The following is a 227,887-nucleotide window of genomic DNA, read 5'->3' as shown; positions in this document are numbered from 1 at the left end:
CGTCGAGGCTGCGCACCCGCCGCCCGCGCCGCGCCGGATCGGGCACCGGTACGGCGTCCAGCAGGCGTCGCGTGTAGTCCGCACGCGGCCGCGTGAAGACCTCGGCGACCGGCCCGGTCTCCACCAGCCGACCGGCACGCAGCACCGCGACGCGGTGGGCCACCTGGTGCACCACGGCCAGGTCGTGGCTGATGAAGAGGCAGGCGAAGCCGAGCTCGCGCTGCAGGTCGGCGAAGAGGGTGAGCACCGTGGCCTGGACCGAGACGTCGAGCGCGCTGGTCGGCTCGTCGGCGACCAGCAGCGTCGGCTCCAGCGCCAGGGCGCGGGCCAGCGCGACCCGCTGCCGTTGTCCGCCGGAGAGCTCGCGCGGCCGCCGGTCGCCGTACGAGACGGGCAGCTGCACCGCGTCGAGCAGCTCCTCGACGCGGGCGTCGCGGGCCTGCCGGGTGCCGAGCCGGTGGACGTCGAGTGGCTCACGGATCGAGGCCCGGATGCTGAACCGTGGGTCCAGGGACGCCTCGGGGTCCTGGTGCACGAAGGCCAGGCCGCGCCGCAGTGCCCGCACCCGGCTCCGGCCACCGCCGTGCAGGTCCTGGCCGCCGAGGCGGACGGTGCCGCCGGCGAGCGGCACCAGCCCGGCGGCGAGGCGGCCCAGGGTGGTCTTGCCGGACCCGGACTCGCCGACCAGTCCGACCACCTCGCCGGCGGCGACGGTCAGGTCGACCCCGGTGACCGCGGGGAAGGAGCGCCCCCGGCGCTGCGACCCGTAGCGGACGTGGACGCCGTCGAACTGCACGGCCGGCGGCTCCACCTCTCCGGCGGGCAGGGCGGCCACCGCGGTCGCACCGCTCGGCGGCGCGGTATCCGCCTCGTCGCGCCCGGGCAGCCGCGGCACCGAACCCAGCAGGTGCCGGGTGTAGGGCTCGCGCGGGGCGGCGAAGAGCGCCCGGGTCTCACCGGTCTCGACCACGTTTCCGGCCTGCAGCACCAGCACCCTGTCGGCGATCTCGGCCACCACTCCCATGTTGTGGGTGATCAGCACGATCGAGGTGCCCGTCCGCTCCCGGATCCGCCGCAACAGCCGCAGCACCTCGGCCTGCACGGTGACGTCGAGGGCGGTGGTCGGCTCGTCGGCCAGCAGCAGCGCCGGCTCGTTGGCCAGCGCCAGGGCGAGGACGACCCGCTGCTTCTGACCGCCGGAGAGCTGGTGCGGGTAGTAGCCGAGCCGCTTCTCGGGCTCGGGGATCTCGACCTGGGCGAGCAGTTCCAGGGAGCGTTCGCGGACCGCCGACCTGCTCCGTACGCCGTGCGCCCGCAGCGCCTCCTTCAGCTGCCAGCCGATGGTGCGGACCGGGTTGAGCGCGGTCTGCGGCTCCTGGAAGACCATCGCGATCTCGCTGCCGCGGATGCCGTCGAGGCCCTTCTCGTCGAGGCCGAGCAGCTCGGTGCCGCCGTACCGGATCGAGCCGGTGGCCCGGGCGCCGGGCGGGAGCAGGCCGAGCACGGCGCGGGCGGTCATCGACTTGCCCGAGCCGGACTCGCCGACCAGCGCCAGCACCTCGCCCCGGCGGACGGTGACCGAGATGTCCTCGACCGCGGGGCGCGGGTGGCTGAAGGAGATGGCGAGGTGCTCGATCTGCAGCACCGGCTCGGCGACCAGGGATGCGGACGCGGAGGTGCGACGGGGGTGGGTGGGACGGGCGTGGGTGGGGTCAGGCACGACGGGCCTCCGCGAGGGACTGGGAGATGAGGAGCAGGCCGAGCACGAGGGCGACGACCAGGACGAGGGGCCGACCGCGAGGAACGGTGCGTCGTACATCAGACGCACGCCGTCACGGATCAGCGAGCCGAGCGAGGGGTCGGGCGGGCGGATGCCGAGACCGAGGAAGCTCATCGCGCCCTCGATGAAGACGGCGACCGACATCGAGACCGCCAGCTGCACGGTGAGCGGCTCCATCGAGTTGGGCAGGACATGGCGGCGCAGCACCCAGCCGGGGCCGGCGCCGACCACCTGGGAGGCCTCCACGAACGGCATCTCGCGCACGGTGCGCACCGAGGTGCGCACCAGCCGTCCGAACACCGGGATCTCGACCGCGACGATCACGATCCCGATGGTGAACAGCCCGGGGCCGAAGAAGGCGGTCAGCAGGATCGCCAGGATCAGCGTCGGGAAGGCCAGCAGCAGGTCGAAGAAGCGCTGCGCGATCACGTCGGTGACCGACCACCAGCTGGTGACCAGGCCGACCAGGATCCCGATGGCGGCGCCGATCGGGACCGCGGCGAACACCACGACCAGGTCGGCGCGGATCCCGTAGAGCGTCCGGGAGAGGACGTCGCGGTTGACCTCGTCGGTGCCCAGCCAGTGGGCGCCGCTGGGGCCGAGCAGGTTGGCCCCCTTGATCTGCTCGTTCGGGTGGTACGGCGCCAGCAGCGGCGCGAGCAGGCCGAGCGCGACGACGGTGCCGACCAGGATCACCCCGACCAGACCGCGACCCCGGAGCAGGGAGTGGCGCAGCGACCGGAGCGGGCCCGCCCGCCGGCTGGTGGGAGCGTCTCCCGGCGGGGGACCTTCGGCGACCGGGGTGAGCGGCTCGTCGGCGCCGTCGATCCTGGAGAACGTGGTCGACATGTCAGGACACCCCCTGGAGCCGGACCCGCGGATCGAGCCAGGCGTGGATCAGGTCGGTGGTCAGCTGGGTGAGCACGAACACCACCACCGAGAGCAGCAGCAGCACCTGGACGACGGGGTAGTCCCGCGCTGCGATGCCCTGCTCGATCAGCCGGCCGAGGCCGGGCCAGGCGAAGACCGCCTCGACCAGGATGGCGCCGCCGAGCAGCGTGCCGAACTGGAGACCGAGGATGGTGACGCTGGACGGGAGCGCGTTGCGCAGCGCCTGGGTGAGCACGATCCGCCGGCGGGAGATGCCCAGCGCCCGCGCCGTGGTGACGTAGGGCTGCCGCAGCTGGCTGTGCAGCGACTCGGTGAGGAACCGGGTCAGGGCAGCCCAGGCGGGCAGGGCCAGCGCGATCGCCGGCAGCAGCAGGTACTGCACGGTGATGTCGGGCCGTGCGATGAACCCGTCCGGCGGGGTACCCCCGGCCGGCAGCATCGGGTTCTGCACGGCGAAGAGCAGCACCAGGACCAGCGCGGTGGCGAAGGTCGGCACCGCGACCGCCATCGTGTTCGAGGCGGCGAGCAGGTTGTTCAACCAGGGCTTGTCGAGCACCACGGTCAGCGTGCTGGCGACGAGCGCTCCCACCGCCGCGATCAGCAGGGCGGTGAGGGTGAGCACGATCGTGTTCAGCGCCCCGGCGACGACCAGGTCGGCCACCGACCCGCCCAGCTGGTACGACGGTCCGAGGTCGAAGGTGACCAGGTCGCCGAGCCACCGGACGTACTGCGTGAAGAACGGCTGGTCCAGCCCGAGCTCGGCACGGATCGCGGCCCGCGAGTCCGGGGTGGAGTCGGGCCCGGCGAGGATCTCCACGGGGTCGCCGGGCACCACGCGCAGCAGGGCGAAGATCCCGATCGAGGCGATCAGCAGCACCAGCAGGGCCGAGGAGACGCGGGTGATCAGATAGCGGGTCATCGGCTCACTCCGCGAGGTAGGCGTCGGAGAGGTCGAACTCGTTGCGTTTGCTCAGCTCGAGCCCGCCGACCTGGGACGAGGTCACCGACTGCGAGTAGATCAGCGCGATCTCGAGCAGGAAGGAGCCGTCCAGCAGCTGCTGGTTGAGCGCCGCGTAGTCCTCCTCGGTGACCTCGTCGGGCTTCTTCTCCCAGGCGGTCTCCGCCGCCTTCTGGTAGTCGGGGTCCAGGTAGCCCGAGGTGTTCTTGTCGGCGTTGAACGGATAGGCCGACACGGTCAGGGTCGAGGGGTTGAACTGGGCGTAGGAGTGCTGCAGCAGCCAGAGGCCCTCGAACTCGCCGCCGATCAGCCGCTTGATCGCCTCGGCCTGCTCGACGGGCTGGAGCTCGACGGTGATCCCGATCTCGGCGAGGTCGGACTGCACGATCTGGGCGACGGCGTCGTAGTCGGGACTCCCCGACGGATAGGTCAGCGGGAGTGTGGGCACCTCGCCGCCCTCGGCGCTCACCTCCTCGACCAGGGCCGCGGCCTTCTGCAGGTCGTAGGAGTACGTCGCGTCCGCGTCGGCGTCGTAGGCCGGGGAGTACTCCGGCCAGGGCAGCGTGATGGCACGACCGGACCCGCGCAGCACCTCCTCCACGATCCGGTCGCGGTCCAACGCGTATGCGACCGCCTGCCGCACCCGGACGTCGCGGAGCGCCTTGTTCTCGACGTTGGCCCCGATGTACAGCTGGGCCTCGGCGCCCTTCCACTCCTGGACCGAGAACCGGTCGTCCTCGCTGAGGGACTCGATGTCGCGCTTGGAGGCGCTGCTGGTCATGTCCAGCTGGCCGGAGCGCAGCTGGGCGACCTGGGCCTGCGGGTCGGGGATGACCTTGATGTCGACGCCGTCCAGCAGCGGCGCGCCGTCCCAGTAGTCCTCGTTGGCGACCAGGGTGAGCTGGGACCCGGGCTGCCAGGACTCGAACGCGAACGGGCCGGTGCCGATCCAGGTCTTGCCGGAGCGGACGTCGTCCAGGCTCTCGGCGTCGATGATCGGCATCATGTCGAGCAGGTCGAGGACGTTGCTCATCGGATGGTCGAACGTCAGCGTGATCGCGTGTTCGTCACTGGTGTCGAAGCCGGTCACGCCGGCCGCGGTGCGCTGCAGCTGCACGGTCCACAGCGGGTCGGCCCACGTCTTGATGGAGGCCTCCACGTCCTTGCTGGTGAACGCACGTCCGGAGTGGAAGGTGACGTCGTCGCGCAGCTGCAGGGTCAGCTCGGTGCCGTCGGGGTTGAACTCCCAGGACGTGGCCAGCCGCGGCTCCGGCTCCAGGCTGTCGAGCGGATAGTCGATCAGCGTGTCGTAGACCGCGCCGACCAGGAGGTCGCCGGTGTCGCTGGAGTTGGTGAAGGTGTTGGCGGGGACCACGTCGGCGGTGGTGCCGACCCGGAGCGTTCCGCCCTGCTGGGGCTCGGCGGAGGCCTTGCTCAGCTCGTCGACGGCCGAGGAGCAGCCGCTCACCAGGACGAGGGCGAGCGCCGCCGCGGCGAGCGCGGCGAGCCGGGAGTGCGGGCGGGATCGGGGGTGGGGAGACACAGGTCTGCCTTTCGAGAGGGGTGCGAGGGGGTGCGAGGTGTCGCGGGTCGGAGCTGGAGCGGGTCAGGCGCTGGCCGACGTCGGCGTCGGGCGCGCCTCGGGACGGCTGACCAGCGCGAACGGGTCGTCGTAGATCGGGCGCAGGGCGACGGTGCAGGAGGAGACCGCCTGGATGCCGGCGCCGAACCGGGTGAAGGAGACCGGTACGTCGGGCAGCGCACCCTGGTCGTAGGCGTCGAGCACGTCGGCGAGGACCGCCGGTTCGCCGGTGAAGCCCTGCCCGACCAGGACCACGCGGTCGGGGGCGATCGCGTCGCGCACGTGGGCGGCCACCGCCCCCAGCGCCCTGGCCCGCTCGGCGAGCAGCGGGCGGACGGCCGGGCCGGCGGCGTACAGGGCTGCGGCGTCGTCCTCGCGGACCAGGCCGGCGGCGCGGGCCCGGGAGAGCACCGCCTCGTTGCCGGCACTCACCTCGAGGCACCCGGTGCGTCCGCACCGGCAGGGCACCGAGGAGCCGGTCGGGAAGTGGGCCAGCGAGCCGACCCGGGAGACCTCGACCCCGGTGCCGGTGTCGACGGCCGAGGCGAAGCCGATCGTGTCGCGGGCGTAGACGTAGAGGGTGACGCCGGTGGTGCCCTGCCGGCGGTGGAAGTACTCGGTCGCGGCGACCGCGGCGATGTGGTCGCCGCCGCGCACGTCGAGGCCGGTCAGCTCGGCGAGCTCGGTCTCGATCGCCGCTTCGTCGAGCCCGAGGTCGCGCCAGGGCGCCACCACGCCGAGCGCGAGCGGGGCGCGTCCCGCGTCGGCGGCGAGCAGGTCGGCGGCGGCGCGGGCGAGGGCGGCGAGGTCGGGTGCCTCGCCGGCGCAGCGGCGCAGCGTGCGGTGGGTGATCACGTGTCCGGCCAGGTCGCCGAGGGCGACGGTGGCGATCCGACGTCCGATGTGCAGGCCGAGTACCGCGAAGTGGTCGGTGTCGATCTCCACCGGGATCCCGGGGCGGCCGATCGCTCCGGTGTGGGCGCGGTCCGGGCGCTCACGGAGCAGCCTGGCCTCGACCAGGGGGCCGACCGTGCGGCCGATGGTGGCCACGCTCAGCCCGGTGCCGCCGGCGATCTCCTCGCGGGAGGCGCAGCCGGCGGCGTGGACCTGCTCGAGGACCTGGCCGGCGGTCGAGGCGAACCGGCCGCGGGTGACGGTGATCGTGGGCGTTCGATGACGCACTGAGGTACCTCCGGAGGAGCGGGCAGGTGCGGGTCGCACCGCTGGTCGTGTCAAAGTCGACTAGATGACTCGACAAACTGTAGAACACGCCCAGGGAGGCATTTCAAACCGACACCCCGGCCGGCTCCGCCTTCGGTGCACGACGCGCAGAACCGTTGTCCCGGCCCCGGCTCTTTGCGGACCGTGGTGGGCCACAACAGCTTCCCGAGAGGATGACCATGACCATTCAGATCGACCGCCAGAGCACCGCTTCCGAGACCGGCCGGCCCGGCGGCATCACCGTCACCAAGCTCGGCTCCCGGATCGGAGCCCGGATCGAGGGGGTGCGCCTCTCCGGCGATCTCGACGCCGACACGGTGGCCCGGATCCGTGCCGCGATCCTCGAGCACAAGGTGGTCTTCTTCGGCGGCCAGCACCATCTCGACGACGAGCAGCAGATCGGCTTCGGCGAGCTGCTCGGGCCCCTCACCACCGCCCACCCGACCGTGAACACGGGCTCGGCCCGGGTGCTCGCGCTCAAGGCCACCAAGGGGATGGCGGCCAACTCCTGGCACACCGACGTCACCTTCGTCGACCGGGTGCCCGCCTTCTCGATCCTGCGCGGCGTGACCATCCCGGCCTACGGCGGCAGCACCAACTGGGCCAACACGGTGACCGCCTACGAGACGCTCCCGCCGGCGCTCAAGGCCCTGGTCGACGAGCTGTGGGCGGTGCACTCCAACGACTACGACTACGCGAACTCGTTCGACACCGAGGACCAGTCGAACCCGCAGTACACCCGGGCCGAGTTCACCCGCGAGATCTACCGGACCGAGCACCCCGTGGTCCGGGTGCACCCCGAGACCGGGGAGCGCGCGCTGGTGCTCGGCCACTTCGTGCAGAAGTTCCAGGGCCTCAACTCCAAGGAGTCCGCGACCCTCTACAACCTGCTCCAGGACCGGGTGACCAAGCTGGAGAACACCATCCGCTGGAACTGGACGGCCGGCGACGTCGCGATCTGGGACAACCGCGCGACGCAGCACTACGCGGTGGCCGACTTCGACACCCAGACGCGTGAGGTGCGGCGGATCACCGTCGCCGGCGACGTACCGGTCGGCATCGACGGGCGCTCCAGCAGGGTGATCGAGGGCGACGCGGGCGTCTACAACCGGCTGGACGAGCTGATCCGCTGACGCTCGGGCTGGTGTTCAAGCACCGCGCCCCATTCGAATTGGCTCGGATCTCGGCGCAAAGTCGACCAATTCGAATGGGGCGCGCAGCCACCCGCCACCCGCGGGCCTAGGCTCCGGGCATGGCGAGGAGGAAGCGCAAGCAGGGGGCGGCCGGGACCGGTCTGGTGGCGGGCACGCCGGCCGCGGACGCGGCGATCGCGAAGCTGCAGGAACTGGTCCGGATCCCGACGGTCTCCGACCGCGACCCGACCCGGATGGACCTGGCCGCGTTCGACGAGTTCGTGGACACGCTGCTCGAGCAGTTCCCCCTGCTCCACGAGCATCTCCCGGCGACCCGGATCGACACCCACGGGCTGCTGTTCCACTGGCGCGGCCGCGGCGAGGACGCCCCGGTGGTGCTGATGGCCCACCTGGACGTGGTGCCGATCGGCGACGAGAGCCGGTGGAGCCACCCGCCCTTCGGCGCCGAGGTCCACGACCACCCCGGCCTCGGTCCGGCGGTGCACGGCCGCGGCACCCTCGACGACAAGGGATCGCTGGTGGCGATCTGCGAGGCCGTCGAAGCGCTGCTCGCCGCCGGCTTCGTGCCCGCCCAGGACGTCTGGCTCTCCTTCGGCTGCAACGAGGAGGTCTCCGGTACGGCGGCGACGCTCGCCGTGGAGGAGCTGACCAGGCGCGGGGTGAGGCCCTGGTTCGTCCTCGACGAGGGTGGCGCGATCGCCGGCGAGGCGTTCCCCGGTGTGTCCGCGCCGATCGGCGTCGTCGGGGTCACCGAGAAGGGGGTCACCTCGCTCGAGCTGACCGCGGAAGGGCGCGGCGGCCACGCCTCCACCCCCGCCCGCAACGGCCCGACCGCGCGGATCGCTCGGGCGATCACCCGGCTGGACTCCACGCCGATGCCGGGCCGCCTGCCCGACGCCACCCTCGAGCTCTTCGCCCGGATGGCCCCGCACATGGCCGGGCCGTTGCGACCGCTGATCCGCAAGGTGGTCGACGCCGCGGACACCTCGCCCCGGCTGCGGCCGCTGATCATCCGGGCCCTGGTCGCCGCCGGTCCGGAGGCGGCCGCGCTGACCCGGACCACCTTCGCGGTCACCACGCTCTCCGGCTCGCCCGCGCTCAACGTGATCGCCGCCAGCGCCCGGGCCGGGGTCAACATCCGGGTGATGGTCGGTGACACCGTGGCGGACGCCGTCGCCCACGTGCGACGGGTGATCGACGACGACTCGATCCGGATCGACATCGTGGAGTCGAACGAGCCGAGCCCGCTGTCGCCGTACAGCTCGGTGGCGCAGCAGCGCCAGGACCCGGCGTTCTCGCTGCTGGAGCGCACGATCATCGACTGCTTCCCCGAGGCGGTGCCCTCGCCGTACGTGATGATGGCGGCCACCGACAGCCGGTTCTTCACCGCCATCAGCGAGCGGGTCTACCGGTTCACCCCGTTCCGGATGAGCAAGGCGCAGCGCGAGGCGATCCACTCCTACGACGAGATGATCGGCGTGCAGGACTACCTGGACGGGATCGAGTGGTACCGCCGACTGATCAGCGGGCTGCCCGCCCACGGCGAGAGCGCCGGAGCCGCCCGATGAGCACCCCCGCCGGGATCTCCCCGGCCCGGGGACTCGCCGCCATCGTCGGCTTCCTGGTCTGCGTCGAGCTCGCCAGCGGCATCCTGCAGGGCTACTACACGCCGATCTTCTCCGACATCGCCGACCACCTCTCGATCAACGACGCCGACGTCAACTGGTTCGAGGCCGCCCAGCTGATCGTCTCCGCGCTGGTGGTGCCTCCGCTGGCCCGCCTCGGCGACCTGGTCGGGCACAAGTCGGTGCTGCTCTGGTCGACCGCGGTCACCGCCGCCGGCTCCTGGGTGATGGCCTTCGCGCCCAGCTTCACCACGTTCCTGATCGGCTCGGCCCTCCAGGGCGCGTACGTCGTCTGGCTGCCGCTCGAGGTCGCCATCGTCTACCGCCGCACCGCCGGGGACCCGCGCCAGCACCTGCTGACCCGCCGGGCCGCGGCCGTACTGGTCGGCGCCCTCGAGCTCGCCGTGATCGTCGGCGCGCTCACCTCCGGCGCGCTGGTCGGGGCCACGTCGATGACCACCCTGCTGGCACTGCCGGCGATCGCGGTCACCGCCTGCTTCGTGGTCATCTGGTTCGGCATCGAGTCCGTCCCCGGGACCTCCGGTGGGCGTCGCCCCGGCGCCGCCGACCTGGACCTGCGCGGGCTGGGCCTGCTGATCTCCTCCCTCGGCCTGGTCATGGCCGGCCTGATCGTGATCCGGCTGGAGGGGCCGGGCAGCCCGATCCCCTGGTTGCTGCTGGTCGCCGGCGTGGCGGTGATGGTCGCCTTCGTCCGGGCCGAGCTGGTCACCACCGAGCCGATCGTGGACGTCCGGCTGCTCGCCACCGGCGGGCAGTGGCAGGTGCAGCTGTGCGCCTTCCTCTTCGGGATGTCGGTGCTCGGCGCCCAGATCCCGCTGTCCACCTTCGCCCGGACCGACCCCGAGACCGTCGGCTACGGGCTGGGTGCGAGCGCGGGCTTCGTCTCCACCCTGGTCGGCATGTACGTCATCTTCATGGCGATCGGTGCGTTCACCCTCCCGCTCACCTCCCGCCTGCTCGGTGAACGCGGGGCGCTGGTCACCTCGGCCCTGCTGGTGGCGCTCGGCTACGGACTGTGGCTGCCGCTGCACGACACCACGGCGCAGGCGTTGGTGAACATGGCGGTGGTGGGCCTCGGCTCCGGCGCGCTGGTGGCGGCGCTGCCTGCGGTCGCCGCCGCTGCCGCCCCACCCGAGCGCACCGGCTTCGCGACCGGGATGACGAACGCGACCAAGACCGTGGGCGGCGCCATCGCGTCGGCCGTCTTCGCGATCGCACTCTCCGCGACCGGCTCGCTGGAGGCGGCCGAGGAGGGCCACGCCCCGCTCTCCGGCTACCTCACCGTGTGGGGCCTCTGCGCGGCCAGCGCCTTCGTCGCCGCACTGGCCCTGGCGATGCTGCCCCGGGTCCGGGTGCCCGACGTGGGGGAGACGACCGCGACGATGGCCGCCGACGTGGACCGCTGATCGGCCGAGAGGTCGGTGGGGGACTGCCGAGGGGTCGGGCGGGGACTGCCGAGGGGTCGGGCGGGGACTGCCGAGAGGTCGGGCGGGGACTGCCCAGGGGTCAGGCCCGAACCGGTCGGCGCTCGCTGGCGGCTGGCGTAGCGTCGTACCCATGACACCAGCAGACCTCCTGACCGATGCGCTGGGGCGAGTCCGCGAGGACGTCGACGGCGTCCTCGACAACCTCGACGACGCCACACTGCACGCGAGCCCCGGCAACGGCGCCAACACGATCGGCTGGCTGATCTGGCACCTGTCCCGGGTCCAGGACGACCACATCGCGGGCGTGGCCGGCACCGAGCAGGTCTACACGGCAGAGGGCTTCGCGGAGCGCTTCGCGCTCGATCTCGACGTCGCCGACCACGGCTATGGACACACTCCCGAGCAGGCGGCTGCGGTGTCCGGCTTCGGCGCCGACCTCCTCGCGGAGTACCACCGAGCGACGTACGCCCGATCGGCGGAGTACCTCGCCGGAGTGTCGGCAGACGACCTCGAGCGGGTGGTGGACACCAACTGGGACCCGCCGGTCACCCTCGGGGTGCGGTTGGTGAGCGTCTGCAACGACTGCGCCCAGCACGTCGGCCAGGCCGCCTACCTCCGCGGGCTGTTCGGCAGCTGGGCGCCGCCGTCGGGATGAGCGACGGGACCTGACCCCTCGCGTGTCCGCGCGCGACCTCGCCCGTCTCCGCCCGACCCCTCGCGGGTCCCCGCGCGACCTCTCGCGTGTCCGCCACCGACCCCTCGGCGGTCCTCAGGTGACCTCTGGGCGGGTGATCCGGTAGCGCACGAAGGACGGTACGGCGAGCGCGGCGACGACCGTCCCGACCACCACCAGCACCCCTCCGCCGGCGGCCGCGGCGGCGGTGCCGACGACGGCGGCCGCGGCACCGTGGGCGACGTCGGCGATCCGGGGGCCGCCGGCGACCACCACGATGAAGATGCCCTGCAGCCGTCCGCGCACCGCGTCGTTGGCGGCGGACTGCAGGATGCTCATCCGGAACGCGGCGGAGGCCATGTCCGCGGCACCGCCGAGGACCAGCATTGCGATGGCGACGACCAGCCAGCCGTGGGCGGCGCCTCCTTGCGCGGTGGCGGCGCCGACAGCGAGACCGAAGCCGATCATCGCCACGCCCCAGACCACGATGCACCAGATCACGGCCAGCCCCTGCCGGGAGATCCGCGAGACCCAGCCGGACAGCACGCCACCGAGCACCGCGCCGGCGGGGATGCCGGCGAAGAGCAGGGCGAAGACCAGGCCACCCTCCTCGGGCCCGGCGAAGCTCTCGTGCGCGATCTGCGGGAACAGCGCCCGCGGCATCCCGAACAGCATCGCGATGATGTCCACGACGAACGACATCATCAGCACCGGCTGGGTGCGCAGGTAGGCCAGTCCCTCCACCACCGACCGCAGCCCCGGCGGACCTCCCACCACGCCGTGCACCGGCAGGGCCGGGAGCCGGACCACCGCGCTCAGGGTGGCCAGCAGGCAGATCGAGTCGATCAGGTAGAGCCAGGCGAAGCCGGTGAACGGGATCAGTACGCCGGCGACCAGCGGCCCGGCGATGGCGCCGGCCTGCATCACCGTCATGTTGAGCGAGTTCGCGGCAGGCAGCAGCCGGTCGGGCAGCAGCCGCGGCAGCACCGCCGAACGGGTCGGCTGGTTGACCGCGAAGAACGCCTGCTGCACCGAGAACAGGCAGAGCAGCAGCCACACGTCGGTGGAGCCCAGCGCCGCCTGCAGCCAGAACAGCACGCTGGTCGCGATCAGCCCGGTGGTGGTGATCACCAGCAGCGTGCGGCGGTCGAAGTGGTCGGCGAGCGCGCCGCCCCACAGGCCGAAGACGACCAGCGGGACCAGGCCGAACACCCCGGTGAGTCCGACGTACGCCGAAGAGCCGGTGTCGGCGTAGATCTGGGCCGGGACCGCGACGACCGTCAGCTGGGCGCCGACCACGGTGATGATGTTGGCGAGCCAGAGTCGCCGGAAGTGCGGGTTGGCCAGGGGGCGGGTGTCGGCCAGCAGCCCGCGCAGATCCACCCACAGATCCTAGGTGCGAACCGACGCTGGGCCCGCACGCGGAGGGGGCGGATGGACCGTGATCCGGCCCACCCGCCCCGCCCGGCCTCGTCCCTGCCGGGGTACGCGACCCGGGTCAGCGCACGCTGACCTGCTGGGCTCGCAGCTTCTGGCCGGCCTGGGTGACGCTGACCTGATAGGTGCCCTTCTTCGTCGGGGTGCGCAGCGTGAACAGGTCGTCCTTCACCGTGGCGGTGGAGCGGGCGACGATCTTGCGGCCCGACTTCCACAGCACGTTCACCTTGCCGGCGTCGGCGATGTTGGCGGTGCGCACCCAGTAGCCGGTTCGTGCGGCGACCTTGCCGGGCAGCGGGCGCACCACGGCGGCGGGGTCGGGCGCCGGGTCCTCGCCGTTGAGGACGGAGACCAGGTCGACCACGTCGGGCACCTGCGCCGGGTCCACCGAGCGGTCGGCGTCGAGCACCCCGACCGTCACGTAGCCCTCGCCCAGCAGCTTGGTGTCGGTGCCGTCGGCGTGCGGCTCGCTGCCGAGGCCCGGGGTGATGTTGTAGAGCGTCGGGTCATCGCCCCCGGCCGGGGCGAACTTGATGGAGGCCAGCGAGGCCTGCGAGTTCATCGCGTAGCGGAGCCCGAGCGGCTCGGTGCGCGACCCGCTCAGCTGCGGGTAGTTGACGTTGAGGAACTGACCGCGCGGCAGCAGCGGCAGCCCGGCGTCGATCATCTGGACGAGCAGGTCGGCGGTCTCGTCGTAGGCGCCGCCGGCGTCGTTGCCCCACGGGGCGGCCGTGGAGATCGCGACCGCCGGTACGTCGTACGCGCCGCTGGCGACGGTGGCGGCGCCGACGGTGCCGGAGTAGTTGGTGTCGAAGCCGGTGTTCTGGCCGACGTTGGTGCCGGAGACGACGAGGTCGGGTGCCTCGCCGGAGAAGAACTCGTCCATCCCGAAGTGGACCGTGCCGGCCGGCGTGGTGCTGACCCCCAGAGGTCGGGTTCGTGCGCGACGGCGTTGACCTGTCCGCCGAACTGCACCTGCGCGCTGACGCCGCTGTTGTTCTTCGTGGGGGCGACCGTGACCACGTGGTGCCCGGCCTCGGTCAGTGCCGCGCGGACGGCGGTGATGCCGAGCGCGTCCCAGCCGTCGTCGTTGGTGAGCAGGATGTCCAGCCCCTCGGTGGGCAGGGTCTCACCGGCGGCCGCAGCCGGCGCGCTCACCGGGGCGGTCGGTCGCTCGGCCGGGCCGGGTGCGGCCTGGGCGGTGGTGCCGGCGGGGAAGGCGAGGGCGGAGGCGGCCAGGGCGCCGGCGGCGGCCGGCAGGGCGAGGCGGATGACCTTCATAGGGGTCCCTTCGGTTCTCGGGCGGGCTTCTGACACGTGTCAAGAAGTCGTCCGGACCGTAGTGACCCCCGTCACATCGCCATTGCTGCGATCCCACTCACCGGGATCGGCGCGGACGTTCGCCTCCGTGACGTGCTGGGCGTCCGCAGGGTCCGCCGGCGCGCCGGGTCTGCGCAGCACGCGTCGACGCCGCGGAAGGGGCGTCCGACGAAGAAGGTCGAAGGGATGTGTCGTGGCGCGATGGTCTCCTTCGTGGTGAGGATGAGAGGCGGTCACCGGAGCCGCCACCGACGAGGAGGAACCAGATGACGCAGTACCTGCTGTCCGTGCACGGCAACGAGGAGCAGTACGCCGCGATCCCCGAGGAGGTGATGCAGCGGATGTTCACCGACGTGGAGCGGTTCAACGAGCAGTTGCAGGCCGACGGGGTGTGGGTCTTCGCCGGTGGCCTCGAGGGGGCCGAGACCGCGACGGTCGTCGACAGCGCCGGCGGGTCGCCGGTCTTCACCGACGGGCCCTACCTGGAGTCCAAGGAGCACATCGGCGGCTTCTGGATCATCGACGTGCCCGACCTCGACGCCGCCCTCCGCTACGCCGCAGCGGGGTCCGGTGCGTGCCAGGGCAAGGTCGAGGTGCGGCCCTTCCAGGCCGAGCCGCCGGCCGAGGCCTGAGCCGACGAGGTGCCTGACGACGCGTCGGGACCCACCCGGTCCGGCACGGGTTCCGCCACCGGTTCCGCAGAGGTGGAGCGGGTCTTCCGCGCCGAGTACGGCCGGCTCATCGCATCCCTGGTCCGCCGCTTCGGCGACATCGACGTCGCCGAGGACGCGGCCGCCGAGGCGCTGCTGGTGGCGCTCGAGAAGTGGCCGGACTCCGGCGTACCGCCCAATCCGGGGGGTTGGTTGACCACCACCGCCGGCAACCGAGCGATCGACCGGATCCGGCGGGAGGGCCGTCGCGACGCCAAGCACCGGGCCGCCGCCATGCTGTACGACGACACTCCGCACGAGCCCACCGGCCCGGTCGCCGACGACCGACTGAGGCTCATCTTCACCTGCTGCCACCGGCCCTGGCGCCGGAGGCGCGGATCGCCCTCACGCTGCGGCTGCTCGGTGGGCTCAGCGTCGCCGAGATCGCCCACGCGTTCCTGGTGCCGGAGACCACGATGGCGCAGCGGATCACCCGGGCGAAGCGCAAGATCGCCGCGGCGAAGGTCCCCTACCGGGTGCCGGGGGCCGACGACCTCCCGGCCCGGGTGGACGCCGTGCTCGCGGTGCTGTTCCTGGTCTTCAACGAGGGCTACCTGGCCAGCGGGGAGGGGGAGCCCGTCCGCGCCGAGCTGACCGCGGAGGCGATCCGGCTGGCCCGGGTGCTGCGCGAGCTGCTGCCCGACCCCGAGGCGACCGGGCTGCTCGCGCTGCTGCTCCTCACCGAGGCGCGCCGGGAGGCCCGGGTCCGCGACGGCGTCCTGGTCACCCTGACCGACCAGGATCGGGGCGGCTGGGACCGCGAGCTGATCGACGAGGGGCACGCACTGGTGCGCGAGTGCCTGGCGATCAACCGCCCCGGCCGCTACCAGCTGCTGGCCGCGATCAACGCGGTGCACACCGACGCACCGAGCGCCGCGGCGACCGACTGGTCCCAGGTGGTCGCGCTCTACGACCGGCTGCGCCGGATCGACCCGTCCCCGATCGTCCGCCTGAACCGGGCCGTGGCGGTGGCCGAGCTGGACGGTCCGGCGGTGGCGCTGGCCGAGGTCGAGGAGTTGGGTGACCGGCTCGACGGCTACCACGCGTGGCACGCGGTGCGGGCCGACCTGCTGCGCCGGCTGGGACGCAGCGGGGAGGCCGCGGACGCCTACCGTGCCGCGATCCAGACCGGCGACAACGCCGCGGAACGCGCCTACCTGACGCGCCGGCTCTCCGAGCTGGTCCCCGGCTCCTAGGCTGACCGGGTGACCGACCTGCTCGCGCTGCCCGCTGCCGACCCGACCACCACCGAGGGCTCCGCCGCCTGGGCCGCCTGGGTGGGTGAACGGGCGGCGAGCGAGCTGGCCGCCGCCCGGGCGCTGGTCGAGCAGGTCCGCACCGCCGACCCCGGCGACCCGCGCGCGGTGCTGCGGCTGTGGGACCGCGCCGGCGGTCACCTCGGCAACGCCGCCGCGGTCGGCTCCCTGCTGGGCAACGTGCACCCCGCGCTCGAGGTCCGCGACATCGCCGAGACGGCCGAGCAGGACGCCCAGCGCCTCGCCACCGAGTGGAGCCTCGACCGTGGCCTGTACGACGTCTTCGCGGCCCTCGACGCCGACGCCCTCGCGGGCGATCCGCTCGCGCAGCGGATGCTGGCCAAGGTCCGCAACGACTTCCGCCGCTCCGGAGTGGACCGCGACGAGGAGACCCGGGCCCGGATCTCGGCGATCAGCGAGCGGCTGACCCAGCTGGACCAGGAGTTCTCCAAGGTGGCGCGCGACGACGTGCGCACCGTCCGGGTCGCGCCGGACCGGCTCGCCGGGCTCCCCGAGGACTGGCGCGCGGAGCACCCGGTGGACGAGGACGGCCTGGTCACCGTCACCACCGACTACCCCGACGCGATCCCGGTCCGGATGTTCGCCCGCGACCAGGGGCTGCGCCGCGACATCACCACCGCCTTCCTGGAGCGCGGGTGGCCCACGGCCGAGCCGCTGCTGACCGAGATGTTCGCGCTGCGCCACGAGCTCGCCACCACGGTCGGCTTCGAGGACTGGCCCAGCTATGACGCCGACGTGAAGATGATCGGCACCGGCGCCGCGATCCCGGAGTTCATCGACCGGATCGCCGACGCCGCGGCCGATCCCCTGGAGCGCGACCTCGCCGTCCTGCTGGAGCGCTACCGCCGCGACTTCCCCGACGCGACCGCGATCGAGCCGTTCGACGCCAGCCACTACCAGGAGCTGGTCCGCGCCGAGCAGTACCAGGTCGACTCCCAGCAGGTGCGCACCTACTTCGACTTCACCCGGGTGCGCCAGGGGCTGCTGGAGGTGACCGGACGCCTCTTCGGGCTGCGGTACGAGCCGGTGCAGGTGGCGTCCTGGCACGCCGACGTGGCGTCGTACGACGTGTATGCGGCGCGGGGGGAGCGTGAGGGCGCGCTGCTCGGCCGCATCTACCTGGACCTGCACGCCCGCGATGGGAAGTACAAGCACGCCGCCCAGTTCACCCTGGTCGACGGCGTCGCCGGGCTGCAGGCGCCGGAGGGGGTGCTGGTCTGCAACTTCTCCCGCGGGCTGATGGAGCACGACCACGTGGTCACCCTGTTCCACGAGTTCGGGCACCTGCTGCACCACGTGCTGGCCGGGCACGGCGACTGGTTCCGGTTCGCCGGGGTCGCCACGGAGTGGGACTTCGTGGAGGCGCCGAGCCAGATGCTGGAGGAGTGGGCGTGGGACGCGGAGGTGCTGCAGTCCTTCGCGACGGACGCCTCGTGCGCGCCGATCCCGGCCGAGCTGGTGGCGAAGATGAGGGCGGCCGACGACTACGGCAAGGGGATCTACGCGCGGACCCAGATGTTCTACGCGGCGATGTCGTACTGGTTCCACCGGGACCCGGCCGACACCTCCGCCGGCGCAACGCCGCCGGACCTGACCGAGCGGATGATCGAGTTGCAGGGGCGGTACGCCGCGCTGCCGTACCTCGAGGGCACCCACATGTTCGCCAGCTTCGGCCACCTCGGCGGCTACAGCTCGGGCTACTACACCTACATGTGGTCGCTGGTGATCGCGAAGGACCTGTTCAGCGCGTTCTCCGACGGCGCACTCTTCGATCCCGAGGTGGCCGGCCGCTACCGCGACCGGGTGCTGGCGCGGGGTGGTGAGGCGGACGCCGCCGATCTCGTTGCGGACTTCCTGGGGCGGGAGTACTCGTTCGATGCGTATGGGCGCTGGTTGCGGCGCTGAGGGGGTGCGGGTTTCACCGGTCAGCCGGTGAAACCCGCACGACACGCCGGGCGACACCGGCGTGTCGCGCGGGTTTCGGCTGACAAGTCCCCACTCATTCCCGCTCAACCCCCCGCTCAGCCGCATCACACCGCCGCCGCACACTCCGCCGCGCTCGACCCCGACCCACCACGAGCTTGTGTCGCCACCACTTCCGGCGTACGCTCACGATATATCGCGAAATGCCGACGAGATAACGCTCCGCCATGCGACCGGGCACCACCCGCTGCGGACCCGCCGCGGACCCGCCGCCGGATCGCGATCACCCCGAATCCACAACAGCCCCAGGACCACCCGGGGCACTGAACCGAAGGAGGTCCCACCATGGGACGCCACTACGACGAGTTCTGCGGCGGCTTCGGCCGCCGCGGCGATGACGAGGGCTACGGCGCACGCCGTGGCCGCAACGCCTACGAGCGTTACGAGGACACCGAGCCCCGACGCCGCCAGCGCGGCGGCTGGGGTGCCTGGACCGACGGACCCTGGGGGGAGCACCCGCGCCCCGGCGGTCACCGCGGCGGCCCGTACGGCGGCCCCGCCGGTCCGCCGCCCTGGCTGGCCGGACTGCTCGGTTTCGGCCGGCCCGAGACCGGGCGTGGCCCGCGGGTCCGCCGCGGCGACGTACGATCCGCGATCCTGGACGTGCTGCGCGTCGCCGGTGAGCGCGACGAGTCGCCCAACGGCTACCAGGTGATCCAGCGGATCGCCGAGCGCAGCGACGGCGCCTGGCGGCCGAGCCCCGGCTCGGTCTACCCGACCATCCAGCAGCTCGAGGACGAGGGGCTGGTCGAGCTCGACGAGGAGAGCGGCCGCCGCGCGCTGCGGCTGACGGCCTCCGGTGCGCGCTACTGCGCCGAGAACGCCGAGGAGCTCGCCGCGGTCTGGATGCCGTTCGAGCGTCAGCCCGAGGTGCCCGGCAACGTGGAGCAGGCCGACATCAAGGCCGAGCTCCCGCAGGTGATGAGCGCCGTGTGGCAGATCGTCACCAGCGGCTCCGACGCCCAGCGCCGTGCTGCGGTCGAGGTGCTCGCCGACGCCCGGCGCCGGCTCTACGGCATCCTCGCCGACGGTCCGGAGCAGGCCAACCCCGAGGAGTGAGCACCTCGCTCGTACGACGGCCGGTCCTCACCGCCTGCCGGGCGCCGGGAGTCCCCCGGTTACCCTGCAGCGCGTGAGGATCGGCCGTTCGCTCGCCCTGGCGACCTGCGCTGCCCTGCTCGGGGTGAGCGCCACTGCCGCCACCGGCGCAACAGCCAGCGCCGCCGCCGACGGCGTCGACCTGGGCGGCGCTCCGGTCTCGGGCAGCGTCACGGACCGCGCGAATCCGGCCGAGGTCGGCCCGGGGGTCTGGTCCGACACCCTCGGCGGCACCGGCTCGGGCAACGACGAGCACTTCTTCCGCTACCAGCGCCGGATCGCCGACAGCACCGTGCACGTCGGTGTCGTCGGCGCGCCCGAAGGCACCGCGTCCGATGCCATCGGACTCTCCGTGCGCACCGCGGACACCGACTGCGGCAGCGGCACCGGGTCGGGGGCCTACGCCGTCCCCGACGTACTGATGGGGACCTCGGTCGTGGTCGGCGGCGACGACCCGAGGACCGCCAGGACGAGTGCCTGCGCGCCTCCGCCCTGACCATCACGGTCGACCGTGGCTACGGCAGCGCCGAGACGGACCTGCCGATCGCCCTCAAGATCGTCGAGGAGGCGCCCGCGTCCGGCGTCGCGGACCTGCCGGCGGCACCCGTGGACGACAGCTATCGGCCGGTGACCACGGATGCCGCCGCCACCGACACCCCCGGCACCGCGTCCTTCGACGACGCCACCGGGCTGGACGCCACCGCCGAGGGCACCAAGGTCGCCACCACGCTGGCCGAGGGCGAGACCCAGCTGTGGCGGGTGCCCGTGGGGTGGGGGCAGCAGGTCAGCGCCGTCGCCGATCTGCCTGCCTACGACGACGGCGACCCGGACGCGACCTTCTACGGACCCGACGTCGAGATCCGGGTCGTCGACCCGATGCGCGGCGTGTGGAGCAACAGCACCGACGACGGATCCGCCTCCGCGACGTACGGCGAGGAGCCGGCGCAGCTCACCGTCGGCACCCCCGCGGTCGGCTACCTGAACCGCTACGGATCGGTCGGTGCTCCCGTGCCCGGCGACTACTGGGTGCAACTGGCGGTCTCCCCACCGGACGAGGGTGCCGAGGGCGATCCGGTCGAGGTACCGGTGGAGCTGACCGTCGCCGTGACCGGCTCCGAGTCGGGCGCACCGACCTACGCATCCAATGTGCTCGGCCCCGACAGCGGCGAGGCGCCCGGCGGCTACGACCCCGCCACCCCGTTCCTGATCGCCGCGGAGACCTTCTCGGCTACCGCCGCCGACGGTGCGGTCCTCCCCGCCGGCACCGACGACGATGCCTGGTGGGGTCCGCAGCGGTACGCCGGGATCGCGCTCGCGCTGGTCGGCGGGGCGTGCCTGGTGGCCGGTGCGCTCCGGCTGCGGCGCCGCTGACTGACCTCTCGCGGAGCCCTGACTGACCTCTCGGCGAGCTCTGACTGACCTCTCGGCGAGCTCTGACTGACCTCTCGCGGAGGCTTTCAGAGCAGCAGCAGCAGGATCCCGATCAGCAGGGCGAGCGCGCCCGCACCGAGCAGCAGGTACGACGCGCGCGCCGACGCCCCGGTCGAGCCGGGCCTCTCCGGGCCGGCCCCGACCAGGGTGGGGGCGGTCGGCGGCGGCATCGGGGCGGGCATCGAGGCGGGCGCGGCGCTCGGCGGCGGGGGCGGCGGGTAGGCGGTGGCGGCCGTGCCGCCTCGGGCGGGTGCGGTGGACCGCTCCGGCATCGGTGGGAACCCGTCGTCGATCCGCACCCCGTCGGTCGGATCGGCGGGCAGGGCCAGCAGCCGCGCCATCGCCGGGTGCCGACGCAGCTCGCCGGCGCCCGGACGGCCGGTGACGTCGTAGCGGGTCGCGGCCTCGATCAGGTCGACCACGGCGTCGTGGCCGGCGTCGCCGTTGCGCATCGTGGAGAGGTCGATCGGTGGCGGCGCTCCCTCACCGGGCGGCCGCCTCCCGGTCAGCATCTCGAGCACCACGATGCCGAGCGCGTAGACGTCCGATCGCGGGTCCGGGTCGCCGCCGGCGTACTGCTCGGGTGCCATGTAGCCGGGCGTGCCGATCACCATCGCGACGTGGGTGAGCCGCGGCTCGTCCTCGGGCACCGCGATCCCGAAGTCGGTGAGGCGCAGGTGCGGCACGCCCGTCCCGGTGGGCTCGAGCAGCAGGTTGCCGGGCTTGATGTCGCGGTGGACGATGCCCGCCGCGTGCACCGCCTCCAGCGCCTGCAGGGTCTGGTCCGCCAGATGCCCGATCCAGTACGGCGACAGCGGGCCGTGCTGCTTCATCAACCCGGCCACGGACCCACCCCGGACCAGCGGCATCGTGAAGAGCACCCGGTCGTCGACCCCGGCCCAGGACTGGGGCGTGACCACGTGGGTGTGGTCGATCCGCATCGACTGCTCGCGGACGAACCGCAACAGCATCGCGGCGTCGGTCTGGCGCAGCATCTTGGCGGCCTTGACCTCGTCGTCGTGGAGGTCGAGGACCCGCCACACGGTGCCCATGCCGCCCGACGCGATCGGGTCGATCAGCTCGTAGCGCCCGGCGAAGACCTCACCCATGGCCGTCGAGCCTAGGCCACCGGGGTGGTTGCGGGTCGGGTGGCGTCACCGATTCGGCGGCCGCCACTCTCGGGAGCGTGCTGCGCGGACCGGGCGGTGCCGCCCGGGGTCACGGGGTCAGGTCGATCGCCCGGTGCAGCCACACCGAGTCGGGCCGCATGCCGACCTTCCGGTAGAGCGAGAGTGCGCCGGTGCGGGAGTCGGTCGACAGCGAGCTGGTGGTGGCACCGCGCCGCCGCCCCTCGGCGAAGGTGGCGACCAGGAGGGCCTGCGCCAGCCCCCTGTCCCGGTGGTCGGCGGCGACCGCGAGCCGGTCGACGTAGGTGTCGGTGGCGTCGCCGTCGACCACGTTCCAGGCGAAGGCGACGCCGACGACCTGCTCGGTGCCCACCTGCTCGGTGCCCGCCCGGTCGGTGTCCGCCACCTGATCGCCGGCCGGTGCCGTGCAGGTGACGACCTGGAGGTGCCACGGCTCGAAGCCGGGCCGCTCCCAGACGCCGGCCGCGAAGTCCTCCAGGCTCTGCCGCGGGCGTTGCGACCACTCCAGGAAGGCGTCCTCGAGGACGGTGTGGATCTGGGGCCGGTCCGCTTCGACCGCCTCCCGGAGGCGGTAGCCGGCCGGCAGCGGACGTGCGGCGACCTCCTCGCCGGCGCCGAGCCGGAGCACCCAGCTGGTCCACCGGATCCGGTAGCCGAGCCCGGTCAGCAGCCGGTCGCCGGGCGAGTCCTCGGGGACCGGCATCCCGATCACCCGTGCGCCCCGCGATCGGGCGAGGTCCTGGACCCAGTGCGCCAACCAGGTGCCGATGCCGCGACCCCGGGCGTCCGGGTGGACGCCGGCGTCGTACCGGTCGGTGCTGATGAGCTCGGCGAACGCCACCAGGCGGGCGCCGTCGAGCACCGCGACGGAGCTCGACGCGAGGTCGTGGGAGGGACGTTGCCAGTCGGAGACGATGTCCGCCTCCTCGATCTCCACGGTGCCGATGTCGTGGCGCTCGGAGTCGGCGATCACCTCGAAGACGGCGCGGGCGTCCCCGGGGTGGAGCGGGCGTGTGGTGAGGCCGGCGGGCAGTGCGGTGCGGGTGGTCACAGCGCGAGTGTGCTCCCGCCGGGCCCGGGATGCACGCGAAAAACGGCAACGGCCCGGCGCGTCGCGCCGGGCCGTTGCGGTTGCGATCAGGCGTTGCGGATCGCGGAGATGTCGAACTCGAGCTTGACCTTCTCCGAGACCAGGAAGCCGCCGGTCTCCAGGGCGGCGTTCCAGGTCAGGCCCCAGTCCTTGCGGTTGACGGTGACGTCGCCCTCGAAGCCGACGCGCAGGTTGCCGAACGGGTCCTTGGCCGAGCCGCCCTCCTCGAAGATGATGGTGACCGGGCCGGTGACGTCCTTGATGGTCAGGTCGCCGGTGATCGTCCACTCCTCGCCGTCGCGCTCGACGGCGGTGGAGGTGAACCGGAGCTCGGGGTAGGTCTCGACGTCGAAGAAGTCGCCGGAGGCCAGGTGGCCGTCGCGGTCGGCGACGCCGGTGTCGATGCTGCCGGCCTTGATGACCAGGTCGACCGAGGACGCGGCCGGGTTCGCGGTGTCGATGTGGGCGGTGCCCTCGAACTCCTTGAACGCGCCGCGGACCTTGGTGACCATCGCGTGGCGGGCGACGAAGCCGAGGCGGCTGTGCGCGGCGTCGATGGTGTAGTCGCCGGTGAGGTCGGCCAGGGCGGTGGTGGTGGTCTCGGACATGGTGTCTCCTCGTGGTGCTGGACGGGTTGATTGAAGTCTCAACTAACCGAACGGAGCTCCCGGCGGATCCATTCCCGCCCCGCCCGACTTTCTTCCGATGCCGGCCGCGGTCGGGGCACGACGAAGGCCGCGGCCCGCTCGAGGAGCGGGCCGCGGCCTCAGAGTTTCGTCGCGTCGGAGGGTCAGGCGGCGTGAGCCGGACGCGCGAGCGCCGGGTCGATCCACCGCGCCTCCATGCGCGTACGGCCACCTGCGTCGGTCACCTGGACCCACCGCATCGCAAGGCGGGGCGTTTCAGAGCGGGTCGTCTGAGAGTCGTGCATGAGACACCTCCTGTTCACTTTCTGTTCACCAAAGTAGCACGGCCTCCACCCGGATGCCTCAATTCGGGCCGAATCGCCGATGGCTCCTCCACTGGGACCACGCCCGGAGGCTCACGGCGACCCCGCCCCTCCACTCCAGTCTGGAGTCGCTCCCTGGGCTCCGCACGTCCGCCGCGGGCGGCCTTCTCGCCGCGCTTGGGTGGAACGTTCCGCGGGTTCCTGCCCGATATCGGGCAGGAACTTGGCACTCGGCGGAAATCGACGCATGATTCCCTGGTGCGGATCGACCAGCAGCTGCTCGACCACGTGGTCGACAGCACCGGGCTCAGTCCCTCGGAGGCCGAACGGGTGATCGGTGACGTGCTGGCCTTCCATGCCGAGCCGGTCGACGTCCTGGTCCGCCGGCGCCACGCCGAGCTCAAGCTGCACGGCGCGCGCAACGAGGAGATCTTCCGGACCCTGCACACCGAGCTGCGCGACCGTGTCGTCGCGGCACCCGAGCTCAGCGAGCGACAGCTGCGCCGGCTGGTCTACGGCTGACCGACCCCGACCCGGCCCCGCCGAGCACCACCCACTCGAACCACCAGCACAACCACCCCGAAGCTCCACCGTCCGACCATCGAAGGAGACGCTCCATGTGCGGCATCGTCGGCTACATCGGCACCCAGCAGGCAGCACCGCTGCTGCTCGAGGGACTCACCCGGCTCGAGCACCGCGGCTACGACTCCGCAGGCGTGGCGGTGGTCGGCGGCACCGGCCTCCGGGTCGCCAAGAAGGCCGGGCGGGTCCGTGACCTCGGCGAGAGCCTGCCGAAGCGCTTCGCCGGGAAGGCCGGCATCGGGCACACCCGGTGGGCCACGCACGGCCCCGCCAACGACGTGAACGCCCACCCGCACACCGACACCGACGGCCGGGTCGCCGTGGTGCACAACGGGATCATCGACAACGCCGCCGCGCTGCGTGCCGAGCTGGTCGACGGTGGCATCGAGCTGACCTCGGACACCGACACCGAGGTGCTGGCCCACCTGGTCGCCGCATCCACCGCGGAGACCCTGGAGGAGAAGGTCGCCGAGGCGCTGGGACGGGTGGAGGGCACCTACGGCGTCGCCTTCGTGCACGCCGACTTCCCCGACCGGATGGTGGTCGCCCGCAACGGCTCGCCGCTGATCATCGGTGTCGGCGAGAAGGAGATGCACGTCGCCTCCGACCTCGCCGCCCTGGTCCGCTACACCACCACCGTCGCGCACCTCGACGACGGCGAGATGGCGACCGTCACCGCCGCCGGCTTCACCACCTACCGGCTCAGCCCGAACGGTCCGGCCGCCGTGGACCGCCGGGCTGCCGCGGTCGACATCGACCCGAGCGACTACGACACCGGGGACACCACCTCCTTCATGCACAAGGAGATGCGGGAGCAGCCCGCCGTGGCCGAGCGGGTGCTGCGCGGTCGCCTGGACGAGCGCTTCGGCACCAGTCACCTCGGTGGCCTCGAGCTCGACGCCCGCGAGCTGCGGGCGATCCGGCGGATCAAGATCCTGGGCTGCGGGTCGGCGTACTACGTCGGCCAGATGGGGGCGGCGCTGGTCGAGGAGCTGGCGCGGATCCCCGCCGAGGCGGAGGCCGCCTCCGAGTTCCGCTACCGCAACCCGATCATCGAGCCCGACACGCTCTACGTCGCGGTCAGCCAGTCCGGCGAGACCATCGACACCCTGCTCGCGATCCAGGAGATCAAGCGCAAGGGCGGCCGGGTGATCGGGGTGGTCAACGTGGTCGGCTCCGCGATCGCTCGCGAGGTCGACGGAGGCATCTATCTGCACGCCGGCCCCGAGGTCGCGGTCGCCTCGACCAAGGCGCTGACCAACATGTTCCTGGCCTTCGCGCTGCTCGCGCTCCAGCTCGGACGGGTGCGCGACCTGTCCCTGGCCGAGGGCAAGCAGCTGATCGCCGCGCTGAGCGAGCTGCCCGACCAGATCCAGCAGATCGTCGAGCGCGAGGACGAGCTCGCGCCGATCGCCGAGCGGCTCGCCGAGGCCGCGAGCCTCTTCTTCATCGGCCGGGTCCGCGGCTACCCGGTGGCGCGGGAGGGGGCCCAGAAGTTCAAGGAGATCAGCTATCGGCACGCCGAGGCCTACCAGACCTCCGAGCTCAAGCACGGTCCGCTGGCGCTGATCTCCACCGAGGTCCCGACCGTCGCGATCGTCCCCGACGACGAGCTGGTGGAGCGCAACGTCGCCGCGCTGCACGAGATCGCCGCCCGCGGCGGTCCGCTGGTCGTGGTGACCCACGAGGGCGTGGACCTCGGCGGGGTGGCGAAGGGCGACTGCTTCCGGATCGACGTGCCCCGCTCGGTGCGGGTGCTCGACCCGATCCTGCTGACCGTGCCGCTGCAGGTGCTCGCCTACCGCGCGGCGCTGCACCTCGGCCTCGACATCGACAAGCCGCGCAACCTGGCCAAGTCGGTCACCGTGGAGTGACACCTCCCGGCCTGCGCGAGAACGCCGACGCCGCGTGCGGGGTCCAGCTGGGCTGAGGGCCTCCCGCCCGAAGGTCCGCTGAGCCTGGTCGCCGCCCGCCGCGGGCGGCGTGGTAGAGGCGTGAGCGAGCGCACCGCGCCGGGGAATCTTCCCGTGCTGGACGTCACGACTACCGTTGGACGGTGACTTCCCCCGATTCTCCGGCCGACGCCGCCGCTGAGCCGACCGCTGAGCCGACCGCAGCGGACGCCGCCGAGACCACCGAGCAGGAGCAGCCCGCACCCGGCTTCGCCGACCTCGGGCTCGGCAAGAAGGTGCTCAAGGCACTGGCCGACGTCGGCTACGAGACGCCTTCGGCGATCCAGGCCGAGACCATCCCGCACCTGCTCGAGGGCCGCGACGTGATGGGCCTCGCGCAGACCGGCACCGGCAAGACGGCGGCGTTCGCGCTGCCGATCCTGGACCGGCTGGACATCTCCCAGAAGACCCCGCAGGCGCTCGTCCTCGCCCCCACCCGTGAGCTCGCGCTCCAGGTCTGCGAGGCGTTCGAGTCCTACGCCGCCCACACCAAGGGCATCCACGTGCTCCCCGTCTACGGCGGTCAGGGGTACGGCGTCCAGCTGTCGGCCCTGCGTCGCGGCGTGCATGTCGTCGTCGGCACCCCGGGCCGGATCATGGACCACCTCGAGAAGGGCACCCTCGACCTCACCGAGCTGCGCTTCCTGGTGCTCGACGAGGCCGACGAGATGCTCAACATGGGCTTCGCCGAGGACGTCGAGACGATCCTCGCCGACACCCCGAGCGACAAGCAGGTGGCGCTCTTCTCCGCCACCATGCCCAAGCAGATCCGGGCGCTCTCCTCGACCTACCTCAACGACCCCGTCGAGGTGGCCATCGAGCGGAAGACCCGCACCGCGGAGAACATCCGCCAGCGCTACCTGATCGTCAGCTATCCGCAGAAGGTGGACGCGCTGACCCGGATCCTCGAGGTCGAGAACTTCGAGGCGATGATCGTCTTCGTCCGGACCAAGAACGAGACCGAGACCCTCGCGGAGAAGCTGCGCGCCCGCGGCGTCAGCGCCGCCGCCATCAACGGCGACATCGCCCAGCAGAACCGCGAGCGGACCGTCAACCAGCTCAAGTCCGGCAAGCTCGACATCCTGGTCGCCACCGACGTCGCGGCCCGCGGTCTCGACGTCGAGCGGATCAGCCACGTCGTCAACTACGACATCCCCACCGACACCGAGGCCTACGTGCACCGGATCGGCCGCACCGGCCGCGCCGGGCGCAGCGGCGACGCGATCTCGTTCATCACCCCGCGTGAGCGCTACCTCCTCAAGCACATCGAGCGGGCCACCCGCTCCACCCTGGAGCAGATGCAGCTGCCCAGCATCGAGGCGGTCAACGAGACCCGCCTGGCCCGCTTCGACGACCAGATCACCGCCGCGCTCGAGTCGCCGCAGATCACCTTCTTCCGCGACGTGGTCAGCCACTACATCAAGGAGCACGACGTCCCCGAGGTCGACGTCGCCGCCGCCCTGGCGATCGTGATGCAGGGCGACACCCCGCTGCTGCTCGAGCCGCAGCCCGAGCCGGAGCGTCGTCCGCGTCGCGACCGCGACGACCGCGGGCCGCGCGATGACCGCGGACCCCGCGGCGACCGGGATCGTGGCGAGCGTCGGTCGGGTCGCGGAGGACAGCCGCTGACGTCGTACAAGATCCAGGTGGGGAAGCGACACCGGGTCGAGCCCCGCCAGATCGTCGGCGCCATCGCCAACGAGGGGGGACTGGACCGGCGCGACTTCGGCCGGATCACCATCCGCGGCGACTACTCGGTCGTCGAGCTGCCGGCGAAGCTGCCGGACGGCGCGTGGGAGAAGCTCAAGCAGACGCGGATCAGCGGCAAACTGATCGAGCTGTCCAAGGACTACGGCCCCCCGAAGAAGAGCTTCGACCGGGACCGTCAGCACGATCACCGGAAGCGCGACTGAGCCGATGCCGCGGGGGGCTGGTGCGCGTGCCGCTGTCGGTACGGCGGCCCTGGCCTGCCTGTCGCTCCTCGGCTGCGCCCCGGCGCAGGAGGCCGCGTCGCCGGCCGCCCCGACGGCACCGGTGACCTCGGCCGACCCGGACCCGAGCTCACCGGACGCGTCGGACGCGTCGGGCGGGAGCGCCGGCCCGACCGGGCGGGAGCGCACGGGCGCGGCCGCCCAGGTGCCGGATGCGGTGATCCTGGAGGAGCTGCGTCGTACCGCCGAGCGGATCGCGCAGCGGCTGCCCTCGGCCGAGCCCACGCTGCTGCCCACCGACGTCGCCCCGGACTCCAACCGCGGACTCGGCTACCGGCTGATGCTGGACTTCGGGTTCGACCGCACCCAGTGGCCCTACCTGGACGCGCTGTGGCACCGCGAGTCCGGCTGGAACCACCTCGCCGAGAACCCCAGCTCGGGTGCCTACGGCATCCCGCAGTCGCTGCCGGGGACGAAGATGGCCGTGGTCGGTCCCGACTGGCGGAGCAACCCCGAGACCCAGATCCGGTGGGGGCTCGCCTACATCGCGGCCCGGTACGGCAACCCCGAGGGCGCCTGGGCGCACTCGGAGCGGGTGAACTGGTACTGAGACGTCGACGACCCGTCAACGGTGCCGGTCGGTGTCATCTGGTGACACCGATCGGCACCGTCGGGCGTCAGTAGCGCAGGTCGACCCAGACCTGCCGGTGGTCGGAGGTCGGCACCCCGGTGCCCGGCCACTGCGTGGTGTCGTAGTCGCCGGTCAGGTAGTAGAGCGGGTCGTCGTCGGTGGGCCAGAAGATCCCCGACCCGGTGACCTTCGTGCCGCGCGAGGGCAGCACGTAGTCCACGCGCAGGTTGCCCGGCGCGCTGTCGGCGAAGTCGGCGGTGTCCAGCGCGGGGTCGCCCCGGTGCGCGTCGTTGGCGCCGCCCTGGTCGGCGGCCTCCGCGCCTCCGGCCGACCGCGGGGCCGGGTCGGTGATCCGACGGTGGTCGAGCAGCTGGTCGATGGCCGCGTCGACGGAGTCGCCGTCCAGCGGGTCGGCGTTCTGGTCGCCGGCGATGACGAAGCGGCTGCCCGGCCGCAGGCCGCCGTACCGGCCCTCGTCGTCGTAGATGTAGGACGCCGTGCGGCCCCCGGAGACGTAGTCGGCCCAGAACCGGATCTCGTCGTGGTTGCGCAGGCCGTTGCGGTCCTCGGGTCCGTCGAAGGTCGGCGGGGTCGGGTGGGAGACCAGGAAGTGGACGGTCTTGCGGCCGATCCGCAGCGGGACGTCCCAGTGCGACTTGGAGGAGAGGCGCACGTCCGCGAGCTCGTCCTCGGAGTACCAGTCCGCGGGCGCGTCGGTGGCGGGGTCGTCGGGCAGCAGGGCGCCGGGCATGTCGGCCCAGCGGAACGTCTGGAAGGTCCGCACCGCGCCGGTGTCGATCGGATACCTGGAGAGGACCAGCATTCCGTACTGGCCCTCGAACAGGCCGAACCCGTAGGCGTCGTTGCCCCCGCCGATCTGACCGTCGTTGTCGAGGTCGTGGCCGCTGGGCACGCCGGTGTTGGACGGAGCGATGTAGGCGTAGGGGTAGCGGATCGGTCGTGCGCCGTGGTGCCCGACCTCCAGGTAGTTCTCCCGGAAGAGGTCGACCGCGGCCGGGTCGTGGTCGAACTCGTTGACCAGCAGCACGTCGGGCCGCACCCGCTGGATCGTCTCCGCGACGTTCGCCGCCTGGGTGTTGTCCGGGGTGGCGAGGTCGGCGGCGAGCTGCCCGGCGGTGCCGCGATTGAGAGAGGCGTTGAAGGTGGAGAAGCGCACCTCCTGCGGGCCGTGTCCGTGATGCCCGTGATGTCCGGGGTGCCCGTGGTCGTGCTTGCCGTGGTGCTTGCCATCGTGAGTCCCCCCGTGCGCACCCCCGTGCCGGTCGGGCGCGCGGTCCGGGGCGGCGGTGCCCGGTGCGGCCGTGGCGGCCAGGGCCAGGCCGGTGGTGGCGGCCAGCGCCGCCAGCAGGGCGGGGGTACGTCGGGTGCGGTGCATGGGGACCTCCGAGTCGGTGTGCGATCGCGAGCCACGCTAGGGCGCCGGGTGGTCCGCGCACCATGCGGATCGGCTGGATTCTGGGCCAATTCGCGACCAATCCGCATGGGGCGCGCGCACCCCCGCCCGCCGCGAGCCTCAGGCGGTACGGCGCGCCACGTCCGCCATCGCGAGGTCCCGGTCGGCGGCGGACGCCGCGACCTGGCCCGCGGCCGCGGCCTGCAGCACGGACGCCATCGGCATCGGCAGGTCCCGGTGGTGGGCCAGGTCCCCGGCGGCGTACACGCCGGGACGGCTGGTGGCACCCATGATGTCGACCAGGACCCCGCCCAGCTCCCCGGTCTCCAGCCCGAGCTGCTCGGGGAACGGGGCGGCCTGACGCCAGGCCGGGTGCACGAAGAGGCCGTGCAGCTCCACCTCGGCGCCGTCGGCCAGTGCCACCGCCACCCCGTCGTCGGTACGACGCACGCCGGTCACCGCGGCCGTGCGGACGTCGGCGCCGCCGAGCGCGGCCAGGGTCGCCGGGTCGAGCTCCTCGCGCGGGACGCCGTTGCTGAGCATCACCACCTCGGTGGCGAGCCGGCCGATCAGCTCGGCCAGCACGGGTGTGTGCGGACCCACGCCGAGGAAGCCGATCGGGCCGTCCGCCATCTCGTGGCCGTGGCAGTAGGGGCAGTGGGCGACCACGTCGCCGTACAGCTCGGCGAGGCCGGGGACGTCGGGCAGCTCGTCGACGACGCCGGTGGCGAGCACGATCCGGCGGACGGTGACCGGCCCGTCGCCGTCGTACTCGACGACGAACTCGTCGGCGGCGCCGCTGATCCGGGTGACGCCGCGGTCGGCGAAGGTGACGCTGGCGTAGGCCTCGACGTCCTTGCGGGCGGCGGCGCGCAGCTCGGCCGGCGGGGTGCCGTCGTGGCCGAGGAAGTTCTGCATCGCGTGCGCCGGGTCGTTGCGGTAGCGGTCGGTGCCGAAGACGATCGTGCGGCGGCGCATCCGGCCCAACGTGAGGGCGGCCTGCAGTCCGGCGCTGCCGGCGCCGATCACCGCGACGTCGTAGTCGGGAGCGGGGCGGGTGGGGGTGGGGTCAAGGCGTCGGGTCATGGTGCTCTCCTCACGGATCGGTGGACTTGCGCAGGTCACCAGGTTGTGAGTTCATGTCGACATGAAGTCAAGTGCTGGTGAGATCAGGTGGTCGATCGGGGACCTGGCGGCCCGGTTCGACCTGCCGACGCATGTGCTGCGGCACTGGGAGACCAAGGGCCTGCTGCGACCCCGGCGGGACAGCGCGGACCGCCGCTACTACGTGGAGGACGACGCCTACCGGGTGGCGGTGATCCTCTCCAGCAAGGCGGCCGGGATGTCCCTGGACCAGATCGCCGGACTGATCGACGGCAGCACCGCCAACCGGCACGCCCTGCTGGTCGCGCACCTCGACGAGCTGGACCGCCGCCAGGCCGAGATCGAGCGCTCCCGGCACCTGACCCGGCACGCGCTGGAGTGCCGGGCCCACGACGTCTCCACCTGCCCGCACTTCCAGGCGCACGTGGCCGACATCGTGGCCGGCACCGTGGTCGGCCTCCCGCTGCACCGTCACGGCCACGCCGCGACGTCCGCTCCCGCCGCGACGTCCGCTCCCGCCGCGACGTCCGCTCCCGCCGACGCCTGAGACCCAGTCACACCTCACCCCATCGGGTCATCGTGCAGGACGGGATTGTCGCGGGTCGGACCGATCGCCTAGCGTCGTGCCTCCCTGCTTCGGAGGTCCGATGAGCGACTCGATCTTGAGCCTGGTGCCTCCGGTGCTGGCCATCGTGCTGGTGATCAGCACCCGCAAGGTGCTGCTGAGCCTCGGCCTCGGCGTGGTGAGCGCCGCGTTCCTGGTCTCCGACTACAACCCGGTCGACACCGTGGTGCGGATCTGGGAGGCGTTCTCCGGCATCTTCTGGTCCGACGGCGCGCTCAACACCACCTACGTCTTCATCCTGATCTTCACGATCACCCTCGGCGTGATCGCGGCGCTGATCATGATGTCCGGCGGCAGCCAGGCGTTCTCGGACTGGGCGGTCTCCCGGATCCGCAGCCGGCGCGGGGCGCAGCTGCTCGCCTCGGTGCTGGGCGTGGTGATCTTCATCGACGACTACTTCAACGCCCTGGCCGTCGGGCAGGTGGCGCGTCCGGTCACCGACCGGCACCAGGTGGCCCGCGCCAAGCTCGCCTACCTGATCGACTCCACCTCCGCGCCGGTCGCCGTGCTGGCTCCCTTCTCCAGCTGGGGCGCCAGCATCATCGGGATCATGGCGCCGATCGTCGCCGCCTCCACCCTGGAGGTCAGCGACGTCGAGGCATTCATCGGCGCGGCCGGGCTCAACTACTACGCGATCGCCGCCGTGGTCACCGTCTTCATCGTGGTCGGCCTGCAGATCGATGCCGGCCCGATGCGACGCGAGGAGGTCCGCGCCGTCGAGGAGGGCCTCACCTACGACCGGTCCGAGGAGATCCCCGGCGAGCTCTCCGAGGACCTGCCGATCCACCGCCCCGGCGCCAAGCGGGCGCTGGTGGTGCCGTTCCTCGCCCTCGTCGTGGGGGTGGTCTGCGGCATCGTGTGGACCGGCTATCAGGCCGGCGACAGCCTCGCGATCCTCGACGTGATGGCCAACACCGACGTCACCGAGGCGCTGATCTACGGCGCCGTCCTCGGCCTCGCCACCGCCCTCTACTACTACGTGCGCTACACCGCGCAGAACCCGAAGTTCGACACCGCGGTGCTCGGCCGTGGGGTGCTGCAGGGTGCCCAGTCGATGATGCCGGCGGTCTACATCCTGCTGCTCGCCTGGATGCTCGGCGACCTGATCGGCGAGCTCGGCACCGGTGAGTACCTGGGCGGCCTGGTGGAGAGCGCCGACCTGTCCCCGGCCTGGCTGGTGCCGGTGATCTTCGTGGCCGCCTCGGCGATGGCCTTCTCCACCGGCACCTCGTGGGGATCGTTCGGCATCCTGCTGCCGATCGCGGGCGACATCATGAACTCCGTCGGCGAGCCCGACCTGCTGCTGCCGGCGCTCGGCGCGGTGCTCGCGGGCGCGGTCTTCGGCGACCACTGCTCGCCGATCTCGGACACCACGATCCTCTCCTCCACCGGAGCCAGCTGCAACGTGATCACCCACGTGACCACCCAGCTGCCCTATGCCCTGTTCTCCGCCGGCTCCGCCCTGATCGGGTACGTCGTGCTCGCGGCGACCGGCAGCGGATGGGCCGGGTTCGCCGCGACGATCGTGACCCTGGCCGTCGGGGGACTGGTGGGACGGCGGGTGTTCCCGGTGCTGGAGTCGGTGACCGGGCCGCGGCCCGCGACCGCGACCGGCGACCCCGCCTGATCGACTCCCCTCGTCGCACCGACCTGCAGGCCGCCGGGCTGCAGGAAAATGAGCCTGGCACCGGGTCGCCGGCCGTGCTTCAGTGAGCCAGATCACATCGGCTCTCGGGAAGGCTCGTCCATGCCACCGTCGCGTCACCAGGTCCGGCTCCCCGGATCGGCCACCCGCCGTCCTCTGCTCGCCGCGGCGATCGGGCTCGTCCTCGGCCTGGTCGGGCTGGCGGCGCCCGCCGGGGCCGCCGCTCCGTCGTACGTCGCCCTCGGCGACTCCTACTCCTCCGGGGTCGGCACCCGCACCTACATCAGCTCCAGCGGCAGCTGCCAGCGCTCCAGCTACGCCTATCCCGCCAAGGTCGCGGCGCAGCGGGGCTACACCCTCGACTTCCGGGCGTGCTCGGGCGCGACCGTCGGCACGGTCACCAACAGCCAGCTCTCGGCGCTCTCCTCGGGCACCGACTACGTCACCATCTCGGTCGGCGGCAACGACGCCGGCTTCGCCGACGTGCTCACCGAGTGCGCGCTGCCCGGATGGGCCTCCAACTGCGGGCGCGCCGTCGACAACGCCCAGGCCTACATCCGGAACACGCTGCCGGGACGTCTGGCCACCCTCTACGGCTCGATCGACTCGCGGGCGCCCGGCGCCGTGGTGGTCGTGGTCGGCTATCCGCGCGTCTTCATGGGGGAGGACTGCAACGCCGCCACGTTCTTCTCCCCGGCCGAGGAGACCCGGCTCAACGCCACCGCCGACCTGCTCAACAGCACGCTGAGCCGGGCCGCGGCCAACCGCGGGTTCCGGTTCGCCAACCCGACCAGCCGCTTCGTCGGTCACGCCGTCTGCGACGACGTCGAGTGGATCAACGGGTTCTCCAACCCGATCAGCGAGAGCTATCACCCGAACCGTGCCGGACAGGCCTCCGGTTACACGCCGTTGGTGGCGGGGTTGCTCGTCTGATCCCGAGCCTGCTCCCGGCGGGTGACGGAGCTCCGTCGTGGAGCCCCGTCGTGGAGCCCCGTCGTCGGCGGTGTTGATGCGGACCCGGTTGGTAGAACGGGTGGCATGCGGCTGACCTCGGCGGGCCCGACCACCCTCCACCGACGCCGTCGGGGCACTCCCCGGCGGGCCTCCGCCGCGGTGGTCGTCGCGGCCCTGGTCGCGCTCGGTCTGACCGCCTGCACCGACGACGGCGGGGAGTCCGGCGAGTCGCCGGAGTCGTTGGCCGACGACCTCGCCGCGGCGCTGACCGCGGACTCGACCCGCCTCGGGGAGACCGAGGACGGCGGGGACGCCGATGGCGACGGGCAGGGCGAGGCGGGGAGCGGGAGCGGTCGCGGCGCCGGCGCCGGCGCCGATTCCGATGCCGATGCCGACGACCGCCCCGCGCTCGCCGGGCTCGACTTCTCCGGTGCGGCGCCCGACGTCGCGGCCACGGACTTCGCGGCGATCGTCGAGGGCCTCGACGGCACCGCCGCGACCGTCTCCGCGCAGCAGGTGAGCGGCGACGGCGACACCCGGACCGCGACCCTGGCCTGGTCCTGGGCGGTCACCGAGGACGAGAGCTGGGACTACACCTCCGAGGCCACCCTCGAGCAGGACGGCGGCGCCTGGACGGTGGTGTGGGACCGTGCGCTCGTCGAGCCCGGCCTGGGCGCCGACGACGTCCTCGACGTCACCACGACCACCCCCGAGCGCGGCGAGATCACCGGTGCGCGGGGAAGGTGCTGGTCACCGAGCGGCCGGTCCAGCGCTACGGGATCGACAAGACCCAGGTGAAGCCGGCGGTCGCCACGGATTCGGCCCGGGAGCTCGCGCGACTGGTCGGCATCGACGCCGCGTCGTACGTGAAGACGGTGCAGGCGTCCGGGGACAGCGCGTTCGTCGAGGCGATCACCTACCGCCGGGGCGAGGTGCCCGCCGAGGTGGCCTCGGGCGCCGCCGACATCAAGGGGGTGCTCGTCGTCGACGACACGCTGGCTCTCGCGCCGACCAAGGAGTTCGCCGCGCCCATCCTGGGGCGGGTCGGGCCGGTGACCGCCGAGATGGTCGCCGACGACCCCGACACCTACCGCGCCGGCGACATCGCCGGCATCTCCGGCCTGCAGAGCCGGTACGACGACCAGCTGCGCGGCGCCCCCGGCCGGATCATCACCGCGGTCCGTCCCGACGGCAACGAGGACGAGCTCTTCGTGGCGGAGCCGGTCGATGGCGACGACGTGGCGACCACGCTCGACGCGACCCTGCAGAGCACCGGCGAGCGGCTGCTCGCCGACGTCGGACCGGCCAGTGCGCTGGTCGCGCTGCGGCCCAGCGACGGCGCGATCCTCGCTGCCGCCAACGGCCCGGGCACCGACGGGCAGAACTACGCCACCTATGCGCAAACGGCTCCGGGCTCCACCTTCAAGATCGTCTCCACCCTGGCGCTGCTCCGCGCCGGCGTCGCACCCGACGACCCGGTCTCCTGCCCGGCACAGGTGACCGTCGACGGCAAGGCGTTCGAGAACTACGACGACTATCCGTCGGGGTCGCTCGGAGAGATACCGCTGTCCACCGCGGTCGCGCAGTCGTGCAACACCGCCTTCATCGGGGAGCGCGGCCGGCTCGGCGAGGACGATCTGGCGGCAGCGGCGGGCAGCCTCGGCCTCGGGATCGACCACGACCTCGGGTTCCCCGCCTACTTCGGTCAGGTGCCCGCCGCGGCCAGCGAGACCGAGGCGGCCGCCGACCTGATCGGTCAGGGGAAGGTGCTGGCCTCGCCGATGGTGATGGCGGCCGTGATCGGCAGCGTGCAGGCCGGCTCCACCGTCGTGCCCACCCTGCTCCCGGAGCTCGGGGCCGACGACGCGGCGCAGCAGCCGGAGAAGCTGACCACGGCCGAAGCAAGCCAGCTGCGGGCGATGCTGCGCGAGACGGTCACCTCCGGCAGCGGTGCCTCGCTGGCGGACGTGCCGGGGGACCCGGTGATCGCCAAGACCGGCACCGCGGAGTTCGCCAAGGGCGACGAGATCGCCCTGCACGCCTGGATGGTCGCGGCCCAGGGCGACCTGGCCGTCGCGGTCTACGTCGACGAGGGAGAGTCCGGCAGCCGGACCGCCGGGCCGATCCTGGAGGCCTTCCTGCGGTCGGCTGGCTGAGCGTGGACCCGGGCTCAGCCCGTCGGCGTCGGAGACCGCGCCAGAAGACGTACCAGGACAACCTGCCACAAAAAGGAGGAAGCCCCTCGTCGCATGGGGTCAACGAGGGGCTGTGCCGTCTTTCGGTGCTCCCTCCGATCAACGACAGGAGAACAATACCGATAAGTACGGATTTTGGTAGCCCCGGGTTGAGGGAAATTTCAGACGGTCTGCATGGGGCGATCCGCACAGGCGGAGCGGGCGGGTCGCCACGGGTCCGGGCGACCCCTGCCCAGGGTTGTCGAGGAGTGCCAGAGTGAGGCCATGAGCGAATTCGACCTGGTGTCCGCCGACCGCCGTCGCCTCCTCGTGGGTGGGACCTGGCGCGAGGCGAGCGGTGGCGGACGGTTCGACGTGATCGACCCGGCCGACGGCTCGGTGCTGACCGACGTCGCGGACGGCACCCTGGACGACGCCCGCTCCGCGCTCGACGCGGCCGTCGCGGCGCAGGCCGACTGGGCCGCCACCGCGCCGCGCGAGCGCGGGGAGATCCTGCGCCGGGCGTTCGACCTGATCACCGAGCGCTCCGACGACTTCGCCCGCCTGATGAGCCTGGAGATGGGCAAGCCGGTCGCCGAGGCGGCCGGCGAGGTCACCTACGGTTCCGAGTTCTTCCGCTGGTTCGCCGAGGAGGCGGTGCGCATCCACGGCCGCTGGATGAACGCGCCTGCGGGGAACAGCCGGCTGCTGACCGTGCGCAAGCCGGTCGGCCCCTGCCTGTTCATCACTCCGTGGAACTTCCCGCTCGCGATGGGCACCCGCAAGATCGGCCCGGCGATCGCGGCGGGCTGCACGATGGTGGTGAAGCCCGCCGGGCAGACCCCGCTGACCATGCTCGCCCTGGCCGACCTGCTCGGTGAGGCGGGCCTGCCCGACGGTGTCCTCAACGTCGTCACCACCTCCGACTCCGGCGGGATGAGCGAGACCCTCCAGGCCGACCCGCGGCTGCGCAAGGTCAGCTTCACCGGCTCCACCGGGATCGGCAGGGTGATCGTGCGCCAGTCCGCCGACCAGCTGCAGCGGGTCAGCATGGAGCTGGGTGGCAACGCCCCGTTCCTGGTCTTCGCCGACGCCGACCTCGACGCCGCCGTCGACGGCGCGATGATCGCGAAGATGCGCAACATGGGCGAGGCCTGCACCTCGGCCAACCGGTTCCTGGTGGAGGCCTCGGTCGCCGAGGAGTTCGGCGCCAAGCTGGCCGAGCGGATGGCGGCGCTGACCGTCGGTCGGGGTCAGGACGAGGGGGTCGACGTGGGGCCGCTGATCGACGAGAAGGCGGTCACCTCGGTCACCGAGCTCGTCGACGACGCCCTGCAGCGCGGCGCCCGCGCCCTGACCGGCGCATCCGCGATCGAGGGTGAGGGCTTCTACTACCCGCCGACCGTGCTGGTCGACGTGCCGGCCGACGCCGAGGTGGTGCGCAACGAGATCTTCGGCCCGGTCGCCCCGATCACCACCTTCGAGACCGAGGAGGAGGCGATCGCCGCGGCCAACGACACCGAGTACGGTCTCGCCTCCTACGCCTACACCCGCGACCTGGCCCGGACCATCCGGCTGGCCGAGCGGTTGGAGTTCGGGATGCTCGGTCTCAACAGTGGGCTGGTCTCCAACCCCGCCGCCCCGTTCGGCGGGATGAAGGCCTCCGGCTTCGGCCGCGAAGGTGGGTTCGAGGGGATCGAGGAGTACCTGGAGACGACGTACGTCGCACTGCCGGCGGGCTGAGCCCGGATCCACCGATCTCGGCTACGCCGAGCATCGGTGACACCAGACTGAGCCCGCCCCTTCCGAGCGGCTGCTGCGAACGGCGTCAGGCGGAGGCGGCCCCCTCGCCGCCTCCGATGGCGGTCTTCTCGACGGACTTGTGCAGCAGCTGCTGCAGGTCCAGGCCGGTCGAGGTCTTCAGCATCTGCAGGGTCTGGGTGACGTTGTCGTTGACCTGCTTGGGCAGGGCACCGGCGCCGTCGGTGGACAGCACGGTGAGCTGGTCGATGGCGCTGATCGGGGCGGCCACCTCCTTGGCGATCTGGGGGAGCACCTCGATCAGCATCTGCAGCACGGCGGCGTCGTTGTAGTTCGCGAATGCCTCGGCGCGCTTGTCCATCGCCTCCGCCTCGGCGTGGCCGACGGCGAGGGTGGCGGCGGCCTGCGCCTCACCCTCGGCCCGGACCGCCTCGGCCTCGGCCACCCGGCGTGCCTTCTCGGCCTCACCGCGCCGCTGCCCCTCGATCGCCTCGGCCTCGGCCAGCGCCGACCGGCGGGCCTTCTCCGCCTCACCGGTCAGCCGGGCCTCCTCCGCATTCGCCTGCGCTGCGGCGATCGAGGAGGCCTTGCGCGCGTCCGCCGCCGCGATCTCGGCGGTACGACGCGCCTCCGCCTCCTGCTCGACCCGGTAGCGCTCGGCGTCGGCGGGCTTGCGGACCTGGGTCTCCAGGTCCCGCTCGGTCAGCGCGGCGCGCTTCACTGCCACCCTCTCCTGCTCCTCCAGGATCGCCTGGTCCCGCTCGGCCTGGGCCAGCGGACCCGCGGCCGAGGCCTGCGCGGTCGCCGCGTCGGTCTCGGACTTGATCTCGGCCTGGCGCAGCGCGAGTGCCCGCTGAGCGACCGCGATCTCCTCCTCGGCCGCGATCCTGGCCTGCTCGGCGGCCCGCCGGGACTCGGCCTCGGCGATCGAGGCGGCCTGCTGGATCCGGGCCGCCTCGGGTCGGCCCAGGTCGGCGAGGTAGGTGCCGTCGTCGGTGACGTCCTGGATCTGGAAGGTGTCGAGCAGCAGCCCCTGGCCGGTCAGCGAGGTCTCGGACTCGTCGGCGACCCGCTGGGCGAACGCCGCCCGGTCGCGGATGATCTGCTCCACGGTCAGGCCGCCCACGATGGAGCGGAGGGCGCCGGCGAGCACCTCCTGGGTGAACGGCTCGATCTCGTCCTGCTGGGAGAGGAAGCGCTGGCCGGCGAGGCGGATCTGGTCGGCGTTGCCGCCGACCTTGACGATCGCCACGCCGTCGAGGTTGAGCTTGATGCCCTGGCCCGAGACGGCGCCCCGGATCTGCACCGAGATCCGCCGGCTGGAGAGGTCCATCGTGGCCAGCTTCTGCACGAACGGGATCACGAAGACGCCGCCGCCGAGGACGACCTTCTGGCCGGACAGGTCGGTGGTCAGCTCACCGGTCTCGGGATTGACCACCGCCTTGCCCTTGCGCCCGGTGACGATGAAGGCGTGGTTCGGCCCGGCCACCTTGTAGCGGCTGGTCACCAGGAGCACCAGCAGGATGAGCAGGACGACGATCCCGAGGATCGGGATCAGGACTTCGGACGACATCGGTCTCCTTCTTCGGTGGCGGGGTGGTGCGGGGAGTCAGGCGTCGGGGGTCCAGACCGCGTTGACCTGGACCGCGGTGGGGGACAGCACGCCGGTGACGTTGACCTGACGCCCGGCCTCGATCGGCATCCCGGACGCCGAGGCGTTGTAGGTCAGCGTGTGGCCGCCGATCCGGACGCGGATCACGCCGTACCCCTGCTCCGGGATCGGGGTGACCACGTCGGCGAGCTGGCCGACGGTGTCGGCGATGGTGACGGTGCCGTCGCTGGGACCGTCCTTGAGCAGGCGGGTCAGCCACCAGGCGAACCAGCCGACCACCAGCCCGCTGACCGCGCCGACGCCGATCGCGGCCGGCCACGGTGCGCCGGTGGCGTCGACCGCAGCGGCGCCGAACCCGAACGCGGAGACGAAGCCGCCGATCACCGCGGTGGAGATCCAGTCGGCCTCGAGGGCGTCGAAGAGACCTTCGAGGGCTCCGTCGAGGAGGTCGCCGATCACCAGGGAGAGGAGGACCAGCACCAGGCCGGCGAGGCCGAGAGCGAGGAAGGGGGTCACGGGCTGCTTTCACGGGCGGGCTCCGGAGCCACTGCTCGGCGCCGGGACGACGGGTGGACCCTGTCCAGGACGGGTACGACGAAACCCGCGCGGCCCGTCCGTCTCGGGAGCTGGGACGGACGGCGCGGTTGACTTCAAGTGAACTTGAGATTGTCTGCTGGGCGCATGCCGCGACGCCCCCACCCCCACGTCCACCGTCACCGCCACGAACCATCCCGTCGTCCGTGCCCTCCGGGGTGGAACGCGGGTGCCGTCGTCGGCGGCGGACGGCAGACTGGGCGGTCGAGGACCCCATGACCGACCAGCTGATCACCGACCCCAGCCACCCCGAGCTGCCCGAACGGCCGATGCCGCCGGCGCGGCGACTGCCGCGCGCGCTGCGACCGTTCCGGCACGTCGGCTACCGACAACTCGGCATCGCGATGACGCTGACCACCTTCGCGGCCGGGGTGTGGGCGGTGGCGCTGGTCTGGGAGGTGATCCGGATCGGCGGCGGCGCCAGCCAGCTCTCCCTGGTCTCCACCGCGAGCGCGGTGGGCGTGCTGCTGCCGGCACTGCTCGGGGGCGTGGTCGCCGACCGGGTCCCGCAGAAGCTGATCCTGATCGCCGTGGCCAGCGTCGAGGTGGTCGGCATGTCCACCGCCGCGGTGCTCTCCTGGACCGACCGGGCCGAGCTGTGGCACCTCGGCGTGGTCGCCTTCGGCATCGGCGCCGCGATGGCGTTCTACTACCCGGCCTACTCCGCCTGGCTGCCCGCCCTGGTCCCCGAGGAGGACCTGATGGCGGTCAACGGGTTCGAGGGGATGGTGCGACCCACGGTCGGGCAGGCCGCCGGGCCGGCACTGGCCGGCGCCGTGGTCGGCTACGCGTCCTCCTCGGCGGCGCTCGCCGTCGCCGCGGTGGTCACCGGCCTGGGGCTCCTGGTGCTCACCCTGGTCCCGCTGACCGCGGTACGCCGCGAGGCGAACCCCGACGAGACCCGACCGCGCGGGGTGCGTGCCGCCCTGGGCACCGCGGTGGGCGACGTCCGGGAGGGCTTCGGCTACATGGTGCGCACGCCCTGGCTGCTGGCCACGCTGCTCTTCGCCTCGCTGTTCATCCTGGTGCTGATGGGGCCGCTGGAGGTGCTGGTCCCGTTCCTGATCAAGGACGGGCTGGGCGGCGACGCCGGTGACCACGCGCTGGTGCTGGCGGCGTTCGGGATCGGTGGCGCGATCGGGTCGTTCGTGATGGCCTCGCTGCCGATGCCGCGGCGCTACCTGACCTGGATGAACCTGCTGTGGGGTGTCGGCTGCCTGCCGTTCCTGGTGATCGGGCACGCCACCGCGGTGTGGCAGATGGCGGTCGCGGCGCTGGTCACCGGAGCGCTCTTCTCCGCCCCGATGGTGATCTGGGGGACCCTGCTGCAGCGGCGGGTGCCGCCGCACCTGCTGGGCCGGGTCGCCTCGCTCGACTTCTTCGTCTCGATCAGCCTGATGCCGGTCTCGATGGCACTGGCCGGGCCGGTGGCGGACCTGATCGGTCTGACCACCACGTTCACCGTGGCGGCCCTGGTGCCGGTGGTGATCGCGGTGATCGCGATCTGGGCGGCGAGGATGCCGGCCGACGAGATCGCCCACCCGCTGCGGGACGACCCCGGACGGGTGGCCGGGGACGGCTGAGCCTGGTCCTCCAGGCGTCGGGCTCGGGCTGGAGGGCGGGCCTCGGGGCGGGTCAGGTCGGGCGGTCAGGTCGGGCGGCCCAGGAGGCCGACCAGGCGTCGTACCGGGTCGGCGGTGGCGGAGCCGGGCCGCGGCGGGGCGAACAGGCGGGGCTGGCCCACGGAGTCGGCCTGCAGGTCGTTGACCACCAGCCAGCGCGCCCACGGCTCGAGGTCGGTCGCCAGCGCCGGCGGCATGGGTACGTCGGCGGCGGTGCTGGTCGCGACATCCCACCCGTGCACGGCGATCTCGACCGCCGCGAGCGCCGCGACATCGGACTGCGGAAGGGCGTGCGTGCCGAAGCTGACCGTCCGCGCGCCGGTGCTCAGCGGCGAGCACACCAGGGTCCAGGCGCCGAGCAGCCGGTGCGCCTTCACCCGTAGCGCGGCGAGGACGTCGGCCTCACCGCTCGGGACCCCCGGGCGGCTGTCGACGCTGCCGGCGGCGCCCTCGGTGAACGCGTCGAGGCAGTCCTCCATGTGGGCCAGCAGGTCCCGCAGCAGCCACGCCCGGCACGGGGTCGGTCGGTCGAGATGGGCCGGGGCGACGGTGGCGAGGGCGCCACAGGTGTAGGCCAGGGCGCGCTCGAGGAGCTCGACAGCGCTCCCCGTGTCCACCGCCGGGCCGAGGGCCGGCGGTGGCGTGGTCATCCCTGGTCGCTCCCGGAGGCGGCTGTGCCGGCGAAGAACGCCGAGGGGTTGAAGTCGGGCTCGAAGTCCGCCGGCAGCGTGGCCGGCAGGCCGAACCGGCGGAAGATGTGGTCGCCGAAGAAGGCGGTGACGTGGGCGACCTTCGGCGCGGCCGGGTCGCCGACCATCCGGAGCACCTGGAACTGGAACGGCGTGAAGTGTCCCTCGGGCTGCCGCATGTAGAGGCCGAACGCGGGCTGGCCGTTGGCCCAGGCCGGCACCATCGGCATGTCGTTGCTGCCGCCGGGGCACTTGGTGCCGATCAGGTCGCCGATGGTGGAGGCGCCGTTGTACCAGTTGAGGAACGGCGGCATGTCCCAGGTGGCGTCGTAGGTCAGCAGGCCGACGATGGTGTCGATGTCCTTGGCCCAGAACGCTCGCAGGTAGGCGTCGAGCATCTGCTGCTGGGCCGGCTCCAGGTCGGCCTGCACGCTGTCGGGGGTCAGCTGCCGTTCGCTCATCGTGGCGTGGGCGCGCTGCAGCGCGGAGTTCACCGCGGCCGTGCTGGTGTCCAGCGCGGCCGCCGTCTCCGCGGCGCTCCAGCGCAGTACGTCGCGCAGGATCAGCACCGCCCGCTGCCGCGCCGGCAGGTGCTGCAGGGCGGCGACGAAGGCCAGCCGGATCGTGTCCCGCTCGGCGACCTCGACGGCCGCGTCCGGGACCGGCTCCAGCCACGGCACCTCGTGGTCGGTCTCCAGCTCCTCGCTGACCACGGAGTCCGCCGTACCGAGTCCGGCGGGGAGGGGACGGCGTGGCCGGCCCTCGAGGTTGGTCAGGCACACGTTGGTGGCGATCCGGTAGAGCCAGGTGCGCACCGAGGAGCGTCCCTCGAACTTGCTGGACGCCTTCCAGGCGCGCAGGAACGTCTCCTGGACCAGGTCCTCCGCCTCGTGCACGGACCCGCTCATCCGGTAGCAGTGCGCCATCAGCTCGCGCTGGTAGCGGCCGGTCAAGGTGTCGAAGTCGGCCAGCTCGGCGGGCACGCCCGACGTGTCCGTGGTCGCTACGTCCTGCTCGGTCACCATCGTTCCCATCGCCGGCTCCCTTGGCCCTCGGTCAGTCTGCCTGAAGGGGACGACCGGGGGCGAGGGAGAAACTCATCGGTGGCGGGTGCGGGTTTCACCGGTCAGCCGGGGAAACCCGCACGACACGCCGTGCGCCATCGGCGTGTCGTGCGGGTTTCGGCCGACAGGTCCGCGGGTTTCCCCGGTCAGCCGGTGAAACCCGCAGCCCCGAGCCCGAGGCCCAGCACCCGCTCGGCAGCCCCCACCGCCCGCTCCCGCTCGGCGGGCACCAGACCCACCCGGGTCCGTCGGTCGAGCAGGTCCCCCACGTCGTGGGCGCCTTCGTGGGTGACGCCGAAGACCAGCTCCGCGGTGGTCACCGGCAGTCCCTCGGCGATCGGGGCGAGCAGGTCCGCCTCCGTCCAGCCGGTGGCGCCTCCCGCCGCATCGAGCACGTACGGCGCGTCCGCCCCGAAGCGTCGCACCAGCCGAACCTCCCCGGCCGACCCGACCGACCCGGCCGACCCAGCCGACCCGGCCGACCCGGCCGCCTCGACCAGCCGAGCCAGCCGGTCGCGTGGCGCCGCCCCGGCCAGGGGAAGCGTGGCCGTGCGGCACGGGTCGGCGGGGAGGTCGGTGGCGGCGAGGACCGCGTCGACGGCGTCCTCGGCCATCCGTCGGTAGGTGGTGAGCTTGCCTCCGACCACCGTGATCGTGCTGTGCGGACCGGGCACGACCGCGTGCCGGCGGGACAGGTCGGCGGTGGAGCCGTCCTCGCCGGTGTCGAGCAGCGGCCGCAGCCCGGCGAACGCGCCGATCACGTCGGAGCGTCGCAGCGACCGGGAGAACGATGCGGAGACCACGTCGAGCAGGAAGCCGATCTCCACCTCGGTCGGGTGCGGTACGTCGGGCACCGGCCCGCTGACCGGCTCGTCGGTGAGTCCGACGAAGCGACGACCGTCGGGCTGCGGCAGCACCATCACGAACCGATTGGTCTCGCCGGGGATCGGCGCGAACACCGCGACCTCGAGTCCAGGCAACGTCTCCGGGCCGAGCACCAGGTGCGTGCCGCGGGAGGGCCGCAGCCGGATCGTCGGGTCGACGTCGCCGGCCCACACGCCCGACGCGTTGACCACCGCGCGGGCCCGCACCTGCCGGGTGCCGCCGGCGGCGGTCTCGTCCCGCAGCGTCACCAGCGCACCCCCGGCGCGTCCCCCTCGAGGTCGGCGTTCATCGAGACCACCCGCGCGCGGGTGCGGACCTGCGCTCCGTGCTGCGTCGCGGTCCGGGCGATCGTGACGACCAGGCGGGCGTCGTCCTCGAGCTGGCCGTCCCAGCCGAGCAGAGCGCCGCGCAGACCGTCGGTGCGCAGGCCGGGCGCCAGCCGGTTCACCTCGGTCGCGGTCAGCCGCCGCGGGGCGGGGAGGGTGGTGGAGCTGGTGCGGGCGGAGCGGCGCAGCAGGTCGCCGGCCCACAGCCCGGCGTGCGCGAGGGTGCCCTGGGTGCGGGTGACCGATGCGGCGAGCGGGATCACGCTGGGCAGGGCGTGGGTCAGGTGCGGAGCGGTGACCTCCATCAGGATGCCCCGCTCGACGGCGCTCTCGTGGGCGACACCGAGCTGTCCGTTCGCCAGGTAGCGCAGCCCGCCGTGCACCAGCTTGGACGACCAACGCGACGTGCCGAAGGCGAGGTCGTGGGCGTCGACGGCGAGCACCGACAGGCCGCGTGAGGCGGCGTCGAGGGCCACCCCGGCGCCGGTCACCCCCACCCCCACCACCAGTACGTCGACGCGATCGGGCAGGTCGGCCAGACCGGGGGCGATCCGGGGGAGCGTCATGGCGCCAGGCTCCGCACCACGACCGCGTGCAGCTCGGCGAGCAGCGCGGTCAGGTCGAGGTCGTCGTCGGTCATCGTCTGAGCGGAGAGCACGAACCCGTGGGCGGAGAGCACCAGTCCGCGGGCGATCGCGGTGGCGTCGCCCGCGCGGAGGGTGCCGGCGCGCTGACCGGCGGCGATCACGGCGCCCAGCGCGTCGAGCACCGCCTCCTGCGAGCGGCCGCGGCGGCTCAGCAGGTAGGGCAGGATCAGCTCGGGGTCGAGCTCGACGATCCGGGTGAAGAGCTCGTTGTCCCGCAGTGCCTCGACGGTGCTGGTGACGGCCGCGGCGACGGTCTGCGGCGACGGCGGCGAGGTGGTGGCAGGGTCGGCGGCGGACAGTGGGCCGGCGCCGGCGGTGACCAGCTCGGTCCACTCCCGGGTCATCAGGTCGCCCAGCAGCGTCTGCATGTCGGGCCAGGCCCGATAGATCGTCATCCGGGAGACGCCCGAGCGGCGGGCCACCTCGGTCAGCGTGGTGCGCCGCCAGCCGACGTCGAGGATGCACGCCCGCGCCGCGTCGAGGTAGCCGTCCCGGGGCGAGGGGGCCGCGGTGTCCGATCCGGGCTGCTCGCCGCCGGTGGCTTGGTTGTGACGAAGTGACGGCATATGTCACAGTGTAACGCATGACCGCCGCGTCTCCCGTGCCTCCCGTCCCCGCCTCCGTCACGCCCGGCGACCTGCAGCCCGAGATGCCGCCCACCCGCTGGGGCGACCCCGCCGCGGCCGGCCCGCTGCCCGCGGCGACCCGGGGCCTGGTCGACCTGGTCTTCGGCCACCACGACACCCCGGCCCGCGACCGGGTCGACCTCCCCGCACCGGACCTGGCGCCCTATCACCTCGTCGCGTTGCGCGGCCTGGTCGGCGAGGACCACGTGCTCCTCGACGACGACCTCCGGCGGCGTCGTACCCGTGGCAAGTCGACGCCCGACCTGCTCCGGCAGCGCGAGGGGGACCTCGCCGACGCTCCCGACGTGGTGCTGCGACCCGCGGATCACGACCAGGTCGTCGCGGTGCTCGGCTACTGCGCGGAGCACCGGATCGCGGTGGTCCCCTTCGGCGGCGGGACCTGTGTCACCGGCGGCCTGGTCGCCGAGCGCGGCGACCTGGCCGGCGTGGTCTCCCTCGACCTGGGTCGGCTGCGGCGCCTGCTCGCCCTCGACCCGGTCTCCGCCACAGCCACCCTGGAGCCCGGCCTCCGGGGGCCAGAGGCCGAGGCGCTGCTCGCCGAGCGCGGGATGATGCTCGGGCACTACCCGCAGTCGTTCCAGTTCGCCTCGATCGGCGGCTTCGCGGCGACCCGGTCCTCGGGGCAGTCCAGCGCCGGCTACGGCCGGTTCGACGCGATGGTGGTCGGCCTCCGGGTGGCCACGCCCGCCGGCGAGGTCCGGCTCGGCACCGCTCCGGCCAACGCCGCCGGGCCCGACCTGCGCCAGCTCTTCCTCGGCTCGGAGGGGACGCTCGGCGTGATCACCGAGGTCACCGTGCGGGTCCGGCCCCTCCCGGAGGTCAAGGTCTACGAAGGGTGGCGGTGGCCCGACTTCGCCACCGGCTCCGAGGCGATGCGACAGCTCGCCCAGTCCGACCTGCTGCCGACGGTGCTGCGGCTCTCCGACGAGGCCGAGACCGCGATCAACCTCGCCGACCCCGAGTCCGTCGGCGGCGAGGAGGCCGGCAGCACCGGGTGCCTGATGATCGTCGGCTACGAGGGCACCGCCGCCGCGGTCGCCGCCAAGCAGCGCGCGGTCACCGACGTGCTCGCCGCCGCCGGCGGTGCGCAGCTCGGGACAGAGCCCGGTGAGTCGTGGGCGCACGGCCGGTTCGACGCGCCGTACCTGCGCGACGGGCTGCTCGACGCCGGAGTGCTGGTCGAGACCCTGGAGACCGCCACCTTCTGGTCCAACCGCGACCGGCTCTACACCGCCGTGAAGGAGGCGCTGACCGCCGAGCTCGGCGAGGGCACCCTCGTCCTCTGCCACGTCTCGCACGTCTACCCGACCGGCTGCTCGCTCTACTTCACCGTCGCCACACCCGGCGGCACAGCCAGTCACAACACCGGCGACACCGACACCGGCGCCCACAACACCGGCGCCCACAACACCGGCACTCACAACGCCCCACTCGAGCGGTGGCTGCCCGCCAAGGCGGCCGCGTGCGCGGCGATCGTGGCCACCGGCGCCTCTATCACCCACCACCACGCGATCGGCACCGACCACAAGCCCTACCTGGTCGACGAGATCGGGGAGGTCGGGGTCACCGCGCTGCGCGCGCTGAAGCAGGCGCTCGACCCCGCCGGCATCCTGAACCCGGGCGTGCTGATCCCGTGACCGCGCCCGCGAGGTCGTTCTGCTTCCTGGTCAACCCGGTCGCCGGCGGCGGCGCGGGACCTCGCGTCGTCGTACCGCTGGCGCGGGCGCTGCGCGAGGCGGGCAGCGACGTCGAGGTGCGCTACACCTCCACCGCCGACGAGGTCCCCGAGCTCGTCGCTGCCGCGGTCGCGCGGGGCGCGGTGGTGGTCTCGGTCGGCGGCGACGGGATGCTGTCCTCGGTGGCCGGCCCGGTCGCCGACGCCGGTGGGGTGCTCGGCGTGGTGCCGGCGGGTCGCGGCAACGACTTCGCCCGCGAGCTGGGCACGCCCATGGAGTCCGCGGCGCTGGTGGAGCTGCTGCGCGTCGGCCGGCCGCGCGCCGTCGACCTGCTCGAGGTCACCGACGCCACCGGCACCAGGGCCGTGGCGGGATCGGTCTACACCGGGGTCGATGCCCGCGCCGCCGCGATCGTGGACCGGTCCCGGTGGCTGCCCACCCGGTTGCAGTACCCGGTCGCCGCGGTCGCCGCGCTCGCCACCTACCGCCCGGTCGACATCCGCGTCGAGCTCGACGGGGTCGTCAGCGAGCACCGCGCCGCCACCGTGGTGGTGGCCAACTCCGGCTACTACGGCAAGGGGATGCGGATCGCCCCGCTCGCCGCCGTCGACGACGGCGAGCTCGACGTCGTGGTCATCGAGGCCGCCGGCCGCGCGGCGCTGGTCCGCGCCCTGCCCCAGGTGTACGACGGCCGCCACGTGGACCTCGACGAGGTGCACGTGCTGCGGGGCAGCCGGGTGCGGCTCTCCGGCACGCTGTCCGGCGGCGCCTCCGCTCCGGTCGGCGCCGACGGCGAGCCGCTCGCCGACCTGGCCCGGGCCGGTGTGCCGCCGCTGGAGGTGGCGATCAGGCCCGGTGCGCTGCGGGTGCTCGGCTGAGGTCGGCGGCGGGTCCAGGCCCAGCCTGGATCCACCGATTCCCCGCTACTGCGCGACCCCATCCGGGCGCCCCGGACGGCGTTGTCGCACCTCGACGGGCCTCCGGCCCGCCTTCGGCGCTCCGCCTTGCCGGGGCACCCGTCTGGAGCCGCTCGCTACGCGGCGAATCGGTGGCTCCACCCTCAGGCGAACGACCACACCAGCAGGTCGGTCGGCACCGCCGCGGTCACCTCGTGCTCGGCCTCGTCGACCAGCGCGAAGGCATCGCCGGCCTGCAGCGGCTCGGCCAGCGAGGAGCGCAGCAGCGCACCGGTCGCCACGAACGCGTGGACCCGCGGCCCGGCCGGCAGGGTGAGGGTCTCGCCGGCGTCGAGCCGCGCGATGTCGTAGGCGGCTCCGGCGACGGTCAGCGGCAGGCCGTCCCCGCCGGGCCGCTCACCCGCGCGGTCGGCGGCGCCGGCGAGCCTGACCAGCCCGGCACCGGCGGCCAGCTGCGGGGTGTGGTGCGCGTAGGCGGGGGAGGTGGCGTCGTCGGCGGTGAGCCAGGTCTGCACGAACCGGGCCGCCCCGTCGCCGGCGAGCTCGCTGTGCCGCACCCCGCTGCCGGCGTGCAGCACCCCGCAGGCGCCGGCGCCGAGCACGACCTCGTTGCCCAGACCGTCGACGTGGCGCACCTCGCCGGAGACCACCCAGGTCACGATGTCCAGGGCCGAGTGCGGGTGCTCCGCGAAGCCGCGACCCGCCCCGAGCAGGTGGTCGTCGTGGCAGACCAGCGGCCCGAACGCGAGCCGGTCCGGGTCGTAGTGGGAGCCGAACGAGAACGCGTGGCGGGTCAGCCGTCCCGGCTCCCGCTCGGTGAACCGTCTGTCGCCGCGCCTGATCTCCGCACTCACGGCTCCGATTGTGCCCGCCGGACCGGAGTGTTGATCGGGCAACCCCGCCCCGTGGCGCCGCCCGCGTGGGAAGGTGTCCCGGTGACCCCATCCCCATTGGCCGCGCGACTGCCGGCCGGGTTCCGCTTCGGCACCAGCACTGCGGCGTACCAGATCGAGGGGGCGGTCACCGACGACGGCCGGGGCCCGAGCATCTGGGACACCTTCTGCGCCCGGGAGGGCGTCATCGCCGACGGATCGAGCGGTGCCGTCGCCTGCGACCACTACCACCGGGTGGGGGAGGACGTGGAGCTGATGCGCCGGCTGGGGACCGGTGGCTACCGCTTCTCGATCTCCTGGCCCCGGATCCAGCCGACCGGCAGCGGCCCTGTCAACGCCGCCGGGCTGGACTTCTACGACCGACTGGTCGACCGGCTGCTCGCGGCCGGGCAGCAGCCGATGGCCACGCTGTACCACTGGGACCTGCCGCAGGCCCTCGAGGACCAGGGCGGCTGGATCAACCGCGACACCGTGGACCGGTTCGCCGAGTACGCCGGCATCGTCGGCGACCGGCTGGCCGACCGCGTCGAGCACTGGATCCCGATCAACGAGCCGAACGTGACCAGCATGCTCGGCTACGGGATCGGACAGTTCGCTCCCGGACGCACGCTGCTCTTCGACAGCGTGGTGGTCTCCCACCACCAGCTGCTGGCGCACGGCCGCGCCGCGATCGAGCTGCGCCGGGCCGGTGCCACCAGCGTGGGCTGCGCCAACAATCACGCACCGATCTGGCCCGCCTCCGACGACCCGGCCGACGTCGGGGCGTCCAAGCTGTTCGACGCGCTGTGGAACGGGCTCTACGCCGAGCCGATGCTGCTGGGTCGCTATCCGGCGGACCTCGAACCGCTGCTCGAGGAGGTGGTCCAGGACGGCGACCTGGCCACCATCCGGCAACCGCTCGACTTCTACGGCGTCAACTACTACAACCCGATGCGGATCGGGGCGGCACCGGAGTCCGACGGCGACGACGGCGTACCGTTCCGGTTCTTCGACGTGCTCGGCTACCCGACCACCGACTTCGGCTGGCCGGTGGTGCCCGACGCGCTGCGGGAGTGGCTGATCATGTTCCGCGCCCGCTACCGGGCGGCGCTGCCGCCGTTCTGGATCACCGAGTCCGGTTGCGCCTACAACGTGGGCCCGGACGCCGACGGGGTCGTCGACGACCAGGACCGCATCGACTACCTCGACGCCCACCTCACCGCGGTGGCAGAGGCGATCGAGCGCGGGGTCGACGTACGCGGGTACTACACGTGGTCGCTGATGGACAACTTCGAATGGGCAGACGGCTACCAGCAGCGGTTCGGGCTGGTGCACGTCGACTTCGACACCCTGGAGCGGACGCCGAAGCGCTCGTTCGACTGGTACGCGCGGCTGATCGCAGAGCACGCCGCCCTGCACGGCTGACGGTCCGCGGTGGCCGGGGTGCTCGCGCGCCCCATGCCGAATGGCTGGGATCCGGGCGAATTCCCGACCAATCCGAATGGGGCGCGCCGACCACGGCGACCACGGCGACCACCGGCATCGGCTCGGCTCAGGAGGTGAGCCCGGTCGCCATCCGCCGCACGACCTCGGTCAGCCGCTCCGGTGAGGTGGCGATGTTGAGCCGCACGTGTCCGGTCAGCCCGGGGTGGTAGTCGTGCCCGGGGGCCAGCCGGGCACGCCCCCGCTCCAGGATCCGCGCGGCGGGGTCGTCGACGCCGTACGCGCGCAGGTCCAGCCAGGCCAGGTACGTCGCCTCCAGCGGCCGCATCCGCGCCCGTGGCAGGTGGGTGGCGAGCAGCTCGGCGAGCAGGCTGCGCTGCGCGTCCAGGCGCTCGATCAGCGCGGCCAGCCACGGGTCGCCCTCGGTGTAGGCGGCCACCGCCGCGACCACGCCCAGCGGGGACCAGGAGTCGTTGCGGGCCGCCGGCACCGCCCGCAACGTGTCGCGGGTCGCCGGGTCGCCGGCGACGAGCTGGGCGCATCGCAGCCCGGCGGTGTTGAACGCCTTCGAGGCCGCCACCACGGCCACCGCATGCCCGGCCGTCCCCGGCAGGGAGAGGTACGGCGTGTGCCGCGGCCCGCCCGGCAGCACCAGAGGCGCGTGGATCTCGTCGGCCACCACCCGCGCACCGCGTCGGAGGACGACGTCGCGCAGGCCCTCGAGTTCGGCCCGGGTGAACGCTCGGCCCCACGGGTTGTGCGGGTTGGTCAGCAGCACCGTGCGGGCGCCGCCACCGGCGGGGTCGAGCAGGTCGTCGAGTCGGTCCAGGTCGAGCTCGGCGCGGGTCGCGTCCGGGTCCACCTCGAGGTCCAGCCGCTTGCGGCCGGTCACCTCGGCGATGCTGATCAGCGGCGGATACCCCGGCAGCGTCATCACCACCGGCGCCTCCTCGCTGAGCGCGTCCAGCGCCAGCCGGACCCCGGCGGTGACGTCGACGACGGGGATCACGCCGGTCGGGTCGACGCTGTGCCCGAAGTGGCGTGCGGCGAACCCGGCGTAGGCGTCGCCGAGCGGCCCGCCGAGGGCGAAGTCGGGGTATCCGGTCATCCCGGCGGCGACGGCCTCGGCGACGGCCTCGGTCACCACCGGCGCCGGTGCGTAGTCCATCTCGGCCACCCAGGCCGGCAGCACATCGTCGGGCACCTGGCCCCACTTGCAGGGCAGGGCTCGTCGGGCCTCGGTGTCAGTCAGGTCGCGCAGCACACCACCGAGGCTAGGGCGTGTCTCCCAAGTCCGCGCAGCAGGCGGGGACTGAGGAGACACGCCTAGAGGACCGCTGCAGGATCGTGGCGCCCGGAGGGCCGGCTCACCCCCGGGCAGGCTCGCCGACCCGTGGCGCGAGCACCCCGCGGATCGCGGCCGCGGTGCTCACCGCGGAGGTCGCGGCGGCCGCCTGGGTCTCCTGGGTGCTGCGCAGCTGCTCGGCGGTGCGGTCGATCTCGCGCTCCCAACGGGCCACCGCGTGGCGCCGGGAGGCGGCGACGTCCTGCCGGATGCTGGAGCGGGTGTAGAGCACACCGCCGGCCGCACCGAGGGCGAGCGCGGCGAGGAGGAACCACGCACCGTTTCCGAAGCCGAGTCCGCCGCACACCACCGCGACGACCAGGCACGCGGCCGCGGTCGGCGCGGTCCAGCGCACCGACCGGTCCGGGATGGTCCGGGCGGCGCGCTCGCGCCAGGTCCCGTCGTCGGCTCCGCTCGGGGTGACCGTCACCGCGTCGTCCCGGAACCGTACGTCGACCGAGCGCGGGGCCGGGCGGGTCGCCTCGGCCTCGAGCTGGTCGGTCACCCGCAGCAGTGCCGGGGTGAGCACCCGCAGTGCGACGCCGTGCGCCCCGCTGCCCGGGGTCGGGGTGGATCGGGTGAGGTCGCCGACCAGCAGGTCGGCCACCGTGCCGGCGGGTGCGTCGACGTCGATCCGCCGGGTCGCGGAGTCGTCGTAGCCGAGCTCGCCGCGGACCTCGGCCATCCGGGTCAGGATGTCGGCCTCGGCCGGTGAGCCCTGGCCGATCAGGGCGAGTGTGCAGGTGGCGAGCGGATCCTCGGACTGCTCGACCGATCCCTCGTCGGTCTCCGCCGGGGTGTCCCGGCCACGGGTCGGTGCGGACCGACGGTCGCCGGCGCCCTCGCCGCGCAGACAGCCGGCCAGGGCGCGCAGCCGCAGGACCTGCGCGTCGTACTCGCTGGTCCGGGGTCCGGTCGGGCCGGAGAGCGCCGCCACGAGCGCGGCGTCGACGTCGGCGGCGGGGACGGCGTCGAGGGCGGCGCTCAGGCTCGCGGCGAGCGTCGACACCGCGTCGGCGTCGAGACGCTCCTCGGCGATCCCGAGCCACAGCTGCCGCTGCAGCACGCTCGCCTCGGTCCCGAGCGCCAGCGCCTCCCCGAGCCGCCCGCGGCTCCACTCCACGCGCCTCGCCTGCAGGTCGACCAGGGTGAGCAGGGAGGAGGTACGACGGGCGTCGCGCCGTCGGGCCTCCTCCAGCAGGTCGGCGCCGGTCGGTCCGGGACCCGCGCCGGTCGCGGTGGCCAGCGCCGCAGTGGCGGCGGCGAGCCAGTAGCCGGGCACGTCGGGCGGGACGGAGACCTGGTGCGTGGGTCCGTTTCCGGTGACGATCACCGAGGCCACCACGTCGCCCGCGTAGCGCCGGGTGTCGGCGGCACCGGTGTGCTGGGAGAGCTCCGCGCGGATGTCCTCGTGCTCGAGCAGCGCCACGAACGCCCGGGTGAGCCGGTCCAGCTGAGCCTGCAGGTCGCCCTGCTGGCGGCGCATCTGGGCGGCCAGAAGGCTGCGCGCGTGACGCTCGTTGCTCAGCGCGGCCTCGGCCTCGGCCAGCCGTCGGTTCTGACCCCAGTCAGTCCAGTAGTCGCTCATCGGTGTCCCATCGCCTCGTCGGTGGGAGGTTCCATGCCCCCTCGGCCGTCCGGATAACCGTCGGGCCGAGGGGAGGTCGCGTGGGTGCGAGTGGGTCGAGGTGGGTCCGGCCTCAGAGCGCGGCGGCGACCTCGGTGCCCTGGGAGATGGCCCGCTTGGCGTCGAGCTCGGCGGCCACGTCGGCGCCCCCGATCACGGTGCGCCCGTCGGCGACCAGGTCGCGGACCGACTCCTGTCCGGAGCACAGCACGATGTGGTGCACGTCGAGCGTCTGCGGCTGGCCGTCCACGGTGATCTCGAGCCGGACCAGGCCGGCGTCCTGACCGTCGGCGTCGAGCACCGCGCTGATCCGGTCGTACGACGCCCCGCTGATCTGCCGCACCCCGGACTGCTTGAGCACGGCCCGGTGCGCCCAGCCCGAGGTCTTGCCCAGTCCGATGCCGATCGGGGTGGTCTTGCGCTGGAGCAGGGTCACCTCGCGGGCGGCCGGGCGCTGCTTGGGCTCGGTGAGGCCGCCGCGGTGCAGGCTCGGGTCGCCGACGCCCCAGTAGGACTTCCAGGTGTCGAGCTCCTGGTCGCCCTCGGTGTGGGTCAGCCAGTGCGACACGTCGACGCCGATGCCGCCGGCCCCGATCACGGCGACGGTGGCACCCGGGACGACCGCCCCGGAGAGCACCTCGTCGTAGCGGAGCACCCGGGGGTGCTCGACGCCCGGGATCTGCGGCACCCGGGACGCACGCCGGTGGCCACGACCACGGAGTCGAAGCCGGCGAGGTCGGCGTCGGTGGCCGCGGTGCCCAGCCGGACGTCGACGCCGAGCACCTCGAGGCGGCGGGTGTAGTAGCGCAGCGTGTCGGTGAAGTCCTCCTTGCCGGGCACGGCCATCGCCAGGCGGAACTGGCCGCCGACCTGCGCGGACCTCTCGAACAGGGTGACGGCGAGGCCGCGCTCCGCGGCGGAGACGGCGGTGGCCAGCCCGGCCGGTCCGGCGCCGACCACCGCGAGACTGGTGCGGCGCCGGGTCGGGGTCAGCACCAGAGTGGTCTCCCGGCCGGCCCGCGGGTTGACCAGGCAGGAGGCCCGTTTGTTGGAGAACGTGTGGTCCAGGCACGCCTGGTTGCAGGCGATGCAGGTGTTGATCTCGTCGGCCCGGTCGGCGGCCGCCTTGGCCACGAAGTCGGGGTCGGCCAGGAACGGGCGGGCCATCGAGACCAGGTCGGCGTCGCCGTGGGCGAGGATCTCCTCGGCGAGCTCGGGGGTGTTGATCCGGTTCGACGCACTGACCGGGATGCCCACCACCGACTTCAGGCGGGCGGTCTGCTCGCGCCAGGCGCCGCGGGGCACCTGGGTGATGATGGTCGGCACCCGGGCCTCGTGCCAGCCGATGCCGGTGTTGAACACGCTCACCCCGGCCTCCTCCAGCAGCCCGGCGAGCTCGACAGTCTCCTCCCAGGTCTGGCCGCCCTCGACGAGGTCGAGCAGCGAGATCCGGTAGACGATCGGGAAGTCCGCGTCGACCAGCTCACGGGCCCGCCGGACGACCTCGACGGGGAAGCGCATCCGGTCGGTCGCCGTACCGCCCCAGGCGTCGGTGCGGTCGTTGGTGCGGGCGGCGAGGAACTGGTTGATCAGGTAGCCCTCCGAGCCCATGATCTCCACCGCGTCGTAGCCGGCCCGGCGGGCGAGCGCGACCGAGCGGGCGAAGGCGGTCGCGGTCCGGTCGACGTCCTTGGTCGACATCCTGCTCGGCTTGAACGGGGTGATCGGCGACTGCCGGTCCGACGCGCCGACGTTGAGCGGGCTGTAGCCGTAGCGGCCGGCGTGCAGCACCTGCAGCGCGATCGCTCCGCCCTCGGCGTGGACCGCGTCGGTGACCTGGCGGTGCCGCGCGGCGTGCAGGCGGGTCGACATCTGCGACCCGAACGGCTTCAGCCAGCCGCGCACGTCGGGGGAGAACCCGCCGGTCACGATCAGCCCGGCTCCGCCGCGGGCGCGCTCGGCGTAGAAGGCGGCGAGCTTGGGCAGGTCCCACCAGTGGTCGTCCAGGCCGGTGTGCATGCTGCCCATCACCGTGCGGTTGCGCAGGGTCAGCGAGCCGACGGTGAGCGGCTCCAGCAGGTGCGGGTAGGGCCGGACGGTGGGCGTGGTGGTCATGCGTGTGCCTCCAGGTATTCGGTCAGCCACGCGATCTGGCTCTCCTCCAGGAGGATGCCGCCGCGCAGCACGAGGTACTGATCGAGCTCGGTGCCGGTGAGCACCGTCGGGTCGGGGTAGTCGCGCTCGGAGAGCTGCCGGTAGTGGTCGAGTCGTGTGGTGTGGTCGGCCAGGTGGGCGCGCACCGAGTCCAGCACCGCGGCGCGGTCACCGTTGGCGGCGCCGCGCATCTTCACCGCGATGTCGGAGCGCAGCGGTGCGGGCGGCGTCGGTGTGGCCAGCCAGGCGGCCAGGGCTTCGCGGCCGCGCGGGGTGACGTCGTACACCTTCTTGTCGGGGCGGTCGGACTGCGGCACCACGGTGACCTCGACCCAGCCCTCGCCCTCCATCCGGCCCAGGACGCGGTAGATCTGCTGGTGGGTGGCGCTCCAGAAGAACCCGATCGAGCGGCCGAACCGCTTGGTCAGGTCCAGGCCGGAGGCGGGCTGCTCGCAGAGCGCGACGAGGAGCGCGTGATCGAGGGCCATGGGCCGAGTATGCACCGAGTTGCAAAGGCTATGCAACGCGTTGCATCTGTGGTCCGTCCCACGTCTGGTCCGTCCCACGTCCTCCCTCCGTCCACGCTGACCGCCGCCACCACGTGGCACCCCACCCGCACCGCTGGGCGATGCCCCTAGCCTGACCCCATGCGCGCAGTCCAGGTCTCCACGCTCACCGGCCCCGACGACATCGCGATCCAGGAGGTGCCGGAGCCGGCGGCGGCGCCCGGCCACGTCCTGGTCCAGGTACACAGCGTCGGCGTCTCCTTCCCCGACCTGCTGCTGACCCGTGGTCAGTACCAGCTCAAGCCCGAGCCGCCGTTCACCCTCGGCGTCGACTTCGCCGGCGTGGTGCTGGAGAGCGCCGCCGGGTTCGACGAGGGTCAGCGGGTCGCCGGCTTCGGCTCGCACGGGGGAGCGGCCGAGGTGGTGGCCGCGCCGGCGCCGATGCTCTTCGCGCTGCCCGACAGCCTCTCCTACGACGAGGGCTCCGCGCTGCCGATGAACTACCTGACCGCGCTCTTCGCGCTCGAGGAGCGCGCCGGCCTGCGGGCGGGCGAGACCGTGCTGATCCACGGCGCCGCCGGTGGCGTCGGCACCGCCACCATCCAGGTCGCCAAGGCGATGGGCGCCCGCACCATCGCGGTCTGCAGCACCGAGGAGAAGCAGGCCTTCGCGAGGGCGGCCGGTGCCGACGAGGCGATCGCGATCGACGGGTTCAAGGACGCGGTCAAGGAGCTCACCGGGGGTCGCGGTGTGGACGTCGTCCTCGACGTGGTCGGCGGCGACGTGTTCACCGACTCGCTGCGCTCGCTGGCGCCCCAGGGCCGGCTGCTGGTCGTCGGGTTCGCCGCCGGCCAAGGCATCCCCGAGGTCAAGGTCAACCGGCTGCTGCTCAACAACATCGACGTGCGCGGCGTCGGCTGGGGCGACTACGTCCTCAAGCACCCCGGCTACCTGGAGCAGCAGTGGGCCCGTCTCGCCGAGCTGATCGACGCCGGCGGGATCACCCCGCCGATCGGCCGGACCTACCCGGTCGAGGAGTTCGGTCAGGCGCTGCGCGACATGGACGATCGCGCCGCGCTCGGCAAGCTGGTGGTCCGGATCCGGGACTGACCCGGCGGTCGGTGCCGGCTCACCCGAGACCGGCGATGGTGACCCAGTCGGACTCCTCGGCGCCGGCCAGGGCGGCACCCACCTCGTCGGGGGCGATGGCCCCGCTGCCGGAGGAGGAGTAGGTCGCGACCAGGCCCTGCCCGTCGACGGTGGCGATGATCGAGTCCACCTCGCCGTCCCGGGAGACCACCACGTAGCCGTCCCCCTGCTCGCACTCGTAGAGCTCGGGGTCGCACTCCTGCGCGCCGGTGATGTCGACGTAGAGGAGGGTCGAGGCGAACATCTCGCCCGAGCGGCTGTAGGCCAGGGAGACGCCGGTGACCACGCCGTCGGTCCGGGAGATCGTGGAGAACTCGGGGTCCATCCCCTCGATCTCCGGCAGGTACGCCGAGAGGCCGGACTCCTCGATCTCCGCGGCCCGCTCGGCCGCCTCCTGGGCGTCGCGCACCGCGCTCCAGGCCGGCTCGCCGGCGGAGACGCCGAAGCCGAACCCGACCACGCAGCTGATCAGGGCGACCACCGCCAGCGCCTCGCCCACCCGGGCGGCCACGCCCACCACGACCAGGGTGGCCAGCGCGGCGCTGGTGGTCCCGACGATCAGGGCCACCTCGCCGTCGCTGCCGGGGTCCTCCAGCCCGGCCAGCAGCCACAGCAGGATCGGGCAGCAGAACAGGTACACCGCCGCGGCGGTCGCGGCGACCGCGAGCGCGTGCGGGACGGCGAGGACCAGCCGTGCGACCAGGCCGACGACGACGGTCACCGCGATGCCGATCCCGACCCAGCCGTAGTAGCCGCCGTAGGTGTCCGAGCCGATCGCGCCGCGCAGCGGCAGCACCAGCTGGAGGCCGACCAGAAGCGCGACCAGGCCCTGGGCCGCGAGCCGGGCGAGGGGCTCGGTGGCGGCGCCGACGGCGGCGTCCGGTGCCGTGGTCGCCGTCCGGGGCTGTGCGGGGGGCTGTGCGGGGGGCTGTCCCGGGGCCGCTCCGGCGGTCGCTCCGGCGGTCGCTTCGGCGGTCGGGCGCGGGTCCATGGGGGTTCCGGTTCCCCGCGACCGGTGCCGCCAAACGGCGCCGGTGGGCGACCGGTGGGCGTGGGACGGGCCTGCAGATGGGGTGCGGGTGGGCGTGGGTGGCGTGTGCGCCGTGGGCCGGGCCGAGCGTTCGCCCGTCGCGAAAACGGCCGTCGCCGCGGATCCGCCGTACCCGCAGACCGCCTAGGCTCGCTGGCGTGACGATCCTGGACGACGCCCGCGAGGGCATGGACCTGACCATCCGGCCGACCGACGACCTGTTCGGGCACGTCAACGGCACCTGGCTGGCGACCACCGAGATCCCTTCGGACCGGTCGAGCTGGGGCCCGTTCGTGCAGCTGGCCGACCAGGCCGAGGAGCAGGTGCGGCAGATCATCACCGAGCTCGCCGACGGCGCGGCGGCCTCGGAGGAGGTGGAGAACACCGTCGAGGCGCGCAAGATCGCCGACCTGTTCAACTCCTTCATGGACACCGACCGGATCGACGCGCTGGGCACCACGCCACTCGAGCCGCTGGTCGCGGCCGTCAAGGGCCTGCGCGACATCCGCGACCTCGCCGCGTTCCTCGGCGAGTTCGAGCGGATCGGCGGCTACGGCATCTTCGGGTCCTACATCGACACCGACGCCCGCAGGTCCGACCGCTACCTGTTCCACCTGGTCCAGGGCGGCCTCGGCCTGCCCGACGAGTCCTACTACCGCGAGGACAAGTTCGCCGAGATCCGCGCCGCCTACCTCGGCTACCTGGAGCGGATGCTCACCCTGGGCGGCCACGAGTCGCCCGCCGCGGCGGCGCAGCGGGTCCTCGACCTGGACACCGAGCTGGCCCGCGGCCACTGGGAGCGCGCCGAGACCCGCGACGTGCAGAAGACCTACAACCTGCTGACCGGCGACCAGCTCAAGGAGCTGTGCCCCGGTTTCGCCTGGGACGTCTACATCACCAACCTCGGCGGCCACATCGAGGGCGAGAACGCGACCGCGGCCGAGGTCGTGGTGCGCCAGCCGTCCTACTTCGCCCACCTCTCCGGGGTGCTCGAGGCGACCGAGCTGGAGGTGTGGCAGGACTGGCTGCTCTCGCATGTGCTGCGGTCGGCGGCGCCGTACCTGACCGACGAGTTCGTACAGGCCAACTTCGACTTCTACGGCCGCACCCTCAACGGCACCCCGGAGCTGCGCGCCCGGTGGAAGCGTGCGGTCACCTTCGTCGAGGGCGCGATGGGGAGGCGGTCGGCAAGGAGTACGTCGCCCGCCACTTCCCGCCGACCTCGAAGGCGATGATGGACGAGCTGGTCGCCAACCTGCTGGCGGCGTACCGGGTCTCCATCGAGGCGCTGGACTGGATGACCGAGGAGACCAAGCAGCGGGCCTTCGCCAAGCTGGAGACGTTCCGGCCCAAGATCGGCTACCCGGAGAAGTTCCGCGACTACTCCGCGCTGAGCGTGCGGCCGGACGACCTGTTCGGCAACGCGGCGGCGTCGTCGGCCTTCGAGACCGACCGCCAGCTGGCCAAGATCGGTGCGCCGGTGGACCGCGACGAGTGGTTCATGCTGCCGCAGACGGTCAACGCCTACTACAACCCCGGCACCAACGAGATCTGCTTCCCGGCCGGGATCCTGCAGCGGCCCTTCTTCGCCCCCGACGCGGACCCGGCGGAGAACTACGGCGGCATCGGCGCGGTGATCGGCCACGAGATCGGTCACGGCTTCGACGACCAGGGCGCGCAGTACGACGGCGACGGCAACCTCAACGACTGGTGGACGCCCGAGGACAAGGCGGCGTTCGAGGTGAAGTCCAAGACCCTCATCGACCAGTACGCCGAGTTCGAGCCGCGGAACCTGCCCGGCGAGAAGGTCAACGGCGCGCTGACCGTGGGGGAGAACATAGGTGACCTCGGCGGCCTGACGATCGGCCACAAGGCCTACGTGATCTCCCGCCGGGCGCTCGGCGAGGAGGCGACGGCGGAGGACCGCAAGAAGGTGTTCCTGAACTGGAGCTATGCCTGGCGCACGAAGCGTCGCACCGAGCAGGAGCGTCAGTACCTCACGATCGACCCGCACAGCCCGCCGGAGTTCCGCGCCAACATCGTGCGCAACCTCGACGAGTTCCACGAGGTCTTCGGCACCCAGCCCGGCGACGGGCTGTGGCTCGACCCCGATGAGCGGGTACGGATCTGGTGAGGCGCGCGCGGTGACGGCTCGGTGGGCGCCCGGAGTCGGTGCTGGTGCGGGTCGGCCGACGCGTGGAGTGGTGCTGACGCGGGGTCGGCGCGAGGGCCCGGTGAGGGCGTCAGTGGGCGGACCTATCGGCTGAAACCCGCACGACACGCCGGGGCGCACCGGCGTGTCGTGCGGGTTTCACCGGTCAGCCGGGGAAACCCGCAGCCCGCCCGGTCAGCACACGCGGATCTGGCTCAGCCCGATCTCGCCGCCGTGACCCTGCCCGTTGGTGTCGCCGATGCCGACGCTGAGCCACTCGCCGGCGTTGCGCTGGGCGCGGGTCCACACCAGCGACTTGGTGTTGGACGTGCGGCCGGCCCGGGCGCGGACGTCGAGACCGACGATCGTCGTGAAGTCGCGGACCCGGGACAGCCCGCCGACGTGGGTGTGCTGGGCGGAGGTGTTGTTGAGCCGCACCTTGATCCGGAGCCTGCCGTCGCCGAGGGCGACCTTGCAGACCTGCACCTTGCCGCCGTGGAGCTGGGAGCCGTTGCTCCACGCCGCCTGGGCGGCCGGCCCGGTGAGGGCGAAGGCGCCGACGAGCAGGGCGGTGAGGAGACCGAGGACGGTGAGGCGGGTCGCCGTACGGCTGGCGGTGGTGGTCGCGGGACGCATGGGGACCCTTCTACCCGCTCGGAGCGGGAACCAACCCCCGGGACCGGTGCCCCTCGGCGTTCGACGTCCGCGCCTAGCCTTCTGCCATGACTCCCTTTGAACCCGCCGTCGTCGACGCCGTGCTGGCCCACATGAACGACGACCACGTCGAGGACAACCTGCTCATCGTGCGCGCCAACGGTGCCCCGGGTGCCGCGTCCGCGGTGATGATCGGGCTCGACTCCGAGGCCGGCGTGTGGGAGGCGGTCGGCCCCGAGGGTGGCACCGAGCACGTCCGGGTGCGGTGGCCGGCCGGCGAGATCAGCGAACGCGCCGAGATCCGCCGCGAGGTCGTCGCCCTGTACGACGCCGCGTGCGCCGCGCTCGGGCACGAACCCCGCCCGCACTGACGCGACCGCGCCGATCCGCCCGCGCCGACCCGCCCGCACCGACTCCCGCCGGCAGGCCCGGACGCGTCGGGCGCCGCGGGAGCGCCTCCCGGTCCCCGGGCCGCGGCTACCTACACTCGCTGAGCATGCGGCGACTCGACATCCAGGGACTGCGTGCCATCGCGGTCCTCACCGTCGTCGCCGACCACGCCGGTGTCGGTCCGCTCTCGGGCGGCTTCGTGGGCGTGGACGTCTTCTTCGTCCTCTCGGGCTTCCTGATCACCTCGCTGCTGGTCCGTGAGGCCGACCGCAGCGGACGGATCAGCCTGCTGGGCTTCTACGCCCGCCGGGCCCGCCGGATCCTGCCGGCCGCCACGCTGGTCCTGGTCGCCACGCTGGCGTTCGCCGCGGCGACCCTCTCCTACCTGCGGGTGGAGCGGATCGCCACCGACGTGGGCTGGTCCGCGGTCTTCCTCGCCAACGTCCACTTCTCCCGGCTCGGCACCGACTACTTCGCCGAGGGTCTCCCGCCCTCGCCCGTGCAGCACTACTGGTCGCTGGCGGTGGAGGAGCAGTTCTACCTGGTCTGGCCGCCGTTGCTGATGCTGGTGCTGTGGCTCACCGGGCGGCGTGCTGCGGAGCGGGCCGGGGCCGGCGAGCGGCGGAGGATCGAGGGTCCGGTCGCGATCGTGGTCGCCGTACTGGGGGTGGCGTCGTTCGCCTGGTCGGTCCACCTGCTCGGCGACAACCAGACCGCGGCGTACTTCTCCTCGCTGGGGCGCGCCTGGGAGCTCGCCGTGGGCGCCCTGCTGGCGGTGCTGGCGGCGCGCCTGGAACGGATGCCCACCGCGCTGCGCTGGGTCCTGTCGGGGGCGGGCTGGTGGCCATCGCGGTCGCCGCGGTCGCCTACGACGCCGGTACGGCGTTCCCCGGCCCGGCCGCGCTGCTGCCGGTGCTCGGCACGGCCGCGGTGATCGCCGCCGGGATCGGGGTCGACGCGGTGGGACCGTCGAAGGTGCTCACCACCCGGCCGCTGACCTGGATCGGCGACCTCTCCTACTCCTGGTACCTCTGGCACTGGCCGGTGCTGGTCCTCTGGGCGGCCCAGGCCGAGGGCCCCGTCGGGTGGCTGGAGACCTCCGCGCTGGTCGGCGTCTCGCTGCTGCTCGCGATGGCCAGCTACCACCTGGTCGAGAACCCGATCCGGCACAACCGCTGGGTCGCTGCCCGGCAGCGTCGCGCTCTCGCGCTCTGGCCGGCGGCGATCGGGGTCGTGCTGCTCGGCATGTTCGGGTCGCAGGCGGTGGCCGAGCAGCGGCTCGACGAGCGTCTGGACGCCAACGCGCAGTACCTCGATCTGCGCGACGGGGACCTCCCGGTACGCCACGAGCTGCGTGACTCGGTCGCGGCCGCCGAGGAGGGGGAACCGGTGCCGTTCCCGCTGACCGACCTGGACATGGTGCCGGAGCTGGAGACGGACCTGTGGAACTACAGCTACGCCTGCAATGCCCAGCAGTCGTGGACCCAGGTGCGGCTCTGCCCGGTCGGCGACCCGGAGGCGGACCGCACCGCGGTCGTGGTCGGCGACTCCCACATGGGGCAGTGGCTGCCCGCCTTCGACGAGCTCGGCGCCGAGCACGGGTACCGGGTGGTGCCGCTGATCAAGTTCGGCTGCTCGCCCTTCGCGGTGGAGATCACCTGGGGCGGCCGCGACTACCACGAGTGCAGCGACTTCCGGGGCTGGGTGGCCGACCAGGTGGCGGAGATCCGCCCGGACGTCGTGCTGATCGGCAGTCGCGGCCTGCAGCGCAACATGACGGTCCCGGTCGCCGACCGCCCGGCCGCCTGGTCGAGCGGCGTCCGGGAGACGGTGGCCACGTTCGAGGAGTCGGCCGGCGAGGTCGTCCTGGTGGGCGACGTGCCGCCGCTGGACGTCGACCCGATCGAGTGCGTCACCGATGCCGCGGCCACCATGGCCTCCTGCATCGCGGACGCGGAGGCACGGGTGGTCCAGGCCAACGAGCTCACCGAGGAGGTCGCCGCAGACCTCGGCGTCCGGTACGTCGCGGTCGCCGACCTGGCCTGTGTCGAGGGCCGCTGTCCGGCGGTCGCGGGCGGCCTGATGGTCTATGCGAACGACGATCACCTCAGCCGCACCTGGGTGCGGCACGTGACGCCCGAGGTCGGGGAACGACTCGGCTGGAGCTGAGCGCCGGGAGTCGGGGCCCGGAGCGAGGGTCCGGTGCCCGTGGTGGTTGTGTCGGAGTGCCGGGTTCGGATGGGGTGCGACGGGACGTGACGGGCGAAGGAGAAGACGTGGACCAGGCGACGGCAGAGCTCGATGCGACGACGGTGCGGGCGCAGGCCGAGCAGCACCTGCGGGCGCTGGTGGGGCGCGACGACGTCACCCTGCACGAGGACCAGTGGTCCGCCATCTCGGCCTTGGTGATCGACCGGCGCCGGGCGCTGGTGGTGCAGCGCACCGGTTGGGGCAAGTCGGCGGTCTACTTCATCGCCACCCGGCTGCTGCGCGACCGGGGCTCCGGGCCGACCGTGATCATCTCCCCACTGCTCGCGCTGATGCGCAACCAGATCGCCGCGGCCGAGCGCGCCGGCATCCGGGCGATGACGGTGAACTCCACCAACATCGAGCAGTGGGACGAGGTGCACGGCGCGATCGCGGCAGGCGAGGTGGACGTGCTCCTGGTCAGCCCGGAGCGGCTGAACAACCCCGGGTTCCGGGACGAGGTGCTGCCCCGGCTGGCCGCCACCTGCGGCCTGCTGGTGGTCGACGAGGCCCACTGCATCTCCGACTGGGGCCACGACTTCCGTCCGGACTACCGCCGGATCCGGACCCTGCTCGGCGAGCTCCCCGACGGCATCCCGGTGCTGGCCACCACCGCCACCGCCAACCAGCGGGTCACCGACGACGTCGCCGAGCAGCTCGGCCGGGAGACCTTGGTGCTGCGCGGCTCGCTGGACCGGGCGTCGTTGCGGCTGGGCGTGGTCCGGCTGCAGACCGCCGAGCAGCGGCTCGCCTGGCTCTCGGACCACCTCGCGGAGCAGCGTGGGTCCGGGATCATCTACTGCCTGACCGTCGCCGCGACCCAGGAGGTCGCCGACTACCTGCGCTCGCGCGGGCACCAGGTCGCCGCCTACTCCGGGCAGACCGAGCAGACCGAGCGCCTGGCGCTCGAGCAGGCGTTGATCGACGGCGAGGTGAAGGCGCTGGTGGCGACCAGCGCGCTGGGGATGGGCTTCGACGCCGCGCTCGGCTTCGTGGTCAACCTCGGTGCGCCGGACAGCCCGGTGGCGTACTACCAGCAGGTCGGCCGCGCCGGACGCGGCGCGGTGGAGGAGGCCTCCGTGGTCCTGCTCCCGGCGACCGAGGACCGCGACATCTGGGCCTACTTCGCCTCCCTTGCCTTCCCGAGGGAGGCGGTGGTCCGCGAGACGCTCGCGGTCCTCACCGAGGAGGGCCGAGCGATGAGCACGGCTGCGCTGGAGCCGCGGGTGGACCTCTCCCGCACCCGGCTGGAGACGATGCTGAAGGTGCTCGACGTCGACGGCGCGGTTCGCCGCGTCAAGGGCGGTTGGGAGGCCACCGGCCGGGAGTGGGTCTACGAGGAGGAGCGCTACCGCCGGGTCGCGGAGGCCCGCGCCGCGGAGCAGCGCGCGATGCTCGACTACCTGGCCACCGACGAGTGCCGGATGGCCTACCTGCGCCGCCAGCTCGACGACCCCGACGTGCTCGCCGACCCGGGCTGGACCTGCGGTCGCTGCGACAGCTGCGGCGGACTCCGGCTGGACCTGGAGACGTCCCAGGAGGCGATCTCCGCCGCCGCCGACCGGCTCGCCCGCCCCGGGGTGGCGCTGCAGCCGCGCAAGCTCTGGCCCACCGGACTGCCCACCATCGGGGTCGAGCTCAAGGGCCGGATCAACCCGTCGCTGGAGGAGGGCCGCGCGATCGCGCGCCTCACCGACCTCGGCCACGGTGCCGCACTGCGCTCGCTGTTCGCCACCGACTACAGCGAGCACCCCGAGGGCCGCGTGGTGGACGGCCCGGTGCCCGACCACCTCGCCCGCGCCATGGTCACCCTGCTGGGCGACTGGCGTCCCGAGGTGGACGTGATCGTGACGGCCGGCTCGGTCCGGCGTGGAGAACTGGTCACCGACCTCGCCGCCGGACTCTCCCGGTTCCTGGGCCGACCCGTCGTCGGCCAGTGGAGCGTGGTCGATCCGACGATCCCACCGGACAAGGGCGCGACGAACTCCGCCCAACGGGTGGCCGCCGTCTCCCGGCGCAGCGACCTGCGACTCGAGTCGCCGGATGCGGTGTCCGGTCGCCGGGTGCTGCTCGTGGACGACCTCTGGGTGACCGGCTGGTCGCTCACCCTCGCCGGGTCGGCGCTCTACGGCGCCGGCGCCGACCTGGTGCTCCCCCTGGTGCTGGGGGTCTCCGGCTGAGCGAGCCGGGTGTGCGCAGGACCGCCCGGGCCGTCGACGCTCGGGTCCACGGAAAGCGGCACTCGCGGTCCTAGGCTGCGGCTATGACGGACGACGCTGCGGGACGGGACGACGCACCGGACGAGACGGGTCCGCGGGAGCCTGACAGCTCCGCCCCACCGACGCAGGACGTCTCCGAGACCCAGCCGATCGCGGCCGGCCGCGAGGAGCGACCCGCGGTGCCGCCGAGGACCCCCGATGCCGGGGATGCCGCGGACGGCGGTCCGGCGGGCTGGCCCGCTTCCTCCGGGGCTGACGCTCCCGATGCCGCGCCGGGTGCGCCGGGTGGTACTCAGGGTGCGCCGGGTGCCGCTGCCGCGGGTGCCGGATCGACACCGGGGTCCGCCGGGGTCCCGGCCGGCTCCGACCCGGACGGGTTGCCGCCGCCGGTGCCCGGTACGGCAGCGCCTGGCACGGGGGCGCCCGGTGCTGTGCCGCCTGGTGTTGTGCCGCCTGGTGCTGTGCCGCCTGGTGCCGGCGAGTCTGGTGCTGTGCCGCCAGGTGCGAGCGAGCCCGGTGCCGCACCGCCCGGTGCCGTCCCTGCCGGGGCCGGGGCTGTGGGCGCCTCCCCGGTGGGCGGCTCCCCGACCTACATCGACAGCGACCCCGAGGAGAGCCACACCCGCGTCTTCCCGCCGCCGGTGGTCGTCGACGACCAGGACCACCCGGCGGGCCCGGGTGATCCGGGCGAACCCGCCGGGCCGGTCGCGGCGAGGCCGGCCGAGAAGGGCGGACTGACCGGGGCGCTCGCGGTGCTCGGCGCCGGCCTGCTGGGCGCCGGCATCCTGATCGCCGCCTTCCGCGGGCGTGACGAGGAGGGGGACATCGACTGGACCGTCCTCGGGTCGGGCCTGGCCGCCGTTCTCGGCCTGCTGGGGCTGTCGCTGGTCGTGGCGCTGGCCGTTCGTCGTACCGAGCCCGGGGGGTCGCGGGCCGACCTGGTCACCTGGCCGGGAGTGGTCGGCATCCTCGGCCTGGGCGTCCTGCTGCCGATCCTGCTCGACGAGTGGGACGTGGACGAGCAGGCCTACCTGGTCGGCGCGGTGATGCTCCTGCTGGCCGTCCTCGGCTATCTGTTGGCTCGCCGCCCGGCGTTCGCCGTGACCGCCGTGATCGCTCTCGGCGTGATCTACCTGCAAGGGTTCGAGGACCTCTTCGGCGACCAGATCGACGCCGACGACGTCAACGTCTGGCTCGCGCTCGGAGCGACCGCTTTCGTCGCCCTCGTGACCATCGTCGGATGGGCCCTGCCGAGCCGGATCATCACGGGTGTCGCGGTGGGCGTGATCGGCGTGGTCGGCATCTGCGCCAGTCTGCTCGGGATGCTCCTCGCCCGGATGGTGGCCGGGCTCTTCGGCGACGCGGCCGGGTTCGCCGGGATGCTGCTCGGGGTGACCGGCTCCGACGACGCGTTCGGGGGCACCGAGGGCATGGAGTCCGGCTTGGGCGGGGTCTCCGCGGTGCCCGCCGACTACGAGAGCGACGTCGCCGTCGTACTCGCCCTCGCCGGGGCCCTCGCGCTGCTGTGGCTGCTCGCCGCCTGGCTCACCAACCACTCCGGCTTCTCGGTGCTCGCGTTGGCGATCGTCGCACTCGCCCTGCCCCTGGCCACCGTGGTGCTCGCGGTCGAGCACCCGACCTGGTGGGTGGCCGGACTGGGCGCCGGGGGCGCGGTGGTGCTGCTGCTCGCGATGCCGCTGGCCCGGCGGCGCGCGCGCAAGCTGGACGAACAAGTCGTCTGAGCACCGGGAGCCGCTCGGTCCCGGGTCGGGCTCGGTCGCACTGGCCGCGGGCTGACGGGGGAACTCCGTGTCGGGCCGACGCGTTAGCGTCAGGTCCACCCTCCGGCCCGACCGGGCGGAGGCGTGTCCCGGTCGCGTGGAGGTGTCGGTGAGCTTCGTTCCGGTTTCGGGTCCGGCCCTGCTGCGCGCGGTCGTCCCGCCACGGGAGTCGGAGATCGAGTTCAGCGCGGCCGCCGACTCCGGCCGGAGGGCACGCACCATCAGCCTGCCGGTCCGCGCCGCGCTGCCGGTGCTGGCCCGGGCCCGCGACGACGCCGAGGCCCACCCCAGCATCGCGCTGCTCTCCGGGGCCGCGCTGCTGGCGACCCGGTTCGTCGCGGCCGGCAAGCTCACCCCCGTCGCCGAGAGCGACCCGCCGCAGTGGCGCGTGGACGGGCTCGACGCCCGCGACGACGAGAGCATCCGCCTCCTCGCCCGCGCCCGGGGCTACGACGGGCTCGACCCCGAGGAGGCCGGCCGCGTGGTGCGGGCGATGATCGACGCCGTCGTCGACACGCTGCCGCGCACCGGACCGGCCGGGCCGTCGACCCGGTCCCGCCGCTCCGCCACCGGGCCACGCACGTCACGGGCGACGGAGGCGACGGGGGCGACCGGGGCGAACGGGGCGACGGGGACCGCCACGGGTGACGACGGCTCCGACGGCGGGACCCCGGGCGACGGGGGCCGGCCCGGCGCCGAGCCACCGCACGAGCCGAAGGTCGACTTCGCCGCCCGCGTCCGCCGACGGGTGGCGGAGCGGTCTCGCGCGGAGCGCGGCCCCGGCAACCGGCTGCCCGAGCTGGTCCGGGTCTCGCTGCGCGTCGAGGCCGACGAGGAGGATCTCGAGGTCGGCAGCGTCCGGCTGGTGCTCCAGGTCCACGACGAGCGCGATCCGCTGCACGTCGCCGACGCCGCGGTGCTCTGGGCCGAGGACGGGGACGCGGCGGATACACCCGGAGGACACGGGTTCGGGCCCGGTGCCCGCGTGCACGCGAGCATCGCGCTACGGGCGGCCGCCGACGTGTGGCCGCCGCTGGAACGACTCCTGGGCTTCGCCGTACCGGACCAGCTGGTGCTGGAGCCGGCCGAGGTTTCCAGCCTGCTCGAGCACGTCGGCGGGCTGCGCGACGCCCACGTCGATGTGCACTGGCCGCGTTCGCTCGGTAGGGAGCTGACCACCCGGGCGGTGCTCGACCGGTCGCCGCGGGACCGTCCGGTCGAGCGCAATCCCGAACTGCCGCTGCAGGACAGTCCGTTCTCCGTCGACGGGCTGTTCTCGTTCTCCTGGCAGGTCGCGCTGCACGGGGATCCGTTGGACGAGGCCGAGATGCGCGAGCTGGCCGACGCGGCCAGCCCGATCCTGAAGCTGCGCGGCGCGTGGACGGTGGTCGACCCGACCACCGCCCAGCGGGCCCGCAAGCGACTGATCCGCTCCGCCTCCGGCGCGCAGGCGCTCGGCGCGGCCCTGAGCGGAGTCACCGAGGTGCCGGCCGGCGCGGGGGAGGAGCCGGTCGCCGAGCAGGTCGTGGTCGGCGCCGGCCTGCTCGCCGTACGTGACCGGGTGCTGTCCGCGGCGACCCGCGACCCGCTGCCCACGCCGTCGGGGCTGCGGGCCGAGCTGCGCGACTACCAGCGCCACGGCCTCACCTGGCTCGCCGACCTGACCGGCCTGGGCCTGGGCGCCTGCCTGGCCGACGACATGGGCTTGGGCAAGACGATCACCCTGATCAGCCTGCACCTGCACCGCTTGGCCGAAGGTCAGTCGCAGGGGCGCCCCACCCTGGTGGTCTGCCCGGCCAGCCTGCTGGGCAACTGGGAGGCCGAGATCGCACGGTTCGCCCCCGGGGTGCCGGTGCGGCGCTTCCACGGCGCGACGCGGTCCCTGGCCGGCCTCATCGAGCCCCATTCGGATTGGTCGGGAAATGGCGCGGATCCCGACCAATCCGAATGGGGCGCGGGCGCCGCGGGGGCCGGGTCCGGGTTCGTGCTCACCACCTACGGCACGCTGCGCAGCGACCCGGACCCACTGGTCGCCCTCGACTGGGACCTGGTCGTCGCTGACGAGGCACAGCACGTGAAGAACTCCCGCTCGGCGACCGCCCGCACCCTGCGCAAGGTCCCGGCACACGCCCGGGTCGCGCTCACCGGCACCCCGGTGGAGAACGACCTGACCGAGCTCTGGTCGATCCTGGACTGGGCGGTGCCGGGGCTGCTCGGCAGCCGGCAGGCGTTCCGGCGGGTGTGGGCGGCGCCCATCGAGTCCGGCGCGGAGCCGACCAAGGCCCGCCAGTTCGCCGACCTGATCGGGCCGTTCCTGCTGCGCCGCCGCAAGACCGACCCCGGGATCGCGCCGGAGCTGCCGCCGAAGACCGAGACCGAGCACCTGCTCGGGCTGACCCGCGAGCAGGTCGTCCTCTACGAGGCGTTCGTGCGGGACACCATGGAGCGGATCGAGCGCGCCGACGAACAGGCCCGCCGCGGCCTGGTGCTGGCCCTGCTGACCGGGCTGAAGCAGATCTGCAACCACCCCGCTCAGTTCCTCAAGCAGTCCGGTGCGGTGCGGCTGCGCGGTCGCTCGGAGAAGTTCGACCTCGTCGAGGAGCTGGTCGCCACCGTCCTCGCCGAGTCCGGCGGCGTCCTGCTGTTCACCCAGTACGTCGCCCTCGGCCACCTGCTCGAGCAGTACCTGACCTCGATCGGCGTCCGCCACCAGTTCCTCCACGGCAGCACCCCGGTCGCGGAGCGGGAGGCGATGGTGCGCCGGTTCCAGGAGACCTCCGAGGACGAGCAGCCACCGGTCTTCCTGCTGTCGCTGAAGGCGGGCGGCACCGGGCTCAACCTGACCCGGGCCGACCACGTGATCCACGTCGACCGCTGGTGGAACCCGGCCGTCGAGGACCAGGCCACCGACCGGGTCCACCGGATCGGACAGACCCGTCCGGTGCAGGTGCACAAGCTGGTCACCACCGGGACCATCGAGGAGCGGGTCGCCGCGCTGCTCACCCGCAAGCGGGCGCTCGCCGACGCGGTCCTCGCCCGTGGCGAGGCGGCGCTGACCGAGCTCTCGAACGAGGAGCTGCGCGACCTGGTCACGCTCCGCAAGGACCAGCGCCGTGCCGGCATCCTGGCCGATCTCCGAGCGCGTGAGCAGAGCTTGGACGCCCCGTGAGGACCACCTATCCGCGACAGGCCGGACGGCGCGGAGGAGCCCGGTCGTGGTGGGGGAAGGCGTGGCAGCGGGCCGTGGAGGAGGCCGCCTTCACCGAGTCCGACCTGCGCGCCGGACGGGCGGTCGCCCGCCGGGGCGAGGTCGGTGGGATCAGCATCGGCTCCGGCACGGTGCTGGCCGCGGTGCGCGAGGGCGACGACGCCTGGACCGTCGAGGTGAGCGTCCCGGAGCTCGAGGACGAGCAGCGCCGGGCACTGGTCGACGTGGTGGCCGCCGCCACCGGACGAGTCGCCGCGCTGCTCGCCGGCGACCTGCCGCACGACCTGGTGGAGCACGCCGAGGAGATCGGCGTCGAGCTGCTCCCCTACGGCGGCGAGCTGGCCGCGACCTGCACCTGCCCGCACGCCCTGGATCCCTGCCCGCACGCGCTGGCAGTGCTGGCGCAGACCGGCTGGCTGGTGGACGCCGACCCCTTGGTGCTCTTCGCCGTGCGCGGACTGGACCGGGAGTCGCTGCTCGCCGACCTGCACGCCCGCACCGCCCCGGCCGATCTGGACGGCCACGCGAGCGCAAGCGCGGTCGACCTGGCCGACGACGTGGAGGTGGCGGCCGACGCGGTGCTCCGCGCCCGTCGCCTGGTGGAGCTGCTCGAGGCCGGCGCCGACCTCCCCGACGGCCTGCTGTGACGTCGAGTTGGGGGTTCGGGCCCGTCGAGTCGGGGGTTCGGGACGGTTGAGTTGGGGATTCGGGTCCCTTGAGTTGGGGATTCTGCACGCGGAATGCGCTTGTGACCTGCCCTTTCGAGGAATACCGTCGAAGAGTGAGTCAGCTGCAGGCGCGTCTGCGCGAGGACCTGGGCACCGCGCTGCGTGCCCGGGACCGTGCGACGGCCGGGGTGCTCCGCACTGCTCTCGCAGCGATCGCGAACGCCGAGGCTCAGCCGGTACCCGTCGGCACCTCCCCGATGTCCACGAGCGAAGGCCCCATCGCCGGCGCAGCGCTGGGCGTCGGTGCGGCTGAGGTGGCGCGACGGGAGTTGTCCGAGGCCGACGTACAGGCGGTGGTGGCGCGCGAGCGCGACGAGCGGCTCGCGACGGCCGTCGAGCTGGCGGCCCACGGACGCGAGGCGGCCGCCGAGCAGCTGCGGCACGAAGCGGCGCTGCTCGGGCACTACCTCGACGACGCCGTCCAGCGCTGAGCGTGCCGGCGGGCCCGAACCGCCGACTCAACGGTCCCAACCCCCAACTCAACGGTGCCAACCGCCAAGTCGACGGGAGCGAACCCCCAAGTCAACGGGCCCGAACCCCCAACTCGACGAGGGGGTCAGGCCTGCAGGGTCTCCCGGAGGGTGATCGCGTAGTCCGCGTAGGCGGTCCGCAGCGCGGTGCCCGGCCAGTCGGCGGGGAGCAGATCGGCCGGCAGCAGCGGATCGCCGGCCAGGTGCCGTACGACGCCGGCCGCGACCGCGAGCCGCACCGAAGGTGCCGCCGGGACCGCCAGGTCGTCCAGCAGGCGGCGTCCGGTGGCCGCCCAGCCGGGGAGGTCCCACAGCTCGGCGGCGAGCTCGCCGGGGTCGCCGTCGGGCACCGCGCGGAACGTGCTGAGCACCGGCTCGTCGGCGTAGCCGCGGCGTCGGCGGAGGTTGGCCGGCCGGGTCCACACCCCCTCGCGCAGCTCGGCGAGCCGGTGCTCGGTCAGTGCCTCGCGGAGCGCGGCGCGCTCGGGGCCGGAGCGTCCGGTGACCACCACGACCGCCATCTCCCAGGCGCCGTCCCAGGCCGTGCCGGCGTCCTCGACGGCCTCGTCCTGGTGGCGCTGGCGCCGAGCGAGCCGCTCGCCGAGCACGTAGTCCCCGTCGATCCGCTCGAGGTCACCGGCGGCCACGGCGCGGGTCAGGGCCGTGCGCAGCGTGGAGGCGGCGACGCCGAAGTGCGTGCCGGCGGCGGCGAGCTGGGCCGGGGTCCAGCGGGCGGGGTGGGAGCCGAGCATCAGGCTCAGCACGACCGAGCGCGCCGGCAGCGGGGAGAGCTCCATGCACCGACCTCCTCGGTTGCTACAGATATAGACACAATTGCGGTGCAAAGCGTAGCATCGCCGGTATGACCCACGAGGTGTTCAACCAGGTCCCGCCGCTGGTCGGCCACGACACCGCCGCCGACCCGGTCCTGCTGGAGGGCGTGCAGCGCGAGGGCGCGGCCTGGGCCCTGCCGGAGATCCACGAGCTCGGCCGGCTCGCGGGCACCGCCGAGGCGCAGGGCTGGGGCCGCTTGGCCGAGCGCGTCCCGCCGCGACTGCACACCTTCGACCGCTACGGCAACCGGATCGACGAGGTCGAGTACGTGCCGGCGTACCACCAGCTGATGGAGACCGCCGTCTCGCACGGGGTGCACGCGGCGCCGTGGGGCGACGACCGGCCCGGCGCCCACGTCGCGCGCGCGGCGAAGTTCTTCGCGTGGAACGTCGACGCCGGCCACGGCTGCCCGGTCTCGATGACCTACGCGGTGGTGCCCGCGCTGCGGCAGAGCCCGGAGCTGGCGGCCCGCTTCGAGCCGCTGCTGACCAACCGCACCTACGACTTCGGGCTGCGCGACCCGGAGACCAAGGCCGGTCTGGTCGCGGGCATGTCGATGACCGAGAAGCAGGGCGGCTCGGACGTGCGCGCCAACACCACCACGGCGACGCCGTTGGCCGGGCGGGACGGCGCCGACGGCACCTACGTGATCCGCGGCCACAAGTGGTTCACCTCGGCGCCGATGTCGGACATGTTCCTCACCCTCGCCCAGGCCCCCGGCGGCCTCTCCTGCTTCCTGCTGCCCCGCGTGCTGCCGGGCGGTGAGGCGAACCCGATCCGCTTCCAGCGGCTCAAGGACAAGCTGGGCAACAAGTCCAACGCCTCCTCCGAGATCGAGTACGACGACGCGATCGGCTGGCTCGTCGGCGAGGAGGGCAAGGGCGTGAAGACCATCGTCGAGATGGTCAACATGACGCGGCTCGACTGCGTCATCGGGTCGAGCTCGGGGATGCGCAACGCACTGGTCCAGGCGACCCACCACGCCCGCCACCGCGCGGCGTTCGGCAAGCTGCTGGTCGACCAGCCGCTGATGCGCAACGTCCTCGCCGACCTGCAGGTCGAGTCCGAGGCTGCGATGACCGCGATGCTCCGCCTGGCCGGGGCCAACGACCGCGCGATCCGCGGGGACGAGCAGGAGGGCGCGCTGCGCCGGCTCGCCCTGGCCGCCACCAAGTACTACGTGTGCAAGCGTGCCCCGATCGCCGCGGGCGAGGCGCTGGAGTGCCTCGGCGGCAACGGCTACACCGAGGACTTCGACCTCGCCCGGATCTACCGCGAGATGCCGCTGCTCTCGATCTGGGAGGGCTCCGGCAACGTCGCGGCGCTCGACGCGCTGCGGGCGATCGGCCGCGAGCCCGCCTCGCTCGACGCCTTCTTCGTCGAGGCGGAGCTGGCCGCCGGCGCCGACCCCCGGTACGACGAGGCGCTGGCCTCGCTGAAGAAGGAGCTCACCTCCTTCGACGACCTCGAGCTCCGGGCGCGCCGGATCGTCGAGCAGATCGCGCTGGTCTTCCAGGCCGGGCTGCTGCTGCGCCATGCCCCCGCGGCGGTGGCGGACGCGTTCTGCGCGACCCGGCTGGGCCGGGACTGGGGCGGGGCGTTCGGCACGCTGCCGGCCGGTGTCGACCTGGCGCCGATCCTGGACCGGGTCCCGGCGACGGCCTGATCCGGCCGCTCGCCGGCCTCAGGTGCTGCCGAGCGCGGCCAGCGCCATGGCGGCGAGCAGGCTCCCCAGCTCGTCGTCACCGATCGTGTGACCGGTGCGGGGGTGGAGTTGATCAGCCCGAAGACCGCCTGCACCGCCGCGTGGGCGGCGCCGGCGCCGAGGCCGGGGCGCAGTGCGCGCAGCTGGTCGGCCCAGAGGTCGACGTACCGGCGCTGGAAGTCGCGGACGGCGACGCGGGCGTCGAGCGGCAGGGACTCCCAGTCGCGGTCCTGGACGATGATCAGCGGCCGGTGGGCGAGGGCGAACTCGACGTGCCAGTCGACCAGCCCGCGCAGGGCGGCCGCAGGGTCGCCCCCGCCCTCCTCGACCCGTTCCCGTCCGACGGCGAGGAGTCGTTCGGAGATCGAGACGAGCATCTCCGCGAGCATCGCCTGCTTGGAGGGGAAGTGCTTGTAGATCGCGGGGCCGCTGATCCCGACCGCCGCGCCGAGGTCGGCGACCGAGACGCCGTGGAAGCCGCGCGCGGCGAAGAGGTCCGCGGCGGTGGCCAGGATCTGCTCCCGGCGGGTCGGCTCCGACATGGGACGACAGGTTAGCGGGCGTTCACCGTCGGCCCCTGCGCGTTCGCCGTCCGCTCTGCCCGTTCGCCGTCGGCTCTGCCCGTTGACCATCTGGTTAATGGTCATTAACCTGGGTGCCGTGTCCGAACCAACCCTCCGCGACCTCACCGCCGAGCTCCGCGATCGCCTGGCCCGGGTGCGCCAGGGCGGCAGCGAGTCCGCCCGCGCCAAGCACACCGGACGCGGCAAGCTGCTCCCGCGCGATCGGGTCGACCGGCTCCTCGACCCCGGCAGCCCCTTCCTCGAGTTCGCCCCGCTCGCCGCCTACGGGATGTACGACGCCGGCGACAACCCCTACGCCGTCCCGGCCGCCGGCGTGGTCGCCGGCATCGGCAGGGTGCACGGCCGGCTCTGCGTTGTGGTCGCCAACGACGCCACCGTCAAGGGCGGCACCTACTACCCGATGACGGTCAAGAAGCACCTGCGGGCGCAGACCATCGCGGCGGAGAACAACCTGCCGTGCATCTACCTGGTCGACTCCGGCGGCGCCTTCCTGCCGATGCAGGACGAGGTCTTCCCCGACCGCGAGCACTTCGGCCGGATCTTCTTCAACCAGGCCAACATGTCCGGACGCGGCATCCCCCAGCTCGCCGCCGTGATGGGCTCGTGCACCGCCGGCGGCGCCTACGTGCCGGCGATGGCCGACGAGACGGTGATCGTGCGCAACCAGGGCACGATCTTCCTCGGCGGTCCGCCGCTGGTGAAGGCCGCGACCGGCGAGGTGGTCACCGCCGAGGAGCTCGGCGGCGGCGACGTCCACGCCCGCACCTCCGGTGTGGTCGACCATCTGGCCGAGGACGACGGGCACGCGCTGCGGATCCTGCGCGGCATCGTGGAGACCCTCCCCGTCAGCACCCCCAGCAGCGCCGAGGCGCATGCCGAGATCGAGGAGCCGCTGGAGTCCCCGGACACGCTGGCCGACGTGGTGCCGAGCTCCACCCGCACCCCCTACGACGTCCGCGAGGTCATCCGGCGCGTCGTCGACGGCTCCCGCTACTCCGAGTTCAAGCAGCTCTACGGCGAGACCCTGGTCTGCGCGTTCGCTCGGATCCACGGCCGCCGGGTCGGGATCGTGGCCAACAACGGCATCCTCTTCTCCGAGTCCGCGCTCAAGGGCGCCCACTTCGTGGAGCTGTGCAACCAGCGCGGCATCCCGCTGGTCTTCCTGCAGAACATCTCCGGTTTCATGGTCGGCCGCGACTACGAGAACAAGGGGATCGCCCGCGACGGCGCCAAGCTGGTCACGGCCGTCGCCTGCTCCGTCGTACCGAAGTTCACCGTGGTGATCGGGGGCTCCTTCGGTGCCGGGAACTACGGTATGTGCGGACGCGCCTACGACCCGCGGTTCCTGTGGATGTGGCCCAACGCGCGGATCTCGGTGATGGGCGGCGAGCAGGCCGCCAACGTGCTCGCCACGGTCGCCGGCCGGGAGGACGACGAGGCGTTCAAGGAGCCGATCCGCGCCCAGTACGACGAGCAGGGCTCGGCCTACTACGCCAGCGCCCGTCTCTGGGACGACGGCATCATCGACCCCGCCGACACCCGCCGGGTGCTCGGAATGGCGCTGGAGGCCGCCGCCCAGGCGCCGGTCCCGGAGCCCTCCTACGGCATCTTCAGAATGTGAGGGACGAGGACATGTCCATCACCACGGTCCTGGTGGCCAACCGCGGCGAGATCGCGCTGCGCGTCTTCCGCACCTGCGAGCGGGTGGGCCTGCCCGGCGTCGCGATCCACACCCGCGAGGACGAGGGCGCGCCGCACACCCGGGTGGGGGAGACCGAGTCGGTCCGGGTGTCGTCGTACCTCGACATCGACGCGATCATCGACGCCGCGCTCTCCTCGGGCGCCGACGCCATCCACCCCGGCTACGGGTTCCTCTCGGAGAACGCCGCCTTCGCCCGCGCCGTGATCGACGCCGGGCTCACCTGGATCGGCCCCTCGCCCGCGGTGATCGAGCGGATGGGACGCAAGGACGCCGCCCGCGAGCTGGCGGTCGCCGCCGGGGTGCCGGTGGTGCCGTCGTACGGTCTCGACGACGACCCGGAGACCTTCGCCTACCCGGTGCTGGTCAAGGCCGCCGCCGGCGGTGGTGGCAAGGGGATGCGGGTGGTGCGCTCGGCCGCCGAGCTGCCCGAGGCGGTCGCCGCGGCGAAGCGGGAGGCGTCGAAGGCGTTCGGTGACGACACGATGCTGATCGAGAAGTACGTCGAGTCCGGCCGCCACATCGAGGTCCAGGTGATGGGCGACGCGCACGGCACGGTGCTGCACTTCGGGGAGCGGGACTGCTCGCCGCAGCGGCGGCACCAGAAGGTGCTGGAGGAGGCTCCGGCCCCCACGCTCGACGAGGACACCCGGGCCCGGATCCATGCGGCGGCGGTCGACCTGGCCGCCTCCGTCGGCTACACCGGAGCGGGCACGGTGGAGTTCCTGCTGGACAACGCGACGGGCGACTTCTACTTCCTGGAGATGAACACCCGGCTGCAGGTCGAGCACCCGGTCACCGAAGCGGTCACCGGCGTGGACCTGGTGGCGCTGCAGCTCAACGTCGCGCTGGGCGACCCGCTGCCCCTGACCCAGGCGGACGTGCGGATCAAGGGACACGCGATCGAGGCGCGGATCTACGCCGAGGACTCCTTCGCCGGCTTCCTGCCGCAGGCCGGCACCGCCACCCACGTCACCTGGCCCGCGGGGGCCCGGGTGGATCAGGCGCTGGAGAGCGGCCAGGTGGTCACCACGGCCTACGACCCGATGCTCGGCAAGATCATCGCCCGCGGAGCCGACCGTGCCGAGGCGGTCGAGCGGCTGCTGGAGGCGCTCGACGGCACCGCGATCTTCGGGTTGACCACCAACACCGGCTTCCTCCGGGCGCTGGTCGACTCGACGGAGTTCCGCGACGCCGCGATCGACACCGCGTGGCTGGACCGCAACGTCGTACCGGAGCCGAGCGACGAGGGCGCCCGGGTGCTCGCCGGGATCGTGCTGAACGCGGTGCTGGACACGGCGCCCCGCGGCCCCTGGCAGCCCGACGGGTTCCGGATGGGTGGCCCACGCGGCCCCTTGGTCGAGCACGGCCGGCCCCTGGGGGCCGATGGCTGGCAGACCGGGGCCGACGCGACGGCGACCGGCGTGCAGCGGGTCGGCCACGTCGGCGTCGGTGACGGCTTCGTGCTGCGCGGACGCCACGGCAGCGAGGTGGTGCACCGGGGTCAGCGGTTCGTCCTCGACGAGCCGGCGCTCAGCGACGAGGGCGGCGCGTCCGGGGACGGCACGGTGGTCTCACCGATGCCCGGCACGGTGCTCGACGTCCGCGTCGCCGAGGGGGAGACGGTCAGCGCGGGTCAGGTGCTCGGCGTGGTCGAGGCGATGAAGATGGAGCTGGCGCTGGAGGCCCCCGCCGACGGCACCGTCACCGCGGTCACCGCCGCGGTCGGTGACCAGGTGGCCCTCGGTGCCACCCTGTTCGTGGTGGAGTCGGCGTGACCTCGGAGCGCGGAGCCCGGGCCGCCGGTCCGACCAGTGCTGCTGGAGGTGCCCGATGAGCCGAGACCTGCCGATGGTGATCGGGGAGCCCGGACTCCCCGAACGCGTGACGATCTACGAGGTGGGCCCCCGCGACGGTCTGCAGAACGAGAAGGCGGTCGTCCCGACGGAGGTCAAGGCGACCTTCGTACGACGCCTGCTGGCCGCGGGCCTCCCGATCGTCGAGGCGACCAGCTTCGTGCACCCGCGGTGGGTGCCCCAGCTGGCCGACGCCGCCGACCTGATGCGCGGCCTCGTCGCCGACCTCGGCGACGCCGCCCGCGAACTGCCGGTGCTGGTGCCCAACGAACGGGGACTCGAGCGGTCGGCCGAGCTCGGGCTGCGCCACGTCGCGGTCTTCGCCTCCGCCACCGAGGCGTTCGCGGCGAAGAACCTCAACCGCACGCTGCTGACCCAGTTCGAGATGTTCACCCCGACGATGGCGAAGGCGATCGACCTCGGGATGACGGTGCGCGGCTACGTGTCGATGTGCTTCGGCGACCCGTGGGAGGGGCCGGTGCCGGTCGACCAGGTGGTCGCGGTCGGCACCCGCCTGCTCGACCTCGGGGCCGACCAGCTCAGCCTCGGCGACACGATCGGCGTCGCCACGGCCGGACACGTCCGGGAGCTGATCGGCGCCTTCGGCGACGCTGGCGTCGGCCCGGAGCGGTTGGCGCTGCACTTCCACGACACCTACGGGCAGGCCCTGACCAACGTGCACGCGGGGTTGCAGGGCGGGGTGACGACGTACGACGCCTCGGCGGGTGGGCTCGGAGGCTGCCCGTATGCGAAGAGCGCCACGGGCAACCTGGCCACCGAGGACCTGGTGTGGTTCCTCACCGGGCTGGGCATCGAGCACGGCGTCGACCTCGAGGCGGTGGTGGAGACCAGCGGCTGGATGGCCGACCAGCTCGGCCGGCCGAGCCCGTCGGCGGTCGTCCGGGCCCTGGGTGGCGACAGTCGCTGAGGGCGATCGGTGCGGACCTGTCGGCCGAAACCCGCGCGACACGCCGGTGTTGCCCGGCGTGTCGCGCGGGTTTCACCGGCTGACCGGTGAAACCCGCACCCCCGGCCGCACCAGGAACTCCCGCGCCGCATACCGCCCCACCTGCCACGTGCTGATCCCGTCGGTGGCCATCCCGACCGCACCGCCGACCAGCGGCACCCGTCGCCCGACGGTGGTGGCCATCCGCTTGCCGATCACCCGGCCGACCAGCTCGCCGGCGAGCACCCCGGAGACAACCCGGTCCAGCTGGGGGTCGTGGGCGGGGGCGGTGGCCAGGGCCATCGGCGGCGCGGGCACCTTGCCCGCCGCGATCAGCTTGCCGACGGTCTCCTCGCCGAGCAGGGAGACCATGATCGCGTTGCGGACCCGCGGCTCGGCCAGGTCGTAGCCGCGCAGGTGCACGATGCCGGCCACCATCCGGGACTGGATCACGGTGAGTCCGACGATGTTCGCGGGGGCGACGAGGGTGGCGGTGACCAGGCCGCCGAGGTTGGTCAGTAGCCCTTCGACGCTGGCGTAGAAGACGTGGTTCTCGATGACCTCGCGGACCGCCTTGTCCCGGTCGCCGTGCTGCTCGCGCAACTGCTCCTCGGCCGCATCCGCGGCGGGCGGCAGGGGGCCGACTCCGTGGATCGCCCGGAGCAGCGCCTCGCGGACGAAGGTCTCGGTCAGTCCGGGCGCGAGCGTCGTCACCCGCGGCGCGAGCTGTCGCGCGGCCTGGGCGGCGAGGCCCTTCTTCATCCGGCTGGCCATGCGTCCATCCAACCACCCACCCCCAGCGGGGCGGTCGCCCCGCGTAGCGTTCGTGCCTGTGACCCCGGTCGAGCCGCCACCGAGTCGTTGGGAGCTGCCGACCGGCGAACAGATGGCGGCGCTGCCCGACGGTGCCGGCGACCTGGTCGCGATCGGCGCCGACCTGGAGCCGGGCACGCTGCTGGCCGCCTACCGCCGCGGCCTGTTCCCGATGCCGGAGGACCGGCGCAGCATCGGGTGGTGGAGCCCGGTGCGGCGGGGTGTGTTGCCGTTGGAGCGGCTCAAGGTGTCCCGGTCGCTGCGGCGCTCGGCGCGGGACTTCGAGATCCGGGTGGACACCGCGTTCGCCGCCGTGATGGAGGGCTGCGCCGACCCAACCCGACCGATGGGCTGGATCGACGACCGGATCAAGGACGCCTACACCGCGCTGCACCGCCTCGGCTGGGCGCACTCGGTGGAGACCTGGCGCGAGGGCCGCCTGGTCGGCGGGCTGTACGGCGTCGCGATCGGGGGACTGTTCGCGGGAGAGTCGATGTTCCACGTCGAGCGGGACGCCTCGAAGGTCGCGCTGGTCGGTCTGGTCGACCTGCTCGCTGCGGACGAGGCGGGGTCGCAGGGCCGCCGGCTGATCGACGTGCAGTGGTCCACCCCGCACCTCGCGACGCTGGGCGTGATCGAGCGGACCCGGGCGTCGTACCTGGCCGGGCTGCCGGAGCTGGTGGCGGCACCGCACGTCATCTGGTGAGTGCCGCACCAGCAGTTGCCTCAGACGAACAGGCTCATCAGCAGGCACATGCTGACGCCTACAACGCCGACGATGGTCTTCATCACCGTCCACGACTTGAGGGTGTCTGCGACGCTCATCCCGAGGTAACGGTTCGCCATCCAGAAGCCAGTGTCGTTGACGTGTGAGGCGGCCGCGGCCCCGGAAGCGATGGAGATCGCGGTCAGCGCCAGCAGGGGCTGCGAGGCTCCGAGGTTTTCCGCGACCGGCGCGGTGAAGGTGGCGCCGGTGATCATCGCGACGGTGCCCGAGCCCTGGGCGATCCGCATCAGCAGGGCGATCAGGAACCCGAACAGGATCAGCGGGATCGACCACGCCGACATCTGCTCGGCGATCACGTCGCCGACCCCGGCCGCTACCAGCACGCCACCGAAGACCCCACCGGCGCCGGTGATCAGGATGATCACACCCGCCGGAGCGAGTGCCTTGGTGCTCAGGTCCTGCAGCTCCTGGGCGCTGAACCCGCGACGCGTGCCGAAGTACCAGAGGGTGAAGAGGGTGGTGATCATCAGCGCGATCACCGGGTGCCCGATGAACATCAGCACCGAGCGGATGTTGCTGCCCTCGGCGAGCGTGAGGTCGGCTGTGGTCGAGGAGAGGATCAGGACCAGGGGCAGCAGCAGGGTCGCGATGACGGCGGTCAGGCTGGGGAGCTTGGACGCATCCATCTCCGGAGCGTCGGAGGCAGGCGGTACGACGTGGAGTCGCTTGGAAATCCAGCGACCGAACACGGGTCCGGCGATGATCATCGCGGGCAGACCGGCGATGACGCCGAACAGGATCATCCACCCGAGGTCGACGCCCAGGATGCTGGCGGTGGCGATCGGGCCGGGCGTCGGGGGGATGAAGGTGTGGGTGACCGAGAGTCCCGCGCACAGCGGGATCGCGTAGAAGAGCAGGGACTTGCCGGTCCGACGCGCGATCGGGTACAGCATCGGCACCAGGATCACGATCGCCACGTCGATGAAGACGGCGATCGAGACCAGAAAGCCGGCCAGGCCGAGGCCGAAGGAGAGGGTCCGCTCGGAGAACCGGTCGATGATCGTGGATGCGAGCTTCTCTGCGGCCCCGGCCTGCCGGAGGACCTCTCCGAAGATCGACCCGAGACCGATCACGATCGCGATCTGTCCGAGCGCCCCTCCCATCCGATCGACGATCAGCTCGATGAGCTCCTCGCCGGCGAACCCGGTGGCGAACCCGACGGCGATCGCCGTGAGCAGCAGGGCGATGAAGGGTTGCAGCTTGACCTTGATGATCAGGATCAGCAGTGCGGCGACGGAGATCGCCGCCACGCTGACCAGGTAGCCGGTGCTCTGGGTGTCCATGGTTCTCCTTGAAACGTGCAGGCAGAGTGAACCGCGTCAACGGCCGGAGCCGTCGTACGGGGGCGGAACGGGCGAGTCAGCCCCGGAGGAAGTCGAAGTCGGCGCCCTGATCGGCCTGGAGGACCGTGGAGACGTAGAGCTTGCGATAACCGCGGTCGGCTGTGGGAGCAGAGGGCGGGTCGTCGGCCCGGCGGCGGTCGAGCTCCTCATCGTCGACGAGCAGTTCGAGCGAACGACCGGCGACGTCGAGCCGGATCCGATCGCCGTCCCGGACGTATCGCAGGGGGCCGCCGACCGCCGACTCGGGCACGACGTGCAGCACGATCGTGCCGGCCGCGGTCCCCGACATCCGACCGTCGGAGATCCGGACCATGTCCCGGACGCCTTCGCGCGCGAGCTTGCGCGGGATCGGGATGTAGCCCGCCTCCGGCATGCCCGGAGCCCCGACCGGACCGATGTTTTGCAGGACAAGGACGTCGTCGGCGCGTACGTCGAGGTCGGGGTCGTCGATCCGGGCGGCCAGGTCGGCGCTGTCCCGGAAGACGACAGCGCGACCCTCGTGCTGCATCAGCGCGGGGTCTGCCGCGGACTGCTTGACGATTGCGCCGCCGGGCGCGAGGTTGCCGCGCACCACGGCGATGCCGCCCTCGGGGTGGATCGGCTGACCGCGATCCTGGATGACGTCTTGGGTGTAGTCGGTCACCGTGCCGTCGAGGTTCTCCCCCAGCGTGTGGCCGGTGATCGTGGGAGCCTCCAGCTCCAACTGGTCGCGCAACTGCTCCATTAGCACCGGTACGCCGCCGGCGCGGTGGAAGTCCTCCATGTAGAACTGGCCGGACGGCTTGAGGTCGAGGAGCACAGGGGTGCGGCGGCTGAGTTCGTCCAACTCATCGAGGTCGAGGTCCAGGCCGACGCGTCCGGCGATGGCGGCGAGGTGCACCACCGCGTTGGTCGACCCGCCGATGGCCGCGAGTACGCGGACCGCGTTGCGGATCGCGGTCGGGGTGATGATCTGCTGGGGAGTCAGGTCGGTCCCGACCATCTGCACTGCTCGGGTGCCGGTCTGCTCCGCGACCCGCATCCGGTCGGCGGTCACCGCCGGCGGGCTCGCGGAACCGGGCAGAGCCATGCCCAGCGCTTCGGCGATGCAGGCCATGGTGCTGGCGGTGCCCATCACCGAGCAGGTGCCGACGCTGCCGGCGAGACGGGAGCTGACGTCGTTGATCTCCTCGGCATCCATCTCGCCGGCCCGGTGCTGCCCCCAGTAGAAGCGGCAGTCGGTGCACGCACCGACCCGGGTGCCGCGGAAGCCGCCGGTGAGCATCGACCCCGTGACCAGCTGGATGGCGGGGATGTTCGCGCTGGCCGCCCCCATCAGCTGGGCCGGGACGGTCTTGTCGCAGCCGCCGATCAGCACCACCGAGTCCATCGGTTGGGCGCGGATCATCTCCTCGGTGTCCATCGACATCAGGTTGCGCAGGTACATCGAGGTCGGCGAGGAGAACGACTCGTGGACCGAGATCGTCGGGAACTCCATCGGGAGCCCACCCGCCATCAGTACGCCGCGTCGTACCGCGTCGATGAGCTGGGCCGAGTTCCCGTGGCAGGGGTTGAACCGACTGTCGGTGTTGACGATGCCGACGACGGGACGCTCCAGGGCCTCGTCGGTGTAGCCGGCGCCCTTGACGAAGACCTTGCGAAGGTACATCGAGAAGCCGGAGTCGCCGTAGTTCGTCAACCCCTGGCCCAGGCCCGTGGTGTCGCTCATCGCCGCCCCATTCTCAAGAAGATTATTGATGATCCACGAAAGTGTGACCGCGGTCTCCCTGCGGTGTCAAGCCGAGTGACGCCGACCGGCCAGGTGTTCCCGCCGTCGATCAGCGAAGCCGGTCACGGTCGACGGACTTGGCCAGATAGGCGTCGCGCGAGGGGAGCAGGTGCGCCGCGCACACGGCGCTGAGTCGCACGGGATCGACCGGATCGAGTGCCTCGAGGATCGCGTGGTGCTCGGTCCTTGCCCGCTCCAAAGATGCCTGGTCGGCGAACGAGGTGAACCGGATCGCGTGGGCGCGGCGGGCGTGGGCGTTGACCGCCTCGACGAGCACCGCGTTCGGCGCCATCGCGAACAGCTGCTCGTGGAACCGGAGGTTGGCGCGGAACACACGGCGCCTGTCGCCCTCGCTCACAGCCAGGTCGTGCTCAGCCTGGGTGGCGCGCAGCGCCTCCAGAGCGCCGGTCGGGAGCGGGTCGGCGATGCTGGCGGCCGCAGTGGTCTCCAGCAGTTCGCGGACCTGGTAGAGATCGCGCACCTCGTCGGTGGAGTACTCCCGCACGACTGCGCCGGCGTTGGGGCGCCGCTCGACGAGACCGAGGGAGGCCAAGTCGCTGAGCACCGCTCGGGCGACGTGGCGCTTGAGCTCGAAGCGCTCCATCAGCTCGTCCTCCCGCAGCCGCTCGCGTGGGTGGAGTAGGCCGAGGACGATCTCCTCCTCGAGCGCGGCCACCGCGGCCGCGCCGTGACCCCGTGGGGGCTGGCTCACATTGATCCTTCCTCCGGAGACGGCTGGACACGGGTGATTCTTCCGCGGGCGGTGGAACGAAGGAAGTGCCGGGCTCGTGGCTAGGCTCTTCGCGTCATCGCTGAACCCGCCCGCGGGGTTAGCGTCCGCCTCCCTGGGTATGCGCCACCCGGACCCCACGGGATTGCCCACTTCAGGGCCACGCCCGGCCTACGAAAGGAACAATCATGATGCGCATCAAGCGTCCTCTCCTCGCCACCGGCGCGGCCGTGGCCCTGGGTCTCTCGCTGACCGCCTGCGGCGGCGACGCGCCGACGAACGCCTCGGAGGAGGAGTTCTGCGACGTGGTGATGGACCAGAGCTGGTACGAGGACCTCGGCGATGACGACTACGAGGGCTTCGTCGACGCCGCCAAGGGCTACGCCGAGGACCTCGAGGAGGTCGGCACCCCCGAGGGCATCCCGGACGACGCCCGCGAGGGCTTCACGATCTCCATCGACGCCGCCAAGGATCTCGACGCGGGCGAGATCGAGGACGCGGTGAAGGAGGCCCGCGAGGCGGCGGAGGCCGGCGAGGAGGCTCCGGAGGACCCGCTCGAGGCCGAGATGTCCGACGACGAGGCCGACAAGCTCGCTGCCTTCAACACCTACGCCTCGGAGACCTGCGCCGGCTGACCAGCGCTTCCGCGGACACCACGACGGCGGTCGGACCCCATGGGGTCCGACCGCCGTCGTCGTGTCCAGGCTCAGCCGACGTACGGCGCCTGGTCGGTCTCGCTCACCATCGGCCGCCCTGCGGCCTGCCAGTCGAGCATGCCGCCGGCCAGGTTGACGACCTCGTAGCCGGACTGGGCGAGGTAGGCGGTCGCCTGGGCGCTGCGGCCTCCGACCTTGCAGACCACCAGGGTCTGCACCGGCTCCAGGACGGCCAGCTCGGGCACGCGCTCCGGCAGCTCGCCGAGCGGGATGTGCAGCGCCCCGTCGATGTGGCCGGCCACCCACTCCTCGGGCTCGCGTACGTCGAGCACGGTGAGTCCCTCGGGCAGCGGGTCGGGGACGGCGTCGATGTTCACGGTCGGGATGTTCACTGCTGTCGCCTCTCGGTGGTGTTCGGTTCGCTCGCAGCCGCGGGCGTCCTCGAGCGCCCGCATCTCCTCGACCCTCATCATGCCGGGCAGGTCCCGGCCGGCATGCGCCCCGGCGGCACCCGACGAGTGGGTCCGTGCCGCGGGACGTGATCTCGGCGAGGGCGGGTGGTCCGTGGAATATACGGGGTGGGGGTATAGGTTCAGGAGAGTGGCACCCCCGTCGAAGGAAGTGAGGACGACGATGGACCAGACCCAGCACGAGCGTCACGCCGGCCACGAGAGCCACGAGGCTCACGGCTCCACCCGGACGATGGCGGTCTCGGCGACCCTGCACTGCCTCACCGGATGCGCGATCGGTGAGATCGCCGGCCTGATGATCGGCACCGCGATCGGTCTGGGCAACGGCTGGACGATCGCACTCTCGATCGCGCTCGCCTTCCTGTTCGGCTACACGCTCTCCACGCTGCCGCTGCTCAAGGCCGGCCTCGGCGTCGGCGCCGCGCTCAGCGTCGTACTGGCGGCGGACACCCTGTCGATCGCGACGATGGAGGTGGTCGACAACACCGTGATGGCGCTGATCCCCGGCGCGATGGGGCGGGACTGGTCAACGTGCTGTTCTGGGTCGGGATGCTGATCTCGTTCACGGTGGCCTTCTTCGCCGCCTACCCGGTCAACGCCTTCCTGCTCTCCCGCGGCAAGGGGCACGCGCTGATGCACGGCTACCACGGTGCCGAGGCCGCCGGCGGGGCACGCCGGCTCATCCCCTCGTTCTCGACCGGGGGCATGGTGGCGGCACTGGTGGCGTTCCTGCTCGGCGGCCTGGTGGTGTCGATCTCCGACGAGACCGGGTTCGGCGCGAGTGGGCCCGACGGGTCCGGCGGGGGCCATGCCGCGGTCGCACCGCACGGATCGACCGACGTCGGCGATCCCGGCGGCGGGTGGCGGACTACTTGAGCAGCCGGCTCATCCGGCGGTCGGCCAGCGGCTTCCCGCCGGTCTGGCAGGTCGCGCAGTACTGCAGGCTGGAGTCGGCGAAGGAGACCTCGCGCACCACGTCGCCGCAGACCGGGCACTGCTGACCCGTCCGGCCGTGCACCGCCATGTGCGTCTTCTTCTCCGCCTTGAGCTCGCTGGCGGCCAGCCCCTGGGAGCGGGCGACGGCGTCGCCGAGGGTGCTGCGCAGTGCGTCGTACAGGATGGTGAGCTCGCCGTCGGTGAGGCTGTTGGCGGCCTTGAACGGCGACATCCGCGCCGTGTGCAGGATCTCGTCGGAGTAGGCGTTGCCGATGCCGGCGATGGTGCCCTGGTGGCGCAGCACGCCCTTGAGCTGCTTGCGACCCTCGCTGACCAGGATCTCGCCGAGCACCTCGCGGGTGAACTCCTCGACCAGGGGGTCCGGGCCGAGGCTGGCGATGCCGGGGACGTCGAGCGGGTCGCGGACCAGGTAGCAGGCCAGCGACTTCTTGGTGCCGGCCTCGGTCACGTCGAGACCGGGGGTGGTGTCCAGGTCGTCCGGGTCGTCGGGGCCGGGGGAGAGGACGATCCGCACCGCGAGGGTGGACTTGGGGCTCGGCTTGGGTGGCAGCGCGGGCACCTCGTCCCGCCAGCGCACCCACCCCGCGCGGGCGAGGTGGAGGATGAGGTGCAGGCCGCTGGCCTCGATGTCGAGGAACTTCCCGTGTCGACTGACGTCGTCGACCAGGGTGCCTTCGATCGCGGTCAGTGGCGGGTCGTAGGTCTTCAGGGCGCTGAACTGGGCCACGTGGACCTTCGTGATGGCGCGGCCGTCCAGCCGGCCGGACAGGTCCTGGGCCAGCGCCTCCACCTCGGGCAGCTCGGGCACGGGGGTCAGCCTAGCGATCGGGTCCGGCAGCGACCGGTGACAGCGCCCGCGCCCGCGGGGCATGATGGGGCATGGCCAAGACGCGTCCGCTGCCCGAGGTCGGCTCGGTCCACCTCGACGCCCGCGGCGGCGAGCGCGCGCTGCGGGCCAGCTGGCATCCGGCGCCCTCCGACGGCGGGGTGGGCGTGGTGGTCCTCTCCATCTGGCGCGGCAACGTCTGCACCGGCACCGTCCGGCTCACCGCCGAGGAGCTGCCCGGGCTGATCGCCACCCTCGCCGGCGCGCTCGACGCGGCGCAGGGCAGCGACGGGTCGACGTACCTCACGTCCGCTTCCTGACCACCCCGATGCGGTCGGCTAACCCTGTCTAGGGCCCAGGCTAGACGGGCCGATAGGGAGCCATCGACGTTCACCGCCCCCCGGGCAGCGGGGACTGCGGCGCCGATCGATGCGACACGCTAGCGATCTCTAAGGCCGAGGCTAGACAGACCGATACGGTCCGATCGTGGACCCGATCCGTAACCCCTACGCACCCGGCGCCGGGCAGCGCCCGCCCGAGCTCGCCGGCCGCGACGAGCAGCTGCGGGCCTTCGACGTGGTGCTCGAGCGCATCGCCCGCGGGCGCGCCGAACGAAGCCTCGTGCTCACCGGTCTGCGCGGTGTCGGCAAGACCGTGCTGCTCAACGCGCTGCGCTCGGCGGCGGTGCGCAAGGGGTGGGGGACCGGCAAGCTGGAGGCCCGTCCGGACCAGTCGCTGCGACGGCCCCTGTCCTCCGCGCTGCACCAGGCGGTCCGCGAGCTGGCGCACCCCGAGCCCGAGGAGACCGCGCACGTGCTCGGGGTGATCCGGGCGTTCGCGGAGCGGGAGGCCGGGGCCGACGCCAAGCTGCGGGACAAGTGGAGCCCCGGCATCTCCGCCCCCGTGGTGCGCGGCCGTGCCGACTCCGGCGACATCGAGATCGACCTGGTCGAGCTGCTCACCGACGTCGGGGGGCTGGCCGCCGACGTCGGCAAGGGGGTCGGCATCTTCATCGACGAGATGCAGGACCTCGGACCGGCCGACGTCTCCGCGATGTGCGCGGCCTGCCACGAGCTCAGCCAGAACGGCCTGCCGGTGATCGTCGTCGGGGCGGGGCTGCCGCACCTGCCGGCGGTGCTGAGCGCCAGCAAGTCCTACTCCGAGCGCCTCTTCTCCTACCAGCGCATCGACCGGCTGGCCCGGGAGGCCGCCGACCGCGCGCTGACCGCGCCGGCCGACGAGGAGGAGGCCGAGTTCACCGACGAGGCGCTGACGGCCATGTACGACGCCACCGGCGGCTACCCGTACTTCATCCAGGCCTACGGCAAGACCGTGTGGGACCTCGCCCCGAGGTCCCCGATCACCGCCAACGACGTCGAGGTCGCCGCGCCCGAGGCCGAGCGCGAGCTGGCGGTCGGCTTCTTCGGCTCCCGCTACGAGCGGGCCACCCCCGGGGAGCGGGACTACCTGCGGGCGATGGCCGACGCGGACGGCGGCGAGCGGGACGACCCGGTCGGTTCGGTGGCCACCTCCGACGTCGCACTGGTGCTGGGGAAGAAGCCGCAGTCGCTCTCCCCGGCCCGGGACTCGCTGATGAAGAAGGGGCTGATCTACTCCGGCGAGCGGGGTCGGATCGCGTTCACCGTGCCCCACTTCGGGCGGTACCTGCGCAGCCAGGGGTGACGACGGCCGAGCCGCGCCCGGCCCCCGTCACTCGTGTTCGCCGCGTTGCCGGGTGAGGAGCGCGATGCCTCCGGCGATCAGGGCGAGCCCGGCCACGAGGCCGGCCAGCAGCCCCGTCGGCGCACCGGTGTCCGGGAGCCCGCCGCCCTGGGCGCCGGTGCCGCCCGGCCCCCGGGACCGGACGTGGCGGAGGTCGGGGCCTGCGTGCTCTCCGAGACCGTGCCCGACTCCGTGGGTTCGGTGATCGGTGCCGTCGGCGTCGTCGGTGTCGTCGGGGTGGTGGGGGTGGTGGGGTGGTGGGCGTGGTGGGCGTGGTCGGCGGAGTGGTCGTCGGCTGCCCGCAGTCGATCGTGCCCTCGAACGCGTAGTGGTGGATCTCCTCGCCGCCCTCGGTCACCAGGGTCTCGGAGATGATCTGCCCCTCGAACGGACTCGACGGGTCCAGGACGAGGTCGACCCCGGGAGCGTAGATCGAACCACTCACGAGTTCGCCGGTGATCTCGACCTCGGAGCCCGCGTTGGAGCTCAGGTCCCACAGCGTGTAGGGCGCGATCGGGTTCGGGTTCTCCGCGGTGGGGTTCGTCTCGGCGTCGAACACCGGCAGGTCCAGGACCGCACCCGCTGCACCGGTCACCTTGAACACCAGCGTGGTGTCGGGCGAGAGCGGGTTGCTGAGCAGGATCCGGGCGCCGGGACCGAAGATCGGCGAGGTGGGGGTGACGGTGACGACGTTGGTGGCGCCGGGGGTGATCTCGATCAGCGCGTCGTCGGCGTCGTTGCCCTGCTCGATCGTGGTGGTCTGCTCCAACCCGGTCAGGCAGGTGGTGGTCTGGTCGGTGTTGTCGATGCCCGCGAAGTAGTCGTCCCAACCGGTGTCGCTCAGCTGCACCCGCGAACCGGTCGCCGGGTCGGGGTCGGCGATGTAGGGCTGGTTGGGGTCGTAGATGCCGGGTTCGGTGCCGCCCGGGCCGTCGGCGACCCAGACCGCCCCGGCGCCACGCTCGGAAACGTCGAGATCGGCGAGATCACCGATCTTGACGAAGCCCAGCTGGTCGGCCGGCTGCGGTTGTCCGGCCAGGGTGTCGTTGCGGGAGCTGACCTCGGACACCTGGCCCGTCGAGTCGTCGAAGGCGCCGCGCACCAGTAGCCGGGTGTAGTCGCCGTCGACCTGGGCGAGCGAGTAGCCCGGAGGCGTCAGCCCGGTGCTGTGCAGGATCGGGTAGTCGTCGTCGAAGCTGAAGTCGCCGCCCGTCGCGATGGAACCCTCGATCTCGGAGTTCCCGAAGTGCGCATCGCCCTCGGTCATGACGGTGAAGTCGCCTGCCGCTGCCATCGGGTTGATGAACGGCTCGGCGTACGCCGGCGTCGGTCGGGACAGAGCGCCGGCGGCTGCCGCGACCACCACGGCGACCAGAACGATCGCTGCGAGGGCGGACGACCCCGAGGCACGGGTGACGTTCGTTGGGGTGAGCATGCAACTTTCCAGGGTCGTCGGTAGCCGGGCGGGGAGCACCGCTCACCGAGGATATCGGCCGGGGTCTCCTCCTCCGAATGCCGGTGGTCACCGCGTGCCCCGCTCGCCGCGCGGAGCCCGACCTCGAATGCGCCCCGATGGCCGGAGGTCAGTCCATCTGCCCCGCCCGGTAGGCCCAGGCGGTCGCCTCCGCCCGCCCGCGCACGCCGAGCTTGCGGTAGATCGCGCCGGAGTGGTGCATCACCGTCTTGGCGGTCATCCCGAGCTGCTCGGCGATCTGCTTGTTGGTGGCCCCGGTCGCGATCCGCTGCAGCACCTGGTGCTCGCGCGGGGTGAGTCGGTCGAGGGGCAGCTCGGGCGCCGCGGCCGGCGGTGGGGTCACCGGTGCCGGGACGCTGTCGGCCCGGGCGACCAGGTCCGCGTAGTCGCGCACGATGTCGGGCCGGGCGGCCAGCGGCGTCGTACGACCGTCGTCGAAGGCGTGGGTGGCGGCCGGCTCGCCGAGAGCGGCGCGGGAGCGGGCGACGGTGGCGTCGTACCGCTCCATCCAGGCCTGGGGCGCGGAGCCCACGAGCAGCTCGCGGTGGTCGGCCAGCGTGCCGTCGAGCCGTACGGCGGTCGCGTGGTCGCCGCGCGCGGCCGCGACCTCCACGATCACCGCGGTCATCGAGTTCAGCGCGTCGGACTGGAGGCTGCGGCCACCGACCCGGAGGCAGTCGGCGGCGAGGCGGGCGGCGGTCGTCGCATCACCGTGCATCACCGCGGCCGCAGCCGCGGTCCGGAGCAGCAGCGACTCGCTGCGCCGGTCGTGGATCCGCCGGGCGACCCCGAGCAGCTCCGGCAGTCCGGGCAGCCGGGCGAGCATCGGCCGGGCGAGGTCGTCGGGCACCCCCTGCAGGCAGAGCCACACGATGATCAGGGCCGGAGCGTCGTCGCTGGCCAGCGCCGCGTCGAGGGAGCGGCGAGCGCACGCGGTGGCACCCTGCGCGTCCCCGAGCCGGTTGCGCACCATCCCCGCCCAGCCGCTGAACCGCGCGACCATCCGGTCGTCGCCCTGCTCCTCGGCGAGGGCCAAGCCGTGCACGACCGCCTCGGCGGCGCCGGCGAAGTCCCCGGTCACCGGGAGCGTGCGGATCATCAGCGCGTGCGCCAGCAGGCGCACCTGTGCGTCGGTCAGCGCGCTGGCCCGTCCGGCCGCGTCGCGGAGCAGGGTGCGGACCGCGTCCAGGTCGGCGGGCCGCTCGGTGAGGAGGCGGATCTGCGCCAGCCGGAGCATCGCCTCGACCAGGACCGCCTCGGGCAGGACCGCGTCGAGCAGTGCGTCGCCCGCAGGCGTGCCGTGGATACGGGCATGCGAGGCCAGCAGCCGCTGCAGTGCCGCGGCGACGAAGCCGTCGTACCCGCGCCGGAAGACCAACGCGGTGATCCCGCTGGCCAGGTCCATCCCCGGGCGAGGTCGTCGGCGGCGACCAGCCGGTCGAGGACCTGGCGCAGGTCGGTCTCGCGGGCGCCGAGCTCGACCATGGCGTCGCTGTCCGACCCGAGGTCGAGGTCGCGCTTGCGCGCCCGGACCAGCGCCAGGCACGCCTCCGCGCGACGCTCCTCGGCCATCTCCCGCTCCCCGTGCGCGTCGAGCTGAGCGAGAGCGAAGTCCCGGACCAGCGGCAGCAGCGCGAAGGTCGGCTCGTGGTGCACCGTCCGCGGCTCCACCAGCCGTACGTCGACCAGGTCGGCGACCAGGTCCAGGAGCTCGGAGTCGCGCTGGCCGTCGGTCTCGTCACCGTCCCAGGTGTGCAGCACCCCGAGCTGCTCCAACCCGACCGGGCCGGAGAAGACCGCCATCCGGCGCAGCAGCGTGCTGGCATCGTCCGGCACCAGAGCATGGGTCCACTCCAGGGCGGCGTGCAGCGACTGGTGACGCGTGGAGACCGCCGGCGCCCGGCGCGGCTGCTCCAGTCCGATCGCCGGGTGCGCCTGGAGGTAGTGGTGCGCCGTGGCCGGCGGCATCGTGGTGACCCGCGCCGCGAGCAGCTCGATGCCGAGCGGGAGGCCGTCGACCTGCCGACAGACCGCGGCCACGTCGGCCAGCCGGGTCTGCGCAGGGTCGAACGATGCGGAGGACTCGGCGGCGCGCTGCAGGTAGAGCTGGACCGCGGGACTGGCGTGCATCTCCTCCGCCGACGCATCGGGTGGCGGCAGCGGCAGCGGCGGCAGGTCGAGCGCGCGTTCCCCGGTGACCCGCAGCGGCCGGATGCTGGTGGCGAGCAGCCGGAAGCCGGGGCACGCCTGGCGCAGCACCGCCACCGGGTGGGGTCGCCCCCGCAGGTGCTCGCAGTTGTCCAGCACCACCCAGCGCTCCTCGCCGCCGACGTCGGTGAGCCGGTCGAGCAGGGTGCCCTCCTCGCCGGCCGGCAGGGAGACCGCCGCGGCGACGGCGAGCAGCAGGTCGGAGGTGCTCACCGCGGACTCCAGGCGGACGAAGGCCGTCGCCCGCCCGCTGGTCTCGAGCCGGTCGGCCACCTCGATCGCGGTGGAGGTCTTGCCGATCCCGGCCGCCCCGCAGAGCGTGAGCAGGTCGGGACAGTCGTCGGCGAGGAGCAGGCCGAGGACCTGGTCGATCTCCTCGTCGCGGCCGACCAGTCGGCCCGCCACCGGGGTGGCGAGATCGTCGACCTCGGCGGACACGGTCAGCCGCCCGTCGCGGTGTCACCGGGCGGGAGTGCCCAGGATCGGTCGGACTGCCACGCGCGCATAGGAACGCCTCCCCGTTGTCACGAGCCGCCCCATGCGTTGGGAGTGAGGGTAGCGATGCCCGGGGGTCGGTGGGAGTGATTTCGGGCAATTGCCCGATGTGCCCGGGGCGGGTCCGTTCCTAGCGTCGGCGGGACCCATCCGTGCGTCGTCGCCGTCAAGGAGCGGAAAGATGCGTCCTACCACCAGCTTGATCCCATTGAGGAGGAGGCGGGCTCTCACGCTGCTGCTGCTGGCTCCGCTGCTCCTCTGCGGCTTCGCACTCGTCGCCGTCACGCCTCCTGCGCAGGCCAGGGCCGACGCAGCAGCCGCCGTCTCGTGCACCAACCTGCCCGACACCACCGTCACCATGACCGCCAACTTCAGCGGCGATTCCGACTTCCAGCGGTGGCCGGGCGGGACGATGACCGTGGGCCAGGCGCCCTGCCAGGTCACCGTGACCCTGCCGGACGGGCCCATCGACTACAACGGGTATCGGGGCTGGTCGGTCTCGGTGCCGGCGAACAGCCTGATGGCGTCGGCGTCGATCACCACGGTGCACGAGCCCAACTGCACCGCGTGGGCCGCCTACGGCAGGGTGGTCGGTACCAGGCCGGCGTGCAGTTCCGCGTCCCCTGTCGGCTCCGGTGGCCAGGGGTCCACGGCCCGCCTCACGTTCAGCGCGATGGCCGACCCGATCCTGACCGTGACCAAGGCGGGCACCGGGACCGGTCTGGTCACCAGCAGCCCGTCGGGCATCTCCTGTGGCGCGACCTGTTCGGGTCAGTACGACCTCGACAGCGTGGTGACGCTGACCCAGGTCGCCGCCGCGGGCTCCCACTTCGTCAGCTGGGGCGGCGCCTGCTCCGGCGGCGGCGCCTGCTCCGTGAGCATGAACCAGGCCAAGGGCGTGGTCGCCAACTTCGCCCTCGACGACGTCTCGACGCTGTCGGTGTCCAAGGGGGCGCGGGGACCGGATCGGTGACCAGCGCTCCGGCCGGCATCAACTGCGGCCCGACGGACACCCCGGCCTGCCAGGCGAGCTTCGCCAACGGCAGCCTGGTGGTGCTCACCGCGACCCCGGCCGCCGGGTCGGTCTTCGCTGGGTGGGGCAACGGATGCACCGGCACCGGCAACTGCTCGCTCACGATGGACCAGAACCGAGCGGTGGTGGCGAACTTCTCGCCGATCCCGGTGCCGACCACCCTGACCATCGACAAGACCGGCAGCGGCTCCGGGAAGGTGACCAGCAGTCCCGCCGGGATCGACTGCGGGTCCACCTGCGCGGCCGACTTCGACTCGGGGAGCACGGTGACCCTGACCGCCGCGCCGACCGCGGGCTCCACGTTCTCCGGATGGTCCGGTGGCGGCTGCTCGGGGACCGGGCCGTGCGACGTCGTGCTCGGTGCGGCCACCACGGTCACCGCAGGCTTCGCCACCGGAGCGGCGTACCGGCCTGACGGGCTGGTCGGACTCGGCAGGCAGAAGCCCATCGGCGACCGGATCTACAACCTCACCGGGATGCGCCAGACCAAGGCCGCGACCATCAAGCGCAACCGGTCCACCTCGTTCCGGTGGGTCGTCCAGAACGACGGCAGCGCCACGGACAAGATGCGGCTGTCGCAGAAGGCCAAGGGGAAGTCCGGCTTCACCGTCGCTTTCAAGGTCGGGAAGAAGAACGTCACCCGGCAGGTGCTGAGCGGCAAGTACGCCGCGTCGCTGGCCCCCGGGAAGGCCGTGACCCTGACCGTGACGGTGACCGCGACCAAGAAGGCGAAGCCGGGTGCCTCCCGGACCTGGCTGCTCCGCGCCACCTCCGGGAACGGGTCCAGCGCCGACGCGGTCGGCGTGAGGGCGACGGCCGGGAAGTAGTCGGTCGTGCTGGCGGGACGTCGGGGCGCAGCCCTCCTCGTGATGGTGATGTCGATGACGACGCTCGCCCTGCTCGGCAGCGGCCCGCCGCGGGCGGCGGGGGAGCCCCTCCCCGTCGCCGGGGCGGCGCCGCGCGCGGTCGAGACGGTGGCTGCCGGAGCCCGCCACACCTGCGCGCTCACCGACGCCGGACGCGTGTGGTGCTGGGGCGCGAACGATCGCGGCCAGCTCGGGCGCGACGACGTGGGGAGCAGCGCGGCGCCGGTCCTGGTGGAGGGTGTCAGCGGCGTCACCGACCTGACCGCGGGCGGCGCGCACACCTGCGCACGTGCACCCGGCGCCACCTGGTGCTGGGGCGCGAACGGCTCGGGCCAGCTCGGCGACGGTACGACGGCGGACCGCTTCTGGCCGGTGCGCTCGCTCGCCGCGGGGGTCACCCAGTTGTCGGCCGGCCGGGCGCACACCTGCGCCGTCGCTGCCAACGGAAGCCACGAGGTGCAGCGGCTCGACATCGCCGCCTCCGCCGGTGGGTATCGCCTCTCCTTCGGTGCCTCCCGCACCACCGAGCTCGACTGGGACGCCGGCCCCGCGACGGTCCAGAGCGCGCTCAACGGCCTCTCGGCCAACTGGGACGTCGGGGTGCGCCCGGGCCGGGGCGCCGGGGTCTGCTGGTCGAGTTCACGGGAGGGACGCTCGCGCACCGCGACGTCGACCTGCTCGGCGTGGACGGCACCGGCCTGCGTGGACCGGTGCGCCGCGCGGAGGTCGCCGTCGTCACCGACGGCGGTAGCCGCCTGCTCTGCTGGGGCTCCGACGACTCCGGCCAGCTCGGCCGTGGCCTGATCACGGACGCGGCGATCGGCGGCCGCTCCAGCGGTCCCGACCGGGACGCGATCGCCACGGATCCGACCTCGGCCTCCTTCTTCCTCGCCGACTCCTCGGAGCAGAGGGTCTGGCAGTTCAGCGACGCCGGGCACTTCGTCCGCCTGCACCGCTCGTTCGGCTTCCAGCCCGGGGCGATCGGAGTGGCCGAGGTGCCCGGTGGCTCCGGCGCTCGCCGATCGATGCTGTACGTCGTGGACGCCTCCGGTGCCTCGACGGCACCGGGGACCGTGCACCGCTATGACGTGGCGGCGATGGCCGCCGCCGGTTCCTACGACCCGGCCGAGGACGAACGGGTGGTGCCGCCCACCTGGACGTGTCAGTGCTCCACCACCGCGATGGCGGTCGACCCCGAGACCGGAGCGGTGGTGCTGGTCTTCGCCGGCGTGGCCGGGCCGACCACGTCGACCGGTCCCTACGCGCCGTTCGCCAAGTTGGTGCGTGTGGCCGCCGACCTGAGCGTCTCCGTCGGCCCGGCGCCGGTGGACCTCGTCGACGCCTTCCCCGGCGTCGCCGCGGTCACCGACCTGGCAGTCGGCACCGACCGGACCGGGGCGCCGATCGTGTACACCCTGCAGGAGCCCACCGCTGCCGGCGACTGGCGGATCGGTGTGTGGGACATCGGTCGCGACGGGCTCGCGCTGCGCGCGACCTTCCCCGTCGACCCGCTGGTGCGGGGCACCCAGGACGGAACGTACGACGGAGCGTGCCCGGCCGAGTCGGTCACCGCGCCGCGGACCGTCGACGGCACCTTGGTCCGGGAGCGGCACCGCGGCGTGTACGACGTCGGCGGCATCGGTCCGGCCGGCGACGGCGACGTCGGCGTGATCACCGAATACGGCTACACCGTGCAGAAGCAGGTGTTCGAGCCCGGCGACGACCCCGTCACGGATCCCGGCGCGTGGGTCGACCAGGGCGAGGTGTCGACGGCCCGGCCGCAGGACGCCTGCGTCAACGTTTTCGCGGCAGGGTCCCAGGGAGCCTACGGACGATTCGTGGCGAGCCTGCGGGGCGCCACCGGGGACGGCACGTCGCTCGGCGAGGCGCCCAGCGACCTGGCGGCGACGCCGGACGGTCGGCTGCTGGTCGCGGACCAGCAGCACGAGCGTGTGCAGCAGTTCTCGAAGACCGACGGCACCGCGTCCCCGCGGTGGCGCGGCGCCGAGTTCACCGCGATCCCGTTCGCCAGCCCGGTGGTGGCCCAGGTGCTCGACAACGAGGCGAGCGCGGTGCTCGAGGTCGGCGCGGCCGACGCGCACACCTGCGTCGCCACGGTCGAGGGCGGACTGCCCGGCCCGGTCCTCTGCTGGGGTTCGGACGCGGCCGGTCAGCTCGACGTGCAGGACCGGCAACCGTGGGTCCCGTTCCGCGACCCCGCGCTCACCGACGCCCGGACGAGCTTCCCGGTGGTGGCCACCGATCCGGGCGCCTCCGGCGCCGACATCGCCGCAGGCACCGTGGACGTGGGCGGTGCGACCACCTGCACCAGCGATGCGACCGCGGACGGTCCGGGCTCCACCGTCGTCTGCTGGGGTGACGACAGCCTCGGGCAGGCGGGTGACCCGGGGTCGCGGCGTGGCGCCATCGTCGCGACCTCCCGCCGTCACACGCTGCTCGACACCGGCGGGATCGGCACCTGCATCGCCGTCGAGGCGGCGGCCGTCGAGTGCTGGGGAGCCGACGAGGTCGAGGTGCAGGGGCTGGTCAGCTCCTCGGTGACCTCACTCTCCGTCGGTGGACGGCACGCGTGCGCGGTCGTCGACCGGACCGCCCAGTGCTGGGGCGAGAACGGTTGGGGGCAGACCGGGCCCGGCGGCGCCGGGGACGCCGCCCCGGTCCCGGTGCCTCTGGTCCCCCGGGTCACCGCGACCGCCCCGGAGGGCCTCGGGACCCGATCACGGTGCGGTTCGAGGACCTCGCCGGCCATCTCTCGGACAGTGATCTCACCGTCACCGACACGGACGGGGACAGCGTGTCGGTGGCGGTGAGCTGCCTCGACCCCGGTGGCGCGGCGACGGGATGCGCGGGCGCATCGGTGCGCACCGTGCGGCTGGCGCCCAAGGGTGGCGTGGTGGCGGGGGAGTCCTACCAGGTCGACCTGCACCCCGGCGCGGCGATCCTTGCGGGCGGAGAGCCCGTCGTGCTCGCGGAGCCGCTCCTCGTGGAGGCCCCGAGCGTGCTGGAGGACCGGGCGGTCGGTCGCGCCTACCGCTGGGACGAGGTCCGATCGTCCGGCTCCTACGGAGGACGGGCCTGGCGCGAGGCGGCCCCCGGCGCCACCGCGACCTTCGCCTTCACCGGCACGTCGGTGACCTGGTACACCCGGCGCGGGCCGACCGAGGGCGTGGCGACGGTGGCGATCGACGGTCGCCGGCGTCGTACCGTCGACAACTCGTCGCCCCGCGTCCGTGATCGGGTGCCGGTGCGGCTGGACGGCCTCTCGCCCGGGCGGCACACGGTCACCGTGCGGGTGGAGGGGCGGCGCGGTGCCCGAGGCCGCGGCAGGACGGTGACCGTCGACGCGTTCAGGGCCGGCAGGCTGGTCCGGAACCCGTCGGTGAGCGCCGACTGGGGCCCGGCCCACCGGGACGGCCGAGGGTGGTCGCGGGCCGGGGTCGGTGGTGCCGAGGTCAGCCTGCGCTTCCGCGGCAGCCAGATCGTCTGGCACACGCTCTCCGGACCGCGGCAGGGCAGTGCCGCCGTGATCCTCGACGGCGTCCGGGTCGACACCTATCTCGGCCGGGCCTCGTCGTACGCGCTGCGGTCGGTGGTGGTCCCCGCCGGTCCGGGCGTCCACCGACTCACCGTCCGGGCGCTCGACAGCGACCGGAACGCGCCGTCGTTCGTCTCCGTCGATCGATTCGAGGTCAGCCAGTGAGCAGCAGCAACCACAGCTCTCGCCGGCGGCGAGAACGCACCGTGGTCCTCGTCGGCGCCGCCCTGCTGGTGAGTGCCGCGGTCGCCGTCGTCGGCCCGGGCGAGCGGGCGGTCGGTGCGGCGAGCAGTGCCGCGGCCGCCGAGGAGTGCGAGCCGATCGGTCCGGAGACCACCCTGACCGGCTCTTGCCAGGTGGCCCTGGAGCCGACTCCGTTGCCGCAGCGCCGCGTGGTCGGCGAGTACGAGCTCGGCCTCCTCTCCCGGACGTCGGTGCCGACGACGACGGTCGCCGAGTTCGGCGCCGGGGGCGTCCAGGGATCGTGCGACCCGGCCACCGAGGTCTGCTCCACCACCGCCGAGCTCGGACTGCTGGACGACCCCCGCGACCCCGGGTCGGCCGAGCCGACCGTCCGGGTGCCGGACGACGGCTTCGGTGCCGCGGCCGGGGACGGGGCGGTCACGGCGGTCGACCTCGACGGGGACGGGCGGCAGGAGCTGGTGCGGGCGGCGCGGTGCGCGGCGACCACGGACCTGTGCCTCTCCCTCTTCACGCCCGGCGACCGATCGCCGGGCTCCGCGGGCTACAGCGAGCCGTTCGCGACCGGGCTGCGCATCGATCCGGGCTCGGTGGGTCGGATCCGGCTGGCCTCGGGACCGGTCTCGTTGGCATCGACCACGGTCGTCGCCGCGAGGTTCGCGGTCGACCGGGACCAGGAGACGACCACCGCGACGTTCACCACCGAGGCCCGGCACGGGTTCGGGGTGGGGATCCGGTGCGCCTGGGCAACGAGCCCTCGCTGCAGGAGACGATGTGCGTCGCGTCGCCGCTGTCCACCAGCGGGGTCCAGTGCCTGGGCGAGGACCTGTTGTCCTACCGGCCGATCACCGCGGTGACCCCGACGACGTTCTCGGTGGATCTCGGCGTGCTGGTGGTCGCCGGCCGCGGCGTCGGCCACCCCGTCGTACCCGAGAGCTGGGCGGCGGGCTGCGACGACTGCGGGGTGCCGGCCGAGTCGATCTCCAGCGGCGTCGTGGTGGCCTGGACCGCGCCGACGATGGCCCTGAGCGTGGCCACCTTCACCGCCACCCCGGGGGACTCCCGGCCGTTCCGCATGCTCGACAGCCGTGCCGTCGGCAAGCAGTACGCCGGTCCGGCGGGGCGTGAGGCGACGGCGCTCGTCGTGGACGACTTCCGGTCCGGCGGCGCGGACGAGATCGCCGTCGCCTGGGCCGGTCTGTGCGGCGACTCGGCGTGCCCCCGGCTCTCCTTCCTGGCGATGGACGACGGTCGCCGTCTGGCGCTGGAGTCGACGCCCGACTGGGCGATGGACGAGGGCTGTGTCGGCGCCGATCGGCCGGTCGACCTGGCCGCCGGGGTGCCGACCTCGATCTCGCTGGCGTCGGGAGTCTTCCGATCGGGACCGACCACCACCGACGGCGCGGACCTGGCGATCGGCTGGGCGACCTCGGCCGCTGCGGGCGTCGACCACCTGGTGCAGACCTTCGACGTGAGCGAGCAGCTCACGCTCACCCCGACGCAGCCGCTCGATGCGGAGGCCGTCGGGGCCGACCGGGACGGTTGCGCGAGCGTGGTCAGCCGGACGTCGTCGACCGCCGCCGAGGCGCAGCGGTCCCAGGTCGAGGTCGCGGCGGCCGACCTCGACGGCACCGAGGGGGACGAGCTCATCGTCGCCGAGACGCTTCCCGTGGCGGACAGCGCCACGACGGACGCGGCCGTCGCGCCGGTCAGCGTGGGGATCTGGTCCCAGGGGGTCGACGGCGGCCACGGGCCGGGGTGGCGGCCGCAGAGCCGCTGGCAGGCTCCCGTCACCGGATGGACCCGACCGTTCGACAGCTCGGGACCGGACACCACCGTGGCCACCGGCTACCGGGCTGTCGGCGGTGGTGGAGCGGGACAGATCTCGATCCAGACCGGACGGATCGCACGGCGTCAGACCGATGCCACCCAGGAGTCAGCGTGGCCCGAGTCGATCAACCCGGACGTGCTGGTGGCGTGGACCTGTCGTGGCACGGTGACCTGCGGAGACCCGCGCAGCCCCGCGGACACGGCGGTCGCGGTGGACGCGCTCGCGGTGGCCGTCGGTGACGGCGGCACGCTCTCCTTCGACCGGAGTGGCACCCGGACCGCGTCGGTCCGACCGGCCGACGTCCCCCCTCCCGACTCGTACGTCGCCGGTGCGAGCGACCGCACCTTCGTCCAGCTCGCCGCCGCCGATCTCGACGGCGACAGCTCGACCCTGGGCGACCCCGTCCGCTCCTACGCCGTCGGGGAGGTGCAGCCGATGATGGTGATGCGGGCTCCGCCGGTGGAGTTCCTCGCCCTCGACGGATCGCACCCGGGCTACGCCACCGACGGGTGGATCTCCTCGGCCGAGGTGTACGACCTGTCGAGCTGCTACGCGGCCAACGGCGCCGACACCGACAACGGCCAGTGCCCGATGCGGACGACGTACTCGACCGAGGGCGGGACCGAGACGAGCCTCGCGGTCGCGGTGCAGAGCAGCTGGGGGATCGACACCGCGATCAAGGGCGGGCTCGCTGGTGGCGACCACGACCCAGGCGGTGACTGCAACGACGTCTGCTGGGAGGCGACCCTGGAGCTCGCCTACGCCCACCGCGAGGAACAGCAGACCGAGGACCAGCGCACGCGGACCTTCCGCTACTCGACCGAGCAGGTGGCGGCGCCGATGCAGGACCGTGCCTTCGTCGCCACCTCCGACATCGAGATCAACCAGGTGCCGGTCTACTACGGCACCTTCTCCGGCGGCACGCTGCCCGACGAGCCGGACCTGTGGACCTACGCGGCGACGCCGCTGGACACCGTCTTCTCGTGGATCTCGGTCAACGATCCGCAGTACGGGTCGGTCTTCGCCGGCCCGACCCCCGGCAACGTGCTCTCCTACCCGGCCAACGGCTCCCAGGTGGAGACGCATCGGCAGTCCGTCACGTCGATCCGCCGCGAGGGCACGAACCGTCTCGCGGTCACGACCACCTCCAACCACGGCTACCTCTGTGCCCTCGAGGGAGGTCAGGTGGAGACCGCGTTCCCGTCGCCGGTCGACGCCCAGTGCGCCGGTCAGCAGGAGCCGGTGCGGATTCGCGGTGCCGGGAGCTTCGACGGTACGAACTACGTCGTCGCCGGGGTGCGCTCGCCCACCGAGGTCGTGCTGCAGCGCATCGGCTCCTCGGTGCCGGTCGCCGCCGACCCCTGCGGCGACGGCGGGTGCACGATCAGCCGCCAACCCAGCGCGCTCCCGGTGCAGACCCAGGAGATCGGTCCGGGCTCCGGCGGGAGCACCACCTTCACCTTCGGGCAGGTCGACGGCTACCAGGAGCGCTACGCAGTGACCAACGGTGGGAGTGCGGAGCTCGCGACCTCGGGGGAGGCTGGAGCGGGTCCGGTGTCGGTGCTCTGGGAGGCGCACGTCAAGGGCGAGTTCGAGCACAACAACGAGTCGATGCTGAGCATGGTGCTCGAGTCCGCGACGACCTGGACCTTCGACTACGGCAGCGCGAGTCGGCCGGGGAGCTATCGGGTGACGCCGTATCTCGCGGACGACCCGAAGTCGGGGGCGCTCGCGCTGACCTGGACCGCGTCGCCGGTGGGGTCGAGCGGGCTCTGGGGCAACCCGGTCTACGGGTACGGCGCCGTCGGCGACCCCGATCTGCCCGCGCGGCCGGACGCCGCCTTTTCCCTCCCGCTGCTCCTGGAGCCGTATCGGACCCACACCGGGCTCGACGACAACCTCGACGTCGTCCTGTCCTCACCGGACTTCGCGACCTGGACCTGCGAGGAGGACGGCGTGTGCCGGCCACCCGACGCCCTGCCGGTCGGACAGCCGCTCCAGATCAGTGCCACGGTGCACAACGAGGCACTGAACCCGTTGCCGGCGAGCGTCTCCCGGCCACTGGTGGTCCGCTTCTATCTGGGCGACCCGGCACGTGGCGGCTATCAGATCGCCGAGTCGAAGGTGACCAGGACGATCGAGAGCCGCGACGACGCCGTAGCCACCGCCCGGTGGACGCCGCCGGCGAACTTCGCCGGCCAGCTGGGACAACCGATCTATGCCGTCATCGACCCCGACGACGAGTTCGACGAGGTCCTCGACTGGGAGGCCCCCATCTCGCTCGTCGACCGCAGCCTGAACGGCACGCTGACCTCGGCGATCTCCCGGAACGTCGCCGGGGAGCCGGTGTCGGTGCTGCGCACCACGACCGACCACGGACTCGCCGTCGGCGACCCGGTCACCGTGAGGGGCGTGCCGGGCTACGGCGCGACCGACGAGCCGGTCCTGGCCGTCACACCGACGACCTTCACCATCGCCTCACCGGCTCGCCGGGCTCCGTCGACCGCGAGCGGCCGCTGGTCCTCGGCGCAGGAGTCGAGCTGCTCGACCAACAACCCCTGGTACGGCAACGCGACGCTCGACTACTACACCTTCGGCGACGACGAGGAGTTCCTGTCCAGGTGTCCGACGACCAACAACGAGGCCTACTTCCTCACGCCACGGATCGAAGGCAATCGGGCCGGCGTGCCACGCAGCGCGCTCAGCGTTCGCGGTTCTCGCGTGCGCACCACCAAGGATCGCCGATCGGTCGCGGTCGACGTACGGTCCGGGACACGGCTTCTCGGCGAATGGATCGAGGCCCGCGTCTGGATCTGCACGTCCCCGAACCGCTCGTGCTCGCCGCAACTGGCCGGATCCGTCGGTCAGTATCAGCGACGGGTCACGGTCAGCATCGGTGCCGGCGACTGGCGGACGATCCGCGTGCCGCTCGGACGGACCGCGTTGAAGAAGGGGCGTCACTACCGGATCGGGGTGCAGGTCGTGCCACTGACGACCTGGGAGCGTCCCCCCGGACCTGGCCTGCACTCCGTGGCCATGGGGAGCCTGGCGGACAACCAGACGATTGCGTGGGTGCGAGCGAGGTAGTCGTCATCACCGTTGCCGACGCTGCGCGCAGTCGATGCAGCAACGAGCCTCGGGTCGTGCCTCCAGGCGGCCCCGGGGATGGTGCGATCGCAGGACTCGCAGACCCCGTAGGTGCCCGCGTCGACCCGCGCGAGCGCTGCGTCGAGCTCGTCGAGGTGCGCGCGTGCCTGGCGGATGAGCGCGTCGACCTGGGAGCGCTCGAAGGCGATGGTCGCGCCTTCCGGGTCGTGTTCGTCGTCCGCATTGGTGTCGCGGGACGCGGCGACCACCGCCCCGTGGTCGGTGGTGAGGCCGGTCAGGCGGCTCACGGTGTGGTCCCGCTCGGCCTCGAGACGTCGGCGGGTCCCCGGGTCATCCATGGTGGGTGTTCGGACCATCGGGGTGGTCCCCCGCCACGCGAGTGGCGTCGAGGGCCTCCAGACGTGCGACCTCGGCACGTTGCTCGTCGCCGACGATCGCTCCGATGCGCACCATGGTCCGACGGTAGCCGTGCTGACCGGCAGGTGCAGCCGGGCGCAGGGGAGAGGTCCCGTCCTGCCCAGTGGTCACAGGCCGGGCCAGTGACCTGCGGACGATCTGTGGAAAACAGGCTCTGACCTGCGGGAACGATTCCACAAACCTCCCGGCAGGGGTCGAACTGGTGTTCGACATCACGTAGAATCGGGGCATCTGCTGCACCTGTCTCGGAAGGTTCTCCCGATGTCGCTGACCGGCACCCGCACCCCGTTGGGCGAGGCGGTCGCGGTGTGCCGGGACGCGTTGGGTGAGGTCGCGGAGCGTCAGCCCGGGTTCCTCACCGTGCCCGAACGGGAAGAACTGTTGAGGGGTTGGTGGCGCTCGAGGCGCAGGTCGTCGAGCTGCGGATGCGGGTCCTGGCCGCGTCGACTGATATCGCCTCGACCCATGGGGCGCGGGATGTCGCCGGCTGGGTGGCGCTGCGGACCGGCACCGACCCCGGCCGGCTGCGTGCGGAGTCGAAGGTCGCCACCGCGATCGACGAGTCCTGGCCGCGGGTGGGGGCAGCGATGGCCCGCGGCGCACTGTCCCTGGAACAAGCCCGGGTGATCACCACCGGACTGGACGCCCTGCCGGCCCGGATCGACACCAAGGCGCGGCAGCGGGCCGAGACCGACCTCGTCGCTCTCGGCGCCGGCGACCGGCCCGGGGTCCCCGAGGGCGGGTTCGGTCCGAAAGAGCTACGCCGCCTCACGGACCGGATCCTCGACGTCGTGGCCCCGAGATCGCCGAAGAGGAAGACGCCAAACGCCTCGCCGCCCTCGAAGCCGCCGCGCACGCCAAGACCAGCCTTCGGATCCGGTCCCTGGGCGACGGGCTGACCCGGATCACCGCCCTGGTCCCCGACCCGGTCGCGGCACGGTTGGCGACCTACCTCGACGCCTACACCTCACCCCGCCACCACGCCTCCGACCAGGACGCAAGAACGGGCGCCAACCCAGACGCCGAACGTCTGCCGCAACACCACGCCCGCGGCCTGGCGTTCGGAGCACTTCTGGAGCACCTCGACCCTGCGCATCTGCCGGCGCATGGTGGGGACGCGACCACCGTGGTCGTCACCATCGACCACACCCAGCTCACCCGCGACCTCGCCACGGCCGGACTCCTCGACCCCAGCCACGACACCGACGGGGAGCAGCGGATCAGCGCCCACGCAGCCCGACGCCTGGCCTGCACCGCCAAGATCCTCCCCGCCGTCCTCGGCGGCAAGTCCGAACTCCTCGACCTCGGCAGATCCCGCCGGCTGTTCACCACAGCCCAACGCACCGCACTACGACTCCGGGACAAGACCTGCCGCGGCGAGGGTTGCACCATCCCAGCCCGGTGGTGCGAAGCCCATCATCTGGACCCCTGGTCGAAAGGCGGCCGCACCGACCTCGCCGACGGGGTGTTGCTCTGCTCCTTCCACCACCACCGCGAACACGACCCCACCTACACCACCACCCGGCTCCCCAACGGCGACCGCAGATACCACCGACGGACCTGAGCCGCCACGGACAAGGGCTCGCGCCTCACCCAGCCGCGCAGAACCCCGAGGACGCCTTCTTCAGCCGCGTCTTCGACACCGGCGAGCGCCCGGTGTCGCTCGGGAACGCCCGCACCCAGTCGGAGTAGAACTTGGTGGTGTTGTGCTCGCCCCGACCGCCTTCCATGCTGTAGCGGATCACCAGGGGCTTGTTCCGGAGCCCCTTCGTGGTGGGCATCGTGGCGACCGGCTGGCTGTTGATGAACCAGGTGATCCGGTTGGAGCGCACCTCGCCGGCGAGCAAGGGGCCCATCGTCGACCACCCCTTGATCGTCTTCGACCGCTTCCAGTACTGGCCGTTGCGGGCCAGGCCGTAGGTGACCGTGTTGCTGTGGGCCCTCCACGCGCCGAGCACGATCGCGTCGGTGTCGCAGGCGTCGCCGGTGACGCCGTCGGGGAGCAGCTCGACCTTGATCGTGTAGTCGTCGGCGCGCTTCTCCAGGTTGGTCCACCGGAACCGCGTCTCCCAGCGGCCGTAGCGCATCGAGTTGCCCCGCAGGGTGGCACGCGTCGTACCGAAGTCGTCGGTGCCGGCACGGCCGTTGATCGAGCTGAACAGCGCGAGACCGCCGTTGTGGGTGGCGGCGCGGCCGGCCCCGTCGGTGTAGGGAACCCAGCGTCCCCGCTTGGAGGAGCCGTCCTTCGGCGGCGAGTCGTAGTCCTCGCCCCACTCCCAGCCGTAGTCGAAGACCGGGCGGTACCAGCCGAACCGGCCGCGAGCCGTCTGCTTCGGCGGCCGGCCGGGGCGCCGGCGCTGACCTGCGGCGACAGCTTCTCCGGGAACCGGTACCTCGTCGGCTCGCTCCCCACCGGCCGCACGTCGAGCGCGAGGGGGAAGGACTGGCGCCAGCCGATCCGGTTCTTCCCGGTGTGGATCCGCTCCTGGCGGACCTGGTAGACGACCTCCCCGGCGGTCGGCTCCTCGACCGTGAAGAAGCCCATGCCGTCACCGTCGACGGTGGTGGTGCCGACGGTCTGCCACCGCTCGCCGGTCAGCTGCCGCTGCAGGGTCAACGTGCGTCCCTCGAAGACCGGGAGGTTCTGCAGCCCGGTGATGCCGACCCGCACCGGGGTGGTGTCGACCACGACGGTGAACGGCTCGCCGGCGACCGGGTGGATGGCGTGGTCCTCGCCGTAGCGCTGGGCCGACGGCGTCGCCCAGATGGAGAGCTCCTGCGCAGGCGCATCCATCTCCTTGCCGACGGTGGTCCAGCCTCCCTTCCCGGCCACCCGGTAGGTGATCCCGAACATGCTCGGTGCCGTGGAGACCAGTCGGAAGGAGCCGTCGGCGGCGGTCCGGCCGCGGGAGGCGGGCACCGTGCCCCAGTTGTCGCCCGGGCGTCCCATGTGGAACTGCAGCCAGATGCTCCGCCTCCCCTTCGCCGGCAGGCGGCCGGTGAAGGTCAGCGCTTGGCCGGCGACGTACTTCTTCGCCGGAGTGACGTTCAGGGTGCCTTTCGGCTTCGCCCGGACCGACGCGTGGTCGTCGGGACGGGCCTGCGCCGGCGCGACGTCGTACGACGCCAGGCCGGTCGCCGCCATCGCGACCACGCTGAGCAGGGCGAACAGTCGGTTCCGCGTCTTCATCGGCTTCCCCCCGGGAGCTGTGGAGTGCTGCGAGGACGTTACCCGCGGGCCCCGACCGCCGCTGGCGTTTGCCAGGGGAGGCTCGGAGGGATTGGATGCGGGTAACGGAGCCTGCGTCCTCGACCGAGGGTCGCCGTCAGTCAGGGTCAGTCAGGAGCATCGTGCCGACCACCCCAGCGGCATCGCGTACGACGTGCACCCCGGCGCGTCCGACCCCCTCCCCGTGGTGCTGGTGCACGCCGGGATCGCCGACCGCACGATGTGGGACCCGGTGTGGCCGTGGCTGAGCGAGCGGGGCACGGCGGTCCGGATGGACCTGCGCGGGTTCGGTGCCTCGGACACCCCGGCCGACCCGGTCGACCACGTGGCCGACGTGCTCGGCGTCCTCGACGACGCCGGCCTGGACGGCGGCCACTGGGTGGCCGCCTCGTTCGGCGCCGGCATCGCGGCCGAGGTGGCGGTGACCGCACGGGACCGGGTCGCCTCGCTGACCCTGGTGGCCCCGGGCGGCAGTCTGCTGGGGGCCGCCACGGAGGAGTTCCGCCGGTTCGTCGCGGCCGAGGAGGCGGCGTTGGAGGCAGGCGACCTCGACGCAGCGGTCGCGGTGGACCTGGACACCTGGGTGGTCGGCCACGGACGTGGGCGCGACGACATCGCCCCGGACGTGCTGGCGCAGGTCGCCCGGATGCAGCGGCGTGCCTTCGAGCTCGAGGAGGTGCTCGGCGACGTCGACTCCGTCGAGCTGGAGCCGCCGGTGCTCGAGCGTCTCGACCAGATCCTGGCGCCCACCCTGGTGCTGTCCGGCGGCCGTGACCTCGACGTCTGCCGGGACGCCGCCCAGCGGGTGCTCGCCGGCGTGCCCGGCGCCCGCGGGGAGCAGTGGCCCGACGTCGCCCACCTGCCCAGCCTGGAGCAGCCGGAGCGGTTCCGGGCGCTGCTGGAGGAGTGGCTGGAGGAGCGCGAGGGCGCGGTCAGCCGGTGACGACCTCGGCGTCGAGTCCGAGGAACTGGGCGTAGCGGCCGGCGGCCGCGCGGATCGCCGCCAGCTCCGGCTCGGTGAGCGGGCGGTGCGGCGCGAGGGTGAACGTCACCCGTGTCGGGTCCACCCCGCGCTTCATCGCGGCGACGAGCTGTCCGTCCACCAGGGCCATCCCGATCGCCGTCTCGCGCTGCCGCGGCACCACGCCCTCCGCGTCCAGCGCCCACCGGGTGTCCTGGTAGCCGCGGTACATCTCGTCGAGCACCTGCAGCAGGTGGCCGTCCGGGGCCGGCGTCGCCGGCGGCCCGCCCGGCGCGTGCCAGTAGGTGCGTCCTTCGTGCTCGAAGGAGTCCAGGCGGTCCGCGGCGGCGGCCAGCCCGCGTCGTACGTCGGTGAGGGTGAGGGTCGCCCAGTAGGCCAGGTCGCGCTCGGTGGCCGGTCCGTGGCCGGCGAGGTAGCGCAGCGCCAGCTCGGCCAGCGCCTCGTCGCGCTCCAGGGACCGCGACTGCGGTGCCCGGTCTGCCAGCAGCGCGTAGGTGTGCTCGGGCGCTCTCCCGGGAGTCTCGTCGACCTGCCGCGGGGCGCCGCTGCAGACCACGCCCAGCAGCTCGAGTCGCGCCAGCAGGATCATCAGCTCGTGACCGTCGAGGGTGAGGCCGCGCGCGATGAGCGCCTCGCCCACCTCCGCTCGCGTCGGGTGTGCCGCCGCGTCGGCGAGGGCCTCGGCGACCCTGTCGTCCAGCTCGTCCAACCGGTCCTCGACCCGCTCCAGCTGGCGCCGCAGCAGGGGCAGGATCCGCGGCGCGGTCACGTCGAGCAGCCAGCGGGCGTCCTCGGCGTGCACGTAGTGCCAGGTGGGGCGCAGCACGTGGGTGCGCAGGATCCGCCCGTCGGCGAGCGCCGCGGCCAGGTCGTCCTGGCGCGGCGCGGTGGTGCGGGCGGCCACCGCCCACGCGGACTGCCCCGGGTTCTCCGCCTGGACGGCGAGCAGCGATCGCACCACCTGCTCGGCGTCGTCCAGCGGATCCGTCAGGTGCTGCGCGTGCAGGCGCCAACGGGCGATGGCGCGGTCGGTGGTCACGGGCTCAACGTAGCCGCGTGCGCCCCCAGGCTCAGCGCGCCGAGAGCTCGTCGATCCGCGCGTGCAGCCGCTGGAGCTCGGCCAGGATCTCGTCGGTCGCGGCGGTGGTCGCCACCGCAGCGACATGGGCGTGGGCCTTCGGGTGCTCCGGAGCGGCGCCGTCCGGGGCCGCCTCCACCGCCCGGTCACGGTCGTGCAGCGTCTGCATGGTGTCCACGATGACCGCGATGAAGAGGTTCAGGATGGTGAAGGAGGAGAGCAGGATGAAGGTGACGAAGAACGTCCACGCCCAGGGGTGCACCTCCATCACCGGACGCACGATCCCCATCGACCAGCTCTCCAGCGTCATCACCTGGAACAGCGTGTAGAGCGAGTCGCCGATGCTGCCGAACCACTCCGGGAAGGTGTCCCCGAAGAGCGAGGTCGCCATCACCGCGGCGACGTAGAAGATCAGTGCCAGCAGCGCGCCGATCGCGCCGATGCCGGGGATCGCGGCCAGCAGCGCCTCGACGATGAAGCGCAGCCGCGGCAGCACCGAGACCAGGCGCAGCACCCGCAGGACCCGCAACGCTCGCAGCACCGAGAACGGCCCGGACGCCGGGACCAGCGCGACGCCCACGATCAGGAAGTCGAAGACGTTCCACGGGTCGCGGAAGAAGCCCCACCCGTGCGCGAACAGCTTCAGTGCGATCTCGACGACGAAGACGGTGAGGAACGCCGCGTCGAGCGCGTGGATCAGCCCACCGGCGCGGTCCATCACCGCAGATGAGGTCTCCAGGCCCAGGGTGACGGCGTTGGCGACGATGACGACGATGATGATCCGTTGGACCGGAGCGGACTCCACCCAGTTACCGGCTCGCCGGCGCAGCTCGTGCATGCGCAGATCATGCCGGGCCCCGGGTCGTCCGAAACCGACCCGGCCACAATCGGGTGGACCGGCGCCGGGAGCGCCCATTATCGTGGCCGCATCATGTGGATCCACGCCTGACCCGACCCACGTCCGCGGCACGTCGCCCGGTGGGCCCGCCTCTCGACGAGGACCTCCATGTCAGTGCATCCCTCCGCCCCCTCCGGCCTCACGCTCACCCGCACCCCCGGCGCTGGCCCGATCGTGGTCCGCGACCTCACCGTCGGCTTCGGGCGTCGTACGGCGCTGGACGGGGTCGATCTGCTCGCCCAGCCGGGACGCCGGGTCGGACTGGTCGGTGAGAACGGCTCCGGCAAGTCGACGCTGCTGCGGGTCGTCGCCGGGGAGGTCTCCCCGCTGGCCGCGGTGAGCGGCGAGGTCGAGACCCCGGACGACCTCGCCCACCTGGCCCAGGAGCCGCCGTTCGCCGACGACGAGAGCGTGGCCGACGTCCTCGACACCACCTTGCGGCCGCTGCGCGAGGCGGTGGCCGCGGTCGAGACGCTGGCCGAGCGGCTGGCCGAGCCGGCGGTGGCCGCGGCCTACGAGCGGGCGCTGGAGTATGCCGTCGCGCACGACGCCTGGGACGCGGACCGGCGGGCACTGCTCGCCGCCGAGCAGCTGGGCCTGGCCGGTCTGGACCGTTCCCGTCGGGTGGGCAGCCTCTCCGGCGGCCAGCGCACCCGGCTGGCGCTGGCCACGCTGATCACCCGGCGACCGGCCGCCCTGCTGCTCGACGAGCCGACCAACCACCTCGACGACGCCGCGATCGAGGTGCTGACCGGGTTCCTCCGGGACCTGCCCGGCGTGGTGCTGCTGGCCAGCCACGACCGGGTGCTGCTCGACGACGTCTGCACCGACCTGGTCGACCTCGATCCGGTCGGCCCGGGCACCGACGGCCACGGCGGCCGACGGTACGGCGGAGGCTGGAGCGCCTACGAGGCCGCCCGGGCCGAGGCCCGGGGCCGGTGGGAGGCGACCTACGCGGCGCAGCAGGAGGAGCTGGACCGGCTCCGGGCCGCCACCCGGATCGGCACCGGGGCGATCGCGCACGGGCGCGGTCCGACCGACAACGACAAGTTCATCCACGCCTTCAAGGGGGCCAACGTGGAGCGGGCGCAGGCGCGCCGGGTCAAGGATGCGAACCGTCGCCTGGAGACCGCCGAGCGGGAGCAGGTGCGCAAGCCGCCCGCCCCGCTGCGGCTGCGGGTCGACACGCTCACCGCGGCGCACGGGTCGACCGCCGGCCCGGTGGTCGTGGTGCGTGCGCTGGCCGTCGCCGGGCGGCTGCGGCTGGACCGGCTCGACGTCGCCGCCGGCGAGCACCTGCTGGTCACCGGCGCGAACGGCGCCGGGAAGTCCACCCTGCTCGGGGTGCTCGCCGGGCGGCTGGACCCGGATGCCGGGCGGGTGGAGGTGCACGCCCAGCGGGTGGCCGAGCTGACCCAGGATCCCGTCTTCGGCGGCCCCACCCTGGGCGCGGAGGCGACGTACCGGGCCGCGCTGGGCGAGCAGGCCGCCGAGGAGCGGCCGCTGCGCAGCCTCGGCCTGCTGCACCCGCGGGACCACGCGAAGCCGGTCGCACTGCTCTCGGTCGGCCAGCGGCGCCGGCTGGACCTGGCCGTCGCGGTGGCGTCCGGGCCCGACCTGCTGCTGCTCGACGAGCCCACCAACCACCTCTCGCTCACCCTGGTCGGCGAGCTCGAGGAGGCGCTGCAGGCGAGTCCCGGCACGGTCGTCCTCGCCTCCCACGACCGGTGGTTGCGGCGGCGGTGGACCGGCACGACGCTCGACCTCGGCCCCGCCTCACCGACCCGCTGAGGTGCCGAGCACCACGGTCGCGCCGCGCTCCTCGTCGTACCGGATCTCCGGGCGCAGCCCGGCACTCGCGAACGCGGCCGCCGCCCGCGCGTCCTGACCGGTGCCCGCGTCCCCGGTCTCCACCAGTACGACGCCACCGGGCCGCAGCCACGCCGGGGCCCGCTCCGCGAGCCGGCGCACGTGGTCCAGGCCGTCGGCGCCGCCGTCGGTGGTGGCGGCCGGCTCGTGGTCGCGGGACTCGGCCGGCATCAGCGCGCGGGCCGTGCTCGGCACGTAGGGCAGGTTCGCGACGATCGCGTCGACGGTGCCGCGCAGCGCGTGGGGGAGCGGGGCGGTGAGGTCGCCGACGTGGGCCCGGGCGGCGGCCGGCGAGGCGGCGAGGTTGGCGCGGGCGACCGCGACGGCGGTGGGATCGATGTCCACCGCGTGCACCACCAGACCGGGGAACCGGTGGGCCAGGGCGACCCCGAGTGCGCCGGAGCCGCAGCCGAGGTCCACGACCGTGGCGCCGGTCGGCGGCAGGTGCTCCCCGGCGATCTCGACCAGCCAGGTGGTGCGCTGCCGCGGGATGAAGACGCCCGGCTCCAGGTGGATGCGGTGGCCGTCGAAGGCCACCCACCCGACGACGTACTCCAAGGGCTCGCCGGCGACGCGGCGCCGGGTCAGCTCGGCCAACCGGTCGGTGCCGTCGGCGGCCTCGACCAGCAGGGCGGCCTCCTCCTCGGCGAAGACGCAGCCGGCGGCACGCAGGGTGGCCGCGAGGGAGGCGGTGTCGGGCTGCGGCACCCCGGCAGCCTACGTCCGGGTCTCGGATCCGGGTCCGGCCCGGACCCGGCGCTCGTCGGGTCAGTCCTCGGGCATCAACAGCCAGCCGGCGAGGTAGACCAGGATCGCGGCCCCTCCGGTGAAGACGGTGGCGGCGACCATCAGCAGTCGCATCGCGGTCGGGTCGATCCCGGCGTAGACGGCGGCTCCGCCGCACACGCCGCCGACCTTGCGGTCGATCCGGCTGCGGGTCAGCCGGCGCGGACCGGTCGGGGCGTAGGGCTGGGGATGGGGCTGGGCGTAGGACGGGCCGCTGGACGGGCCGTAGGACTGGCCGTAGGACTGGCCGTAGGACTGGGGGTTCGGGTGCTCGTTGCTCATGTCCTCAACGGTGCCGCGCGCCGGCCGTCGGCACATCGGGGAGCGCCCCGGAGACGACCCTGGTCGGACCCTGACCCGCAGGTGCCCGGATCTTTGCCAGAATCGGCGGCATGCGACCCCAGGTCGTCGCGCACCGCGGCGCCAGTCACGAGATCGCCGAGCACACCCTCGGGGCCTACGTCGCGGCGCTGGACGCCGGAGCGGAGGGCCTGGAGTGCGACGTCCGGCTCACCGCCGACGGGCACCTGGTCTGCGTGCACGACCGCACCCTGCGCCGCACCGCGGCGAACCCCGGGCTGGTCTCCACGATGGACCTCGCCGACCTCTCCGAGCTCGACTTCTCCGCCTGGAAGAACCCCTGGGCCGAGCTGGACGACGAGGCGCCCGACCGGGACGAGACGCTGGACGGGGTGCTCACCCTGCGCCGCCTGCTGGAGACCGTGGCGGACTACGAACGTCCGGTGGAGGTGGCGATCGAGACCAAGCACCCCACCCGGTTCGGCGGTCTGGTCGAGAAGCGCCTGGTGGAGATGCTGCGGGACTTCGGCTGGACGCGCGCGGACTCCCCGGTCCGGGTGATGAGCTTCTCCTTCACCGCCCTGCAGCGGGTGGAGCGGATGGAGCCGGGCGTCCGGCTGGTCCAGCTGGTCGACAAGCCCAGCCTCTGGCCGATGCTGCGCCGGATCGTCGGCCAGGACTGGCTGCTCGGCCCCGGCATCGAGCTGCTCCGCGAACATCCGCGCACCGTGGCCAGCATGGTCCGTTCCGGGCGGGACCTGCACGTGTGGACGGTCAACACCGAGTCCGACCTGCAGCTGTGCCTGGACTCCGGGGTGAAGGCGGTCATCTCGGACCGGCCGGGGCACATCCTCGACCTGCTGGACGGGCGGGCCGCGGCCGGCGACCTGTGATCATCTAGGTTGGCGGCCATGGCGAAGCGATCGCGCGCGAAGAACCAGAGCCGCAACCAGACCACCGCCCCCGGCGAGGTCGGCCCCCGGCAGCCGTGCCCCTGCGGGTCCGGCAAGCGCTACAAGGCCTGCCACGGTGCACCCGGTGGTGGTGACGTCTACGTGAAGCGCCCGTTCGAGGGCTTCGCCTCCGAGTGCGACCTGGTCGCGCTGCGCGAGCTGGTCCCGGCCGCCACCGCGCCGCTCACCCTCACCGACCACCCGGACCGGACGGTGCAGCTGTGCACCCTGCTGCCCGGCGCGGCACCGGCGATGGTGCGCGACAGCGGCGAGATCTGGCTCGGTCTCCAGGTCCAGCACGCGTTCGGCGACCCGGCGCGCGACCTCGGCGCGGTGCTGCTCAAGGCGCTCGACGCGGAGCCCGGCGTGGTCGGCCTCACCGACCCGCCCGGCCCCGGTCCGCGCCTGCAGGACCTGGTCACCGACGAGGCGCTGACGATCACGGTGCACGACGGCTTCGAGTTCTGGGTCGCCGACATGGACGAGTCCAGCGAGCTGGCCGCGGCCCTGGAGCAGGCGGAGGGCGCCGCCGCCCCGACCGCCCGGCTGACCGAGGTCCAGGCCGCCTACTGGACCCGGATGGGGGCCAAGGAGCACCTGCGCTGGGTGATGCCCGAGCCCGAGGACCGGCTGCTCGACGCGCTGGCCCGGCTGCACGTGCGCGGCGCGGACGTGCTGGTGCCCGACTCCCGCTTCGTCGGCATGTTCCGGGCGCACGGACTGCTCGCCCCGGTCTGGGACCTCCCGGTGGGCACCGGCCCCGAGGCGATGGAGCAGGTCGCGGCCACCTTCAAGGGCGAGCTCGACGCCGCCCTGGCCGACGACGCCGAGCTCACCACCGAGGAGCGGTCGGCGCGCAGCGGCCTCGCCAACCGCCAGGTCACCATCCGCTGACCCGGCCCCGCCCCGCGAGGGTGGGGGCAGCGGCTCAGCCGGAGACCCGCGACCGGGCCACCTCGACCAGCGCGTCGTGGAACGACGGCATGTCCTTGTCGAGTTCGCGCAGTGTCTCGTCGGTCAGATGGATCGTCTCCAGCGGGGTCAGCGCCACCACGCTCGCGTTGCGCAGCCGCTGACCCACGATCGCGGCCTCACCGACGATGTCGCCCGCCCCGAGCTGGGCGATCTCCTCGCCGTCGCGGCGGATGGACGCGGTGCCGGACAGGATGATGTAGGCCTTGTCGGCCGGGGTGTCCTCCCAGATCGGCGACCAGCCCTGCGGGAGCTTGACCCGCCGGCCCGCGCCGCTGATCCGGGCGATCTCGGTGGGGGTGAAGTGCTCGAAGAACGTGCTCATGCCGGGACAACGCCGCGCCCCGGCGTCAGGTCACGGCAGTGGCTCCTCACGGCAGTGGGTCCCGGCGGATCGGGCAGCTCATGCACCGGGGACCTCCCCGGCCCGAGCCGAGCTCGGAGCCGGAGATCCGGACCACCTCGATGCCCGCGTCCTCGAGCCGCGCGTTGGTCTCGACGTTGCGCTCGTAGGCGACCGCCAGGCGCGGGGCCAGCGCGAGCGTGTTGTTGCCGTCGTCCCACTGCTCGCGCTCGGCGGTGACCGCGTCCAGGCCGGTGTCGATCAGCTCCAGCCGGTCGATCCGCATCGCCCGCGCCGCCGCCACCAGGAACGGCTCGGGGTCGGCGACGTCCAGCCGCAGGCTGCCCTCGCCGTACCCGTCCGCGGCGGTGACCGCGTAGGCGGTGAGGGTGTCCGCGATGTTCGGGTACATCACCACCTTGTCCACGTCGACCATCGTGCAGACCGTGTCCAGGTGCATGGTGGCGCGCTCCTGGGCGATCGGCACCACCAGCAGGGTGTGCGCCAGACCGTCCTCGAAGACCTGGCGGGCCAGCCGCTCGGCCCCCGCCGGTGTGGTCCGCTCACCGACGCCGACCGCGATCACGCCGGGCGCCAGCAGCAGTACGTCGCCGCCCTCGACGTGCTCCAGCCGGTGGCCGTGGCTGCGGGCGACGTCGGCGAAGCGCGGGTGGAACCGGTAGATCAGCTCGGTCAGCTGGGTCTCCCGCTTGCGGGCCGGCATCGCCAGCGAGGTGATCGCGACCCGGTCGGGCAACCAGACCGAGGAGTCGCGGGTGAAGAGCAGGTTCGGCAGCGGCTCGACCAGGAACCAGTCGTCCGGCATCAGCGTGGTGACCAGCGAGCTGGCGCTCGGCCCGACCGCGGCCCGGAGCTCGTCGTTGCGCACCCCGGCAGTCAGGTGGAGCGTGAGCTCCTCGGGGGTGGCGTCGTCGAGGAACGCGTGCAGCCGGCCGCGGACGGTGTCCCCAGGTCCAGTCCGCCGCTGCCGGTCAACGCGGTCTCGACCGCGACCGTGCGTGCCTCCGCGTCGGCGAGGGTCTGGGTCAGCAGCTCGGTCAGGTAGAGCACCTCGACGTCCCGGTCGCGCAGCGCCTCGGCGAAGGCGTCGTGCTCCTCCTGGGCGCGGGTCACCCACGGGATGCCGTCGAAGAGCAGGCGGTCGTTGTTGCGCGGGGTCAGCCGCTGGAGCTCCGGCCCCGGCCGGTGCAGCATCACCGTGCGGAGTCGACCGACCTCACTGTCCACGCCGGCCTGAGGCGTCACCTGGTGCGTCATGGGGCGACTCTAGGTGGGTCCGGGGTGGATCCGGCCACCCCGCCGCCGACGCCCACCCGACGCCCCGAGGCTCAGCCCCGGTGGTCGGCGCGGAACGGGTCGGCGGGATAGACGCCCAGGATCTTCACCTCGGTGGTGAAGAAGTGCAGCTCCTCCAGGGCCCGGGCCAGCGGCGGGTCGTCCGGGTGTCCGTCGACCTCGGCGAGGAACTGGGTGGCGACGAACTCGCCGCCGACCATGTAGCTCTCCAGCTTGGTCATGTTGATGCCGTTGGTGGCGAAGCCGCCGAGCGCCTTGTAGAGCGCGGCCGGGATGTTGCGCACGTTGAACACGAAGGTGGTCACCACCGGGCCGTTGCCGGCAGGGGCCTGCACGAAGTCGCGGGAGAGCACCACGAAGCGGGTGGTGTTGTGGTCCTCGTCCTCGACGTCCTCGCGCAGGATCCGCAGCCCGTAGGTCTCCGCCGCCAACGGCGGCGAGATCGAAGCCTGGGTCGGGTCGGCGGCCTCGGCCACCTCGCGGGCGGCGCCGGCGGTGTCGCCGGAGATGATCGGGGTGAGGCCGAGCTCGCGGATCACCTTGCGGCACTGGCCCAGCGCGTGCACGTGGCTGTGCACCGTCCTGATCGTGTCCAGCGAGGCGTCCGGGACGGCCATCAGCATGAACTGGATGCGCAGGTAGTGCTCACCGATGATGTGCAGCCCGGAGCCGGGCAGGAAGTGGTGGATGTCGGCGACCCGGCCGGCGATCGAGTTGTCGATCGGGATCATCGCCAGCTCGGCGGCCCCGGTGGTCATCGCCGCGAACACGTCCTCGAACGAGGCGCAGGGCACCGCCTCCCAGTCCGGGTAGTGCTGCATGCAGACGATCGCGGAGTTCGCGCCGGGTTCCCCTGGTAGGCGATGCGGGGCATGCGCTCAGGGTAGTGGGCCGAGCCGGACCGGCGTCTCCAGCCCCGCGTAGGCGCTCGCCGGCACCACGGTCAACGCCAGGAAGAGGGCCGCGAACGGCAGCGCCACCACCCCGAGCCCGCCGACCAGGCCGGAGAAGAGCAGCATCCCGCCGAGCAGCCCGGGACCCAGCGCGGCCAGCAGCACGGCCGTGCTCGGCCGGCGCCGCCAGCGGGCCGCGGCGGCTCCGGCGCACCCGGCCAGCCAGACCCCGGGAAGGGCCGCGGCCAGGCCGAGGACGACCACCACACCGTCCCAGCCGGTGCCCGAGGTCGCGCCCAGGCGGGCGCCGGCGAGCAGCGCGGTGCCGGCGCCGAGCAGGGCCAGGGACACCCCGAGCAGCAGCATCAGGACGTTCAGGACGCGAGCGCAGATCAGCATGGCGACCACGCTCGTCGCGGACCGGCGGCGGCGCCTGAGCACGCATACCCGGTTCCGACACACGGCCCCGTTCAGGAGCCCGGGCACCCGCGCGAACTACCTTGGCGCCATGGAGCTCTTGCTGGCGGGCATCGCCGTCGTCCTCGCCGCCGCGGCGCTCGCACTGGTGCTCGTCGACCGGTGGTCGCGCCGGCGTCCCGATCACGACCTGCCCGCCGACGTACCGGGTCTGCGGGCGGAGGTGGCGGCGCTGCGGGCCGAGGCGAAGGGGGCGCTGCGCCACCTCGCGGTGATCCGCTACGACGCCTTCGAGGAGATGGGCGGCCGGCTGTCCTGGTCGCTGGCGCTGCTCGACGACGGCGGCGACGGGGTGGTGCTCAGCTCCATCCGCGGTCGCAACGAGTCACGGACCTACACCAAGTCCGTCGTCGGCTGGTCCAGCGAGCAGGAGCTCTCCCCGGAGGAGTCCGAGGCCGTCGCGCACGCCCGGATGGCGCGCCTCTGACCCACGGGGGTCAGCGCGGCACCCGCACCAGCAGCCGTCCGTGGATGCACTCCATGGTCAGCTCGCGACCGGCGCCGACGATGTCACCGTCGAGCTGCCGGGGCACCTCCGCCGACGCCCGTACGACGACCTTCCGGCCGGTCATCCGGGCCAGCGACTCCCCGGCCCGCTTCTCGCGCCGGGTGATCACCCGGACCACCAGCGGGATCCAGGAGAGGAACCGGCGCGGGTAGAGGAGCACCACGTCCAGCTGGCCGTCGTCGATGCTGGCATCGGGCAGCAGCATCATCCCGCCCTGCAGGCTGCCGACGTTGCCGATCACGCAGGTGCGGGCCCGGTGCCGGGTGAACGGCTCGTCGTCGACGGAGACCTCCAGCTTCATCGCCGGGAACATCAGCGACTTCAGCCCGGAGAGCACGTAGGCCAGCGAGCCGACCTTCTTCTTGATGTCCTCGTTGACCCCCTCCATGATCGCCGCGTCGAACCCCATCCCGGCCATCACCAGGAAGTGCGTGGACTCCAGGTCGTCCCCGGAGACGGCGACCATGTCGATGGCGCGGTCCTGACCGGTCAGCGCGATGTCGATCGCGGCGCGGATGAACAGCGGGATGTCGAGGTTGCGGGCGAGCAGGTTGCCGGTGCCGGCCGGGACGATGCCGACCGGGACGCCCGTCCCGGCGAGCTCGGCGCACACCTCGCGGACGGTGCCGTCGCCGCCGCACACGATGACCAGGTCCGAGCCCTGGACGGCCGCCTGGTGCGCCTGGCCCTTGCCGGGGTCCTCGACGGTGGTGAAGTGCCAGCTCGGGGCGGACCAGCCGGCTTCGACCGCCATCGAGGTCACCAGCGCCTGGAACGCCTCGACGGACTCCACCTTGATCGGGTTGAGCACCACCGCGAGCCGCCGGGCGGACGGCAGCGGGTCGGGCAGCGGGGCCGCCTTCGCCGCGTGGCTGCGGGGCAGCGGGCTGTAGATCGCCACCCCGATCAGCACCGTCGCCGCGCCGAGCAGGATCCCGCCCACCACGTCGGAGGGGTAGTGACGGCCCAGCAGCACCCGGTCGGCCGAGACCAGGGCGACGACCAGCACGACCAGCACCCAGGTGAGCCGGCGGATGCTGGCGCGACGTACCAGCATGGTGACCAGGACCAGGACCAGGCCGCCCAGGGCCGTGATCGAGGAGGCGTGGCCGGAGGGGAAGGCGTTGTTGTGCAGCAGGAAGTCGGTCGACTGCCAGTCGGGACGCTCGCGACCGACGAGCAGCTTGAGTCCGGTGGTGGCGGCCGAGCAGGCGACCATCACCGCGATGATCAGCACCACCGCGCGCCGGTGTCCCTTGATCGCCATCGCCGCCGCCAGCACGACGGTGTAGATCGTCATCGCGATGGTGCCGAAGGCGACCTCGACGAAGTGCAGCACGTCCAGCAGGCCGCGGTCGTCCAGCGCCCAGGCGCGGGCCGGCTCGCCGCGGTGGTCGAGGTCGACCAGCCAGGTCCACTCGGCGAGCACTCCGGCGGTCAGCACCGCGAACGCGACGAGGCAGCCGAGGCCGACGAGCAGGGGAGTACGACGAGGACGGTCCAGCACGTCGCGAGGATAGAGCACCACCCCGGCCCGGCCCGTGCCGTCGTGGCCACGCGGCGTAGCGTCGGTGCCATGAGCCACACCCCTGCGCTGCGTCGCCTCGGTCGCTCCGGTCTCGCGGTCTCCGCCGTCGGGCTGGGCTGCAACGTGCTCGGCCGGCGGGGCGCCGCGAGCGAGAGCCAGGAGGGCAGCGACCGGCTGGTCGGAGCCGCCCTGGACGCGGGCATCACTCTCTTCGACTGCGCCGACATCTACGGCGCAGCCCCGGGCCTGGCCGAGGAGCGCCTGGGCCGGGCGCTCGGGTCGCGCCGCGACGAGGCGGTGGTGGCGACGAAGTTCGGCATGGACATGGCCGGCGCCAACGGGCCGGACTTCGGCGCGCGAGGTTCGCGGCGCTACATCCGGACCGCCGTCGAGGCGTCGCTGCGCCGGCTGGGCACCGACCACATCGACCTCTACCAGTTCCACACCCCCGACCCGGCCACCCCGATCGAGGAGACCATCGCCGCGCTCGACGAGCTGGTGCGCGCCGGCAAGGTCCGCTACGTCGGCCACTCCAACCAGGCCGGCTGGCAGATCGCGCAGGCCGAGTACGTCGCCCGCGAGCTCGGCGCCGAGCGGTTCGTCTCCAGCCAGAACCACTACAACCTGCTCGACCGTCGCGCCGAGCTGGAGGTGCTGCCGGCGAGCCGCACGTTCGGCCTCGGCGTGCTGCCCTACTTCCCGCTCGCCAACGGGCTGCTCACCGGCAAGTACGCCTCCGGCGAGGCGGCCGAGGGCACCCGGCTCTCGACCACCCGCCAGCACCTGCTGACCGAGGCCGTCTCACCGCGGATGAAGGCCTACGGCCGCTTCGCCGAGGAGCGGGGCATCGACGGGGTCGCGGTCGCGATCGGCTGGCTGCTGGCCCAGGAACCGGTGGCGAGCGTGATCGCGGGCGCCACCCGTCCCGAGCAGATCGAGGCGAACGCCGCCGCCACCGCCTGGACCCCGACGCCCGACGACCTGGCCGAGCTGGACGAGCTCTTCCCGGCGCCCGAGAAGGTCGCCCTCTTCTAGGACAAGTCTCCTAGCGGGTCAGCCGGATCGGTACGTCGTGCAGCCGGCCGCGGTCCCGGACGCCGAGGCTCCACGGGCCGAGCGGCATGGCCCGGTCCATCGACACCCCGAACGTCCACCGCGGCAGCCCGGACTGTCGGCCGGCGCGCTGGAAGGGCACGTTGCCGCCGACCGGTCGGCGGTGCTGGTAGCCGGCGTAGACGTAGCGGGGTCGCTGCTCGGAGAGGGCGACCACGGTGTAGGAGCGCCCGCGGCGCAGCTGCCACCGGCCGTCGCGGAAGGGTGCCCCGAGGACGCCGTACCGGGGGACGTGGACGACCACCGAGGCCCGTGAGCTGAGGCCGACGCGGTCGGTCGCGGTCGCGGTGACCCGGACCCGGTCCCCGCGCAGTGCGGTACGACGTACCCGGACCCGCGCCACTCCCGACCCGGCGTCGCGGTCGACCACCTCGGGTCGCGGCAGCCCGCCCAGGAACACCTGTCCGTCGCGCAGGTCGGTGAACCGGACCCGGGGCCGGCGGGCGTCGAGGGCGAACTGGGCGGTGGTGGTGGCGACGGCGCCGTCGGTGGTGGTGATCGAGCGGGTGATCTCGTGGCGCCCGTGGCGGCGGACGGTGACCGGGGCCGGGCACGGCTCGGCCAGCGTCGCGGTGGCGCTGCCGGCCGTGCAGGTGAAGGTGACCCTCACCGGTCCGCGGCGCCAGCCGTCGCGCTGGCGCGAGGAGTGCACGGTCGCGGTGATCGTCGGCGCCGACCGGAGGATGGATCCCGACGAGGGTGTGTAGGAGGCGTCGCCGGAGTAGGAGGCGGCGACCGTGGCCCCGGCGGGGATCGAGGTGGCCAGGGTGGCGGTGCCGTCGACCAGCGTGGCGGTGCCGGCCGGGGTGCCGTCGACCAGGAAGTCGACCGTGCCGGTGGGGTCCTCGCCGTGGGTCGCGTCCGTGGCGACCGTGGCGGCGGCCCCCGCGGTGTCGAGCGCGACCGAGGTGGTGGTGGCGGCCTTGGCCACCGTCAGGTCGAGGTGGTCGTCCGCGCGGTCGTACCGGACCTCGTCGGTCGGGACGTAGCCGGCGGTCAGCCGGTGGGTCCCGGCCGGCAACGTCAGGTCGGCGAGGGTCGCCTCGCCGTCCTCGACGGCGACCGGGACGACGACGCCGTTGACGGTGAAGTCCACCCGGCCGTCCAGGTCGGCCTGGTCGCTGGCGACGGTCGCGGTCACGTCGAACTGCTCGCCGTAGGTCGGGGCAGTGGAGGTGGAGGTGAGCGTCAGCATGACCGGCACCCGGGTGACGTCGAAGGCCTGGATCGCCGGGGTGGCCGCGGGGTGCGTGCCGGTCGCCGGGCTGGTGGCGGTGATGCTGCAGCGGCCCGCAGCGACCAGGTCGACCCTGTCGTCGTTCACCTCGTCGTCGGTCACCGTGCACACCGACGGGGTGGTGCTGGCGAAGGTGACCGCGGCGCCGGACTCGGCGGTGGCGGACAGGGTGTGGGTGTCGCCGACGAGGGCAGGGACCGGGGAGGGGCTGGTGAAGGTGATCGCGTTGGAGCGGGCCTTGACCACCGTGAAGCTCTGGGTGGCCGTGCCGTTCGCGACGAAATCGGAGCCGTACGCGAACGCGGTCACTGTGCAGAGACCGGGCGCCACCGCTCTCACCGTGCTGCCGGCGACCGTGCAGGTGGCCGGGGTGGCCGACGTCACCGTGGCGGCACGGTCACCGGAACCGGACGCGGCGGCCACATAGGTCTCGCCCACCCCCAGGTCGTCGGGTGCGGTCGTGGTGAAGGCCACCGTGTTCGGAATCTTCGTGCTCCCCACCGCCGCGACCTTCACACCAGCGGTGAGCCGGACACCCAGCCCCACCGTGGCGTCAGGGCTCGATGTCCCACTGCCGAAGACGACGCCATGACGGAAGTCGAGGGCTCCCCGCTGCACCACCCTGGTCTGGACTCCACCCGTGTCGGTCGTCCCCGCGAGGATGCTGCCGGAGCCGATGGGCTCGGGCATCGGCCGCCAGTAGGACGGCATGGAGTAAAAAGAAATCCCATACACGTCCGCGCGACCGTCACCGTCGGTGTCACGAAGGGCATAGAACGCGGGGGCGTGGTTGGTGATGGTGAAGCTGACCCCCAACGTGGACGGCGCCCCCGGCTCGAACTCGAAGTCGAACCGGATCATCTGCCCGAGGGCCGCGGCGTTCACCGACTCGGCGTGCCCCTGACCCGCGCCGTGGCGCACCAGCGCGCCGTCCTCGATGCTGAGCCCCGCCCCGACCGGGTCCGGCACGGTCCACTTCGGGCCGAGGTCGCCGGAGTCGGGGCGCTCGAAGTCGTCGGCAAAGGACGCCGGATCCGCCGAGTCGTCCGGGTCCGCCGCGTGCGCAGCAGGACTCGTCGCGACGAGGGCGCCGAGCGCGATCGCGGCGGCGAGCAAGGGGGCCAGGACGGCGCGGAACATGCGCGAGGTGTGCGGCACGGGAGGTCCTCGGGGCTGGGCGACGATGCGTCGTGGCGGACGGACCTCCCGACAGGGCCGCGCGAACTCGTGGACGCTAGTGCAGTCGCACTGCCGGCAGCGGCGCCATCCCGCCTCCCGGACGGATCCGGGACCAAGGTCCCGATCGGCCGCGAATCGGTCGGCGTCGGGCCCTCCCGATAATCTTCCTCGCATGATCGACCCGCGCATCCTCCGTGACGAGCCCGACCGCGTCCGCGCCGCCCAGGCCAAGCGCGGGCTCTCCGCCGGCGTGGTGGACGTGGCGCTCGAGGCCGACTCCGCGCGCCGCGCGGCGATCGCCGAGTTCGAGACCAAGCGCGCCGAGCAGAAGGCGATGGGCAAGCAGGTCGCCCAGGCCCAGGGCGAGGAGAAGCAGGCCCTGCTGGCCCAGGTCAAGCAGCTGGCCGCCGAGGTGAAGGCGGCCGAGGCGGCCCAGGGCGCCGCCGAGGAGGCCTGGGACGCCGCGATCACGTCGATCCCCAACATCGCCGCCGACGAGGCGCCGGCGGGTGGCGAGGACGACTTCACCGTGCTCGAGCACGTGGGCACTCCGCGCGAGTTCGACTTCACCCCGCGCGATCACGTCGAGCTCGGCAGGATGCTGGGAGCGATCGACCTCGAGCGGGGGGCCAAGGTCTCCGGCTCGCGCTTCTACTTCCTCACCGGCGTCGGCGCCCAGCTCGAGCTGGCCCTGGTCAACCTGGCCATGGACCAGGCCCGCGAGGCCGGCTTCACCCAGGTGATCGCACCGTCGCTGGTCAAGCCGCGGGCGATGGAGGGCACCGGCTTCCTCGGCCAGGCCGCCGACGACGTCTACCGGATCGAGGGCGAGGACATGTACCTCGTGGGCACCTCGGAGGTCGCGATGGCGGCCTACCACTCCGACGAGATCCTGGACCCGGCCGCGCTGCCGCTGCGCTACGCCGCGATGAGCCCGTGCTTCCGCAAGGAGGCCGGCTCGCACGGCAAGGACACCCGCGGCATCATCCGGGTGCACTGGTTCGACAAGGTCGAGATGTTCGTCTACACCACGCTCGAGGAGTCCTACGCCGAGCACGAGCGGTTGCTGGCCTGGGAGAAGGAGTTCCTCGACAAGCTCGAGCTCGCCTACCGGGTGATCGACACCGCTGCCGGCGACCTCGGCCTCAGCGCGATCCGCAAGTTCGACTGCGAGGCGTGGATCCCCACCCAGGGCAAGTACCGCGAACTCACCTCGACCTCCAACTGCACCGAGTTCCAGGCGCGCCGCCTCGACGTGCGCACCCGCAACGACGAGGGCCGCACCACCCCGGTGGCCACCCTCAACGGCACGCTCACCGCGATCCCCCGCGCGATCGTGGCGATCCTGGAGACCCACCAGAACGAGGACGGCTCGGTCACCGTGCCGGTCGCGCTGCGGCCCTACATGGCTGGCGCCGAGGTGCTGAGGCCGGTGACCCGTGGCTGAGGTCGACCCGGGCTGGACGCCCAAGATCGTCGCGCTCGACATCGACGGCACCCTGCTGCGCTGGGTGCAGGGCCGCGGGCTCAGTCACGAGGAGGTCACCGAGGCGGTTCACGACGCCGTCCAGAGCGTGCTGGACGCCGGCGCACACGTCGTACTGGCCTCGGGGCGGGCGCCGCACAACATGACCGTGGTCGCCGACATGCTCGACCTGCACGGCCACGGGGAGAAGCTCTGGGTGGTCGCTGCCAACGGCGCGGTGGTCTTCCGCTACCCGCCGATGGACGTGGTGCACGAGGTCACCTTCGACGCGGCGCCGGCGGTGCGCGCGGTGCTCGCCGCGCACCCCGAGGCGCTGGTCGCGGTCGAGGAGAGGGGCGTGGGCTATCGCGTCTCCGCACCGTTCCCCGAGGGCGAGCTGGGCGACAACCTCACCATCGCGGATGTGGAGGAGATGGTCTCCCAGCCGGTCAGCCGGGTCATCATCCGCGACCCGAAGGCGACGGTGGAGGAGTTCGTCGCGCTCGCCGAGCGGCTGGGGCTGCAGGGCACCGACTACGCGATCGGCTGGACCGCCTGGCTCGACCTGGCACCGGTCGGGGTCTCCAAGGCCTCGGGACTGCAGTACGTCGCCGACGAGCTCGGCCTCACCGCCGACGACGTGCTCGCCATCGGCGACGGCCGCAACGACCTCGAGATGCTCACCTGGGCCCGCCGCGGCGTCGCGATGGGTCAGGCCGTCGACGAGGTGAAGGAGACCGCGGACGCGGTCACCGCCACCGTCGACGAGGACGGGGCCGCCCTGGAGATCTCGCGCTGGTTCCCCGGCGCCGGATCTGTTGGGATGTCCCGGTGACCACCGCCCGCACCCCGCTCCTGCGCGCCGGCCTGGTCGCCGCTGCGGCGACCGCTGCGCTCGGCGTGGCCGCGCCGGCGACCGCGGCAGCGCCGGGCGAGCTCGCGCCGTCCGCGCGGGCCTGCGGTGAGCTCGACCTGAGCGACGAGGACGCGGTCTCCGACCGGGCGGCAGACGCGGACAACGTCTTCGTCGGCGAGGTGACCGCGCTGCGGCGGGTCCGGGTGCGTAGCGAGATCCCCGCGTCCCCCGGAGCGACGCAGCAGCCGGCCGCCTCCGACCCGGCGACCGGCACCGCGACGGACGCGGCCGCGCCGGCCACCGTCGAGTGGCGCCACACGGTCCAGGTGGAGGTCGACTACCGCGGGCTCGTCGACGCCGGGTCCGAGATCACCGTGGTGCTGACCAACGATCTGGGCGAGACCAGCGGCCGCCTGCTGGTCGGTGACACCTACCTCTTCTTCGCCACCGACGAGGGCAACCAGCTCGCCGCCGACCCGTGCACCGGTGCGGTGTTGCTGCCGAAGGGGATGACCGCCGGCGTCGAGGAGCACCTCGCCGCCGCGCTGATCCCGGCGCAGCCGTCGGCCGTCGACCCCAACCTCGCCCTCAGCGCGGACGCCGAGGAGGACCCGCCGATGCTGGGGCGGCTGATCGCGCCCGGTGGCGCGCTGGCGATCGTCGGGGTGCTCGGCCTGGCGCTGGTCGGTCGGCTGGGCCGCGAGCGGCACTGACGCGGTCGCTGACCCGGCCGCAACCCCGGCCGCAACCTCGGCCGGTCAGAGGTACATGCCGCCGCCGCGGCTCTCCTCGCCCTGCTCGTCGGCTCCGGCGGCCTGCGGTGCGCCGGGCATCATCGGTCCGCCACCCTGGGGCAACGCCCGCCGGATCTGCTCGAACTGGGCGCGGGACGCCATCTGCTGGGCGTAGATGGCCGTCTGGATGCCGTGGAAGAGTCCCTCCAGCCATCCGACCAGCTGCGCCTGGGCGATCCGCAGCTCGGGCTCCGACGGCGTGGCCTCCTCGTCGAAGGGGAGGGAGAGCCGCTCCAGCTCCTCGATCAGCTCCGGAGCGAGGCCCTGCTCGAGCTCGGCGATCGAGGAGCGGTGGATCTCGGCGAGGCGGTGGCGGCTGGCGTCGTCCAGCGGCGCGGCCTTCACCTCCTCCAGCAGCTGGCGGATCATGCTGCCGATCCGCATCACCTTCGCGGGCTGCTCGACCAGGTCGGTGAGGGACTTGCCCTCGCCCTCCCCGTCGTCGTCGTCGCCGGCCTGCGTGTCGTCGCCACCGAGGGATGCCTGGGTCAGCGCACTGGCCGGTACGGCGCCTACGGGCTGCCCGTCGGGGCCGATCACCACGATCCGCTGCTGGTCGTCCTGCCCGTCTCCGGAGGGGGTCTGCGTCATGCGGCCAGCCTAGGTCAGAGGGTGAGCAGGATCTTGCCGATGTTGCCGTCCCCGTCCAGCAGTCGGTGCGCCTCGGCGACCTGCTCCAACGGCAGGACGTTGCCCACGATCGGCTCGACGGCTCCGGACTCGACCAGCGGCCACACGTGCTCGACCACGTCGGCGCAGATCCAGGACTTGTCCTCCACCGGCCGGGACCGCAGCGCGGTGGCGATCACGGCGCCGCGCTTGCCGAGCAGCTTGGCGATGTTGAGCTCCGCCTTCGCGCCGCCCTGCATCCCGATGATCACCAGTCGACCGGAGTCGGCGAGGACATCGATGTTGCGGTCGAGGTACTTCGCCCCCATGTTGTCCAGCACGACGTCCGCGCCGACGCCGTCGGTGCGCTCGCGCACCACCTCGACGAAGTCCTCCTCGCGGTAGTCGATCGCGACCTCCGCGCCGAGTGCCACGCAGCGCTCCCGCTTCTCCGGCGAGCCGGCCGTGGTGAAGACCCGGTGGCCGCGGGCCGAGGCCAGCTGGATGGCGAAGGTGCCGATGCCGCCCGCGCCGCCGTGCACCAGCAGCACGTCGGCGTCGTCGAGGGCGGCGGTCATGAACACGTTGGACCACACCGTGCAGGCCACCTCCGGCAGCGCGGCCGCGGTGACCAGGTCGATCCCGTCCGGCACGGGCATCAGCTGCCCGGCGGGGACGGCCACCTTCTCGGCGTACCCACCTCCGGCGAGCAGGGCGCAGGCCCGGTCGCCGACGGACCAGTCGGTGACGCCGTCGCCGACTGCGGACACGGTGCCGCTGCACTCCAGGCCGATGATCTCGCTCGCCCCCGGAGGCGGCGGGTATAAGCCCATCCGCTGGAGCAGGTCGGCCCGGTTGACGGCGGCGGCGGCGACGTCGAGGACCACCTCGCCGGGGCCCGGACGGGGGTCGGGGACGTCGCTGATCGTGAGGACCTCGGGTCCACCGGGCTCGGTCGTGGTGACGGCACGCATGGGACCAGTGTGCCCGCTGGCCGGGCAGGGTCTCAGACCAGCGACTCCTCGTCGGCCTCCGTGACGGAGTCCGGGGCGGTCGCGTCGACCAGCTCGTCGGCCTCGGGGTCCTCGTCGGTCTCGTCGACCGCGCCGGCCGGTCGGTCCCATGCCTCGGCGAGGGCCTGGACCCGCGCCGCCATCGCCTCGATCCGCTCCGGGTCGGTCTCCCCGCCCCCGGCAGCGACCCCGAGGAGGAACGCGGTGACCGGCCCGGCCGAGGCGTGCACGTTGTCCACCGCGACCTCGGCGAGGTCGGCGAGCAGCGCCTCGTCCGCCTCTGCCTCGATGTCGAGCAGGTCGCACACCTCGTCGATCCAGTCGTGGAGGTTCACCCGTCCAGGGTGGACCTCGGTCGCCCGATCCGACAAGAGCGATCCGCGAAGCCCCAGGTCAGGCCAGGTCGCGCAGATCGGTCCAGGTGTCGACGTCGCGGTGCTCGTCGCCGCGGGCGTCGACCTCGGCCAGGTCGAACGGCTCCAGCAGTCGGTGCAGCGCCGCTCCGTGCTGCTCCTCCCGGCCCGGGCGCACCGCGTCCAGCCGCGCGGTCTCCACCACCAGCGCGAGCTGTCGCCGGCCGTCGGGGTCGGTCAGGATCGCGCCGTCGTGCCCGACCGCCGCCGCGGTGAGCCGCCGGAACGTCGTCGCGGTGAGGAAGGGCATGTCCACCGCCAGCACCGCCAGCACCGGAGTACGACGCAGCAGCTGGTCGCGCCCGGTCAGCAGACCCGCCACGGGTCCGCCGAAGGCCGGGTCCTCGACCACGAAGGTCACCGGCCGCTCGGTCGGGACCTGCGTACCCACCACGACCACCTCGGCGGCGTCGATCACCGCGTCCAGGCTGCGCGCCAGGAGGGTGCGGCCGTCCAGCTCGATTGACGCCTTGTCGGCTCCACCGAGCCGGCTGGCCCGGCCGCCGGCCAGCACGATCGCGGAGAAGGTGGTCAGCCCGGTCTCGATCACGTCCGGCAGCCTCGCACAGCCCACCCGCCGAGTGGCAGGCTGGACGGGTGCGTGAGACCACCGATCGACCCGCCCCGACCCGGCCGCTGCGGATCACCCTGGTGCAGGCGGCCTCCTCCCTCGAGCCTGCCGACAACCGGGCGGCGCTCGACCGGCTGGTGCCCCGTGCGGAGGGCGCCGAACGCCCCGACCTGGTGGTGCTGCCCGAGGCGTTCGCCCGCGACTTCGGTTCGGCGGGCTCGGACGTGAGCCCCTTCGCGGAGCCGCTCGACGGGCCGTTCGGGTCGGAGCTGGCCCGGGTCGCCGAGGATCGGGGGACCACCGTGGTGGCGGGGATGTTCGAGGCCGGTCCCGATCCGGAGCGGCCCTACAACACGCTGCTGGTTCGCGGGGCGGCCGCGGCGTCGTACCGGAAGGTGCATCTCTACGACTCGTTCGGCTACCGGGAGTCCGACCGGCTCAGCGCCGGTGGGGTGGCCCCGACGGTCGTGGAGGTCGGCGGCTGGCGGGTCGGGCTGATGACCTGCTACGACCTGCGCTTCCCGGAGATGGCGCGCTCCCTGGTCGACGCCGGTGCCGACGTCCTGGTGCTGCCGGCCGCCTGGGTCGCCGGGGAGGGCAAGGTGCACCACTGGCGCACCCTGCTGACCGCCCGCGCGATCGAGAACACCGTCTACGTCGCGGCGGCCGGGCAGCCGGCCCCGCGTTACTGCGGCACCAGCCTGGTGCTGGACCCGATGGGCCGCGAGATCGCCGCGCTGGGCGAGTCCGAGGACCCCGCCACGACGACGGCCGTCGCCGACCCCGAGCTGCTCCTTCGGACCCGTGACGCGAATCCCTCGCTGCGCAACCGGCGGCTCTGACCACTTCGGCGATGCCCTAGTCTGAACGGCCGTGCCCACCCCCTCCGATCTCCCCCGTCGGCTCCGAACCCGCACCGCGGCGCTCGCCGCATCGCGGTGGCCGCTGGTGGCCGCGGTCGTGGGTGTCCTGGTCGGCACCGGGTGCCTGGTCGCCGCGATGGTGCCGGTCGGACCGGAGTGGCTGGCCGCCGCCGGGGCGGTTACCGTCGCGACCGTCTACAGCTGGGGACTGGCCGCCCGGGAGGGCGGTCGGCCGGTGGTCTTCGGCACCCTGGCGCTGGCGATCGGGCTGTCCGCGGTCCTCTCCGACCAGGACCTGCTGCGCACCGGGGCGTCGGTGCTGACCGCCACCGTGGCCGCGGTGCTCGGGGTGATGATCACCGTCCCGACGAAGGGTCTCTGGGCGGCCGCGCGCGAGGCGCTGGTCGGGGTGGTCATCGCCGCGGTAGGAGCCGTGGCCAGCATCGGCTTCGAGCCGGCGATCAGCGTGGAACGCTACGAGTACACGACGCTGGCCCTGGGACTGATCGGCGTCTTCGTCGTCGTCTACCGGCTCGGCGCCGGGTTCCACGGGCTCGGCAAGCGCGGCATGATCGTCGTCGTGGTGGGGGCCGTGCTGCTCTCGCTCACCCTGCTCTACGCCGAGCTGCTGCGCCGCTACGGATCGAGCAGCACCGTCGACGACCTGCTCGAGGCGGTCCGCTGGAGCCGGGACAACCTCGGCGCCTTCCCGCGGCCCATCTCGACCGTGCTGGGGGTCCCGGCGCTGGTCTACGGCTGCCACCTGCGGGCGCGCCGCCGGCAGGGCTGGTGGGTCTCCGCGTTCGGCGTGGCCGCCACCGCCCCGATCGCAACGGCCCTGGGCAACCCGATGATCACCTTCGACGAGGCGTTGCTGTCGATCGGGTTCAGCCTGGTCATCGGCGTCCTGATCGGCTGGGTGGTGATCCGGCTGGACCTGCTGCTCACCGGCAACCGCGGCCGGCGGCGCCGGGTGGCGGAGAAGCTCGACGCGATCCGCCCCGAGCCGCCGCGCACCGCCGCGCTGCTCTGAGGCTCCCGGGCTGGTCTGACTGGCTGCTCGGACTGGCTGCTCGCACTGGCAGAGGGGGCGGGATTCGAACCCGCGGTAGGTCTCCCTACGACCGCTTTCAAGGCGGTTCCGATAGGCCACTCCGGCACCCCTCCTCGCCGGCGGACCCATGTGCAGGACATGCGACCTCACACCGACGAGCCCCGATTCTAGAGGAGCACCCGGGCCGCGGAGACGTAGCGTCAGGCCATGACTGCTCCGCCCGCACACCGTCGCGCCGATCTCGAGGCCGCTGGTCTCACCGTCCGCGGCGCCCACGTGGTGATGCTGCGCGCCACCTCGCTGACCCTCGCCGCGGGTGAGGTCCGCGCCGTCGTCGGGGAGCCCGGCCACGGTCACACCGCACTCGCTCTGGCGCTCGCCGGCCGCCTTCCGTACGACGCCGGCACGGTCACCCTCGACGGCGACCCCGGCGCGGGCCGGCGTCGGCGGGCGGTCGCGCTGGTCGACGTACCGGGGGTGAGTGAGCCGGACGGACCGATCCCGCTGTCCACCGTGGTGCACGAGGAGCTGGCCTTCGCGCGCCAGCGGCGCCCGCGCCGGGTGATCCGCAGCTGGGTGGGCGACCTCGACCCGTCGACCCGGTTCGAGGACGTGCCGCCACCGCACCGGGTGGCGCTGCTGCTGCAGCTGGCGGCGCTGCGGCCGGGCGTGCGGTTCCTGGTGCTGACCCTGCCCGAGCGCTACGGCGCGGAGCCGGTGCACTGGGAGCCGGTGGCCCGGGAGATCGCGGCGAGCGGCCCCGGGGTGCTGGTCACCGTGGGGCCGACCACCGCGGCCGGGCTGAGCGTGCCGACCTCGCGGCTGGGCGGCGTCTCCGAAGGAGCGGTCGCATGAACTCGTTCCGCTTGGCCGCGACCGAGTTGCGGCGACTGACCGCCGGGCGGCTGCCGCGGGTCGCGTTGATCGCCCTCGTGGTACTGCCCACGCTCTACGGCGGGCTCTACCTCTACGCCAACCATGACCCCTACGAGCGGCTCGGCGAGGTGCCGGCCGCCCTCGTGGTGGAGGACCAGCCGGTGACCACCGACGATGAGGAGATCCACGCCGGGCGCGACCTGGCCGACCAGCTGCTGGAGCAGCAGGACTTCGACTGGCACGAGGTCGACGCCGACGAGGCGGAGGCGGGGGTGGAGAGCGGGCGCTACGACTTCGCGCTGCGGATCCCGGACGGATTCTCGGCGGCGCTGGCCAGCATCTCCGAGCTGGACCCGGACCAGGCCCGCCTCGAGCTCGTCACCAACGACGCCAACTCCTACCTCTCCACCACCATCGCGGGCCAGGTCGCCACCCGGGTGCGCACGGCCCTCGCCGAGCAGGTCGGCACCCAGGCGGCCACCTCGTTCCTGATCGGCCTCTCCGACGCGCGGTCGGGTCTGCAGAAGGCGGCCGACGGCGCGGGCCGGCTGCGCGACGGGCTGGGGGACGCGAAGGCGGGCGCGCGGCGGCTCGAGGACGGCACCGACGAGCTGGCCGCCGGCGCCGCCGAGGTCGACGGCGGTGCCCATCGACTGGCCACCGGACTGCAGGAGATCGTCGAGTCCACCGCGGCGCTGCCCCGGCAGTCGCGTCGACTGGCGCGTGGAGCACGCCAGGTCGCGGCCGGGGACCGGCGGATCGCGAAGGTCGGCGACCGGGTCGCCCGCGCCTCGACCCAGGTGCGCAAGGCCTACCGGACCGGGCGCGGTGAGCTGCGCCGCCGGCTGCGATCGGTCGGACTGGAGCCGGTGCAGGTCCGGCGCGTGATGGGTGTCTACGACGACCTGGGCCCGCCGCTGCGACGCGCCGATCGCAAGGTGCAACGGACCTCGGACCAGCTGGATCGGCTGGCGAACGGCTCGCGCTCGGTCGCCGACGGGGCGCAGCGCCTGGCCCGGTCGGCGCCGCAGCTGGTGCGAGGCCTGCGCCAGGCACGCGACGGCGCCGACGATCTGGCTGCCGGGACCGGGGCGCTGGGGGTGGGGGCCGACGAGGTCGCCGCAGGCGCCGAAGAGCTGTGGACGGGCCTGGGCACCCTGAAGCAGGGCGCCGGCAGGCTGAGCCGACAGCTCGACGCGGGCGCCGCACAGGTCCCCGATCTCGCCGCCCCCGAACAGGAGTCGGTGGCCGACGCGATCGCCTCGCCGGTCCGGGTCGCCGAGTCCGGGCAGACCGTGGCGGGCTCGTACGGCGCCGGGCTGGCGCCGTTCTTCCTCGGACTGGCCGCCTGGATCGGCGGTTACGCACTGTTCCTGATCGTCAAGCCGTTGTCGCGTCGGGCGATCGCCGCCGACCAGGTGCCGCTGCGGATCGCGCTGGGCGGCTGGCTGGCGCCCACGGTGATCGGGGTGCTCCAGATGAGCGTGATGCTGACCGTGGTGAGCCTGGTGGTCGGCATCGGGCCGGCGAACGCGCTGGGGACCTGGGCGTTCCTGGTGCTGATGTCGGGCACCTTCATCGCGATCGTGCAGTGCCTCAACGCCTGGCTGGGCACCGCGGGCCAGTTCCTGGGCCTGGTGCTGCTGGTACTGCAGCTGATCACCGCGGGTGGCACCTTCCCCTGGCAGACGATCCCGAGCGCCCTCTATCCGCTGCACCACGTGCTGCCGATGTCCTATGCGCTCGACGGCCTGCGCCAGCTGATGTACGGCGGGCTCGACGCTCTGGTGCTCGGCGACATCGCCGTGCTCGCCGCGTGGGGCGCCGGCGCGCTGGCGCTGACCGCGGTGGCCGCGCGGCGACAACGGGTGTGGTCGGTGAGCCGGATCCAGCCGGAGCTCACCGTCTGAGGGCGGACTGACGCCGTGCGGGTCCGGCTGCGCGGTCAGCGCGGTCGGGGTTTTGGCGGTGCCGAGCCCGCCTTGTTCAATTCGGTCCATGAGCAAGCCCGTGCCCGCCGTCACCGACTACCGGCTCGCCCCGCCGGTCATGGCCCGGTTCATGGGTGCCTACCTGATCGTCTTCGCGATCATCGTGCTGATCGCGACCGTGGTGATCGCCTCGGTCGACGTGAACGCCGACGCGCTCGTGGTGCTGCTGATCGTGGGCCTGGTCGGCCTCTTCGGGCTGGGGTGGTGGATGCGGTCCCGGCTGGTCGTCGTACGGCTGACGGCGGCGGGGTATCGGGTCAACCTGATCCGTGGCGCGGGGGTGCGCGAAGCCCGCTGGAGCGAGGTCGAGGACGCGGTCGCCGCATCGCCACGGGACATCGACTGCGTCGTGCTGCGGCTGCGCACCGGCGGCACGACGACGATCCCGGTCGAGGTGCTCGCCGCCGACAAGGACGACTTCGCGCGCACCGTCAAGCGCTACCTGCAGGCTGCCCAGCGCTGAGTTCCGGCGCCGGGTTCCGGTGGCCGATTCGGTGCCCGGGAGCGGCGCCTTGTAGCCTTGGGCCGCCGGTGGGTCACACCGCCGGTGGGGAGGCGTCGCCTAGTCCGGTCTATGGCGCCCGCCTGCTAAGCGGGTTGAGGGTAACCCCCTCTCGCGGGTTCAAATCCCGCCGCCTCCGCAGACGTTGGGCCCCGGTGAGTCGCACTCGCCGGGGCCCGACGCGCGTCCGGGCCGGAGACCGCGCTCGCCGGACGGCGACAGCGGGCCTCGACAGAAGTAGAGTTACTCCCGCCCAGCAGGTTTCGGACGACCGTTGTTCGGGAAGATGCCGCGCGCATACATTGGCGGGACGCTCGGGACCCTCAGGATCAGGAGTCTGACAATGAAGAAGTTCGTTCGTCGTACCGCCCTCGCCGCCGTGGCCATCGCCGCCACCATCGGGCTCGTGGCAGCGCCGGCACCCTCCCACGCCCGTGACTCCGGTTGGGGTTACTCCGCTCCCGTCGGCGACGGCGACTGATCGCAGCCCGACCACACGACTCGAAGCGGCGACGGGTGCGGACTCACGGTCCGGACCCGTCGCCGTTCGCGTCCTTCCGCCCGGCGGCGGGCGAGCGCTCGTCGGCGTCCTGCCCGGTGATGCCGAGCTGGCCCATCATGTAGCCGAGCTGGAATCGGGTGTCGGCCTCGTACTCGGCCTTGAGGTCGGCCACGTAGCCGGCGTACGTCCGCGGACTGACGCCGAGGCGCTTCGCGCTGACCGCGTCCGCGTGGCCCTCGATCAGCATCCGGATCGTCATCGCCCGCTGCTCGGCGGCGATCTCCCGCATCACCGAGGTCTGCGTCGAGACGAACGGGTGGCCGCGGGCGAAGGCCCGGTCGAAGACGTCGACCAGGTAGGCCACGATCCCCGGATCCCGTACGGCGACGGCGGTGGCCGGTCCGTCCGCCCCCGGGATCACCGCGACCCGCCGGTCCACCACGATCATCCGGTTGAAGAACTCGTCGAGGGTGCGGACCTCGGCACCCTTCTCGGTGATCTGGGCGACGTACTTGTGGGTGATCGCCTGGCGCCGCGCGCTGTGCTGGTAGAGCGTGCGCATGGTGACCCCGCGCTCGAGCGCCTCGAGGTCGCGCAGGGCCGCGGCGGCCAGCGACTGGGCGTCGCGGCCGGCCTGCGGCTGTGCGGTCAGCAGCTCCTCCTCGGCCTCGCCGAGCAGCGCGTTGAGGTAGGGACTGATCGCCTCGCGGTGCAGGTAGGTCAGCGGCCCCGAGGACTCCGACTGCGGGGAGCGACGCCAGGACTGGCTCAGGGTGCTGAACGCCTTCGTCCAGCGAGCCGACTCCTCCAGCAGCCGGGCACCCTCGGCTCCCAGCGGCGCGACCACGCGCGACTGCGAGGCGGCCGGGTCGATCGGTCGCCACATCGAGGTGTCCGGGTCCTTCACCAGCAGACCCATGTCGACCAGCAGGTCGAACGCCCGGCGTTGCGGTGCACCCTCGGCGATCCGTACGTCGTCGGTGTGGATGCCCTTCTCCTCCACGGCCGCCTCGTAGAGCGCGATCGCGTCGGACTCGAACACCTCGCGGTCCTCAGGCGGGTATCCAGGCATGGGTCGCATCGTTCCACAGCGCCTGCGCCGTCGCGCTGATTCGGCATCGGGTGGCCGGCTCCGCTATTCTCTAGCGGTCGCCTGATGGCGGCGGGCGCCTGTAGCTCAACGGATAGAGCATCTGACTACGGATCAGAAGGTTTGGGGTTCGAATCCCTACAGGCGCGCAGCGTGATCTCTCGCGAGATGTGACAACAGGCCGGACCCCGACGGGGTCCGGCCTGTTGTGTGTCTCCACCGCGGCAGGCCCGCGATGGCGCAGTCGTCGGCGATTTATCGCAGACGCACTGTGTGGTGGGGGCTGAGTGTCGGTCATGATGGGTGGGTGATCGGTCGGAGCGCTCAACTGTCGGATGCGCTGGGCTACCTCGCCGCTGGAGTGGACGTGGTGATCGAAGGTGTGCCAGGCAGTGGCCGTTCGACCTTCCTGACCACGCTCGGCGCGGAGCTCGAGGACGACGGCGCCGAGGTGGTGCGCGTCGCCGGCATCGCCGGTCTCCGGGACCATCCGCTCGCCGCGCTCGACGCGCAGCTCAGGTCGGACGGCGGGCCTCGGCTGACCGGGGCGATCACGGCGGTCGTCGACCGCCTGAGCGAGCTGGCGTCCAGCGGACGCTTCGTGTTGATGATCGACGACGCCGATGCGCTCGATGACGCCTCGTGGGGGGTCATCCTCACCGCGCAGAGCAGTTCATCCCGGGCCGGCTCGTCCCAGTTCAACATCGTCTCGTCCAACCTGCTTTCGTGCGAGTCCGGGCCGCGGCAGATCGAGCGGTTGCACCGTGCGTACGACGTGCGCCTCTCCGCTATGCGCCTCGACGAGTTCGAGCGCCTCATGACTGAGCGAGCCGATGGCCCGATCGACAAGTTCACGCTCAGTCGCCTCTACGCGAAATCCGCGGGGCTGCCGGGTCTGGGGATCGGCCTGGTGGATGTGGGGTGCAGAGAAGGCCGATTGGTGCGGCACCGTGGAGTCTGGACGGCGACCAGCGACCTGTGGAGCCCTACGCTCCGTCGCCTGGTCGAGCGTCAGATCGCTCATCTCACCGGTCGCGAGCGGAAAGCGACTCAACTGCTCAGCTTGGCAGGCCCGGTCAGCATGGCGGAAGCTGAGGAGCTCATCGGGCGCAATGTACTCGACCGGCTCGAGCGCAAAGGCCTTCTGCGTTTCACCTCGACGGGTGGAGTCCCCAAGGCGACGGTGACGCCACCGTTGGTCAGCGAGCAGTTCCGCCACTCCGTCGGAGGTTTCGAACGCAACCGGACCCTGCAGCATCTCGAGCGGCTTGCACCGACCTCCCCGGTCGAAGACGGTGATCTGGTCGACGCGTCGCCGAGTGAGAGGGACGCGCTCTTCGTACGCACCGTCCATGAGCACGCTCGAGCTCGCCTCGCGGAGGCGCGCGCGACGTGGCGCAGGACGCATACCGCCACGACCGCGTTGGGGCTGCTGGACGCCCTCTCGATGACCGGCGCACCGGAGTCGGAGATCGAGACGGTCACCCATGAGATTCCGATCGATTCTCCCGACTGGCTCCGGGTGCGGTTGTGGGACGCGGAGCGACGCGCGACCTCGGGGCAGTACTCCGAGATCCTGGACGAGCTCAGTGTGCTCGCCGACTCACTGGGAGGCGGCGACCTGCTGCGGGCCCGCGCGACGATCCTGCGGATCCAGACAGATCACGTCACGCTTCCGCCGGACCTGGATCCTGAGTCTGTCGTCGAACGGATGGCGCGAACCGCCACTGCCGCCGATGTCGCCGCCTACCGCCTTGAGCGCGCACGAGCCGGCATCGCGCAGGGTAGGTTCCGTGCTGCGGGTCGTGAGCTCGACCTCCTCGATGGCGACGAGGTCGGTCTCGGCGACTTGAGCGCCGAGAGCCTGCGATGTCTGGTGCTCCTCGGGGAGGGGGACCACGCGCAGGCCCTACGCCGGGCCACTGAGGGGCTGGCGGTCGCGCGCGACCGACGCGACGCCCGGGTGATCCAGAAGTTCTCCTACGTGGCCGCGCTCTGCGCGTTCGTCTCCGGTGACTACGCGAACGCCGACCGCTTCGTCGAGAGCGCCCTTGCCACGGGAATACCCTCGGGCGTGCCGCAGGGGCCGGCACTCGGCCTTCTTTGCATCGGGAGCGTGCTCGCAGGACGTCTCGGTCATGCCGACCTGGCGCGGGCGCGAGTGGCCGACGCACGAAGGATCGGTGGTGGTCTCGGACCGTTCCCAGCGATGTCGGCCGACTGGGCACAGTTCCAGATCCTTCTCGCCGACGGCCACCCCGACCAGGCGTTCGCAGATCTGCGGGCCACCATCGACCGGCTGTATGCCGGCGGTGCGCGCTGGAGCGCGGCGATGGCGGATCTGTTGGTGACCGAGCTCCGTCCCGACCCAGCCGACCTGGACGGGCTCGGTGCGCGACTGAGCGGCATCGAGGGCGCGTTCGTCGGCGTGCTCCATCACTACGTTGCGGCGCTGGCGCTCGGCGAACCGGATGACCTCTTGAAGACCGTTCCCGGCCTGGCGACCACGGGCAGACCCGGCTTCGCCGTGAATGCGTATGAGCATGCTGGCCGAATCCTCCGGGACCACGGGCGCGACGAAGAAGCTGAGGAAGTGGCGGCCGAGCTGGAGCGCTTCCGGTCGTCGCTCCCGACGGGCGGATACGACGCGACCCGGTTCCGCCGGGTCGAGGTCCTGCTCTCGGAGCGTGAGTTGGAGATCGCTCACATGGTCCAGCAAGGACGATCGAATCCAGAGATCGCGGCCGCCCTCTTCCTCAGCGTACGCACTGTCGAGAGCCATGTTCGATCGATCATGCGCAAGCTCGGTATCTCGAGCCGTTCTGCACTGATTGCCTACGTCGCTGCCACGGGCAGTCTCTGAAGTTCGAAAGTGGCGCGGCCGCCTGTACGGCGCTGTAGCCGGCCGCCTTCACAAGGAAGTCGGATGCGAGGCCGTAGCGGGCACGCACGGGCGTGCCCAGACGACACGTAGCTGATGCCCGAGACCCCTGAGTCCCGATCGGTCGCCTGCTGATCTGGGCCATTGGTGCACTGACCCGCTCGCGTGGGAGCGGAATGGCTCTGGGTTGGGTCGACCCTTGGATAGGGATTCGCATGTCTCGGCCCGAATCAGGGCTGGTGGGACAACGCCGCCGGGACAGCGTCAGAAGTGCCTCGATTGCAGGCGCGATGACGACGGCGGCGAGCGAGTACCCGTCGCGGGCGCAAGTCCGGAGGACTCAGGGGAAGGCAAGGAAGTGTTGAAGAAGGAGCCGGCCAGGGCCGGACAATCGCGATGGTGGGGTCGCACGATGATCGCTGCGCTCGCGCTCGGCGCACTCGGCGCTGGCGCCTTGGTCGTGCCGTCGGGGGCCTACGCGGCTGACGGCGAGGTGCGTGACCTGCAGATCACCGTGGTCGACGACGGGATCCGGGTGCCGAATCCGGTCGATGACGGCGCCCACAACAACATGGTGGGCACGAACGACAGCGTCGGGTACTCCTGGTCCTTCAAGTCCTCAGGGCTGACCGACGGCGTGTTCACTCAGACTCTTCCTGAGGGTTGGACGTGGGATCCCGATTCGCTGGTGGCACTGGACAGCGCAAACGCCGCGCTTTACGAGAGCTCCTACGAGCTGACGGACAACGGCCGTACGCTGACGGCGACCGTCAGCGTGCCGAGTGGCGGCGATTCGCTGGTCGAGTTTCGTACCCTGCGGGCGATCGCGAGCCCTGACGCGGTGGGTACCAACTACGCAGCCCAGGTCCAGGTAGCTGACGCCTCCGGGAACCAGACCGCAGCGACGGGTTCGATCGCGGTCGTCGGCAGACCCCTGGGTGGACTGTCCAAGACGGCCAGCAAGCTCAACAGCACCAGCGTCCACGACTTCGGTGATGGAGCCGGTGCCGTGGCGGCGAAGTATTCCGACTTCGAGATCGAAGCCTGGGACGCCGCAGGGAAGAACGCTGCAGGTGCTGTTCCAGCAGTGCTGCAGCAGCCCTTGAAGATCCGCGACACCCTGACGCTGAGCCAGGCGGTCCCCTACGACATCGAGGTAAGGGATCCCACTGGCGGAGCCACAGTCAGTGTGACACCGACGACCACGGGAGCAGACTTCGCGCTCTCGGACTACCGGGGCTCCGGTGACAACGCGAGCGTCTCCTTCGTGGCGCGGGTATGGGTTCCGCTCAGCGAGATCAATGCGGCAGATCAGACCATCTCCATGAGGAACGCGGTCTCCACTCTCGGTTGGACGACGACAGATGGAACCCCTGTCGAGGACGCCGATACCGGGGACAACTCCGCGCAGGGTCTGGTGTCGCCCTCAGGCGGCGGTGTCCCGGCAAAGGTGTTCAAGCGCCTCTATGTCGCTGAGGAGCGGGGCCAGTTGCTGGACACACGGCCGTCGTCCGACGCGTCGTGGACCAAGGTCTACGACGGGCAGATCCCGTCCACGGCCGATGCCACCATCGCAGCGGGCTCACGAATCGCTGCAGAGATGCTCTATCAGCCCTTCGGCGGTGACACCACCGGCGTCGTGGGTGTGGACACCTGGGACCCTGCGGAGCAACAGATCGCTGCTGACTCCCCGGTGGTCGTATGGCAGAAGAACGCGAGGCTCCCCGCCTCGTCGTACAGCCTCTCGTACTCCGCGGACGGGTCGACCTGGGTCGACTCCGTCGCCCTTGCCGGCGGGCCGTCGAAGGTGCGTGCGATGCGGATCGAGTATCTCGACGTGGCTAGCGTCGACACGGGAACGGTGACGGTCAGCGCAGCGTTCGACGTCACGGAGGACCTTGGCGTGAACGTGGACGATACCGCCACGTGGACGGCAGATCAGATCGGCACACCTTTGCGGGTGAGCGCCGATGTGGACACCGCTCCTGCCGAGCTCGAGCTCGCGAAGTCCTCCAACGTCAATGGCATCACATCCGGCAGCGACGTGCACTACACCCTCACCCCGGACAGCGCTCCTCTTCCGGGTTCGAGCGGCTCAGAGGCCGACATCTCCGGCTTTGCTGTTCGTGACTCCCTGCCCCGCAACGTGGTCGACGTGGATTTGTCGGATCTCAGTCCTTTCTGGAGCGTTGATCAGGCAGGGTCGGTGAGCGATGGGTTCGTGTTGACGTTCACGCCTGTCGGACCCGTCGGTGTCGGCGAGGAGCTGCCGCCGATCGACTATTCCGTGACCACGTCCATCAAGGCACCGTCGGACGGTCGCATGCAGAACACCGCCACGGCCAGTGCAGATGGCTACAAGCCTGTCGCGGTGAAGCGAAACGTCGCGGTCGCCCAGGCCAACGTGGTCACCTTGCAGAAGTTCACCGACGGTCCGACCGAGATTGAGCCGAACCAGAAAGCGATCACCTGGGTCAGTAGCTTCTTCAACTTCCAGACCCAGAACATGGGCACCTCCACCTTTGTCGATGTGCTGCCCTTCGATGGTGACGACCGCGGCTCCGCGATGACCAGGCCCATGGCGCTCAAGACCATCGAGCCGGTCGACGATTCCACGACCGGGACGACGTTCTACGTCACGACCGACTCGGCGGCCGACCTCGAAGCCGACCCTTTCGGTTCGTCAGTCAATTGGACGCAGGTGGACGGAAGTGACAGTGCGGCGCTGATCGGCGCCACTGCCGTGCGCGCCGACGTCGCGGACTTCCACAGCGGGTACGCCGGCGGTATGCGGCTCACGGCTGACCCGCGCACTCCTGCCGGAGGTGACCAGTTCGTCAACGACGTCGACGGTGAGATCGGTCCCGCGGACGACCGTCTCCACACAGACGCGGAGCCCGTTGAGGTCGTCGCATCGGAGGTCTCGGGTACGTACTGGTTCGATGCTGACGGTGACGGTGTGCGTGGTTCGGACGAGACGGTGGTGTTGCCGGATGCGAAGGTGACGTTGTTCTCGGGGACGGGTGCTGATCGGACCGAGGTGGGTTCGACCACGACGGGTGCCGATGGGTCGTACTCGTTCAGCGGGCTTGCTGCGGGTGATTACTCGGTGCGGTTCGATGACGAGTTGGTCAAGGACCAGTACGCGCACTTCACCAAGGCCGACGCCGGGAGCGACGACAAGGGCGACTCCGACGTCAACGCCAATGGCGTGGTCACCCTGGACATCGGTCGCGGCACTGCGCTCACGCACGTGGATGCTGGTTATACGGCGAACACGAACTACGCGGTGTCGTTGAGCAAGCAGGTGGAGTCGAGCCCGGGTTCGGGTGAGTTCATCGAGGCTGATGACAGTGACAACATGACCGGTTCTTACGACTACGGCGACACGGTGACGTGGAAGTTCGTGGTGACCAACACCAGTGATGATTCGGTGCTGAGTGGTCTGGGCTTTGAGGACCAGGCGCTGAGTGGGTGTGACGCTGTTGCGGTCGAGGATGCTGAGCTGGCTCCGGGCGAGGATGTTTCGTTCGAGTGCTCCAGCACGGCTGAGGAGTCGATGACGAACACTGCCACGGTGACCGGTCCCGGGGATGTGTCCGCGACCGACACCGCCGCGATCGACGTCCAGCAGACCAACGGCCCCGAGCCGAAGGGACCGGAGCCCAAGGGGCCCGGCGGTGGCGACATCGGGAAGAACCCCGGCGGCGGGTCGACCGGTGGACACCTCCCTAACACGGGGGGCCCACCTGGTGGCTCTACTTGTTGGGCCTGCTGAGTGCTGGTGGCGGCGCCACCCTCCTGCTCACGCGGAAGCGTCTCGACTGAGTTAGCCGGGAGGCCAGACAGGAAGCACGAGGTAGCGTCCGCCCCATGGGGCGGACGCTACTTCTTGTTGTGACCCCGGGGCCCGCTGCGTCAGGACGGCTGGAGCACCCCGGGTTCCGTTGAGGCTCTGGCGTGCATTCGTGGGCGGTTGATCGCGCCTGAAAGGCCTCGCGACGCTCCCGCGCCAGCCTGCTGACTGAGCATCCATCACGAGAGACTTGCCCCGGGTCGGGCCAAACCGAGGAGCGGGACCCGCGACGGGTGGGGAAATCGGACGCGGGCCCCGCTCGATGTGTCGGCGTCCCGCCGTCTGAGAACCTGGCCACTCGGGAAGGACCGGGCGAACATTCAGGGGCTGGACGACCGTGCGCCAGTGCGAGTTGGCGCACGGCCAGGCTACAAGTGGCGCGTGCAGACAAGAGGATGCCGCCGTCGTCTACGTGCGTGGAGCCAGCGATTCAGTGCCGCACAGCGGATGGTGCGCGGGGAGGGGGCTCATCTCAGCCAGGTCCGTGCATTTCGCTCGATGGGCTCCGCGGTCACCACCACCGGTGGCGCGAACGCAACGCGCCCAGCGAGTAGCGCGACCCTCGGCATCGGTCTCAGGTAGCTGCACGCGCCGGCGGGAATCAGCATGCCCGGGAGATTGATGTCGTAGTAGTGCAAGCGACCGCATCCGAGCACTTGCGACGTGACGTCGCTGGGCGACAAAGCGCTCCAGAGCACTGTCCCCCGTGGGAAGTACCGCATGGCTCCCGACAAGACCGTGTCGTCCGAACGAGCCAGCACCGTGTCTCCGTAGACGGCATGGATGTAGGTCACGCGGAGCCCCTGCGCCTGCGGCCGCCGGCGTGATGATCCGAAGTGATGACTGGACCCGGTGGATCGACCTGCGGTCCAGCGAGCTCGCCGAGGGTGACGAGCACATCCCCCAGGGTCTTTGAGAGATGGTCTTCAGCGTTGCGGGACGCACGGTCGACCAATGCCGCTCCTGCGGCATGAAGGCGAGACAGCTGGTGATTGACCTGGCGCATCACTCTCGTGATCGGTTCCCCGAGGGACCTGCCGCACGGTCGTCGAGCAGTGTCCGGGGGACCTCCATGTCCCTGCGAGCCGCGGCAACCGTTTCCATGATGCGCTGAGCCTCGACCAGGGCGTCGTTGGAGGGGCCCATGGCCCACCCAGCAGTGGAGCGCAGGGACCGTACGAGCGCTCCGAGCGCAGTTGTGGAACGGCACTGCGCGGCCGACCGCCCGGCCACTTCCGCTGCGTGCTCAGCCACGGCATCGAGTTGAATCAGCGCCAAGGCCATGGCGACGCGCGCCTTCGTCACCGACACGTCGAGCCGATCCAGGCGCGCCGCAAGACGGACGGCGACGTCGCCAGCGTCCTCGGATGTCATCTCGGCCCAGGCCGTGGCAAGAATGACGTCGGGGTGGCGCACCCTCGTCGCCGCGGCCATGCGTTGCTGATGCAGCACCCGTCGGCTGTCGGTCCGGTGCTGGTCGAACTGTCGGACTTCCTGCCTGAAGGCCGCGATCGACGTCTCAAACTCCGAGAGTCGGTCCCAAGAGCCGTCGAACTGGGAAGAAAGTGCTGCGCACGCATCGCTCAGCGCCGTTGTGGCGCCCGCTGTCCCGGCGAAGGTAGGTGTGGCCGTGAAGTGTGATCTGCCAGTCACTTCCGCTGTCACAGCGGCGGATAGGAAGTCTTGATAATCGGCGAAACCCGCCTGCCGAAGTTGCCTGAGGAGCTGGCGGCGCCCCAGTTTCGCGGCACCCCTCCCGGAGATCCCCTGTTCACGCGCTGCGAGCTCGATCGGGCGTACGGCGAGATAGGCGGCGCGAGCCAGGTCGAGGTACTCGGAGCCGTTCGGGTTCATCTGAATCGAAAGGTGACCGCTACTGCCGAGCGGAAGCATGATCGTGAATGTCCAGTACCCAGCATCGCCGAATGCGCGGTTCTGGAGGTACCCACCGAACGGCTCACCGCGCCTCAGGGACTCCCACATCAGAAGAAAGCACCCGGCGGGCATCGAGGGGTGACGAAGGATGCTGTGTGCCGATCCGACGAGCCGGTCGCAGGGGTGCTTCGACACCTGGATGAGAACGGAGTTCGCGCAGGAGATGTCGCCGCGCACGTCAGTAACTGAGATCGCCATTCCTGGCCCGCTGTTCCTCGGGGAGGTGAATCTCTCCGTGGGCACCTGATTGCCGCGCATCGGGTCCTCGTCTCGCAGGGCCGCCTAGCGTGATGCAGGGCCAGCCCTTGGCTGCGGAGGTTCTGCGGCTAAGGGCTGGCCCGCATCGAATCCTGTCGCTGCCCAGTCACTCGAGTTCATTGGGAGGGACCACGAGCACTGCAGCACGACATTCATCGTTCGCCGATACCAATGGCACGACACGGGAAGCGTAGGAGCGGCGAAGGCCCCGCGACCGTTGCTGCCTGCTTGCCGTGCTGGCGGTGTCGAAGTCAGTGGGAGTGCGCGAGTGGTACGTGCCATCGTCGGCTGGGACCGTGCCGATCACCGTGCGGACAGCCCGTGGTGGTTCGGCCGGCGCAGCGCCCGCGAGCCGCGGCGTACGCCCCCACGTCGGACAACAGGCCGGACCCCGACGGGGTCCGGCCTGTTGTGTTCTCCAGGAGCGTGGTGAGAGGTCAGTCTCGGGGGTGGTGAGCGAGGGCGCCGGAGAACTCCGCGAGCGAGCCGCCGCTCAGGATGCGCTCCCGGGCCGGTGCCTCGGCCTGCTCCTTGCCGCGCAGCAGCTCACCGAGGCCGACGACGTCCTCGGGGCTGAGGAATGCGACGCCGTCGGAGTCGCCGAAGACCACGTCGCCGGGGTTCACCACCGCTCCGGCGATGGTGACGGGCACGTTGATCGCGCCTTCGATCCCGCCGATCCGCGTGGTGAGCGGGCTGTAGCCGCGGGAGAACACCGGGAAGTCGTAGGGGCCGGTCTCGTCGTGATCGTTGATGGAGCCGTCGATCACGGCGCCGGCCGCTCCCCGGGCCTTCGCGGAGAACGAGACCAGTCCGCCGAAGCAGGACCGTGCGTGGTCACCGGACTGGTCGACGACGAGCACGTCGCCGGGCCGCAGGTGGTCGACGGCCAGGTGCACGGCAGTGGAGTCCAGGTGGGGGATGCGCACGGTCACGGCGGTGCCGACCACCTTGATCGGCCGCCGGTTCGGCTGGAGTCCCAGGGCGAGGCCGTGGTCCCGCAGGTGTCCGAGGGTGGAGACGCAGACGTCGCGCAACTCGTCGAGGAGCTGGGGGTCGACCTGCTCGGGCATGTCGTTCATCGAGAACAGAGGATCCCTTCGAAGGCCAGCGGGCCTACGAGGGGATCCGCGAACGCATCCTCGACGGCACCTTCGCCGAGGGTCAGTTCGTGGACGAGATCGCGCTCGGCGAGCAGGTCGGCACCTCACGCACGCCGGTGCGAGAGGCACTTCAGCGGCTCCAGGTCGAGCGCTTCGTCGAGCTGGTTCCGCGACGAGGCGCGCAGATCCGGGTGCTCACGGCGACCGAGATGGGGGAGATCTATCAAGCCCGCTACGTGCTGGAGTCCGACGCGCTACGCAGGATCTGCCAGCGGAGCAGCGGCGTCCCGCATGCTGCGCGGGAGCTCATCGTGGAGATGGAGGCGGCCGGTCGGCGCGGGACTGGAACCGGTTCGCCCAGCTCTTCCACTCCGCGATCATGCGCCACCAGGGCAACGCAGTGATCGCAGAGATCTACGACGGACTGCAGCCACGACAGGTGCGACTGGGCACGCGCACCCTCAGCGAGCGTCCGTCACGGCTCCACACCATCGAGGCCGAGCACCGCGACCTGCTGCGCGCTCTCGAGGCGAGTGACGCGGCGGAGTGCGTGGCCGTGCTGGGGCGTCATCTGCGGGAGGTGCCGGAGCTGGTCGATGCCTTCGGCGAGCCGCGGACCGCAGCGGCCACCTAGCCTCTCGTCGGAGATGCCCGCCGACCTCAGGGCGCTGCCGCCCGCAGCATCTCCAGCAGTCGTGGCGCGGCCTCGTCGAGGAAGCGCCGCTGTCCCTGGTCTCCGACCTGGACGATCGCGATGTCGGTGAACCCGGCCTCCCAGTAGGCCGACACGTGGCGGACGATCTCGTCGAGGTCGGGGCCGCACGGGATCGCGTCGGCGACGTCGTCGGGGCGGACGAACTGCGTCGCACCGGCGAAGCCGGCGGGCGTGGGCAGGTCGGCGTTGACCTGCCAGCCGCCCCCGAACCACCGGAACTGCTCGTGGGCGCGCCGCCTGGCGGCCTCCGGGTCCGGGTCCCAGCAGATCGGGATCTGCCCGATGGCGCGGGCCCGCTCGCCGATCCGGGCGGTGCCCCGGGCGTCGTTCCAGGCATCGACCAGGGCTGCGTCCGGCTCGACCCCGATCAGGTGATCGCCGCTCTCGGCCAGTGCCTTGATCGCCCGGTCGCCGGCCACCGCGACCCCGATCTCCACGGGTTGTCCGGGGAGGTCCCAGATCCGTGCCGAGTCGACCTGGAAGTAGTCGCCGCGATGGTCGACGAGCTCCCCGGTGTGGAGGGCGCGGATGATCTCGATGGCCTCGCGCAGCATGCCGTGACGGTCCTGGATGGCCGGCCAGCCCTGGCCGACCACGTGCTCGTTGAGGTTCTCGCCGCTGCCCAGGCCGAGCGTGAAGCGGCCGTCGGCCAGGCACTGCAGCGTGGCGGCCTTCTGGGCGACGAGCGCGGGGTGGTAGCGCATGGTCGGACAGGTCACGTAGGTCATCAACCCCACCCGCGAGGTCGCCTGGGCGACCGCTCCGAGCGTGGTCCACGCATACGGTGCGTGTCCCTGTTCGGTGAGCCACGGTGAGTAGTGATCGCTCATCACCTCGAAGTCGAAGCCCACCGCCTCGGCCCGGACGGCGTACTCCACGAGATCCTTGGGGCCGCTCTGCTCCGTCATCAGGGTGTAGCCGAAGTCGGTCATCCCAGGGACGTACCCGGCTCCGCGCTCCTCATCCCTGGTGGGCGTGGCGGGGCCGACCGGTCATCGCCAGCACCCCGAGCACCGGGCCGGGGACGAGCAGCAGAAACGCGTACTGCCAGCCGGAAGCGTCGGCCAGCACGGGAACCAGCTGGATGCTGACCACCGTCAGGGCGAAGCCGAGCGCGGTCTGCGCGCTGAGGGCGGTGCCGATGAACCGCTGGTCGGCGACCTCGGACAGCGCCGTGGAGAAGACGCCGGAGTCGGCGATCACCGACGCCCCCCACACGCCGCAGAAGACGGCGAGGAGCGGCAGGGGTGCGACGTACGCGAGAGGCGAGAGCAGGCAGCAGGCACCGCTGACCGACAGCGCGGTCACCGCCGCCGGGGTGCGGCCGAAGCGGTCCGCCGCCCACCCGCCGACCAGGCAGCCGAGCAGCCCGCACACGCCCATGGTGGTGAAGACCAGCAGTCGGTCCTCGGCGTCCGGTGCGGAGGCGCCGGCCGCATGGGCGACGAAGAGCGGGACCCACGTCCACAGCGCGTAGAGCTCCCACATGTGGCCGAAGTAGCCGAGGTTCACCCGGCGTGGCCCGGACTCGCGGAACATCTCGATCGCATAGCGCGGGTGCAGGGTCACCGGTCCGGTCGCCAGCTGCGGGCCCGGACGTACGGCGACCAGCGCGACCAGCGCCCCGGCCGACGCGATGCCCGCCGTCACCCGGAGCACGTCGCGCCACGGCAACGTGGCCAGTCCACCCACCAGGTGCGGCAGCGCCGACCCCAGGGTGAGGGCCCCGATCATCAGGCCCATCGCGGTGCCGCGACCCGTCGGCCCCGCCCAGGAGGCGGTGAGCTTCATGCCCACCGGGTAGACGCCGGCGAGGAAGACACCGGTCAGGAACCGTGGCGCGAGAGCAGGGCCGAAGGAGTCCACCGCGGCGGCCACGGTGTACGTCGTCGCCGCGGCCAGCGCCGCGCTCGCCGCCATCAGCAGGTGCGGCGGCACCCGGTCGGCCAGGTTCAGCAGGGTCGAGACCAGGGCGCCGGTGACGAAGCCCAGCTGCACCGTCCCGGTCAACCACACCGCCTGGCCGGTCGAGATGCCCCAGTCGGCCTGCAGGCTCGGGACCACGGCCGACACCGAGAACCACACCGCCAGCGCGAGCACCTGGACCAGTGCGATCAGCGCACGCTGGAGGCGGGGGTTCAGCATGGCACCAGGGTGCCCGACCTCGGCTCGTCGCGGTGACCTGACGTCGACCTCACTCTGACAACGTGGGGCTCGCCCGTCATCGGGTGACTGGTGGGCCACACGCTCCCGGTGGAGTCAGAATTTCCTGGCACAGCCAGCGCAAGGCGGACGCCCATGCCGCACGCGCATCGTGCGAGGCCCAACCGGTGTTGGAGCCACCCGGCCCTGCTCGCCTACCCTCGACGAGGAGGAGTGTCGGCCCGAGCGAGGAGGTAGCCCGCGCGGTGAACGACACCCTCTGGCTGCTGCTCGCCGGGATCGGTGCCGGCCTGACCGGCTCGGTGGCCGGCCTCGCCTCGTTGATCAGCTATCCGGCACTGCTCGCCTTCGGGCTGCCGCCGCTGGCCGCCAACGTCACCAACACCGTCGCCCTCTTCGGCGTCACCGGCGGGACGATCGCCGGGTCGCAGCGCGAGCTGCGCGGCCAGGGGCGGCGGGCGGTGCGGCTGGCCGGGATCTCGCTGGTGGGTGGCGCGCTGGGCGCGGCCCTGCTGCTGCACACCCCCGAGGAGGCCTTCGAGGTGGTGGTGCCGTGGCTGATCGCGTTCGGGGCGACGCTGCTGCTGTTCCGCGACCGGATCCGGGCCTGGGCCGCACGTCACTCGCAACCGGACCGGCCCGCGACCGACGGGCCGGTGCGCGCTGCAGCGTGGACGCTGGTGCTGCTGCTGCTCGGGGTGTACGGCGGCTACTTCGGCGCCGGGGTCGGGATCATCGCCCTCGCCGTTCTGGCCCTGGAGCGGGTGGAGCCGCTGGCCGTCACGAACGCGGTGAAGAACGTCGCCACCGGTGCCGCCAACGGCGCGGCGGCGATCGCCTACATCCTCTTCGCGCCGGTCGACTGGCCCGCCGCGGTGTCCCTGGCGGCCGGGGCCGTCATCGGCGGGCTGATCGGCCCGTCGGTGGTGCGCGTCGCGCCCGAGCGGCCGCTGCGCTGGCTGGTGGCGATCGCCGGCCTCGGTCTCGCCGTCCACCTCGCCACCAGCTGAGCGGCCTCAGCGCACCAGGCAGGGGCGCTTCGGGTCGAAGGACCAGTCGGGCACCAGGTACTGCATCGCGATCGCGTCGTCCCGGGCGCCGAGGCCGTGCTCCAGGTAGAGCTGGTGCGCCGCGGCGAGCCGGGAACGGTCCAGCCGGACGCCCAGCCCCGGGGCCTCGGGCACCTCGATCGCACCGTCCCGGATCTGCAGCGGGCTCTCGGTCAGCCCCTGGCCGTCCTGCCAGATCCAGTGCGTGTCCAACGCCGTGATCTCGCCCGGCGCCGCCGCACCGACCTGGGTGAACATCGCCAGCGAGACGTCGAAGTGGTTGTTGGAGTGCGAGCCCCAGGTCAGGCCGAAGTCGTGGCAGAGCTGGGCGACCCGGACCGAGCCGGCCATCGTCCAGAAGTGCGGGTCGGCCAGCGGGATGTCGACGGCGTCGGTGCGGATCGCGTGCGCCATCTGCCGCCAGTCGGTGGCGATCATGTTGGTCGCCGTCCGCAGCCCGGTGGCCCGCTTGAACTCCGCCATCACCTCCCGGCCCGAGTACCCGCCCTCGGCGCCGCACGGGTCCTCGGCGTAGGCCAGCACGTCGTGGGTGCCCCGCAACAGCCGGACCGCGTCGGCCAGCAGCCAGCCGCCATTCGGGTCCAGGGTGATCCGCGCGTCGGGGAAGCGCTCGTGCAGCGCGGTGACCGCGGCGACCTCCTCCTCGCCGGCCAGCACGCCGCCCTTGAGCTTGAAGTCGGTGAATCCGTAGCGCTGCTGGGCGGCCTCGGCGAGCCGGACCACCGCCTCGGGGGTCAGCGCGACCTCGCGGCGCACCCGCTCCCACTCGTCGGCGGCCTCCGGCTCCCGCAGGTAGGGCAGGTCGGTGCGGTCGGGGTCGCCGACGTAGAACAGGTAGCCCAGCATCGGCACGCTGCTGCGCTGCTGTCCGTCGCCCAGCAGCTCGGCCACGGCCACGCCCTGCTCCTGACCGGTCAGGTCCAGCAGCGCTGACTCCAGCGCGGTCACCGCGTGGACCGTGGTGCGCAGGTCGAAGGTCTGCAGCCCGCGCCCGCCGGCGTCGCGCCCGGCGAAGCGCTCCGCGACCCGCCGCAACAGGGAGCGGTACGTCGCCACCGGCGCGCCGATGAGCAGCTCGGCGGCATCGGCGATCGTGGCCCGGATGGCCTCGCCACCCGGCACCTCGCCGAGTCCCTCGCGCCCGTCGCTGTCGGTGACGATCGCGATGTTGCGGGTGAAGAACGGGGCGTGCGCGCCGCTCAGGTTGAGCAGCATCGAGTCGTGACCCGCGACCGGGACCACCTCCACCTCGGCGACGGTGGGGCGGCGCGAGGCGCTCACGGCAGCTGGAGCTCCCCGTCGATCCTGCGGGTCAGGTGCCACGGGTTGTCGTCGCGCACCGCCGCCGGCAGCAGCGCGGCCGGCACGTCCTGGTAGGCGACCGGGCGCTGGAAGCGCTCGATGGCGAGGCTGCCGACGGAGGTCCCGCGAGCGTCCGACGTGGCCGGGAACGGCCCGCCGTGGACCATCGCGTGACCGACCTCGACGCCGGTGGGCCAGCCGTTGAACAGGATCCGGCCCACCTTCGCCTCCAGCAGCGGCAGGAGTCGCGCCGCGTCGTCGGCGTCCGCGTCGGTGGCGTGGACGGTGGCGGTGAGCTGACCCTCGAGCGAGGCCAGGTGGTCGGCGAGCTCGGCCGCGTCGTCGTACCGGACCACGACGCCGGAGGCGCCGAACACCTCGTCGGTCACGCCGTCGAGCGAGTCGGCCACGACGACCTGGGGCGCCGGGGCGTCCTCCCCGCCGGCGCTGCCCTGGCCGACGACCCGGACCCCGGCGGCGTCGCGCAGGGAGGCGGAGCCGGACTCGTAGGCGCTGGCGATGCCGGAGGTCAGCATGGTGGCGCCGGCGGCGTCGGCGACCGCGTCGCCGGCGGCCGCGAGGAACGCGTCGCCGGCGTCGCCGCGGGGCAGGAAGAGCAGCCCGGGGTTGGTGCAGAACTGGCCGGAGCCCAGCGTCAGCGAGCCGACGTAGGCCCGGCCGAGTCCGGCCGGGTCGGCGTCGAGGGCGCCGGGCAGCACCACGACCGGGTTGATCGAGGACATCTCGGCGTAGACCGGGATCGGCTCGGTCCGCGCGGCGGCGGCGGCGACCAGGGCCAGGCCGCCGCCGCGGGAGCCGGTGAACCCGACGGCCTTGATCCGCGGGTCGGTGACCAGGTCCTGGCCGAGACGGATCCCGTCCTCGTCGGCTCCTGCGAGCAGGAACGAGAAGGTGCCCGGGTGCAGGCCGGCCTTCTCCACCGCACGGGTGATCGCCTGGGCGACCAGGTGACCGGTGCGTGGGTGGGCGGGATGGCCCTTGACGACGACGGGGCAGCCGGCGGCGAGCGCGGAGGCCGTGTCGCCGCCGGCGGTGGAGAAGGCGAGCGGGAAGTTGCTGGCGCCGAAGACGGCGACCGGGCCCAACGGCACCTGGCGCTGCCGGATATCCGCCCGGGGGAGCGGCTCCCGGGAGGGCAGCGCCGGGTCGATGCGGACGCCGAGGTGGTCGCCGCGACGGACGACGTCGGCGAACATCCGCAGCTGACCGGCGGTCCGCCCGACCTCGCCGGTGATCCGCCCCGCGGGGAGGTGGCTCTCGGTGACGGCGGCCTCCGCGATGGTCTCGCGGTCGGCCTCGATCTCGGCGGCGACGGCATCGAGGAAGTCACCGCGCGCCTGCGGCTCGGTGGCCCGGTAGTGCGCGAAGGCCTCGGTGGCGGCGGTGGTCGCGGCGGCGACGTCGGGGTGCTTCTCCTCGACGCCGGCGATGATCGAGCGGGGGTCGGTCATGTCTTCCTCTCAGCAGCGGTGGTGATCGGGGTCAGGGGATGCGGGCGATCAGGTCGCGCAGCTCGTCGACCTCGGTCTGGTGCAGGTTGGTCAAGGGGGGCCGGACCGGACCGGCCGGTCGTCCGACCGCCTCGAGGCCGGCCTTGACGATCGACACGGCGTACCCGGCGGTGCGGTCGCGGATGTCGAGGTAGGGGATCACGAACTCGTTGAGTCGACGGTAGACCTCGTCGCGGTCCTGTGCACGGACGGCCTCGTAGAACTCGATCGCCCAGCCGGGCAGGAAGTTGAAGAGCGCCGAGGAGTAGGTACTCACCCCGAGCTGGAGCAGGGGCAGCGCGAAGGTCTCCGCGGTGGGCAGCCCCCCGACGTAGATCAGCCGGTCGCCGACCCGGGCGTAGGTGCGGGTCATCTGCTCGATGCTGCCGACGCCGTCCTTGAAGCCGACCATGGTCGGGTTGCGGTCCGCGAGCTCGGCGACGGACTCGTCGTTGAGCACGGCGTTCGCGCGGCTGTAGACGATCACGCCGAGGCCGGTGGCCTGGCAGACCGCGGTGACGTGCTCGACGAGGCCGGCCTGGCTGGCTTCGGTGAGGTACGGCGGCATCAGCAGGAGCCCGTCCGCCCCGGCCGCCTGCGCGGCCTCGGCCTGCGCGATCGCGTTGGTGGTGCTCCCGGTCGCCGGGGCCAGCACGGGTACGGCGCCGGCCACCTCGTCGACCGCGGCGCGCACGACGCGGTCGGTCTCCTCGAAGGTGAGGGAGAACGCCTCGCCGGTGCCGCCGGCGGCGAAGAGGCCGGCGACTGGGTGCTCGGCCAGCCAGGAGAGGTGCTTGCGGTAGGCCGCCTCGTCGAAGGCGAGCTCGTCGGTGAAGTGGGTGACCGGGAAGGACAGCAGCCCGCTCTTGAGCTGGGCGGCCAGGTCGGTCGGGCTGTACTCGGTCACGTGAGGTCCTTCGCAGGTCGAGAGATGACCGTCACAGTAGGAACGGCTCGCGATGCCTGTCCAAGCCCTTTGTTGGATGGAGTGATGTCCTACGGGTATCGCTGACTCGCGACCGACGTCAGCTCTCCGCCGCGAGGCGCTCGACCACGCCCAGCACCCGTCGTACGACGGGGCTGAGTGAGGCATCCGCCCAGATCGCGTGCACCTCGACGGGGCGCTCGGGGTCGGCGTCGAGGCGGGTGTCACCGCCGTGGTGGGCCAGGTCCTTGAGCACGACGCCGTCGACGTGCAGCGAGGCCGCCGAGGCCGGGACGAAGGCGAGGCCGCGTTCGGCCGAGGCCAGCAGCATCGCGGTGAGCACCTGGTGCACCCGCTGCTCGATGCGCGGGTGGGCGTTGGCGAGGAAGCGCACCGACAGTTCATGGAAGTAGCGGGACTGCTGCGGGTGATAGCCGATGACGGTCTCGGCGTCGAAGTCGGTGGCGATGAGCGGTCGATCGATCGCCGCCAGCGGATGCTCGACAGGAACGACCGCCATCAGCGGCTCGCGCAGGATCACCCGCGACGACAGCAGTTCGGTGTCGAAAGGCGGGCGGGCCAGCCCGAGGTCGATCTCGCCTCGACGGATCCCCTCGACCTGGGCCATGGTGACCCGCTCGGAGAGCAGCACCTCCACGTCGGGCAACTCGGCCGTGAGGCGGCGCAGGAGCGGGCCGAGGATCGAGATCGCGGAGACGGCGGTGAAGCCCAGCCGTACGACGCCCGCCGCTCCGGCGTCCACCCGGCGGGCGAGGTCGCCGGCTCCCTCGACCATGTTCAGCAGTCGGTAGGCCTCCTCGAGAAAGGCCTCTCCCGCCCCGGTCAGCTCGACCTTGCGATTGTCCCGCTCCAGCAACTGCACGCCGATCGCCCTCTCCAGCTTCTGGATCTGACGGCTCAGCGGCGGCTGGGTCATCTGCAGCCGTTCCGCCGCGCGACCGAAGTGGAGTTCCTCGGCGACCGCGACGAAGGAACGCACCTGATCGAGGGTCAACACGCGGGCACCTTAACCGTGTCAATGCCGAGAATGACGATGCGCGGAGAGTATCACTCTATGCCGGATCGGGTTTGGACGCGCATGAGGACCAGGTGCCAACCTATGACCCGCACCACACCAGTGACCCCAGTCACACCCGCCAGCAACGCCGGAAGCGAGCACTGATGACGACCGCCCAACCAGTCACCGCGGCTGCCCCACGAACCGTCGGGTACGCCTACCCGTGGGACGTGATCGGCGATCCTGACTTCTCCTCCCGGGTCCTGGACCTGGGGGTGGACACGGTGGCACTCGCGGCGTCGTACCACACCGCGCGGGCAGCCACCCCGCTCCACCCGACGACGCGCTTCGTCAATGCCTCCTCGGCTGCCCTCTACCGCCCGATCCGCGACGAGGCATGGTCGGGCCGGCGCCTCGTCCCGGCGCCCGCCACCTGGGTCCCCGACCCCGACCCGTTCGGCACCGCCGCCGCGACCCTGATCGAGGCCGGCGTCGACGTGGCCGCGTGGATCGTCCTCACCCACGCCACGCGCCTCGGCGAGGCCCACCCCGACCTCGCGGTCGTCAACTGCTTCGGCGAGCGCTATCCCTACGCCCTCAGTCCGCAGTCGGCCGAGGTCCGCGAGTACGCCGCCACGCTGGCCGCCGAGGCGATCCGCGACGTCCCCTGCTCGACGGTCATCCTCGAGGCCTGCGGTCAGCTCGGCGTCACGCACGGCGGCCACCACGAGAAGACCGACGGCGCCTACGACCACGTGGCGCAGCGGCTGCTCTCGATCGACTGCAGCCTCGCTTCGGTCGAAGCCTGGGAGGCGCACGGCCTGGACCCGGAGCGCGTCGTCGCGGAGCTGCGCGCCGGAGTCGACGCCACACTGCGCAGCCCGGGCGGGTCGGTCCCGGCCGTCGACCAGGCCCTGCTCGACACGCTGCTCGAGATCCGCCACCAGGCCACCGACGAGCTCCGCCGCACGGTGATCTCCGCCGTCGGCTCGGTCGCGGGCGGCGACCTGCGCCTCGTGCTGCACGCCGAGCCCGACCCGTGGGCGACCGGGGCCCTGCCGGGCCTCACCGCCACCGGCCCCGACGACGTCGACGCCGTCGTCGCGCAGTGCTGGCCGGTCGCCGACGCCTCCGTGGAGAAGGTCCGCTCCCTGTCCCAGACCCTGGCCGGGCGTGCCGCGACGGGCGCCTACGTGACGGCGCTGCCTCCGACCACCGACGCCGCGTTCGGGGACTACCTCACCGAGCTCGAAGCGGCCGGCGTCGACGAGCTGCACCTCTACCACCTCGGACTCGCCGGGCCCGACCGCCAGCCGATGCTCGCCGCGGCCGCCGGGCGAGCACGGACCACCGGCGAGGAAGCCGGCCGATGAACGCGGTGAAGAAGGGCCTCCGGGCCATCGACACGGTCTTCGAGATCGTGACCCTGACCTGCTTGCTGGGCGTCGTCTTCGTCGTGCTCTACCAGATCTTCGGCCGCGAGGTCCTCGACTCGACGCCCGCGTGGAGCGAGGAGCTCTCCCGCATCCTGCTGATCTGGATCGGCATGCTGTGCGCCGCGCTCGGGTTCCGCGAGGGCGCACACATCGCGATCACCTTCGTGGTGGACCGGTTCCCCAAACTCCTGCGCCGCGCCGTCGACTACGGAGTGCTGGCGCTGGTCCTGCTGTTCGGCCTCTACCTCCTCGTCGACGGCATCCAGCTCACCGACGAGGCGAGCGTCGCGACACTGCCCGGCACTGGCCTGCCGCGCAGCGCGCTCTACGCGGCGCTGCCGTTCTCCGGGGCGATGATCTGCCTCTACACCGTCCAACAGTTCTTCGGAATCGACACGCGGCGCTACGCCCGCGATGTAGACGCCGCCGACTACGAGTGAGCTGGAGGCTCCGTGTCTGTCGATCCCCTTGCCGTCACTCTTCTTCTGGGCAGCTTCGTCCTCCTGCTCGCCCTGCGCGTTCCGATCGCGCTCTGCCTGGCTCTGTCCGCCGTGCTCGAGGCGATCTACCTCGGTCTGCCGCTCACGCTGGTGAGCCAGCGGATGGTGTCCAGTCTCGATGCCTTCACCCTCCTGGCCATCCCCTTCTTCATCCTCAGCGGCGAGATCATGAGCGCCGGCGGGATCTCCACCCGGCTGATCAACCTGGCCGGCCTGCTGGTCGGCTGGCTGCGCGGCGGCCTGGCGATGATCAACATCGGCGCCAGCACCTTCTTCGGCGCCCTCTCCGGCTCCTCGGTCGCCGACGTCTCGGCGATCGGCTCGGTCACCATCCCGATGATGAAACGCAAGGGGTACGACGCCGACTACGCGGTCTGCGTCACGATCACCGGCGCCGCCCAGGCGGTGATGATCCCGCCCAGCCACAACCTGATCATCTACTCGATGGCGGCCGGTGGCGTCTCCATCGGAGCGCTCTTCACCGCCGGGATCCTGCCCGGAATCCTGCTCGGCGCGACGCTGATGGCCTTCGCCTACCTGATCGCGGTCAAGCGCGGGTATCCGAAGGAGACGCTGGTCCCCCGGGCAGAGATCCCGCGGATCGTGCTGGAAGGACTGCTCAGCCTGCTGATGCCGGTCATCGTGCTGGGCGGCATCCTCTCCGGCATCTTCACCGCGACCGAGTCCGCAGCCATCGCGTGCGTCTACGCGTTCGTCCTGACCTTCGGCGTCTACCGCGACATCCCGATCAGCGCGATGAGGGTCATCCTGCAGCGCACCGCCCGCACCCTCGGCCTGGTGCTGTTCATCATCGCGGCGGCCGGAGCCTTCGGTTACTTCCTGACCTACCTGCGGGTGCCGGCACTGGTCACCGACGCGCTGCTCGACGTGTCCACCAACACCGTCGTCGTACTGCTGCTGATCAACATCCTGCTGCTGGCGCTCGGCGCGATCATGGACATGGCCCCGCTCATCCTGATCACCACGCCGATCCTGCTCCCGGTGGCCACGACGCTCGGCATGGACCCGGTGCAGTTCGGGATCATGCTGCTGCTCAACCTCGCCATCGGGTTGATCACACCGCCGGTCGGCAACGTCCTGTTCGTCGGCTGTGCGATCGGCGGCATCTCCATCGAGAAGGCGTCTCGCGCGCTTCCCCTGTTCCTGCTCCCCATGCTCGTCGTCCTGTTGCTCGTGACGTTCGTCCCGGCAATCTCCCTCACCCTGCCCGAGGCCTTCGGCCAGTAGCACCGCACAGATCCGCACAGAAAAGGAAACGGCAATGAACCAGAAGTCAGGTCCGCGAGGATCGACGCACCGGCGCGGCACCCTCAAGACCGCAGGCATCCTCAGCGCCTTCGTGCTGGCCTCGGCCACCCTGGCCGCCTGCGGAGGTGACGACGGCGGCTCGGGCGGTGACGGCGAGAAGCTCACGTTCCGACTCGCCGAGACCCACCCCGAGGACTACCCCACCACCGAGGGCGACCAGAAGTTCGCCGACCTGGTCAACGAGGCCAGCGACGGGCGCATCGACATCCAGGTCTTCGCCGGCGGGCAGCTCGGCGAGGAGTCCGACGTCATCGAGCAGGTCCAGATGGGTGCCATCGAGATGACCCGGGTCAGCTCGGCACCGATGACCGAGTTCGCCGAGGGCATGGGCCTGTTCGGCCTGCCCTACATCTGGGACGACGCGGACCACCTGTGGCGCTTCCTCGAGGACGAGTCGGGCCAGCAGCTGCTCGGCGAGCTCGAGGAGGCCGGCTTCAAGGGCCTGACGTACTTCGACCCCGGTGCCCGCAGCTTCTACAGCACCGACAAGGTGATCGACTCCGTCGACGACATCGAGGGGATGAAGTTCCGCGTGCAGGAGTCCGACGTGATCATCTCGTTCATCGAGGCGCTCGGCGGGTCGCCGACCCCGATGGACTACGGCGAGGTCTACAGCGCCCTGCAGACCGGTCTGATCGACGGTGCGGAGAACAACGAGCCCAGCTATCTCTCCGCCTCGCACTACGAGGTGGCGCCCAACTACACGCTGGACGAACACATGCGGGTCGCCGAGATCCTGGTGGTGAACAAGGACGTGTGGGACGGCCTCTCCGAGGAGGACCAGCAGATCCTCGAGGACGCCGCCGCCGAGGCCACCACCTACCAGCGCGAGCAGTGGGACGCCCAGGTCGAGGAGGACCTGGCAGCGCTGGAGGAGGCGGACGTGACCATCACCGAGATCGACGACATCGAGCCGTGGCGTGAGGCCGCGCAGCCGGTGATCGACGAGTTCGGGCCGACGTACCAGGAGTACCTGGACCGGATCGAAGAGCTGCGGGAGGAGTGACGTCGATGACCGAGACCGTTCTGATCACGGGTGCGCTCGGGGGCGTCGGGCGGCTGATGCGGCCGCGGCTCGCCCGCGACGGACGGATCCTGCGACTCCTCGACCTCGAGGCGCCCGAGGCGGGGCCCGGCGTGGAGGCCGTCGCGGGCTCGGTCACCGACCCCGACGCGATGGCGAAGGCCTGTGCGGGTGTCGAGGCGGTGATCCACCTCGGCGGCATCAGCGTCGAGGACGAGTGGGACAAGATCCTGCACACCAACATCGACGGCACCCGGGTGGTGCTGGAGGCGGCCAGGGATGCGGGCGTCAAGCGCGTCGTCCTCGCCTCCAGCAACCACGTCGCGGGCTACTACGACAGCCAGGACGACTGGCCCGGCGGCCTGCCGGCCGATGTGGCCCCGCGCCCCGACACCTACTACGGCGTCAGCAAGCTCGCCATGGAGGGACTGGGCAGCCTGTTCCACGACCGGTTCGGCATCGACGTGACCTGCCTGCGCATCGGGTCGTGCTTCGCGAAGCCGTGGGACCCGCGCTCGTTGTGGACCTGGATGTCTCCCGACGACGGCGCTCGGCTCTTCGAGGCCTGTCTGGCCACCCCGACCCCGGGGTTCCGCATCGTCTGGGGCGTCTCCCGCAACACCCGGGCTGGTGGTCGCTGGCCGAGGGCGAGGCGATCGGCTATCACCCGCAGGACGACTCGGAGGTGTACGCCGAGGAGATCCTGGCCGACGTCGACCCCGCGACGCTGGACACGCCACAGCAACGCCTCGCCGGCGGCGGCTTCACCTTCACCGAACTGGGTGCGCCGCAGGTACCGCACCGCTGATCCGCAGCTGACCTGCTTCGGCCGAAGGGCCGGGTCGATCCGACCCGGCCCTGACCGACCGCGCCCGCAACCCGGGCGCCTCGCGTCCCTCCCCGACGCGCCACGACCGCTACATGACGAGGAAAAGAGCTCGTGACCGATTACAGCCCCACGGACCTGGCCGGACAGCTGCAACAAGGCCTGCTGTCGTTCCCGGTCACCCACTTCACTCCCGACCTCGAGTTCGACGAGGACGCCTACCGGCGCCACCTCGAGTGGCTCGCGACCCACCCCGTCGCCGGCCTCTTCGCCGCCGGCGGCACCGGAGAGGGCTTCTCCCTCACTGGAGCCGAGACCGACCGGGTCGTCCGCGCGGCGGTCGAGGAGGTGGCTGGAGCGGTGCCCGTGCTCGCTCCGGCGACCGGGAGCACTGCGAACGCGATCGCCCAGGCGAAAGCGGCGGCCGAGGCCGGCGCGGACGGACTGCTGCTGATGCCGCCGTACCTCACTGAGGCGGGCCAGGACGGACTGGTCGAGCACATCTCCCGTGTGTGCGCGGCGACGGATCTCGGTGTGGTGGTCTACAGCCGCGCCAATGCGGTCCTCATCGACGACTCGGTGGCGAAGCTGGTCGACCGCAACCCGACGATGATCGGGTTCAAGGACGGCGTGGGCAGCATCGAGCGGATGACCCGCATCTACGCCAAGGTCGGTGACCGACTGACCTACGTCGGTGGGCTGCCCACGGCCGAGACCTTCGCCCTGCCGCTGCTGCAACTCGGCGTGAGCACCTACTCCTCGGCGCTGTTCAACTTCCTGCCGGAGTGGGCCATCGGTTTCTACGAGGCCGTCCGTGCCCAGGATCGTGACGAGGTCTACCGTCGGCTCAACGAGTTCGTGATCCCCTACCTCGACATCCGCGACAGAATGGCCGGCTACGCGGTCTCGATCGTCAAGGCGGGCCTCACCGTGGTCGACCGTCCCGCCGGGCCGGTCCGCCCACCACTGACGGACCTGCGGGCCGAGGAGCTCGACGAACTGCGCGCGCTCGTGAACCGGCTGGACTGACGGCCGCACCCGGTGAGCCCGTCGCGCATCGCACGTGCGGTCGTCACCCCGATCGCCTTCGCCGACCCACCGCTGCTCAACGTCGTCGGCGTGCACCAGCCGTACGCACTGCGTGCCATCGTCGAGCTGCACACCGACACCGGTCTGGTCGGGCTCGGCGAGACCTACGGCGACGAGGCGATCCTGGAGCGGCTGGCCGCCGTGGCCGCCGCGCTGCCCGGCCACGACCCCTACGACCTCAACGGGCTGCGGCGCCTGGTGACCACCGTGCTGGGCGGCGACACCGGCGGGGCGGGGGCGTCGTACGGCGGGATGCTGGAGGTCTCGTCGGCACATCCCGGCGTGCACTCGCCGTTCGAGGTGGCCTGCCTGGACCTGATCGGGCGGGAGACCGGACGCCCGGTCAGCGACCTGCTCGGCGGCGCGGTCCGCGACCGGGTGCCGTTCAGCGGCTACCTCTTCTACAAGTGGGCCGGCCACCCCGGACTGGCCGACGACGACTGGGGTGCCGCGCTCGACCCGGACGCGATCGTGGCGCAGGCGAAGCGGATGGTCGACGGGTGGGGCTTCGGCTCGCTGAAGCTGAAGGGTGGCGTGTTCCCGCCCGACGACGAGTGCGCCGCGATCGAGGCGCTGGCCGAGGCGTTCCCCGGGGTGCCCCTGCGACTGGACCCCAACGGCGGCTGGACCCCGCAGACCTCGGTGCGGGTGGCCGAGCGGCTGGCCGGCGTCGTGGAATACCTCGAGGACCCCACCCCCGGCATCGACGGCATGGCGTACGTCGCCGCCCGCACCGAGGTGCCTCTGGCCACGAACATGTGCGTGATCGCCTTCGAGCACCTCGCGCCCGCGGTCGCCGCCGATGCGGTGCAGATCGTGCTCTCCGACCACCACCTCTGGGGCGGGCTGCGGCCGTCGGTGCAGCTGGCCGGCATCTGCGACGCCTTCGGGATGGGCCTGTCGATGCACAGCAACTCCCACCTCGGTGTCTCGCTCGCCGCGATGGTCCATCTGGCCGCCGCCACCCCGAACCTGACCTACGCCTGCGACACCCACTACCCGTGGAAGACCGAGGACGTCATCGTCGCGGGCGCGCTGGGCTTCGAGGACGGCTCCGTCGCGGTGCCGACCGGGCCGGGCCTCGGGTGGAGTTGGACCGGGACCTGCTCGGCGCGCTGCACGAGCAGTACCTCTCCTGCGGCGTGCGACGGCGGGAGGACACCGCCTACATGCGCTCGATCGAGCCGGGTTTCGAGGTGAACACCGCCCGCTGATGAGCCGCGCCGCCTGAAGCATCTGGTGGGTCTGGGGAGGAGCGAGCCGACCTCGGCTCGTCGCCTGCGGCCGGTGCGGGAGCGTTTCGTCGTCGCTGGTTCAGGCAACCTTCCGCGCCGAGAGCGCTCGCGCACTAGCGTCGTCGCGTGCCCGACCACCCCGATGAGAAATGGATGCGCCTGCGCTACGCCGGGACATGCCGCATCTGTCACGCAGCGCTCGGCGCCCGCACCCAAGCCATCTACGAGCGGACCACCAAGACGGTCCGTTGTCTGACCTGCTCCACGCCGTCGGCGACCGTGGTCCCTCTCCCGGCGGACGACGAGCCGGGACGCGATGCCAGGGGCGCTGCGACGGCAGCGCCGGACGCCGGACCGCCGGCCTCGATCCACGCCCCGATCGATCCCGGCACCGCCGGAGCGTCGGCACGACGCGAGTACGAACGTCGCCAGTCCCGGCGTGAGCAGCGCGTCCGCTCCCAGCACCCGAAGCTCGGCGGCCTGATCCTCGCGTTGAGCGATGACCCGCAGTCGACCACTGCCTGGAACACCGGCGCGCTCGGCGAGGAGCGGCTGGGCCGTCGTCTCAACGAGCTCACCTCGGAGACGATGCGCGTTCTCCATGACCGCCGCGTCCCAGGCTCCCGCGCCAATATCGACCACCTCGCTGTCACCGCGACCGGCATCCACGTCATCGACGCCAAGCGGTACGTCGGCAAGCGGCCCGTCCTGCGGGTGGAGGGCGGAGTCCTGCGTCCCCGTGTCGAGAAGCTGATGGTCGGGTCGCGCGACCACACCAAGCTGGTCGACGGTGTGCTCCAGCAGGTCGACCTCGTGCGGTCCCTCGTGGACGACGACGTTCCGGTCACCGGCGTCCTGTGCTTCATCGAGTCCGACTGGCCACTGATCGGTGGGGGCTTCACCACCCGCGGGGTCGACGTGCTCCGGCCGAAGAAGCTCTATCCCCGACTCGCAGCCGACGGCCCCCACGCCGGCTCCGTCGCCGACCTCCACGCACGCTTGGCCGACGCCCTCCCCGTCGCGTGACGCGAAGCGTGGAGGCGAGCTGGTGGGGGCGGCGGTGCCGATGGAGCCAGGAACCCGGTCAATCAAGTGGCCGGCCACACGGGGCTGAACCCTGCGCCCACTACTCGGCGGCGGTCGGCATCACGACCACCACGTTGCCGACCTTCCGCCCGCTGTCGACGTAGGCGTACGCCTCGCGCAGCTCGTCGAACTCGTAGCTGCGGTCGATGACGGGGCGGTAGGCGCCGGAGGCCATCAGGCCGGCGAGGTGGTCGGCGAGTGTCCGGTCGGCGTGGGGGAGCGGGAAGCGCGCCCGCCGGCGACCGAGCGCGCCGGTGACCGGTCCGACGGCGGCCAGGAGGAGGTTCTGTCCGCCGCGGCCGAGGTCGGAGGAGACATAGCTGCCGCGAGGGCGCAGCAGCGGGCGGGCCGCGGTGTAAGGGAGGTGGCCGGTCGCGTCGAGGACGACGTCGAAGCCGCCGCCGGCCGCCCGCAGATCGGCGCCGGAGGTGAGCTCGAGGACGTGCGCGGCGCCGAGCTCGGTCAACAGGTCGGGACGGTGCAGTGGGAGCCGGTCGCACACCGCGGTCACCTCGACGCCCTCGGCGTGCAGCAGCTGGACCAGCGCGGTGCCGATGCCCCCGGCCGCTCCGTGCACCAGCGCCCGGTCGCCCGCCCCGACGCCGGTCACCCGCAGGCAGGCGTGGGCATAGTGCGCGCCTTCCATGCCGGGCGCTGCCGCGGTCAGCTCCCACCCGGCGGGCACCGGAGCCACCAGGCCTTCTGTCGGTACGACGACCAGGTCGGCGTGCGCTCCGGCCCGGCCCTCCACGAAGCCGAAGACGCGGTCACCGACGGCGTAGCGGTCCACGTCCGCGCCGGTCGCGGTCACGACGCCTGCGTACTCCGAACCGAGCACGGGGATCCGCGGTCGGGGCAGTCCGCAGACCACCCTGTTGATCCACGGGCTCCCGGATCGGTAGGCGCAGTCGGTGCGGTTGACCGTGGTCGCGTGCACGTCCACCAGGAGCTCGCCGCGACCGGGCACGGGGTCGGGGACGTCGTCGAAGGTGATGACGTCCGGTCCGCCGTACCTGGTCCGCAGTGCTGCGCGCACCTCCGCACTATCCCAGGTGGAGCGCTCCTGCCGGCGTGGCGCAGGCTCGCCCTCAGCCCTGCAGGCGACGCCGGGTGTTGCCCAGGTGGACCCGCATCGCCGCACGCGCGGTCTCCGGATCGCCCGCGACCACCGCGGCCGCGATGTTGTCGTGCTCGCGGCGCACCCGCTCGACGTGGGCGGCGTCGGTGAGCGAGTACTCCTCGGAGAGCCGGGTGCGCGGCAGCATGATCATCATCGGGCCGAGCGAGTCGAGCAGGTCGAGGTAGAAGCGGTTGCCGGTGGCGGCCGCGACCGCCCGGTGGAACGCGAAGTCGGCCTCGACGGCCTCCTCCGCGCTGGCCGCTGCGAACGCGTCGAGCGCGGCCTGCACCGCCTCGGCGGCGGCCGGCGTACGGTCGGCGGCGGCGAGGAAGGCAGCCTCGCTCTCCACGCCCAGTCGGAAGTCGATCATCGCCAGCACGTCGGCCTGGCTGCGGATCGCGGAGGCCTCGACGGTGAACGAGGTCGGCTCCGGCATGGCCAGCACGAACGATCCGCGCCCCTGGAACGTCTCCACCAGGCCCTCGGCCCGCAGCCGGGTCACCGCCTCGCGCACCACGGTGCGCGAGACGGCGTACTCCTCGATCAGCTCGTTCTCGGACGGCAGCTTCGCGCCCGCCGGTAGCGAGCCGTCGAGGATCCGTGCCTTGAGGCCGGCGACGACGGTCTGCGCGAGGGTCGTGGTGCTCACTGGCCGAAGGTAGCGGTCTCCTTGGTCAGCGAGCGCATCTTGTCGCTGAGCGTGAAGCCGAGGCCCGGGCGGTCGGGGACGAACATCTGGCCGTCGCGGATCTCGATCCGCTCCTCGAACAGCGGGTTCAGCCACTCGAAGTGCTCCACCCACGGCTCGGTCGGGTACGCCGCCGCCAGGTGCAGATGGATCTCCATCGCGTAGTGGGGCGCGAGCGCGAGGCCTGCGTGCGCGGCGAGGGCGGAGAACTTCAGGAACGGGGTGATGCCGCCGATGCGGGGCGCGTCGGGCTGCACGATGCCGCGGTAGCCGGCGTCGATCAGTGCCATGTGCTCGGGGACCGAGGTGAGCATCTCGCCGGTCGCGATCGGGGTGTCGAAGGTGCGGGAGAGGTCGGCGTGACCGACCGCGTCCCAGGCGTCGAGGGGCTCCTCGATCCAGATCAGGTCGAACCTCTCCAGCTCGCGGCACATCCGGCGGGCGCGGGCGCGGTCCCACTGCTGGTTGGCGTCGACCATGAACGGGCCGTCGCCGAGGTGCTCGCGCAGCGCCTCGACGCGACGCAGGTCCTCGGCCCAGTCGGGCTGCCCGACCTTGATCTTGATGCCCCCGATCCCGGCCTCCAGCGACGCGGTCGCCTTCTCCTTGATCTCCGCCACCGAGGCCTGCAGGAAGCCGCCCGAGGTGTTGTAGACCCGGCAGGAGTCGCGGTGCGCGCCGAGCAGCTTGGCCAGCGGCAGGTCCGCTCGGCGGGCCTTGAGGTCCCACAGCGCCACGTCGAGCGCGGCCACCGCCTGGGTCGCGACGCCGCTGCGCCCCACCGAGGCGCCCGCCCACATCAGGGACTCGTAGATCTTCGCGATGTCCGCCGGGTCCTGGCCGATCGCGACCTCGGCTACCTCCCGGAGGTGGGCGAACTGGGCAGGGCCGCCGGCGCGCTTGGAGTAGCTGAAACCCATGCCCTGGTGTCCCTGCTCGGTGGTCACCTCGACGAAGAGCAGGACGGTCTCGGTCAGCGGCTTCTGCCGTCCGGTGAGCACCTTGGCGTCGCTGACCGGATTGTCGAGCGGCAGCACGACGTGGGACAGGTGCAGGGTGCGGATGCGATCGGCGGCCATGGTGCTGCTCTCCTCAATGAGGTAACTTGTATGATGAGTGGTGAAGTTATCCGATAAGTTGGGAGGAGTCCAGGGGCGGTGCAGAGACCAACGCAGACGAAGGCCTCCCGCCGGCTCGATCGAGCGCCGGTCGCACGGCAGCCGGTCCGGGTGCTCGCCGCCCCCGCCCCAGACGCCGCTGATCACGGTCACTGGGAGCCGGCGTGGACCTGCTGACCGGCTTCACCACGATCCTGGTCGTCATCGCCTGCGGTTCGGGCCTGGCGCATGCCGGCATCCTCGACGCCCGCTCGCAGCGCACCCTCGGCGAGGTCGCCTTCTTCGTCGCCTCGCCGGCGCTGATGGTGGTCACCATCAGCGGGATGCACCTCGAGGGAGCCGCCCGCAACCTGGTCGCCTCCGCGACCTCCCTGGGTCTCTGCTTCGCCGCCTACGCCGCGATCGCCCGGCTCCGGTGGCACCAGCGTCTCGGGGAGGTCCTGATCGGGTCCCTGGCCGCCTCCTACGTCAACGCCGGCAACCTGGGCATCGCGATCGCGGCCTACGTGGTCGGGGACATCGCGGTGGTGGTCCCGACCCTCCTGGTGCAGATGCTGGTGGTCCAGCCGCTCGCGCTGGTCGCTCTCGACCACACCGGGCAGGGAGCCGGCGGTGGGACCAGGATCGCCCGTCGGCTGCTCACCAACCCGCTGACGCTGGCCGCCGTGGTCGGCCTGGTCCTGGCCACCACCGGGTGGCGGTTGCCCACGCTGGTGGACCAGCCGCTCCAGCTCCTCGCCGGCGCCGCGATCCCGCTGATGCTCCTCTCCTACGGCGCCGCGCTGCGGCTCAGCCCGATGCCGGGCCGGGCCGGCCGCAACCGTGAGGTCGCCACGATCACCGTGCTGAAGCTCGTGGTGATGCCGGTCGTCGCCTGGCTGGTCGCCACCGCGCTCGGCCTGCACGGGACGGTGCTGCTGGGCGTGGTGCTCACCGCCGCGTTGCCGACCGCGCAGAACATCTTCCTGCACGCCACCCGCTACCGGGTGGGCGAGGACGTGGCCCGCGAGAGCATCCTGGTCACCACCCTGCTCAGCCTCCCGGTCGCCCTGCTCCTCGCCCTGCTGCTCGCCTGAGCCCGACCCGCGGAGGCACCCGAACTGGTGCCCTGACTCAGCCCGCGGTGTACCCGAACCGCGCGAGCGGCTCGACGAGCTCCCGCTCCTCGTAGGAGAGGTGCGAGGTCATCGTGTCCGCGAGCAGGTCGACCGAAGCCCGCAGTGGGGCGGTGTCGTGCACGCCGGAGACGACGGAGACCAGTGCGCGGTCGACGTCGTCGAGCACCCGGGCGATCGCGTGATGCTCCTCCTCGAGCCGGTCGATGACCGGGGACAGCTCCGGGTCGCTCGCCCGCAGGTGCGGGAACATGCTGGTGTCCTCGATGGTGTGGTGGGTGGTGACCAGCCGGCAGTAGGACTGGCAGTACGCACCGAGCGCCCAGTCGTTCTGGCGCAGCGTCATCTCGTTGATCAGCGAGCGCGCCCGGCCGGCGTCCATCGTGCCGGCCTCGACCTGGTCGATCAGGTCGTAGAGGCGAGCGAGCTCGCCACGCAGGTGGTCGTGGATGTCGACGAGGTGCTGTCCGCTGGCCCGCTCGTGGTCGGTCCAGGTCAGTGGCCGCAGCGAGGAGACGTACGTCGGTCGGCTGGCCTCGTCCCACGGCGTGGCCCCGGATCGCCGCACCCCGGGGTCGGCGGTGGGCTCGACAGGGCGGCCGCGACGGACCTCGACGACCTCGTCGGCCCGCGCCGCGGTGGCCGCGGTCGCCGCGGCGCTCGGCGGCTCGGCCGCCGCGGTCCGGGAGCGCTCCGCCTCCACCAGCGCACGGACGGCCGGCGCGACCTCGGTGCCGAACCGTCCGATCGACCGCGGGTCGTCGCCGGCCATGATGAACGTGCTGGTGCCGTGGGTGAGGGTGAGCTCGGCCAGCCACTCGGCCCAGCCGGGGTCCGTGGAGGGGTTGACGTTGTAGAGCCGGCGCACGGCGGCCGGCTCCCGGCCGGCGGCGAGTGCCGCGTCGTCGATACGGGCCGAGCCGTCGGCCAGGGCCTCCGGCGGCACGTAGGCCTGGGAGGGCAGCCAGCCGTCGCCGACCTGACCGGTCAGGGCGAGCATCCGTGGCCCGACGGCGCCGATCCAGATCTCCACCGGGTGGGCGGGCGCCGGACCCGGATGCACCCCGGCGGCCCGGTAGTGCCGGCCCTCGACGCGCACCGCGCGCCGGGAGTCGTCCCAGGTGGCGCGGATGATGTCGATCCCCTCGGCGAGCGCGGCCCGCGCCTCCCCGCCCGTCCGCCGCGGCCCGCCGGCCGCCTCGATCGCCTCCCAGAACGCACCCGCGCCGAGTCCGAGCTCGACGCGACCGCGGCTGAGCCGGTCCAGGCTGGCGACGGTCTTGGCCAGGACGAACGGCGGTCGGAGCGGGAGGTTGGTGACGTTGGTGGTCACCCGCAGCGTGGTGGTCCGGGCCAGGACGGTCGCGGCCAGCGCCCAGGCGTCGAGGAAACGCGACTGGTAGGGGTGGTCCTGGAACGTGGCCAGGTCCAGCCCCGCCGCCTCGGTCAGCAGGGCGAGCTCGACGACGTCGTCCGGCCGCGCGGCATCCGGCGTCAGGAACGTGCCGAACGCGAGCTCCTGTCCGTAGTCGGTCATCGGTCCTCCTCGCTGTCCGTGCGGCGCTCAGCCGACCAGGGCCCGCAGCCGCGCCACCTGCGCGGTCCGCTCCGCCAGTCGCTGCTCCTCCAGTGAACGCCCGCCGGCCTCCCGTAGGAGCACGGTGGTGGCGCGTACGGCGTCGGCGTCGTGCGCGGTCAGTGCGGCGACCAGGGTCTCCACCGTGGCGTCGAGCTCGTCGGCGCCGACGAGCTCCTGGACCAGGCCGATCTGCCCGGCCTCCTCGGCGTCGACCTTGCGGGCGGTCGCACAGATCTCCAGGGCGCGGGCGTAGCCGACGGCCTCGACCAGAGGCTTGGTGCCGGTGAGGTCCGGGACGAGGCCGAGGGCGGGCTCCTTCATGCAGAAGTAGGACCGGTCGGTGGCCACCCGCAGGTCGCAGGCCAGCGCCAGCTGGAATCCGGCGCCGATCGCGGCGCCGTCGACCGCGGCGACCGAGATGAAGCGCGGGTCCATCAGTGCGGTGAACGCCTGCTGGTAGCCGTCGATCGCATCCACCACCTCCGCGTCGCTCATCCGCATCGTCGCGATCAGGTTCCCCGGCTCCTCGGTGCGGGCCGGGTCGATCAGCCCGAGGTCCAGGCCGGCGGAGAAGATGCCACCGGACCCGCGTACGACGACCACGCGCACGTCGTCGCCGAGCCCGGTCACGAAGTCGACCATGCCGGCCCACATGGACGGCTTCTGGGCGTTGCGCACCTCGGGCCGGTGCAGGGTCATCGTGGCGACCGCGCCGTCGATCGTGCAGTGCAGGCCCACCTCGGCCAGGTCGTCGCGCAGGGTCACGTCTGCTCCAGGGTGTCGGGATCGGGTCGAGATCGTGCTGGTGGCGCGATCCTAGTGTCGCGCGCAGACTGGGCCGATGCGGATCGCAGTCGCCGGTGGGACCGGCCTGGTCGGACGTTCGGTGGTGGCGGCGGCGGAGCGCCGCGGGCACGAGCCGGTGGTGGTCGCCCGGTCGACCGGGGTCGACCTGACCGCGAGCGACGGGCTCGCCGGGCGTCTCGACGGCGTCGCCGCGCTGGTCGACGTCACCAACACCACGACCCAGCGGCGTCGTGTCGCCGAGGAGTTCTTCGGCGGGGTGACCGGTGCCCTGCTGGCGGCCGAGGAGGCGGCCGGCGTGCGGCACCACCTGGTGCTCTCGATCGTCGGCGTGGACGACGTGCCGCTCGGCTACTACGCGGGGAAGCGCCGCCAGGAACAGCGGGTGCGCGCGGGGCGGTGCCCTGGACGATCCTGCGCGCCACCCAGTTCCACGAGTTCGCCGAGCAGGCGCTGGGGATCGCGCGGATCGGGCCGCTCTCGCTGGTGCCGCAGATGCTCAGCCAGCCGGTCGCCGCGGCCGAGGTCGCCGACCACCTGGTCGCGCTGGCCGAGCGGCCGCCCTCGGCGATGGCGCCGGAGATCGCCGGGCCCGAGCAGCTGATGATGCCGGAGATGGCCCGCCGTCTGGTCCGGTCCCGCGGTCTGCGCCGCCGGGTGATCGGGCTGCGCCTGCCCGGCGCCGCGGGACGGGCGATGCGCGACGGCACGCTCACCCCGGTCGCCGACGGCCCCCGCGGTCGCCAGACGTACGACGAGTGGCTGGCCGCCGGCTGATTCCAGGCTGAGCCCCACCCGTCACTGCGGGGCGGGACCGGAGGAGCCGCGCAGCACCAGGCTGGTGGGCAGCCGCAGCCGGTGCGGCGACTCCTCGCCCTCGCCGGACCCGGCCTGGGACGACTTGAGCAGCTCGTGGATCAGCTCCACCGCGAGCCGCCCGGCCCGGGCGTCGGGCCCGCCGAGGGTGGTCAGCGTGGGGCTGGTCAGCTCGGCGGCGAAGATGTCGTCGAACCCGATCACGCTGACGTCCTCGGGCACCCGCACCCCGCGGTCCGCCAGGCGACGCATCATCCCGATGCCGAGCAGGTCGTTGTGGGCCACCAGCGCGGTCGGCCGGTTGCGCAGCGCGCTGTCGGCCGCGGCGCCGCCGTTGGCGACGGTGGGGGTGTAGGGGCCGATCCGGCGTGCCCGCAGCCCGTGCTCCTCCGCGCCCTGGCTGAGCGCGGCCCAGCGGGCCGCGCCCATCCAGGAGCCCGGCGGTCCGGCGCAGTAGGTGAACTCGTGATGGCCCAACGAGGCCAGGTGCTCGAGGATCTGGCGGCACCCGGTCGCGGTGTCCATCGCGACGCTGGGGATGGCGGCCAGCTCGCGGTCCACGAGCACCACGCGATGCTTGGAGGCGAGGTTGCGCAGCTCCTGGTCGGGCAGGCGGCTGGCGGCCAGGATGAAGCCGTCCACGGACCGGGTGAGCACCCGGATCTGGTCCCGCTCGATCGCGGGGGACTCCTCGGCGTTGACGATGACCAGCGTGTTCTCCGCGGCCCGGGCCCGCTGCTCGGCGCCGCGGATCAGCTCGAAGAAGTGCGGGTTGGCAATGTCGGAGATCACCATCGCGATCGTCTTGTGCCGCCCGGTCTGCAGGGCGCGGGCGTGCGGGTTGGGCACGTAGCCGAGCTCGTCCGCGGCGGCGATCACCCGCTCCCGGGTGGCGCGTCCGACGCGTTCGGGCTTGCCGAAGGCTCGGGAGACGGTCGAGGGGGCCACGCCGGCACGCTCGGCGACGTCGTAGATCGTCGGCTGCTGCACCGCCCCATCAAGCCATGAACCTGGCAACATTGGCAACCGATTGCATCGGTTGCAGCAACATTTCTACGGTTGTCGCGTTGTGACAGCGACCACACCGGTCGACACGAAGGGAAGGTCCCGGTGACCACGCAGCACCCACCCACCGATACGTGGTGGCGACGACTCATCCGGGTCGTCACCGCGATCGAGATCGGCATCGCCGGCACCGCCGCCGCCGTCATCTTCGTCCTGGTCCTGGTCCAGGCCGGCCAGCGCTACCTCCCGATCGACGGCTGGACGTGGACCGGCGAGCTGGCCCGCTACAGCCTGGTCTGGCTGACCTTCACCGCCACCGGTGTCCTGGTCACCCGGGACGGCCACATCGCGCTCCAGATCGTCGACTCGCTCAAGCCGGAGCTCCTGGTCCGCGTCATCCACGTCTTCGCCCTCGTGGTGGTCGCGGCCTGCGGCGTCGGCTTCGCCTACTCCTGCTGGACCCTCATCGAGGAGTCCGGCAGCCTGACCACCCCCTCGCTCGGTCTGCCGATGAAGTGGGTCTACCTGCTGCCCCTGCTCGGCTTCGTGAGCACCGCCATCCGGGCGAGCGTGGCGGCGGTCCAGGTGGCGGTCCGCGGCGTGCAGGCCGCCGACCACTCCGAGGAGCTCGCGATCCAGGTCAACGGCCCCCACGACGGGAGCCCGACCGCGGACGGCACCAGCGGCACCAACGGGAAGGGGGCCCCGGCATGACCGTCGCCCTCCTGCTCGGCGCCATCGGCCTGCTCCTGGTCCTCCGCGTCCCGGTCGCCTTCGCCTTCCTCGGCCCCGGCCTCGCCTACCTGATCATCGACGGCCAGTCCGTCGGCCTGGCCATGCGGCTGATCACCAACTCGACGGCCAGCTTCCCGCTGCTCGCCGTGCCACTCTTCGTGCTGCTCGGCGTGATCGCCAACCACGCCGGCATCGCCGACCGGCTCTTCGACTTCGCCCTCGCCCTCTTCGGCAAGGTCCGTGGCGGCCTCGGCTACGTCAGCGTCGGCGTCAGCCTCGGCTTCTCCTGGATGTCCGGCTCGGCGGTCGCCGACGCCGCGGCACTGAGCAAGGTGGAGATCCCGGCGATGGTCCGCAACGGCTACAGCCGCCGCTTCGGTCTCGGCGTGGTCGGTGCCTCCGCACTGATCGCGCCGGTGATGCCGCCGAGCATCCCCGCGGTCATCTACGCCGGCCTCGCCGCGGTCTCCACCGGCGCCCTGTTCGCGGCCTCGGTGATCCCGGCCCTGCTGATGGCGGTCGGCCTCTGCATCGTGGTCTTCATCCAGGTACGCCGTCAGCCCGACATCGTGCACACCGGCTTCTCGTGGAGCCGGCTGGCCGAGACCGGCAAGCGGGTGATCGGTCCGGCGCTGACCCCGGTGATCATCCTGGGCGGCATCCTCGGCGGCTTCTTCACCCCCACCGAGGCCGCAGCGGTGGGTGCCTTCTACATCCTGCTGCTCGGCTTCGGCTACCGCGCGCTGAGCATCCGCGACCTGCCGAAGATCTTCTCCGAGACCGTGATGACGACGGCGGCGATCATGCTGATCGTCTCCTCCGCCTCGCTGCTCGGCTACGTCCTGGCCCGCGAACGCGTCCCCCAGGACCTCTCCGAGCTGGTGCTCGGCTTCACCGAGAACGGCACCGTCTTCCTGCTGCTCGTGGCAGCGCTGATGCTGATCCTGGGCACGGTGGTCGACCCCACCGCCGTCCTGGTCCTCGTGGTCCCGATCCTGATGCCGATCGGGCTGCGCCTCGACGTCGACCCCATCGTCCTCGGCGTCCTGATGATCCTCTCGCTGATGATCGGGCTGCTCACCCCACCGGTCGGCACGGTGCTCTACGTGCTGAGCTCGACCGCCAAGGTGCCCGTCGGAGAGGTCTTCAAGGGCTCGCTGCCCTTCATCGTCCCGCTCGTGGTCATCTGCCTGGCGATCATCTTCTTCCCCGGCTTCGTGACCTGGCTGCCGAACCGGCTCGGCCTGTGAGCACCGCACGTCCCGCCTCCGCCTCATCACACGACGCGCCGTCGCGTCGGGAAGGAACACCCATGAAGCACTCCGTCAAGCTGCACCGCACGCTCGCCGCGACCGCCGTACTCGCCCTGCCGCTGGCCCTGGCCGCCTGCGGCGGGGACGACGAGGGCGGCGGCGGCACCGAGCTGACCCTGGCGCACAGCTATGCCGAGGACCAGCCGCAGCACACCTGCGGCGCCGAGGTGATCAAGCAGGAGGTCGAGGACGCCGACGTCGACCTGTCGGTCGAGATCTACGCCAACAGCCAGCTCGGCGGCGACGCGGACCGGATCGCATCGGTCCAGTCCGGCGACATCGACATCGACATCCAGGGCGCCAGCGCGCTCGCCGCCGCCTACGAGCCGGTCGGCGTGGTCGACGCGGCCTACGCGTTCGAGGACGCCGCGGCGCTCGACAACTACTTCACCAGCGACGCCGCCGACCAGCTCAAGGAGGACTTCAAGGCCGCCTCCGACGTCTCCATCCTCGGCGCCTGGTCCGCCGGCGCCCGCCAGTTCACCGCCAACGACCCGATCCGCGAGCCCGAGGACCTCGAGGGCCTGCGGATGCGGTTCCCCGGCTCCCCGCAGTTCCTGCTCAACGCCGAGGCGCTCGGCGCGGAGGCGACCGAGGTCGCCTACGAGGAGCTCTACCTCGCCCTCCAGCAGGGCGTCGTCGAGGGCCAGGAGAACCCGATCGTCAACATCGACGCGACCAACCTGGTCGAGGTGCAGGACTACCTGAGCCTGTCCAGCCACGCCCAGAACTCCAACCTGATCGTGGCCAGCCCCGCCTTCGACGACCTGAGCGACGAGCAGCGGACCGCCGTCGAGGACGCGGTCGCCTCGGCCGTCGAGCAGATGCCCGGCTGCGTGGAGGAGGCCGAGCAGGAGACCCTGGACACCTGGGAGTCCGAGGACGCGATCGAGATCGTCGACGACGTCGACGTGGACGCCTTCTCCGAGCAGGCCGACGCCTGGTTCCGCGACAACCTCGAGGGCGACTCCCTCGCCGTCTACGAGTCGATCAAGGACTCGCAGGAGTGACCGCTCGTGGCGAGGCGCCGGCCGGAGTCGTGCAGACCTACCGGGGCCCGGTGGCGCCGGCGGACCTCGGTTGGACGCTGACCCACGAGCACCTGTTCGTGCGCAGCCCCGAGCTGGACCGGGACTACCCGCACCCGGAGTGGGACGCCGACGCCGCGGTGGAGACCGCGGTGGCCGGTCTCGAGGAGCTGTACGGCCTCGGGGTGCGCACGGTCGTCGACCTGACCGTCCCGGGACTGGGCCGCGACACCGGGCTGGCCGCCCGGGTCGCCGCCCGGACCCGGGTCCACCTGGTCGCCTCCACCGGCTGGTACGCCGACGAGGTGCTGCCGCCGTACTTCCGGACCCACGGTCCGGGGCGCCTGGTCGGCGGGCCGGACCCGCTGGTCGAGATGTTCACCCGCGACGTGGTCGCCGGGATCGGCGACAGCGGGGTTCGCGCCGGGATGCTCAAGGTGGTCACCGACGTCCCCGGGATGACCGACGACATCACCCGGGTGATGGCGGCGGCCGCGACGGTGCACGCCGCCACCGGGGTGCCGATCACCACGCACTCCAACCCGCACCTGCGCAACGGGCTCGACCAGGCCCGGTTCCTGCTCGGGCGCGGGGTGGCCGCGGACCACCTGGTGATCGGGCACAGCGGGGACAGCGAGGACCTGGACTACCTGCTGACCCTGCTCGACCTCGGGGTCACCCTCGGCATGGACCGCTTCGGGATGGCGCACACCGGCGACGACGAGAAGCGGACCGCGACGGTGCTCGCGCTGCTCGAGCGCGGCCACGCCGGCCAGCTCGTCCTCTCCCACGACGCCGCCTACTTCAGCCGCGTCACCCCGCCGGCCTGGCGCCGCGCGCACACCCCCCACTGGACCCACGACCACCTCAGCCGACGGGTGGTGCCGCAGCTCCTGGAGCGCGGCGCCCGTCAGGAGGACCTCGACACGATGATGATCCACAACGCCCAGCGCCTGCTGACCCCGGTGGTGGACCCGACATGAGCACCGCCACCGACGCCGACCGCTTCCTGGTCGGCCTGATCGGCCACGGCATCGGGCCCTCGCTGACCCCGCCGATGCACATCCGCGAGGCCACCCGCCTCGGTCTCGACTACCGCTACGACACGATCGACCTGCTGCACCACGCCGACGTCGACCTCGGCGCCGAGCTGGCCCGGGTGCACGACCTCGGCTACGCCGCGGTCAACGTGACCCACCCCTACAAGCAGCAGGTGCTCGGTCACGTCGACGAGGTCAGCGACGCGGTGGCCCGGATCGGCGCCGCCAACCTGGTGCTGCTCGGGGAGCGGCGGGTCGCCTACAACACCGACCACGTCGGGTTCCGCGCCGGCCTCGAGGGCTTCCTCGGCGACCGACCCCGCGGCACCGTGCTGCAGGTCGGCGCCGGCGGGGCGGGGCTGGCCACCGTCTGCGCGCTGCTCGACCTCGGTTTCGAGCGGGTCGTGGTCCACGACCGGGCCGAGGCGGCCACCGAACGGCTGATCGAGCGGTTCGGCGGCGAGCGGCTCGGGACCACCGACGGTGCGCTCGACGACTGGCTGCCGCAGGTCGACGGCGTCGTGCACGTGACGCCGACGGGGATGCGCGAGCACCCCGGCGTCGCCCTCGACGTGTCCCTGCTGGACGGCTCCGCCTGGGTGGCCGAGGTGGTCTACCGGCCCCTCGACACCGAGCTGGTACGACGAGCGCGGGCCCGCGGCCTGGCCACCCTGGACGGCGGCGCGATGGCCGTCGGCCAGGCGGTGGAGAGCCTGCGCCTGATCACCGGCCGCGACCCCGACGCGGACCGGATGCACGCCCACTTCGACGCCCTGATCGCCGCCGACAGCGCCGCCGACAGCGCCGCCGACAGCACGGCCGCCGACAGCTGAGCCCCACCGCAGCGAGGAGATCCGCGATGACCACCGTCCACGTCCTCAACGGACCCAACCTCAACCTGCTCGGCCGGCGCGAGCCGGCCGTCTACGGCCGGCACACCCTCGCCGACGTCGAGCAGCGGTGCCGGACCGTCGGGGCCGAGCTCGGACTCGAGGTCGACTTCCGGCAGAGCAACCACGAGGGCGAGCTGGTCACCTGGCTTCAGGAGTGCGGTGCCGCCGTCGCCGCCGGCCGCAGCGTCGGCGCGGTGCTCAACGCCGGCGCCTACACCCACACCTCGCTGGCGCTGCGCGACGCGGTGGCCGGCGCCGAGGTGCCGATGGTCGAGGTGCACCTGACCAACGTGCACGCCCGCGAGGAGGTCCGGCACCACTCGTTCCTCTCCCCGGTGGCGCGGGGCGTGATCGTGGGGCTCGGGGTGCCCGGCTACGAGCTGGCGATCCGGGCGCTGGCCGGCCTCGCCGCCGAGGCGGGTGCCTGATGCGTCACTCGATCGCGACCGTCTGCCTCTCGGGCAGCCTGGAGGAGAAGATGGACGCCGCCGCGGAGGCGGGGTTCGACGGGGTCGAGATCTTCGAGCCGGACCTGGTGGTCAGCGAGCTCAGCCCCGAGGAGATCCGCGCCCGCGCGGACCGGCTCGGGCTCACCCTCGACCTCTACCAGCCGTTCCGCGACTTCGAGGGGGTCGAGGAGTCGGTGCTCGTCGACAACCTGCGTCGAGCCGAGGAGCGGTTCCGGGTGATGAACCGGCTCGGCATGGACACCATGCTGGTCTGCAGCAACGTGGCGACCGCGACCGTGGACTCCGACGAGGTCTCCGCGGCACAGCTGCGCCGGCTCGGCGAGCTGGCGGCGTCGTACGGCGTGCGGGTGGCGTTCGAGGCGCTCGCCTGGGGCACGTTCGTCTCCGACTACCGGCGCGCCTGGCGGATCGTCGAGCTCGCCGACCATCCCGCCGTCGGCACCTGCCTGGACAGCTTCCACATCCTCTCCCGCGGCCACGACCCCTCGGCGATCGAGCAGATCCCCGGCGAGAAGATCTTCTTCGTCCAGCTGGCCGACGCGCCGCGGCTCTCCATGGACGTGCTGAGCTGGAGCCGGCACCACCGGCTCTTCCCCGGCGAGGGCTCGTTCGACCTGGTCGGCTTCGTCGGCCACCTGGTCCGCGCCGGCTACACCGGACCGCTGTCGCTGGAGGTGTTCAACGACGTCTTCCGGCAGACCGACACCCTCCGCACCGCCCGGCACGCCCGGCGCTCGCTGACCTGGTTGGAGGACCAGGCGGCCCGGGAGCGGGGTGACGTGTCGCAGCTGACCGCGATCGCGGAGGTGCAGCCGCCGGCCGGGATCGACTACGTCGAGGTCAAGGCCGAGGACACCAGCGCCGTGGAGACGCTGCTCGGGCAGCTGGGCCTGACCTTCCGCGGGCAGCACCGGACCAAGCCGGTGCGACTCTGGTCGGCCGGGGACGTGCGGATCGTGCTCAACGAGCAGCACGCCCGCGATCAGGCACCGTCCGTCGCCGGGATCGGGCTCCAGGTGGCGGATGCGGCGGCGTCGGCCACACGGGCCGCGGCGCTCGGGGTGCGGCCGGTGCCGCGTCGTACCCAGGAGGGGGAGCAGGTGCTCACCGGCTTCGCCGCTCCCAGCGGTCTGGAGGTCTTCGTCAACGACCACGACGCCGACGCGGAGCCGCGCTGGGTCGAGGAGTTCGAGCACGGCGGTGCTCCCGCAGCCGCCCCGTTCACCGGGGTCGACCACGTCAACCTGGTGCACACCTGGTCCGAGCACGACGAGGCGGTGCTGTTCTGGACCAGCCTGCTCGGTCTCCAGGCGCCGCCCCAGACCGAGGTGGCCAGCCCGCAGGGACTGGTCCGCAGCCAGGTGATGCGCAGCAGCGACGGCGCGATCCGGCTGCCGATGAACGTGGCGCCGGCGACGACCGCGACGTACCCCGAGCACATCGCCCTCTCCTGCACCGACATCGTGGCCGTCGCCTCGGCGGCGCGGGCCCGCGGCCTTCGCTTCCTCCGGATCCCGGACAACTACTACGACGACCTCCGGGCCCGGTTCGGGTTGGCCGAGGACCACATCGAGGAGCTGCGCTCCCACGACCTGCTCTACGACCGCGACGCCGGCGGGGAGTTCCTGCACTTCTACACCCCGCTGGTCGGACGGGTCTTCCTCGAGGTGGTGCAGCGCGACGACGGCTACGACGGCTACGGCGCCGCCAACGCCCCCGTGCGGCTGGCGGCGCAGCGACGTCACCAGTCGTAGCCGAGGACCACCTCGCGCCGAGAGGAGGCCGCATCGACGATGGCGAGGGTGGTGGCGAGCGTGCGCGTGGCGTCGGCCACCGTCACCAGCGGCGGTGCGCCGCCGAGGACGTCGCAGAAGTGATCCAGTTGCTGTGCCAGCGGGTCCACGTCGGCGAGCGCGAGTCGGGTGACCCGCATCGGCTCCCACCACGACGGGGTGCCGTCGTAGGAGCGGACGGTCATCGACGGGATCGACAGCGCGCCCGTCGTACCGGCCACCTCGTAGCAGTTCTCGTCGGCCTGGCGGGGATAGGCGGCGTTCTCCCCGGAGGTCAGCTCCCAACTGCGGCCTGAGGCCGCCGCGTCGGACAGCAGGAAGGAGCCGAGTGCTCCGGAGGCGAAGGTGAGGGTCATCGCGACCGTGTCCTCGACCTCGAACCCGCGGGTCGCGCTGGAGGAGGTCGCCTGCACGGCCGTGATGTCGCCGCACAGAGCGCGCAGGTCGTCGATCTCGTGGATCATGTTGATCAGGATCGGTCCGCCGCCCGTGCGCTTGCGCCAGGGCGCGACATCGAAGTAGTCGTCCGGCTTGCGGAAGGTCGCGCTGCCCTGCACCGCGACGATCCTCCCCAGTGCGCCGCTGTCGATCAGCTCGCGGGCCCGCGCGAGCGCGGCGCTGTGCCGGCGGTGATGTCCCACCAGGACGGGTACGCCGGACGCGCTCACGGCGTCGGCGAGAGCCCGCGCGTCATCGAGGGTGTCGGCCACCGGCTTCTCCACCAAGGCGGGTACGCCGGCCTCGACGAGCTTCAGCGCCGACGGCACGTGATCCCGGTTGGGCGTGGCGACGACGGCGCCGGCGAGCGAAGTCTCCCGCCGCTGCCATCGTGCGGCCACCAGGTCCGCCACGCCAGCGAAGTGCGGCACGCCCGCGGCCTCGGCGAGCTCCGCCGCAGCGGGGGACGGGTCGCAGATCGCGGCGAGGCGGCAACGGCCCGAGGCCTGCACGAGCGCGATGTGGCGACGACCGATGAGCCCGGCTCCGATCACAGCGATCCCCGGGATCCTGGACATCGGCGACACCTCCCACGGTCGAGCAATCGGCAGAGGTGAGCGTACGAATCCGACGCTCGGAGGGCCAGCCGGTTGCCAGGTGGTTGCTGACCCCGCGGCGCCTAGGCTGGACGGACCTGGACCCGATCGGAAGGTACGACGATGACGCTGCTGGACGCCGTCGACTGGCAGGGCAACGTGTTCAAGGCCGGCTCGTGGCAGCCCGGCAACGCGGGGGACTACCCGGTGATCGAGCCGGCGACCGGCGGCGAGCTGGGTCGGATGGGCCTGGCCGACTCCTCCGACGTCGCCGCGGCTGCCGCCGCCGCGACCGAGGCGCAGCGGGAGTGGGCGGCGCTGCCGCACCCGGCGCGGGCCGCGGTGCTCCGCCGCGCCGGCGACCTGTGGGCCGAGCACGCCGAGGAGATCTCGGGCTGGAACGTCCGCGAGGTCGGTGCCGTGCCCGGGATGGCCGGCTTCTCGCTGCACGTGGCGGCCGAGGAGTGCTACGAGGCGTCCGCGTTGCCGAGCCGGCCGATCGGCCAGGTGCTGCCGTCGGAGGAGCCGCGGCTCTCGATGGTGCAGCGGATGCCGGCCGGGGTGGTGGCGGTGATCGCCCCGTTCAACGTGCCGATCATCCTCGGCATCCGGTCGGTCGCGCCCGCGCTCGCCCTGGGCAACGCGGTGATCCTGAAGCCGGACCCGCGCACCGCGGTGACCGGGGGCGCGCTGATGGCGCGGATCTTCGAGGAGGCCGGGCTGCCGCCGGGGGTGCTGCAGATGCTGCCCGGGGGCGCGGAGGTCGGCGAGGCGCTGATCACCGACCCCGCGGTGCGGGTGGTCTCCTTCACCGGCTCCACCGGGGTCGGCCGGCGGATCGGCGAGCTCGCCGGGCGCCACCTGACCCGGGCGCACCTGGAGCTCGGCGGCAACTCCGCGCTGCTGGTGCTCGACGACGCCGACGTGGAGGCCGCGGTCAACCTGGCCGCCTGGGGCTCCTACTTCCACCAGGGCCAGATCTGCATGACCACCGGCCGGCACCTGGTCGCCGATGCCGTCTACGACGACTTCGTCGAGGCGCTGGCCGCCAAGGCGGCCGGGCTGCCGGTCGGCGACCCGGCCACCGCGGAGGTGGCCCTGGGTCCGGTCATCGACGCCGGACAGCGGGACAAGATCCACGGCCTGGTCACCGCCTCGACCGACGGCGGCGCGCGACTGGCCGCCGGTGGCCGTTACGACGAGCTGTTCTACAGCCCGACCGTGCTGGCCGACGTACCGCTGGAGGCGCCGGCGTTCGCCGAGGAGGTGTTCGGTCCGGTCGCCCCGGTGACCCGGGTCGGCTCGGCGGAGGAGGCCGCTCGGCTGGCCGCGTCGAGCGAGTACGGACTCTCCCTCGGCATCGTCACCAAGGACGTGATGCGGGGCCTGGCGGTCGCCGAGCAGATCCCCACCGGGATCGTGCACATCAACGACCAGACGGTGAACGACGAGGCGAACGCGCCGTTCGGCGGGGTGCGGGCGTCGGGCACCGGGTCGCGCTTCGGCGGTGCGGAGGCCAATGTCGAGGCGTTCACCGAGACCCGGTGGATCACCATGCGGGGCGAGCCGGCCCGCTACCCGTTCTGATCAGCGCTGACGAGCGCGGGCGGGGGAGGGTAGGAATGTCGCCATGAGCACCCCGGACGTTCTCCTGTTCGCCGATCGCAAGGTCGAGGGCGCCTACCCCGTCGCTGAGCCGTCGGGTGCGATCGTGGCGCGGATCCAGGTCCCGTGGACCGGTACGTCGTTCACGGCGACCACCGGCCAGGGGGAGCCGCTGTGCTCCGGCCGCCGACCCCACATGTTCTCCCAGCGGTGGCAGGCCTTCGACCACGCCGGTCGCCTGGTCGCCGAGCTCAAGCCGTCCTTCACCGGCATCCGCAAGACGGTCACGCTCGGCGACGGGCGGGTCCTCGAGCTCCACGGCAGGATGATGAGCAGGGACTGGCGGATGGACGGTCCCCGCGGGCCGGTCCTCTCCTCGGAGCCGACGTCCTCGCAGTGGTCGTTCTGGCCCGACGCGTGGCAGGTGCGCTGTCACGACGTCTCCCTCGATCTCGCCCAGACGGTCGGCATCGTCGCGCTCAACCGGATCATGGTGAAGGCCAACCGACAGTCCGCGGGGTCAGCGGGGTGACGTCACGGCGCTGCGGCGGCCTTGGGAGGATCGACGGGTGCCGTACTTCGAGCGACTCGACGAGCAGACCTGGGGTCCCACCGAGCATGTCGGTGGGGCGTGGAACACCGCGGAGCAGCACATCGCGCCGGCGCTCGGCCTGCTCGCGCACCTCGTCGAGCTCGACCAGGCGCAGCGCCGCGAGGAGCGGCTGCCGCTGGCCCGGATCTCCTACGACATCCTCGGCGTGGTCCCGGTCGAGCCGTGTACGACGCAGGTGCGGGTGCTGCGCCCCGGCCGGACCGTGGAGCTGGTCGAGGCTGCGCTGCGCCACGGCGGCCGCGACGTCGTACTGGCGCGCGCCTGGATGGTCGCCGAGGGTGAGACCGCGCAGCTCGCCGCCACCGACCTGCCGGCGCTGCCCGCGCCCGAGGAGCTGCCCGCGTGGCCGGCCCGGGACGTGTGGCCCGGCGGGTTCATCGCCTCGGTCCAGGTGCGCCGGGCCCAGGAGCACCCGGGGCGCGCGCGGTTCTGGGTCCGCACCGACGTCCCGCTGGTCGACGAGCAGCACAGCGCGGTCGCGGCGTTCCTCGGACTGGCCGACATCGCCAACGGGATGACCGTGCGCGCCGACCCGCGGGCCGTGCTGTTCCCGAACGTGGACCTCACCGCGCACCTCTTCCGCGAGCCGGAGCCGGGCTGGGTCGGCTTCGACACGACGGTCTCGTTCGGGCCGGGTGGGCACGGGCTGACCAGCAGCGTCCTGCACGACGTGCACGGGCCGGTCGGCACCGTGGCGCAGTCGCTTACGGTGCGACCCCTGGGCTGACCTCCAGGTCGCCGGCCTCGTGCTCGATGCGCTCCTCGGCGTCGCGGCTGCCCGTGGCCGGGATGGTCAGCGCGACCACGGCGGCGATCAGCGCCATCGCGCCACCGATGACGAGGCCGGTGCGGAAGCCGTTCTCCGAGGGCAGCGGGAAGCCGGCGAAGTCGGTGGTCATCTGGGACAGCACGACGCCGACGACCGCCGCGGAGACGGTGGTGCCGACCGACCGCATCAGGGTGTTGAAGCTGTTGGCCGAGGCGGTCTCCGAGAGCGGGACCGACCCCATGATCAGCGCGGGCATCGAGCCGTAGGCGAAGCCGACGCCGGCGGTGATCACGCACACCGACACCATCAGGCCCCAGGTGGAGCCCATCAGGACCAGCGCGGCGGCGTACCCGAGCGCCATCACGAAGGCGCCGAGGGCGAGGGTGATCCGGGGCCGCGCAGGTGCGAGATCCGGGCGCCGAGCGGGGAGACCAGCATCATCACGAAGCCGCCGGGCAACATCCACAGGCCCATCTCCACCATGCTCTGGCCCAGGCCGTAGCCGGTCTCGGCCGACAGCTGCAGCAGCTGCGGGATGATCAGCGACTGCGAGTACATCGCGAAGCCGATCACCAGCGAGGCGACGTTGGTCAGCAGCACCACCGGACGCGCGGTGACCCGCAGGTCGACCAGTGGGTCGGGGGTGCGCAGCTCGAAGGCGCCCCAGGCCAGCAGCACCACGACGGCGGCGACCAGGCAGCCGAGCGTGCGGCCGCTGTCCCAGCCCCAGTCGGCGCCCTTGGAGACGCCGAGGAGCAGGCAGACCAGACCGACGCCGAGGCCGATCGCCCCGATCGGGTCGAAGCGACCCTTCGCGGCGACCGGGGTGGCCGGGATCAGGAAGAAGATGAGCAGCGCGACCACGACGGCCAGGGCCGTGGCGCCCCAGAACAGCACCTGCCAGTCGGTGTGCTCGGCGACGGTCGCCGCCAGCGGCAGGCCCAGCGCGCCGCCGACGCCCATCGACGCGCTCATCAGCGCGATCGAGGTGCCCAGCCTCTCGGCGGGGATCAGGTCCCGCATCGCGCTGATGCCGAGCGGGATCAGCCCCATGCCGACCCCCTGCATCGCGCGGCCGACGACCATCGCGACGACGCCGCCGGCGGTGGCACAGAGCACCGAGCCCACGATCAGGATCGCCGCGCAGATCAGCATGATCCGACGCTTGCCGTAGAGGTCGCCGAGGCGCCCGCTGACCGGCGTGGCCACGGCGCCGGCGAGCAGGGTGGCGGTGACCACCCAGGAGGCGTTCGAGGCGCTGGTGTCCAGCAGCCGCGGCAGGTCGCCGAGGAGCGGCACGACCAGGGTCTGCATGATCGCCGCGGTGATGCCGGCGAAGGCGAGGACGGCCACGATCCGGCCGGGCTGGGCGGCGCCCGAGGTGGGCGCCGCGGGGGGCGGCGAGGGGAGCGTCTGAGTCACAAGATATGCACCATACACATGCTGTGTACGATGCACAAAAGTCGATTGGTACGCTCCGCCGCGTGAACGCGAGCGACCCAGGCCGCCCGGACCGCCTGGCCGGCATCGAGCTCGAATCGATGATCCTCGGACGGCACGTCACCCCCTCCGCCCACTCCGAGGGCTTCGGCCTCAACCTGGAGCGCAGCGCCTACACGCTGCTCACCCGGATCGACATCCAGGGACCGATGTCGATCGGGGAGCTGAGCGAGGCCTTCGGCCTGGACGCCTCCACCCTCAACCGGCAGACCGCCCGGATGGTGCGCCAGGGCCTGCTGCGCCGGATCCCCGACCCGGAGGGCGGCGTGGCGCGCAAGTTCGAGATGACCGAGGACGGTGCGGCGCAGATGCGCTCGGACCGGCGACGTCGTCGCGAGGGCCTCGACCGGGTGCTCGAGGAGTGGAGCGACGACGACGTGGCCACGCTGGCCGAGCTGCTCGGCCGTTTCAACGGCGCGATCGAGTCCCGCGACGGCCGGCCCTGGCCGCGCCGCTGAGCAGGGCTGAGCCGGCCCGGCCTCAGAGCAGGCGCTTCAGCCCGACGTGGCTGTTGCCGTAGCCGAGCCGGGCGTAGAAGGCATGAGCGCGCTCGCGGGCGTTGTCGGTGGTCAGCTGGGCCAGCGTGGCGCCACGGGCCCGACCGTGGTCGTGCGCCCACTCCAGCATCGCGGTGCCCAGTCCACCGCCCCGCTCGGAGGTCGCCACCCGGACGCCCTCGATCTGCAGCCGGGTGGTCCCTCCGCGCGACAGCCCGGGGATGATCGTCAGCTGCATGGTGCCGACGATCCGGTCGGTCTCGTCCCGCACCACGGCGAGGTAGTGCGCGTCGTCCCGGGTCACCGCGTCGAACGCCGCCTCGTAGTGGGCCAGCTCGGCACCTTCCCGGGTGCGCCCCAGGTCGTCGTCGACGAGCAGGTCCACCAGCGCCGGTACGTCGCCGCGCCGGGCCCGCTGCACCCGGTAGACCCGTGCGCCCTCCGGTCCGTCCAGCCGCAGCCGGCCGCCGACCGAGGCCCGGGCGTCGTCGCGCAGCCGGGCCACCAGGGTGTCCAGCCAGCCCCCGACGTGCCGTCGCGCCTCGGGGTGTCCGGGTAGCGGCAGCGCAGGTGGAGCCCCGAGTCGTCGAGCACGAACCAGAGCATCACCCCGTCGGTGAGGATGGTGGCGCCGACGTACTGGGCCTCGAGGCCGGTGGCGTCCACGCGGACCGGGAGGCGGCGCAGGTCGAGCCAGGAGATGGCGAACATGCCGGGCGCCTCGGGCATCCCGCCCCAGGGCGCGAGCACGTCCTCCAGCGGCCAGGACCCCAGCCGGACCGCCTCCTTCACCGCCGCGGCGCTGGCCCGGGGGTCGGGGTCGGTGGACTCCAGCACGGCGTTGGTGATGAACCAGCCGACCGAGTCGTGCCAGGTGGCGTCGTAGCGGCTGTGCACCGGGAAGACCGCCCGCAGCGGGGCGTCGGCGAGCTCACGGGTCACCGCGGTCATCGCGGCGACCACCAGGGTCAGGGTGGAGACACCGCGGTCGCGGGCCTCGGCGGAGAACGCCGCGCTGTCGTCGACGTCGAGCACGTCGCGCACCTCGACCCGCTCCCGCTGCGGGGCGTCGGTCGCGCCCAGCGGGAGCGGGAACCGCGGCATCACCTCGCCCGAGGCGGCCAGCACCTCCGCCCAGCGCCGGCGTACGTCGGCCGGGGCCTGCGGGCGGGCGGCCAGGGAGCGGGTGTGCTCGGCGAAGGCCGGCACCGCGGAGAGCAGCGGCGGTCGGCCCGCCCGGACCTGGCCGAGCGCGGCCAGCAGGTCCCGGGCCACCACCAGCATCGACCACATGTCCACGTGGGCGTGGTCGGCGGCGACCACCACGGTCGGGCCGTCCGCGGTCTGCAGCACGCAGAGGCGGTGCGAGGGCCGGTGGTCCGCCCCGGCGTATGGCCGGCAGCTCGCGTCCAGCACCTCGCGCAGCGCCTCGTTGACCGCCTGGCCGGGCGCGATCGGGTGCTCGGTCCAGGACCCCGGTCCGACCTCGATCTGGTGCAGCTCCGGGCTGCCGTCCGGGCCGGGGGTGAAGACGGTGCGCAGGGTGCCGTGCCGCGCCACCACCGCCAGCCAGGCGGCGGCCAGGTCGTCCGGGTCGACCGGGTCGGAGAGCCGGAACGAGAGCGCCATCCACGACCCCGGCCGGTCGCCCGCGCCGACATGACGTCGCTGGTCGAACGAGACCGGCAGCGCCCGCCCCAGGGAGCCGGCGGAGACGTCGTAGCCGAGCAGTCGGCCGAACGGAAGTCGCAGGTGCGCGACATTGGTCAGCCGCATGTCGCTACCCTAGGGCCACGCGCATCACCCCCCAGGAGCCGACGTGCCGACCTTCTCCGTTCCCGGGGCCGAGCTCGACGTGGAGCTGAGTGACGAAGGCGGGTGTCCCGTCGTCCAGCTCCACGGCCTCACCTCCAGCCGCTACCGCGACCGCCTGCTCGACCTCGACCTCGGTCGCGGCCTCAGCGGCACCCGCCTGCTCCGGTACGACGCCCGCGGGCACGGCCGGTCCACCGGCCGGGAGGTCCCCGAGGACTACCGCTGGCCGGTGCTCGCCGACGACCTGCTGCGCCTGCTGGACGCCTGGTTCCCCGGCGAGCGGGTGCACGGGGTCGGTCCGTCGATGGGCTGCGGCACCCTGCTGCACGCCGCGGTCCGCGAACCGGAGCGGTTCTGCGGGCTGACCCTGCTGGTGCCGCCGACCGCGTGGTCCACCCGGGCCGCGAAGGCCGCCGACTACGAGCGGGCCGCCGCGGTGGTCGAGGCGCAGGGGATGGCCGCCTTCGTCGAGGCCGGGCGCACCGTGCCGCGACCGCCGGCGACCGTGGAGGCGCCGGAGACCGTGCCCGATGTGACCGAGCGACTGCTGCCGTCGCTGCTGCGCGGCGCCGCGCTGACCGACCTGCCGCCGGTCGCGGAGGTCGCGCATGTCGACGTACCGGTGACGGTGCTGGCGTGGACCGAGGATCCCGCGCACCCGGTCTCCACCGCGGAGGCTCTGGTGGACACCTTGCCGCGCGCGCGGCTCGAGGTGGCCCGGACGCCGGCGGATGTGGCGCGGTGGCCGCAGGTGCTCTGCGAGGACGTGGCGGCACATCCGGTTGCGCGCACGGCGATCTAGGATTCGTCCATGTCGACGCAGGGACCGCCGTCCTGGCAGCCGAAACCGGCGAGCGGAGCGCTCGCGTGGGGTCTCGGGCTGGTCGCACTGATGTTCTGCTTGCCGATCGTCGCCCAACTGATCACCGGGGTCCTCATGGCCGTGGTCGGGCGAGCCCAGCGGGACAAGGGGCCGTTGGCGGCCGAGAACGGGCGCAACGCGGCCAACTGGGGCTGACCTACCTGGTGCTGACCTTGCTGCTCCTCGGTGCGCACTTCGGGCTGCTCTTCGGGCTGACCAGGGACGGTGGTCAGATCGAGGGGTTCTTCCCGTTCGGACTGATCGTCTGCACCTGGCTGGTCGTCACCCTGCTGCACCTGATCGTCAGTGTCGTGGGCCTGGTCCGGGCTTCCGGTGGCCGGGTGTTCCAGGTGCCGGCGATCCCGTTCCTCAAGGCGTGACCGCACGAATCTAGAATCTCCGAGTGCCCGCCGACCCGACCTCCGACGCCCGACCGCGCCGCCGGCCGGCGACCGGTGCGCTGGCCTGGGGATCGGGTCTCGCGATCTTCCTCTTCGTCCCGTTCTTCGCGCCGACGATCGCGCTCACCGCGATCGGGCTGCTGATGGCGGCGGTCGGTCGCCGTCAGCGGGACAAGAACGAGGTCGCCGCCGAGAACGGGCGCAACGCTGCGAACTGGGGGCTGACCCTGGTGGTCGTCAGTCTCGGGCTGGTGGCGATGTCGTACGGCGGCGGGCTGTTCCCGCTCGGCCTGATCCTCAGCCTGCTCGGCGGGGTGGCCGTCGCCCACATCGTGGTCTGCGTGATGGGGGTGCTGCGGGCGGGTGACCGGCGGGCCTTCCGCCCGCCGGCCATCCCGTTCTACAACTGAGGTGCCACCGAGGGCCTCAGGTCGCGGCGAAGGCGTCGATCGCCGCGTCGGCGAACGCCTCGAGGTCGTCCGGCTTGCGGCTGGTGACCAGCGTCCAGCCGTTCGCGGGCAGGTCTTCGCCTCCTGGTCCACCCAGGTGCCGCCGGCGTTGCGGATGTCGGTGCGCACGCTGGGCCAGCTGGTCAGAGTCTTGCCGCCGAGCACGTCGGCCTCCACCAGCGTCCACGGCCCGTGGCAGATCGCGGCCACCGGTTTGCCGGCCGCCACGATCGCGCGGACGAAGTCGACCGCGTCGGGCTCCAGTCTGAGCTGGTCGGGGTTGGTGGTGCCGCCGGGCAGCACCAGCGCGTCGAAGTCCGCGGCGTCGGCGTCCTCGAGGGCGAGGTCGACGTCGAAGGTGTCGGCCTTCTCGACGTCACCCCGGAAGGCCTGGACGGTGCCGGTCTCGGGAGCGATCAGGGTGCAGGTCGCGCCGGCCTCGGTGAGGGCCGCGCGCGGGTCGGTGAGCTCGGCCTGCTCCACGCCGGAGTTGGCGACGAGGAAGGCGATGCGCTTGTCGGTCAACAGTGTGTCCATGGTTCCTCCTCAGGGTCGGCGTGCGATGTCGTCGGCGCTCAGTGGTTGCGCAGCGCCTCGATCAGCTCGTCCTTGTTCATCTCCGAGCGTCCTTCGATGCCGATCTCGGCCGCACGGTCGTGGAGCTCGTCGACGGTCCAGTCCTCGTAGGACCCGGCCTCGCCGCCTCGCCGGCCGACGGTCTCCTTGCCCTCCGCCGCCGAGGCGTTCGCGATCCGGGCCGCCTTCTCCTTCGACGCGCCCTGGTCGCGGAGCTCCTCGTACTGCTCGGGGTTCTTGACGCTCGGACCGGGGTCCTTGCTGCCGGGCATGGTGGAACCTCCTCCGGGCGGCTCCGTGCCGCCCTTCTCCGTGTCTAGCGCGGTACCCGGTCGGGGACAAGCGATGCGGCACGGCTCACTCCGCGGTGCCCACCCGCTGCATCACCGGCGTGGCGAGGACGCCGTGGATCACCACCGACGCGGTGATGGTGAACGCCACCGTGGACCACATCCAGTCCGAGCCGAGGCTCGGCTCCTCGCCGATCGCGTAGGCCAGGTAGTAGACCGAGCCGATCCCGCGCACCCCGAAGAAGGCCACCGCCGCCTGCTGGCCCCGGCTCATCCGGCACCGGGAGCCGAGCAGCGCCACCGCACCGCAGACCGGGCGGACCACCAGGATCAGGCCGAGGCCGACCACCACGCTGCGCCAGTCGAGGTGCTCCAGCAGTCCGCGGCTCAGCGCCACGCCGAGGCAGAGCAGCAGGATCAGGGTGAGCAGGCGCTCGAGCCGCTCGGTGACCTCGTGCATCGCCGCGTGGTAGTCGTGGCTGCGCTCCGCCGAGCGGAACGTCATGGCACAGGCGAAGACCGCCAGGAAGCCGTAGCCGGAGGCCACCTCCGCCAGCCCGTACGCCGACAGCAGCGCCGCCAGCGCGGTGAGCGCCTCGCCGCGCTCGGCGACCCGCAGCGAACGGCTCCGCGCGTGGAACGCGCTGTGTGCGAGCAGTCGGCCCACCACGATCCCGACCACCACACCGATCAGCACCTTGCCGACGAGGTACCAGCTGATCCAGGTCCACCAGTCGAAGCCCGCAGAGCCGGTGCCGGCCAGCAGCACCGCGGCGTAGACGAACGGGAAGGCGAGGCCGTCGTTGAGGCCGGCCTCGCTGGTCAGCGTGAAGCGGAGCTCGTCCGGCTCGTCGACCTCGTGCCGGCCGGTGCGCGGCCCGGCCACTTGGACGTCGGAGGCGAGCACCGGGTCGGTCGGTGCCAGCGCCGCGGCCAGCAGCAGCGCCGAGGCGATGCCGAGACCGAGCCAGCTGCCGATCAGGGTCATCGCCGCGATGCACAGCGGCATCGCGATGCCGAGCATCCGCCAGGTGGGGCCCCAGGCGCGCCACGAGGCCCAGCGGCGCAGCTGCAGCGGACGGTCGAGCGCGAGGCCCACCCCCATCAGCGCCACGATCACGGCCAGCTCGGTGGTGTGCTCGATGACGGCGCGGTTGGCGGTGGGGTCCAGGCGCACGCCGTCGGGCAGCGGCGTCAGCCCCACCGCGAAGCCCACCGCGACCAGCACCATCGGTGCCGAGATCGCCCAGCGGTCGAGCAGCACCGGCAGCACGGTCGCCAGGAGCAGGCTGAGGCCGACCAGCAGATACGTCAGGTCGGCGGCGCCCATGGGTCAGGGATATCAGGTGCGGCCACCGCCCGCCCGTGGTCGGCGCATGGTTTGTGGCGGTCTGGTTACGGTCGGAGGAGAGGACCACCGGAACGAGCGACGCCCACCATGAGGAGGCACATCGTGCCCAGTGTCACCACCCACGACCCCGCCACCGGCGAGGAGATCCGCAGCTACGAGCTCTTCACCGACCAGCAGGTCGCCGAGATCGTCGAAGCGGCCGGGACCGCCTTCCAGACCTGGCGGCGCACGCCGCTGGAGACCCGCGCCGAGGCGGTCCGCCGGCTCGGGCAGCTGCTCCGCGACAACGAGCGGGAGCTCAGCGAGCTGATGACCGCGGAGATGGGCAAGCCGATCGCCCAGGGCGCCCCGGAGGTGCAGCTGTGCGCGGCGATCTGCGACTGGACCGCCGACCACGCCGCCGAGGTGCTGGCCGACCGCGAGGAGTCCACCGAGGGTGGCCGCGCGATCGTCACCCACCAGCCGGTCGGCGTGATCTACGGCATCCAGCCGTGGAACTTCCCGATCTACCAGGTGATCCGGTTCAGCGTGCCGCAGCTCGCCGCCGGCAACACCGTGCTGCTCAAGCACGCCCAGTCCGTCTTCGGGATGGCGCTGCGGCTCGAGGAGCTCTACCACGAGGCCGGAGTGCCCCGGGACGCGTTCCGGTCGCTGCTGATCGACCACGACCAGTCCGACGACGTGATCGCCCGGCCCGAGGTGCGCGGGGTGACCCTGACCGGCTCCGACACCGCCGGCCGGCACATCGCCGCCCGGGCCGGCGAGCACCTGAAGAAGTCCGTGGTCGAGCTCGGCAGCAACGACGCCTACCTGGTGCTCGGTGACGCCGACGTGGAGCAGGCCGTCGAGCTCAGCGTGCAGGGCAGGATCACCAACAACGGCCAGACCTGCGTGGCGGCGAAGCGGTTCATCGTCGTCGACGACGTCTACGACGCGTTCAAGGACGCCTACGTCGAGGCGATGGGCGCGATCGAGATGGGGGACCCCCGGCAGGAGGGCTGCACGCTCGGCCCGATGTCGGCCGAGGGCCTGCGCGACGACCTGCACGAGCAGGTGATCGCCTCGGTGGAGAAGGGAGCCAAGGTGCTCGTCGGCGGCGAGAAGCCCGACCGGCCAGGCGCCTGGTATCCCGCGACCGTCCTGGAGAACGTGCAGCCGGGGCAGCCGGCGTACGACGACGAGCTGTTCGGACCGGTCGCCTCGCTGATCCGGGTGGCCGACGACGAGGAGGCGGTGCGGGTGGCCAACGACTCCCGCTACGGCCTCGGCGGCGGGATCTTCTCCCGCGACACCGCGCGGGCCGTCGAGCTGGCCCGGACCGAGCTCGACACCGGGATGGTCAACGTCAACGGCTACAACCTGGCCCAGCCGCACCTGCCGTTCGGCGGGGTGAAGGACTCCGGCTACGGGCGCGAGCACGGCAGCTGGGGGCTGCACGAGTTCGTCAACATCAAGACCGTGATGATCGACGGGTAGGCCGCTCGCGGAGCTGCACCGCTCGCAGGGCCGCCGCCCCACGGCGGCGGCCGCGAGCACCAGCAGCGGGTCGCGGGTGCCGATCGGGTCGCGCAGCGCCTCCAGCAGCGCGGGCAGGCCGAAGCCGAGATAGGTGCAGACGTAGAAGACGCCGATGGTCAGGCCGCGGTGCTCGGGCGGCGTCCACTCGTCCACGTCCGTCAGCCCCGCCCGCAGGCACAGGCCGTACGCCGAGCCCAGCACCAGCGCCACCACCACGAGCAGCAGCACGTCGGCGGTGGCGTCGACCACCGCCGCGCCGGTGAAGCCGCCGGCGGCGAGCACGGCGCCGACGATCCCCGAGCGCGCGCCCCAGCCGCGGCGGCGCGCGACGACCTGGATCGCCACCCCGGTGCCGAGGGTGAGGGCCGAGGCGACGCCGGGCACCCAGGGCCCCGCGTGCGCGCCACCGACCCGACCGGCCAGCACCACGATCGGCACGGTCACCGACGCGAACACCCACAGCGCCATCGGCAGGGAGCGGAACAGCGCGGCCGCGACGCTCCGGCCGCCCGGCGTGGTGGCCGGTCCGGCTTCCTCCGCGGCGGTGGCTCCCTGCTGCGGCGGCCCGGCGCGCACCGCGGCGGCCACCGCGCTCAGCGACAGCACCACGGTGAGCGCGAACGGCGCCGCGAAGGCGAGGTCGCCGGAGGCGAACTGGGCGATCAGCCCCGAGACCAGCGGACCGCAGGCGAACCCGGCGGTCAGGACGGCGCCCGCGACCGTCGTACCGCGTCGTCCGCGCAGGTCGCCGGCCCAGGCGGTGCCGGCGCTCATCGTCAGCCCGACGCCCAGGCCGACGACGAGACGCCCGGTGTAGACGCCGGCGGCCGGGTGCCACAGCAGCATCAGCAGGTTGCCGCCGGCAGCGACCACGCTGCCGGTCAGCACCACGACCCGGCGTCCGACCCGGTCCGAGAGCGATCCGCCGCCGAGCAGCCCGGGCAGCAGCCCCAGGGCGTAGACGCCGAACGCGCCGCCGACCGCCGTCGCCGAGAGCCCCTCGCGGTCCCGGACCACCGGGAGCATCGCCGCGAAGTGGTTCGCGGCCCAACCGGCGACGAACAGCAGCGCGACGACGACCGCGAAGTGGTCGCGTCGCGCCGTGTCGGGCGTCCTGTCCGACGCCGTGGCCCGGCTCAGCGCCGGCTCAGCTCGGGCTCTGCCCGGCCAGCCGCAGCCAGGTGGGCACCACGGTGTCCGGGTTGAGCGACATCGACTCGATGCCCTGCTCCAGCAGCCACTCGGCCAGGTCGGGGTGGTCCGAGGGGCCCTGGCCGCAGATGCCGACGTACTTGCCCTGCTTCTTGCACGCGGCGATGGCCAGGCCCAGCATGTGCAGCACCGCGGGGTCGCGCTCGTCGAAGCCGTCGGCGACCAGCGCGGAGTCGCGGTCCAGGCCGAGGGTCAGCTGGGTCATGTCGTTGGAGCCGATCGAGAAGCCGTCGAAGTGCTCCAGGAACTGCTCGGCGATCACCGCGTTGGACGGCACCTCGCACATCATCACGACCTTCAGGCCGTTCTCGCCGCGCTTGAGCCCGTGCTGGGCGAGCAGGTCGATCACGCCCTTCGCCTCGTCCAGGGTGCGGACGAACGGGATCATGATCCACAGGTTGTCCAGGCCCATCGTGTCCCGCACGTGGCGCAGCGCCTCGCACTCCATCGCGAAGCACTCCGCGAAGTCCTCGGAGAGATACCGCGAGGCGCCGCGGTAGCCGATCATCGGGTTCTCCTCGTGCGGCTCGTAGCGCGGGCCGCCGACGAGGTTGGCGTACTCGTTGGACTTGAAGTCGCTCATCCGCACGATCACCGGGTGCGGCGCGAACGCCGCGGTCAGCATGGAGACCCCCTCGGCGACCCGCTGCACGAAGAACTCCCGTGGCCCGTCGTAGGCGGCGATGGTCTCCTCGACCTCCTGGCGCAGCGCGGGGTCCAGGCGGCTCTCGCCGTCCGCCTGCTCCGCGGCGAGGTCGAGCAGGGCGCGCGGGTGGATCCCGATCTGGCGGTTGATCACGAACTCGAGCCGGGCCAGCCCGACGCCCTTGTTGGGCAGCTTCGCGAAGGAGAACGCCTGCTCGGGGGTGCCGACGTTCATCATGATCTTCACCGGCAGGTCGGGCATCGTGCCGAGCTCGGTGCGCTCCACGGAGAACTCGAGGGCGCCGTCGTAGACCAGACCGGTGTCGCCCTCGGCGCAGGAGACGGTGACGTTGCGGCCGTCGGAGAGGTCGGTGGTGCCGGTGCCGGTGCCGACCACGGCAGGGATGCCGAGCTCGCGGGCGATGATCGCCGCGTGGCAGGTGCGCCCGCCGCGGTTGGTGACGATCGCCGACGCGCGCTTCATGATCGGCTCCCAGTCGGGGTCGGTCATGTCGGCGACCAGCACCTCGCCGGGGGTGAACTCGTGCATCTGCTCGATCGAGGTCATCACCCGCACCGGTCCGGCGCCGATCTTCTGCCCGATCGCGCGGCCCTCGACCAGCACCTCCGCGCCGGCGGTGGCGGCCTTGTCGATCGCGAACCGCTCCACCGCGCCGGTACGACGCGACTCGACCGTCTCCGGACGCGCCTGCAGCACGTAGAGCCGCCCGTCCACGCCGTCCTTGCCCCACTCGATGTCCATCGGGCGGCCGTAGTGCTCCTCGATCACCAGCGCGTGCTTTGCGAGCTCGGTGACCTCGTCGTCGCTCAGGCTGAGCAGCCGGCTCTCGGCGGGGTCGACCTCGACGAACTCGGTGGTGCGGCCCACCTCGGCGTCGGCGGTGTAGACCATCTTGGTGGCCTTGCCGCCGACCCCGCGCTTCAGGATCGCCGGGCGGTCGGCCCGCAGCGCGGGCTTGTAGACGTAGAACTCGTCGGGGTTCACCGCGCCCTGGACCACGCCCTCGCCCAGGCCGAAGGCGGAGGTGATGAAGACCGCGTCGGAGAAGCCGGACTCGGTGTCCATGGTGAACATGACGCCGCTGGCGCCGATGTCGGAGCGGACCATCTTCTGCACGCCCGCGGAGAGCCCCACGTCGGCGTGGGCGAAGCCGTGGTGCACCCGGTAGGCGATCGCCCGGTCGTTGTAGAGCGAGGCGAAGACCTCGCGGATCGCGTGCAGCACCGCGTCGATGCCGCGGATGTTGAGGAAGGTCTCCTGCTGGCCGGCGAAGGAGGCGTCGGGGAGGTCCTCGGCGGTCGCGGACGAGCGGACCGCGAAGGAGGCCTCGTCGCCGGAGTCGGCGGCCAGGGTGTCGTAGGCGGCGCGGATGTCGGCCTCGAGGTCCTCGGGGAACGGCTGACCGACCACGGCGCCGCGGATCTCGGCGCCGACCTCGGCCAGGCGTCGTACGTCGTCGGTGTCGAGGTCCTCCAGCAGCCCGGCGATCCGCTCCGCGAGCCCGCCCCTGCCGTCGACGTCGGTGCCGATGAAGCGGTGGAACGCGTCGGAGGTGGTGGCGAAGCCGTCGGGCACCCGCACCCCGAGGTCGGTCAGGTTGGAGACCATCTCGCCGAGCGACGCGTTCTTGCCGCCGACCTGCTCGAGGTCGTCCAGGCCCAGGTCGGAGAACCACCGGACGTTGCGGCCGGAGTCGTTGTTAGCTGCGGTGTTCATCTGAGTCACTTCCGGGTGTGCGGGACGGTGCCGGCGTCGCTGCTGGCGGACTGACGCTGACGGCTGTTGATGCCGCCGTTCTTCTTCAGGGTCTGCAGGATGACGGTGGAGATCTCCTCCACCGACCGTGCCGAGGAGTCCACCACAGGGACCTGGTGCTTCGCGAAGAGGGCGGCCGCCCGGCGCAGCTCCCACCGGCACTGGTCGGGGGTGGCGTACTTGGACCCGGGGCGGCGCTCGTTGCGCACCCGAGCCAGCCGGTCCACCGTGGTGGTCATCCCGAAGCAGCGCTCGCGGTAGTCGCGCACCGGCCGGGGCAGGTCGTCGGACTCCAGGTCCTCGTCGACCAGGGGGTAGTTGGCGACGTAGAGGCCGTGCTGGAGGGCGAGGTACATGCTGGTCGGCGTCTTGCCGCAGCGCGAGGGCGCCAGCAGGATCACGTCCGCCTTGTCCAGCGCGCGCAGCGACTGGCCGTCGTCGTGCTCGATGGTGAACTCCACGGCCGCCATCCGGGAGTTGTAGCGCTTGATGTCGCCGACGCCGTGCAGCCGGGCGGCCTCGTGCACGCCGCGCTGGCCGAGGATCTCCTCGATCCGGCTCATGTGCAGGTCGAAGAAGTCGATGATCGGCGCCCGGGTGGTGCGCAGCTCGGCGCGGATCCGGTCCTCCGCGGCGGTGCTGAACGCGAGCGGGGTGACCGGTCCGTCCATCGCCTCGTCGAGGATCGCGACCACCTCCTGGGCAGCCTCGATCGTGGTGATGAACGGGATCGTGGTGCGCTCGAAGACCTGGTCGGGGAACTGGATCAGCAACGCGTTGCCCATCGTCTCCGCGCTGATGCCGGTGCTGTCGGAGAGGAAGAAGACCGGCACCGCCGGTCGTTCGGTGCGCTCACCCATGCGGACCATCATCCACGGTGATGGCGCTCACCGGCCGAGAGGGCGAGAATCGGACCATGGCGCTCGGGACCACGCCGCAACCCGAACGGTTCTTCGACGCAGGCACCGACGAGGAGCCGTACGACGTCACGCGCCGGCCCCGGATCGTGCTCGAACGGCTCGACCCGCCCGCCGGTGACCGCGGCGACGCGGACCGGTTCCTGATGCGCCGCCGGATCGGCTACCGGGATCCGGAGCTGGGTCTGCTCCTGGTCCCCGCGCACCTGGGCCGGGTGCCGACGGACCTGGCCTCGGTGCCGGCGGTCTTCGCCTGGCTGGTGCCCCGGACCGGGCGGCACCTGCCGGCGGCGCTGATCCACGACGGGCTGGTCTCCGACGGCTCCGGGGAGCCGGACTACCTCAGCCTGGAGGGCCATGACGTCGACCGCGCCCAGGCGGACCGGGTCTTCCGGGACGCGATGCGGGACTGCGGCACCGGGGTGGTCCGTCGCTGGCTGGTCTGGTCGGCGGTGACGCTGGGGACCTTCGCCGACGGCTCGCCCTGGGCCCCGGTGCAGCGCTGGCGGTATCGGCTCGTGGGCTTCGGGAGCCTGCTGCTGGTGGCCGTGCTGGGCACCGTGGCGACCCTGGACCTGCTCGACGTGGTCGCCTGGCTGCCGTGGATGGGGGAGCGGCCCTGGCCCGAGGAGCTGGTCGGCGGCGCGGCGGGGCGGTGGTGATCCCGCTGGTGCTGGGGCTGGCCTGGGGCCGGTTCGCCGTCGCCGGCGTGGTGCTCGGCGTCTCGATCGCGCTGCTGCTGCACGTGAGCGTCGCGGTGCTCGCGATCCTCGCCCTCTACCAGGTGCTGGAGCGCGCCGTCGCCCGCTGGCCGGGGGTGGTGCTGGTGGCCGCTGCGGCCGGGGTGGTCGTCGCGGTCGGGGTGCTGGCGGTGGCGGTCTTCTCCGCCGGCGCTTGAGTCTCACGTGCGAGTCTCCGTGCGGGTGGTCTCAGTGCTGCCGGTCTCAGTGCTGCCGGTCTCAGTGCTGCCGGTCTCAGTGCTGGTGGGCGCGGTGGCGCACCAGGACCACCGCCATCGCCACCACCATCAGGATGTGGGTGACGGCCATGAATCCCTCGGGGTCGAGCAGGTCCACCACCACCGCGGGAGCCAGGCAGACCGGCACGTACATGGCGCCGGACATCTCCAGCGTCTCGCGCCAGCCGTGACCGCGCACCCGCATCCACAGGACCATCGCGATGGTCATGTCGGTCGCCATCAGCAGGTACCACGCGGTCGGCGACTCCTCCAGCGGCACCGTCCAGCCGGCCAGCATCCGCATCCCGCCGAGGAGCAGCATCCCGACGCCCATCGCGGCGAGCATCTCGGCGAGGTGGAGTAGCAGGCGGAGGGTGGTGGGGTGCGCGACGGGCTCGGTGTTCGTCATGGAGGCAACCTGCTCCGGCAGCGGCGCCGGAGGAACAGCGCGGGACGGACCTGTCCCGATCCTTGGGGTCCGTGTCGGTCGGACACGTGGTGCGCCCCCGCACCCGGACCTACGGTGGGGTGATGCAGGGCGTCCGCCGGGTGGTCGTCGTCGGCTACCACGCCGTCGAGGTGCTCGACGTGGCCGCGGTGGTGAGCACCCTGCAGTTCGCCAACTACCTGCACGGCAGCGCCCTCTACGACGTCGCGCTGGCCGCTCCCGGCGGCGGGACGATCCGCACCGGCACCGGACTGACACTGGTCGCCGACCACCCGCTGGAGGAGGTGCGGGGGCCGCTGGACACCCTGGTCGTCGCCGGTGGGATCGGCTTCGGCAAGGCGATGCGGGACCGGGTGCTGGTGGCGCACGTGCGGCGGCTCGCCCGGGAGAGCGACCGGATCGCGTCGGTGTGCACCGGCTCGGGGGTGCTCGCCGCGGCCGGGGTGCTGGACGGTCGCCGAGCAGCGACCCACTGGTCCCGCGCCGAGGGACTCGCGCGCCGGTTCCCGGCGGTGCGCTTCGACCCGCACCCGATCCACCTGCGCGACGGCAACGTCTACACCTCCGCCGGCGTCACCGCGGGCCTCGACCTGACCCTCGCGCTGGTCGAGGCCGACGCCGGTGCGGAGCTGGCCCGGACCACCGCCCGTCACCTGGTCACCTACCTGCAGCGCCCCGGCAACCAGGCCCAGATGAGCATGTTCACCGCTGCCCGGGCACCGGGCTCGCCGGTGGTGCGGGAGGTGGTCGCCCACGTCAACGCCCACCTCGACGACGACCTGACCACCGACGCCCTGGCCCGCCGGGCCGGGCTCAGCGCGCGCCACCTCTGCCGCCTCTTCGACGACGAGCTGGACCTCTCGCCGGCCCGCTACGTCCGGCAGGCGCGGTGCGAGGCGGCCGCCCAGCTGCTCACCGGCTCCGACCTGACCGTGGAGGCGGTGGCCGGGCGCTGCGGCTTCGGCACCGTGGAGACGCTGCGGCAGGCGTTCCAGCGTCACTACGGCGTCTCGCCCAGCCACTACCGGAGGACGCAACGGAGCACCGAGCGACCGGCAGGTCCCGCTCCCGGCGACTGAGAGGACACCGGGTTCGCGGCCGGCGCGGTGGCTACGCTGCGGCGTGCCCCGTCGGGTGCCGACGGGTCCGGAGGTCGAGGAGGGCCGATGCAGCACGCGGGTCTGGCCGGCATCGTGCGCGCCCGCGCCGACGACGCGACGACGGGGCTGCTCTTCGAGGACCGGTGTTGGACCTGGGCCGAGGTGGTGCAGGAGGCGGCCGACCGTGCCGCGCTGCTGGCGGACCTGGTGCCGCCGCCGGCGGATCGGACGGTGCACCTGGGGGTGCTGCTCGACAACGTGCCGGACCACGTGTTCTGGGTCGCCGCCGCCGGACTGGCCGGCACGACGGTGGTCGGCATCAACTCCAGCCGCAGCGCGGCGGAGCTGGCCGACGACATCCGACACGCGGACGTCGACCTGATCGTCACCGAGCGACGGTTGCGCCACCTGGTCGAGGGCGACGGCCACGGTGTGCCCGGCGAGCGGGTCGTGGTCGTCGACGAGGCGGACCACGAGCGGTGGCTGGCGCCGTACCGGGGGAGCCAACTGCCGGGGGTGCAGCCGCGCCCCGACGACATCGCGTTCCTGCTGTTCAGCTCCGGCTCCACGGGTCGGCCGAAGGCGGTGATCCTGAGCCACGGCCGGCTGGACCGGTTGATGTCGGTGCTGGTCGACCGGATCGAGCTCACCGCCGACTCCACCACCTACCTCTGCATGCCCCTCTTCCACGGCAACGCGATGCTGATGAACCTGCTGCCGGCGATGGTCTGCGGCGCGACGGTCGGGATGGCACGACGGTTCTCGGCGAGCGGGTTCTCCGCCGACGTGCACGCGTTCGGCGCCACCTACGTGAACTACGTCGGCCGCGCGCTCTCCTACGTGCTCGCCCAGCCGGTCGACCCGCGCGATGCCGGCGGCACCCTCCGCCTGGCGTTCGGCACCGAGGCCTCGGAGACCGACGTGTCGCGGTTCGGGGAGCGGTTCGGTTGTCGGGTCAGGGAGGGGTACGGGCTCAGCGAGGGGGTGTTCCGGATCAACCGGACTCCCGACACCCCCGCCGGCTCGCTGGGACTGCCGGCCGCCGGCGTCGACGTGAGGGTCCTGGACGAGGCGAGTGGTCGGGAGTGTCCGCGCGCCCGCTTCGACGCGCAGGGACGGCTGGTGGACCCGGCGGCGGTCGGGCAGATGGTCGCGGTCGGTGCGGCGGCCGCGTTCGAGGGCTACTACCGCAACCCCGGCGCGATGGCCGAACGGATCCGCGGCGACGACTTCTGGTCCGGTGACCTGGCCTACCGCGACGAGGACGGCTGGTTCTACTTCGCCGGACGCTCCTCGGACTGGCTGCGGGTGGACTCGGAAAACTTCGCGGCCGCCCAGGTGGAGCGGATCCTGGCGCGCGCTCCCGGCGTGGCCGCCGCCCCGGTCTACGCCGTCCCCGACCCGGCCACCGGCGACCGGGTGATGTGCGCGGTCGAGCTGGAGGCCGGCGCCGCGTTCGACCCGGCCGCGTTCGGCAACTTCCTCGCCGCGCAGCCCGACCTCGGGGCGAAGTGGTGGCCGAGCCTGGTGCGGGTCACCGACCGCGTGCCGCTGACCGGCAGCAACAAGGTGGACAAGGCGCCGCTGCGGCGTGCTGCCTGGGCGACCGACGACCCGGTCTGGATCCGGGCCGGGCGGACGCCTGAGTACGTCGAGCTCGACCCGGCGGGCCGTCGCGAGCTGGAGGAGCAGTTCGCCGCGCACGGTCGCACGGCACATCTGCCGCGATGACGTGAGACGCCGACGGACATGCGTGTGTACAGGTGTCTAGGGTGAGCGGGTGCCGAGACGAGAGGACATCATGAACCGCTACGAGAACCGTCGGGTGCTGGTCACCGGAGCAGGCTCCGGGATCGGTCAGGCGACCGCGCTGCGGATGCTCGCCGAGGGCGGCTCCGTGGTCGGGGCCGACGTCAGCGAGGCGGGTCTCGCCGACACCGTGGAGAAGGCAGCGGCGCTGGGTGGACCCGGCGAGCTCGCCACCGAGGTCATCGACGTCGCCGACGAGCAGTCGGTGCGGGCGGGAGTGGCGGCCGCCGTCTCCGCCCTCGGCGGGCTGGACGCGCTGGTCAACGCGGCCGGCATCCTGCGCTCCTCGCGCACCGAGGCGACCCCGCTGGCCGACTTCGAGCGGGTGCTGCGGGTGAACCTGGTCGGCACCTTCCTGATGATCCGTGAGGCGGTCCCGGCGCTGCTCGACGGCGACGGCGCCGCGGTGGTGAACTTCAGCTCGACCTCGGCGAACTTCGCGCACCCCTACATGGCCGCGTACTCCGCCTCCAAGGGCGGCATCCAGTCGATGACCCACGCGCTCGCCGCCGAGTACGCCGGCCGCGGCATCCGGTTCAACAGCGTGCAGCCCGGGTCGATCTCGTCCGGGATGACCGACGGCACCGGCAAGTCCGGCCAGAGCAACGGCCCCGGCCTGCCCGAGGATGCCGACCTCAACCTCTTCGTGAAGCTGATGCCCGCGCTCGGCGGGGGCTTCGCCGGGCCCGAGACCGTGGCATCGGTGGTGGCGATGCTGGCCAGTGCGGACGCCGCGTTCGTCACCGGCACCGAGGTCCGGGTCGACGGAGGCACCCACTTCTGACCACCTGGCAAGGTGGGGACATGGCTGCTGTCGCCGACGCCCGTACGCCGTCCGAGGGACGATCCCGCAGCGTCCTCGTGCTGATCGCCCACCTGCTCGCCGTCGGCGTCGTCGCCGGCGTGGGCGGATGGGCGGCGTCGGGTTCGCGAGAGACCTACGAGGCGCTCGAGCTCCCGCCGTATGCGCCGCCCGGCTGGCTCTTCGGTCCGGTCTGGAGCGTTCTCTACCTGCTGATGGCCCTCGCCGCCTGGCGAGCCTGGCGCGCCGCCGGGTGGGACCGTGCGCAGGTCGTGTACGCCGTGCAGCTGGTGCTCAACCTGTGCTGGACGCCGCTCTTCTTCGCCGCCGACGCCTACACGGTCGCCCTGGTCGAGATCCTGGCGCTGCTGGTCGCGCTCGTCCTGACCGTGGTGCTGTTCCTGCGGCGGGACCGGGTGGCCGGGTGGCTGCTCGTCCCGTACCTGGCGTGGGTGGCGTTCGCGACCGCGCTCAACGCCGGGATCGTCGTACTGAACTGACTCCGGGGCCGCTCACAGCGGCGTGGCGTCGCGGTGGGTGGCCGCGAGGTGCACGTAGTGCTCGGCGTTGAGCCGGATGCCGTCGACCTGCTCGTCGCTGAGCTCGGCGCGCACCTTGCCGGGCACGCCCAGCACCATCGACCGCGGTGGGACGACCGTGCCCTCGGTGACGCACGCGCCGGCGCCGACGATGCTGCCGGCGCCGATCACGGCGCCGTTCATCACGATCGACCCCATCCCGACCAGCACGTCGTCCTCGATCGTCGCGCCGTGCAGCACGGCGCCGTGCCCGACGGAGACGCCGGCGCCGATGGTCAGCGAGAAGCCCGGGTCGGCATGCAGCAGGCAGCCGTCCTGCAGGTTGCTCCCCGCGCCGATGGTGATCTGCTCCGCGTCGCCGCGGGCCACCACGCCGTACCAGAGGCTGGCGCGGGCCGCGATCCTCACCGAGCCGGCCACGGTGGCGCCGGGTGCGATCCAGGCCTCCGGGTCGATCTCCGGGCGGCGGGCGCCGAGGGCGAGGAGGCGCGGTACGTCGGTCTGGGGAGCGATGGGCGTCATAGCCGCATTGTGGGGACGGCGCGGTGCGACCGGCGTCGCGCCCCATGTGATGGAACGGGCGGGCTGTGGGCCCAGGGTTCACTGGCGTCACAAAGTGGGCCAGTTGTCGTGGGTGGACTGTGGAAAAGTGGCGTTGACCTGCGGGAATGGTTCCACAAGGTCGTGATCAGCAGTAGAACACCAGTTCGAATGAGCGTAGAATCAGGGGCACCTGAAGCCGTTCTCGGAAGGCTCCCTCGCGATGTCGTTGACCAGCGCCCTCTCCCCGATCTCGGAGGCGGTCGCGGTGTGCCGGGACGCGTTGGGTGAGGTGGCGGAGCGTCAGCCCGGATACCTCCCGATGCCGGAACGCGAAACGCTGTTGACCGAGCTGGTCGCCCTCGAGGCGCAGGTGACCGAGTTGCGGATGCGCACGATGGCTGCGTCGGGTGATGTGGCGTCGGTGCGTGGTGCTCGCGATGTTGCCGGCTGGGTGGCGTTGCAGACCGGGACCGAGCCGTTGCGGTTGCGGTCGGAGTCGAAGGTCGCGACCTCGGTCGACCGGGCGTGGCCGCGGGTGGGGGCGGCGATGGCCCGTGGTGCGTTGAGTCTGGAGCAGGCGCGGGTGATCACCGCCGGGCTGGACGCCCTGCCGGCCCGGATCGACGATGAGGCTCGGACCCGGGCCGAGGTGCATCTGGTCGGGTTGGGGACCGGGGAGCGTGAGGACGCACCCGAGGGTGGGTACGGGCCAAGGCATCTGCGGATGCTGGCCGAGCGGGTCCTCGACGTCGTCGCACCGGAGATCGCCGAGGAGGAGGACGCGAAACGCCTCGCCGCCCTGGAAGCAGCCGCCCACGCGAAGACCAGCCTCAAGATCCGGTCCCTCGGGGACGGGCTGACCCGGATCACCGCCCTGGTCCCCGACCCGATTGCTGCCCGGTTGGCGACGTATCTGGATGCGTTCACGTCACCGCGTCAACACCACGCGGGCACGGGAGGGAACCCGGATGCGGAGCGGTTGCCGCAGCACCGGGCCCGGGGTCTGGCGTTCGGGGCGTTGTTGGAGCACCTCGACCCCGCGAAGCTGCCGGTGCATGGTGGGGATGCGACCACGGTGATCGTGACGATCGACCACGACCAACTCACCCACCACCTCGGCACCGCTGGCCTGCTCGACCCCGGTCACGACAACGGTGGGGAGCTGCGGATCAGCGCAGACCACGCCCGCAGGTTGGCGTGTACCGCACGCATCCTGCCCGCCGTCCTCGGCGGGAAGTCCGAGGTGCTCGACCTCGGGCGGGCGCGGCGGTTGTTCACTGCCGCGCAACGCACCGCCCTCGGCCTGCGGGACAAGACGTGTCGGGGTGAGGGGTGCTCGATCCCCGCACGCTGGTGTGAGGCCCATCATCTGGACCCGTGGTCGAAGGGCGGGAAGACGAACCTCGACGACGGGGTGCTGTTGTGCGCGTTCCACCACCACCTCGAACACGACCCCGCCTCCACCACCACCCGACTCGCCAACGGCGACCGGAGATACCACCGACGGACATGAGGCGCGGACTACATCCAGCCGACGTCCTCGACCTCGTGCTCCTCGAGCCGGAAGACGATCATCCGGGTGAGCAGGTCGGCCGGAACGGGGTCGTCGTACGGGATCCGGACGGTACTGCGGCCGGTGGAGATGTCGGCGAGCTCGGCGTCGAACGCCTGCTTCGTCGAGGGGGTGAACGCCATCGCGGCATGTGCCTTGTGGCCGCTGAGCATGACGAGGATGACGCCGTCGGGGTGCAGGAAGGCGGGCGCGCCCCACTTGATGGCCTCGGTCGCCTGCGGCACGGCGTCCAGCGCGAGCGCGCGCAGCTCGGACACCCGGTCCCTTGCCTGCTCGGAGACCGTGTCGGCCAGTTGATGGAGGTACTCCTCGACCGTGGTGGGGCGGCTCATGCGCACAGCCTCCCACCGGCGGTCACGGAACGAGGGGTCAGGAGACCTGGAACTCCCCGAGCAGGTCCCACTCCTCCGGCTGGCCCTGCAGGTTGCGGATCCGAGGCGTCTCCACGACGTACTGGGGCAGCTCGGCCTGGGCCTTCTTGAAGTGGTCCGAGGTCACGTGCGGGACCGCGGCGTCGTCGTCGAAGGCCTCGAGGAGCACGTACTGGTTCGGGTCCTCGACGCTGCGCGACCACTCGAAGAACTTGTTGCCGGGCTCGGCCCGGGTGGCCTCGGTGAACTCCCGCGTGATCTCCGGCCACGCGTCGGCGTGCTCGGGCTTCACGGTCCACTTCACACAGATCAGGATCATGCCGCGGACTGTTCCACGCGCTCGTGACGTCGGCCACCCCGGTCTCTCGCCGGATGAGAATCGACGCTGCTGCCGCAATCCCGATCGAGGCCGGGCGGCGCGGCTGGGGGAGATGACCTAGGTTGGCGCCATGCCCACCCCAGGCGGTCGCGACGCTGCGGCCCCGGCCGAGGCCGGCCGCGGCTCGGTCGCCCGCACGCTCGACATCCTGGAGGCGGTCTCCGCGCGCGGCGGGGCGTCGGCCAAGGAGATCTCCACCGCCACCGGGCTGCCGCTGCCGACCGTCTACCGACTGGTGCGCGAGCTCCTCGACGGCGACTACCTGGTCCACATCAAGGACGAGCAGCGCTTCGAGCTCGGCTACAAGCTGCACGCCCTCGGCGTCTCCCTGCACGAGCAGATCGGGGTCTCCCGCGAGGTGCGTGCCGAGGTCAGCGCGCTGCACCAGCAGCTCGGCGCCGCCGCCTACCTCGCCGTCCACCGCGGGTCGCAGATCGTGGTGGTCTTCACCGCGGACAGCCCCGCGCACCCGCGGTTGGATCCTCTGGAGTTCGGCTACCACGAGGCGGCCCACGCGACCGCGCTCGGCAAGATCCTGCTCGCCGGCATGGACGAGGAGCAGCGGCTGCGCCACCTCGACCCCGAGCCGCTGCCCCGCTACGGGCCGGGCACCATCACCTCCCATCGCGAGCTGTTCGACCAGCTGGTCGCGGTGGCCGACCGTGGCGTGGCGTGGGAGTTCGGCGAGTTCCAGGCAGGCGCGACCTGCGTGGCGGCCGCGATCCGCGGCGCCACCGGCCAGCTGATCGGATCGGTCGCCATCTCGGCGCCCGACCAACAGCTGGCACACGGCCGGGCCGAGGTCGAGCGGGCCCTGCGGGAGTGCGCCTCGCGGGTCAGCCGGCACTACCGCGCGAGCACCCGCAGGGCTCGGCACGGTCGGGTTATCACCGACTGAGAACGACCCTGCGGTCTCGGCCGCGCACGGTGCCACAGTGACGGCCATCACACCCATCACGGCGTCCGCGCCGTCGTACCGGGAGGTCGCCATGTCAGCCGCCTCGGATCCGCACCCCGAGCTCAAGCCCGCACTCGTCCAGCTCCTGCGCGCCGCCTACCCGCACCCCTCCTTCCCGGACGGTCCCTACGAGCGGACCGCCGACAAAGTGCTCTCCGAGCTGGACGCGGACCTGTGGCACCGGGTGGTGCTCGAGCGCGGCCTGGCCACCCTGGACCGGGAGGCGCTCGCGGACCCCCACGCACCCGAGGCGGAGGCCTACCTGCGCGGCATCGCCCAGGCCGAGTTCTTCCGGTTCGTCCGCGGCGTCGCGGTGACCACCCTCTACGACGACCACGAGGTCTGGGAGCTCCTCGGCTACGAGGGGGCCTCCTTCGACCAGGGCGGCTACCTGCACCGCGGCTTCGACGACCTCGACTGGCTGCCGGACCCGCGGATCACCGAGTACGACGGCGACCCGCTGCAGCCGGTCGCCGACCACGACGAGCTCCCCACCGGTTGAGAGGCGGATCGCGATGAGCACCCACACCCCCGACTCCCGGTCCGCCCAGTACGGCAACCCGATCCCGCACGACACCGAGGCCGTGGTGATCGTCGGCTCCGGCGCGGGCGGCGGCACCGTCGCCCACGAGCTGACCCGCCGCGGCATCCCGTGCGTCGTGCTCGAGGCCGGACCGTTCCTCCGCGGCGAGGACTACGAGAACGACGAGTGGGCCGCGTTCAACCAGATGGCCTGGCTGGACAAGCGGACCACCTCGGGCAGCTGGCGGGTCGCGGAGAACTTCGCCAACCTGCCCGCGTGGATCGTCAAGGCGGTCGGCGGCTCCACCACGCACTGGAGCGGGGCCACCCCGCGGTTCCACGACTTCGAGTTCCGGGCCCGCACCTACTACGGCGACGTGGACGGGGCGAACCTGCTCGACTGGCCGATCCGGCTGGCCGACCTCGCGCCGTACTACGACGCGGCCGAGAAGGCGATCGGCTCCACCCACCGCCACGGCCGCCCGCCGCTGCCGGCGAACAACAACTACAAGGTGTTCGCCAACGGCGCCGAGCGAGTCGGCTACAAGTACTACGCCACCGGTCCCTACGGCACCAACGCGGAGCCGTACGACGGACGCCCGGCCTCGGTCCAGGACGGCTTCAACTTCCAGGGTGACAAGTCCGGCGCCAAGTGGAGCACCGCGGTGCGGGAGATCCCGCGCGCACTGGAGACCGGGAAGTGCGACCTGCGCCCGGAGTGCCAGGCGGTGCAGATCACCCACGACGCCTCCGGTCGCGCCGACGGCGTGGTCTACCTCGACGCCGCCGGCAACCTGCACCGGCAGGCGGCCACGGTGGTCTGCGTGGCCGGCAACTCGATCGAGACGCCGCGGCTGCTGCTGATGAGCGCCAGCGGCCTGCACCCCGACGGCCTGGCCAACTCCTCGGGCCAGGTGGGCCGCAACTACATGCGGCACACCACGGCGTCGGTCTACGCCCGCTTCGACCAGCCGGTGCGGATGTACCGGGGCGAGACGATGGCCGGGATCATCGCCGACGAGGCGCGGCTGGACACCTCCCGCGGGTTCGCCGGCGGCTACTACATGGAGACCCTGTCGCTGGGGGTGCCGTTCCTCGCCGCGTTCGTCGAGCCGAGCACGTGGGGCCGGGAGTTCACCGAGCTGATGGACGCCTACGCGAACACCGCCGGGATGTGGATCGTCGGGGAGGACATGCCGCAGGAGTCCAACCGGATCACCCTCAACACCGGCGTCCTCGACCAGTGGGGCCTGCCCGTTCCCGACGTGCACTTCGACGACCACCCCAACGACGTCGCGATGCGCAACCACGGCTACCAGCGCGCCGACCTGCTCTACGAGGCGGTCGGGGCGATCGGCACGCACCACACCCCGCCGTACCCGTCGACGCACAACCTGGGCACCGCCCGGATGAGCGCCCGGCCGGAGGACGGCGTGGTCGGGGCGTACGGCGAGGCGCACGACGTCCCCGGACTCTTCGTCAGCGACGGCTCGGTGATGACCACCGGCGCCGCGGCGAACCCGACGCTGACCATCGTGGCGCTGGCCATCCGCCAGGCCGAGCACATCGCCGACCGGCTCGGGAGGGGAGAGCTCTGAGCCGCCTCGAGCCGGTGCTCCCGGATCAGGTGACCGCCCGCCTCCCCCCGGGCGTGGCGGTCACCGACCCGGACCTGATCGCGAGCTATCTGCGCGACGAGTCCCGGTTCACCGACGCCGACCGGCCGCTGGCGGTGCTGACCCCGCGGACGACCGCGGAGGTCGCCGACTGCCTGCGCGCCTGCCACGCCGCCGGGGTGCCGGTGGTGACCCGCGGCGCGGGCACCGGGCTCTCCGGCGGCGCGAACGGCGTCAGCGGTGGCGTGGTGCTCTCGCTGCACCGGATGGACCGGATCCTCGAGATCGACGCCGTGGAGCGGTTGGCCGTCGTACAGCCGGGTGTGGTGACCGGCGCCCTGCGAGCCGCCGTGGCCGAGCGGGGGCTCTTCTACCCGCCGGACCCGGGCTCGGTGGCCTCCTGCACGATCGGGGGCAACGTCGCCACCAACGCGGGTGGCATGTGCTGCGTGAAGTACGGCGTGACCGGCGACTTCGTCGAGGCGCTGGAGGTGGTCCTCGCCGACGGCCGGGTGCTGCGCACCGGGACCCGCACCGTGAAGGGTGTCGCCGGCTATGACCTGACCTCCCTGGTGGTGGGCTCCGAGGGCACGTTGGGCGTGGTCACCGAGGTGACCGTCCGGCTGGTGCCCGCGCCGGGCCGTCCGGCGACCCTGGTCGCCTCCTTCGCCGACCTGGCGTCGGCGGGTCGAGCGGTGGCGGCGATCAGCGGGGCCGGGGTCGACGCGTCGGCGGTGGAGATCCTCGACGCCACGACCCTCGCCGCGGTCGACGAGCTGACCCGGATGGGCATCGGCGGCGCCGCCGCGATGCTGCTGGTCCAGTCCGACTCCTCGCGCCCCGGGGAGGCGGCGAAGGTGCTGGTCGAGGCGGCCGCGCTCTGCGAGGCGGCCGGCGCCGAGGTGGCGGTCAGCGACGACCCCGAGGAGGCGTCGCTGCTGATGGAGGCCCGCCGCCAGGCGCTGCCCGCACTGGAGCGGCTGGGGGACTGGCTACTCGACGACGTGTGCGTGCCGCGGGCGCGGGTGGTCGACCTGATCGCGGCCGTCGAACGGGTCGCCGCGGACACCGGGCTGGTGATCGGCGTCTTCGGGCACGCCGGCGACGGCAACCTGCACCCCACCGTCATCTTTGACGCCGCGGACCTCGCCTCGGAGACCGCGGCGCTGGCCGCGTTCGACGCGATCACCGCGGCGGCGCTGGAGCTGGGCGGCACGATCACCGGCGAGCACGGCGTCGGCCGGCTGAAGGCCGGATGGCTCGCCCGCGAGCTGGACCCGGTCGCGCTGGAGGTGCAGCGGGCGCTTCGTCGTACCTTCGACCCCGCCGGGCTGCTCAACCCCGGGGTGGTGCTGTGAGACCTCCGATCTCGGCCAGCGCCTCGAGCTGGTCGACGTAGGCGCCCACCGAGTCGGCGGCGATCTTCACGCTGACCACCGTGGCGCCGGCGTCGGCGACCCGGCCGAGACGTTCCTCGGTCTTGGCGCGGTCGCCGATCGGGTCCAGCGCCTGACCGGGGCCGAGGACGATCTCGAAGCCGGTGGGCAGGTCGGCGTCGGCGACCAGCGCGCCCAGCTCGGAGAGCCGGCCGAAGGGCACCCACCCGTCGCCGAGCTCGACGGCGCGACGCAGCGACCGCGCGCCCTGGCCGCCGACCCACAGCGGCACCTGCTCCTGTACGGCGTGGGGCTCGACGACGAGCCCGTCGAAGGCGTAGTGGCTGCCGGCGTAGCTCGGCGAGCGGTCGCCGAGGGAGGCGCGCAGGGCTCGCATCGCGTCGTCCGCGCGCGCACCGCGGCCGCCGAAGTCGGCGCCGAGCAGGTCGAACTCCTCCTCGAGTGACCCGACCCCCACCCCGAGCACCAGGCGGCCGCCGCTGACCGCGTCGAGGGTGCCGTAGCGCTTCGCGATGGCCAGCGGGTGGTGGTAGCCGAGGACCAGGACCTGGGTGGCCAGGCGGATCCGGGAGGTCTGCGCAGCCAGGTAGCCGAAGGTGGCCAGCGGGTCCCAGTAGGTGCCGCCGCGCTGCTCGGCGACCGCGGTCGGCACGGCGACGTGCTCGCTGCAGGTGAGGTGGTCGTAGCCGAGGCGGTCAGCGGCCACCGCGACCTGCGCGAGCTCGGCGATCCCGGCGTCGGCCTCCCACGCGTTGAAGGCGCCGGGGAGGCGGGTGACGACGGGGCTGACGAGGCCGATCCGGAGCGCGTTCTGCATGCCCCGTTGCCTACCGCAGGCGGCCGGGGAGCGGGTCTCGACCTCCCGGTGGCCGGAAGATTCTCCCGCTCCCGGTGAGATCGACGTCACGGATCATTGACCGCACCTCGTGTGACTGTGCTAACTTCAAAACTAGAAACGATTTCAGTTTTCGAGTGAGGGAGTCACCATGTCGCTTCTTGCGGTCGACGAGGACCAGGCGAGCACGGCAGCAGCCACCGACGCCAAGGACGGGCGCACCCTGCCGCCGTCGATGGTGGAGCGGATGACCCTCATCCTCGAGGCGTTCGCCAGCCCGAGCACGCGGCTGACCCTGGAGCAGGTCGCCCGGGCCACCCACCTGCCGCGGTCGACCGCGCACCGGATCCTCGACCAGCTGGTCCGGCTCGAGTGGCTCTCCCACTCGCCGTTCGGCTACTCCCTCGGCACCCGTTCCCTCGGTCTGGGCGGCACCGGCGGCAGCCACCTCGAGCTGCGCGAGGCCGCCGCCGGCCCGCTGCACGAGCTGCTGATCCGGACCGGCCTGGTCGCCCACCTCGCGGTGCTCGACGGCGCCGAGATCCACTACCTGGACAAGATGGGCGGCCGGTTCGCCGGCGTCGTGCCCAGCCGTGTCGGCGGCCGCGCTCCGGCGCACTGCACCGCGCTCGGCAAGGCGATGCTCGCCTGGATGTCGGCCGAGGAGGTCGACGAGCAGATCGCGCCCGCGATCGGCCGCAACACCAGCCGCAGCATCGGCGACGTGGGCACCCTGCACCAGGAGCTGACCCGGATCCGCGGCCGGCACGGGATCGCCTTCGAGCGGGGCGAGTGCTTCCCCGAGATCGCCTGCGTCGCCGCCGCGGTGCGTGGCCCCGAGGGCGCGGTCGGTGCGATCTCGCTGGTCGGCGACGCCGGCACCCAGCTCGAGCGCGTCGCGCCCCTGGTGCTGGACGCGGCCCGTCAGGCCACCCGCACCCTCTTCCCCGACCTGCAGATCCCGGGCACCCAGGCGCCGCGGCGGGTCCGTGCACCCCGCGGCATCACGGTCACCTCGCCGTCGCCCCGCCAGGGTCGTCGTACCGTCACCGCGGCCGAGCTCGCCGACGAGCGCTGGTCGGCGCAGGCGCTGGACCGGATGGTCGCCGCCGGCGAGTCCGGCGACTGGTTCTGATCCCCCACCGCATCTGATCCAGCACCGCATCTGATCCAGCACGGGTCCGACCCACGGTCCCCCTCCGGGTCCCCTGAGCCCGGGGGAGATCCCCGATCCCCGCGTCGACGTTCGCGACCAGCATGGATGCATCGACCGAACGACGCACCGGCGAAGGGGGCGGGGACCATGTGGGACACCATCGAGACCCAGAGGGCGGATCACCACCTCTCGCACGACATCCCGTGCCCGCGGTGCGGTCACGAGTCGCACACCTACCTGCCCTGCGAGGGCAGCTGCGGCTGCGCACCGACGCTGCTGCCGGGCTCGGCCGCGCTCAGCGCGGCCTGACCTCAGCCCCAGCGGTCGCCGTACCCCCACGGGTACGGCGCCGGCGCGACCGGCTTCTCCACGCCGAACTCGCCACGGTAGAAGAGCAGCGGACGCCCCTCGCGCGGCGTCTCCAGGCCGAGCACCCGGCCGATCACCACGTCGTGGTCGCCGGCGACGTGCACGTCGACCACCTCGGCGTGGACCCGCATCAGCACCTCCGGCAGCGACGGGGTGTCCCAGTCCGAGCGCTCCCAGTCGAGGTCCTCGAACCGGCGGCCCCGGCTGGAGCCGAACCGGCCGCACAGCTCCTGCTGGTCCTCGGCGAGCACGTTGACTGCGAACCGGCCAGCGGTGCGGATCCGCGGCCAGGTACGCCCGCGGTGGTCGGCGCAGAAGAGCACCAGCGGCGGCGTCAGCGAGACCGACGCGAAGGACTGACAGGCGAACCCGACGGGCTCGCCGCCGTCCAAGCCGGTCACCACGGTGACACCGGTCGCGAACGAGCCCATCGCGTCCCGCATCCGGGCCGGCGTCGGCTGGGTCGACGCGTCGGCGGACGGCTCCATGGCAAGTGCGCTCATGTCGGCCACCTTCACCCACACCCCCACCCCCGCGGCACAGTGTTCCCATCAGCCGGGACGGCTCGGTGGGCCGATCGGGGCGGACTCCTAGGGTCGCGGCGTGAGCGCCCCAGTGAACGAGACCGACCTGAGCCACGACGCCACGCTGCGCGAGATCGAGACCCCGCGGGGCGTGCTGCGCTATCACGAGGCCGGCGACGGCCCCCCGCTGCTGATGCTGCACGGCTCCGGCCCCGGGGTCACCGGGTGGCGCAACTTCGGCGACAACCTGGCCGCGTTCGCCCCGCACTTCCGCTGCCTGATCCTGGAGTTCCCCGGGTTCGGCGTCAGTGACCCCACCGACCTGCACCCGATGCTGGCGGCGATGCCCGCGGTGGGTGACTTCCTGGACGCCCTCGGCCTGGCCGGGCCCGACGACGGCGGCGTCGACGTGATCGGCAACTCGATGGGCGGGGTGGTCGCCACCCGCTTCGCGACCGCCCAGCCGGACCGGGTCCGCCGGATGGTCACCGTCGGCGGGATGGGCACCAACATCTTCAGCCCGGCGCCGGGGGAGGGGATCAAGCTGCTCCAGGAGTTCACCGAGGAGCCGACCCGTGAGCGGCTCGTGCAGTGGCTGGAGTCGATGGTCTTCGACAGGGCGATGGTCACCGAGGAGCTGATCCAGCAGCGCTGGGACCAGGCCACCGAGCCGTCCACCCTGGCCAGCGCCCGCAAGATGTACGGCAAGGCCGCCTGGGCCGCCATGCAGAAGGCGGCCGCGACCTCGGACGCGCCGCCGTACTGGGCGATGCTGCACAAGGTGCGGGCCCGCACCCTGATCACCTGGGGTCGTGACGACCGGGTCTCCCCGATGGACATGGCCCTGGTGCCGATGCGGACCATCCCCGACGTCGAGCTGCACGTGTTCCCCAACTGCGGCCACTGGGCGATGATCGAGCAGAAGGACGCCTGGGAGAGCGCGGTGCTGGCCTTCCTGCTCCGCCAGGACTGACCCCAGCCCTTCGCTGCCGACCGCCCGCACGCCGGCGCACGGTCCCGGTGAACGGGAACACGTTCTACCGGGTGCGCGGCGGCGGTGACACGGTGCTGTCATGACCAGCACCGTCCTCGACGCCGTCGAGCAGCACGCCGAGGAGATCGCCTCCCTCGGTGCGGAGAACGAGAGCCTGGGCAGGCTCACCGACAAGGCCGCCGGGATCCTCCGCGAGACCGGCGTGATGAAGATGCTGCAGCCCGCCGAGTACGGCGGCGCCGAGGCGCACCCGCGCGACTTCGCCGAGACCGTGATGCGGATCGCCTCGTGCGACGGCTCCACCGGCTGGGTCGCCGGCATCGTTGGTGTCCATCCGTGGGAGATGGCGCTGTGCGACCCCAAGGTGCAGGCCGAGATCTGGTCCGAGGACCACGAGACCTGGATCGCCTCGCCGTACGCGCCGATGGGCATCCTGAGGCCGGTCGACGGCGGCTACGTCTTCAACGGCCGCTGGCAGTTCTCCTCCGGCACCGACCACTGCGACTGGATCTTCCTGGGCGCGATGCTGGGCGACGCCGAGGGCGCGATGGCGATGCCGCCGCAGAACTACCACGTGATCCTGCCCCGGTCGGACTACCAGATCGTCGAGGACTCCTGGGACGTCGTGGGCCTGCGCGGCACCGGCAGCAAGGACATCATCGTCAAGGACGCCTTCATCCCGGAGTACCGGGCGGTCCCGTTCTCCTCGATGATGGACGGCTCCGCCCTCGAGGCCTCGGGCCGCACCAACCCGACGTACGGCGTCCCGTTCACCACGATCTTCCCGCTCGGCATCACCTCCGCGGTGATCGGCATCGCCGAGGGCGCGCTGGCCGCGCACCTCGCCTACCAGCGCACCCGGGTCCAGGTGACCGGCACCAAGATCAAGGACGACCCCTACGTCCTCTACGCGATCAGCGCCGCGGCCGAGGAGATCAAGGCCTCCAAGACCGCCATGCTCGACAACGTCTCGCGCTTCTACGACATGGCCGCGAAGGGCGAGAAGGTCACCCTCGCGGACCGGGCGGCCTCGCGTCGTACCCAGGTCGCGGCGGCGTGGCGGGCGGCGCGGGCGATGGACGAGGTGGTCGCCCGCTCCGGTGGCAACGGGCTGCGGATGGACAACCCGATCCAGCGGTTCTGGCGCGACGGCCACATGGGCCTGGCCCACGCGATCCACGTGCCCGGCTCGGTCTTCCACGCCGCGGCGCTCACCGAGCTCGAGGTGACCCCGCCGCCGGGCCCGATGCTCGCGATGATCTGACCCGGCCGCCGGCCGGAGTCACGACGAGAGGGATGCTGACGATGGTGAACCCGGTCCCGGCAGCAGAGGTCGCCTCCTACGAGGCCGAGGTGGACGTGCTGGTGGTCGGCTACGGCTGCGCCGGTGCGGCCGCCGCCTACGAGGCCGCGTCGGCCGGCGCCGAGGTGCTGGTGCTGGAGCGGGCCAGCGGGCCCGGCGGCTCCTCGGCGCAGTCCGGTGGCGAGCTCTACCTCGGTGGCGGCACCCGGGTGCAGCGCGCCTGTGGCTTCACCGACGACGCGGACAACATGTTCGCCTACCTGCGCGCGGCGCTCGGTCCGCACGCCGACGAGCAGAAGCTGCGGCTCTACTGCGACGGCAGCGTCGAGCACTTCGAGTGGTTCGCGGCGCGGGGGGTGCGCTTCGAGGAGTCCCTCTACGACGCCCCGAGCTGGATGCCGCCCACCAAGGACGGTCTGATGTGGCTGGGTGAGAACGCCTGGCCCTACGACACGCTCGCCCGGCCGGTGCCGCGCGGCCACCGGCCGGCCACCGAGAGCTGGGCCGGCCACACGGTGATGGACGCGCTCACCGCGTCGGCGACCGAGGCGGGCGTGCGCACCGTCACCGACACCCGCGCGGTCTCCCTGGTCGTCGAGGACGGCCGGGTGGTCGGCGTGACCGCCCGCCGCTACGGCACCGACCTGGCCTACCGGGCCCGCCGCGGGGTGGTGCTCACCACCGGCGGGTTCGTCGACAACGAGGAGATGCTCGCCGACCACGCCCCCGAGCTGCTCGGCCACGGCAAGGTCTCCGACGGCCTCGACGACGGCTCCGGCATCCGGATGGCCGCCGCGATGGGCGCGGCCACCCGCCGGATGGGCTTCGTCGAGGCGGCCTACACCGCTCTCCCGGCCATGGTGTGCCGCGGGATGCTGGTCAACGGGCTGGGACGCCGGTTCATCAACGAGGACGTCTACCCCGGGCTGTTCAGCCACGCGGCGCTGCACCAGCCGGGGCCGTGCTGGGTGATCCTGGACGAGCAGGGTCTCGACGACGTGCCCGCCCGCGACCTGTGGGGGGTGCGCCCGACGCACGGTGCGGAGACGCTGGCCGAGCTCGAGGTCGACCTGGGCCTGCCCGCGGGCTCGCTGCAGGAGACGGTGTCGACGTACAACCGGCATGCCGAGGGTGGCGAGGACGTGCTGTTCCACAAGAACCCCCGGTGGCTGCGGCCGCTGGAGGGACCGTTCGCCGCGGTCGACCCGCGCTACGGCTTCGGCGGCAGCGCCCAGCCGGTGGGCACCGGCTTCTCCGGCTTCACCCTTGGCGGCCTGCACACGGGCCTCGACGGCGAGGTCCTCTCGGTCGCCGGCGAGCCGATCGCCGGCCTCTACGCCGCCGGCCGGGCCGCCTCGGGCATCCACGGCGACGGCTACATCAGCGGTACGTCGCTGGGCGACGGCACGTTCTTCGGCCGGCGGGCGGGGCGGACCGTCGCCAGGGGCTGAGCCCCACCCCGCCGCTCGGCCGGAAGGACCTGCTCAGTGGTCCTCGGGGACGAGCTTCTTCATCATCTCGTGGGTGCCGACGACCAGCTTGGCGCGGTCGGTGGTGGCGCGCATCGCGACCACCTTCTCGTTGCCGGAGATCACGTGCACCGGCCCGTCGGCGATCGCCGCCAGGCCCTCGCGGGCGATGTCGTCGGGCTCGCCGACGACCAGCCCGGGCAGGTCCATGTTGAGGCCGGCGCGGGCCATCGCCGGCGTACGGGTGACGCCGAGGACCAGCTCGAGCACGTCGATGCCGGCCTCCTTCGCCTCCAGCCACAGGCCCTCGGCGAAGATCCGGCCGAACGCCTTGGCGCCGCCGTAGATCGCCTCCCGGGGCGTGCCGAGGTAGCCGGCCAGCGAGCCGACCAGGATGATGCCGCCGGTGCCGCGCTCCCGCATCAGCCGGCCGTAGTGGTGGGTCAGCGCGAGCGGGGTGGTCACGTTGAGGTCGATCACGCCCTGGAAGCCGGCCAGGTCGCCGTCGAGGAAACGCTTGCCGTAGGAGTTGGCGCCGGCGTTGTAGATCAGCAGGCCGACCTCGAGGTCGGCGGTCGCGGCGGTGAGCTTCTCCACCGAGGCGGCGTCGGTCAGGTCCAACGACAGCGCGCGGACCTGCACACCCCTGCTGCGCACCGCTGCGGCGGTCTCCTCCAGCGGGCCGGGCTTGCGGGCGACGAGCACCAGGTTGAAGCCGGCGTCGGCGAGCTGGTGGGCGAACGAGGCGCCCACGCCCTCCGAGCCGCCGGCGATGAGGGCCCAGGGGCCGTACTTCTCACGGTACGTCGAGAGGTCGGTCATCAGCGGTGCAGCTCCTTGTGGGGTTCGTCTTCAGCTCGTCGGGGTCCTGGACCGGCAGCGCGCCGGTCACCGCGGCCTCGCGCAGGGACTGGTTCAGCGCCGCGCAGCCGGCGAACGCACCACCGTTCGGGCCGGGGCGAGGGTTCGCGGCGCGGCGCTCGACGCAGGTGGCGAGCGCCGCCTCGTGCCACTGGATGCTGGTCTGGTCCCAGCTGGACTTGCGGGCCTCGACGGAGGCGCCGCAGGTGCCGCAGGACACCGGCGTCATCGGCCCGTCGTCGAGACGGACGTCCGGGCGCACGGCCACCTCAGACCCCGGAGGACTGCTGGTCGCTGGAGGAGCCGGCCGCCTTCTTCTCGGCCATCCGCTGCCGGTACGCCGCCCGCGCCGCCATGTTCTGCTCGACCTCGCGCTTCCACGCCTCGTTCGGCTTGGTGGTGTCGATCTCGAACTCGAACCGCTCGGTCATCTCCGGCGTCACGTCGGCGACGTCGACGTAGAACTGCTCGTACCAGCGTCGCAGCTGGTAGACCGGCCCGTCCTCCTCGCAGAGCAGCGGGTTGTCGATCTTCGCCTTGCTCTTCCAGATCGCCACGTCCTGCTCGAAGCCGAACTTGGTGAAGTCGCCCATCTTGCGGGCGGTCGCGTCGGGGTCCTCGAGGTGGTCGGCCCTCTCCACGATGATCCCGTACTGCAGCACGAAGGAGTTCTCGTCGATCGGGTAGTGGCAGTTGATCAGGACGGTGTGCACGTCGCCGTCGTCGTAGTGGTAGGTCAGGTCGTCGATCATGAACGACGGGCCGTGGTAGGACGCGACGGACGTCTGACCCATCACCACGGGTCCGGAGCCGGGCTTGGTGGGACGCACGTCCTCGCGACCCTCGCCGTTCATGAACTGCGTGGCGGTGTGGCCCTCGAAGACGTTCTTGAAGTACGTCGGGAACGAGTAGTGGATGTAGAAGAAGTGCGCCATGTCGACGACGTTGTCCACGATCTCGCGGCAGTGGGAGCCCTCGATCACGGTGGTGTACCAGTGCCAGTCGGTGTACTTGTCGCTGCCCACGCCCTCGATGCGGGGGATGGTCACGTCCTCCGGCGGCTTCTTCCCCTCCGGGTCGTTCCAGACGAAGAGCATCTCGTCCTGCACCATCGTCGGCCAGGTCGCGGTGCGGGCGCGCAGCGGGACACGGCGGGCGTAGGGGATCTCCTTGCAGCGACCGTCGCCGCCCCAGCGCCAGTCGTGGAAGGGGCAGGCGATGTTGTCGCCCTTGACCTCGCCCTGGGTCAGGTCGCCACCCATGTGACGGCAGTAGCCGTCGAGGACGTTGAGCTCGCCCTTGGAATCGGACCAGACCACCAGCTTGGTGCCGAACGCCATCACCTGGTGCGGCTTGCCGTCGGCGAAGTCCCGGGCCAGGCCGAGGCAGTGCCATCCGCGGGCGAACCGCGATGGGGCGGCATCCGCCTCGATCGTGCGGACCTCGCTGTCGTGCTGAACGCTCATCAGGATCTCCCTCACCTGGATCGGACCCGCCTCCGGGCTTGTCCGGTGAGTCTGCTGCGGCGCTGGTGGCCTGGCTCGGCGAGATCCCACTGATCGGAAGGTCGGCCCTCCCCGCCTCCGGCGTGCGGAGGATGCTGGACCCATGCAGAACGAGGTCCTCCACGCCGTCCGCGACCTGCTTCCCGGGATCCGGGAGCGGGCCGACCTGGCCGAGGAGCAGCGCGACGTACCGGAGGAGAGCATCGCGGAGCTGGCCGAGGCCGGCGTCTTCCGGATGCTCCAGCCGCAGCGGTACGGCGGCCTGGAGGGGCACCCCGTCCACTTCTACGAGGTGGTGCGGGCGGTCTCCGGTGCCTGCGGCTCCACCGGCTGGGTGACCTCCGTGCTGGGGGTGCACCCGTGGCAGCTCGCACTCTTCGCCGACGAGGCCCAGGCGGAGGTGTGGGGCGAGGACCCGGACACGCTGGTCTCCTCCGCCTACGCGCCGATGGGCCGGCTGACCGAGGTCGACGGCGCCTACCGCCTGACCGGGCGCTGGAGCTTCTCCTCCGGGTGCGGCCACGCGACGTGGGCACTGCTCGGCACCATCCTGGTCGGTGCGGACGGGAAGCCGGCCGACTTCATCACGGTGCTGGTGCCCGCGAGCGACTACACCGTCCACGACGTGTGGGACACGGTCGGCCTGCGCGGCACGGGCAGCAACGACATCGAGGTGAGCGACGCCTTCGTGCCGCGCAGCAGGGTGCTGCGCAACTACGAGCACACCCGGTTGCGCGGGCCCGGCCAGCAGGTCAACCCCGGCCCGCTCTACCGGCTGCCGTTCGGCGCGATCTTCGCCAGCACCATCGCCGCGCCGGTGGTCGGCGCGGTGGCGGGCTGCCTGGAGGACTACGTGGCCGCGATGCGCGACCGCGTGCGGCTCAGCCTCGGCGGCGGACGGTTCGCCGAGGACCAGTTCGCCCAGGTGGCGGTCGCGCGGGCCGCCTCCGAGGTCGACGCCGCGATCCTCCAGATGGACCGCAACATCACCGCGCTGTACGACTGCGCGGTGGCCGGGCGGAGATCCCGTGGGAGTACCGGGTGCGTGCCCGTCGTGACCAGGTCCGCGCCACCGAGCGCTCCATCGACGCGATCGACACGCTGTTCAAGACCGCCGGCGGCAACTCACTCAAGCGCGGCAACCCGATCGAGCGCGCCTGGCGCGATGCGCACGCCGGGAGCGTGCATGTCGCCAACGACGTGGAGCGGGCGCTGGCGCTCTACGGCCGCTCGGCGTTCGGACTGCCGGTCGAGGACAACCTGGTCTGATCCGTCACCGCCCGGGCAGCACGCAGAACTCGTTGCCCGACGGGTCGGCGTAGTGGCGCCACGGCAGGTCGCCGAAGCCCAGGTGGAGCTCGCGTCCACCGCGGGCCGCGATGCCGGCGGCGACCTCCTCGGCCCGGTCCCCGCTCTCGAGCCGGATGTCGAGGTGCAGGCGGTTCTTCGCGGCCGGCTTCGGTGCGCGCTCCGGACACAGCTCCAGCAGCGGGCCGCGGCCGGACGGGTGGCGCAGCGAGCGCAGACCGCCGTCGGTGACGTCGTGCCAGCCGGTGAGCCATGCCCAGAACTCCGCGTCCCGGGCCGGGGCGGCCGAGTCGAGCGGGAGGGCCGCGAGCGGACCGGTGGCGGCGTAGGACGTGCGCTCCTCCATCACGCACAACGGGTTGCCCTCCGGGTCGGCGAGCACCACCCAGGGCACGCCGCGCTGCCCGATGTCGAGGTGGCGTGCGCCGAGACCGAGCAGCCGCTCGACGACCTCGGCCTGCCGCTCGCCGCCCTGCACGTCCAGGTGCAGGCGGGGCTGCTCGGTGGAGGGCGCCGCGACCGGCTGGAAGCACAGGTCGAGCTCCGGACCGCCCTCGACGGCCAGGCGCGTCTCGTAGCCGCCCGGTGAGTCGGTCAGCTGCTCGCACCCCAGGGCCGCCTCCCAGAACCGGCCCAACCGCCAGGGGTCCACGGCGTCGACGACGACGTTCTCCAGGTACATGCGGACCACCGTAGGGGCCGGGTCCGACGCTCGGTCGGGTGTGACCCACGTCCCACTCACCGGTCCTCGTCGGGATCGCCGGCGGCACAACGGGGAGAGAATGGCGACCGGCCGCGCACCCGCCGGCCGGACCGAGGAACCATCGAGGAGTGCACGTGCCGCGAGTCGCCGAGACCCGGTTGCCGGCGATCCCCTCCACCGCGGGCCAGAAGGAGCGCTACCAGCGCATCCTGCGGGCCGCCGCCGAGCACGGGGCCGCCAACGGCCTGGAGCGGATCCAGATGCTCGACATCGCCAAGGACGCCGGGGTCGCGATCGCCACGCTCTACCGCTACTTCCCGTCGAAGACGGTGCTCTTCACCGCGCTGCTGCACAGCCAGGTCGACCGGTTGGACCAGATGGTCTCGATGCGGACCAACGGCCGCGAGCCCCAGGAGGCGATCGCCGACGTTCTGGTCCAGGCCGGGCGCCGGCTGCTGTCCCGGCCGCTGCTGGCCCACGCCATGCTGACCTCCAACAACGCCGCGGTCGCCGGGGACGTCCCGTCGATGGCCGTCACCGGGGTCTTCGCCGACCTGATCCTCAAGGTGGGGCACATCGAGCGGCCCAGCCCCCACGACATGCGTCTGGTGCGACTGATCGAGCAGACCTGGTACGGCGTGCTCATCTCCGAGCTCAACGGCCACATCAGCGCCGTCGAGGCCGACGCGGACACCCGCCTCGCCTGCCGCCTGCTGCTCACGGACCTGGGCCGGAGCTGAGCGGGCGCTGAGCCGGCGCTGACGCCCGGCTCCCGGTGATCGGGACCGCTCCGGGCCGGCTCTGCGGCGACTGCCTACGTTCGGCCCCATGCTCAGGTTCAGCGGCACCAACGTCCTGCTCACCGGTGCCGCGTCCGGTATCGGCCGCGCCACCGCGCTGCGACTGGCCGGTGAGGGAGCTGCCGTCGTCGGCGTCGACCGCGATGCCGACGGTCTGGACGAGGTGGTCCGTTCCGCGGCGGGGATGCCCGGCCGGATCGTCACCGGTCTCGCCGACATCACCGACGAGGCCGCGGTGGCCGGCGCCGTCGATGCCGCGGTCGACCGGCTCGGCGGCATCGACGTACTGGTCAACGTGGCCGGCACCCACCGCACCACCCCGATCGCCACGCTCTCGGTCGAGGACCTCCGCTCCGTCTACGAGGTCAACCTGGTCGGCACCGCGCTGTTCTGCCGGGAGGCCCTGCGCCACCTGCCCGACCAGGGCGGCGTGATCGTCAACGTCGCCTCCGCCGCGGCCACCCAGGGCAACCCCTACATGACCGCCTACGCGGCCTCCAAGGGCGCGGTGCTCGGCTTCACGCTCAGCCTCGCGGCCGAGGTCGTCGGCCGCGGCATCCGGGTCCTCGCCGTCTCGCCCGGCCAGGTGGCCACGCCGCTCACCGCCGGCAGCGTCCCCGGTGACCTGGACATGCGCTACTACGGCCGGATCGTCTCGCCGATGGGCGCCGCCGAGCCCGAGCAGATCGCCGGGACGATCGCGTACGCCGCTTCCCGCGACGCGTCGTACATGACCGGTGTCGAGCTGCGGGTCGACGGCGGCTCCCGGATCTGACGCCCCACCGACACCCCGCCCGTTCCCAGAGCAGTCCCGCAAGGAGATCCCATGTCCCGCACCATCGTCGTCACCGGCGCCGCCTCCGGCATCGGCGCAGCCCTCACCCGCCAGCTCACCGAGGCCGGCGACCGGGTGATCGGGGTGGACCTGCGCGGCAGCGACATCGACGCCGACCTGGCCACCGCACAGGGCCGGGCGGCCGCGATCGCCGCGGTCACCGAGGCCGGCGGCGGAGTGGTCGACGGGGTGGTCACCTGCGCCGGCCTCTCCGACGCCAGCCCGCTGGTGGTGCCCGTCAACTTCTTCGGCACCACGGTCCTGGTGGAGGGCCTGCAGCCGCTGCTGCAGCGCTCCGAGGCGCCGCGGGTGGTGCTGGTCGGCTCGATCTCCGGCACCCAGCCGTACGACGACGCGATCGTCGCCGCCTGCCTCGACGGTGACGAGGACGCGGCCCGCCAGGCCGCCGAGAGGACGATGGCCGCCGGCCTCGGACACCAGCTCTACTCCTCGTCCAAGGCCGCGGTCGCGCGGTGGGCGCGTCGTACCGCCGTCGCTCCCGGGTGGGCCGAGGCGGGCATCGCGATCAACGTGGTCGCCCCCGGCGTGGTGCGCACCCCGATGTCGGAGGGCCTGTTCGCGGACCCGAGGATGAAGGCGGTGATGGACCAGGCGGTGCCGATGCCACTGCACGGCTACGCCGGCGCCGACGACATCGCCCGGGTGATCGGCTTCCTGGTCGCCGGCACCACCACCCACGTCACCGGCCAGGTCGTGTACGTCGACGGCGGCGCCGAGACCTCACTTCGCCCGGCCGACCACTACTGAGCCCGGGACGGACCCGATGGAGCCGCTCACCGCGCTGCCCGAGAACGCCGGCGTCGACGCCGCCGTGGCGGCCGCGCGCCGGGTGATCGAGGCGCTGCTGCACGCCGGCGGCAACAGTGCTGCGGAGATGGTGCAGGTCGCCGAGCGGCTCGACGAGATCACCGGCCACCTGGCCGAGCACGCCCCCGACCGTGAGGAGCGGCTGGTCGACATGTGGCGCGGCGAGGGCGTCACCCGCCACGACCCGGTCACCGGCCCGGAGAACGCGATCGCGCCGCCCCTGCACCTCGGCGGGCTGCCGGACGGCTCGGTGCGCGGCACCGTCACCCTCGGCCTGCCCTACCAGGGCCCGCCCGGCTGCGTGCACGGTGGCATCTCGGCGCTGCTCCTCGACCACGCCCTCGGCGTCGCCAACGACTGGGGCCGGGGCCTGCCGGGATGACCGGCACCCTCACCCTGCGCTACCACCGGGTCACGCCGCTCTTCCGCGAGCTCACCGTCGCCGCCCGGCAGGTCTCCTTCAGCGGCCGCAAGATCAAGACCACCGGGGAGATCACCGTCGACGGCGAGGTCTGCGTCTCCGCCGACGGGTTGTTCATCGACGCGTTCGTGGATCGACCGCGCTGAGACGTCAGGCGCGCTGAGAAGTCAGGCGCGCTCGGGCCGGCTCCACTCGCTCGACATCGACCCACCGACGTCGAGGGAACACCACCTGCATGCCGACAACGTAGTGCTGGACTCCCGCGTGACGCGACGGTGATGCGCACACCGCCACACCCGGAATGTGTCGGACGGTGTTGGCACAGTGATGCCCATCGGAGGGTGGTGGTCCCGGATGCGACAGGCCGACGTGATGGCCGACGTCGAGGCAGCGTCAGACGTCGAGGCAGGGTCAGACGTCGAGGCAGCGACGCTGTCCGCGCCCGACGTGCTGGACCGGGTCCGGTCCGCGCGGCGATCGGAGGAGGCCGCGGCGCGGGACAAGTTGATCGCGTGTGTCGAGTGGGCCGCGATCCACTCCTGCGACACCATCGTCGGTCCTGCGGACTCCTGGCACGAGCAGGAGCTGCCGCTCGGGGCGAAGGTGCCCCGGCCGTGGCGGAGTTCGCCGTGACCGAGCTCGCCGCCGCCCTCGGAGTCTCGACCCGGTCGGGTCGTGCCTATCTCTGCGATGCCATCGAGCTGCGATACCGACTGCCGCGGACCTATGCCCGCGTCGTCGCCGGAGACATCCTGGCCTGGCGCGCCCGGCGGATCGCCCAGGCCACGCACGCGCTGCCGCCGGACGGCGCGACCTGGGTCGACCGGCAGGTCGCGCCCTACGCCGACAGCGTCGGCCCGGCCCAGCTGGATCGTCTGGTCGAGCAGGCGCTGGCCACCTTCGACCCCGACGCTGCCGAGGAGCGCCGCCTGGCACGGCTCCCGTCCCGGCACGTCGACATCCGTCTCACCGACGCCCCCATCGCCGGAGTCGACGGGCTCGACGGCCTCATCCACCTCGACGCGACGTTGGACCGCGCTGACGCAGCCGCGCTCGACCAAGCAGTCGCCGCGCTGGCCGAGCAGCTCCGGGCCGCCGGATCTCCCGACACCGTGGACGAGCGGCGTGCGGCCGCCCTCGGGATGCTGGCGCGCGGTGAGGCGCCGCTGTCCGCTACCGATGCCGCGCCGGGCCCGCCGCGTGCGTCCCGCTCCCTGGTGGTCTATGTCCACCTGCACGCCGACGCGACCGGTCACCTCGACAGCACCCAGTGGGCCGAGGTCACCCACGGCCGGGGACCCGCCACGCTGGTCGCGACCGAGCAGGTCGTCGGGTGGTGCCAGAGCTCCGACACCCGGGTGCGGGTGAGGCCGGTGATCGACACCCGAGCGGGGCTCACCGGCAACGGCTACGCCGTGCCCGCCCGGGTCCGGGAGCAGGTGGTGCTGCGCGACGGGGTCTGTGCCTTCCCCTACTGCACCCGACCCGCGCGGCACACCGACATCGACCACACCGTGCCCTACGACCCGCCCGACCCCGCCGCGCCGGACGAGCCGGAGCCACCTCCTCGGTGCGGTGCGACCTCCAGCGACAACCTCGCTGCCCTGTGTCGCAGCCACCATCGTGCGAAGACCACCGGCGGATGGACCTACACCCACCTGCACGACCCGGGCCACTACCTCTGGCGGAGCCCGATGGGGCAGGCCTTCCACACCCACGGCCACCAGACCTGGGATCTCACTCCCTGACCACGCGGCACCCCGACGGTCAGGCGCTGACCTCGGCCCGCTTCACCTTGCCGGTCGCGTTGCGCGGCAGCGGCTCCGCCTGGAACCGCCACTGCGTGGGCACCTTGAAGTAGGCCAGCCGCTCGCGCAGGTAGGCCGTCAGGTCCGCCTCGGCGACCTGGTGCCCGGCGCGCGGCACGACGACGGCGGCCACGGACTGGCCCAGGTCCTCGTCCGGGATGCCGAGCACCAGCGCCTCCGCGACGTCGGGGTGCT

General features: G+C 72.5%; 205 protein-coding genes, 3 tRNA genes and 9 pseudogenes (2 of these 217 only partly in view). 124 read left to right on the top strand and 93 right to left on the bottom strand.

All coding sequences use genetic code 11. The annotated features are described in order from the left end of the window. The 4 genes from FIV43_RS22685 to FIV43_RS16005 form a co-directional block, all read right to left on the bottom strand. Positions 1–2,629: the 5' portion of an ABC transporter ATP-binding protein/permease gene (locus FIV43_RS22685; protein ID WP_141014937.1), read on the bottom strand. The gene continues 17 nt to the left of window position 1, outside the view; the window shows 2,629 of its 2,646 coding nt (coding positions 1–2,629); the start codon lies at positions 2,627–2,629; its stop codon lies beyond the left edge, outside the window. Position 2,630: 1 nt separating this feature from the next. Continuing rightward, positions 2,631–3,590, bottom strand: a complete 960-nt coding sequence (locus FIV43_RS16015; protein WP_141014936.1) for an ABC transporter permease — start codon at positions 3,588–3,590, stop codon at positions 2,631–2,633. A gap of 4 nt (positions 3,591–3,594) precedes the next feature. Beyond that, entirely contained in the window at positions 3,595–5,172 is a 1,578-nt protein-coding gene (locus FIV43_RS16010; RefSeq protein ID WP_141014935.1) for an ABC transporter substrate-binding protein, read from the bottom strand. Positions 5,173–5,235: 63 nt separating this feature from the next. Beyond that, positions 5,236–6,393 (bottom strand): ROK family protein, encoded by a 1,158-nt coding sequence (locus FIV43_RS16005; RefSeq protein WP_181407537.1) that lies wholly within the window; start codon positions 6,391–6,393, stop codon positions 5,236–5,238. Between the two features lie 218 nt (positions 6,394–6,611). On the opposite strand from FIV43_RS16005, the gene FIV43_RS16000 reads away from it, so the two are divergent. The 4 genes from FIV43_RS16000 (at position 6,612) to FIV43_RS15985 (ending at position 11,314) form a co-directional block, all read left to right on the top strand. Beyond that, positions 6,612–7,565, top strand: coding sequence for a TauD/TfdA dioxygenase family protein (locus FIV43_RS16000; protein WP_141014933.1), 954 nt, complete (start codon positions 6,612–6,614; stop codon positions 7,563–7,565). Positions 7,566–7,684: 119 nt separating this feature from the next. Continuing rightward, positions 7,685–9,154 carry a M20/M25/M40 family metallo-hydrolase gene (locus tag FIV43_RS15995; protein WP_141014932.1) on the top strand — a complete coding sequence of 490 codons (1,470 nt, stop codon included), beginning with the start codon at positions 7,685–7,687 and terminating at the stop codon, positions 9,152–9,154. Continuing rightward, complete coding sequence (locus FIV43_RS15990) at positions 9,151–10,638, top strand: MFS transporter (RefSeq protein WP_141014931.1); 1,488 nt, start codon at positions 9,151–9,153, stop codon at positions 10,636–10,638. Before FIV43_RS15995 ends, FIV43_RS15990 begins: the two co-directional genes overlap by 4 nt. Positions 10,639–10,789: 151 nt before the next feature. Further along, the gene (locus FIV43_RS15985) at positions 10,790–11,314 is read left to right on the top strand and encodes a mycothiol transferase (RefSeq protein WP_141014930.1); all 525 of its coding nucleotides are present in this window, start codon (positions 10,790–10,792) and stop codon (positions 11,312–11,314) included. Positions 11,315–11,428: 114 nt separating this feature from the next. Here FIV43_RS15985 and FIV43_RS15980 read toward each other — a convergent pair whose 3' ends face one another. Both FIV43_RS15980 and surE read right to left on the bottom strand, forming a co-directional pair. Beyond that, on the bottom strand, positions 11,429–12,715 hold the full coding sequence (locus FIV43_RS15980; protein WP_196780839.1) for an MFS transporter: 1,287 nt from the start codon (positions 12,713–12,715) through the stop codon (positions 11,429–11,431). A gap of 115 nt (positions 12,716–12,830) precedes the next feature. Next, a pseudogene (gene surE / locus FIV43_RS22680) lies at positions 12,831–14,050 on the bottom strand (5'/3'-nucleotidase SurE). A 305-nt stretch (positions 14,051–14,355) separates the two neighbouring features. On the opposite strand from surE, the gene FIV43_RS15965 reads away from it, so the two are divergent. The 6 genes and pseudogenes from FIV43_RS15965 (at position 14,356) to FIV43_RS15940 (ending at position 20,528) form a co-directional block, all read left to right on the top strand. Then, positions 14,356–14,721: a YciI family protein gene (locus FIV43_RS15965; protein ID WP_141014927.1), complete on the top strand. Its 366-nt coding sequence runs from the start codon at positions 14,356–14,358 to the stop codon at positions 14,719–14,721. A 72-nt stretch (positions 14,722–14,793) separates the two neighbouring features. Next, a pseudogene (locus tag FIV43_RS15960) lies at positions 14,794–15,995 on the top strand (RNA polymerase sigma factor). A 9-nt stretch (positions 15,996–16,004) separates the two neighbouring features. Beyond that, positions 16,005–17,981, top strand: a complete 1,977-nt coding sequence (locus tag FIV43_RS15955) for a M3 family metallopeptidase (protein ID WP_231123451.1) — start codon at positions 16,005–16,007, stop codon at positions 17,979–17,981. Between the two features lie 363 nt (positions 17,982–18,344). Further along, the gene (locus tag FIV43_RS15950; protein ID WP_141014926.1) at positions 18,345–19,118 is read left to right on the top strand and encodes a PadR family transcriptional regulator; all 774 of its coding nucleotides are present in this window, start codon (positions 18,345–18,347) and stop codon (positions 19,116–19,118) included. A 73-nt stretch (positions 19,119–19,191) separates the two neighbouring features. Beyond that, the gene (locus tag FIV43_RS15945) at positions 19,192–19,653 is read left to right on the top strand and encodes a hypothetical protein (RefSeq protein WP_141014925.1); all 462 of its coding nucleotides are present in this window, start codon (positions 19,192–19,194) and stop codon (positions 19,651–19,653) included. Between the two features lie 110 nt (positions 19,654–19,763). Next, entirely contained in the window at positions 19,764–20,528 is a 765-nt protein-coding gene (locus tag FIV43_RS15940) for a hypothetical protein (RefSeq protein WP_141014924.1), read from the top strand. Positions 20,529–20,614: 86 nt separating this feature from the next. Here the strand turns inward: FIV43_RS15940 and FIV43_RS15935 are convergent, their stop codons facing one another. The 3 genes from FIV43_RS15935 to FIV43_RS15925 all read right to left on the bottom strand — a co-directional run bounded on the left by FIV43_RS15935 (position 20,615) and on the right by FIV43_RS15925 (position 23,434). Then, positions 20,615–21,697 (bottom strand): serine/threonine-protein kinase, encoded by a 1,083-nt coding sequence (locus FIV43_RS15935; RefSeq protein WP_141014923.1) that lies wholly within the window; start codon positions 21,695–21,697, stop codon positions 20,615–20,617. A gap of 109 nt (positions 21,698–21,806) precedes the next feature. Next, complete coding sequence (locus FIV43_RS15930) at positions 21,807–22,787, bottom strand: GNAT family N-acetyltransferase (RefSeq protein WP_141014922.1); 981 nt, start codon at positions 22,785–22,787, stop codon at positions 21,807–21,809. An 86-nt stretch (positions 22,788–22,873) separates the two neighbouring features. Next, the gene (locus FIV43_RS15925; RefSeq protein ID WP_141014921.1) at positions 22,874–23,434 is read right to left on the bottom strand and encodes a YceI family protein; all 561 of its coding nucleotides are present in this window, start codon (positions 23,432–23,434) and stop codon (positions 22,874–22,876) included. A 599-nt stretch (positions 23,435–24,033) separates the two neighbouring features. On the opposite strand from FIV43_RS15925, the gene FIV43_RS15920 reads away from it, so the two are divergent. From FIV43_RS15920 to FIV43_RS21125, 4 genes are all read left to right on the top strand, one after another. Beyond that, on the top strand, positions 24,034–24,297 hold the full coding sequence (locus tag FIV43_RS15920; RefSeq protein WP_141014920.1) for a hypothetical protein: 264 nt from the start codon (positions 24,034–24,036) through the stop codon (positions 24,295–24,297). A 95-nt stretch (positions 24,298–24,392) separates the two neighbouring features. After that, entirely contained in the window at positions 24,393–26,231 is a 1,839-nt protein-coding gene (gene glmS / locus FIV43_RS15915) for a glutamine--fructose-6-phosphate transaminase (isomerizing) (RefSeq protein WP_141014919.1), read from the top strand. Between the two features lie 182 nt (positions 26,232–26,413). Further along, positions 26,414–28,222 carry a DEAD/DEAH box helicase gene (locus FIV43_RS15910; protein WP_141014918.1) on the top strand — a complete coding sequence of 603 codons (1,809 nt, stop codon included), beginning with the start codon at positions 26,414–26,416 and terminating at the stop codon, positions 28,220–28,222. Positions 28,223–28,226: 4 nt separating this feature from the next. Then, positions 28,227–28,850: an aggregation-promoting factor C-terminal-like domain-containing protein gene (locus FIV43_RS21125; protein WP_181407535.1), complete on the top strand. Its 624-nt coding sequence runs from the start codon at positions 28,227–28,229 to the stop codon at positions 28,848–28,850. Positions 28,851–28,917: 67 nt separating this feature from the next. On the opposite strand, the gene FIV43_RS15900 is transcribed toward FIV43_RS21125, so the two are convergent. Both FIV43_RS15900 and FIV43_RS15895 read right to left on the bottom strand, forming a co-directional pair. Beyond that, the gene (locus tag FIV43_RS15900; protein ID WP_141014917.1) at positions 28,918–30,267 is read right to left on the bottom strand and encodes an endonuclease/exonuclease/phosphatase family protein; all 1,350 of its coding nucleotides are present in this window, start codon (positions 30,265–30,267) and stop codon (positions 28,918–28,920) included. Between the two features lie 138 nt (positions 30,268–30,405). Beyond that, entirely contained in the window at positions 30,406–31,371 is a 966-nt protein-coding gene (locus FIV43_RS15895) for an NAD(P)/FAD-dependent oxidoreductase (RefSeq protein WP_141014916.1), read from the bottom strand. A 61-nt stretch (positions 31,372–31,432) separates the two neighbouring features. Between FIV43_RS15895 and FIV43_RS15890 the strand changes: the two genes are divergently transcribed. The 6 genes from FIV43_RS15890 (at position 31,433) to FIV43_RS15870 (ending at position 38,530) form a co-directional block, all read left to right on the top strand. Beyond that, positions 31,433–31,936: a MerR family transcriptional regulator gene (locus FIV43_RS15890; protein WP_141014915.1), complete on the top strand. Its 504-nt coding sequence runs from the start codon at positions 31,433–31,435 to the stop codon at positions 31,934–31,936. A 100-nt stretch (positions 31,937–32,036) separates the two neighbouring features. Next, positions 32,037–33,641 carry a Na+/H+ antiporter NhaC family protein gene (locus FIV43_RS15885; RefSeq protein ID WP_141014914.1) on the top strand — a complete coding sequence of 535 codons (1,605 nt, stop codon included), beginning with the start codon at positions 32,037–32,039 and terminating at the stop codon, positions 33,639–33,641. Positions 33,642–33,761: 120 nt separating this feature from the next. Further along, the gene (locus tag FIV43_RS15880) at positions 33,762–34,592 is read left to right on the top strand and encodes an SGNH/GDSL hydrolase family protein (RefSeq protein WP_141014913.1); all 831 of its coding nucleotides are present in this window, start codon (positions 33,762–33,764) and stop codon (positions 34,590–34,592) included. 105 nt (positions 34,593–34,697) lie between these two features. Further along, on the top strand, positions 34,698–35,411 hold the full coding sequence (locus FIV43_RS22675; RefSeq protein WP_231123450.1) for an NTF2-like N-terminal transpeptidase domain-containing protein: 714 nt from the start codon (positions 34,698–34,700) through the stop codon (positions 35,409–35,411). Continuing rightward, positions 35,357–36,769 (top strand): penicillin-binding transpeptidase domain-containing protein, encoded by a 1,413-nt coding sequence (locus FIV43_RS15875; RefSeq protein ID WP_231123449.1) that lies wholly within the window; start codon positions 35,357–35,359, stop codon positions 36,767–36,769. Before FIV43_RS22675 ends, FIV43_RS15875 begins: the two co-directional genes overlap by 55 nt. A 303-nt stretch (positions 36,770–37,072) precedes the next feature. Next, on the top strand, positions 37,073–38,530 hold the full coding sequence (locus tag FIV43_RS15870) for an NAD-dependent succinate-semialdehyde dehydrogenase (RefSeq protein WP_141014912.1): 1,458 nt from the start codon (positions 37,073–37,075) through the stop codon (positions 38,528–38,530). 85 nt (positions 38,531–38,615) lie between these two features. Here FIV43_RS15870 and FIV43_RS15865 read toward each other — a convergent pair whose 3' ends face one another. After that, on the bottom strand, positions 38,616–40,121 hold the full coding sequence (locus FIV43_RS15865; protein WP_141014911.1) for a flotillin family protein: 1,506 nt from the start codon (positions 40,119–40,121) through the stop codon (positions 38,616–38,618). 36 nt (positions 40,122–40,157) lie between these two features. After that, the gene (locus FIV43_RS15860; RefSeq protein ID WP_141014910.1) at positions 40,158–40,676 is read right to left on the bottom strand and encodes an NfeD family protein; all 519 of its coding nucleotides are present in this window, start codon (positions 40,674–40,676) and stop codon (positions 40,158–40,160) included. Positions 40,677–40,969: 293 nt separating this feature from the next. Between FIV43_RS15860 and FIV43_RS15855 the strand changes: the two genes are divergently transcribed. Next, positions 40,970–42,337, top strand: coding sequence for an MFS transporter (locus tag FIV43_RS15855; protein ID WP_196780838.1), 1,368 nt, complete (start codon positions 40,970–40,972; stop codon positions 42,335–42,337). A gap of 65 nt (positions 42,338–42,402) precedes the next feature. Here the strand turns inward: FIV43_RS15855 and FIV43_RS15850 are convergent, their stop codons facing one another. From FIV43_RS15850 to FIV43_RS15835, 5 genes are all read right to left on the bottom strand, one after another. After that, positions 42,403–43,026 (bottom strand): TIGR03086 family metal-binding protein, encoded by a 624-nt coding sequence (locus tag FIV43_RS15850; RefSeq protein ID WP_141014909.1) that lies wholly within the window; start codon positions 43,024–43,026, stop codon positions 42,403–42,405. Continuing rightward, complete coding sequence (locus FIV43_RS15845; protein ID WP_196780837.1) at positions 43,023–44,099, bottom strand: sigma-70 family RNA polymerase sigma factor; 1,077 nt, start codon at positions 44,097–44,099, stop codon at positions 43,023–43,025. The genes FIV43_RS15850 and FIV43_RS15845 overlap by 4 nt, the downstream gene beginning before the upstream one ends. 176 nt (positions 44,100–44,275) lie before the next feature. Then, positions 44,276–45,262, bottom strand: a complete 987-nt coding sequence (locus FIV43_RS22670) for an FAD-dependent oxidoreductase (RefSeq protein ID WP_231123448.1) — start codon at positions 45,260–45,262, stop codon at positions 44,276–44,278. Beyond that, entirely contained in the window at positions 45,259–45,906 is a 648-nt protein-coding gene (locus FIV43_RS22665) for an FAD-dependent oxidoreductase (protein ID WP_231123447.1), read from the bottom strand. Before FIV43_RS22665 ends, FIV43_RS22670 begins: the two co-directional genes overlap by 4 nt. Next, a complete protein-coding gene (locus FIV43_RS15835; RefSeq protein ID WP_141014908.1) occupies positions 45,903–46,553 on the bottom strand; it encodes a TetR/AcrR family transcriptional regulator in 651 nt (216 codons plus the stop codon). The genes FIV43_RS22665 and FIV43_RS15835 overlap by 4 nt, the downstream gene beginning before the upstream one ends. A 17-nt stretch (positions 46,554–46,570) precedes the next feature. Here FIV43_RS15835 and FIV43_RS15830 point away from each other — a divergent pair, with 17 nt between their 5' ends. Together FIV43_RS15830 and FIV43_RS15825 are read left to right on the top strand one after the other, a co-directional pair. Then, on the top strand, positions 46,571–48,271 hold the full coding sequence (locus FIV43_RS15830; protein ID WP_231123446.1) for an FAD-binding oxidoreductase: 1,701 nt from the start codon (positions 46,571–46,573) through the stop codon (positions 48,269–48,271). Next, entirely contained in the window at positions 48,268–49,188 is a 921-nt protein-coding gene (locus FIV43_RS15825; RefSeq protein WP_141014907.1) for a diacylglycerol/lipid kinase family protein, read from the top strand. The genes FIV43_RS15830 and FIV43_RS15825 overlap by 4 nt, the downstream gene beginning before the upstream one ends. A gap of 182 nt (positions 49,189–49,370) precedes the next feature. Here FIV43_RS15825 and FIV43_RS15820 read toward each other — a convergent pair whose 3' ends face one another. Beyond that, positions 49,371–50,081, bottom strand: coding sequence for a pirin family protein (locus FIV43_RS15820; protein ID WP_181407534.1), 711 nt, complete (start codon positions 50,079–50,081; stop codon positions 49,371–49,373). Between the two features lie 81 nt (positions 50,082–50,162). On the opposite strand from FIV43_RS15820, the gene FIV43_RS15815 reads away from it, so the two are divergent. After that, complete coding sequence (locus FIV43_RS15815; RefSeq protein WP_231123445.1) at positions 50,163–51,524, top strand: GH1 family beta-glucosidase; 1,362 nt, start codon at positions 50,163–50,165, stop codon at positions 51,522–51,524. Between the two features lie 127 nt (positions 51,525–51,651). Here FIV43_RS15815 and FIV43_RS15810 read toward each other — a convergent pair whose 3' ends face one another. From FIV43_RS15810 to FIV43_RS15795, 4 genes and pseudogenes are all read right to left on the bottom strand, one after another. After that, positions 51,652–52,806, bottom strand: coding sequence for an aminotransferase class I/II-fold pyridoxal phosphate-dependent enzyme (locus FIV43_RS15810; RefSeq protein ID WP_141014904.1), 1,155 nt, complete (start codon positions 52,804–52,806; stop codon positions 51,652–51,654). A 103-nt stretch (positions 52,807–52,909) separates the two neighbouring features. After that, positions 52,910–54,475, bottom strand: a complete 1,566-nt coding sequence (locus tag FIV43_RS15805; RefSeq protein WP_141014903.1) for a hypothetical protein — start codon at positions 54,473–54,475, stop codon at positions 52,910–52,912. 112 nt (positions 54,476–54,587) lie between these two features. Continuing rightward, positions 54,588–56,533, bottom strand: a pseudogene (locus FIV43_RS15800) (oxidoreductase). Positions 56,534–56,625: 92 nt separating this feature from the next. Further along, positions 56,626–57,156 (bottom strand): PadR family transcriptional regulator, encoded by a 531-nt coding sequence (locus FIV43_RS15795; protein ID WP_141014902.1) that lies wholly within the window; start codon positions 57,154–57,156, stop codon positions 56,626–56,628. A 159-nt stretch (positions 57,157–57,315) separates the two neighbouring features. Between FIV43_RS15795 and FIV43_RS15790 the strand changes: the two genes are divergently transcribed. Beyond that, on the top strand, positions 57,316–58,284 hold the full coding sequence (locus FIV43_RS15790; protein ID WP_141014901.1) for an NADPH:quinone oxidoreductase family protein: 969 nt from the start codon (positions 57,316–57,318) through the stop codon (positions 58,282–58,284). Positions 58,285–58,303: 19 nt separating this feature from the next. Here the strand turns inward: FIV43_RS15790 and FIV43_RS15785 are convergent, their stop codons facing one another. Continuing rightward, a complete protein-coding gene (locus FIV43_RS15785; protein ID WP_141014900.1) occupies positions 58,304–59,314 on the bottom strand; it encodes a hypothetical protein in 1,011 nt (336 codons plus the stop codon). A gap of 77 nt (positions 59,315–59,391) precedes the next feature. Between FIV43_RS15785 and FIV43_RS23905 the strand changes: the two are divergent. Continuing rightward, positions 59,392–60,659: pseudogene (locus FIV43_RS23905) on the top strand (hypothetical protein); the annotation flags it as partial. Next, positions 60,651–61,487 carry a M13-type metalloendopeptidase gene (locus FIV43_RS23900; protein ID WP_407938906.1) on the top strand — a complete coding sequence of 279 codons (837 nt, stop codon included), beginning with the start codon at positions 60,651–60,653 and terminating at the stop codon, positions 61,485–61,487. The pseudogene FIV43_RS23905 and the gene FIV43_RS23900, both read left to right, overlap by 9 nt. 213 nt (positions 61,488–61,700) lie before the next feature. On the opposite strand, the gene FIV43_RS15775 is transcribed toward FIV43_RS23900, so the two are convergent. Then, positions 61,701–62,141: a hypothetical protein gene (locus FIV43_RS15775; RefSeq protein WP_141014899.1), complete on the bottom strand. Its 441-nt coding sequence runs from the start codon at positions 62,139–62,141 to the stop codon at positions 61,701–61,703. Positions 62,142–62,227: 86 nt separating this feature from the next. On the opposite strand from FIV43_RS15775, the gene FIV43_RS15770 reads away from it, so the two are divergent. The 8 genes from FIV43_RS15770 (at position 62,228) to FIV43_RS15735 (ending at position 73,163) form a co-directional block, all read left to right on the top strand. Then, positions 62,228–62,530: a DUF2470 domain-containing protein gene (locus FIV43_RS15770; RefSeq protein ID WP_141014898.1), complete on the top strand. Its 303-nt coding sequence runs from the start codon at positions 62,228–62,230 to the stop codon at positions 62,528–62,530. A gap of 125 nt (positions 62,531–62,655) precedes the next feature. Beyond that, on the top strand, positions 62,656–63,483 hold the full coding sequence (locus tag FIV43_RS15765) for an acyltransferase family protein (protein WP_141014897.1): 828 nt from the start codon (positions 62,656–62,658) through the stop codon (positions 63,481–63,483). After that, positions 63,390–64,718: an acyltransferase family protein gene (locus tag FIV43_RS15760; protein ID WP_141014896.1), complete on the top strand. Its 1,329-nt coding sequence runs from the start codon at positions 63,390–63,392 to the stop codon at positions 64,716–64,718. The genes FIV43_RS15765 and FIV43_RS15760 overlap by 94 nt, the downstream gene beginning before the upstream one ends. 107 nt (positions 64,719–64,825) lie before the next feature. Then, positions 64,826–66,976: a DEAD/DEAH box helicase gene (locus FIV43_RS15755; protein WP_141014895.1), complete on the top strand. Its 2,151-nt coding sequence runs from the start codon at positions 64,826–64,828 to the stop codon at positions 66,974–66,976. Positions 66,977–67,572: 596 nt separating this feature from the next. Continuing rightward, entirely contained in the window at positions 67,573–68,757 is a 1,185-nt protein-coding gene (locus FIV43_RS15750) for a hypothetical protein (protein WP_141014894.1), read from the top strand. A 148-nt stretch (positions 68,758–68,905) separates the two neighbouring features. After that, the gene (locus FIV43_RS15745) at positions 68,906–71,965 is read left to right on the top strand and encodes a DEAD/DEAH box helicase (RefSeq protein ID WP_231123444.1); all 3,060 of its coding nucleotides are present in this window, start codon (positions 68,906–68,908) and stop codon (positions 71,963–71,965) included. Continuing rightward, positions 71,962–72,651: an SWIM zinc finger family protein gene (locus FIV43_RS15740; protein ID WP_141014893.1), complete on the top strand. Its 690-nt coding sequence runs from the start codon at positions 71,962–71,964 to the stop codon at positions 72,649–72,651. Before FIV43_RS15745 ends, FIV43_RS15740 begins: the two co-directional genes overlap by 4 nt. A gap of 134 nt (positions 72,652–72,785) precedes the next feature. Then, positions 72,786–73,163, top strand: a complete 378-nt coding sequence (locus FIV43_RS15735) for a GatB/YqeY domain-containing protein (RefSeq protein WP_196780836.1) — start codon at positions 72,786–72,788, stop codon at positions 73,161–73,163. Positions 73,164–73,288: 125 nt separating this feature from the next. Here FIV43_RS15735 and FIV43_RS15730 read toward each other — a convergent pair whose 3' ends face one another. Next, a complete protein-coding gene (locus FIV43_RS15730) occupies positions 73,289–73,999 on the bottom strand; it encodes a PaaX family transcriptional regulator C-terminal domain-containing protein (protein WP_141014892.1) in 711 nt (236 codons plus the stop codon). Positions 74,000–74,064: 65 nt separating this feature from the next. Here FIV43_RS15730 and FIV43_RS15725 point away from each other — a divergent pair, with 65 nt between their 5' ends. Next, a complete protein-coding gene (locus FIV43_RS15725) occupies positions 74,065–75,702 on the top strand; it encodes an acyl-CoA dehydrogenase family protein (RefSeq protein ID WP_141014891.1) in 1,638 nt (545 codons plus the stop codon). A 161-nt stretch (positions 75,703–75,863) separates the two neighbouring features. Here the strand turns inward: FIV43_RS15725 and FIV43_RS15720 are convergent. Continuing rightward, positions 75,864–76,283 (bottom strand): annotated as a pseudogene (locus FIV43_RS15720) (TetR/AcrR family transcriptional regulator); the annotation flags it as partial. Between the two features lie 118 nt (positions 76,284–76,401). Between FIV43_RS15720 and FIV43_RS15715 the strand changes: the two are divergent. The 3 genes from FIV43_RS15715 to FIV43_RS15705 are packed head-to-tail and all read left to right on the top strand — an operon-like array spanning position 76,402 to position 80,808. Further along, positions 76,402–77,946 (top strand): carboxyl transferase domain-containing protein, encoded by a 1,545-nt coding sequence (locus tag FIV43_RS15715; RefSeq protein ID WP_231123443.1) that lies wholly within the window; start codon positions 76,402–76,404, stop codon positions 77,944–77,946. A gap of 11 nt (positions 77,947–77,957) precedes the next feature. Further along, on the top strand, positions 77,958–79,802 hold the full coding sequence (locus FIV43_RS15710; protein WP_141014889.1) for an acetyl/propionyl/methylcrotonyl-CoA carboxylase subunit alpha: 1,845 nt from the start codon (positions 77,958–77,960) through the stop codon (positions 79,800–79,802). 55 nt (positions 79,803–79,857) lie between these two features. Beyond that, positions 79,858–80,808 (top strand): hydroxymethylglutaryl-CoA lyase, encoded by a 951-nt coding sequence (locus tag FIV43_RS15705; RefSeq protein WP_141014888.1) that lies wholly within the window; start codon positions 79,858–79,860, stop codon positions 80,806–80,808. A 72-nt stretch (positions 80,809–80,880) separates the two neighbouring features. On the opposite strand, the gene FIV43_RS15700 is transcribed toward FIV43_RS15705, so the two are convergent. After that, on the bottom strand, positions 80,881–81,600 hold the full coding sequence (locus FIV43_RS15700) for an EcsC family protein (RefSeq protein ID WP_231123442.1): 720 nt from the start codon (positions 81,598–81,600) through the stop codon (positions 80,881–80,883). Positions 81,601–81,658: 58 nt separating this feature from the next. Between FIV43_RS15700 and aat the strand changes: the two genes are divergently transcribed. Beyond that, entirely contained in the window at positions 81,659–82,345 is a 687-nt protein-coding gene (gene aat, locus FIV43_RS15695; protein ID WP_407938834.1) for a leucyl/phenylalanyl-tRNA--protein transferase, read from the top strand. Positions 82,346–82,365: 20 nt separating this feature from the next. Here aat and FIV43_RS15690 read toward each other — a convergent pair whose 3' ends face one another. The 3 genes from FIV43_RS15690 to FIV43_RS15680 all read right to left on the bottom strand — a co-directional run bounded on the left by FIV43_RS15690 (position 82,366) and on the right by FIV43_RS15680 (position 86,249). After that, positions 82,366–83,709, bottom strand: coding sequence for a GntT/GntP/DsdX family permease (locus FIV43_RS15690; RefSeq protein ID WP_141014887.1), 1,344 nt, complete (start codon positions 83,707–83,709; stop codon positions 82,366–82,368). 76 nt (positions 83,710–83,785) lie between these two features. Continuing rightward, the gene (locus tag FIV43_RS15685; RefSeq protein WP_141014886.1) at positions 83,786–85,477 is read right to left on the bottom strand and encodes an IlvD/Edd family dehydratase; all 1,692 of its coding nucleotides are present in this window, start codon (positions 85,475–85,477) and stop codon (positions 83,786–83,788) included. Positions 85,478–85,586: 109 nt separating this feature from the next. Beyond that, entirely contained in the window at positions 85,587–86,249 is a 663-nt protein-coding gene (locus FIV43_RS15680; protein ID WP_196780835.1) for a GntR family transcriptional regulator, read from the bottom strand. A gap of 206 nt (positions 86,250–86,455) precedes the next feature. Between FIV43_RS15680 and FIV43_RS15675 the strand changes: the two genes are divergently transcribed. Further along, complete coding sequence (locus tag FIV43_RS15675; RefSeq protein ID WP_141014885.1) at positions 86,456–86,902, top strand: hypothetical protein; 447 nt, start codon at positions 86,456–86,458, stop codon at positions 86,900–86,902. A 71-nt stretch (positions 86,903–86,973) separates the two neighbouring features. Here FIV43_RS15675 and FIV43_RS15670 read toward each other — a convergent pair whose 3' ends face one another. Beyond that, positions 86,974–87,315, bottom strand: coding sequence for a rhodanese-like domain-containing protein (locus tag FIV43_RS15670; protein WP_231123441.1), 342 nt, complete (start codon positions 87,313–87,315; stop codon positions 86,974–86,976). A gap of 241 nt (positions 87,316–87,556) precedes the next feature. Here FIV43_RS15670 and FIV43_RS23255 point away from each other — a divergent pair, with 241 nt between their 5' ends. Further along, positions 87,557–87,949 carry a DUF4396 domain-containing protein gene (locus FIV43_RS23255; protein ID WP_269204025.1) on the top strand — a complete coding sequence of 131 codons (393 nt, stop codon included), beginning with the start codon at positions 87,557–87,559 and terminating at the stop codon, positions 87,947–87,949. Further along, a complete protein-coding gene (locus tag FIV43_RS23250) occupies positions 87,925–88,269 on the top strand; it encodes a DUF4396 domain-containing protein (protein WP_269204024.1) in 345 nt (114 codons plus the stop codon). The genes FIV43_RS23255 and FIV43_RS23250 overlap by 25 nt, the downstream gene beginning before the upstream one ends. Here the strand turns inward: FIV43_RS23250 and FIV43_RS15660 are convergent. Next, a complete protein-coding gene (locus FIV43_RS15660) occupies positions 88,262–89,158 on the bottom strand; it encodes a DNA-formamidopyrimidine glycosylase family protein (protein WP_141014883.1) in 897 nt (298 codons plus the stop codon). The genes FIV43_RS23250 and FIV43_RS15660 overlap by 8 nt on opposite strands. 71 nt (positions 89,159–89,229) lie before the next feature. On the opposite strand from FIV43_RS15660, the gene FIV43_RS15655 reads away from it, so the two are divergent. Continuing rightward, entirely contained in the window at positions 89,230–89,496 is a 267-nt protein-coding gene (locus tag FIV43_RS15655) for a hypothetical protein (RefSeq protein ID WP_141014882.1), read from the top strand. Positions 89,497–89,662: 166 nt separating this feature from the next. Further along, positions 89,663–90,859, top strand: coding sequence for an ATP-binding protein (locus FIV43_RS15650; RefSeq protein WP_141014881.1), 1,197 nt, complete (start codon positions 89,663–89,665; stop codon positions 90,857–90,859). Here FIV43_RS15650 and FIV43_RS24090 read toward each other — a convergent pair. The 3 genes from FIV43_RS24090 to FIV43_RS21115 form a co-directional block, all read right to left on the bottom strand. Continuing rightward, complete coding sequence (locus FIV43_RS24090; protein WP_141014880.1) at positions 90,816–92,333, bottom strand: collagen-binding domain-containing protein; 1,518 nt, start codon at positions 92,331–92,333, stop codon at positions 90,816–90,818. The genes FIV43_RS15650 and FIV43_RS24090 overlap by 44 nt on opposite strands. A gap of 148 nt (positions 92,334–92,481) precedes the next feature. Then, positions 92,482–93,609 (bottom strand): helix-turn-helix domain-containing protein, encoded by a 1,128-nt coding sequence (locus FIV43_RS23245; RefSeq protein WP_181407533.1) that lies wholly within the window; start codon positions 93,607–93,609, stop codon positions 92,482–92,484. Beyond that, positions 93,507–95,018 carry an ATP-binding protein gene (locus FIV43_RS21115; RefSeq protein ID WP_181407532.1) on the bottom strand — a complete coding sequence of 504 codons (1,512 nt, stop codon included), beginning with the start codon at positions 95,016–95,018 and terminating at the stop codon, positions 93,507–93,509. The genes FIV43_RS23245 and FIV43_RS21115 overlap by 103 nt, the downstream gene beginning before the upstream one ends. Positions 95,019–95,274: 256 nt before the next feature. On the opposite strand from FIV43_RS21115, the gene FIV43_RS15635 reads away from it, so the two are divergent. The 5 genes from FIV43_RS15635 to FIV43_RS15595 all read left to right on the top strand — a co-directional run bounded on the left by FIV43_RS15635 (position 95,275) and on the right by FIV43_RS15595 (position 105,649). Further along, positions 95,275–96,048, top strand: a complete 774-nt coding sequence (locus tag FIV43_RS15635) for an InlB B-repeat-containing protein (RefSeq protein ID WP_181407531.1) — start codon at positions 95,275–95,277, stop codon at positions 96,046–96,048. After that, positions 96,045–96,935: an InlB B-repeat-containing protein gene (locus FIV43_RS21110; protein ID WP_181407530.1), complete on the top strand. Its 891-nt coding sequence runs from the start codon at positions 96,045–96,047 to the stop codon at positions 96,933–96,935. The genes FIV43_RS15635 and FIV43_RS21110 overlap by 4 nt, the downstream gene beginning before the upstream one ends. A 54-nt stretch (positions 96,936–96,989) precedes the next feature. Further along, on the top strand, positions 96,990–97,778 hold the full coding sequence (locus FIV43_RS15615) for an RCC1 domain-containing protein (protein ID WP_181407529.1): 789 nt from the start codon (positions 96,990–96,992) through the stop codon (positions 97,776–97,778). A 2,011-nt stretch (positions 97,779–99,789) separates the two neighbouring features. After that, positions 99,790–100,695, top strand: a complete 906-nt coding sequence (locus FIV43_RS15605) for a hypothetical protein (RefSeq protein ID WP_181407528.1) — start codon at positions 99,790–99,792, stop codon at positions 100,693–100,695. 772 nt (positions 100,696–101,467) lie between these two features. Further along, the gene (locus FIV43_RS15595; protein WP_181407527.1) at positions 101,468–105,649 is read left to right on the top strand and encodes a S8/S53 family peptidase; all 4,182 of its coding nucleotides are present in this window, start codon (positions 101,468–101,470) and stop codon (positions 105,647–105,649) included. Positions 105,650–106,000: 351 nt separating this feature from the next. Here the strand turns inward: FIV43_RS15595 and FIV43_RS23240 are convergent, their stop codons facing one another. Further along, entirely contained in the window at positions 106,001–106,123 is a 123-nt protein-coding gene (locus tag FIV43_RS23240) for a hypothetical protein (protein WP_269204023.1), read from the bottom strand. Between the two features lie 356 nt (positions 106,124–106,479). Between FIV43_RS23240 and FIV43_RS23235 the strand changes: the two genes are divergently transcribed. Next, positions 106,480–106,986, top strand: a complete 507-nt coding sequence (locus FIV43_RS23235; RefSeq protein ID WP_269204022.1) for a DUF222 domain-containing protein — start codon at positions 106,480–106,482, stop codon at positions 106,984–106,986. Positions 106,987–107,027: 41 nt separating this feature from the next. Next, on the top strand, positions 107,028–107,651 hold the full coding sequence (locus tag FIV43_RS23230) for an HNH endonuclease signature motif containing protein (RefSeq protein WP_407938833.1): 624 nt from the start codon (positions 107,028–107,030) through the stop codon (positions 107,649–107,651). A gap of 25 nt (positions 107,652–107,676) precedes the next feature. Here FIV43_RS23230 and FIV43_RS15580 read toward each other — a convergent pair whose 3' ends face one another. Beyond that, complete coding sequence (locus tag FIV43_RS15580) at positions 107,677–108,174, bottom strand: hypothetical protein (protein WP_141014870.1); 498 nt, start codon at positions 108,172–108,174, stop codon at positions 107,677–107,679. Between the two features lie 1,326 nt (positions 108,175–109,500). Between FIV43_RS15580 and FIV43_RS21105 the strand changes: the two genes are divergently transcribed. Beyond that, the gene (locus FIV43_RS21105; RefSeq protein WP_181407526.1) at positions 109,501–110,259 is read left to right on the top strand and encodes an alpha/beta fold hydrolase; all 759 of its coding nucleotides are present in this window, start codon (positions 109,501–109,503) and stop codon (positions 110,257–110,259) included. Here FIV43_RS21105 and FIV43_RS15570 read toward each other — a convergent pair. After that, on the bottom strand, positions 110,249–111,337 hold the full coding sequence (locus FIV43_RS15570) for a winged helix DNA-binding domain-containing protein (RefSeq protein WP_181407525.1): 1,089 nt from the start codon (positions 111,335–111,337) through the stop codon (positions 110,249–110,251). The genes FIV43_RS21105 and FIV43_RS15570 overlap by 11 nt on opposite strands. Positions 111,338–111,368: 31 nt before the next feature. Then, a complete protein-coding gene (locus FIV43_RS15565) occupies positions 111,369–112,214 on the bottom strand; it encodes an ion transporter (protein WP_141014867.1) in 846 nt (281 codons plus the stop codon). Positions 112,215–112,382: 168 nt separating this feature from the next. On the opposite strand from FIV43_RS15565, the gene FIV43_RS15560 reads away from it, so the two are divergent. Further along, positions 112,383–114,065 (top strand): ABC-F family ATP-binding cassette domain-containing protein, encoded by a 1,683-nt coding sequence (locus tag FIV43_RS15560; RefSeq protein ID WP_141014866.1) that lies wholly within the window; start codon positions 112,383–112,385, stop codon positions 114,063–114,065. Here the strand turns inward: FIV43_RS15560 and FIV43_RS15555 are convergent. Beyond that, positions 114,051–114,851, bottom strand: a complete 801-nt coding sequence (locus tag FIV43_RS15555) for a putative protein N(5)-glutamine methyltransferase (protein ID WP_141014865.1) — start codon at positions 114,849–114,851, stop codon at positions 114,051–114,053. The two genes, FIV43_RS15560 and FIV43_RS15555, sit on opposite strands and share 15 nt — an antisense overlap. Before the next feature lie 60 nt (positions 114,852–114,911). Continuing rightward, positions 114,912–115,211 (bottom strand): PspC domain-containing protein, encoded by a 300-nt coding sequence (locus FIV43_RS15550; protein ID WP_141014864.1) that lies wholly within the window; start codon positions 115,209–115,211, stop codon positions 114,912–114,914. 110 nt (positions 115,212–115,321) lie between these two features. On the opposite strand from FIV43_RS15550, the gene FIV43_RS15545 reads away from it, so the two are divergent. Together FIV43_RS15545 and FIV43_RS15540 are read left to right on the top strand one after the other, a co-directional pair. Then, positions 115,322–116,122: a glycerophosphodiester phosphodiesterase family protein gene (locus FIV43_RS15545; RefSeq protein WP_141014863.1), complete on the top strand. Its 801-nt coding sequence runs from the start codon at positions 115,322–115,324 to the stop codon at positions 116,120–116,122. 18 nt (positions 116,123–116,140) lie between these two features. After that, entirely contained in the window at positions 116,141–117,076 is a 936-nt protein-coding gene (locus FIV43_RS15540) for a DUF5926 family protein (RefSeq protein ID WP_141014862.1), read from the top strand. A gap of 34 nt (positions 117,077–117,110) precedes the next feature. Here the strand turns inward: FIV43_RS15540 and FIV43_RS15535 are convergent, their stop codons facing one another. From FIV43_RS15535 to FIV43_RS15520, 5 genes are all read right to left on the bottom strand, one after another. Beyond that, positions 117,111–117,479, bottom strand: a complete 369-nt coding sequence (locus tag FIV43_RS15535) for a Crp/Fnr family transcriptional regulator (protein ID WP_141014861.1) — start codon at positions 117,477–117,479, stop codon at positions 117,111–117,113. Positions 117,480–117,525: 46 nt separating this feature from the next. Then, positions 117,526–118,386 carry an arginine deiminase family protein gene (locus tag FIV43_RS15530; RefSeq protein ID WP_269204021.1) on the bottom strand — a complete coding sequence of 287 codons (861 nt, stop codon included), beginning with the start codon at positions 118,384–118,386 and terminating at the stop codon, positions 117,526–117,528. An 8-nt stretch (positions 118,387–118,394) separates the two neighbouring features. Continuing rightward, positions 118,395–118,775, bottom strand: coding sequence for an arginine deiminase family protein (locus tag FIV43_RS23225; protein WP_269204020.1), 381 nt, complete (start codon positions 118,773–118,775; stop codon positions 118,395–118,397). A gap of 71 nt (positions 118,776–118,846) precedes the next feature. Continuing rightward, a complete protein-coding gene (locus tag FIV43_RS15525; protein WP_141014860.1) occupies positions 118,847–119,635 on the bottom strand; it encodes a prephenate dehydratase in 789 nt (262 codons plus the stop codon). Between the two features lie 57 nt (positions 119,636–119,692). Further along, positions 119,693–120,106 (bottom strand): hypothetical protein, encoded by a 414-nt coding sequence (locus FIV43_RS15520; RefSeq protein WP_141014859.1) that lies wholly within the window; start codon positions 120,104–120,106, stop codon positions 119,693–119,695. A 109-nt stretch (positions 120,107–120,215) separates the two neighbouring features. On the opposite strand from FIV43_RS15520, the gene FIV43_RS15515 reads away from it, so the two are divergent. Continuing rightward, the gene (locus FIV43_RS15515; RefSeq protein WP_141014858.1) at positions 120,216–120,611 is read left to right on the top strand and encodes a DUF4446 family protein; all 396 of its coding nucleotides are present in this window, start codon (positions 120,216–120,218) and stop codon (positions 120,609–120,611) included. Positions 120,612–120,621: 10 nt separating this feature from the next. On the opposite strand, the gene FIV43_RS15510 is transcribed toward FIV43_RS15515, so the two are convergent. Then, positions 120,622–122,199, bottom strand: coding sequence for a diacylglycerol kinase family protein (locus tag FIV43_RS15510; protein WP_231123440.1), 1,578 nt, complete (start codon positions 122,197–122,199; stop codon positions 120,622–120,624). A gap of 69 nt (positions 122,200–122,268) precedes the next feature. On the opposite strand from FIV43_RS15510, the gene FIV43_RS15505 reads away from it, so the two are divergent. After that, positions 122,269–123,255 carry an aldo/keto reductase gene (locus FIV43_RS15505; RefSeq protein ID WP_141014857.1) on the top strand — a complete coding sequence of 329 codons (987 nt, stop codon included), beginning with the start codon at positions 122,269–122,271 and terminating at the stop codon, positions 123,253–123,255. A gap of 10 nt (positions 123,256–123,265) precedes the next feature. On the opposite strand, the gene FIV43_RS15500 is transcribed toward FIV43_RS15505, so the two are convergent. Beyond that, positions 123,266–125,710: an Ig-like domain-containing protein gene (locus FIV43_RS15500; RefSeq protein ID WP_141014856.1), complete on the bottom strand. Its 2,445-nt coding sequence runs from the start codon at positions 125,708–125,710 to the stop codon at positions 123,266–123,268. A gap of 211 nt (positions 125,711–125,921) precedes the next feature. Here FIV43_RS15500 and serS point away from each other — a divergent pair, with 211 nt between their 5' ends. From serS to FIV43_RS15485, 3 genes are read left to right on the top strand one after another with little or no spacing between them, the layout of a single operon-like run. Beyond that, entirely contained in the window at positions 125,922–127,196 is a 1,275-nt protein-coding gene (serS, locus tag FIV43_RS15495) for a serine--tRNA ligase (protein ID WP_141014855.1), read from the top strand. Next, complete coding sequence (locus FIV43_RS15490; protein ID WP_141014854.1) at positions 127,189–128,049, top strand: HAD family hydrolase; 861 nt, start codon at positions 127,189–127,191, stop codon at positions 128,047–128,049. Before serS ends, FIV43_RS15490 begins: the two co-directional genes overlap by 8 nt. Further along, positions 128,046–128,783, top strand: coding sequence for a hypothetical protein (locus FIV43_RS15485; RefSeq protein WP_141014853.1), 738 nt, complete (start codon positions 128,046–128,048; stop codon positions 128,781–128,783). Before FIV43_RS15490 ends, FIV43_RS15485 begins: the two co-directional genes overlap by 4 nt. A gap of 45 nt (positions 128,784–128,828) precedes the next feature. On the opposite strand, the gene FIV43_RS15480 is transcribed toward FIV43_RS15485, so the two are convergent. From FIV43_RS15480 to mobA, 4 genes are read right to left on the bottom strand one after another with little or no spacing between them, the layout of a single operon-like run. Next, positions 128,829–129,455: a bacterial proteasome activator family protein gene (locus FIV43_RS15480; RefSeq protein ID WP_141014852.1), complete on the bottom strand. Its 627-nt coding sequence runs from the start codon at positions 129,453–129,455 to the stop codon at positions 128,829–128,831. Positions 129,456–129,469: 14 nt separating this feature from the next. Continuing rightward, positions 129,470–130,447: an NAD(P)H-quinone oxidoreductase gene (locus FIV43_RS15475; RefSeq protein WP_141014851.1), complete on the bottom strand. Its 978-nt coding sequence runs from the start codon at positions 130,445–130,447 to the stop codon at positions 129,470–129,472. Between the two features lie 32 nt (positions 130,448–130,479). Further along, complete coding sequence (locus FIV43_RS15470) at positions 130,480–130,821, bottom strand: DUF6457 domain-containing protein (protein WP_141014850.1); 342 nt, start codon at positions 130,819–130,821, stop codon at positions 130,480–130,482. A 58-nt stretch (positions 130,822–130,879) separates the two neighbouring features. Then, the gene (gene mobA / locus FIV43_RS15465) at positions 130,880–131,449 is read right to left on the bottom strand and encodes a molybdenum cofactor guanylyltransferase (protein ID WP_231123439.1); all 570 of its coding nucleotides are present in this window, start codon (positions 131,447–131,449) and stop codon (positions 130,880–130,882) included. Between the two features lie 47 nt (positions 131,450–131,496). Between mobA and FIV43_RS15460 the strand changes: the two genes are divergently transcribed. Further along, on the top strand, positions 131,497–132,312 hold the full coding sequence (locus FIV43_RS15460) for a carbon-nitrogen hydrolase family protein (protein ID WP_231123438.1): 816 nt from the start codon (positions 131,497–131,499) through the stop codon (positions 132,310–132,312). A 31-nt stretch (positions 132,313–132,343) separates the two neighbouring features. Continuing rightward, positions 132,344–133,366: a hypothetical protein gene (locus FIV43_RS15455; protein WP_141014849.1), complete on the top strand. Its 1,023-nt coding sequence runs from the start codon at positions 132,344–132,346 to the stop codon at positions 133,364–133,366. 46 nt (positions 133,367–133,412) lie between these two features. On the opposite strand, the gene FIV43_RS15450 is transcribed toward FIV43_RS15455, so the two are convergent. Continuing rightward, positions 133,413–133,500: transfer RNA gene (locus FIV43_RS15450), tRNA-Ser, on the bottom strand. A gap of 94 nt (positions 133,501–133,594) precedes the next feature. Between FIV43_RS15450 and FIV43_RS15445 the strand changes: the two genes are divergently transcribed. The 5 genes from FIV43_RS15445 to FIV43_RS21100 all read left to right on the top strand — a co-directional run bounded on the left by FIV43_RS15445 (position 133,595) and on the right by FIV43_RS21100 (position 137,237). Then, entirely contained in the window at positions 133,595–134,242 is a 648-nt protein-coding gene (locus FIV43_RS15445) for an ATP-binding cassette domain-containing protein (protein ID WP_141014848.1), read from the top strand. After that, the gene (locus tag FIV43_RS15440; protein WP_141014847.1) at positions 134,239–136,173 is read left to right on the top strand and encodes a YhgE/Pip domain-containing protein; all 1,935 of its coding nucleotides are present in this window, start codon (positions 134,239–134,241) and stop codon (positions 136,171–136,173) included. The genes FIV43_RS15445 and FIV43_RS15440 overlap by 4 nt, the downstream gene beginning before the upstream one ends. Before the next feature lie 88 nt (positions 136,174–136,261). After that, on the top strand, positions 136,262–136,717 hold the full coding sequence (locus tag FIV43_RS15435; RefSeq protein WP_141014846.1) for a hypothetical protein: 456 nt from the start codon (positions 136,262–136,264) through the stop codon (positions 136,715–136,717). An 88-nt stretch (positions 136,718–136,805) separates the two neighbouring features. Continuing rightward, positions 136,806–136,895 (top strand) — tRNA-Ser (locus FIV43_RS15430). A gap of 204 nt (positions 136,896–137,099) precedes the next feature. Then, positions 137,100–137,237 (top strand): hypothetical protein, encoded by a 138-nt coding sequence (locus tag FIV43_RS21100; protein ID WP_181407524.1) that lies wholly within the window; start codon positions 137,100–137,102, stop codon positions 137,235–137,237. A gap of 43 nt (positions 137,238–137,280) precedes the next feature. Here FIV43_RS21100 and FIV43_RS15425 read toward each other — a convergent pair whose 3' ends face one another. Beyond that, entirely contained in the window at positions 137,281–138,330 is a 1,050-nt protein-coding gene (locus tag FIV43_RS15425) for a phospholipase D-like domain-containing protein (RefSeq protein WP_141014845.1), read from the bottom strand. 94 nt (positions 138,331–138,424) lie between these two features. On the opposite strand from FIV43_RS15425, the gene FIV43_RS15420 reads away from it, so the two are divergent. The 3 genes from FIV43_RS15420 (at position 138,425) to FIV43_RS15410 (ending at position 145,007) form a co-directional block, all read left to right on the top strand. After that, a tRNA-Arg gene (locus FIV43_RS15420) sits at positions 138,425–138,497 on the top strand. A gap of 158 nt (positions 138,498–138,655) precedes the next feature. Continuing rightward, complete coding sequence (locus tag FIV43_RS15415) at positions 138,656–141,211, top strand: helix-turn-helix transcriptional regulator (protein WP_181407523.1); 2,556 nt, start codon at positions 138,656–138,658, stop codon at positions 141,209–141,211. A gap of 430 nt (positions 141,212–141,641) precedes the next feature. Further along, entirely contained in the window at positions 141,642–145,007 is a 3,366-nt protein-coding gene (locus FIV43_RS15410) for an SdrD B-like domain-containing protein (RefSeq protein ID WP_141014843.1), read from the top strand. Between the two features lie 545 nt (positions 145,008–145,552). On the opposite strand, the gene FIV43_RS23885 is transcribed toward FIV43_RS15410, so the two are convergent. From FIV43_RS23885 to FIV43_RS15390, 3 genes are all read right to left on the bottom strand, one after another. Next, positions 145,553–145,807: a DUF427 domain-containing protein gene (locus FIV43_RS23885; RefSeq protein ID WP_407938904.1), complete on the bottom strand. Its 255-nt coding sequence runs from the start codon at positions 145,805–145,807 to the stop codon at positions 145,553–145,555. A 283-nt stretch (positions 145,808–146,090) separates the two neighbouring features. Continuing rightward, the gene (locus FIV43_RS15395; protein ID WP_141014841.1) at positions 146,091–147,197 is read right to left on the bottom strand and encodes a hypothetical protein; all 1,107 of its coding nucleotides are present in this window, start codon (positions 147,195–147,197) and stop codon (positions 146,091–146,093) included. Positions 147,198–147,715: 518 nt separating this feature from the next. Further along, positions 147,716–148,360 carry an RraA family protein gene (locus FIV43_RS15390; protein ID WP_196780834.1) on the bottom strand — a complete coding sequence of 215 codons (645 nt, stop codon included), beginning with the start codon at positions 148,358–148,360 and terminating at the stop codon, positions 147,716–147,718. Between the two features lie 38 nt (positions 148,361–148,398). On the opposite strand from FIV43_RS15390, the pseudogene FIV43_RS21600 reads away from it, so the two are divergent. Together FIV43_RS21600 and FIV43_RS21595 are read left to right on the top strand one after the other, a co-directional pair. Beyond that, positions 148,399–148,785: pseudogene (locus tag FIV43_RS21600) on the top strand (GntR family transcriptional regulator); the annotation flags it as partial. Then, positions 148,761–149,015 carry an FCD domain-containing protein gene (locus FIV43_RS21595; RefSeq protein ID WP_231123437.1) on the top strand — a complete coding sequence of 85 codons (255 nt, stop codon included), beginning with the start codon at positions 148,761–148,763 and terminating at the stop codon, positions 149,013–149,015. The pseudogene FIV43_RS21600 and the gene FIV43_RS21595, both read left to right, overlap by 25 nt. Positions 149,016–149,041: 26 nt before the next feature. Here FIV43_RS21595 and FIV43_RS15380 read toward each other — a convergent pair whose 3' ends face one another. After that, the gene (locus FIV43_RS15380; protein WP_141014840.1) at positions 149,042–150,028 is read right to left on the bottom strand and encodes an LLM class F420-dependent oxidoreductase; all 987 of its coding nucleotides are present in this window, start codon (positions 150,026–150,028) and stop codon (positions 149,042–149,044) included. Positions 150,029–150,056: 28 nt separating this feature from the next. Continuing rightward, complete coding sequence (locus tag FIV43_RS15375) at positions 150,057–151,241, bottom strand: MFS transporter (RefSeq protein WP_181407522.1); 1,185 nt, start codon at positions 151,239–151,241, stop codon at positions 150,057–150,059. A gap of 263 nt (positions 151,242–151,504) precedes the next feature. Here FIV43_RS15375 and FIV43_RS15370 point away from each other — a divergent pair, with 263 nt between their 5' ends. Further along, positions 151,505–152,269, top strand: a complete 765-nt coding sequence (locus tag FIV43_RS15370; RefSeq protein WP_141014839.1) for a sulfite exporter TauE/SafE family protein — start codon at positions 151,505–151,507, stop codon at positions 152,267–152,269. 6 nt (positions 152,270–152,275) lie between these two features. On the opposite strand, the gene FIV43_RS15365 is transcribed toward FIV43_RS15370, so the two are convergent. The 4 genes from FIV43_RS15365 to FIV43_RS15350 form a co-directional block, all read right to left on the bottom strand. Beyond that, positions 152,276–153,610: an enolase C-terminal domain-like protein gene (locus FIV43_RS15365; protein ID WP_269204019.1), complete on the bottom strand. Its 1,335-nt coding sequence runs from the start codon at positions 153,608–153,610 to the stop codon at positions 152,276–152,278. Next, the gene (locus tag FIV43_RS15360) at positions 153,607–155,103 is read right to left on the bottom strand and encodes an aldehyde dehydrogenase (NADP(+)) (protein ID WP_141014838.1); all 1,497 of its coding nucleotides are present in this window, start codon (positions 155,101–155,103) and stop codon (positions 153,607–153,609) included. Before FIV43_RS15360 ends, FIV43_RS15365 begins: the two co-directional genes overlap by 4 nt. Positions 155,104–155,134: 31 nt before the next feature. Next, positions 155,135–156,049, bottom strand: a complete 915-nt coding sequence (gene kdgD / locus FIV43_RS15355; RefSeq protein ID WP_141014837.1) for a 5-dehydro-4-deoxyglucarate dehydratase — start codon at positions 156,047–156,049, stop codon at positions 155,135–155,137. A gap of 118 nt (positions 156,050–156,167) precedes the next feature. After that, on the bottom strand, positions 156,168–157,085 hold the full coding sequence (locus FIV43_RS15350) for a LysR family transcriptional regulator (RefSeq protein ID WP_141014836.1): 918 nt from the start codon (positions 157,083–157,085) through the stop codon (positions 156,168–156,170). A 164-nt stretch (positions 157,086–157,249) separates the two neighbouring features. Between FIV43_RS15350 and FIV43_RS15345 the strand changes: the two genes are divergently transcribed. The 8 genes from FIV43_RS15345 (at position 157,250) to FIV43_RS15310 (ending at position 165,550) form a co-directional block, all read left to right on the top strand. Further along, positions 157,250–158,458, top strand: coding sequence for a hypothetical protein (locus tag FIV43_RS15345; protein WP_141014835.1), 1,209 nt, complete (start codon positions 157,250–157,252; stop codon positions 158,456–158,458). After that, complete coding sequence (locus FIV43_RS15340; RefSeq protein WP_141014834.1) at positions 158,455–158,961, top strand: TRAP transporter small permease; 507 nt, start codon at positions 158,455–158,457, stop codon at positions 158,959–158,961. Before FIV43_RS15345 ends, FIV43_RS15340 begins: the two co-directional genes overlap by 4 nt. Positions 158,962–158,973: 12 nt before the next feature. Next, positions 158,974–160,269, top strand: a complete 1,296-nt coding sequence (locus FIV43_RS15335) for a TRAP transporter large permease (RefSeq protein ID WP_141014833.1) — start codon at positions 158,974–158,976, stop codon at positions 160,267–160,269. A gap of 34 nt (positions 160,270–160,303) precedes the next feature. After that, positions 160,304–161,356: a TRAP transporter substrate-binding protein gene (locus tag FIV43_RS15330; protein WP_141014832.1), complete on the top strand. Its 1,053-nt coding sequence runs from the start codon at positions 160,304–160,306 to the stop codon at positions 161,354–161,356. Between the two features lie 5 nt (positions 161,357–161,361). Continuing rightward, positions 161,362–162,318, top strand: a complete 957-nt coding sequence (locus tag FIV43_RS15325) for an NAD-dependent epimerase/dehydratase family protein (RefSeq protein ID WP_231123436.1) — start codon at positions 161,362–161,364, stop codon at positions 162,316–162,318. After that, positions 162,315–163,229, top strand: coding sequence for a 5-dehydro-4-deoxyglucarate dehydratase (kdgD, locus tag FIV43_RS15320; protein WP_141014831.1), 915 nt, complete (start codon positions 162,315–162,317; stop codon positions 163,227–163,229). The genes FIV43_RS15325 and kdgD (FIV43_RS15320) overlap by 4 nt, the downstream gene beginning before the upstream one ends. Before the next feature lie 12 nt (positions 163,230–163,241). Then, positions 163,242–164,489 (top strand): enolase C-terminal domain-like protein, encoded by a 1,248-nt coding sequence (locus FIV43_RS15315; protein WP_231123435.1) that lies wholly within the window; start codon positions 163,242–163,244, stop codon positions 164,487–164,489. A gap of 161 nt (positions 164,490–164,650) precedes the next feature. Beyond that, positions 164,651–165,550, top strand: coding sequence for a nuclease-related domain-containing protein (locus FIV43_RS15310; RefSeq protein WP_231123434.1), 900 nt, complete (start codon positions 164,651–164,653; stop codon positions 165,548–165,550). A 100-nt stretch (positions 165,551–165,650) separates the two neighbouring features. On the opposite strand, the gene FIV43_RS15305 is transcribed toward FIV43_RS15310, so the two are convergent. From FIV43_RS15305 to FIV43_RS15295, 3 genes are read right to left on the bottom strand one after another with little or no spacing between them, the layout of a single operon-like run. Continuing rightward, positions 165,651–166,646, bottom strand: a complete 996-nt coding sequence (locus tag FIV43_RS15305; protein WP_196780833.1) for an NAD(P)-dependent alcohol dehydrogenase — start codon at positions 166,644–166,646, stop codon at positions 165,651–165,653. A 52-nt stretch (positions 166,647–166,698) separates the two neighbouring features. After that, positions 166,699–167,379, bottom strand: coding sequence for a FadR/GntR family transcriptional regulator (locus FIV43_RS15300; protein ID WP_141014830.1), 681 nt, complete (start codon positions 167,377–167,379; stop codon positions 166,699–166,701). Then, positions 167,376–168,497 (bottom strand): L-talarate/galactarate dehydratase, encoded by a 1,122-nt coding sequence (locus tag FIV43_RS15295; protein ID WP_141014829.1) that lies wholly within the window; start codon positions 168,495–168,497, stop codon positions 167,376–167,378. Before FIV43_RS15295 ends, FIV43_RS15300 begins: the two co-directional genes overlap by 4 nt. A 203-nt stretch (positions 168,498–168,700) precedes the next feature. Here FIV43_RS15295 and FIV43_RS15290 point away from each other — a divergent pair, with 203 nt between their 5' ends. Next, positions 168,701–169,612: an AEC family transporter gene (locus FIV43_RS15290; protein WP_141014828.1), complete on the top strand. Its 912-nt coding sequence runs from the start codon at positions 168,701–168,703 to the stop codon at positions 169,610–169,612. Between the two features lie 37 nt (positions 169,613–169,649). Here the strand turns inward: FIV43_RS15290 and FIV43_RS15285 are convergent, their stop codons facing one another. Both FIV43_RS15285 and FIV43_RS15280 read right to left on the bottom strand, forming a co-directional pair. Continuing rightward, the gene (locus FIV43_RS15285; protein ID WP_141014827.1) at positions 169,650–171,188 is read right to left on the bottom strand and encodes an LLM class flavin-dependent oxidoreductase; all 1,539 of its coding nucleotides are present in this window, start codon (positions 171,186–171,188) and stop codon (positions 169,650–169,652) included. Positions 171,189–171,215: 27 nt separating this feature from the next. Then, on the bottom strand, positions 171,216–171,995 hold the full coding sequence (locus FIV43_RS15280; RefSeq protein ID WP_231123433.1) for an enoyl-CoA hydratase/isomerase family protein: 780 nt from the start codon (positions 171,993–171,995) through the stop codon (positions 171,216–171,218). Between the two features lie 438 nt (positions 171,996–172,433). Here FIV43_RS15280 and FIV43_RS21590 point away from each other — a divergent pair, with 438 nt between their 5' ends. Then, on the top strand, positions 172,434–172,811 hold the full coding sequence (locus tag FIV43_RS21590) for a Rossmann-fold NAD(P)-binding domain-containing protein (RefSeq protein ID WP_196780832.1): 378 nt from the start codon (positions 172,434–172,436) through the stop codon (positions 172,809–172,811). A gap of 21 nt (positions 172,812–172,832) precedes the next feature. Here FIV43_RS21590 and FIV43_RS15270 read toward each other — a convergent pair whose 3' ends face one another. Then, complete coding sequence (locus FIV43_RS15270; RefSeq protein WP_231123432.1) at positions 172,833–173,840, bottom strand: LacI family DNA-binding transcriptional regulator; 1,008 nt, start codon at positions 173,838–173,840, stop codon at positions 172,833–172,835. 120 nt (positions 173,841–173,960) lie between these two features. Between FIV43_RS15270 and FIV43_RS15265 the strand changes: the two genes are divergently transcribed. From FIV43_RS15265 to FIV43_RS15235, 7 genes are all read left to right on the top strand, one after another. Continuing rightward, positions 173,961–174,569: a TRAP transporter small permease gene (locus tag FIV43_RS15265; RefSeq protein ID WP_181407521.1), complete on the top strand. Its 609-nt coding sequence runs from the start codon at positions 173,961–173,963 to the stop codon at positions 174,567–174,569. After that, positions 174,566–175,840 (top strand): TRAP transporter large permease, encoded by a 1,275-nt coding sequence (locus tag FIV43_RS15260; protein ID WP_141014824.1) that lies wholly within the window; start codon positions 174,566–174,568, stop codon positions 175,838–175,840. Before FIV43_RS15265 ends, FIV43_RS15260 begins: the two co-directional genes overlap by 4 nt. Positions 175,841–175,902: 62 nt before the next feature. Beyond that, positions 175,903–176,913 carry a DctP family TRAP transporter solute-binding subunit gene (locus tag FIV43_RS15255; protein ID WP_141014823.1) on the top strand — a complete coding sequence of 337 codons (1,011 nt, stop codon included), beginning with the start codon at positions 175,903–175,905 and terminating at the stop codon, positions 176,911–176,913. Further along, complete coding sequence (locus FIV43_RS15250) at positions 176,910–177,914, top strand: phosphotriesterase family protein (RefSeq protein ID WP_181407520.1); 1,005 nt, start codon at positions 176,910–176,912, stop codon at positions 177,912–177,914. The genes FIV43_RS15255 and FIV43_RS15250 overlap by 4 nt, the downstream gene beginning before the upstream one ends. Next, positions 177,911–178,804 (top strand): shikimate dehydrogenase, encoded by an 894-nt coding sequence (locus FIV43_RS15245; RefSeq protein ID WP_141014821.1) that lies wholly within the window; start codon positions 177,911–177,913, stop codon positions 178,802–178,804. Before FIV43_RS15250 ends, FIV43_RS15245 begins: the two co-directional genes overlap by 4 nt. A gap of 26 nt (positions 178,805–178,830) precedes the next feature. Beyond that, entirely contained in the window at positions 178,831–179,292 is a 462-nt protein-coding gene (aroQ, locus tag FIV43_RS15240) for a type II 3-dehydroquinate dehydratase (protein ID WP_141014820.1), read from the top strand. Then, positions 179,292–181,088, top strand: a complete 1,797-nt coding sequence (locus FIV43_RS15235) for a bifunctional sugar phosphate isomerase/epimerase/4-hydroxyphenylpyruvate dioxygenase family protein (RefSeq protein WP_141014819.1) — start codon at positions 179,292–179,294, stop codon at positions 181,086–181,088. The genes aroQ and FIV43_RS15235 overlap by 1 nt, the downstream gene beginning before the upstream one ends. Here the strand turns inward: FIV43_RS15235 and FIV43_RS15230 are convergent. After that, a complete protein-coding gene (locus tag FIV43_RS15230; protein WP_141014818.1) occupies positions 181,076–182,143 on the bottom strand; it encodes a Gfo/Idh/MocA family protein in 1,068 nt (355 codons plus the stop codon). The two genes, FIV43_RS15235 and FIV43_RS15230, sit on opposite strands and share 13 nt — an antisense overlap. Positions 182,144–182,284: 141 nt before the next feature. Between FIV43_RS15230 and FIV43_RS15225 the strand changes: the two genes are divergently transcribed. Genes FIV43_RS15225 through FIV43_RS15215 form a run of 3 tightly spaced genes read left to right on the top strand, consistent with a single transcriptional unit; the run spans position 182,285 to position 185,106 of the window. After that, positions 182,285–183,748 carry a benzaldehyde dehydrogenase gene (locus tag FIV43_RS15225; protein ID WP_141014817.1) on the top strand — a complete coding sequence of 488 codons (1,464 nt, stop codon included), beginning with the start codon at positions 182,285–182,287 and terminating at the stop codon, positions 183,746–183,748. 43 nt (positions 183,749–183,791) lie between these two features. Continuing rightward, positions 183,792–184,298 carry a hypothetical protein gene (locus FIV43_RS15220; RefSeq protein ID WP_141014816.1) on the top strand — a complete coding sequence of 169 codons (507 nt, stop codon included), beginning with the start codon at positions 183,792–183,794 and terminating at the stop codon, positions 184,296–184,298. Positions 184,299–184,335: 37 nt separating this feature from the next. Next, on the top strand, positions 184,336–185,106 hold the full coding sequence (locus FIV43_RS15215) for a thioesterase family protein (protein WP_141014815.1): 771 nt from the start codon (positions 184,336–184,338) through the stop codon (positions 185,104–185,106). On the opposite strand, the gene FIV43_RS21585 is transcribed toward FIV43_RS15215, so the two are convergent. Both FIV43_RS21585 and FIV43_RS21580 read right to left on the bottom strand, forming a co-directional pair. Beyond that, a complete protein-coding gene (locus FIV43_RS21585; RefSeq protein WP_196780831.1) occupies positions 185,084–185,509 on the bottom strand; it encodes an MFS transporter in 426 nt (141 codons plus the stop codon). The two genes, FIV43_RS15215 and FIV43_RS21585, sit on opposite strands and share 23 nt — an antisense overlap. Then, on the bottom strand, positions 185,509–186,570 hold the full coding sequence (locus tag FIV43_RS21580; RefSeq protein ID WP_196780830.1) for an MFS transporter: 1,062 nt from the start codon (positions 186,568–186,570) through the stop codon (positions 185,509–185,511). Before FIV43_RS21580 ends, FIV43_RS21585 begins: the two co-directional genes overlap by 1 nt. 62 nt (positions 186,571–186,632) lie before the next feature. Between FIV43_RS21580 and FIV43_RS15205 the strand changes: the two genes are divergently transcribed. Beyond that, positions 186,633–187,106, top strand: coding sequence for a MarR family winged helix-turn-helix transcriptional regulator (locus FIV43_RS15205; RefSeq protein ID WP_231123431.1), 474 nt, complete (start codon positions 186,633–186,635; stop codon positions 187,104–187,106). Positions 187,107–187,128: 22 nt separating this feature from the next. On the opposite strand, the gene FIV43_RS21575 is transcribed toward FIV43_RS15205, so the two are convergent. Further along, entirely contained in the window at positions 187,129–187,530 is a 402-nt protein-coding gene (locus tag FIV43_RS21575; protein WP_231123430.1) for a GNAT family N-acetyltransferase, read from the bottom strand. Next, a complete protein-coding gene (locus FIV43_RS22655) occupies positions 187,446–188,921 on the bottom strand; it encodes a condensation domain-containing protein (RefSeq protein ID WP_231123429.1) in 1,476 nt (491 codons plus the stop codon). Before FIV43_RS22655 ends, FIV43_RS21575 begins: the two co-directional genes overlap by 85 nt. 43 nt (positions 188,922–188,964) lie before the next feature. Between FIV43_RS22655 and FIV43_RS15195 the strand changes: the two genes are divergently transcribed. Genes FIV43_RS15195 through FIV43_RS15180 form a run of 4 tightly spaced genes read left to right on the top strand, consistent with a single transcriptional unit; the run spans position 188,965 to position 190,633 of the window. Next, positions 188,965–189,762 carry an alpha/beta fold hydrolase gene (locus FIV43_RS15195; RefSeq protein ID WP_141014814.1) on the top strand — a complete coding sequence of 266 codons (798 nt, stop codon included), beginning with the start codon at positions 188,965–188,967 and terminating at the stop codon, positions 189,760–189,762. A gap of 9 nt (positions 189,763–189,771) precedes the next feature. Then, entirely contained in the window at positions 189,772–189,978 is a 207-nt protein-coding gene (locus tag FIV43_RS15190; protein WP_141014813.1) for a hypothetical protein, read from the top strand. Between the two features lie 8 nt (positions 189,979–189,986). Further along, entirely contained in the window at positions 189,987–190,202 is a 216-nt protein-coding gene (locus FIV43_RS15185) for a hypothetical protein (protein WP_141014812.1), read from the top strand. 23 nt (positions 190,203–190,225) lie between these two features. Continuing rightward, complete coding sequence (locus FIV43_RS15180) at positions 190,226–190,633, top strand: DUF4870 domain-containing protein (protein ID WP_141014811.1); 408 nt, start codon at positions 190,226–190,228, stop codon at positions 190,631–190,633. 16 nt (positions 190,634–190,649) lie between these two features. Here FIV43_RS15180 and FIV43_RS22650 read toward each other — a convergent pair whose 3' ends face one another. The 4 genes and pseudogenes from FIV43_RS22650 to FIV43_RS15165 all read right to left on the bottom strand — a co-directional run bounded on the left by FIV43_RS22650 (position 190,650) and on the right by FIV43_RS15165 (position 192,868). Continuing rightward, positions 190,650–190,859: a hypothetical protein gene (locus tag FIV43_RS22650; RefSeq protein ID WP_231123428.1), complete on the bottom strand. Its 210-nt coding sequence runs from the start codon at positions 190,857–190,859 to the stop codon at positions 190,650–190,652. Then, positions 190,811–191,209 (bottom strand): annotated as a pseudogene (locus FIV43_RS15175) (DJ-1/PfpI family protein); the annotation flags it as partial. The gene FIV43_RS22650 and the pseudogene FIV43_RS15175, both read right to left, overlap by 49 nt. A 38-nt stretch (positions 191,210–191,247) precedes the next feature. Continuing rightward, positions 191,248–191,520 carry a DUF7218 family protein gene (locus FIV43_RS15170; protein WP_141014810.1) on the bottom strand — a complete coding sequence of 91 codons (273 nt, stop codon included), beginning with the start codon at positions 191,518–191,520 and terminating at the stop codon, positions 191,248–191,250. An 85-nt stretch (positions 191,521–191,605) separates the two neighbouring features. Further along, on the bottom strand, positions 191,606–192,868 hold the full coding sequence (locus FIV43_RS15165; protein ID WP_141014809.1) for a cation:proton antiporter domain-containing protein: 1,263 nt from the start codon (positions 192,866–192,868) through the stop codon (positions 191,606–191,608). Positions 192,869–192,991: 123 nt separating this feature from the next. Here FIV43_RS15165 and FIV43_RS15160 point away from each other — a divergent pair, with 123 nt between their 5' ends. Then, positions 192,992–194,365 (top strand): NAD-dependent succinate-semialdehyde dehydrogenase, encoded by a 1,374-nt coding sequence (locus tag FIV43_RS15160; protein WP_196780827.1) that lies wholly within the window; start codon positions 192,992–192,994, stop codon positions 194,363–194,365. Positions 194,366–194,539: 174 nt separating this feature from the next. Here FIV43_RS15160 and FIV43_RS23880 read toward each other — a convergent pair. The 3 genes and pseudogenes from FIV43_RS23880 to FIV43_RS15145 all read right to left on the bottom strand — a co-directional run. Then, positions 194,540–195,433, bottom strand: a pseudogene (locus FIV43_RS23880) (MFS transporter); the annotation flags it as partial. Positions 195,434–195,554: 121 nt separating this feature from the next. After that, the gene (gene ppsA / locus FIV43_RS15150) at positions 195,555–198,002 is read right to left on the bottom strand and encodes a phosphoenolpyruvate synthase (RefSeq protein ID WP_141014808.1); all 2,448 of its coding nucleotides are present in this window, start codon (positions 198,000–198,002) and stop codon (positions 195,555–195,557) included. Between the two features lie 5 nt (positions 198,003–198,007). Then, positions 198,008–198,901 carry a pyruvate, water dikinase regulatory protein gene (locus tag FIV43_RS15145; protein WP_181407519.1) on the bottom strand — a complete coding sequence of 298 codons (894 nt, stop codon included), beginning with the start codon at positions 198,899–198,901 and terminating at the stop codon, positions 198,008–198,010. A 56-nt stretch (positions 198,902–198,957) separates the two neighbouring features. On the opposite strand from FIV43_RS15145, the gene FIV43_RS15140 reads away from it, so the two are divergent. Beyond that, complete coding sequence (locus tag FIV43_RS15140; protein ID WP_181407518.1) at positions 198,958–199,620, top strand: DUF1353 domain-containing protein; 663 nt, start codon at positions 198,958–198,960, stop codon at positions 199,618–199,620. Further along, positions 199,614–199,856: a hypothetical protein gene (locus tag FIV43_RS15135; RefSeq protein WP_141014805.1), complete on the top strand. Its 243-nt coding sequence runs from the start codon at positions 199,614–199,616 to the stop codon at positions 199,854–199,856. The genes FIV43_RS15140 and FIV43_RS15135 overlap by 7 nt, the downstream gene beginning before the upstream one ends. Before the next feature lie 76 nt (positions 199,857–199,932). Here the strand turns inward: FIV43_RS15135 and FIV43_RS15130 are convergent, their stop codons facing one another. Next, on the bottom strand, positions 199,933–200,325 hold the full coding sequence (locus FIV43_RS15130; RefSeq protein ID WP_141014804.1) for a hypothetical protein: 393 nt from the start codon (positions 200,323–200,325) through the stop codon (positions 199,933–199,935). A gap of 71 nt (positions 200,326–200,396) precedes the next feature. Between FIV43_RS15130 and FIV43_RS15125 the strand changes: the two genes are divergently transcribed. The 4 genes from FIV43_RS15125 (at position 200,397) to FIV43_RS15110 (ending at position 204,575) form a co-directional block, all read left to right on the top strand. Then, entirely contained in the window at positions 200,397–201,443 is a 1,047-nt protein-coding gene (locus tag FIV43_RS15125) for a GlxA family transcriptional regulator (RefSeq protein ID WP_231123426.1), read from the top strand. Positions 201,444–201,530: 87 nt separating this feature from the next. Then, entirely contained in the window at positions 201,531–203,195 is a 1,665-nt protein-coding gene (locus tag FIV43_RS15120) for an AMP-binding protein (RefSeq protein ID WP_141014803.1), read from the top strand. 49 nt (positions 203,196–203,244) lie between these two features. After that, the gene (locus tag FIV43_RS15115; RefSeq protein ID WP_231123425.1) at positions 203,245–204,057 is read left to right on the top strand and encodes an SDR family NAD(P)-dependent oxidoreductase; all 813 of its coding nucleotides are present in this window, start codon (positions 203,245–203,247) and stop codon (positions 204,055–204,057) included. Positions 204,058–204,077: 20 nt separating this feature from the next. After that, positions 204,078–204,575: a TspO/MBR family protein gene (locus FIV43_RS15110; RefSeq protein WP_141014802.1), complete on the top strand. Its 498-nt coding sequence runs from the start codon at positions 204,078–204,080 to the stop codon at positions 204,573–204,575. A 12-nt stretch (positions 204,576–204,587) separates the two neighbouring features. On the opposite strand, the gene FIV43_RS15105 is transcribed toward FIV43_RS15110, so the two are convergent. Continuing rightward, the gene (locus FIV43_RS15105; protein ID WP_141014801.1) at positions 204,588–205,136 is read right to left on the bottom strand and encodes a gamma carbonic anhydrase family protein; all 549 of its coding nucleotides are present in this window, start codon (positions 205,134–205,136) and stop codon (positions 204,588–204,590) included. A gap of 241 nt (positions 205,137–205,377) precedes the next feature. On the opposite strand from FIV43_RS15105, the gene FIV43_RS15100 reads away from it, so the two are divergent. Continuing rightward, positions 205,378–206,670 carry an HNH endonuclease signature motif containing protein gene (locus FIV43_RS15100; RefSeq protein WP_141014800.1) on the top strand — a complete coding sequence of 431 codons (1,293 nt, stop codon included), beginning with the start codon at positions 205,378–205,380 and terminating at the stop codon, positions 206,668–206,670. An 8-nt stretch (positions 206,671–206,678) separates the two neighbouring features. On the opposite strand, the gene FIV43_RS15095 is transcribed toward FIV43_RS15100, so the two are convergent. Beyond that, positions 206,679–207,062, bottom strand: a complete 384-nt coding sequence (locus FIV43_RS15095) for an iron chaperone (protein ID WP_141014799.1) — start codon at positions 207,060–207,062, stop codon at positions 206,679–206,681. Positions 207,063–207,099: 37 nt separating this feature from the next. Further along, the gene (locus FIV43_RS15090) at positions 207,100–207,420 is read right to left on the bottom strand and encodes a putative quinol monooxygenase (protein WP_141014798.1); all 321 of its coding nucleotides are present in this window, start codon (positions 207,418–207,420) and stop codon (positions 207,100–207,102) included. A gap of 130 nt (positions 207,421–207,550) precedes the next feature. On the opposite strand from FIV43_RS15090, the gene FIV43_RS15085 reads away from it, so the two are divergent. The 4 genes from FIV43_RS15085 (at position 207,551) to FIV43_RS15070 (ending at position 211,934) form a co-directional block, all read left to right on the top strand. Beyond that, a complete protein-coding gene (locus tag FIV43_RS15085) occupies positions 207,551–208,378 on the top strand; it encodes an IclR family transcriptional regulator (RefSeq protein WP_141014797.1) in 828 nt (275 codons plus the stop codon). Between the two features lie 91 nt (positions 208,379–208,469). Continuing rightward, positions 208,470–208,940, top strand: coding sequence for a hypothetical protein (locus FIV43_RS15080; protein WP_141014796.1), 471 nt, complete (start codon positions 208,470–208,472; stop codon positions 208,938–208,940). Between the two features lie 13 nt (positions 208,941–208,953). Then, positions 208,954–210,558: a GMC family oxidoreductase gene (locus FIV43_RS15075; protein ID WP_141014795.1), complete on the top strand. Its 1,605-nt coding sequence runs from the start codon at positions 208,954–208,956 to the stop codon at positions 210,556–210,558. A 29-nt stretch (positions 210,559–210,587) separates the two neighbouring features. Then, positions 210,588–211,934 (top strand): FAD-binding oxidoreductase, encoded by a 1,347-nt coding sequence (locus tag FIV43_RS15070; RefSeq protein ID WP_231123424.1) that lies wholly within the window; start codon positions 210,588–210,590, stop codon positions 211,932–211,934. On the opposite strand, the gene FIV43_RS15065 is transcribed toward FIV43_RS15070, so the two are convergent. Further along, entirely contained in the window at positions 211,912–212,790 is an 879-nt protein-coding gene (locus tag FIV43_RS15065) for an LLM class F420-dependent oxidoreductase (RefSeq protein WP_141014793.1), read from the bottom strand. The genes FIV43_RS15070 and FIV43_RS15065 overlap by 23 nt on opposite strands. Positions 212,791–212,959: 169 nt before the next feature. Between FIV43_RS15065 and FIV43_RS15060 the strand changes: the two genes are divergently transcribed. Both FIV43_RS15060 and FIV43_RS21095 read left to right on the top strand, forming a co-directional pair. Next, positions 212,960–213,943 (top strand): IclR family transcriptional regulator, encoded by a 984-nt coding sequence (locus FIV43_RS15060; protein ID WP_141014792.1) that lies wholly within the window; start codon positions 212,960–212,962, stop codon positions 213,941–213,943. 168 nt (positions 213,944–214,111) lie between these two features. Continuing rightward, positions 214,112–214,273: a hypothetical protein gene (locus FIV43_RS21095; protein WP_181407517.1), complete on the top strand. Its 162-nt coding sequence runs from the start codon at positions 214,112–214,114 to the stop codon at positions 214,271–214,273. 2 nt (positions 214,274–214,275) lie between these two features. Here the strand turns inward: FIV43_RS21095 and FIV43_RS15055 are convergent, their stop codons facing one another. Continuing rightward, on the bottom strand, positions 214,276–214,836 hold the full coding sequence (locus FIV43_RS15055) for a flavin reductase family protein (protein ID WP_181407516.1): 561 nt from the start codon (positions 214,834–214,836) through the stop codon (positions 214,276–214,278). A 100-nt stretch (positions 214,837–214,936) separates the two neighbouring features. Between FIV43_RS15055 and FIV43_RS15050 the strand changes: the two genes are divergently transcribed. The 3 genes from FIV43_RS15050 (at position 214,937) to FIV43_RS15040 (ending at position 218,605) form a co-directional block, all read left to right on the top strand. After that, positions 214,937–215,830, top strand: a complete 894-nt coding sequence (locus FIV43_RS15050; protein ID WP_231123423.1) for an alpha/beta fold hydrolase — start codon at positions 214,937–214,939, stop codon at positions 215,828–215,830. Positions 215,831–215,930: 100 nt separating this feature from the next. After that, positions 215,931–217,115 carry an acyl-CoA dehydrogenase family protein gene (locus FIV43_RS15045; protein WP_141014791.1) on the top strand — a complete coding sequence of 395 codons (1,185 nt, stop codon included), beginning with the start codon at positions 215,931–215,933 and terminating at the stop codon, positions 217,113–217,115. Positions 217,116–217,147: 32 nt separating this feature from the next. Further along, a complete protein-coding gene (locus tag FIV43_RS15040; RefSeq protein WP_141014790.1) occupies positions 217,148–218,605 on the top strand; it encodes an FAD-dependent oxidoreductase in 1,458 nt (485 codons plus the stop codon). Between the two features lie 33 nt (positions 218,606–218,638). On the opposite strand, the gene FIV43_RS15035 is transcribed toward FIV43_RS15040, so the two are convergent. The 3 genes from FIV43_RS15035 to FIV43_RS15025 are packed head-to-tail and all read right to left on the bottom strand — an operon-like array spanning position 218,639 to position 220,950. After that, positions 218,639–219,445 carry an SDR family NAD(P)-dependent oxidoreductase gene (locus FIV43_RS15035; RefSeq protein WP_141014789.1) on the bottom strand — a complete coding sequence of 269 codons (807 nt, stop codon included), beginning with the start codon at positions 219,443–219,445 and terminating at the stop codon, positions 218,639–218,641. Further along, the gene (locus FIV43_RS15030; RefSeq protein ID WP_196780826.1) at positions 219,420–219,713 is read right to left on the bottom strand and encodes a hypothetical protein; all 294 of its coding nucleotides are present in this window, start codon (positions 219,711–219,713) and stop codon (positions 219,420–219,422) included. The genes FIV43_RS15035 and FIV43_RS15030 overlap by 26 nt, the downstream gene beginning before the upstream one ends. Positions 219,714–219,753: 40 nt before the next feature. After that, on the bottom strand, positions 219,754–220,950 hold the full coding sequence (locus FIV43_RS15025; RefSeq protein WP_141014788.1) for a Rieske 2Fe-2S domain-containing protein: 1,197 nt from the start codon (positions 220,948–220,950) through the stop codon (positions 219,754–219,756). Positions 220,951–221,092: 142 nt separating this feature from the next. Between FIV43_RS15025 and hsaA the strand changes: the two are divergent. Next, positions 221,093–222,258, top strand: a pseudogene (gene hsaA, locus FIV43_RS15020) (3-hydroxy-9,10-secoandrosta-1,3,5(10)-triene-9,17-dione monooxygenase oxygenase subunit). Positions 222,259–222,262: 4 nt separating this feature from the next. Here hsaA and FIV43_RS15015 read toward each other — a convergent pair. Further along, positions 222,263–222,979 (bottom strand): VOC family protein, encoded by a 717-nt coding sequence (locus FIV43_RS15015; protein ID WP_141014787.1) that lies wholly within the window; start codon positions 222,977–222,979, stop codon positions 222,263–222,265. 155 nt (positions 222,980–223,134) lie between these two features. Here FIV43_RS15015 and FIV43_RS15010 point away from each other — a divergent pair, with 155 nt between their 5' ends. The 7 genes from FIV43_RS15010 to FIV43_RS14990 all read left to right on the top strand — a co-directional run bounded on the left by FIV43_RS15010 (position 223,135) and on the right by FIV43_RS14990 (position 227,632). Beyond that, positions 223,135–223,740, top strand: coding sequence for a TetR family transcriptional regulator (locus FIV43_RS15010; RefSeq protein WP_141014786.1), 606 nt, complete (start codon positions 223,135–223,137; stop codon positions 223,738–223,740). An 88-nt stretch (positions 223,741–223,828) separates the two neighbouring features. After that, the gene (locus FIV43_RS15005) at positions 223,829–224,575 is read left to right on the top strand and encodes an SDR family NAD(P)-dependent oxidoreductase (protein WP_141014785.1); all 747 of its coding nucleotides are present in this window, start codon (positions 223,829–223,831) and stop codon (positions 224,573–224,575) included. Positions 224,576–224,626: 51 nt separating this feature from the next. Then, a complete protein-coding gene (locus FIV43_RS15000; RefSeq protein WP_141014784.1) occupies positions 224,627–225,403 on the top strand; it encodes an SDR family oxidoreductase in 777 nt (258 codons plus the stop codon). Between the two features lie 16 nt (positions 225,404–225,419). Continuing rightward, on the top strand, positions 225,420–225,845 hold the full coding sequence (locus FIV43_RS14995; protein ID WP_231123421.1) for a hotdog family protein: 426 nt from the start codon (positions 225,420–225,422) through the stop codon (positions 225,843–225,845). Further along, positions 225,842–226,030, top strand: a complete 189-nt coding sequence (locus FIV43_RS22635) for a hypothetical protein (RefSeq protein ID WP_231123420.1) — start codon at positions 225,842–225,844, stop codon at positions 226,028–226,030. The genes FIV43_RS14995 and FIV43_RS22635 overlap by 4 nt, the downstream gene beginning before the upstream one ends. Before the next feature lie 208 nt (positions 226,031–226,238). Further along, positions 226,239–226,517: a hypothetical protein gene (locus tag FIV43_RS21090; protein ID WP_181407515.1), complete on the top strand. Its 279-nt coding sequence runs from the start codon at positions 226,239–226,241 to the stop codon at positions 226,515–226,517. Beyond that, positions 226,499–227,632 (top strand): HNH endonuclease signature motif containing protein, encoded by a 1,134-nt coding sequence (locus FIV43_RS14990; RefSeq protein WP_181407514.1) that lies wholly within the window; start codon positions 226,499–226,501, stop codon positions 227,630–227,632. Before FIV43_RS21090 ends, FIV43_RS14990 begins: the two co-directional genes overlap by 19 nt. A 19-nt stretch (positions 227,633–227,651) precedes the next feature. Here the strand turns inward: FIV43_RS14990 and FIV43_RS14985 are convergent, their stop codons facing one another. Continuing rightward, a protein-coding gene (locus tag FIV43_RS14985; protein WP_196780825.1) for a class I adenylate-forming enzyme family protein crosses the window boundary here: on the bottom strand, positions 227,652–227,887 show its 3' end. 1,423 nt of this gene lie beyond the right edge of the window; only the last 236 of its 1,659 coding nucleotides appear in the window; its start codon lies off the right edge, out of view; the stop codon is at positions 227,652–227,654.

The sequence above is a fragment of the Nocardioides sambongensis genome, from assembly GCF_006494815.1.
GTDB classification, from domain to species: Bacteria; Actinomycetota; Actinomycetes; order Propionibacteriales; family Nocardioidaceae; genus Nocardioides; species Nocardioides sambongensis.
The sequence above is the reverse complement of the archived record's forward strand: the minus strand, read 5'-3'. Positions and strand labels throughout refer to the sequence as shown.

Excerpts from the sequence above, each read along its gene's own strand:
- FIV43_RS16015 (WP_141014936.1), bottom strand. The coding sequence starts at position 3,590 with ATGACCCGCTATCTGATCACCCGCGTCTCCTCGGCCCTGCTGGTGCTG.
- FIV43_RS16000 (WP_141014933.1), top strand. The coding sequence starts at position 6,612 with ATGACCATTCAGATCGACCGCCAGAGCACCGCTTCCGAGACCGGCCGG.
- FIV43_RS15995 (WP_141014932.1), top strand. The coding sequence starts at position 7,685 with ATGGCGAGGAGGAAGCGCAAGCAGGGGGCGGCCGGGACCGGTCTGGTG.
- FIV43_RS15990 (WP_141014931.1), top strand. The coding sequence starts at position 9,151 with ATGAGCACCCCCGCCGGGATCTCCCCGGCCCGGGGACTCGCCGCCATC.
- FIV43_RS15985 (WP_141014930.1), top strand. The coding sequence starts at position 10,790 with ATGACACCAGCAGACCTCCTGACCGATGCGCTGGGGCGAGTCCGCGAG.
- FIV43_RS15965 (WP_141014927.1), top strand. The coding sequence starts at position 14,356 with ATGACGCAGTACCTGCTGTCCGTGCACGGCAACGAGGAGCAGTACGCC.
- FIV43_RS15950 (WP_141014926.1), top strand. The coding sequence starts at position 18,345 with ATGGGACGCCACTACGACGAGTTCTGCGGCGGCTTCGGCCGCCGCGGC.
- FIV43_RS15935 (WP_141014923.1), bottom strand. The coding sequence starts at position 21,697 with ATGGGTGAGGTCTTCGCCGGGCGCTACGAGCTGATCGACCCGATCGCG.
- FIV43_RS15925 (WP_141014921.1), bottom strand. The coding sequence starts at position 23,434 with ATGTCCGAGACCACCACCACCGCCCTGGCCGACCTCACCGGCGACTAC.
- glmS (WP_141014919.1), top strand. The coding sequence starts at position 24,393 with ATGTGCGGCATCGTCGGCTACATCGGCACCCAGCAGGCAGCACCGCTG.
- FIV43_RS21125 (WP_181407535.1), top strand. The coding sequence starts at position 28,227 with ATGCCGCGGGGGGCTGGTGCGCGTGCCGCTGTCGGTACGGCGGCCCTG.
- FIV43_RS15900 (WP_141014917.1), bottom strand. The coding sequence starts at position 30,267 with ATGCACCGCACCCGACGTACCCCCGCCCTGCTGGCGGCGCTGGCCGCC.
- FIV43_RS15895 (WP_141014916.1), bottom strand. The coding sequence starts at position 31,371 with ATGACCCGACGCCTTGACCCCACCCCCACCCGCCCCGCTCCCGACTAC.
- FIV43_RS15890 (WP_141014915.1), top strand. The coding sequence starts at position 31,433 with ATGAAGTCAAGTGCTGGTGAGATCAGGTGGTCGATCGGGGACCTGGCG.
- FIV43_RS15885 (WP_141014914.1), top strand. The coding sequence starts at position 32,037 with ATGAGCGACTCGATCTTGAGCCTGGTGCCTCCGGTGCTGGCCATCGTG.
- FIV43_RS15880 (WP_141014913.1), top strand. The coding sequence starts at position 33,762 with ATGCCACCGTCGCGTCACCAGGTCCGGCTCCCCGGATCGGCCACCCGC.
- FIV43_RS22675 (WP_231123450.1), top strand. The coding sequence starts at position 34,698 with ATGCGGCTGACCTCGGCGGGCCCGACCACCCTCCACCGACGCCGTCGG.
- FIV43_RS15870 (WP_141014912.1), top strand. The coding sequence starts at position 37,073 with ATGAGCGAATTCGACCTGGTGTCCGCCGACCGCCGTCGCCTCCTCGTG.
- FIV43_RS15865 (WP_141014911.1), bottom strand. The coding sequence starts at position 40,121 with ATGTCGTCCGAAGTCCTGATCCCGATCCTCGGGATCGTCGTCCTGCTC.
- FIV43_RS15855 (WP_196780838.1), top strand. The coding sequence starts at position 40,970 with ATGACCGACCAGCTGATCACCGACCCCAGCCACCCCGAGCTGCCCGAA.
- FIV43_RS15850 (WP_141014909.1), bottom strand. The coding sequence starts at position 43,026 with ATGACCACGCCACCGCCGGCCCTCGGCCCGGCGGTGGACACGGGGAGC.
- FIV43_RS15845 (WP_196780837.1), bottom strand. The coding sequence starts at position 44,099 with ATGGGAACGATGGTGACCGAGCAGGACGTAGCGACCACGGACACGTCG.
- FIV43_RS22665 (WP_231123447.1), bottom strand. The coding sequence starts at position 45,906 with ATGACGCTCCCCCGGATCGCCCCCGGTCTGGCCGACCTGCCCGATCGC.
- FIV43_RS15835 (WP_141014908.1), bottom strand. The coding sequence starts at position 46,553 with ATGCCGTCACTTCGTCACAACCAAGCCACCGGCGGCGAGCAGCCCGGA.
- FIV43_RS15830 (WP_231123446.1), top strand. The coding sequence starts at position 46,571 with ATGACCGCCGCGTCTCCCGTGCCTCCCGTCCCCGCCTCCGTCACGCCC.
- FIV43_RS15805 (WP_141014903.1), bottom strand. The coding sequence starts at position 54,475 with ATGAGCGACTACTGGACTGACTGGGGTCAGAACCGACGGCTGGCCGAG.
- FIV43_RS15795 (WP_141014902.1), bottom strand. The coding sequence starts at position 57,156 with ATGGCCCTCGATCACGCGCTCCTCGTCGCGCTCTGCGAGCAGCCCGCC.
- FIV43_RS15790 (WP_141014901.1), top strand. The coding sequence starts at position 57,316 with ATGCGCGCAGTCCAGGTCTCCACGCTCACCGGCCCCGACGACATCGCG.
- FIV43_RS15785 (WP_141014900.1), bottom strand. The coding sequence starts at position 59,314 with ATGGACCCGCGCCCGACCGCCGAAGCGACCGCCGGAGCGACCGCCGGA.
- FIV43_RS23900 (WP_407938906.1), top strand. The coding sequence starts at position 60,651 with ATGACCGAGGAGACCAAGCAGCGGGCCTTCGCCAAGCTGGAGACGTTC.
- FIV43_RS15775 (WP_141014899.1), bottom strand. The coding sequence starts at position 62,141 with ATGCGTCCCGCGACCACCACCGCCAGCCGTACGGCGACCCGCCTCACC.
- FIV43_RS15770 (WP_141014898.1), top strand. The coding sequence starts at position 62,228 with ATGACTCCCTTTGAACCCGCCGTCGTCGACGCCGTGCTGGCCCACATG.
- FIV43_RS15765 (WP_141014897.1), top strand. The coding sequence starts at position 62,656 with ATGCGGCGACTCGACATCCAGGGACTGCGTGCCATCGCGGTCCTCACC.
- FIV43_RS15730 (WP_141014892.1), bottom strand. The coding sequence starts at position 73,999 with ATGGAGCTCTCCCCGCTGCCGGCGCGCTCGGTCGTGCTGAGCCTGATG.
- FIV43_RS15725 (WP_141014891.1), top strand. The coding sequence starts at position 74,065 with ATGACCCACGAGGTGTTCAACCAGGTCCCGCCGCTGGTCGGCCACGAC.
- FIV43_RS15710 (WP_141014889.1), top strand. The coding sequence starts at position 77,958 with ATGTCCATCACCACGGTCCTGGTGGCCAACCGCGGCGAGATCGCGCTG.
- FIV43_RS15705 (WP_141014888.1), top strand. The coding sequence starts at position 79,858 with ATGAGCCGAGACCTGCCGATGGTGATCGGGGAGCCCGGACTCCCCGAA.
- FIV43_RS15700 (WP_231123442.1), bottom strand. The coding sequence starts at position 81,600 with ATGGCCAGCCGGATGAAGAAGGGCCTCGCCGCCCAGGCCGCGCGACAG.
- FIV43_RS15690 (WP_141014887.1), bottom strand. The coding sequence starts at position 83,709 with ATGGACACCCAGAGCACCGGCTACCTGGTCAGCGTGGCGGCGATCTCC.
- FIV43_RS15685 (WP_141014886.1), bottom strand. The coding sequence starts at position 85,477 with ATGAGCGACACCACGGGCCTGGGCCAGGGGTTGACGAACTACGGCGAC.
- FIV43_RS15675 (WP_141014885.1), top strand. The coding sequence starts at position 86,456 with ATGATGCGCATCAAGCGTCCTCTCCTCGCCACCGGCGCGGCCGTGGCC.
- FIV43_RS23255 (WP_269204025.1), top strand. The coding sequence starts at position 87,557 with ATGGACCAGACCCAGCACGAGCGTCACGCCGGCCACGAGAGCCACGAG.
- FIV43_RS15655 (WP_141014882.1), top strand. The coding sequence starts at position 89,230 with ATGGCCAAGACGCGTCCGCTGCCCGAGGTCGGCTCGGTCCACCTCGAC.
- FIV43_RS24090 (WP_141014880.1), bottom strand. The coding sequence starts at position 92,333 with ATGCTCACCCCAACGAACGTCACCCGTGCCTCGGGGTCGTCCGCCCTC.
- FIV43_RS23245 (WP_181407533.1), bottom strand. The coding sequence starts at position 93,609 with ATGCTCCGGCTGGCGCAGATCCGCCTCCTCACCGAGCGGCCCGCCGAC.
- FIV43_RS15615 (WP_181407529.1), top strand. The coding sequence starts at position 96,990 with ATGACGACGCTCGCCCTGCTCGGCAGCGGCCCGCCGCGGGCGGCGGGG.
- FIV43_RS23240 (WP_269204023.1), bottom strand. The coding sequence starts at position 106,123 with ATGGTGCGCATCGGAGCGATCGTCGGCGACGAGCAACGTGCCGAGGTC.
- FIV43_RS15580 (WP_141014870.1), bottom strand. The coding sequence starts at position 108,174 with ATGCGCTACGGCCGCTGGGAGACGCGGTTCCGGTGGACCAACCTGGAG.
- FIV43_RS15565 (WP_141014867.1), bottom strand. The coding sequence starts at position 112,214 with ATGCACGAGCTGCGCCGGCGAGCCGGTAACTGGGTGGAGTCCGCTCCG.
- FIV43_RS15560 (WP_141014866.1), top strand. The coding sequence starts at position 112,383 with ATGTCAGTGCATCCCTCCGCCCCCTCCGGCCTCACGCTCACCCGCACC.
- FIV43_RS15550 (WP_141014864.1), bottom strand. The coding sequence starts at position 115,211 with ATGAGCAACGAGCACCCGAACCCCCAGTCCTACGGCCAGTCCTACGGC.
- FIV43_RS15545 (WP_141014863.1), top strand. The coding sequence starts at position 115,322 with ATGCGACCCCAGGTCGTCGCGCACCGCGGCGCCAGTCACGAGATCGCC.
- FIV43_RS15540 (WP_141014862.1), top strand. The coding sequence starts at position 116,141 with ATGGCGAAGCGATCGCGCGCGAAGAACCAGAGCCGCAACCAGACCACC.
- FIV43_RS15535 (WP_141014861.1), bottom strand. The coding sequence starts at position 117,479 with ATGAGCACGTTCTTCGAGCACTTCACCCCCACCGAGATCGCCCGGATC.
- FIV43_RS23225 (WP_269204020.1), bottom strand. The coding sequence starts at position 118,775 with ATGACGCACCAGGTGACGCCTCAGGCCGGCGTGGACAGTGAGGTCGGT.
- FIV43_RS15525 (WP_141014860.1), bottom strand. The coding sequence starts at position 119,635 with ATGCAGCACTACCCGGACTGGGAGGCGGTGCCCTGCGCCTCGTTCGAG.
- FIV43_RS15520 (WP_141014859.1), bottom strand. The coding sequence starts at position 120,106 with ATGCTGATCTGCGCTCGCGTCCTGAACGTCCTGATGCTGCTGCTCGGG.
- FIV43_RS15515 (WP_141014858.1), top strand. The coding sequence starts at position 120,216 with ATGGAGCTCTTGCTGGCGGGCATCGCCGTCGTCCTCGCCGCCGCGGCG.
- FIV43_RS15505 (WP_141014857.1), top strand. The coding sequence starts at position 122,269 with ATGAGCCACACCCCTGCGCTGCGTCGCCTCGGTCGCTCCGGTCTCGCG.
- FIV43_RS15500 (WP_141014856.1), bottom strand. The coding sequence starts at position 125,710 with ATGTTCCGCGCCGTCCTGGCCCCCTTGCTCGCCGCCGCGATCGCGCTC.
- serS (WP_141014855.1), top strand. The coding sequence starts at position 125,922 with ATGATCGACCCGCGCATCCTCCGTGACGAGCCCGACCGCGTCCGCGCC.
- FIV43_RS15480 (WP_141014852.1), bottom strand. The coding sequence starts at position 129,455 with ATGACGCAGACCCCCTCCGGAGACGGGCAGGACGACCAGCAGCGGATC.
- FIV43_RS15475 (WP_141014851.1), bottom strand. The coding sequence starts at position 130,447 with ATGCGTGCCGTCACCACGACCGAGCCCGGTGGACCCGAGGTCCTCACG.
- FIV43_RS15445 (WP_141014848.1), top strand. The coding sequence starts at position 133,595 with ATGACTGCTCCGCCCGCACACCGTCGCGCCGATCTCGAGGCCGCTGGT.
- FIV43_RS15440 (WP_141014847.1), top strand. The coding sequence starts at position 134,239 with ATGAACTCGTTCCGCTTGGCCGCGACCGAGTTGCGGCGACTGACCGCC.
- FIV43_RS15435 (WP_141014846.1), top strand. The coding sequence starts at position 136,262 with ATGAGCAAGCCCGTGCCCGCCGTCACCGACTACCGGCTCGCCCCGCCG.
- FIV43_RS21100 (WP_181407524.1), top strand. The coding sequence starts at position 137,100 with ATGAAGAAGTTCGTTCGTCGTACCGCCCTCGCCGCCGTGGCCATCGCC.
- FIV43_RS15425 (WP_141014845.1), bottom strand. The coding sequence starts at position 138,330 with ATGCCTGGATACCCGCCTGAGGACCGCGAGGTGTTCGAGTCCGACGCG.
- FIV43_RS15410 (WP_141014843.1), top strand. The coding sequence starts at position 141,642 with ATGATCGCTGCGCTCGCGCTCGGCGCACTCGGCGCTGGCGCCTTGGTC.
- FIV43_RS23885 (WP_407938904.1), bottom strand. The coding sequence starts at position 145,807 with ATGCGGTACTTCCCACGGGGGACAGTGCTCTGGAGCGCTTTGTCGCCC.
- FIV43_RS15390 (WP_196780834.1), bottom strand. The coding sequence starts at position 148,360 with ATGAACGACATGCCCGAGCAGGTCGACCCCCAGCTCCTCGACGAGTTG.
- FIV43_RS21595 (WP_231123437.1), top strand. The coding sequence starts at position 148,761 with ATGCGCCACCAGGGCAACGCAGTGATCGCAGAGATCTACGACGGACTG.
- FIV43_RS15380 (WP_141014840.1), bottom strand. The coding sequence starts at position 150,028 with ATGACCGACTTCGGCTACACCCTGATGACGGAGCAGAGCGGCCCCAAG.
- FIV43_RS15375 (WP_181407522.1), bottom strand. The coding sequence starts at position 151,241 with ATGCTGAACCCCCGCCTCCAGCGTGCGCTGATCGCACTGGTCCAGGTG.
- FIV43_RS15360 (WP_141014838.1), bottom strand. The coding sequence starts at position 155,103 with ATGACCGACCCCCGCTCGATCATCGCCGGCGTCGAGGAGAAGCACCCC.
- FIV43_RS15345 (WP_141014835.1), top strand. The coding sequence starts at position 157,250 with ATGACGACCGCCCAACCAGTCACCGCGGCTGCCCCACGAACCGTCGGG.
- FIV43_RS15340 (WP_141014834.1), top strand. The coding sequence starts at position 158,455 with ATGAACGCGGTGAAGAAGGGCCTCCGGGCCATCGACACGGTCTTCGAG.
- FIV43_RS15330 (WP_141014832.1), top strand. The coding sequence starts at position 160,304 with ATGAACCAGAAGTCAGGTCCGCGAGGATCGACGCACCGGCGCGGCACC.
- FIV43_RS15325 (WP_231123436.1), top strand. The coding sequence starts at position 161,362 with ATGACCGAGACCGTTCTGATCACGGGTGCGCTCGGGGGCGTCGGGCGG.
- FIV43_RS15295 (WP_141014829.1), bottom strand. The coding sequence starts at position 168,497 with ATGGCCGCCGATCGCATCCGCACCCTGCACCTGTCCCACGTCGTGCTG.
- FIV43_RS15285 (WP_141014827.1), bottom strand. The coding sequence starts at position 171,188 with ATGACCGACTACGGACAGGAGCTCGCGTTCGGCACGTTCCTGACGCCG.
- FIV43_RS15260 (WP_141014824.1), top strand. The coding sequence starts at position 174,566 with ATGACCGTCGCCCTCCTGCTCGGCGCCATCGGCCTGCTCCTGGTCCTC.
- FIV43_RS15255 (WP_141014823.1), top strand. The coding sequence starts at position 175,903 with ATGAAGCACTCCGTCAAGCTGCACCGCACGCTCGCCGCGACCGCCGTA.
- FIV43_RS15245 (WP_141014821.1), top strand. The coding sequence starts at position 177,911 with ATGAGCACCGCCACCGACGCCGACCGCTTCCTGGTCGGCCTGATCGGC.
- aroQ (WP_141014820.1), top strand. The coding sequence starts at position 178,831 with ATGACCACCGTCCACGTCCTCAACGGACCCAACCTCAACCTGCTCGGC.
- FIV43_RS15235 (WP_141014819.1), top strand. The coding sequence starts at position 179,292 with ATGCGTCACTCGATCGCGACCGTCTGCCTCTCGGGCAGCCTGGAGGAG.
- FIV43_RS15230 (WP_141014818.1), bottom strand. The coding sequence starts at position 182,143 with ATGTCCAGGATCCCGGGGATCGCTGTGATCGGAGCCGGGCTCATCGGT.
- FIV43_RS15225 (WP_141014817.1), top strand. The coding sequence starts at position 182,285 with ATGACGCTGCTGGACGCCGTCGACTGGCAGGGCAACGTGTTCAAGGCC.
- FIV43_RS15220 (WP_141014816.1), top strand. The coding sequence starts at position 183,792 with ATGAGCACCCCGGACGTTCTCCTGTTCGCCGATCGCAAGGTCGAGGGC.
- FIV43_RS21585 (WP_196780831.1), bottom strand. The coding sequence starts at position 185,509 with ATGGCGCTCGGGTACGCCGCCGCGCTGGTCCTGATGGGCTCCACCTGG.
- FIV43_RS22655 (WP_231123429.1), bottom strand. The coding sequence starts at position 188,921 with ATGCGGCTGACCAATGTCGCGCACCTGCGACTTCCGTTCGGCCGACTG.
- FIV43_RS15190 (WP_141014813.1), top strand. The coding sequence starts at position 189,772 with ATGTCGACGCAGGGACCGCCGTCCTGGCAGCCGAAACCGGCGAGCGGA.
- FIV43_RS15170 (WP_141014810.1), bottom strand. The coding sequence starts at position 191,520 with ATGCCCGGCAGCAAGGACCCCGGTCCGAGCGTCAAGAACCCCGAGCAG.
- FIV43_RS15165 (WP_141014809.1), bottom strand. The coding sequence starts at position 192,868 with ATGGGCGCCGCCGACCTGACGTATCTGCTGGTCGGCCTCAGCCTGCTC.
- ppsA (WP_141014808.1), bottom strand. The coding sequence starts at position 198,002 with ATGAACACCGCAGCTAACAACGACTCCGGCCGCAACGTCCGGTGGTTC.
- FIV43_RS15145 (WP_181407519.1), bottom strand. The coding sequence starts at position 198,901 with ATGGGTGAGCGCACCGAACGACCGGCGGTGCCGGTCTTCTTCCTCTCC.
- FIV43_RS15140 (WP_181407518.1), top strand. The coding sequence starts at position 198,958 with ATGGCGCTCGGGACCACGCCGCAACCCGAACGGTTCTTCGACGCAGGC.
- FIV43_RS15130 (WP_141014804.1), bottom strand. The coding sequence starts at position 200,325 with ATGACGAACACCGAGCCCGTCGCGCACCCCACCACCCTCCGCCTGCTA.
- FIV43_RS15120 (WP_141014803.1), top strand. The coding sequence starts at position 201,531 with ATGCAGCACGCGGGTCTGGCCGGCATCGTGCGCGCCCGCGCCGACGAC.
- FIV43_RS15110 (WP_141014802.1), top strand. The coding sequence starts at position 204,078 with ATGGCTGCTGTCGCCGACGCCCGTACGCCGTCCGAGGGACGATCCCGC.
- FIV43_RS15105 (WP_141014801.1), bottom strand. The coding sequence starts at position 205,136 with ATGACGCCCATCGCTCCCCAGACCGACGTACCGCGCCTCCTCGCCCTC.
- FIV43_RS15100 (WP_141014800.1), top strand. The coding sequence starts at position 205,378 with ATGTCGTTGACCAGCGCCCTCTCCCCGATCTCGGAGGCGGTCGCGGTG.
- FIV43_RS15095 (WP_141014799.1), bottom strand. The coding sequence starts at position 207,062 with ATGAGCCGCCCCACCACGGTCGAGGAGTACCTCCATCAACTGGCCGAC.
- FIV43_RS15090 (WP_141014798.1), bottom strand. The coding sequence starts at position 207,420 with ATGATCCTGATCTGTGTGAAGTGGACCGTGAAGCCCGAGCACGCCGAC.
- FIV43_RS15085 (WP_141014797.1), top strand. The coding sequence starts at position 207,551 with ATGCCCACCCCAGGCGGTCGCGACGCTGCGGCCCCGGCCGAGGCCGGC.
- FIV43_RS15080 (WP_141014796.1), top strand. The coding sequence starts at position 208,470 with ATGTCAGCCGCCTCGGATCCGCACCCCGAGCTCAAGCCCGCACTCGTC.
- FIV43_RS15075 (WP_141014795.1), top strand. The coding sequence starts at position 208,954 with ATGAGCACCCACACCCCCGACTCCCGGTCCGCCCAGTACGGCAACCCG.
- FIV43_RS15065 (WP_141014793.1), bottom strand. The coding sequence starts at position 212,790 with ATGCAGAACGCGCTCCGGATCGGCCTCGTCAGCCCCGTCGTCACCCGC.
- FIV43_RS15060 (WP_141014792.1), top strand. The coding sequence starts at position 212,960 with ATGTCGCTTCTTGCGGTCGACGAGGACCAGGCGAGCACGGCAGCAGCC.
- FIV43_RS21095 (WP_181407517.1), top strand. The coding sequence starts at position 214,112 with ATGTGGGACACCATCGAGACCCAGAGGGCGGATCACCACCTCTCGCAC.
- FIV43_RS15055 (WP_181407516.1), bottom strand. The coding sequence starts at position 214,836 with ATGAGCGCACTTGCCATGGAGCCGTCCGCCGACGCGTCGACCCAGCCG.
- FIV43_RS15045 (WP_141014791.1), top strand. The coding sequence starts at position 215,931 with ATGACCAGCACCGTCCTCGACGCCGTCGAGCAGCACGCCGAGGAGATC.
- FIV43_RS15040 (WP_141014790.1), top strand. The coding sequence starts at position 217,148 with ATGCTGACGATGGTGAACCCGGTCCCGGCAGCAGAGGTCGCCTCCTAC.
- FIV43_RS15035 (WP_141014789.1), bottom strand. The coding sequence starts at position 219,445 with ATGACCGACCTCTCGACGTACCGTGAGAAGTACGGCCCCTGGGCCCTC.
- FIV43_RS15030 (WP_196780826.1), bottom strand. The coding sequence starts at position 219,713 with ATGACGCCGGTGTCCTGCGGCACCTGCGGCGCCTCCGTCGAGGCCCGC.
- FIV43_RS15025 (WP_141014788.1), bottom strand. The coding sequence starts at position 220,950 with ATGAGCGTTCAGCACGACAGCGAGGTCCGCACGATCGAGGCGGATGCC.
- FIV43_RS15015 (WP_141014787.1), bottom strand. The coding sequence starts at position 222,979 with ATGTACCTGGAGAACGTCGTCGTCGACGCCGTGGACCCCTGGCGGTTG.
- FIV43_RS15005 (WP_141014785.1), top strand. The coding sequence starts at position 223,829 with ATGCTCAGGTTCAGCGGCACCAACGTCCTGCTCACCGGTGCCGCGTCC.
- FIV43_RS15000 (WP_141014784.1), top strand. The coding sequence starts at position 224,627 with ATGTCCCGCACCATCGTCGTCACCGGCGCCGCCTCCGGCATCGGCGCA.
- FIV43_RS14995 (WP_231123421.1), top strand. The coding sequence starts at position 225,420 with ATGGAGCCGCTCACCGCGCTGCCCGAGAACGCCGGCGTCGACGCCGCC.
- FIV43_RS22635 (WP_231123420.1), top strand. The coding sequence starts at position 225,842 with ATGACCGGCACCCTCACCCTGCGCTACCACCGGGTCACGCCGCTCTTC.
- FIV43_RS21090 (WP_181407515.1), top strand. The coding sequence starts at position 226,239 with ATGCGACAGGCCGACGTGATGGCCGACGTCGAGGCAGCGTCAGACGTC.